At 63.4% G+C, this 229201-nt stretch carries 213 protein-coding genes and 1 riboswitch (1 of these 214 cut by a window edge); of the genes, 96 read left to right on the top strand and 117 right to left on the bottom strand.

Annotated elements, in window-relative coordinates:
- Together IGS61_RS01060 and IGS61_RS01055 are read left to right on the top strand one after the other, a co-directional pair.
- Positions 1 to 284, top strand: partial view of an efflux transporter outer membrane subunit gene (locus IGS61_RS01060; RefSeq protein ID WP_230537628.1) — the 3' portion only. Its footprint begins 1162 nt before the window's first position; the window shows 284 of its 1446 coding nt (coding positions 1163–1446); the start codon falls outside the window, past its left edge; it ends in the stop codon at positions 282 to 284.
- Positions 285 to 305: 21 nt separating this feature from the next.
- Positions 306 to 1466, top strand: coding sequence for an HlyD family secretion protein (locus IGS61_RS01055; protein WP_230537627.1), 1161 nt, complete (start codon positions 306 to 308; stop codon positions 1464 to 1466).
- A gap of 73 nt (positions 1467 to 1539) precedes the next feature.
- Here IGS61_RS01055 and fusA read toward each other — a convergent pair whose 3' ends face one another.
- Positions 1540 to 3648 carry an elongation factor G gene (gene fusA, locus IGS61_RS01050; RefSeq protein ID WP_230537626.1) on the bottom strand — a complete coding sequence of 703 codons (2109 nt, stop codon included), beginning with the start codon at positions 3646 to 3648 and terminating at the stop codon, positions 1540 to 1542.
- Between the two features lie 345 nt (positions 3649 to 3993).
- Here fusA and IGS61_RS01045 point away from each other — a divergent pair, with 345 nt between their 5' ends.
- Positions 3994 to 5052 carry a phospholipase A gene (locus tag IGS61_RS01045; protein WP_230537625.1) on the top strand — a complete coding sequence of 353 codons (1059 nt, stop codon included), beginning with the start codon at positions 3994 to 3996 and terminating at the stop codon, positions 5050 to 5052.
- Between the two features lie 64 nt (positions 5053 to 5116).
- Here the strand turns inward: IGS61_RS01045 and IGS61_RS01040 are convergent, their stop codons facing one another.
- The 7 genes from IGS61_RS01040 to IGS61_RS01010 all read right to left on the bottom strand — a co-directional run bounded on the left by IGS61_RS01040 (position 5117) and on the right by IGS61_RS01010 (position 9305).
- Entirely contained in the window at positions 5117 to 5314 is a 198-nt protein-coding gene (locus IGS61_RS01040) for a hypothetical protein (protein ID WP_070218341.1), read from the bottom strand.
- A gap of 152 nt (positions 5315 to 5466) precedes the next feature.
- A complete protein-coding gene (locus IGS61_RS01035) occupies positions 5467 to 5715 on the bottom strand; it encodes a hypothetical protein (protein ID WP_230537624.1) in 249 nt (82 codons plus the stop codon).
- A 100-nt stretch (positions 5716 to 5815) separates the two neighbouring features.
- Positions 5816 to 6739 (bottom strand): methyltransferase domain-containing protein, encoded by a 924-nt coding sequence (locus tag IGS61_RS01030; RefSeq protein WP_230537623.1) that lies wholly within the window; start codon positions 6737 to 6739, stop codon positions 5816 to 5818.
- A gap of 254 nt (positions 6740 to 6993) precedes the next feature.
- Entirely contained in the window at positions 6994 to 7644 is a 651-nt protein-coding gene (locus IGS61_RS01025; protein WP_230537622.1) for an ankyrin repeat domain-containing protein, read from the bottom strand.
- A 16-nt stretch (positions 7645 to 7660) separates the two neighbouring features.
- Positions 7661 to 8440, bottom strand: a complete 780-nt coding sequence (locus IGS61_RS01020; RefSeq protein WP_046682742.1) for a TatD family hydrolase — start codon at positions 8438 to 8440, stop codon at positions 7661 to 7663.
- Positions 8441 to 8523: 83 nt separating this feature from the next.
- Entirely contained in the window at positions 8524 to 8871 is a 348-nt protein-coding gene (locus tag IGS61_RS01015) for a hypothetical protein (RefSeq protein ID WP_230537621.1), read from the bottom strand.
- A gap of 47 nt (positions 8872 to 8918) precedes the next feature.
- On the bottom strand, positions 8919 to 9305 hold the full coding sequence (locus IGS61_RS01010) for a VOC family protein (protein WP_230537620.1): 387 nt from the start codon (positions 9303 to 9305) through the stop codon (positions 8919 to 8921).
- 152 nt (positions 9306 to 9457) lie between these two features.
- On the opposite strand from IGS61_RS01010, the gene IGS61_RS01005 reads away from it, so the two are divergent.
- Positions 9458 to 9817 carry a hypothetical protein gene (locus IGS61_RS01005; RefSeq protein ID WP_230537619.1) on the top strand — a complete coding sequence of 120 codons (360 nt, stop codon included), beginning with the start codon at positions 9458 to 9460 and terminating at the stop codon, positions 9815 to 9817.
- Positions 9818 to 9877: 60 nt separating this feature from the next.
- Here the strand turns inward: IGS61_RS01005 and IGS61_RS01000 are convergent, their stop codons facing one another.
- The 3 genes from IGS61_RS01000 to mltG are packed head-to-tail and all read right to left on the bottom strand — an operon-like array spanning position 9878 to position 12574.
- Positions 9878 to 10906: a DNA polymerase III subunit delta' gene (locus IGS61_RS01000; RefSeq protein WP_230537618.1), complete on the bottom strand. Its 1029-nt coding sequence runs from the start codon at positions 10904 to 10906 to the stop codon at positions 9878 to 9880.
- Between the two features lie 15 nt (positions 10907 to 10921).
- A complete protein-coding gene (gene tmk / locus IGS61_RS00995) occupies positions 10922 to 11563 on the bottom strand; it encodes a dTMP kinase (RefSeq protein WP_230537617.1) in 642 nt (213 codons plus the stop codon).
- 24 nt (positions 11564 to 11587) lie between these two features.
- The gene (gene mltG / locus IGS61_RS00990; protein WP_230537616.1) at positions 11588 to 12574 is read right to left on the bottom strand and encodes an endolytic transglycosylase MltG; all 987 of its coding nucleotides are present in this window, start codon (positions 12572 to 12574) and stop codon (positions 11588 to 11590) included.
- 176 nt (positions 12575 to 12750) lie between these two features.
- Between mltG and ygfZ the strand changes: the two genes are divergently transcribed.
- The 9 genes from ygfZ to IGS61_RS00945 all read left to right on the top strand — a co-directional run bounded on the left by ygfZ (position 12751) and on the right by IGS61_RS00945 (position 22329).
- Entirely contained in the window at positions 12751 to 13866 is a 1116-nt protein-coding gene (gene ygfZ / locus IGS61_RS00985; RefSeq protein WP_230537615.1) for a CAF17-like 4Fe-4S cluster assembly/insertion protein YgfZ, read from the top strand.
- Between the two features lie 7 nt (positions 13867 to 13873).
- Positions 13874 to 14164 (top strand): DUF4936 family protein, encoded by a 291-nt coding sequence (locus tag IGS61_RS00980; RefSeq protein WP_230537614.1) that lies wholly within the window; start codon positions 13874 to 13876, stop codon positions 14162 to 14164.
- Positions 14155 to 14892: an NRDE family protein gene (locus IGS61_RS00975; protein ID WP_230537613.1), complete on the top strand. Its 738-nt coding sequence runs from the start codon at positions 14155 to 14157 to the stop codon at positions 14890 to 14892. Before IGS61_RS00980 ends, IGS61_RS00975 begins: the two co-directional genes overlap by 10 nt.
- Positions 14893 to 15104: 212 nt before the next feature.
- A complete protein-coding gene (locus IGS61_RS00970; RefSeq protein WP_230537612.1) occupies positions 15105 to 16112 on the top strand; it encodes a LacI family DNA-binding transcriptional regulator in 1008 nt (335 codons plus the stop codon).
- A gap of 31 nt (positions 16113 to 16143) precedes the next feature.
- Positions 16144 to 17628 carry a xylulokinase gene (gene xylB, locus IGS61_RS00965; protein WP_329958035.1) on the top strand — a complete coding sequence of 495 codons (1485 nt, stop codon included), beginning with the start codon at positions 16144 to 16146 and terminating at the stop codon, positions 17626 to 17628.
- A 2-nt stretch (positions 17629 to 17630) separates the two neighbouring features.
- Positions 17631 to 18581: a transaldolase gene (tal, locus tag IGS61_RS00960; protein ID WP_230537610.1), complete on the top strand. Its 951-nt coding sequence runs from the start codon at positions 17631 to 17633 to the stop codon at positions 18579 to 18581.
- Between the two features lie 64 nt (positions 18582 to 18645).
- The gene (locus IGS61_RS00955) at positions 18646 to 19581 is read left to right on the top strand and encodes an ABC transporter substrate-binding protein (RefSeq protein ID WP_121669532.1); all 936 of its coding nucleotides are present in this window, start codon (positions 18646 to 18648) and stop codon (positions 19579 to 19581) included.
- A gap of 77 nt (positions 19582 to 19658) precedes the next feature.
- Positions 19659 to 21158, top strand: coding sequence for a sugar ABC transporter ATP-binding protein (locus IGS61_RS00950; protein ID WP_230537609.1), 1500 nt, complete (start codon positions 19659 to 19661; stop codon positions 21156 to 21158).
- A gap of 160 nt (positions 21159 to 21318) precedes the next feature.
- The gene (locus tag IGS61_RS00945) at positions 21319 to 22329 is read left to right on the top strand and encodes an ABC transporter permease subunit (protein ID WP_099408562.1); all 1011 of its coding nucleotides are present in this window, start codon (positions 21319 to 21321) and stop codon (positions 22327 to 22329) included.
- Positions 22330 to 22401: 72 nt separating this feature from the next.
- Here the strand turns inward: IGS61_RS00945 and IGS61_RS00940 are convergent, their stop codons facing one another.
- The 4 genes from IGS61_RS00940 to IGS61_RS00925 all read right to left on the bottom strand — a co-directional run bounded on the left by IGS61_RS00940 (position 22402) and on the right by IGS61_RS00925 (position 25590).
- Positions 22402 to 22827, bottom strand: a complete 426-nt coding sequence (locus IGS61_RS00940; protein WP_230537608.1) for a GNAT family N-acetyltransferase — start codon at positions 22825 to 22827, stop codon at positions 22402 to 22404.
- A 58-nt stretch (positions 22828 to 22885) separates the two neighbouring features.
- Complete coding sequence (locus IGS61_RS00935; protein WP_230537607.1) at positions 22886 to 23881, bottom strand: NADP-dependent oxidoreductase; 996 nt, start codon at positions 23879 to 23881, stop codon at positions 22886 to 22888.
- A gap of 100 nt (positions 23882 to 23981) precedes the next feature.
- The gene (locus IGS61_RS00930) at positions 23982 to 24284 is read right to left on the bottom strand and encodes a Dabb family protein (protein WP_219889649.1); all 303 of its coding nucleotides are present in this window, start codon (positions 24282 to 24284) and stop codon (positions 23982 to 23984) included.
- A gap of 127 nt (positions 24285 to 24411) precedes the next feature.
- The gene (locus tag IGS61_RS00925) at positions 24412 to 25590 is read right to left on the bottom strand and encodes an acetyl-CoA C-acyltransferase (RefSeq protein ID WP_230537606.1); all 1179 of its coding nucleotides are present in this window, start codon (positions 25588 to 25590) and stop codon (positions 24412 to 24414) included.
- A gap of 228 nt (positions 25591 to 25818) precedes the next feature.
- Between IGS61_RS00925 and IGS61_RS00920 the strand changes: the two genes are divergently transcribed.
- Entirely contained in the window at positions 25819 to 27519 is a 1701-nt protein-coding gene (locus IGS61_RS00920) for an MFS transporter (RefSeq protein WP_230537605.1), read from the top strand.
- 109 nt (positions 27520 to 27628) lie between these two features.
- Here IGS61_RS00920 and IGS61_RS00915 read toward each other — a convergent pair whose 3' ends face one another.
- Together IGS61_RS00915 and IGS61_RS00910 are read right to left on the bottom strand one after the other, a co-directional pair.
- Entirely contained in the window at positions 27629 to 27832 is a 204-nt protein-coding gene (locus IGS61_RS00915; protein ID WP_230537604.1) for a hypothetical protein, read from the bottom strand.
- A 146-nt stretch (positions 27833 to 27978) separates the two neighbouring features.
- The gene (locus IGS61_RS00910; protein ID WP_230537603.1) at positions 27979 to 28887 is read right to left on the bottom strand and encodes a LysR family transcriptional regulator; all 909 of its coding nucleotides are present in this window, start codon (positions 28885 to 28887) and stop codon (positions 27979 to 27981) included.
- Between the two features lie 98 nt (positions 28888 to 28985).
- Here IGS61_RS00910 and IGS61_RS00905 point away from each other — a divergent pair, with 98 nt between their 5' ends.
- The 3 genes from IGS61_RS00905 (at position 28986) to IGS61_RS00895 (ending at position 30675) form a co-directional block, all read left to right on the top strand.
- Positions 28986 to 29225 (top strand): DUF2798 domain-containing protein, encoded by a 240-nt coding sequence (locus tag IGS61_RS00905; protein ID WP_230537602.1) that lies wholly within the window; start codon positions 28986 to 28988, stop codon positions 29223 to 29225.
- Positions 29226 to 29326: 101 nt separating this feature from the next.
- The gene (locus tag IGS61_RS00900) at positions 29327 to 29725 is read left to right on the top strand and encodes a VOC family protein (protein WP_230537601.1); all 399 of its coding nucleotides are present in this window, start codon (positions 29327 to 29329) and stop codon (positions 29723 to 29725) included.
- Between the two features lie 101 nt (positions 29726 to 29826).
- Positions 29827 to 30675 carry an alpha/beta fold hydrolase gene (locus IGS61_RS00895; protein WP_230537600.1) on the top strand — a complete coding sequence of 283 codons (849 nt, stop codon included), beginning with the start codon at positions 29827 to 29829 and terminating at the stop codon, positions 30673 to 30675.
- 45 nt (positions 30676 to 30720) lie between these two features.
- Here the strand turns inward: IGS61_RS00895 and IGS61_RS00890 are convergent, their stop codons facing one another.
- Complete coding sequence (locus IGS61_RS00890) at positions 30721 to 32808, bottom strand: 3-hydroxyacyl-CoA dehydrogenase NAD-binding domain-containing protein (RefSeq protein WP_230537599.1); 2088 nt, start codon at positions 32806 to 32808, stop codon at positions 30721 to 30723.
- 555 nt (positions 32809 to 33363) lie between these two features.
- Between IGS61_RS00890 and IGS61_RS00885 the strand changes: the two genes are divergently transcribed.
- From IGS61_RS00885 to IGS61_RS00870, 4 genes are read left to right on the top strand one after another with little or no spacing between them, the layout of a single operon-like run.
- The gene (locus tag IGS61_RS00885; RefSeq protein ID WP_230537598.1) at positions 33364 to 35061 is read left to right on the top strand and encodes a methyl-accepting chemotaxis protein; all 1698 of its coding nucleotides are present in this window, start codon (positions 33364 to 33366) and stop codon (positions 35059 to 35061) included.
- Positions 35062 to 35064: 3 nt separating this feature from the next.
- Positions 35065 to 35889 carry a CheR family methyltransferase gene (locus IGS61_RS00880; RefSeq protein ID WP_230537597.1) on the top strand — a complete coding sequence of 275 codons (825 nt, stop codon included), beginning with the start codon at positions 35065 to 35067 and terminating at the stop codon, positions 35887 to 35889.
- A complete protein-coding gene (locus IGS61_RS00875; RefSeq protein WP_230537596.1) occupies positions 35886 to 36416 on the top strand; it encodes a chemotaxis protein CheD in 531 nt (176 codons plus the stop codon). Before IGS61_RS00880 ends, IGS61_RS00875 begins: the two co-directional genes overlap by 4 nt.
- A complete protein-coding gene (locus IGS61_RS00870) occupies positions 36403 to 37929 on the top strand; it encodes a chemotaxis protein CheW (protein WP_230537595.1) in 1527 nt (508 codons plus the stop codon). The genes IGS61_RS00875 and IGS61_RS00870 overlap by 14 nt, the downstream gene beginning before the upstream one ends.
- 6 nt (positions 37930 to 37935) lie before the next feature.
- Here the strand turns inward: IGS61_RS00870 and IGS61_RS00865 are convergent, their stop codons facing one another.
- Entirely contained in the window at positions 37936 to 39588 is a 1653-nt protein-coding gene (locus IGS61_RS00865; protein ID WP_268993672.1) for a 3-(methylthio)propionyl-CoA ligase, read from the bottom strand.
- A 136-nt stretch (positions 39589 to 39724) separates the two neighbouring features.
- Between IGS61_RS00865 and IGS61_RS00860 the strand changes: the two genes are divergently transcribed.
- From IGS61_RS00860 to IGS61_RS00830, 7 genes are all read left to right on the top strand, one after another.
- The gene (locus tag IGS61_RS00860) at positions 39725 to 41281 is read left to right on the top strand and encodes a protein adenylyltransferase SelO (RefSeq protein WP_442908020.1); all 1557 of its coding nucleotides are present in this window, start codon (positions 39725 to 39727) and stop codon (positions 41279 to 41281) included.
- Between the two features lie 9 nt (positions 41282 to 41290).
- Positions 41291 to 41692, top strand: coding sequence for a peptide-methionine (R)-S-oxide reductase MsrB (msrB, locus tag IGS61_RS00855; protein WP_230537594.1), 402 nt, complete (start codon positions 41291 to 41293; stop codon positions 41690 to 41692).
- 83 nt (positions 41693 to 41775) lie between these two features.
- Positions 41776 to 42405, top strand: a complete 630-nt coding sequence (locus tag IGS61_RS00850; protein WP_046682773.1) for a septation protein A — start codon at positions 41776 to 41778, stop codon at positions 42403 to 42405.
- Complete coding sequence (locus IGS61_RS00845; protein ID WP_230537593.1) at positions 42402 to 42689, top strand: BolA family protein; 288 nt, start codon at positions 42402 to 42404, stop codon at positions 42687 to 42689. The genes IGS61_RS00850 and IGS61_RS00845 overlap by 4 nt, the downstream gene beginning before the upstream one ends.
- 84 nt (positions 42690 to 42773) lie before the next feature.
- Entirely contained in the window at positions 42774 to 43553 is a 780-nt protein-coding gene (locus IGS61_RS00840) for a peptidylprolyl isomerase (protein ID WP_077404793.1), read from the top strand.
- A gap of 110 nt (positions 43554 to 43663) precedes the next feature.
- Entirely contained in the window at positions 43664 to 44440 is a 777-nt protein-coding gene (locus tag IGS61_RS00835) for a peptidylprolyl isomerase (RefSeq protein ID WP_034756072.1), read from the top strand.
- Positions 44441 to 44498: 58 nt separating this feature from the next.
- On the top strand, positions 44499 to 45179 hold the full coding sequence (locus IGS61_RS00830; RefSeq protein WP_230537592.1) for a DNA alkylation repair protein: 681 nt from the start codon (positions 44499 to 44501) through the stop codon (positions 45177 to 45179).
- On the opposite strand, the gene IGS61_RS00825 is transcribed toward IGS61_RS00830, so the two are convergent.
- Positions 45142 to 45816, bottom strand: a complete 675-nt coding sequence (locus tag IGS61_RS00825; RefSeq protein ID WP_230537591.1) for a TetR/AcrR family transcriptional regulator — start codon at positions 45814 to 45816, stop codon at positions 45142 to 45144. The two genes, IGS61_RS00830 and IGS61_RS00825, sit on opposite strands and share 38 nt — an antisense overlap.
- A 107-nt stretch (positions 45817 to 45923) precedes the next feature.
- Here IGS61_RS00825 and IGS61_RS00820 point away from each other — a divergent pair, with 107 nt between their 5' ends.
- Complete coding sequence (locus IGS61_RS00820) at positions 45924 to 46628, top strand: DAPG hydrolase family protein (protein WP_230537590.1); 705 nt, start codon at positions 45924 to 45926, stop codon at positions 46626 to 46628.
- A gap of 6 nt (positions 46629 to 46634) precedes the next feature.
- Here IGS61_RS00820 and IGS61_RS00815 read toward each other — a convergent pair whose 3' ends face one another.
- Both IGS61_RS00815 and IGS61_RS00810 read right to left on the bottom strand, forming a co-directional pair.
- Positions 46635 to 47510, bottom strand: a complete 876-nt coding sequence (locus IGS61_RS00815) for a GNAT family N-acetyltransferase (protein ID WP_230537589.1) — start codon at positions 47508 to 47510, stop codon at positions 46635 to 46637.
- A gap of 50 nt (positions 47511 to 47560) precedes the next feature.
- Entirely contained in the window at positions 47561 to 49645 is a 2085-nt protein-coding gene (locus IGS61_RS00810) for a P-loop ATPase, Sll1717 family (RefSeq protein ID WP_230537588.1), read from the bottom strand.
- Between the two features lie 440 nt (positions 49646 to 50085).
- Here IGS61_RS00810 and ypfJ point away from each other — a divergent pair, with 440 nt between their 5' ends.
- Complete coding sequence (gene ypfJ / locus IGS61_RS00805) at positions 50086 to 50976, top strand: KPN_02809 family neutral zinc metallopeptidase (RefSeq protein WP_230537587.1); 891 nt, start codon at positions 50086 to 50088, stop codon at positions 50974 to 50976.
- A gap of 41 nt (positions 50977 to 51017) precedes the next feature.
- On the opposite strand, the gene IGS61_RS00800 is transcribed toward ypfJ, so the two are convergent.
- The 5 genes from IGS61_RS00800 to IGS61_RS00780 all read right to left on the bottom strand — a co-directional run bounded on the left by IGS61_RS00800 (position 51018) and on the right by IGS61_RS00780 (position 56801).
- Complete coding sequence (locus IGS61_RS00800) at positions 51018 to 52097, bottom strand: TIGR03118 family protein (protein WP_230537586.1); 1080 nt, start codon at positions 52095 to 52097, stop codon at positions 51018 to 51020.
- Between the two features lie 108 nt (positions 52098 to 52205).
- Positions 52206 to 52970 carry a substrate-binding periplasmic protein gene (locus tag IGS61_RS00795; RefSeq protein WP_230537585.1) on the bottom strand — a complete coding sequence of 255 codons (765 nt, stop codon included), beginning with the start codon at positions 52968 to 52970 and terminating at the stop codon, positions 52206 to 52208.
- Entirely contained in the window at positions 52970 to 53836 is an 867-nt protein-coding gene (nadC, locus tag IGS61_RS00790; protein WP_230537584.1) for a carboxylating nicotinate-nucleotide diphosphorylase, read from the bottom strand. Before nadC ends, IGS61_RS00795 begins: the two co-directional genes overlap by 1 nt.
- Positions 53833 to 54966: a quinolinate synthase NadA gene (nadA, locus tag IGS61_RS00785; protein WP_230537583.1), complete on the bottom strand. Its 1134-nt coding sequence runs from the start codon at positions 54964 to 54966 to the stop codon at positions 53833 to 53835. Before nadA ends, nadC begins: the two co-directional genes overlap by 4 nt.
- Positions 54967 to 55202: 236 nt before the next feature.
- On the bottom strand, positions 55203 to 56801 hold the full coding sequence (locus tag IGS61_RS00780) for an ABC-F family ATPase (RefSeq protein WP_034756044.1): 1599 nt from the start codon (positions 56799 to 56801) through the stop codon (positions 55203 to 55205).
- A 298-nt stretch (positions 56802 to 57099) separates the two neighbouring features.
- On the opposite strand from IGS61_RS00780, the gene IGS61_RS00775 reads away from it, so the two are divergent.
- On the top strand, positions 57100 to 57348 hold the full coding sequence (locus tag IGS61_RS00775; protein WP_230537582.1) for a hypothetical protein: 249 nt from the start codon (positions 57100 to 57102) through the stop codon (positions 57346 to 57348).
- A 196-nt stretch (positions 57349 to 57544) separates the two neighbouring features.
- A complete protein-coding gene (locus tag IGS61_RS00770) occupies positions 57545 to 58087 on the top strand; it encodes a DUF2939 domain-containing protein (RefSeq protein ID WP_230537581.1) in 543 nt (180 codons plus the stop codon).
- A gap of 155 nt (positions 58088 to 58242) precedes the next feature.
- Here IGS61_RS00770 and IGS61_RS00765 read toward each other — a convergent pair whose 3' ends face one another.
- Entirely contained in the window at positions 58243 to 59064 is an 822-nt protein-coding gene (locus IGS61_RS00765; RefSeq protein WP_230537580.1) for a restriction endonuclease, read from the bottom strand.
- Positions 59065 to 59633: 569 nt separating this feature from the next.
- On the opposite strand from IGS61_RS00765, the gene IGS61_RS00760 reads away from it, so the two are divergent.
- Positions 59634 to 60281: a hypothetical protein gene (locus IGS61_RS00760; protein ID WP_230537579.1), complete on the top strand. Its 648-nt coding sequence runs from the start codon at positions 59634 to 59636 to the stop codon at positions 60279 to 60281.
- A gap of 47 nt (positions 60282 to 60328) precedes the next feature.
- Positions 60329 to 60775: a GNAT family N-acetyltransferase gene (locus IGS61_RS00755; RefSeq protein ID WP_230537578.1), complete on the top strand. Its 447-nt coding sequence runs from the start codon at positions 60329 to 60331 to the stop codon at positions 60773 to 60775.
- Between the two features lie 59 nt (positions 60776 to 60834).
- Here IGS61_RS00755 and IGS61_RS00750 read toward each other — a convergent pair whose 3' ends face one another.
- The gene (locus IGS61_RS00750; RefSeq protein ID WP_086144492.1) at positions 60835 to 61527 is read right to left on the bottom strand and encodes a DUF3334 family protein; all 693 of its coding nucleotides are present in this window, start codon (positions 61525 to 61527) and stop codon (positions 60835 to 60837) included.
- A 434-nt stretch (positions 61528 to 61961) separates the two neighbouring features.
- Here IGS61_RS00750 and IGS61_RS00745 point away from each other — a divergent pair, with 434 nt between their 5' ends.
- The 5 genes from IGS61_RS00745 (at position 61962) to IGS61_RS00725 (ending at position 66451) form a co-directional block, all read left to right on the top strand.
- A complete protein-coding gene (locus IGS61_RS00745; protein WP_230537577.1) occupies positions 61962 to 63632 on the top strand; it encodes a DUF6138 family protein in 1671 nt (556 codons plus the stop codon).
- Between the two features lie 97 nt (positions 63633 to 63729).
- Positions 63730 to 64416 (top strand): hypothetical protein, encoded by a 687-nt coding sequence (locus tag IGS61_RS00740; protein ID WP_230537576.1) that lies wholly within the window; start codon positions 63730 to 63732, stop codon positions 64414 to 64416.
- Between the two features lie 25 nt (positions 64417 to 64441).
- Positions 64442 to 64774, top strand: coding sequence for a hypothetical protein (locus IGS61_RS00735; protein WP_230537575.1), 333 nt, complete (start codon positions 64442 to 64444; stop codon positions 64772 to 64774).
- 84 nt (positions 64775 to 64858) lie between these two features.
- Positions 64859 to 65500, top strand: a complete 642-nt coding sequence (locus IGS61_RS00730) for a hypothetical protein (protein WP_230537574.1) — start codon at positions 64859 to 64861, stop codon at positions 65498 to 65500.
- Between the two features lie 87 nt (positions 65501 to 65587).
- Positions 65588 to 66451, top strand: a complete 864-nt coding sequence (locus IGS61_RS00725; protein ID WP_230537573.1) for an alpha/beta hydrolase — start codon at positions 65588 to 65590, stop codon at positions 66449 to 66451.
- 9 nt (positions 66452 to 66460) lie between these two features.
- Here IGS61_RS00725 and IGS61_RS00720 read toward each other — a convergent pair whose 3' ends face one another.
- Positions 66461 to 67348, bottom strand: a complete 888-nt coding sequence (locus tag IGS61_RS00720; RefSeq protein WP_230537572.1) for a LysR substrate-binding domain-containing protein — start codon at positions 67346 to 67348, stop codon at positions 66461 to 66463.
- A 168-nt stretch (positions 67349 to 67516) separates the two neighbouring features.
- Between IGS61_RS00720 and IGS61_RS00715 the strand changes: the two genes are divergently transcribed.
- The 6 genes from IGS61_RS00715 (at position 67517) to IGS61_RS00690 (ending at position 70876) form a co-directional block, all read left to right on the top strand.
- The gene (locus tag IGS61_RS00715; protein ID WP_230537571.1) at positions 67517 to 68137 is read left to right on the top strand and encodes a LysE family translocator; all 621 of its coding nucleotides are present in this window, start codon (positions 67517 to 67519) and stop codon (positions 68135 to 68137) included.
- A gap of 75 nt (positions 68138 to 68212) precedes the next feature.
- Complete coding sequence (locus IGS61_RS00710) at positions 68213 to 69067, top strand: undecaprenyl-diphosphate phosphatase (RefSeq protein WP_230537570.1); 855 nt, start codon at positions 68213 to 68215, stop codon at positions 69065 to 69067.
- Between the two features lie 58 nt (positions 69068 to 69125).
- Positions 69126 to 69695 (top strand): manganese efflux pump MntP, encoded by a 570-nt coding sequence (gene mntP, locus IGS61_RS00705; protein ID WP_230537569.1) that lies wholly within the window; start codon positions 69126 to 69128, stop codon positions 69693 to 69695.
- Between the two features lie 106 nt (positions 69696 to 69801).
- Entirely contained in the window at positions 69802 to 70008 is a 207-nt protein-coding gene (locus IGS61_RS00700; RefSeq protein ID WP_070259409.1) for a hypothetical protein, read from the top strand.
- A gap of 233 nt (positions 70009 to 70241) precedes the next feature.
- The gene (locus IGS61_RS00695; RefSeq protein ID WP_230537568.1) at positions 70242 to 70559 is read left to right on the top strand and encodes a hypothetical protein; all 318 of its coding nucleotides are present in this window, start codon (positions 70242 to 70244) and stop codon (positions 70557 to 70559) included.
- 71 nt (positions 70560 to 70630) lie between these two features.
- Complete coding sequence (locus tag IGS61_RS00690; RefSeq protein WP_230537567.1) at positions 70631 to 70876, top strand: hypothetical protein; 246 nt, start codon at positions 70631 to 70633, stop codon at positions 70874 to 70876.
- 13 nt (positions 70877 to 70889) lie between these two features.
- On the opposite strand, the gene IGS61_RS00685 is transcribed toward IGS61_RS00690, so the two are convergent.
- Complete coding sequence (locus tag IGS61_RS00685; RefSeq protein WP_230537566.1) at positions 70890 to 71111, bottom strand: hypothetical protein; 222 nt, start codon at positions 71109 to 71111, stop codon at positions 70890 to 70892.
- Positions 71112 to 71257: 146 nt separating this feature from the next.
- On the opposite strand from IGS61_RS00685, the gene IGS61_RS00680 reads away from it, so the two are divergent.
- Positions 71258 to 71974 (top strand): SOS response-associated peptidase, encoded by a 717-nt coding sequence (locus IGS61_RS00680; protein ID WP_230537565.1) that lies wholly within the window; start codon positions 71258 to 71260, stop codon positions 71972 to 71974.
- Here IGS61_RS00680 and IGS61_RS00675 read toward each other — a convergent pair.
- From IGS61_RS00675 to queE, 8 genes are all read right to left on the bottom strand, one after another.
- Entirely contained in the window at positions 71971 to 73149 is a 1179-nt protein-coding gene (locus tag IGS61_RS00675; protein ID WP_230538345.1) for a DUF418 domain-containing protein, read from the bottom strand. The two genes, IGS61_RS00680 and IGS61_RS00675, sit on opposite strands and share 4 nt — an antisense overlap.
- Before the next feature lie 17 nt (positions 73150 to 73166).
- Complete coding sequence (ldcA, locus tag IGS61_RS00670) at positions 73167 to 74084, bottom strand: muramoyltetrapeptide carboxypeptidase (protein WP_230537564.1); 918 nt, start codon at positions 74082 to 74084, stop codon at positions 73167 to 73169.
- Between the two features lie 32 nt (positions 74085 to 74116).
- A complete protein-coding gene (locus IGS61_RS00665; protein ID WP_230537563.1) occupies positions 74117 to 75034 on the bottom strand; it encodes an alpha/beta fold hydrolase in 918 nt (305 codons plus the stop codon).
- Positions 75035 to 75302: 268 nt separating this feature from the next.
- Positions 75303 to 76457: a hemin-degrading factor gene (locus IGS61_RS00660; protein ID WP_230537562.1), complete on the bottom strand. Its 1155-nt coding sequence runs from the start codon at positions 76455 to 76457 to the stop codon at positions 75303 to 75305.
- Between the two features lie 62 nt (positions 76458 to 76519).
- Positions 76520 to 78877, bottom strand: a complete 2358-nt coding sequence (locus tag IGS61_RS00655; RefSeq protein WP_230537561.1) for a TonB-dependent hemoglobin/transferrin/lactoferrin family receptor — start codon at positions 78875 to 78877, stop codon at positions 76520 to 76522.
- Between the two features lie 240 nt (positions 78878 to 79117).
- Positions 79118 to 79627 carry a tRNA adenosine(34) deaminase TadA gene (gene tadA / locus IGS61_RS00650; protein ID WP_230537560.1) on the bottom strand — a complete coding sequence of 170 codons (510 nt, stop codon included), beginning with the start codon at positions 79625 to 79627 and terminating at the stop codon, positions 79118 to 79120.
- On the bottom strand, positions 79620 to 80066 hold the full coding sequence (gene queD, locus IGS61_RS00645) for a 6-carboxytetrahydropterin synthase QueD (protein WP_035819191.1): 447 nt from the start codon (positions 80064 to 80066) through the stop codon (positions 79620 to 79622). Before queD ends, tadA begins: the two co-directional genes overlap by 8 nt.
- A 9-nt stretch (positions 80067 to 80075) precedes the next feature.
- Entirely contained in the window at positions 80076 to 80711 is a 636-nt protein-coding gene (gene queE, locus IGS61_RS00640) for a 7-carboxy-7-deazaguanine synthase (RefSeq protein ID WP_076568494.1), read from the bottom strand.
- 284 nt (positions 80712 to 80995) lie between these two features.
- Here queE and IGS61_RS00635 point away from each other — a divergent pair, with 284 nt between their 5' ends.
- From IGS61_RS00635 to IGS61_RS00610, 6 genes are all read left to right on the top strand, one after another.
- Positions 80996 to 81901, top strand: a complete 906-nt coding sequence (locus IGS61_RS00635; protein WP_230537559.1) for a sensor histidine kinase — start codon at positions 80996 to 80998, stop codon at positions 81899 to 81901.
- An 89-nt stretch (positions 81902 to 81990) separates the two neighbouring features.
- On the top strand, positions 81991 to 82977 hold the full coding sequence (locus IGS61_RS00630; protein WP_230537558.1) for a sensor domain-containing diguanylate cyclase: 987 nt from the start codon (positions 81991 to 81993) through the stop codon (positions 82975 to 82977).
- 90 nt (positions 82978 to 83067) lie between these two features.
- Positions 83068 to 83355, top strand: a complete 288-nt coding sequence (locus IGS61_RS00625; protein WP_230537557.1) for a type II toxin-antitoxin system Phd/YefM family antitoxin — start codon at positions 83068 to 83070, stop codon at positions 83353 to 83355.
- A gap of 1 nt (position 83356) precedes the next feature.
- On the top strand, positions 83357 to 83689 hold the full coding sequence (locus tag IGS61_RS00620) for a type II toxin-antitoxin system RelE/ParE family toxin (RefSeq protein ID WP_230537556.1): 333 nt from the start codon (positions 83357 to 83359) through the stop codon (positions 83687 to 83689).
- Between the two features lie 100 nt (positions 83690 to 83789).
- A complete protein-coding gene (locus tag IGS61_RS00615; RefSeq protein WP_230537555.1) occupies positions 83790 to 86666 on the top strand; it encodes a M16 family metallopeptidase in 2877 nt (958 codons plus the stop codon).
- A gap of 185 nt (positions 86667 to 86851) precedes the next feature.
- Entirely contained in the window at positions 86852 to 89200 is a 2349-nt protein-coding gene (locus IGS61_RS00610; protein ID WP_230537554.1) for a M28 family metallopeptidase, read from the top strand.
- Positions 89201 to 89215: 15 nt separating this feature from the next.
- Here the strand turns inward: IGS61_RS00610 and IGS61_RS00605 are convergent, their stop codons facing one another.
- Positions 89216 to 89470 carry a hypothetical protein gene (locus IGS61_RS00605; RefSeq protein ID WP_219134314.1) on the bottom strand — a complete coding sequence of 85 codons (255 nt, stop codon included), beginning with the start codon at positions 89468 to 89470 and terminating at the stop codon, positions 89216 to 89218.
- 24 nt (positions 89471 to 89494) lie between these two features.
- Positions 89495 to 90280, bottom strand: a complete 786-nt coding sequence (locus IGS61_RS00600; protein WP_230537553.1) for a DNA/RNA non-specific endonuclease — start codon at positions 90278 to 90280, stop codon at positions 89495 to 89497.
- Between the two features lie 195 nt (positions 90281 to 90475).
- On the opposite strand from IGS61_RS00600, the gene IGS61_RS00595 reads away from it, so the two are divergent.
- Together IGS61_RS00595 and IGS61_RS00590 are read left to right on the top strand one after the other, a co-directional pair.
- On the top strand, positions 90476 to 91003 hold the full coding sequence (locus IGS61_RS00595; protein WP_230537552.1) for an SRPBCC family protein: 528 nt from the start codon (positions 90476 to 90478) through the stop codon (positions 91001 to 91003).
- Positions 91004 to 91075: 72 nt separating this feature from the next.
- Positions 91076 to 91483, top strand: a complete 408-nt coding sequence (locus IGS61_RS00590) for an energy transducer TonB (protein ID WP_230537551.1) — start codon at positions 91076 to 91078, stop codon at positions 91481 to 91483.
- An 11-nt stretch (positions 91484 to 91494) separates the two neighbouring features.
- Here IGS61_RS00590 and IGS61_RS00585 read toward each other — a convergent pair whose 3' ends face one another.
- The 6 genes from IGS61_RS00585 to IGS61_RS00560 all read right to left on the bottom strand — a co-directional run bounded on the left by IGS61_RS00585 (position 91495) and on the right by IGS61_RS00560 (position 98524).
- A complete protein-coding gene (locus tag IGS61_RS00585; protein WP_230537550.1) occupies positions 91495 to 92508 on the bottom strand; it encodes a response regulator in 1014 nt (337 codons plus the stop codon).
- The gene (locus IGS61_RS00580) at positions 92501 to 93598 is read right to left on the bottom strand and encodes a hybrid sensor histidine kinase/response regulator (RefSeq protein ID WP_230537549.1); all 1098 of its coding nucleotides are present in this window, start codon (positions 93596 to 93598) and stop codon (positions 92501 to 92503) included. Before IGS61_RS00580 ends, IGS61_RS00585 begins: the two co-directional genes overlap by 8 nt.
- Positions 93598 to 94941 carry a sensor histidine kinase gene (locus IGS61_RS00575; protein WP_230538344.1) on the bottom strand — a complete coding sequence of 448 codons (1344 nt, stop codon included), beginning with the start codon at positions 94939 to 94941 and terminating at the stop codon, positions 93598 to 93600. The genes IGS61_RS00580 and IGS61_RS00575 overlap by 1 nt, the downstream gene beginning before the upstream one ends.
- A 2-nt stretch (positions 94942 to 94943) precedes the next feature.
- On the bottom strand, positions 94944 to 96338 hold the full coding sequence (locus IGS61_RS00570) for a class I SAM-dependent methyltransferase (protein WP_070292275.1): 1395 nt from the start codon (positions 96336 to 96338) through the stop codon (positions 94944 to 94946).
- A 264-nt stretch (positions 96339 to 96602) separates the two neighbouring features.
- Complete coding sequence (locus tag IGS61_RS00565; RefSeq protein WP_230537548.1) at positions 96603 to 97628, bottom strand: AraC family transcriptional regulator; 1026 nt, start codon at positions 97626 to 97628, stop codon at positions 96603 to 96605.
- Positions 97628 to 98524: a GGDEF domain-containing protein gene (locus IGS61_RS00560; RefSeq protein WP_230537547.1), complete on the bottom strand. Its 897-nt coding sequence runs from the start codon at positions 98522 to 98524 to the stop codon at positions 97628 to 97630. The genes IGS61_RS00565 and IGS61_RS00560 overlap by 1 nt, the downstream gene beginning before the upstream one ends.
- A gap of 314 nt (positions 98525 to 98838) precedes the next feature.
- Here IGS61_RS00560 and IGS61_RS00555 point away from each other — a divergent pair, with 314 nt between their 5' ends.
- Together IGS61_RS00555 and IGS61_RS00550 are read left to right on the top strand one after the other, a co-directional pair.
- Positions 98839 to 101367 carry a TonB-dependent receptor gene (locus IGS61_RS00555; RefSeq protein WP_230537546.1) on the top strand — a complete coding sequence of 843 codons (2529 nt, stop codon included), beginning with the start codon at positions 98839 to 98841 and terminating at the stop codon, positions 101365 to 101367.
- A 17-nt stretch (positions 101368 to 101384) separates the two neighbouring features.
- Positions 101385 to 103244: a phytase gene (locus IGS61_RS00550; protein WP_230537545.1), complete on the top strand. Its 1860-nt coding sequence runs from the start codon at positions 101385 to 101387 to the stop codon at positions 103242 to 103244.
- 82 nt (positions 103245 to 103326) lie between these two features.
- Here the strand turns inward: IGS61_RS00550 and IGS61_RS00545 are convergent, their stop codons facing one another.
- The 3 genes from IGS61_RS00545 to IGS61_RS00535 all read right to left on the bottom strand — a co-directional run bounded on the left by IGS61_RS00545 (position 103327) and on the right by IGS61_RS00535 (position 106179).
- Positions 103327 to 103740: a hypothetical protein gene (locus tag IGS61_RS00545; protein WP_230537544.1), complete on the bottom strand. Its 414-nt coding sequence runs from the start codon at positions 103738 to 103740 to the stop codon at positions 103327 to 103329.
- A gap of 401 nt (positions 103741 to 104141) precedes the next feature.
- Positions 104142 to 105836: an AIPR family protein gene (locus IGS61_RS00540; protein ID WP_230537543.1), complete on the bottom strand. Its 1695-nt coding sequence runs from the start codon at positions 105834 to 105836 to the stop codon at positions 104142 to 104144.
- A gap of 148 nt (positions 105837 to 105984) precedes the next feature.
- On the bottom strand, positions 105985 to 106179 hold the full coding sequence (locus IGS61_RS00535; RefSeq protein ID WP_268993710.1) for a KTSC domain-containing protein: 195 nt from the start codon (positions 106177 to 106179) through the stop codon (positions 105985 to 105987).
- A 232-nt stretch (positions 106180 to 106411) separates the two neighbouring features.
- Between IGS61_RS00535 and IGS61_RS00530 the strand changes: the two genes are divergently transcribed.
- On the top strand, positions 106412 to 107290 hold the full coding sequence (locus tag IGS61_RS00530) for an EamA family transporter (protein WP_230537542.1): 879 nt from the start codon (positions 106412 to 106414) through the stop codon (positions 107288 to 107290).
- Positions 107291 to 107518: 228 nt separating this feature from the next.
- Positions 107519 to 107854: a c-type cytochrome gene (locus IGS61_RS00525; protein ID WP_076568476.1), complete on the top strand. Its 336-nt coding sequence runs from the start codon at positions 107519 to 107521 to the stop codon at positions 107852 to 107854.
- 72 nt (positions 107855 to 107926) lie between these two features.
- Here the strand turns inward: IGS61_RS00525 and IGS61_RS00520 are convergent, their stop codons facing one another.
- On the bottom strand, positions 107927 to 108277 hold the full coding sequence (locus IGS61_RS00520) for a hypothetical protein (RefSeq protein WP_230537541.1): 351 nt from the start codon (positions 108275 to 108277) through the stop codon (positions 107927 to 107929).
- Positions 108278 to 108286: 9 nt separating this feature from the next.
- Positions 108287 to 108550 (bottom strand): DUF378 domain-containing protein, encoded by a 264-nt coding sequence (locus IGS61_RS00515; RefSeq protein WP_230537540.1) that lies wholly within the window; start codon positions 108548 to 108550, stop codon positions 108287 to 108289.
- A gap of 319 nt (positions 108551 to 108869) precedes the next feature.
- Between IGS61_RS00515 and IGS61_RS00510 the strand changes: the two genes are divergently transcribed.
- A complete protein-coding gene (locus IGS61_RS00510) occupies positions 108870 to 110258 on the top strand; it encodes a methyl-accepting chemotaxis protein (RefSeq protein WP_329958028.1) in 1389 nt (462 codons plus the stop codon).
- A 21-nt stretch (positions 110259 to 110279) separates the two neighbouring features.
- Here the strand turns inward: IGS61_RS00510 and IGS61_RS00505 are convergent, their stop codons facing one another.
- From IGS61_RS00505 to IGS61_RS00495, 3 genes are read right to left on the bottom strand one after another with little or no spacing between them, the layout of a single operon-like run.
- Complete coding sequence (locus tag IGS61_RS00505; RefSeq protein WP_230537539.1) at positions 110280 to 110804, bottom strand: GNAT family N-acetyltransferase; 525 nt, start codon at positions 110802 to 110804, stop codon at positions 110280 to 110282.
- A 7-nt stretch (positions 110805 to 110811) separates the two neighbouring features.
- The gene (locus tag IGS61_RS00500) at positions 110812 to 111384 is read right to left on the bottom strand and encodes a helix-turn-helix domain-containing protein (protein ID WP_230537538.1); all 573 of its coding nucleotides are present in this window, start codon (positions 111382 to 111384) and stop codon (positions 110812 to 110814) included.
- A 32-nt stretch (positions 111385 to 111416) separates the two neighbouring features.
- Positions 111417 to 112316, bottom strand: a complete 900-nt coding sequence (locus tag IGS61_RS00495; RefSeq protein ID WP_230537537.1) for a LysR family transcriptional regulator — start codon at positions 112314 to 112316, stop codon at positions 111417 to 111419.
- Positions 112317 to 112423: 107 nt separating this feature from the next.
- Here IGS61_RS00495 and IGS61_RS00490 point away from each other — a divergent pair, with 107 nt between their 5' ends.
- Together IGS61_RS00490 and IGS61_RS00485 are read left to right on the top strand one after the other, a co-directional pair.
- Complete coding sequence (locus tag IGS61_RS00490) at positions 112424 to 113506, top strand: YeiH family protein (RefSeq protein ID WP_230537536.1); 1083 nt, start codon at positions 112424 to 112426, stop codon at positions 113504 to 113506.
- A 107-nt stretch (positions 113507 to 113613) separates the two neighbouring features.
- Entirely contained in the window at positions 113614 to 114255 is a 642-nt protein-coding gene (locus IGS61_RS00485; RefSeq protein ID WP_230537535.1) for a LysE family translocator, read from the top strand.
- Here the strand turns inward: IGS61_RS00485 and IGS61_RS00480 are convergent, their stop codons facing one another.
- On the bottom strand, positions 114256 to 115023 hold the full coding sequence (locus tag IGS61_RS00480) for an alpha/beta fold hydrolase (RefSeq protein ID WP_230537534.1): 768 nt from the start codon (positions 115021 to 115023) through the stop codon (positions 114256 to 114258). It abuts the gene before it with no gap.
- Between the two features lie 85 nt (positions 115024 to 115108).
- Here IGS61_RS00480 and IGS61_RS00475 point away from each other — a divergent pair, with 85 nt between their 5' ends.
- Both IGS61_RS00475 and IGS61_RS00470 read left to right on the top strand, forming a co-directional pair.
- The gene (locus IGS61_RS00475) at positions 115109 to 115876 is read left to right on the top strand and encodes an AraC family transcriptional regulator (protein ID WP_230537533.1); all 768 of its coding nucleotides are present in this window, start codon (positions 115109 to 115111) and stop codon (positions 115874 to 115876) included.
- 198 nt (positions 115877 to 116074) lie between these two features.
- Positions 116075 to 118549 carry a UvrD-helicase domain-containing protein gene (locus tag IGS61_RS00470; RefSeq protein ID WP_230537532.1) on the top strand — a complete coding sequence of 825 codons (2475 nt, stop codon included), beginning with the start codon at positions 116075 to 116077 and terminating at the stop codon, positions 118547 to 118549.
- Between the two features lie 25 nt (positions 118550 to 118574).
- Here IGS61_RS00470 and IGS61_RS00465 read toward each other — a convergent pair whose 3' ends face one another.
- The 10 genes from IGS61_RS00465 to IGS61_RS00420 form a co-directional block, all read right to left on the bottom strand.
- Positions 118575 to 119219, bottom strand: coding sequence for a CatA-like O-acetyltransferase (locus IGS61_RS00465; RefSeq protein WP_230537531.1), 645 nt, complete (start codon positions 119217 to 119219; stop codon positions 118575 to 118577).
- A 37-nt stretch (positions 119220 to 119256) separates the two neighbouring features.
- Entirely contained in the window at positions 119257 to 119457 is a 201-nt protein-coding gene (locus tag IGS61_RS00460; protein ID WP_230537530.1) for a DUF6714 family protein, read from the bottom strand.
- Between the two features lie 17 nt (positions 119458 to 119474).
- A complete protein-coding gene (locus IGS61_RS00455; protein ID WP_230537529.1) occupies positions 119475 to 119801 on the bottom strand; it encodes a hypothetical protein in 327 nt (108 codons plus the stop codon).
- Positions 119802 to 119882: 81 nt separating this feature from the next.
- The gene (locus IGS61_RS00450) at positions 119883 to 120755 is read right to left on the bottom strand and encodes a hypothetical protein (RefSeq protein ID WP_230537528.1); all 873 of its coding nucleotides are present in this window, start codon (positions 120753 to 120755) and stop codon (positions 119883 to 119885) included.
- Between the two features lie 139 nt (positions 120756 to 120894).
- Positions 120895 to 121290: a DUF5071 domain-containing protein gene (locus IGS61_RS00445; protein ID WP_230537527.1), complete on the bottom strand. Its 396-nt coding sequence runs from the start codon at positions 121288 to 121290 to the stop codon at positions 120895 to 120897.
- A gap of 13 nt (positions 121291 to 121303) precedes the next feature.
- Entirely contained in the window at positions 121304 to 122524 is a 1221-nt protein-coding gene (locus IGS61_RS00440) for an MFS transporter (protein WP_230537526.1), read from the bottom strand.
- A gap of 134 nt (positions 122525 to 122658) precedes the next feature.
- Positions 122659 to 122946 carry a pentapeptide MXKDX repeat protein gene (locus tag IGS61_RS00435; RefSeq protein WP_230537525.1) on the bottom strand — a complete coding sequence of 96 codons (288 nt, stop codon included), beginning with the start codon at positions 122944 to 122946 and terminating at the stop codon, positions 122659 to 122661.
- A gap of 191 nt (positions 122947 to 123137) precedes the next feature.
- Positions 123138 to 123914: a molybdopterin-dependent oxidoreductase gene (locus IGS61_RS00430; RefSeq protein WP_442908011.1), complete on the bottom strand. Its 777-nt coding sequence runs from the start codon at positions 123912 to 123914 to the stop codon at positions 123138 to 123140.
- A gap of 4 nt (positions 123915 to 123918) precedes the next feature.
- Complete coding sequence (locus IGS61_RS00425; RefSeq protein WP_230537523.1) at positions 123919 to 124515, bottom strand: cytochrome b/b6 domain-containing protein; 597 nt, start codon at positions 124513 to 124515, stop codon at positions 123919 to 123921.
- The gene (locus IGS61_RS00420; protein WP_230537522.1) at positions 124515 to 125321 is read right to left on the bottom strand and encodes a DUF1223 domain-containing protein; all 807 of its coding nucleotides are present in this window, start codon (positions 125319 to 125321) and stop codon (positions 124515 to 124517) included. Before IGS61_RS00420 ends, IGS61_RS00425 begins: the two co-directional genes overlap by 1 nt.
- 144 nt (positions 125322 to 125465) lie before the next feature.
- Between IGS61_RS00420 and IGS61_RS00415 the strand changes: the two genes are divergently transcribed.
- The 12 genes from IGS61_RS00415 (at position 125466) to IGS61_RS00360 (ending at position 138487) form a co-directional block, all read left to right on the top strand.
- A complete protein-coding gene (locus IGS61_RS00415; protein ID WP_230537521.1) occupies positions 125466 to 126050 on the top strand; it encodes a sigma-70 family RNA polymerase sigma factor in 585 nt (194 codons plus the stop codon).
- Positions 126047 to 126694 carry an NrsF family protein gene (locus IGS61_RS00410; protein ID WP_230537520.1) on the top strand — a complete coding sequence of 216 codons (648 nt, stop codon included), beginning with the start codon at positions 126047 to 126049 and terminating at the stop codon, positions 126692 to 126694. Before IGS61_RS00415 ends, IGS61_RS00410 begins: the two co-directional genes overlap by 4 nt.
- A gap of 119 nt (positions 126695 to 126813) precedes the next feature.
- The gene (locus tag IGS61_RS00405) at positions 126814 to 128322 is read left to right on the top strand and encodes a DUF4331 domain-containing protein (protein ID WP_230537519.1); all 1509 of its coding nucleotides are present in this window, start codon (positions 126814 to 126816) and stop codon (positions 128320 to 128322) included.
- A gap of 18 nt (positions 128323 to 128340) precedes the next feature.
- On the top strand, positions 128341 to 128601 hold the full coding sequence (locus tag IGS61_RS00400) for a hypothetical protein (RefSeq protein ID WP_230537518.1): 261 nt from the start codon (positions 128341 to 128343) through the stop codon (positions 128599 to 128601).
- Between the two features lie 65 nt (positions 128602 to 128666).
- Positions 128667 to 129878, top strand: a complete 1212-nt coding sequence (locus IGS61_RS00395; RefSeq protein ID WP_230537517.1) for a hypothetical protein — start codon at positions 128667 to 128669, stop codon at positions 129876 to 129878.
- Positions 129875 to 130996 carry a HupE/UreJ family protein gene (locus IGS61_RS00390; RefSeq protein ID WP_230537516.1) on the top strand — a complete coding sequence of 374 codons (1122 nt, stop codon included), beginning with the start codon at positions 129875 to 129877 and terminating at the stop codon, positions 130994 to 130996. The genes IGS61_RS00395 and IGS61_RS00390 overlap by 4 nt, the downstream gene beginning before the upstream one ends.
- Positions 130997 to 131125: 129 nt before the next feature.
- The gene (locus IGS61_RS00385) at positions 131126 to 131635 is read left to right on the top strand and encodes a sigma-70 family RNA polymerase sigma factor (RefSeq protein WP_230537515.1); all 510 of its coding nucleotides are present in this window, start codon (positions 131126 to 131128) and stop codon (positions 131633 to 131635) included.
- Positions 131632 to 132630 carry a FecR domain-containing protein gene (locus IGS61_RS00380; protein WP_230537514.1) on the top strand — a complete coding sequence of 333 codons (999 nt, stop codon included), beginning with the start codon at positions 131632 to 131634 and terminating at the stop codon, positions 132628 to 132630. Before IGS61_RS00385 ends, IGS61_RS00380 begins: the two co-directional genes overlap by 4 nt.
- A 93-nt stretch (positions 132631 to 132723) precedes the next feature.
- Positions 132724 to 135186 carry a TonB-dependent siderophore receptor gene (locus tag IGS61_RS00375; protein WP_230537513.1) on the top strand — a complete coding sequence of 821 codons (2463 nt, stop codon included), beginning with the start codon at positions 132724 to 132726 and terminating at the stop codon, positions 135184 to 135186.
- Complete coding sequence (locus IGS61_RS00370; RefSeq protein ID WP_230537512.1) at positions 135186 to 136388, top strand: PepSY-associated TM helix domain-containing protein; 1203 nt, start codon at positions 135186 to 135188, stop codon at positions 136386 to 136388. Before IGS61_RS00375 ends, IGS61_RS00370 begins: the two co-directional genes overlap by 1 nt.
- A gap of 92 nt (positions 136389 to 136480) precedes the next feature.
- A complete protein-coding gene (locus IGS61_RS00365; protein WP_230537511.1) occupies positions 136481 to 137332 on the top strand; it encodes an aldo/keto reductase in 852 nt (283 codons plus the stop codon).
- Between the two features lie 12 nt (positions 137333 to 137344).
- Positions 137345 to 138487 carry an aldo/keto reductase gene (locus tag IGS61_RS00360; RefSeq protein WP_230537510.1) on the top strand — a complete coding sequence of 381 codons (1143 nt, stop codon included), beginning with the start codon at positions 137345 to 137347 and terminating at the stop codon, positions 138485 to 138487.
- On the opposite strand, the gene IGS61_RS00355 is transcribed toward IGS61_RS00360, so the two are convergent.
- Positions 138471 to 139016, bottom strand: a complete 546-nt coding sequence (locus IGS61_RS00355) for an RNA 2'-phosphotransferase (RefSeq protein ID WP_230537509.1) — start codon at positions 139014 to 139016, stop codon at positions 138471 to 138473. The genes IGS61_RS00360 and IGS61_RS00355 overlap by 17 nt on opposite strands.
- 550 nt (positions 139017 to 139566) lie before the next feature.
- Here IGS61_RS00355 and IGS61_RS00350 point away from each other — a divergent pair.
- Both IGS61_RS00350 and IGS61_RS00345 read left to right on the top strand, forming a co-directional pair.
- Entirely contained in the window at positions 139567 to 140523 is a 957-nt protein-coding gene (locus IGS61_RS00350; RefSeq protein ID WP_230537508.1) for a retron St85 family effector protein, read from the top strand.
- Positions 140520 to 141473, top strand: coding sequence for a retron St85 family RNA-directed DNA polymerase (locus tag IGS61_RS00345; RefSeq protein ID WP_230537507.1), 954 nt, complete (start codon positions 140520 to 140522; stop codon positions 141471 to 141473). Before IGS61_RS00350 ends, IGS61_RS00345 begins: the two co-directional genes overlap by 4 nt.
- Before the next feature lie 91 nt (positions 141474 to 141564).
- Here the strand turns inward: IGS61_RS00345 and IGS61_RS00340 are convergent, their stop codons facing one another.
- Positions 141565 to 143640 (bottom strand): TonB-dependent receptor, encoded by a 2076-nt coding sequence (locus IGS61_RS00340; protein WP_230537506.1) that lies wholly within the window; start codon positions 143638 to 143640, stop codon positions 141565 to 141567.
- Positions 143641 to 143735: 95 nt separating this feature from the next.
- On the opposite strand from IGS61_RS00340, the gene IGS61_RS00335 reads away from it, so the two are divergent.
- On the top strand, positions 143736 to 144962 hold the full coding sequence (locus tag IGS61_RS00335; protein WP_230537505.1) for a response regulator: 1227 nt from the start codon (positions 143736 to 143738) through the stop codon (positions 144960 to 144962).
- Here the strand turns inward: IGS61_RS00335 and IGS61_RS00330 are convergent.
- Both IGS61_RS00330 and IGS61_RS00325 read right to left on the bottom strand, forming a co-directional pair.
- Complete coding sequence (locus IGS61_RS00330) at positions 144944 to 145315, bottom strand: immunity 22 family protein (RefSeq protein ID WP_230537504.1); 372 nt, start codon at positions 145313 to 145315, stop codon at positions 144944 to 144946. The genes IGS61_RS00335 and IGS61_RS00330 overlap by 19 nt on opposite strands.
- 2 nt (positions 145316 to 145317) lie before the next feature.
- A complete protein-coding gene (locus IGS61_RS00325) occupies positions 145318 to 148011 on the bottom strand; it encodes a polysaccharide deacetylase family protein (protein WP_230537503.1) in 2694 nt (897 codons plus the stop codon).
- Positions 148012 to 148172: 161 nt separating this feature from the next.
- On the opposite strand from IGS61_RS00325, the gene IGS61_RS27785 reads away from it, so the two are divergent.
- Complete coding sequence (locus IGS61_RS27785; RefSeq protein WP_268993670.1) at positions 148173 to 148298, top strand: hypothetical protein; 126 nt, start codon at positions 148173 to 148175, stop codon at positions 148296 to 148298.
- A gap of 19 nt (positions 148299 to 148317) precedes the next feature.
- Here the strand turns inward: IGS61_RS27785 and IGS61_RS00320 are convergent, their stop codons facing one another.
- From IGS61_RS00320 to IGS61_RS00285, 8 genes are read right to left on the bottom strand one after another with little or no spacing between them, the layout of a single operon-like run.
- Positions 148318 to 149373 carry an ABC transporter substrate-binding protein gene (locus IGS61_RS00320; RefSeq protein ID WP_230537502.1) on the bottom strand — a complete coding sequence of 352 codons (1056 nt, stop codon included), beginning with the start codon at positions 149371 to 149373 and terminating at the stop codon, positions 148318 to 148320.
- Between the two features lie 48 nt (positions 149374 to 149421).
- Positions 149422 to 150495 carry an ABC transporter substrate-binding protein gene (locus tag IGS61_RS00315; protein WP_230537501.1) on the bottom strand — a complete coding sequence of 358 codons (1074 nt, stop codon included), beginning with the start codon at positions 150493 to 150495 and terminating at the stop codon, positions 149422 to 149424.
- A gap of 34 nt (positions 150496 to 150529) precedes the next feature.
- The gene (locus tag IGS61_RS00310) at positions 150530 to 151411 is read right to left on the bottom strand and encodes an ABC transporter ATP-binding protein (RefSeq protein WP_230537500.1); all 882 of its coding nucleotides are present in this window, start codon (positions 151409 to 151411) and stop codon (positions 150530 to 150532) included.
- The gene (locus IGS61_RS00305) at positions 151408 to 152673 is read right to left on the bottom strand and encodes an MFS transporter (RefSeq protein WP_230537499.1); all 1266 of its coding nucleotides are present in this window, start codon (positions 152671 to 152673) and stop codon (positions 151408 to 151410) included. The genes IGS61_RS00310 and IGS61_RS00305 overlap by 4 nt, the downstream gene beginning before the upstream one ends.
- On the bottom strand, positions 152666 to 153430 hold the full coding sequence (locus IGS61_RS00300; RefSeq protein WP_230537498.1) for an ABC transporter permease: 765 nt from the start codon (positions 153428 to 153430) through the stop codon (positions 152666 to 152668). The genes IGS61_RS00305 and IGS61_RS00300 overlap by 8 nt, the downstream gene beginning before the upstream one ends.
- On the bottom strand, positions 153427 to 154275 hold the full coding sequence (locus IGS61_RS00295; protein ID WP_230537497.1) for an ABC transporter permease: 849 nt from the start codon (positions 154273 to 154275) through the stop codon (positions 153427 to 153429). The genes IGS61_RS00300 and IGS61_RS00295 overlap by 4 nt, the downstream gene beginning before the upstream one ends.
- The gene (locus IGS61_RS00290; protein ID WP_230537496.1) at positions 154272 to 155342 is read right to left on the bottom strand and encodes a PhnD/SsuA/transferrin family substrate-binding protein; all 1071 of its coding nucleotides are present in this window, start codon (positions 155340 to 155342) and stop codon (positions 154272 to 154274) included. Before IGS61_RS00290 ends, IGS61_RS00295 begins: the two co-directional genes overlap by 4 nt.
- A gap of 22 nt (positions 155343 to 155364) precedes the next feature.
- A complete protein-coding gene (locus IGS61_RS00285) occupies positions 155365 to 156117 on the bottom strand; it encodes a class II aldolase/adducin family protein (protein ID WP_230537495.1) in 753 nt (250 codons plus the stop codon).
- Positions 156118 to 156345: 228 nt separating this feature from the next.
- Here IGS61_RS00285 and IGS61_RS00280 point away from each other — a divergent pair, with 228 nt between their 5' ends.
- Entirely contained in the window at positions 156346 to 157398 is a 1053-nt protein-coding gene (locus IGS61_RS00280; protein WP_230537494.1) for an ABC transporter substrate-binding protein, read from the top strand.
- Between the two features lie 70 nt (positions 157399 to 157468).
- On the opposite strand, the gene IGS61_RS00275 is transcribed toward IGS61_RS00280, so the two are convergent.
- The 5 genes from IGS61_RS00275 to IGS61_RS00255 form a co-directional block, all read right to left on the bottom strand.
- Positions 157469 to 157972, bottom strand: a complete 504-nt coding sequence (locus IGS61_RS00275) for a 6,7-dimethyl-8-ribityllumazine synthase (protein WP_230537493.1) — start codon at positions 157970 to 157972, stop codon at positions 157469 to 157471.
- Positions 157973 to 158147: 175 nt separating this feature from the next.
- Positions 158148 to 158309, bottom strand: a riboswitch (FMN riboswitch).
- A gap of 74 nt (positions 158310 to 158383) precedes the next feature.
- Positions 158384 to 160756: a TonB-dependent receptor gene (locus tag IGS61_RS00270; RefSeq protein ID WP_230537492.1), complete on the bottom strand. Its 2373-nt coding sequence runs from the start codon at positions 160754 to 160756 to the stop codon at positions 158384 to 158386.
- A 222-nt stretch (positions 160757 to 160978) separates the two neighbouring features.
- Positions 160979 to 162133, bottom strand: coding sequence for an LLM class flavin-dependent oxidoreductase (locus tag IGS61_RS00265; RefSeq protein ID WP_230537491.1), 1155 nt, complete (start codon positions 162131 to 162133; stop codon positions 160979 to 160981).
- Between the two features lie 28 nt (positions 162134 to 162161).
- A complete protein-coding gene (locus IGS61_RS00260; RefSeq protein WP_230537490.1) occupies positions 162162 to 163244 on the bottom strand; it encodes an LLM class flavin-dependent oxidoreductase in 1083 nt (360 codons plus the stop codon).
- A 232-nt stretch (positions 163245 to 163476) separates the two neighbouring features.
- A complete protein-coding gene (locus IGS61_RS00255) occupies positions 163477 to 164667 on the bottom strand; it encodes a sigma-54 interaction domain-containing protein (RefSeq protein ID WP_329958027.1) in 1191 nt (396 codons plus the stop codon).
- A 157-nt stretch (positions 164668 to 164824) separates the two neighbouring features.
- On the opposite strand from IGS61_RS00255, the gene IGS61_RS00250 reads away from it, so the two are divergent.
- On the top strand, positions 164825 to 166192 hold the full coding sequence (locus IGS61_RS00250) for an LLM class flavin-dependent oxidoreductase (RefSeq protein ID WP_230537489.1): 1368 nt from the start codon (positions 164825 to 164827) through the stop codon (positions 166190 to 166192).
- A gap of 11 nt (positions 166193 to 166203) precedes the next feature.
- On the opposite strand, the gene hmgA is transcribed toward IGS61_RS00250, so the two are convergent.
- The 11 genes from hmgA to IGS61_RS00195 all read right to left on the bottom strand — a co-directional run bounded on the left by hmgA (position 166204) and on the right by IGS61_RS00195 (position 177962).
- Positions 166204 to 167508, bottom strand: coding sequence for a homogentisate 1,2-dioxygenase (gene hmgA, locus IGS61_RS00245; RefSeq protein WP_230537488.1), 1305 nt, complete (start codon positions 167506 to 167508; stop codon positions 166204 to 166206).
- Positions 167505 to 167690, bottom strand: coding sequence for a hypothetical protein (locus tag IGS61_RS00240; RefSeq protein WP_230537487.1), 186 nt, complete (start codon positions 167688 to 167690; stop codon positions 167505 to 167507). The genes hmgA and IGS61_RS00240 overlap by 4 nt, the downstream gene beginning before the upstream one ends.
- A 12-nt stretch (positions 167691 to 167702) precedes the next feature.
- Positions 167703 to 169382 (bottom strand): FAD-dependent oxidoreductase, encoded by a 1680-nt coding sequence (locus tag IGS61_RS00235; RefSeq protein ID WP_230537486.1) that lies wholly within the window; start codon positions 169380 to 169382, stop codon positions 167703 to 167705.
- Between the two features lie 21 nt (positions 169383 to 169403).
- Entirely contained in the window at positions 169404 to 170729 is a 1326-nt protein-coding gene (locus tag IGS61_RS00230; RefSeq protein ID WP_230537485.1) for an MFS transporter, read from the bottom strand.
- 175 nt (positions 170730 to 170904) lie between these two features.
- Positions 170905 to 171723, bottom strand: a complete 819-nt coding sequence (locus tag IGS61_RS00225) for a helix-turn-helix domain-containing protein (RefSeq protein ID WP_230537484.1) — start codon at positions 171721 to 171723, stop codon at positions 170905 to 170907.
- Positions 171724 to 171741: 18 nt separating this feature from the next.
- Entirely contained in the window at positions 171742 to 172251 is a 510-nt protein-coding gene (gene msrA, locus IGS61_RS00220) for a peptide-methionine (S)-S-oxide reductase MsrA (RefSeq protein ID WP_230537483.1), read from the bottom strand.
- Positions 172252 to 172317: 66 nt separating this feature from the next.
- Positions 172318 to 173661, bottom strand: coding sequence for an MBL fold metallo-hydrolase (locus IGS61_RS00215; protein WP_230537482.1), 1344 nt, complete (start codon positions 173659 to 173661; stop codon positions 172318 to 172320).
- Between the two features lie 114 nt (positions 173662 to 173775).
- Entirely contained in the window at positions 173776 to 174750 is a 975-nt protein-coding gene (gene hemB, locus IGS61_RS00210; protein WP_230537481.1) for a porphobilinogen synthase, read from the bottom strand.
- Positions 174751 to 174862: 112 nt separating this feature from the next.
- Positions 174863 to 175765: a VirK/YbjX family protein gene (locus tag IGS61_RS00205; protein WP_230537480.1), complete on the bottom strand. Its 903-nt coding sequence runs from the start codon at positions 175763 to 175765 to the stop codon at positions 174863 to 174865.
- Positions 175766 to 175930: 165 nt separating this feature from the next.
- Complete coding sequence (locus tag IGS61_RS00200) at positions 175931 to 177283, bottom strand: sensor histidine kinase (protein WP_230537479.1); 1353 nt, start codon at positions 177281 to 177283, stop codon at positions 175931 to 175933.
- A complete protein-coding gene (locus IGS61_RS00195) occupies positions 177276 to 177962 on the bottom strand; it encodes a winged helix-turn-helix domain-containing protein (protein ID WP_070291437.1) in 687 nt (228 codons plus the stop codon). Before IGS61_RS00195 ends, IGS61_RS00200 begins: the two co-directional genes overlap by 8 nt.
- 290 nt (positions 177963 to 178252) lie before the next feature.
- Between IGS61_RS00195 and IGS61_RS00190 the strand changes: the two genes are divergently transcribed.
- From IGS61_RS00190 to IGS61_RS00175, 4 genes are all read left to right on the top strand, one after another.
- Complete coding sequence (locus IGS61_RS00190) at positions 178253 to 179029, top strand: DUF481 domain-containing protein (RefSeq protein ID WP_230537478.1); 777 nt, start codon at positions 178253 to 178255, stop codon at positions 179027 to 179029.
- 13 nt (positions 179030 to 179042) lie between these two features.
- A complete protein-coding gene (locus IGS61_RS00185) occupies positions 179043 to 180917 on the top strand; it encodes an esterase/lipase family protein (protein WP_230537477.1) in 1875 nt (624 codons plus the stop codon).
- Between the two features lie 117 nt (positions 180918 to 181034).
- Entirely contained in the window at positions 181035 to 181679 is a 645-nt protein-coding gene (locus IGS61_RS00180) for a hypothetical protein (protein WP_230537476.1), read from the top strand.
- Between the two features lie 6 nt (positions 181680 to 181685).
- Positions 181686 to 182366 (top strand): RES domain-containing protein, encoded by a 681-nt coding sequence (locus tag IGS61_RS00175; protein ID WP_230537475.1) that lies wholly within the window; start codon positions 181686 to 181688, stop codon positions 182364 to 182366.
- Between the two features lie 11 nt (positions 182367 to 182377).
- On the opposite strand, the gene IGS61_RS00170 is transcribed toward IGS61_RS00175, so the two are convergent.
- From IGS61_RS00170 to ppc, 12 genes are all read right to left on the bottom strand, one after another.
- Positions 182378 to 183373, bottom strand: coding sequence for a response regulator (locus IGS61_RS00170; RefSeq protein ID WP_230537474.1), 996 nt, complete (start codon positions 183371 to 183373; stop codon positions 182378 to 182380).
- Positions 183374 to 183386: 13 nt separating this feature from the next.
- Positions 183387 to 187094: a PAS domain S-box protein gene (locus IGS61_RS00165; RefSeq protein WP_230537473.1), complete on the bottom strand. Its 3708-nt coding sequence runs from the start codon at positions 187092 to 187094 to the stop codon at positions 183387 to 183389.
- Between the two features lie 362 nt (positions 187095 to 187456).
- Positions 187457 to 188113 carry a hypothetical protein gene (locus IGS61_RS00160; protein WP_230537472.1) on the bottom strand — a complete coding sequence of 219 codons (657 nt, stop codon included), beginning with the start codon at positions 188111 to 188113 and terminating at the stop codon, positions 187457 to 187459.
- Positions 188110 to 188478: a hypothetical protein gene (locus IGS61_RS00155; RefSeq protein ID WP_230537471.1), complete on the bottom strand. Its 369-nt coding sequence runs from the start codon at positions 188476 to 188478 to the stop codon at positions 188110 to 188112. Before IGS61_RS00155 ends, IGS61_RS00160 begins: the two co-directional genes overlap by 4 nt.
- Before the next feature lie 74 nt (positions 188479 to 188552).
- Complete coding sequence (locus tag IGS61_RS00150) at positions 188553 to 191051, bottom strand: TonB-dependent siderophore receptor (protein ID WP_230537470.1); 2499 nt, start codon at positions 191049 to 191051, stop codon at positions 188553 to 188555.
- A gap of 101 nt (positions 191052 to 191152) precedes the next feature.
- Complete coding sequence (locus IGS61_RS00145; RefSeq protein WP_230537469.1) at positions 191153 to 192130, bottom strand: FecR domain-containing protein; 978 nt, start codon at positions 192128 to 192130, stop codon at positions 191153 to 191155.
- Positions 192127 to 192633, bottom strand: coding sequence for a sigma-70 family RNA polymerase sigma factor (locus IGS61_RS00140; protein WP_230537468.1), 507 nt, complete (start codon positions 192631 to 192633; stop codon positions 192127 to 192129). Before IGS61_RS00140 ends, IGS61_RS00145 begins: the two co-directional genes overlap by 4 nt.
- Before the next feature lie 138 nt (positions 192634 to 192771).
- The gene (locus IGS61_RS00135) at positions 192772 to 193539 is read right to left on the bottom strand and encodes an NYN domain-containing protein (protein ID WP_230537467.1); all 768 of its coding nucleotides are present in this window, start codon (positions 193537 to 193539) and stop codon (positions 192772 to 192774) included.
- A gap of 53 nt (positions 193540 to 193592) precedes the next feature.
- Entirely contained in the window at positions 193593 to 194003 is a 411-nt protein-coding gene (locus IGS61_RS00130; RefSeq protein WP_230537466.1) for a hypothetical protein, read from the bottom strand.
- A 251-nt stretch (positions 194004 to 194254) separates the two neighbouring features.
- A complete protein-coding gene (gene pyk, locus IGS61_RS00125) occupies positions 194255 to 195715 on the bottom strand; it encodes a pyruvate kinase (protein WP_215404338.1) in 1461 nt (486 codons plus the stop codon).
- A gap of 90 nt (positions 195716 to 195805) precedes the next feature.
- The gene (gene gap, locus IGS61_RS00120; RefSeq protein ID WP_230537465.1) at positions 195806 to 196816 is read right to left on the bottom strand and encodes a type I glyceraldehyde-3-phosphate dehydrogenase; all 1011 of its coding nucleotides are present in this window, start codon (positions 196814 to 196816) and stop codon (positions 195806 to 195808) included.
- A gap of 32 nt (positions 196817 to 196848) precedes the next feature.
- On the bottom strand, positions 196849 to 199602 hold the full coding sequence (gene ppc, locus IGS61_RS00115) for a phosphoenolpyruvate carboxylase (RefSeq protein WP_230537464.1): 2754 nt from the start codon (positions 199600 to 199602) through the stop codon (positions 196849 to 196851).
- Between the two features lie 369 nt (positions 199603 to 199971).
- Here ppc and IGS61_RS00110 point away from each other — a divergent pair, with 369 nt between their 5' ends.
- Positions 199972 to 200427: an RrF2 family transcriptional regulator gene (locus IGS61_RS00110; protein WP_230537463.1), complete on the top strand. Its 456-nt coding sequence runs from the start codon at positions 199972 to 199974 to the stop codon at positions 200425 to 200427.
- 66 nt (positions 200428 to 200493) lie between these two features.
- Here IGS61_RS00110 and IGS61_RS00105 read toward each other — a convergent pair whose 3' ends face one another.
- The 4 genes from IGS61_RS00105 to IGS61_RS00090 form a co-directional block, all read right to left on the bottom strand.
- Positions 200494 to 202179: a cation acetate symporter gene (locus tag IGS61_RS00105; RefSeq protein WP_230537462.1), complete on the bottom strand. Its 1686-nt coding sequence runs from the start codon at positions 202177 to 202179 to the stop codon at positions 200494 to 200496.
- Positions 202176 to 202484: a DUF485 domain-containing protein gene (locus tag IGS61_RS00100; protein ID WP_230537461.1), complete on the bottom strand. Its 309-nt coding sequence runs from the start codon at positions 202482 to 202484 to the stop codon at positions 202176 to 202178. Before IGS61_RS00100 ends, IGS61_RS00105 begins: the two co-directional genes overlap by 4 nt.
- 140 nt (positions 202485 to 202624) lie before the next feature.
- Entirely contained in the window at positions 202625 to 203806 is a 1182-nt protein-coding gene (gene hmpA, locus IGS61_RS00095; protein ID WP_230537460.1) for an NO-inducible flavohemoprotein, read from the bottom strand.
- Positions 203807 to 203837: 31 nt separating this feature from the next.
- Positions 203838 to 204251: a hemerythrin domain-containing protein gene (locus IGS61_RS00090; RefSeq protein ID WP_230537459.1), complete on the bottom strand. Its 414-nt coding sequence runs from the start codon at positions 204249 to 204251 to the stop codon at positions 203838 to 203840.
- A gap of 224 nt (positions 204252 to 204475) precedes the next feature.
- On the opposite strand from IGS61_RS00090, the gene IGS61_RS00085 reads away from it, so the two are divergent.
- The 7 genes from IGS61_RS00085 to IGS61_RS00055 all read left to right on the top strand — a co-directional run bounded on the left by IGS61_RS00085 (position 204476) and on the right by IGS61_RS00055 (position 211778).
- Complete coding sequence (locus tag IGS61_RS00085) at positions 204476 to 205360, top strand: STAS domain-containing protein (protein ID WP_442908010.1); 885 nt, start codon at positions 204476 to 204478, stop codon at positions 205358 to 205360.
- Between the two features lie 7 nt (positions 205361 to 205367).
- Entirely contained in the window at positions 205368 to 205730 is a 363-nt protein-coding gene (locus IGS61_RS00080) for an STAS domain-containing protein (protein WP_077405156.1), read from the top strand.
- Between the two features lie 10 nt (positions 205731 to 205740).
- A complete protein-coding gene (locus tag IGS61_RS00075; protein ID WP_230537457.1) occupies positions 205741 to 206178 on the top strand; it encodes an ATP-binding protein in 438 nt (145 codons plus the stop codon).
- Positions 206175 to 207260: an ATP-binding SpoIIE family protein phosphatase gene (locus IGS61_RS00070; protein ID WP_230537456.1), complete on the top strand. Its 1086-nt coding sequence runs from the start codon at positions 206175 to 206177 to the stop codon at positions 207258 to 207260. Before IGS61_RS00075 ends, IGS61_RS00070 begins: the two co-directional genes overlap by 4 nt.
- On the top strand, positions 207257 to 209080 hold the full coding sequence (locus tag IGS61_RS00065) for an ATP-binding protein (RefSeq protein ID WP_230537455.1): 1824 nt from the start codon (positions 207257 to 207259) through the stop codon (positions 209078 to 209080). Before IGS61_RS00070 ends, IGS61_RS00065 begins: the two co-directional genes overlap by 4 nt.
- Complete coding sequence (locus tag IGS61_RS00060) at positions 209067 to 210584, top strand: ATP-binding response regulator (RefSeq protein WP_230537454.1); 1518 nt, start codon at positions 209067 to 209069, stop codon at positions 210582 to 210584. Before IGS61_RS00065 ends, IGS61_RS00060 begins: the two co-directional genes overlap by 14 nt.
- 72 nt (positions 210585 to 210656) lie before the next feature.
- A complete protein-coding gene (locus IGS61_RS00055; RefSeq protein ID WP_230537453.1) occupies positions 210657 to 211778 on the top strand; it encodes a metallophosphoesterase in 1122 nt (373 codons plus the stop codon).
- A gap of 3 nt (positions 211779 to 211781) precedes the next feature.
- Here IGS61_RS00055 and IGS61_RS00050 read toward each other — a convergent pair whose 3' ends face one another.
- Entirely contained in the window at positions 211782 to 212534 is a 753-nt protein-coding gene (locus IGS61_RS00050; protein ID WP_230537452.1) for a DUF4303 domain-containing protein, read from the bottom strand.
- Between the two features lie 16 nt (positions 212535 to 212550).
- Complete coding sequence (locus IGS61_RS00045; RefSeq protein WP_230537451.1) at positions 212551 to 213474, bottom strand: LysR family transcriptional regulator; 924 nt, start codon at positions 213472 to 213474, stop codon at positions 212551 to 212553.
- Between the two features lie 124 nt (positions 213475 to 213598).
- On the opposite strand from IGS61_RS00045, the gene IGS61_RS00040 reads away from it, so the two are divergent.
- Positions 213599 to 214363: an SDR family oxidoreductase gene (locus IGS61_RS00040; RefSeq protein ID WP_230537450.1), complete on the top strand. Its 765-nt coding sequence runs from the start codon at positions 213599 to 213601 to the stop codon at positions 214361 to 214363.
- Between the two features lie 50 nt (positions 214364 to 214413).
- On the opposite strand, the gene IGS61_RS00035 is transcribed toward IGS61_RS00040, so the two are convergent.
- The 5 genes from IGS61_RS00035 to hpaR all read right to left on the bottom strand — a co-directional run bounded on the left by IGS61_RS00035 (position 214414) and on the right by hpaR (position 219917).
- The gene (locus tag IGS61_RS00035) at positions 214414 to 215814 is read right to left on the bottom strand and encodes a cytochrome c (RefSeq protein ID WP_230537449.1); all 1401 of its coding nucleotides are present in this window, start codon (positions 215812 to 215814) and stop codon (positions 214414 to 214416) included.
- Positions 215811 to 217421, bottom strand: coding sequence for a GMC family oxidoreductase (locus tag IGS61_RS00030; RefSeq protein WP_230537448.1), 1611 nt, complete (start codon positions 217419 to 217421; stop codon positions 215811 to 215813). Before IGS61_RS00030 ends, IGS61_RS00035 begins: the two co-directional genes overlap by 4 nt.
- 9 nt (positions 217422 to 217430) lie before the next feature.
- Positions 217431 to 217964, bottom strand: coding sequence for a sorbitol dehydrogenase family protein (locus IGS61_RS00025; RefSeq protein ID WP_230537447.1), 534 nt, complete (start codon positions 217962 to 217964; stop codon positions 217431 to 217433).
- Positions 217965 to 217992: 28 nt separating this feature from the next.
- A complete protein-coding gene (locus tag IGS61_RS00020; RefSeq protein WP_230537446.1) occupies positions 217993 to 219159 on the bottom strand; it encodes a porin in 1167 nt (388 codons plus the stop codon).
- Between the two features lie 302 nt (positions 219160 to 219461).
- On the bottom strand, positions 219462 to 219917 hold the full coding sequence (gene hpaR / locus IGS61_RS00015; protein ID WP_230537445.1) for a homoprotocatechuate degradation operon regulator HpaR: 456 nt from the start codon (positions 219915 to 219917) through the stop codon (positions 219462 to 219464).
- 487 nt (positions 219918 to 220404) lie between these two features.
- Between hpaR and IGS61_RS00010 the strand changes: the two genes are divergently transcribed.
- The gene (locus IGS61_RS00010) at positions 220405 to 221949 is read left to right on the top strand and encodes a ShlB/FhaC/HecB family hemolysin secretion/activation protein (protein ID WP_230537444.1); all 1545 of its coding nucleotides are present in this window, start codon (positions 220405 to 220407) and stop codon (positions 221947 to 221949) included.
- A 42-nt stretch (positions 221950 to 221991) separates the two neighbouring features.
- Positions 221992 to 229201, top strand: a 7210-nt coding sequence (locus IGS61_RS00005; RefSeq protein WP_230537443.1) for a two-partner secretion domain-containing protein, incomplete at its 3' end; no start/stop codon positions are given.

Raw genomic sequence — 229201 nt, 5'->3', positions numbered from 1 at the left:
CGCAGGCGGGCGCCAGGGTGCAAGGCGTGGAAAACCAGCTGCGGCTGCAGCAGGAAAACCTGCGCGCCAGCGAAGCCCAGCTGCGCAACGCGAATGCGCGGCTCAAGCAAGGTCTGGCCGACCGCGCCACCCAACTGAATGCGGAAATGACCGTGCGCGGCCAGGTGGACCTGGGCATGCAGCTGCAAAACCAGCGCCAGGACGCGGAAATCGGCCTGACCGTGGCCCTGGGCGGCGGCTACCGGGGCAGCAGCGATTTCGCCGCCACGACGACTAAACAATAACCATCGATTACGGAACACATCATGAGCAACGACACCACAGCCAGCAATGACAACCCCGGCAAGCGCAAGGCCGTCCTGATCGCCATCACGGCCGCCTTTGTCGTGGCGGGCGCGGCCTGGGCAGCTTATTATCAATTAGTGCTGGCCAGGGAAGAAGTCACGGACAACGCCTATGTGGGCGGCAACCTCGTCACCCTGTCCGCGCAAGTGACGGGCAATGTCGACGCCATCCGCGCCGACGAGACGCAGATGGTGAAGGCGGGCACCCCGCTGATCACGCTGAACGCCATCGATGCGGACCTGGCCCTGAGCCAGGCGCAGGCACGGCTGGGCAACGTCGTGCGCCAGGAGCGCGAACGCTATGCCAGCGTGGCGCAGTACGACGCCGTCATCGAGCAGCGCCGCCTGGCGCTGGCCACGGCGCAGGGCAACCTTTCTCGCCGCGCGCCGCTGGCGGCGGACCACACGATCTCGGGCGAAGACCTTGCCCATGCAAAACAGGCCGTCGATGACGCGAAAGCGGCCTTGATGGTGGCGCAGCGCCAGGCCGAATCCGCCAAATCGGGCGTGGCGGGCGTCAGCCTGGCCAGCCATCCGGCCGTGCTGTCGGCCCGGGGCGACGTGCTGCAGGCGTGGCTGGCCGTGCGCCGCAACGCAGTCGTCGCGCCCGTCTCGGGCTATGTCGCCAAGCGCAGCGTGCAGCTGGGCACGCACGTGACGCCGGGCACGCCGCTAATGTCCATCGTGCCGCTCGATCAATTATGGGTCGATGCGAACTTCAAGGAGTCCGAATTGCGCAATATCCGTGTCGGCCAGGCGGCCGCCATCGAAACGGATTTGTATGGCAGCAAGGTGGTCTACCACGGCAAGGTGCTGGGCATGTCGGCCGGCACGGGCAGCGCGTTTTCGCTGTTGCCGGCGCAAAACGCCACGGGCAACTGGATCAAGGTGGTGCAGCGCGTGCCCGTGCGCATCACCCTGGACCCGAAGGAACTGGCCGCCCACCCGCTGCGCATCGGCCTGTCGACGACGGTGACGGTCGACACCAGCCATGGCGAAGGGGCAACGCTGGACCAGCCGATGGCGGCATCGACCGTCTACACGACCGAGGCGCTGAGCCAGCCCGTGGACGAGGCGGAGAAGATGGCCGATGCGATTATTGCGCAAAACCTCGCACACTAGACCCAACTGCGACGACTGGGGTCGTACCCTGCAGGGTACGACCCCGGCATTTGCCATTCGGGTTTGATTATATTTACTTCGCCTTCCCCGCCGCGGCCACCTGGTCCAGTATATGCTTGGGCACGGCCGCATAATGCTTGAATTCCATCGTGTAGGTGGCGCGGCCCTGGGTCAGCGAACGCAAGGTTGTCGAGTAGCCGAACATTTCCGCCAGCGGCACCAGGGCCTTGACGATGCGCCCCGCGCCGCCCGGGATGTCGTCCACGCCCTGCACCATGCCGCGGCGGGCCGTCAAGTCGCCCATGACGTTGCCCATGAATTCTTCCGGCGTTTCCGCCTCCACCTGCATCATCGGTTCCAGCAGCACGGGATGGGCTTTGCGCATGCCGTCCTTGAAGGCGATGGAGCCGGCCATGCGAAACGCGTTTTCGTTCGAATCGACGTCGTGGTAGGAGCCGAACGTCAATGTCGCCTTGACGTCGACGACCGGGTAGCCGGCCAGCACGCCCGCCTTCAGGGTTTCGATGATGCCCTTGTCGACGGCCGGGATGAATTCGCGCGGCACGACGCCGCCCTTGATGGCGTCGACGAACTGGTAGCCCGTGCCCGGCTCCAGCGGTTCGAGTTTCAGCACCACGTGGCCGTACTGGCCCCGTCCGCCCGATTGCTTGACGAACTTGCCCTCGATATCGTCCACCGTGCGCGTGATGGTTTCACGGTACGCCACCTGCGGCTTGCCGACATTGGCTTCCACGCCGAATTCGCGCCGCATGCGGTCGACCAGAATTTCCAGGTGCAATTCTCCCATGCCCGACATGATGGTCTGGCCCGACTCCTCGTCCGTATGCACCCTGAACGACGGGTCTTCCTGCGCCAGGCGGTTCAGGGCGATGCCCATCTTTTCCTGGTCCGGCTTGGTCTTCGGTTCGACGGCCTGGGAAATCACGGGTTCCGGGAAGATCATCTTTTCCAGCACGATGATGTGGTCGATGGCGCACAGGGTGTCGCCCGTGGTGACGGCTTTCAGGCCCACGGCGGCGGCGATGTCGCCCGCATACACTTCCTTGATTTCCTTGCGCTCGTTCGCATGCATCTGCAGGATGCGCCCCAGCCGCTCGCGCGCGCTCTTGGTGGGGTTGTAGACCATGTCGCCCGAATTGACCACGCCCGAATACACGCGGAAGAAGGTCAATTGCCCCACGAACGGGTCCGTCATGATCTTGAAGGCCAGCGCGGAAAAATGCTCGTCGTCGGCCGGATGGCGCTCCACTTCCTTGTCGTGCTCGTCGTGGCCCATGATGGGCGGCACTTCCAGCGGCGACGGCAGGTATTCGATGACGGCGTCCAGCATCGCCTGCACGCCCTTGTTTTTAAAAGCGCTGCCGCACAGCATGGGCACGATCTCATTGCGGATGGTGCGCGCGCGCAAGGCCTGCTTGAGCTCCGCTTCCGTGAACGTGTCGCCATTCAGGTAGCGTTCCGTCATCTCCGTGCTGGCCTCGGCCGCGTGCTCGACCATATGCTCATGCCATTCCTGCGCCTGCGCCTGCAAGCTGGCGGGAATCTCGCCATAACTGAACTGCACGCCCTGGCTGGCGTCGTCCCAGGTGATGGCGCGCATTTTCAGCAGGTCGATCACGCCCGTGAAATGCTCTTCGGCGCCGATGGGCAGCTGGATGGGCACGGCCACGCCCTTCAGGCGCTCGGCAATCTGCTTGCGCACGCGCAGGAAATCCGCCCCCACCCGGTCCATCTTGTTGATGAAGGCGATGCGCGGCACATGGTATTTGTTGGCTTGCCGCCAGACGGTCTCGGACTGGGGCTGCACGCCGCCGACGGCGTCATAGACCATCACGGCGCCGTCGAGCACGCGCATCGAACGCTCCACCTCAATCGTGAAATCCACGTGGCCGGGCGTGTCGATGATGTTGATGCGGTGTTCGGGGAAGTTGCCCGCCATGCCCTTCCAGAAGGCCGTGGTGGCGGCCGAGGTGATGGTGATGCCCCGTTCCTGCTCCTGCTCCATCCAGTCCATGGTGGCGGCGCCATTGTGCACTTCGCCGATCTTGTGATTGACCCCCGTATAAAACAGGATGCGCTCGGTGGTGGTGGTCTTGCCGGCGTCGATATGGGCGCTGATGCCAATGTTGCGGTAGCGCTCGATAGGTGTTTTGCGGGTCATCACAATCTCCATGGCTAGCCCGGCACGCCAGTGTTTGCACCGGTTTTTCAGTGTAGCAGACATCGATTTTGGCGGTGGCGGGTAACCGGTTTTTACCATGCGCGCAACACTGACATTAACGCGCACGCGCGTTGCACAGGACAAATAAGAGTTTCGGCTATACTTTCAACTTTATTAATCCAACAAAGATTAATCAGGATCAAGACGCACGGTGATTTATCGTGCAAGGCGACGCCGCCGGCATGCTGCCCAGGTGCGCACCGAATGACATGCCCCACTCAGCCTATGACCATCCAACTAAGAAAAATAATCCTATCCTCCCTGCTGGCGTCGCCAGCGCTGGCCATGGCCGGCGAACTGGAACAGCAAATGCAGCGTTGCGCCGTGCTCGGTGACGCCAGCGCCCGCCTGGGCTGCTTCGACACCCTGGCCAAGGCGGCGGAAAAAGCCACCATCGCCGCTGGCGGCGACCCTGCCACGGCTGCCGTCACCCTGGCAGCGGCCGCCGAGGTCGCCCCCCTCACGTTTGTCAGCCCGCCGGGCGTGGCTACGCCGGACGCCGTCAACGCCGCCATTCCCGCCATCGCGCAGGCGGGCGCGGCGCCGCCGGAAGCACCGATTTCGCGCACCCAGCAATCGTGGGAACTGAACGATGCCTCGAAGCGCGGCCTGTTCAACTTCCGCCCTCACCGCGACACTTATTTGCTGCTGGCCAACTACAGCGACGCCTCGAACGATGAACCGTTCCAGGATTTCACGCCGGGCGGCATCAAGAGCCAGCATGTGGAACTGACCTTCCAGCTCAGCTTCAAGATGAAGCTGCTGGAAGACATCGCCGGCACGCCCATCGACATGTGGTTCGGCTATACGCAGCAAAGTTTCTGGCAGGCGTATAACCGCAAGGCATCAAGCCCCTTCCGCGAGACCAATTACCAGCCGGAACTGATGCTGATCTTGCCGATCAACAAGAATTTCGCGGGCCTGGAATTCAATTACCTGAACCTGGGCCTGGTGCACCAGTCGAATGGCCAGACCTCGACCCTGTCGCGCAGCTGGAACCGCGTGTATGCGGAACTGGGCGTGGAAAAAGACAACCTGGCGATCACGGGCCGCGTCTGGCACCGCCTCGACAATAGCGCGGTCGACAATGACAATATCGACATCACCGATTACATGGGCCATGGCGACTTGCGCGTAAGCTACCGCAACAAGGGCCATGAATACGCGGTGACGGCGCGCCGCAATTTCAGCAAGAAGCATGGTTCCATGCAGGCCAGCTGGGCTTTCCCATTGAAAGCCAACCTGAAAGGCTATCTGCAGCTGTTTTCCGGCTATGGCCAGAGCTTGATCGACTACAACTATTCGCAGAAATCGATCGGCGCCGGTTTCATGGTCGACCTGTAAGCGGCACGGCAAACAAAAATGGCGCCGAGGGCGCCATTTTTTATGGGAAATCCAGAAATCCAGTTCAGTGCCGTCCGCCGCCCAGCACGCGGGCCGGCAGCATGACGATGGCGCGCAGCAATTCGAACACGCCTTCCACGCCGATGCCGATCAAACGGAATGGCAGCAACAGCAGCCAGGCCAGCGGATACAGCACGAGCGCCAGCAAGGCCAGGGGCCAGCACACCAGCAAGAGCAGCAGCCACAGCACGAATCCCAGCATCGCGTTTCCCCTTAAATGAAATGTGCGGAGCAAGCCGTGCTTGCCCCGCTACCGTGACACCACTATAGTAACGCGCCGCCGGGGCGGCAACGGCCATGCGATGAACGGCACAATGCGGGGATGAACGGTGCAAAAACGGGAATGAACGGGGCTTACTGGCCGACGCAAATCACTTTCGTGACGTATTCATGCGCATTCGGCTTCTTGTTGGCGGCCCATTTGATGGCCTGGTTGGCCTCTTCGATGGTCAGGATGGAGGCCTTGTCCTTCGACTTGATGAAGGATACGCCTTCAAACACGCCTTCCTTGCTGCGCATTACCTTGGCAAACACGGGCGGTTTGGTCTCGCCGTCGCTGATTTTATTCTGTTGCACGAGGTAACGCTGATCGATCTGTTCCATGATAGTAAAACTGTCCAGTGGGTAAAAGACGGAATATACCCTGAATGGACAAACGCCGCAGGACGAAATCGCTGCGGCGTTGCCTTTACATTAATGATACTCAGGCGTAGACAGGGTTCTGCGTCACTGGTTGCAAGTTGACATCGTAGATCACCTGCGCGCGGATCGACGCTTCCAGCGAAGGGATCGAGCCGCCCGCGCGGTACTGGAAGCTCACCTGCAGCACGTCGCCCGCCTTCACGTCCACCGGCGTGGCCAGCGGCAAGCACATGTAATGGTTCAGCCAGTCGATGGTGGACGAGCGCTCGGGCACCACGGCCAGGATGTTTTTCGTGACGAAACGCAGGGCATTCAAGGTGCCGCTGCGCTCGACGACGAACTTGCCGTCGAAACCGAACACGCTGTCCGTCGGCTGGCTGAAGTCGATGATGCTGTAGACGGACGGCGGCGCCAGTTCCAGCACGCCCGGATGAATGGCCGTGGTTTCCTGGAATTGCACGATGGGCGCATAAAAGCCCTCGAAATCGTATTCCTGCTGCATCGGCTGCACGGCCATGATGACGGCTTCGGGCAGGAAGATGGGCAACGGGCCGCCGAAGCGTGCCAGGTAGCGGCGCTTGAACGATTCGATCACTTCCACCTGCTTTTCGCGCAGCATGCCCACATGGATCATTTCGCAGATGACCACATCGACGGGCTCGGGCGGCAGGTATTCGAAGGCGTCCGCATGGACGACTTCGACTTTTTCACCGTTGGGATTGAGCGCCAGCATCTTGCGCGCTTCCTTGACCATGTCCGGATTGAACTCCACGCACCAGACCTTGTCGGCGCGCGCGGCCGCAAACCACGACAGCACGCCCGTGCCGCCGCCCAGCTCCAGTACCTTCATGCCGGGTTTCACCGCATAATCGATCGCCGACTTGAACCCGTGCATGCGGTTCTGGTCCATCAACATATTGTGGTGGTAATGGACGGGGATAAATTGCCCCAGGTAACAACTCTCGATTTCTCGTTCATTCAGCATGTCTGTCCTCTTGGAGTCTGGCTCCGATGGCCGATCGGTTTTGTCATTCCAGAAAGCAGTGATATCGCACGGGCTGCGCGCGGGGCGGCGACAATACAGCCGGCGCCTGACGGTGGTGGAATGGCCCATGCGAAAAATCTCCTGATTAATGCGACACGATCATTATCGTTAATCGCCAGGGAGAACAAAGGGCTGAGGTGAGAGGCAATTCCATGCCAGTTTTGCCGCTGGCATGGAAAATATTAGTACAAAGATTACTTTCTGGCAGCGCGCGCCTTTTGCGCCGCTTCGATGATGGCAACCACGCCCGGCTTGTCGCCGGCCTGGGCAAACTGCACGGCCGTCCAGCCGTGGTCGCTCTTCAGGCTGGCGTCCGCGCCCCAGGACAGCAGCAGCTTGACGGCGCCCTCCTGCCCTTCGCGGGCGGCAAACATCAGCGGCGTGATATTGGCAGGCGCGCGCGCGTCGACCACGGCGTCGCGGTCGAGCAATATCTTCATGATGGGCAAGTCACCGGCCGAGGCCGCGTAGTGGAGCGCCGTCCAGCCGCTCTGGTTGACCTTGGCGCCCTTGGCCAGCAAGGCGTTCACCGCGTCCAGCTTGTGTTTATATGCGGCCATCATCAGCGCCGTATTGCCGTTGGCCGAACGCGCCTCGATGTCGATGCCGGGGGCGTCGAGCAGCAGCTTGAATACCTTGTCCGCATCGTCGCGCAAGGCCAGCACGAGCGGTATGTCGCCCCGCTGCGCGTCCGGCTGGTTCGGATTCATGCCGTCAGCCAGCATGCTGCGCACGCCGCTGTCGTTGTTGACGGAGACGGCGCGGAAGAAGGTGTCCGGTTCCGGCGCCGCCTGGCTGGCGGCCGCCCAGCACAGCAGCATCGCCGCAGCGAGTTTTTTCATCATGGTCAACCTTAAAAAGTTATGGCAACTGATTGAATAACTTGAAGAAATTATCCGTCGTCTGCTGCGCCACCTGGGCCAAAGGAATGCCTTTCAGGGTCGACAGGTACTCGGCCACGTGGGCCACATAGCCGGGTTCGTTCATGCGGCCGCGGAACGGCACGGGCGCCAGGTACGGCGAATCCGTCTCGATGAGGATGCGCTCGAGCGGCACTTCCAGGGCTACGGCCTGCAAATCCTTGGCGCTCTTGAACGTGACGATGCCGGAAAACGAAATATAGAAACCCATGTCGATGGCGGCGCGCGCCACTTCCAGCGATTCCGTAAAGCAATGCATGACGCCGGCCACGCCGCCGTCGGCCACGCCCGCGCCCTCTTCGCGCATGATGCGTATCGTGTCTTCGCTGGCCGCCCGTGTGTGGATAATCAAGGGTTTACGGGTGATTCTTGAAGCTTTGATATGCGTGCGGAAACGCTCGCGCTGCCATTCCAGGTCGCCCGTCAGGCGGAAATAGTCGAGGCCAGTCTCGCCGATGGCGATGATCTTCGGGTGGTCGGCCAGCCGGACCAGGTCTTCCACGGACGGTTCAGGCGTGTCTTCGTAATCGGGGTGCACGCCGACGGAAGCAAAGATGTGCGGATACTGTTCGGCCAGGGCCAGCACCTGCGGGAAGTCCGGCAGGTCGACGGACACGCACAAGGCATGGGTCACCTTGTTCTCGGCCATCTTGGCGAGAATCTCGGGCATGCGAGCAGCCAGCTCGGGGAAATTGATATGGCAATGGGAATCGATATACATAAGGCGGGATTGTACCGGAGGGAGCGGAATCTGGCAGGGAGAAGGCGCAAATCCGCCCTGCCGCCGACTGCGCCCCCCATCCCTCAGGCAAATTCCTCGAAGGGCAGCGGAACCGGGGAAACGAGGAATGACACGCCGTCCCGCTCCTGCTTGACGTGCCAGATGACGATGCCTTGCGTGGAGGCGCGCATGGACAGGGGAAACACGAACGGCGGCAGCCACAGCAGCTCGACCTCGCCATCGCCCTGCCAGCCCAGCGCGTAAAAATGACGGCTGGCCTCTTCGATGTAAGGCAAGGCTTGCTCGCGCGTTCCCAGCACGGCTTCCGGCGCCAGCGCAAACTGGCGGCAATCGATGTGCTCGTAGCCATACGCATGGAAGGCGCGCATCTTTTCCGGTGCATAATCAATGGCTTTGCTCGGGTAGTTCATGTATTTTCTTTCATGCTCGTGTGCGCTCCTGCCAGCGCGTGCGCCGCCTACTGCCCCTGCGGCGGCTGCCACAGCTCCACCTTGTTGCCCTCGGGATCGATGACCCAGCCGAACTGGCCATACTCGGAGTCGGGCGCCTTGTCCAGCACGTTGCAACCCTCGTCGCGCAGGGCTTGCAGCAGCGCGTCAAGGTCGTCGACGCGGTAGTTGATCATGAAGGACGCCTTGCCGGGCGCGAATTGTTCGTTGTCATTGGCCGCGACGGACCAGATGGTGGTGCCGCCAGTGGGTTTGCCGTCGGCATCCGTCCAGCTGAAGGCGGCGCCGCCCCAAGGCTGCACGTCCAGACCCAGGTGGCGCTGATACCAGGCGCGCAGGGCCGCCGGGTCTTGCGCGTGGAAAAAGATGCCGCCGATGCCAGTGACTCGTTTCATGCACGCCTCCGTTGCTGTCCAATTCCTTGACTGTAACACCGGGCTCGGGAGGTGGCAATCAGACATGGACGGTAGGCAAAACCGTTATCAAGATGTATAGTTGCTTGCCGACGCGCAGCCATGGGGCGGCGTGCGGATACCTGGAGTGTTGCATGTTGAAAGTTGCCCGTCCCCTGATACTGACACTGCTGGCCTGTCTGGCGCAGACGGCGCATGCCCAGGACAAGCGCGACCTGCCCAAGCCTGCCGCCGATGCGGGCCTGTGCCAGCCCGTCTGCGCCTCGGCGCGCCAGGATTGCCGCGCGCAGGCGCAAGGCGCGACGGAAAACGATAGCAGCCCCATCTTGTCGATGAAGCCCAGCAGCAATCCCTACGTCGCGGCCGGCAGGAATGTCGACGCGCAAGCGGAGCAGCTGCGCCCCACCGAAGCCCAGGCCTTCCGCGCCCGGCGCGCCGAACGCCAGCAGGCGTGCGAAGTGCAGTACCGCAGCTGCACGCGCGCCTGCGGCTAAGTTCCCAGCGCGCCAAGAACCAGACAATCCGGATTAACTTGGCGATGCAAGTGCTTGATTTTATTGGCAGCTTGATGCGTAGTCGAGCAGCATGTCTTCCAGGAACAGCTTGGGCGACAAGGGGTGCTCGGCAATCGCGCGGCGCTCGTTCGCGGCCTTGATGGCGGCCATCAGGCGGCTGACGTTGATGCGGCCGGCCAGCGCTTCCAGTTCGCGCCGGTGGCGCGGGTAGTAGCGGATGGTGCCGGACAGCTTGACGGAAAACACGTCGTACAGCCAGCGCTGCAGGGACGCCACCAGCGGCGCCAGCGGCGCCTTCTGCAATTTGTCGGCCGCCTTCAGGGCCGCTTCCACGCCCGGATTGGCCAACACTTGCAGCAACTGTTCCGTTTCCTCGCGGCCACCCGATTCGGACTGGGCCAGCGCGGCCAGCGGCGCGCCGCCCTGCTCGCGCAGCCAGCTGTCCGCATCGTTCAAGCCTTGAGCCTTGAGCCAGGTCAAGGCTTGCTCGTGGCTGGGCATGGGCAAGGCAAATTTCCTGCAGCGCGACAGGATCGTCGGCAGCAAACGGTCCAGGCTGTTCGATGCCAGCAGGAACAAGGTGCCCGGCGGCGGCTCTTCCAGGGTTTTCAGCAAGGCATTCGACGCGGGCGTGTTGAGCGCCTCGGCCGGGTACAGCACCACCACGCGCAAGCCTTGCCGGTGCGTGGAAATGTTCATGAAGTCGGCCAGGTTTCGGATCTGCTCGATCTTGATGTCTTTCGACGGCGTCTTGCTCTTGGCGCTTTTCTTCGCGCCCTCGCCCTCTTCGCCGTCGTCGGCCACCTCGTCTTCCAGCGCTTCCGGCCGCACGCGGCGGTAGTCGGGATGGTTGCCCTGGCTAAACCAGCCGCACGAGGCGCAGGCGCCGCAGGCATGGCCGTCGGCGCGCACGTCTTCGCACAGCAAGGCTTGCGCGAAATGCTCGATGAAGTCGGCCTTGCCGATGCCTTGCGCGCCATGGAACAAAATGGCGTGCGGCATGCGCGGGCGCAAGGCTTGCAATTGCTGCCACGCGTCCTGTTGCCACGGATAGAGAGAACTGGTCATATTATTCTTTGTCAATCAACGTGTTGCAACACTTTGTTCAAGCAGTACATCAAGCAGTTGGGCGAGCTGTACCTGGATGTCGGCAATGCTTTGCGTGGAATCTATGATGCGGAAACGTTCGGGGAACTGCGCTGCGCGGCGCAGGTATTCGTTGCGCGTGGCGGCAAAGAAGTCCGATCGCTCCTGCTCGAACTTGTCGAGTTCGCGCGTGGAGTCCAGGCGGGCACGGGCAACCTCCAGGGGCACGTCGAACAGGAACGTCAGGTCCGGCTGCAGGTGCGGATGCACCCACGCCTCCAGCGCTTCCATCTTGCGCAAGTCCATGCCGCGGCCGCCGCCCTGGTAGGCGAAGCTGGCATCCGTAAAGCGGTCGGAAATGACCCACTCGCCCCGCTCCAGGGCGGGGGCGATGACTTGCGCGATGTGTTCGCGGCGGCTGGCGAACATCAGCAGGGCTTCCGTTTCCAGGTGCATCTTTTCATGCAGCAGCAGTTCGCGCAGCTTTTCACCCAGGCTGGTGCCGCCCGGTTCGCGCGACGATACGAGGCTTACGCCCCGCTGTTGCAGGTAGTCGGTCACAAAGCCGATATGCGTCGACTTGCCCGCGCCATCGATGCCTTCGAAGGTGATGAAGCGCGGTTGATAGTGTTGTGTCATGAAACTCTTGATCTGATAATGATATTAGCGCTGGTACTGGTTCACGGCGCGGTTATGGTCGGGCAGGTTGGCCGAAAACTGGCTGGTGCCGTCGCCGCGCGCGACGAAATACAGCGCCTGCGTGCGCGCCGGGGCCAGCGCCGCCGTCAGCGATTGCGCGCCAGCCAGGGCGATCGGCGTGGGCGGCAAGCCGCCGCGCGTGTAGGTATTGTACGGGGTGTCCGCTTCCAGGTCGCGTTTGCGGATCTTGCCCTGGTAGTTGTCGCCCATGCCATAGATCACGGTGGGGTCCGTCTGCAGCAGCATGCCCGTCTTGAGGCGGTTGACGAACACGCCGGCGATCATGGCCCGCTCGGACTTTTGCCCCGTCTCCTTTTCCACGATGGACGCCATGATCAGCGCCTCGTACGGGTTTTTATATGGCAAGGCCGGATCGCGCTTGTCCCACGCTTCGGACAGGCGGCCGATCATGGCCGCGTGCGCCTGCCTGAAAATCTGCATTTCGCTGGCGCCCTTGGCGAACAGATAGGTGTCCGGGAAGAACAAGCCTTCCGGCAGCACGTATTCCGGGCTGATCTTCGCCATCAGTTCCTTGTCGGACAAGCCCACGGTGTCGTGCTTGAGGCCGGGATGGCTGGCCATGGCCATGCGCATCTGCCTGAAGGTCCAGCCTTCGATGATGGTCAAGGACTCTTGCGCGAACTCGCCGCGGGCCAGCTGCGTGATCAGCCGTTGCGGCGTCGTGCCCGGCTTCAGCTCGTAGGAACCGGCCTTGATCTTCGAGGTCTTGCCTTCGATGCGCGCCAGCATGTTGAACAGGATGGGCACGATGGGCACGCCCGCGTCCGCGATCTGCTGGCCGGCCGCATGGGCGCCGCTGCCGGGCGCGATCGTAAACGGGATCGCTTCGCCTTCCGTGGTGATGGGCTGCTGCGCCCAGTACACAAAAGTACCACCGACGCCGATGGCGGCGATGACCGAGCTGACTACAAGTTTTTTAAAGAAAGCCATTGTTCCGATTCTTGTGATGCGGACGCTGATGGCCAACGTCCGCTTGTTATGATCGTTCATTTGTGAAGCAAGTGCGCGGAAAGCGGCGCCAACACTGGCAATCTTGCCGCTGCCGACGCAATCTGCGCGACATCACTATAATGAACCCGTAATGATAATGCTTAATCGCTGATCTAATGGAAATTATGAATAACTGGAATCAATTTTTAACCGCCCAAGGCGCCCGCCCCGCTGCCATCGATGGCGCGTCTGACGGCACCGCCCCCATCGCCGCCGCCCCTATCGCCGACTTCGGCCAGTCCCTGACAGTGTCCCAGCTACAAGACGGTTTTGTCGCGGCCATCACGGACCAGGGCTTGATCGGCCTGAACGGCGACGAGGCAGCCAGTTTCCTGCACGGCCAGCTGACCAACGACGTGGAACACCTGAACCAGGAGCAAGTGCGCCTGGCCGGCTACTGCACGCCGAAAGGCCGGATGCTGGCCAGTTTCCTGATGTGGCGCAACGCCACCACCATTTATCTGCAATTGCCGCGCGCCATACAGCCGGCCATCCAGAAGCGGCTGCAAATGTTCGTGCTGCGCGCCAAGGCCAAGCTGCACGATGCATCGTTTGATGCAGCGAACCAGGTTGTCCTGGGCCTCGGTGGCACGCAAGCCGGCGCGGCACTGTCCGCCTGGTTCCCCGCCCTGCCCGCCACGCCGTTCAGCAAGGTCGAGCACGCGCTGGGCACCCTGCTGCGCGTGGCCGATGCCTTCGGCAGCGCCCGCTATGAATGGCTGACGTCGGCCGCCACGGCGCGCGACGTGTGGCCGCAATTGGCGGAAAAACTGGCCAAGGGCGGCAATGACTGCTGGCAACTGTCCGAGATCCACGCGGGCATCCCGCAGATCACGGCCGCCACGCAAGAGCAATTCGTGCCGCAGATGGTCAATTTCGAGCTGCTGGGCGGCGTCAATTTCAAGAAAGGCTGCTACCCGGGCCAGGAAATCGTCGCGCGCAGCCAGTACCTGGGCAAGCTCAAGCGCCGCACCACCCTCGTCAGCATCGCCGATGCCTCCGTCGTGGCCGGCGGCGAACTGTTTGCCGTCAGCGACCCCGAGCAGCCTTGCGGCATGGTCGTCAACGCGGCGCCGAACGGCGTGGGCGGCATCGACGCCCTCGTCGAAATGAAGCTGGGGGCAATCGAAGAAGGTTCAAGCGCCGCCGGCGCCGTGCGCTACGGCTCGGCCCAGGGTGCGGCCGTGCAGTTCCTGCCCATGCCTTACGTGCTCGACGCACTCGACTTGTGAGAATGCCATGAAAGATTTGTACATTTATTATCAGGTCAAGGAAGAGCACGCCCAGGCGCTGGAAGCCCGGGTGCGCGCCTTGCAGGCGAAACTGGCGGCCGCGTCCGGCGTGGCGCCACAGCTGAAGCGCCGTCCCGAGGCCAAGGATGGCTTGCAGACGTGGATGGAAATCTACCCCGTCGTCGGCGAAGGCTTTGCGGAATTGCTGGCCAGCGCGGCCGATGAGGCGGGCTTGCTGTCGCTGACGGCCGGCGCGCGCCATACGGAAGTGTTCATGGATTTGCCCCCATGTGCCTGATCGTTTTTGCCTGGAAAGTCAATCCGCACATCCCGCTGATTGCCGCCGCCAACCGCGACGAATTCTACGAACGCGCCAGCGCCCCCGCCGGGGCCTGGCCCGAACACCCGCAAGTGTATGCGGGCCGCGACCTGCAGGCGGGCGGCAGCTGGATGGGCATCACCCAGGCCGGCAGCGGCAGCTCGCGCTTTGCCGCCATCACGAATATCCGCAGCCCGCAAGACCGCAATCCTGACGCCCCCTCGCGCGGCGCCCTCGTGGCCGACTACCTGGCCGGCAATATGTCGCCGCAAGACTACATCGCGCAAATCCGCCCCGGCTGCAAAGCCTACAACGGTTTTAACCTGGTGCTGGGCGACGCGGATACGCTGATCTGGTTTTCCAACCGGGGCGACGGCGATGCGCGCAATGGCCAGCCATTGGAACCGGGCATCTACGGCCTGTCGAACGCCCTGCTCGACGCGCCGTGGCCGAAGGTCCTGAAAACCAAGGCCCAGTTCGCCAGCCTGCTGTGCCAGGGCGCGCCCGACGAAGCCTATTTCGACATGCTGGCCGACACCACGCGCGCGCCGGACTTCCGCCTGCCCGACACGGGCGTGCCGCTCGACCTCGAGCGCGTGCTGTCCGCCGTCTGCATCGACACGCCGGGCTACGGCACGCGCACGTCCACCGTCGTCAAACTGTTCCCGGACTCGCCCGGCGAACTGCATGAGCTGCTGATACAGTAAGCCACTCTGGGGTCTGACCCGCCGGGTCAGACCCCATGCACCACCGTCTCCCCTCTCCGCTTCACCCTCGCTTGTCTCCCTAAAAAATTGGCGCGCACAAAAAAGAAAGCGCTTGCGCAAGCGCTTTCTTTTGTTTACGATAGATTCCAACGCGGCGACACAGCCGCACACTATCGCAGCACACAATAAGAATAAAACCATCAGGAGACACCATGGCCACCATGGAAGATGTAGCGCGGGCGGCGGACGTATCGCTGTCGACCGTTTCGCACGTACTCAACGGCACCCGCAAGGTCAGCCCGAAAACCGTCGCCGCCGTCAACGCGGCCATGCAGCAGATCGGCTATGTGCCGAACATGCTGGCGCGCGCCCTGGCCGGCTCCTCGTCGGGCACCATCGGCGTGGCCATTTCCGCCTTCACCAATCATTACTTCAGCGAAACGGTGCGCGCCATCGAGGCGGCCTGCACGCGCCATGGCCTGATGATGCTGTTTTCCGATACGCATGACGATCCCGAACAGGAACTCAAGGTGGTGCAGAACTTGCACCAGCGCCGGGTCGACGGCATCGTGCTGGCGCCTTCGGGCGATCCGCACAACCGCGCCCTCGATTACTTGACCAGCAACAAGATCGCCTCCGTGCTGGTCGACCGCATGTCGCCCCAGCCTTTCGACCAGGTGGGCGTGGAAAACATCGAGGCGACGGCGCAGCTGGTCAGCCACTTGATCGCGGCCCACGGCCACCGCCGCATCGGCTTCATCGCGGGCGCGCCCGGCCTGTCCACGACGGACGAGCGTATCGACGGCTACCGCCTGGCCTTGCAGCGCGCCAATATCGCGCTTGACCCGGCACTGCTGCGCTCGGGCGACTCCAACCTGGAGCGCAGCGGCGCGGCCACGCGCGAACTGCTGGCCCTGCCTGCCGGACAGCGCCCGACGGCCATCGTGGCCGGCAATAACCTGATGACCATCGGCACCATGCACGCCTTGCGCGATGCACACATTGCGGTACCGCAAGACGTGGCGCTGGCAGGCTTCGATGATTTCGACTGGGCCGACTACTTCAGCCCCCGCCTGACCGTGATGGCGCAGCCGCTCGAAGAGCTGGGCGCCATGGCCGTCGACCTGTTGATCGACCGTATCGCCAACCCGGGCCGCGCCCAGCACGTGCAGCGCTTGTCGCCGACCTTGCGCGTGCGCAATTCCTGCGGCTGCCCCTGACCTTTCACTGTAAATCAACATGCATCCAGCGATTTCCCTCGGTATCGACCTCGGTACCTCCGAACTGAAAACCGTGCTGATGGACGGCACCGGCGCCGTGCGCGGCCAGGCCTCCGTGCGCATCGACAGCAGCCGCCCGCAGCCGGGCTGGTCCGAACAGTCGCCGCAAGACTGGTGGGCCGCCTGCGTCAACGCGCTGGCCCAGCTGCGCGCCGGCTGGCCGCAGGACTACGCGCACATTGCCTGCATCGGCCTGTCGGGCCAGATGCACGGCGCCGTACTGCTCGACAGCAACGATGGCGTGATCCGCCCCGCGATCCTGTGGAACGATGCACGCGCCGAAGCCGAAGCGGCGAACCTGGCGCGCGACTATCCCGCCTACGCGGACGTGACGGGCAGCTTGCCCATGGCGGGCCTGACGGCGCCAAAACTGCTGTGGCTGCAAAAGCATGAGCCGGCCGCCTTTGCCGCCATCGCCTGCCTGCTGTCGCCAAAGGATTATCTGCGCCTGCAATTGACCGGGATCAAACTGACGGACATGTCCGACGCGGCCGGCACCCTGTGGCTGGACGAGGCCGCTCGCGCCTGGTACGCCCCCATGCTGGCCTCCTGCGGCTTGACGCCGGAGCAGATGCCGGCCCTGGCCGAAGGCGACGCCGCCACCGGTACCGTGCAGGATGCCATCGCCGACCAGCTGGGCTTGCCCGCGAACGTGGTGGTGGCGGGCGGCGGCGGAGATAACCCCGTCTCGGCCGTGGGTATCGGCGCCGTCAACGGCGGCGACAGTTTTATTTCGCTCGGTACCAGCGCCGCCATCGTGTCCGTCACCGAGAAGCCGCTGGGCAACCCGGCCGGCGGCGTGCACAGCTTTTGCCACGCCCTGCCCGGCCGCTGGTATGCGATGGGCGCGATCCTGTCGGGCGCCAGCTGTCTGCGCTGGGCCACTGGCGTGCTGGGCCAGCCCGACGAGGCCGCCCTTCTGGCGCTCGTGGAAGCGGGTTTGCCGCTCGACACTGTCATCGCACCGTCCGCACCGCTGTTCCTGCCCTACCTGTCGGGCGAGCGCACGCCGCATAACGACCCGCAGGTGCGCGGCGCCTTTTTGCAACTGGGCCACGACAGCACGCCGGCGCAGCTCGGTTACGCCGTGCTCGAAGGCGTGGCCTTTGCCTTGCGCGACGCCATGGCGGCCGTCACCTCGACGGGTGCCGTCGTTCCCCACTGCATGCTGGTGGGCGGCGGCGCGCGCAGCCAGTACTGGGCGCAATTGCTGGCCAACGTGCTGGGACGCGAAATGCGCACCCTGCACAACAGCGAACTGTCGGCCAGCCTCGGCGCGGCCAAGCTGGGCTTTGCCGCCATCGGCGACGCCAGCCTGCTGACGCAGGGATTGCCCATCAAAAACACTTTCCTGCCCGATGCCGCGCACAGCGCAGCCTTGAGCATCCGCTACGGCCGCTACCGTAGCCTGTTTCCAGCCGTGCAAGCTCTGCACCAACTCAGTGATAAGGAATAGCAATGAATCAGCTGCAACAATTGAAGCAACACAGCACCGTCGTCGCCGACACGGGCGACTTTTTGCAACTGGCGCGTTTCGCGCCGCAAGACGCCACCACCAATCCGTCGCTGATTTTAAAAGCCGTGCTGCAGCCCGATTACGCGCCCTTGCTGGAAAGCACGGTTGCCGCGCACAAGAACGCGCCGCTGGACGACATCGTCGACCAAGTGCTGGTGCGTTTCGGCCTGGAAATTTTAAAGGTCGTGCCGGGCCGCGTGTCGACGGAAGTCGATGCCCGTTTGAGCTTTGACCGCGACGCCACCGTCGCCCGTGGGCGCCGCCTGATCGCCCTGTATGAGCAGGCGGGCATCGCCCGCGAGCGCGTGCTGATCAAGGTCGCCGCCACCTGGGAAGGCATTCAGGCCGCGCGCGAACTGGAAAAAGATGGCATCTTTTGCAACCTGACCCTGCTGTTCGCGTTTTGCCAGGCCGTCGCCTGCGCCGATGCGAAAGTACGGCTGATTTCGCCATTCGTCGGCCGCATCTACGACTGGCATAAAAAATCGCTGGGCGCGGCATGGGACGAAGCGGCGCGCAGCCTGTCCAACGATCCAGGCGTGCAATCGGTCACGCGCATCTTCAATTACTACAAGCAACATGGCATCGCCACGCAAGTGATGGGTGCCAGCTTCCGCAACGTGGGGCAGATCACGGCCCTGTCCGGCTGCGACTTGCTGACCATCAGCCCCGATTTGCTGGCCAAGCTCGAAGCGGCCGACGCGCCATTCGAGCGCGCGCTGGGCGGCGACCTGGGCGCGGCGCAGCCGGCCGTCACCTACGACGAAGCGGCTTTCCGCTACGCCCTGAACGACGATGCGATGGCGACCGAAAAGCTGGCCGAAGGCATCCGCGGCTTTGCCGTCGATGCGGGCAAGCTCGATGCCATGATCGAGAAATTGCGCACTCGCTAAGTTTTCACCCAGTTTTTACCGTAGCACCGTTTGTTTTTTACAATAAAAACCCTTGGAGATCCTCATGAAAAAAGTCATTACCGCCACCCTGCTGCTGTCCGCCGCCTGCGGCGCCTTTGCCGCCGACAAACCGCTGAAATCGATCGGCGTGAGCGTGGGCGACCTGGCCAACCCGTTTTTTGTCGCGATTGGCCGCGGCGCGGAAGAAAGCGCCAAAAAGCTCGGCGGCCCCGGCGTGAAAGTCACGACTGTTTCCAGCAAGTATGACCTGAACACCCAGGTGGACCAGATCGAGAACTTTATCGCCAACAAGACCGACATCATCATCCTGAACGCCGTCGATTCCAAGGGCATCGCGCCAGCCATCAAGAAGGCGCGCAATGCGGGCGTGGTCGTGATCGCCGTCGACGTGGGCGCCGTGGGCGCTTCGGCCACCGTGATGTCCGACAACACCATGGCGGGCGACGTGTCGTGCGCCTACCTGGCCAAGCAGATCGGCGGCAAGGGCAACGTGGTGATCCTCAATGGCCCACCGGTCACCTCCGTGATCGACCGCGTCAACGGCTGCAAGAAGACCCTGGCCGCCTTTAAGGACATAAAAATCCTGTCCGACAACCAGAACGCGGGTGGCAGCCGCGACGGCGGCATGACCGTGATGTCGAACTTGCTGACGGCCCATCCGAAGATCGACGGCGTGTTCGCCATCAACGATCCGACCGGCATCGGCGCCGAACTGGCGATCAAGCAATCGAAACGCACGGACGTCAAACTGATCACGGCCGTCGATGGCGCGCCCGATGGCCAGAACGCCCTGAAAAACAAGGCTGGCCTGTTTGCCGCCACCTCGGCGCAAAACCCGTACCGCATGGCCACCGATGCCGTGCAGATGGGCTACGACATCATGAACGGCCGTACGCCGAAACAGACCATGGTGCTGTTGCCGACCCCTGCCATCACCAAGGAAAACGTCGCCACCTACACGGGCTGGGTAAAGAACTGATCTGCCTGACCTGAACCACGCGGCGCCGCCGGCCAGCTGGCAGGCGGCGCCAGTTTCACCAGCAAGGAAGGACAGTCATGAGCGACGATATTATTTTTGAAATGCGCGGCATCGAGAAGCGCTTTGGCGCCACGCGCGCGCTGCGCGGCGTGCACCTGACGGTGCGCAGCGGCGAAATCCATGCCGTAATGGGCGAAAATGGCGCCGGCAAGAGCACCCTGATGAAGATTTTATCCGGCGTATACACGCCCGACGCCGGTGAAATCATTCTCGACGGCAAGCCAATTCGCATCCGCAACCCGGGCGAGGCCCGCGCGCTCGGTATCAACCTGATCTACCAGGAACTGAGCGTGGCGAAGAACATGACGGTGGCGCAAAACGTCTTCATGGGCAGCGAGCCGCAAGGCCCGTTCTGGACCGTCAAGGGCGGCGAGATGCGCGCGCGCACGAACGCCATCCTGGCCGACCTCGGCTCCCGCTTCGACGCGGACACCATGGTATCGAGCCTGTCGATCGCCGAGCAGCAGCAGGTGGAAATCGCCCGCGCCCTCGTGCACGAAAGCCGCATCCTGATCATGGACGAGCCGACGGCCGCCCTGTCCGACCGGGAAACCGAACAATTGTTCCGCATCATCGAAGAACAGCGCGACAAGGGCCTGGCCGTGCTCTACATCAGCCACCGCATGGCCGAGGTGGAACGCCTGGCGCGCCGCATCACGGTGCTGCGCGACGGCGCCTATGTGGGCGAACTGGGCAAGGATGAGCTGGATCAAAAGAAAGTCGTGCAAATGATGGTGGGCCGCCCCGCCGACGACTTTTATTCGCACCAGCGCCGCACGACGCGGGGCGCCGAGCGCCTGCGCGTGGAAAACGTGGGCGGCGGCAAGGTCAAGCCCGCCTCGTTCAGCCTGCATGCGGGCGAAGTGACGGGTCTTGCCGGCCTCGTCGGCGCGGGCCGCACGGAACTGGCGCGCCTGATTTTTGGCGCCGACAAGAAACAATCGGGGCAAGTGTGGCTCGACGGCCAGGAAGTGCACATCCAGCGGCCGCTGGCGGCGATTCGCCACGGCATCGGCTACCTGCCGGAAGACCGCAAGAGCCTGGGCCTGTTCATGCAATTGTCGGCCATGGAAAACATGTCGATGAATATCCTGTCCAAGCATGCAACGGCGGGCGTGGTCAACCGTGGCGCCCTGACCCAGCTCACGCGCGAGGCGATTGCCAACCTGAACGTCAAGGTCTCCGGCCCGGACGGCATCGTGGGGGGACTCTCTGGCGGCAACCAGCAGAAAGTCTTGCTGGCGCGCTGGCTGGCCATCGCGCCCAAGGTGCTGATCCTCGACGAACCGACGCGGGGCGTGGACGTGGGCGCGAAGAGCGAAATCTACAAGATCATCCACCAGCTGGCGGACGCGGGCACGGCCGTGCTGTGCATTTCCAGCGAACTGGCCGAGCTGGTCGGCATCTGCGACCGCGTGATGGTGATGTGCGAAGGACGCCTGACGGGCGAAGTGACGGGCGACGACATTACGCAGGAAAACATCCTTGCCTATGCCACCCAACTGGAAGCGGCATAAAAACACCTATCAAAACCTACTGCGCGTCGCGGGTCGCGGTTTCCGATGCTCACTGTGCATTCGCACAGTTCCGCGTCTCAACCACAACCCACTTCCGCTCGCTACGGTTTTGTTAGGCGTTTTAAGAATACGCCTTAAATAATCATTCAGGAGACTCATGATGACAACTAGTACCACCCGCGGCGCCGCGCGCGCCGGCGAACCCTTCAATGCCTCGAACCTGATGCGCCGCCTGGGCATGCTGCCCGTGCTGGTCGTGCTGTACCTGGCCATGTACGGCCTGACCGTGTATTTTTCGGCCGATGGCACGTCGACGTTCATGACCAGCAACAACACCATGAACATCTTCCGCCAGGTGTCGATCAACATCGTGCTGGCGTCCGGCATGACGTTCGTCATCCTGACCAGCGGCATCGACCTGTCTGTCGGCTCCGTACTGGCCGTCTCGGCCGTGGCAGGCATGCTGATGTCGCTGTCGGCCCAGTTCGCCGGCTTTTCGATTCCCGCCTTCCTCATCGTCGGCCTGCTGCTGGGCGCTCTCAATGGCGTGCTGGTGGCCCTCGTCGGCCTGAACCCCTTCGTCGTGACCCTGGGCACCATGACGGCCCTGCGCGGCGCCGCCTACCTGCTGGCGGACGGCACCAGCGTGCTGAACACGGAAATCCCCAGCTTCGAATGGATGGGCAACGGCAGCTTCCTGGCCGTGCCCTGGCTGATCTGGCTGGCGGCCGCCGTCGTCGTACTGACGTGGTTCATTCTGCGCAAGACCACCCTGGGCCTGCATATCTATGCCGTCGGCGGCAATATCCAGGCAGCGCGTTTGACGGGCATCAAAGTCGGTCTCGTATTGATGTTTGTCTACACCATCAGCGGCCTGTTCGCGGGCCTGGGCGGCGCCATGTCGGCCAGCCGCCTGTATGCTGCCAACGGCAACTGGGGTACCGGTTATGAACTCGATGCGATTGCGGCCGTCGTGCTGGGCGGCACCAGCCTGATGGGCGGCGTCGGTTCCGTGTGGGGCACCGTCATCGGCGCGCTGATCATCGGCGTGATGAACAATGGCTTGACGATTTTGGGACTGTCGTCGTTCTGGCAGTATGTGGCCAAGGGCGTCGTGATCGTTTTAGCAGTCATTCTGGATAAATGGCGCCAGTCGCACGCGCAGAACTGAACCCTTAAGCCATGAACTGCCGGGGTCGGACCCTGTAGGGTCCGACCCCAGTCCTTGCTCCTGGGTTAACGCTTAAAACTGCAGCCGCATCTCCACATGCGCAATCCCCGCCTCTTCGAATTGTTCCCCCTGCTGCACAAAACCGTGGCGCGCATAGAATGGCGCGGCCACGGTTTGCGCGTTCAGCACCACCGCCGCATCACCGCGTTCGCGCGCCTTGTCCATCAGCAAGGTCAGGATGGCGCCGCCCACGCCCGTGCCGCGGCCCGGCTGGCGCACGGCCATGCGGCCGATATGGCCATCAGGCAATAACCGGCCCGTGCCGATGGCATTGCCGGCGTCATCGTAGGCGACGGCGTGCAGGCAGACGGCGTCCATGTCGTCGAGCTCGATCTCGGCCGGCACTTTCTGCTCATCAACAAAAACTTCAAAACGGATGGCGGTGGCGTCCTGGCCCAGGGTGGCCCAGTCGCCGAGGCGGATGGTGTGCTTGGTCATGGTAGCGAGTAATAAGAGACGGGCCGTGATTGTCGCACGGCCCGCCTCTCCTGGGGGACTAGCCCAGCTTGACCAGCTGCTTGCCGAAGTTACGGCCTTTCAACAGGCCGATGAAGGCCTCGGGTGCGCTGGCCAGGCCCTCGGCCACGGATTCGCGGAATTTCAGCTTGCCCGTCGCCACCAGGGTTCCCAGTTCCGCCAGTCCCTGCGGCCAGAATTCCGGCTGCTCCGAGACGATGAAACCGCGCACGGTGAGGCGGTTGGTGAGGATCAGGCGCGCATTGTCGAGCGGCGTCGGTTCGCCGTTGTAGCCGGCGATCCAGCCGCACACGGCCACGCGGCCGAACGCGTTGGTGCGGGCCAGGGCCGCGTCGAACACGGCGCCGCCCACGTTTTCAAAGATGGCGTCGATACCGTCCGGCGTGGCCGCCGCCAGGTCCGCTGCCAGGTTGCCCGCCTTGTAATCGACGCAGGCATCGAAACCCAGTTCATTCACCACATACGCGCACTTTTCCGCCCCGCCCGCGATGCCGACGACCCTGCAACCCTTGAGTTTGGCCAGCTGGCCCACGACGCTGCCCACGGCGCCGCTGGCGGCCGACACGACCACCGTTTCGCCCGCTTTGGGCGCCATGATCTGGTTCAAGCCATACCAGGCCGTCATGCCGGGCATGCCGACGGCGCCCAGGTAGGCGGACGCGGGGATATGCGCCGTATCGACCTTGCGCAGCATCGTGCCGTCCGACACGGCCACTTCCGTCCAGCCCAGGGTCCCCACCACCGTGTCGCCCGCGGCGAATTTCGGATGCTTCGATTCCAGCACCACGCCCACCGTTCCGCCGATCATGGTTTCATCGAGCGCCTGCGGCGCCGCATAGCTTTTATTGGCGCTCATGCGCCCGCGCATATAAGGATCGAGCGACAGGTACTGGTTACGCACCAGCAACTGGCCATCCGTGATGGCGGGAATCTCGACAGTTTCCAGGCGGAAGTTATCCGGCTGCACTTCTCCCGTGGGGCGCGAGGCGAGGACGATGCGTTGGTAGGTGGTCATGAAGGCTCCTTGTTGGACGAACAATCTAAACCCCAGAGCAAATACCGGGGTCAGACCCTGAGGGTCTGACCCCAGCCCTTCGTTTGGGGTTAACGGGTTTTCACACTTCGTAGTCCATGCACTGCCGCGCTTCGCGCACAGCCCCAAAAAACGGCTTAATCTTCACGTGCTCGGGATGGTTCTGGTAGGCGTCGAGCGCTGCGCGGCTGGCGAACTCGCTGTACAGGACAATGTCGTAGGTCGCTTCCAGGCCGGGCTGGGCCACGGCTGCCTCGAATTTCAAGATGCCGGGCACCAGGTCCGAACAGGAATCGAGCAGGGCTTTCAGTTTCAGGGCGTTCGTGGCGCGGTCGGCGCCTTCGGCGTGGTCTTTGAGTTTCCAGAAAACGATGTGCTTGATCATGGTGGCAGGCTGCTTGTTTATTAATGAAGCATTACTGTACCCGCTATCGGCGTGCCTTGCAGAAAGTGAGCAGCAAAAGAAAACGGGCGGCCCTGGAAGCCGCCCGCAGACTGGGTTCACGCAAACATTACAGCACTTCGAACAGGCCGGCCGCGCCCTGGCCGCCACCGATGCACATGGTGACCACCACGTATTTGACGCCGCGGCGCTTGCCTTCGATCAAGGCGTGGCCCGTCAGGCGCGCGCCCGACACGCCGTACGGGTGGCCGACGGCAATCGCGCCGCCGTTGACATTCAGGCGGTCCATGGGGATGCCCAGGGTGTCGGCGCAATACAGCACTTGCACGGCAAACGCTTCGTTGAGTTCCCACAGGCCGATGTCGGCCACCGTCAAGCCCGCCTTTTTCAGCAGTTTCGGGATGGCGTAGACGGGGCCGATACCCATTTCATCGGGTTCGCAGCCTGCCACGGCAAAGCCGCGGAAGATGCCCAGCGGCTGCAAGCCTTTCGCCTCGGCCACTTTCGCGTTCATGACGATGGCCATCGAAGCGCCGTCGGAAAACTGGCTGGCATTGCCGGCGCTGATGACGCCGCCCGGGATGGCCGGACGGATCTTCGCCACGCCGTCATACGTCGTATCGGCACGGATGCCTTCGTCGGCGGCAATCGTCACTTCGCGCGACACCAGCATGCCGCTGGCCTTGTCGGCCACGCCCATGATGGTGGTCATCGGCACGATTTCCGCGTCGAACAGGCCGGCCGCCTGGGCCGCGGCCGCGCGCTGCTGGCTTTGCGCGCCATAGGCATCCTGGCGCTCGCGCGAAATCTGGTAGCGCTTGGCCACGGTTTCCGCCGTCTGCAGCATGGGCCAGTACACTTCCGGCTTGTGCTGCTGCAGCCAGACGTCGCGGTACATATGCGTATTCATTTCATTTTGCACGCAGGAAATCGATTCCACGCCGCCCGCCGCATAGATATCGCCTTCGCCGGCGATGATGCGCTGCGCCGCCAGGGCGATGGCCTGCAAGCCAGAAGAACAGAAGCGGTTGACGGTCATGCCGGCCGTGGTCACGGGGCAGCCGCCGCGCAAGGCCACCTGGCGCGCGATATTGCCGCCCGTGGCCCCTTCGGGAAAGGCGCAGCCGACCAGCACGTCTTCCACTTCTTCCGCCTCGATGCGCGCGCGCTCGACGGCCGCCGCCAGCACATGGCCGCCCAGGGTGGCGCCATGCGTCATGTTGAACGCGCCCTTCCAGGACTTGGCCAGGCCCGTGCGGGCGGTCGATACGATGACGGCTTCATTCATGCTGTGTCTCCTTGTAGGAATGTTATGAGGGTGAGTATCTGCGGAATCAGAATAGCACATTTAAGTACGGTCGTTCGCAAAGTTGCAATGGCCGGTAATTTGTAAGCTTGGCGTAAGTTTCAAGCAAGCATGACGTAAGGTTCGGAGAACACACTCGCCCCAAGCTGTTGCAAGAATGGTCAAAAAGACCTCGGCACCAGTTCACTATAAAACATAGGGAGACAAACCATGGCATCACCATCCGGCTCGGCCGACGTACGGAAAATTTCCACCAAAGGAACGCCGATTACGCCCGAGGAACGCAAGGTCATCTTTGCGTCCTCCTTGGGCACCGTTTTTGAATGGTACGATTTTTACCTGTACGGTTCGCTCGCATCCATCATCGCCAAGCAATTCTTCATCGGCGACCCCACCACCACCTTCATTTTCGCGCTGCTGGCCTTTGCCGCCGGCTTCATCGTGCGTCCGTTCGGCGCGCTGGTCTTCGGCCGCCTGGGCGACATGATCGGCCGCAAGTACACTTTCCTGATCACCATCCTGATCATGGGCGGCTCCACCTTCATCGTCGGCTTGCTGCCGGGCCATGCGTCCATCGGCATCGCCGCGCCGATCATCCTCGTCATCCTGCGCATCCTGCAAGGCCTGGCGCTGGGCGGCGAATACGGCGGCGCAGCCACCTACGTGGCCGAGCACGCGCCTGAAGGCAAGCGCGGCGCGTTCACGGCGTGGATACAGACGACGGCCACCCTGGGCTTCTTCCTGTCGCTGATGGTCATCCTGGGCACCCGCCTGGCGACGGGCGAGAAGGATTTCGAGGCATGGGGCTGGCGCATTCCCTTCCTGGTCTCCGTCATCCTGCTGGGTATTTCCGTGTGGATCCGCCTGGCCATGAATGAATCGCCGGCGTTTTCCAAGATGAAGGCCGAGGGCAAGACCTCGAAAGCCCCGCTGACGGAAGCGTTCGGCAAGTGGAAAAATCTGAAGATCGTCATCCTGGCCCTGATCGGCCTGACCGCCGGCCAGGCCGTCGTCTGGTATACGGGCCAGTTCTACGCGCTGTTCTTCATGATCCAGACCCTGAAAGTGGACCTGGCCACGGCCAACGTGCTCGTCGCCATCGCCCTGCTGCTGGCCACGCCGTTCTTCCTGTTCTTCGGCAGCCTGTCGGACCGCATCGGCCGCAAGTACATCATCCTCGGCGGCTGCCTGATCGCCGCGGCCACCTACTTCCCCATCTTCAACGGCCTGACCCACTTTGCCAATCCGCAACTGGAAGCAGCACTGAAGAACTCGCCAGTGGTGGTGGTGGCCGATCCCGCGTCCTGCCACTTCCAGTTCAACATGACGGGCACGAAGAAATTCCCATCGTCGTGCGACATCGCCACCGGCTTCCTGTCGAACAGCTCGGTCAACTACACGAAAGAAGCGGCACCGGCCGGCTCAATCGCCAAGGTACGCATCGGCACGAAGGAATTTACGTCGTTTAACGCCGTCATGACGCCGGACGGCCTGAACTTCGATGCGGAAAGCAAGGCCCATGAAGCAGCGTTCAAGAAAGAAATCGGCGCCGGCATCAAGGAAGCGGGCTACCCGGCCAAGGCTGATCCGGACCAGATCAACAAGCCGATGGTCGTGCTGCTGCTGTTCATCCTGGTGCTGTACGTGACCATGGTGTACGGCCCGATTGCCGCCATGCTGGTGGAAATGTTCCCGACGCGTATCCGCTACACCTCGATGTCCCTGCCCTACCATATCGGCAACGGCTGGTTCGGCGGCCTGCTGCCGACCACGGCCTTCGCGCTGGTGGCCTTCAAGGGCGACATCTATTATGGCCTCTGGTATCCGATCGTCGTCGCCCTGGCGACGGTGGTGATCGGCACCCTGTTCGTCAAGGAAACCAAGGACAACAATATCTACGCCGACGATTGATCCGGCGCAAGCCCCGGCCGCATGGCCGGGGCCCGCAATGCAAAACGCCGCTGACTGGTCAGCGGCGTTTGTTTTTTAAGCAGCGTATGCGGCGCAGGCGGCGGCAGGCTTACTTGTCGCTCTTGCCCTTTTTCACCTGGTCGCGCTGCTGCACGTATTCCTGGTAGCTGGTCTGGTTGCGCTTGCGGCAGGCATTGCGGTCGTCGAAATTATTGAGGCTGTTGCAATACTCGCCGATCTTGTCCCGGTTTGCGTCATACAGTACTTCACAGCCGCTCATGGCCAGCAAGAAGGGAAGGATCAGATATTTCATTGCTACTCTCATGGATAGGGACGAATTGCGCGAAAAAAACACCAGATTGCCCGCTGGATAAGCGTGCAGCTTTATCTTAACGCGATCCTGGCGAAAAGTACAAGCGCTCGGTATTACTTAATAGAAAGGATTTCCGGCGAAGCGCACTAGCCGGCCCCGTCATCCCCGTTCAACAGCGGATTGGCCGCCGCAAACGCCGCCAGGTGCTCGAGCAGCACGCGCACGCGGGCCGGCAGGTAGCGCCGCTGCGTCCACACGGCATACACGTGGCGCGGCTGCGGCATCCAGTCGGGCAGCACGCGCACCAGCGAACCGCGCGCCACTTCGTCGCGGCACTGCAAAAGCGGACACAGCAGGATGCCGATGCCCGCATCGGCCATCTCCACGGCCAGGCGCATTTCATTGACGCGCAGGCGCGCCTGCGGTTCGATCACCATTTCGGCGCCGTCGCCGGGCCGTCGCAACCGCCAGCTGCGCAGCGGTTCGGCCACGATCAGCTCGTGCTTTTCCAGTTCCTGCAAGTCGCGCGGCAAGCCCGCGCGCGCCAGGTAGGCGGGCGCGGCCACCATCACCAGCGCGGCGCTGCCCAGGCGGCGCTGCATCAGCGAGGAATCGTCGAGCGCGCCCACGCGGATGGCCAGGTCGGCGCCGCTGCCCACCAGGTCTTGCAGCAGGTTCGACAGTTCCAGCTCCAGGCGGATGTCCGGATACTGCTGCATGAAGCTGACCCAGGCGGGCGTCAGCAAGCCGCTGGCGAAGTTCACGGGCGCCAGCACGCGGATGCTGCCCGAGACGGCCGACAGGCTGGCGTCGAGCTGCTGCGTCGCCTGCCGCAGCGCGTGCACGAGGGGACGGCACTGCTCGTAGTATTGCCAGCCTTCCGCCGTCGGCTGCAGGCGGCGCGCGCTGCGGTTGAGCAAGCGGTAGCCGAGCTGGCTTTCCAGCTTTTGCAGCCGGCGCGTAACCGTGGCGGCGGGCAAGTCTTCCTTGACGGCCGCCGCATGCAGGCTGCCCGCCTCGACAATGGCGACGAACAGGGCGAGATCATCTAGCATGATTTCATTTTCGGAATTTGAAATTAAAAATATGGCTCTAGTATAGATTGCTGCAAGTCGTTACGCTGGCATCTTTCCAACTATTTTGAAAGCATGCCATGTCCGATGCCCTGCGCCTGCGCTGCACGTTCGCCTTCCTGATGTCGCTGCTCATGACCCTGCTGATGAGCGCCTGGGTCACCTGGCTCAATATCGGCCTGCAGGCGGACTTCCTGCCCCGCTGGCGCCATGCCTTCTTTGCCGCCTGGCCCGTGGCCTTCTGCGCCGTGATGCTGTTCGCGCCCCGCGTGCAGCTGATGAGCCGCAGTATCGTGGCGCGGCTGGCTGGCCGCCCTTAACCGGCAGTCGGCCAGCAACAGTATCACTCGGTCACTCCCGCCCACGGCCGCCCTGATCCGGGCTATGCTATGGCCGTCCTTGTTTTTACAGCGGAGTGCCGATGCTCGATCACGTTTCCCTCACCGTCAGCGACCTGGAACGCGCTGAGCGCTTCTATGACGCCGTCTTCGCCGCGCTGGAGGTGCCCAAGGTGGGCAGCGACCATGCCAACGCCTGGATAGGCTACGGCGAGCGCAGCGACGCGCAGCACCCCGAACGCAGCTATTTTTCCGTGCGCCTGGGCCCGCAGCCCGACGACGCGCCGCGCCGCCACTGCTGCTTCAAGGCCCCCTCGCGCGCGGCCGTGGACGCGTTCTGGCAGGCGGGCCTGGCGCATGGCGGCATCGACCTGGGCGCGCCCGGCCTGCGCCACTATCACGCCAGCTATTACGCGGCCTTTCTGTTCGATCCGGACGGCAACCGCATCGAAGCCGTCTGCCATCGCGCCGACGTCGGCTGACAGGTGGGGAAATCCCCTTCTGTTCGGCATTTCCACTTCCATATGGTTTTGCCTATAATGGCTGGCACGCCATACCGGGCAGTGAACCAAGAAGGAGCTTCATGCATCATCTATTCGTCGGCCGCCCCGCGCGCACCATGCTCCTCTCCAGCGCTGGCTTGCTGCTGGCAGGCTGTTTTTCCGGCTGCTCGCTGTTGCCATCGACCCCGGCCACGCCAGGCATTCCCGCCACGGCCGCCCTGCCCGACGCCAGCATCGCCTACGCCCTGAGCGGCCAGGGCGGCTTGCCCGTCGTCTTCCAGTCGGCCATGGGCGACGGCAAGGATGTGTGGGCCAAGGTGGTGCCGGAAGTGGCAAAGCAGCACCGCGTGCTCGTGTACGACCGTCCCGGCTACGGCGACAGCAAGAAGACCACCACGCCGCGCGACCCGTGCACCATCGCCGCCCAGCAGCGCGCCCTGCTGGCGCAGGCGGGCCTGAAACCGCCGTATGTGCTGGTCGGCCATGGCCTGGGCGGCCTGTACCAATATGTATATGCCAGACTGTACCCGCAGGACGTGGCCGGCCTGGTCCTGCTCGATCCCACGCACCCGCAGCAATGGAACCGCCTGCAGACGGACGCCTCCACCTACGCCATGCTCGTCAAGACGCGGCGCAAGCTCATGTTCAACAGTACGGAATCGGCCGAATTCGATGCCCAGACGCAATGCCTGCAACATGTGGACATGAGCAGCCCGCTGCGCGTGCCCGCCATGCTGCTGGTGCGCGACAAGTTCGGCATCGAGGAAATGGGCTCGTTTGAAAACGTCGTGCGGGCGCAGGAAAAGGATTGGCAGCGCCTGTCCGGCGCGCCAGCCATCGAGCGCATCACGGGCGCAGGCTACTATATCCAGAAAGACAACCCCGTCATCGTCAACGAGGCGGTCAAGATGGTGGCAAAGAAGAAATAAAAAAAAGGGCAGAGAAATCTGCCCTTTTTGCATTCAGCACCTGATTCAGCTATTGAACCCCTTGCCCTCGCCCGCCAGCTTCACCAGCAGGGGCGCCGGCGTCCACGCTTCGCCGTGGCGGCCCTTGGCATAGCCGGCTATCGTATCGAGCACGTTCGGCAAGCCGACCGTATCCGCATAGAACATCGGGCCGCCGCGGAACAGGGGGAAGCCGTAGCCCGTCAGGTACACCATGTCGATGTCCGAGGCGCGCAGGGCGATGCCCTCTTCCAGGATGCGCGCGCCTTCATTGACAAGCGCATACACGAGCCGTTCGACGATTTCCTGGTCGCCGATCTTGCGCCGCGCCACGCCGATATCGGCCGAGTGCTGGACTATCATGGCATTGACCTGTTCCGACGGATACGCCTTGCGGTCGCCCGGCTTGTAGTCGTACCAGCCGGCGCCCGTCTTCTGGCCGTAGCGCCCCAGTTCGCACAGCAGGTCGGCCGTCTTCGAATACGTGACGTCCGGTTTTTCCACGTAGCGGCGCTTGCGGATGGCCCAGCCGATGTCGTTGCCGGCCAGGTCGCCCATGCGGAACGGCCCCATGGCGAAGCCGAATTTCTCGACGGCCTTGTCGACCTGTTCCGGCAGACAGCCTTCTTCCAGCAGGAAACCGGCTTGCCGGCTGTATTGCTCGATCATGCGGTTGCCGATGAAACCGTCGCACACGCCCGAGACGACGCCCGTCTTCTTCAGCTTTTTCGACAGCGCCAGCGCCGTGGCCAGCACGTCCTTGCCCGTTTCCTTGCCACGCACGATTTCCAGCAGTTTCATCACATTTGCCGGGCTGAAGAAATGCGTGCCGATCACATCTTGCGGGCGCTTGGTGAACGCGGCGATCTTGTCCAGGTCTAAAGTGGACGTGTTCGAGGCGAGGATGGCGCCCGGCTTCATGACGGCGTCGAGCTGTTTGAACACGGTTTCCTTCACGCCCAGCTCTTCGAAGACGGCTTCGATGACGATGTCGGCTTGCGCGATGTCGGCATACGCCAAGGTGCCGCTGACCAGAGCGATGCGCTGCTCGGCCTTGTCTTGCGTCAACTTGCCCTTCTTGACCGTGTTTTCATAATTCTTGCGGATGGTGGCCAGGCCCTTGTCCAGCGCTTCCTGTTTGGTTTCCAGCAGCATCACGGGGATGCCCGCGTTGGCGAAGTTCATGGCGATGCCGCCGCCCATGGTGCCGGCGCCCACGATGGCCGCGCTGGCGATCGTGCGCACGGGCGTGTCGGACGGCACGTCGGGCACCTTGCTGGCGACGCGCTCGGCAAAGAAGGCGTGGCGCAAGGCTTTCGATTCCGGCGACTGCACCAGCTGCATGAACAGTTCGCGCTCGTACTTCAAGCCTTCGTCGAATTTCATCGTCACGGCAGCCGCCACGGCATCGACGCATTTGAGCGGCGCGGGGAACGGGCCGGACATGGCTTTGACCGTATTGCGCGAAAACTGCAAAAAGGCTTCGTGGTTCGGGTAATCGACCTTGCGCTCGCGCACTTTCGGCAGCGGGCGCACGTCGGCCACTTTCGTGGCGAAGGCCACGGCGGCTTGCAACAGGTCGGCGCCAGGGGCGATGACTTCGTCGAACAGGGCCGTGCCGGCCAGTTTTTCGGACGCCACGGGCGTGCCCGAGACGATCATGTTGAGGGCCATTTCCAGGCCCAGCACGCGCGGCAGGCGCTGCGTGCCGCCCGCGCCGGGCAAGATGCCGAGCTTGACTTCAGGCAGGGCCATCTGCGCGCCGGGCGCGGCCACGCGGTAGTTGCAGCCCAGCGCCAGCTCCAGGCCGCCGCCCATGCAGACGCTGTGGATGGCCGCCACCACCGGCTTGGTGGATTGCTCGACGACGTTGATCAGGGTGTGCAGGGTCGGTTCCGTGAGCGCCTTGGGCGAATTGAATTCCTTGATATCGGCGCCGCCCGAGAATGCCTTGCCGGCGCCCGTGATGACGATGGCTTTGACGGCTTCGTCGGCCAGCGCCTGGCGGATGCCGGCCACGGCGGCCGTGCGCGTCGCCAGGCCCAGGCCATTGACGGGCGGATTGGCGAGGGTAATGACGGCAACGGCGCCGTTCACTTGATATTCAGCACTCATGTCTCTTCCTTATTGGTTTTGCTCAACGTATGAGGTGGTTGCAAGGGATGAAGCTTTACTATACCGCATAAAAGAACGCTCGTATTATTTTTATCGTTTTCCGCTACGGCATGCATTGTTCGCCATGGTACCTCAACGTTTGAGGAAAGATTCTGCTGCAAGCAGCAAGTTCCAGTAGAAGCTATCACTTGAATATTCATTTTAATAATAAAACCATAACAATAATAACATCGTTTTATTATGCGGAAGAATGCGTTTGTTATATGCCGGCAGGGGACAATTGCGACAGTTTTTACATTATTTATTCCCGCCTCTTGTTTTTCGCCAAACGCTGGGGAATAATAAAATTATTGATTCAAATCAATACTCTACAATTTATCTACAATAAGGCAAACCGCAGGACAAACACGGGCGGCCGTTCATCACGCACATTCTCACCGATTATCACCCTGCATCGCCCCATGCGATAACATCGCTGCCTTATATGAATAGCAGAAAAAATAATAACAGCCGCCTTATCGCTCCCATTCCTCTTCTCACACCGAAGGAAACATTATGGACGCAGCCAGCCATGTCAGCCACTCCCAGGATCTGGACTTACAAGCGATAAATACTGCACTGAACCGTGTCCAGGCCGTGATCGAATTCGAACTCGACGGCACCATCCTGCATGCGAATGACAATTTCCTGCGCGTGCTCGGCTATACCCTGGCCGAAGTGCAAGGCAAGCACCATGCCATCTTCTGCGACCCCGAGTATGTGAAAACGGATGAATACAGCAACTTCTGGGCCAAGCTGGGACGTGGCGAATTCGACCAGGGTGAATACAAGCGCCGCGCCAGGGATGGGCGCGAAGTGTGGATCAACGCGTCGTACAACCCCATCCTCGACGCGAATGGCAAGCCGTATAAAGTCATCAAGTTCGCTACCGACGTCACGGCCATGAAGACGCGCAACGCCGAATACGAAGGCAAGGTCAGCGCCATCGGCAAGGCGCAGGCCGTGATCGAATTCGACATGCAGGGCAATGTGCTGGACGCGAACGACAATTTCCTCGCCGTCATGGACTACGACTTGAGCGATATCCAGGGCGAGCACCACCGCATGTTTTGCGAACCCGAGTATGCCAGCAGTGCCGAGTACAAGAAATTCTGGCAAAAACTCAACCGCGGCGAATTCGACGCGGGCCGCTACAAGCGCCTGGGCAACCATGGCAAGGCGGTGTGGATACAGGCCACCTACAATCCCATCCTCGACCTGAACGGCAAGCCGTACAAAGTGGTCAAGTTCGCCATCGACATCACGGAACAGGTGAACCTGGAAAACAGCATCCAGGCCAGGGCCGCCAGCGACAGCCGCAAGGTCGATGCCCTGCTCAAGTCGGTGGCGCGCGCGGCGCAGGGCGACCTGACCGGCAATATCGTGCCCGAAGGCGACGAGCCGATCGACCTGCTGGCCGGCGGCATCAGCAAGATGATCGTCGACTTGCGCGGCGTGATCGGCACCGTGGTGTCTGCCGCGAACGGCTTTGCCGACGCCTCGCACACGATCGCCGAGCGGGCCACGGGCGTGGCCGTGGGCACGCAGGCGCTGGGCGCCACGGTGGAAGAAATGAACGCCTCCATCGACGGCCTGACGTTTTCCATCAATTCCATCGCGGAAAACACCTCGAATGCCGACTCCCTGGCAAAAGCCACGCAGCAGGAGGCGGAAGCGGGCGCGCGCGCCGTCGCCAAGTCGATCGAGGCGATGGACTTGATCAACCGCTCGTCGGAAGACATCGGCGAAATCGTCAAGGTCATCAGCGAGATCGCCAACCAGACGAATATGCTGGCCTTCAATGCGGCCATCGAGGCGGCGCGCGCGGGCGAGCACGGCCTGGGCTTTTCCGTCGTCGCCGACGAGGTGCGCAAGCTGGCCGAGCGTTCCTCGCAGGCAACAAAAGAGATTTCCAAGCTGATCAACGAATCCGTCAAGCGCGTCTCGACGGGCAGCGAAATCTCTCGCCAGGCCAGCGACGCCTTCGACAAGATCGTCTCGGGCGTCGCCAAGACCACCCTGGCCATCTCCGATATCTCGAAGGCGGCCAACGAGCAGCTGCTGACGGCGCGCGAAGTGTCGACGGCGATCCAGTACATCGCCGAGGAAACGGAAAAGTCGGCCGCCAACTGCGACAGCATCGCCCGCTCCACAGATGGGCTGAACGAGCGCGCGGGCAGCCTGAACCAGACTGTCTCCGGCTTCGTGGTGTAGGCCATGAGCCACGCGGCCACCTTGACGCCCGAGGTGCTGATGACCCTGATCGCGCTGGTGCGCCAGCATACGGGCATCGCCATGACGGCGCGCAAGAGCGTCTTGCTGGAACGGCGCTTGCAGCCACGGCTGCAGGCGCTGTCCCTGCACAGCTACCAGGCTTACCTGGACCGCGTGGCCAGCGACCACGACGAGGTGGCCCATTTCATCGACCTGGTGACCACCAACGACACCCTGTTCTTCCGCACGCCGCAGGTCTGGGATTACTTCCGCGACCGCTACCTGCCCGCCTGGGCGCGCGCCCATCCCGATGGCTGCCTCGCCATCTGGTCAGCGGCCGCCGCCAGCGGCGAGGAACTGTATTCGATCGCCATGCTGTGCGAGCAATTCAGGCTGCAGGCGCCCGCCTTCCGCTACCAGATCCTGGCCAGCGACATTTCGCAGCAGATCCTCGGTGCGGCGAAGGCCGGCCAGTACAGCGGCCGCTCCGTCGAGCGCATCCGATTGTCGCACCCGGACTTGCTGCGCAAATATTTCTCGCCCGCGCCGTATGGCGTCCAGGTCAACGACGAGCTGCGGCAGCACGTGAGCTTTGCGCAGCACAATCTGCTCGAAGCGCTGCGCCCGGCGCGGCAATTCGACCTGGTGTTCCTGCGCAACGTGCTGATTTATTTCGACGCCGAGCACCAGGAAACCGTGCTGCGCCAGGCGCGCCTGAGCCTCAAGGATGAAGGACGGCTGATCCTGGGCGAGTCGGAAACCATCGCCCGGCTCGGTACCGGCTATCAATTCGAATTTCCCATGATTTACAAGGCGGGCAGCGCATGAGCATCATCATCGAACATGGCCTGCCGCTGCACCATGTTGGCATGGGGCAACTTAGCGTGGGCACGCCGGGGCAACAACTGCAAGCGCTGCTGGGCTCCTGCATCGGCATCGGCTTCATCTGGAAGAATGGCCCCTGTTGCGGCCTGGCCCACTGCCTGCTGCCGGAAGCGCCGGGCGCCGACAGCAGCCTGGGGGCGCGCTATGTGAGCCAGGCCGTGCCTTCGCTGCTGCGCCTGATGGGCGTGCGCCAGGCCGATTACGCCGATATCGAGGTGGTGCTGGCGGGCGGCGCCAGCATGTTCGGCCCCGCCCACGTGCATGGCCGCCTGCAGGTGGGCCGGCAAAACGCGGAAGCGGCGCAAAAATACCTGGCCCAGTGCGGCTTGCACGTCGGTTTTTGCGCGCTGGGCGGCCGCCACGGGCGCCAGTTGCTGATCGATTGCGCCCGGCACAGCTATGCCGTCACCGAGGTGGTGGCGCCACCCGAATTGATACCACGCAAGGAAGGCGCATATGGATATGCATGAAGCGACGGGCTTGCAAGCGCAGGGCGCAAGCGACACGGCCACCGAACTGTTCGGCTCCTTCCACCTGGGCGAGGATGAATTCGCCCTGCCCGCCAGCTGCATCCGCGAAGTCGTCAATTACCCGGCGAAAGTCACGGCCCTGCCCCTGTCGCCCGCGTATCTGGAAGGCATGTTCACCTTGCGCGGCAGCGTCATACCGGTCGTCAACCTGGGCCGGCTGTTCCGCGCCGACGCGCCGCGCGCCGTGGCCACGGACAAGATCGCCATCCTCGACTTCCAGCAAGTGCTGGTCGGCATCGTCTTCCAGGATACGGGCGAGATCCTGCGCGTGCCCGCCAGCGCCCGCAGCGCCCTGCAGTACGCGGCCGGCGACAGCCACGCCGTCATCGCCGGCACGATTTTGCTCGATGGCGGCGCGCGCCTGCTGCAAGTGCTCGACCCGCACGCCCTGCTGCGCATCGAAAACGTACCCCATGTGCTGGCCCTGCAGGCGACGGGCGCCAAACTGAGCACGGCCCGCTACCATGCGCAAAGCGAACGCCGGCAGTGCGTCAGCTTCCATGCGGCCGGCGCCACGTTCGCCTTTGAAATGCTGGCCATCCAGGAAATCATCAAGGTGCCGGAACTGCACAGTTCCCTGCTGAATAGCGCACTATGCCTGGGCCGCATGCATTTTCGCGGCAGCCAGGTGGCCGTCGTCGATTTCGGCGCCCTGCTGCAAGCGCACACGGAGGCCAGGGAGGCCACCGTGGATCAGCGCATCATCGTCGTGCGCCTGGGCGACACGACCGTGGGCTTCCTCGTCGATTCCGTCGACAGCATCGTGCATTTCTTTGGCGACGAGGTGCTGCCGATTCCCCTGCTGAGCAAGGCGCGCGCCGCCATGTTTGCCGGCTGCATCACCAAAGAAGGCCTGGGCGACATCATTTTCCTGGACCACAAGGAAATCCTGTCGCAGGCGGAAATCGTCGAAATGCGCGACGGCCACGCGCGCCTGTACCCGGCCGACACGGAAACGGCCAGCGCCGCCACGCGCAAGGCGCAGCGCCGCGTGTACATCACATTCACGGTAGAAACCCCGTTCGCCGTGGAAATCGGGAAAGTGCGCGAAATCATCGACTTCAGCGGCGCCATCACGACGCCGCCGGGCATGCCGGCCTGCATGCTCGGCATGCTGAACCTGCGCCAGCAAATGATCAGCATCATCGACCTGCGCCAGCTGTATGCGATGCCGGCGCTGCCGGACGCCAGCAGCGGCAAGATCCTGATCGTGGAACGGGGCGCCGAACGCTACGGCTTCCTCGTCGACCATGTCGATAACATCATGACCATTTCCGACAGCCAGCGCTTTGCGGCGCCGCAAATCATCCGCACGGGAGAACATGACGATCTGCGCAGCGAAATGGATGAAATGATCGACATCGGCACGGAGGCGCAGCGCCAGACCCTGTCCGTCTTCCAGTGCGATCATCTGCTGGAAAAGCTGGGGTCGGCGCTGCCGCAAGCTGCCTAGGCCGCTTTACATGCCTGGCAGCTGGTGCCCCTTGAACTGCTCGCGCAGCTTGTTCTTCTGGATCTTGCCCGTGGCGCCCATGGGCAAGGCGTCGATGAACAGCACGTCATCGGGCGTCCACCACTTGGCGATCTTGCCTTCGAAAAACTGCAGCAAGGCGTCGCGCGTGACCGTCATGCCGGGGCGCAGCACCACCACGAGCACGGGACGCTCGTCCCATTTCGGGTGGAACACGCCGATGCAGGCCGCCTGCAGCACGGCCGGGTGCGCCATGGCCAGGTTTTCCAGGTCGATGGTGCCGATCCATTCGCCGCCCGACTTGATCACGTCCTTGCTGCGGTCCGTGATCTGCATGTAGCCGTCCGCGTCGATGGTGGCCACGTCGCCCGTGGGGAACCAGCCGTCCTGCAGCGCCTCGCCGCCCTCGTTCTTGTAGTACGACGAGATGATCCACGGCCCTTTCACCAGCAAATGGCCATACGCCACGCCATCCCACGGCAATTCCTTGCCATCGTCATCGACGATCTTCATGTCCACGCCGTAGATCGCATGGCCCTGCTTTTGCAGGATCTTGCGCTGTTCTTCCTTCGGCAAGTCCAGGTGCTTGGTCTGCAAGCCGCCCGCCGTGCCCAGCGGCGACATTTCCGTCATGCCCCAGGCGTGGATGACCTCGATGTCGAACTTGTCGATCAGGGTATCCATCATGGCCGGCGGACACGCGGCGCCGCCGATCACCGTGCGGCGGAAGGAGGAGAATTTCAAGTCATTCTGCAAGGCATGGTTCAGCAAGCCCAGCCAGACGGTGGGCACGCCGGCCGAGAACGTCACTTTTTCCGCCTCGAACAATTCATACAGCGACTTGCCGTCCAGCGCCGCGCCGGGGAACACCATGCGCGCGCCGGACAGGGGCACGGAATACGGCAAGCCCCAGGCATTCACGTGGAACATGGGCACGACGGGCAGCACGGTATCGGAGGCACGCACGTTCAGGGCGCTGGGCATGGCCGACGCGTACGCGTGCAGCACGGTCGAGCGGTGCGAATACAGGGCGCCCTTGGGGTTGCCCGTCGTGCCCGACGTATAGCACAGGGTAGCGGCCGAGTTCTCGTCGAACAGGGGCCATGCGTAGTCGTCGGAATGCGTGGCGATCAAGTCTTCATAGCACAGCAGGTCGGGAATGGTGCTGCTGGCGGGCATGCGGTCGCGGTCGCACATCAGGACGAAATGGCGCACAAACGTGCAGTCGGCGGCGATTTTTTCCACCACGGGCAAAAAGGTCAGATCGAACAGCAAGACCTGGTCTTCGGCGTGATTGGAAATATAGGCGATCTGGTCGGGAAACAGGCGCGGGTTAATCGTGTGCAAGACCGCGCCCGAGCCGGACACGGCATAATAGGCTTCCAGGTGGCGGTAGCCATTCCAGGCCAGGGTGGCGACCCGGTCGCCCATGCCGACGCCGAGGCCATGCAAGGCATTGGCCAGCCGGCGCGCGCGCTGGTGGCAATCGCGGTAGGTGTAGCGGTGCATATCGCCTTCCACCCGCCGCGAAATGATTTCGCTGCCGCCATAATGACGCGCTGCAAACTCGATAATGCTGGAAATCAGCAGGGGCTGATTCATCATCTGGCCCATCACTGGACTCAAGGGAAATGCCGACATCGTGTCTCCTGGGGTGGATACTCGGTTATTGTTGGAATCTAAAGATTTTTCCTAGTTTCGTACGGTCGTGCGGAAATCGTCAACGCATTTCGATATTGCGGTGCAGCATGGAATTTTTGATTCCGTTTCCAGCCGCATGGGCGCCCGCCGCACGCCTTGGCGCCGTGCGGTAAAATCGCATTCCAGGCTGGCGCCATCTGCCAGCGCACCTACCTTGAATGGAATTGCCATCAGCGCTACTACCTTACCACTGGATAATGCCTTTGCGGCCTTGCCGCCCGCGTTCTATACGCGCTTGATGCCCACGCCCCTGTCCGCGCCCTACTTTGTCGCGGCCAGCGCGCCGGCGGCAAGCCTGATCGGCCTCGATGCGGCGCGCCTGGCCGAGCCCGGCTTTGTGGCGCTGCTGGCCGGCAATGCCGTGGCCGAGCGCTCGATTCCCCTGTCGGCCGTGTATTCGGGCCACCAGTTCGGCGTCTGGGCCGGCCAGCTGGGCGATGGCCGCGCCATCTTGCTGGGCGATATCGCCACGGCAAACGGTCCGATGGAGCTGCAGCTGAAAGGCGCCGGCGCCACGCCGTATTCGCGCATGGGCGACGGGCGCGCCGTGCTGCGCTCGTCCATCCGCGAATTCCTGTGCTCGGAAGCCATGGCCGCGCTGGGCATTCCCACCTCGCGCGCGCTGGCCATCATGGGTTCGCAGCAAGGCATCATGCGCGAAACGGTGGAAACGGCGGCCGTCGTGACGCGCATGGCGCCCACGTTCGTGCGCTTCGGCTCGTTCGAGCACTGGTTTTACCGCAAGAAGCCGGACGAGCTGAAAATCCTCGCCGATTACGTGATCGACGGCTTCTATCCCGCTTTGCGCGCTGCAGCAAATCCATACCAGGCCTTGCTGGCCGAAGTGTGCGTGCGCACGGCGCACATGATTGCGCAGTGGCAAGCCGTCGGCTTCATGCATGGCGTCATGAACACGGACAATATGTCCATCCTGGGCCTGACGCTCGATTACGGCCCCTTCGGCTTCATGGAAGCGTTCGACGCCGAACACATCTGCAACCATACGGACCAGCAGGGACGCTACTCGTATGCGAACCAGCCGCAGGTGGGCCACTGGAACTGCTACGCGCTGGGCCAGGCCCTGCTGCCGCTGATCGGCGAAGTGGAACTGGCGCAGGCGGCGCTGGACAGCTACCAACCCGCCTTTGCGGAGAAGATGAATAGCTTGCTGCGCGCCAAGCTGGGCTTGCAGACGAGCCAGGACGACGATACGGCCCTGTTCGACAGCATGTTTGCGCTGATGCAAGCCAATCACGTGGATTTCACGAATTTCTTCCGCGCCTTGTCTACACTGCAGGTAGCGGCGCCCGAACACGACACGGCGCTGCGCGACATGTTCATCGACCGCCCCGCCTTTGATACGTGGGCCGCGCAATACCGCGCGCGCCTGATGGCGGAAAACAGCGCCGATGCCGTGCGCCAGACGGCCATGAACCAGGTCAACCCGAAATACGTGCTGCGCAACTATCTGGCGCAGGTGGCCATCGAGAAAGCCCAGCAGCAGGACTACACGGAAGTGGCGACATTGCTGGAAATACTGCAAAAGCCATTTGACGAACAGCCCGAACACCAGCACTATGCGGCCCTGCCGCCCGACTGGGCCAGCCACCTTGAAGTCAGCTGCTCATCCTAAGGAGTCATTATGACCACGAATAAAGTCAAGAAAACCGACGCCGAATGGCGCGCCATGCTCGACTCGATGCAATACGAAGTCACGCGCCACGCGGCCACGGAACGCGCGTTCACGGGCAAGTTCTGGGACCACCACGAACACGGCGTCTACACCTGCGTCTGCTGCAACACGCCCCTGTTCGCCTCGGACACGAAGTTCGATTCCGGCTGCGGCTGGCCCAGCTATTTCCAGGCGCTGGACCCGGCGAATGTCACGGAAATCGTCGACCGCAGCTACGGCATGGTGCGCACGGAAATCGTCTGCGCCGTCTGCGACGCCCATCTGGGCCACGTCTTCCCGGACGGCCCGCCACCCACCGGATTGCGCTATTGCATCAATTCGGCATCCTTGCGCTTCGACCCGCAGCCGTGAGACACAGGATCGCCTGGGAGCAACTCGGTTGCTCCTAAGCCATTCCTAAGATGATTTTAATAAGACCAGTGTAAAGTCTCGCCATGAAATTTCTATTCGACCTCTTCCCCCTGATCGCCTTCTTCGCCGCCTTCAAGCTGGGCGGCATGTATGAAGCGGCCACGCACGATTTCGTGCAGCAATATTTGTCCGGCTTCGTGTCAGGCGGCCTGATCAAGGCTGACCAGGCGCCGTGGATACTCGCCACCCTCGTCGGCATCGTCGCCACGGCTTGCCAGGTCAGCTATCTGCTGTTGCGCGGGCGCAAGGTGGACGGCATGCTGTGGCTGTCGCTGTTCATCTTTGTCGTGTTCGGCGGCGCCAGCATCTACCTGCATGACGATTTCTTCCTGAAATGGAAGCCGACCCTGATCTACTGGCTGTCCGGCCTGGCCCTCTTGATCGCCCACGTGGGCTTCAAGAAAAACCTGATCCGCAAGACCATGGAAGCGCAAGTGCAATTGCCCGATGCCGTCTGGAACCAGTTGCTGGCCGCATGGATCATCTTCTTTGGCGCCATCGGCGCGCTGAATCTGTTCGTCGCCTTCGTGCTGTACAAGGGCGACATGGCCGCCTGGGTCAGTTTTAAAGCATTCGGCGCGACGGGCATTTTCTTTGCCTTTATCGTGGCGCAAACCCTGTTCCTGGCAAAACATATCAAGGAAGACGCATGATGACGAACGACACGACAACGCGCATGCAGCGCATTCGTACCCGCCTGGAAACGGCACTTTCCCCTCTGGAATGCGTGCTGGAAGACGACTCGGCGCGCCACCGGGGCCATGCGGGCGCCGCCTCGGGCGGAGGCCATTACAATCTACGCATTATTTCTAGCCGATTTGAGGGGCTCAGGCTCGTCATGCGCCATCGACTGGTGTATGATTCCGTGCACGATATGATGCATAATGAGATACATGCATTGGCGATTGTGGCCCTGGCGCCGTCCGAAGTAGTGTAAGGATGGCGTTTTGGCGTACCCGAGCCATGTGATGGATTTCTTCCCATGCGTTTTTTACGAAACTTTCCCTAACAGGATTTAATAATGACTTTTAAGCCAGCCCGCTTGCTGATCGCACTACTCGCCGTTGTCGCGGTACCTGTTTTTGCGCAAAATGTTGCCGTTGTTAATGGCAAGCCTATCCCATCGTCGCGCGTTGATGCAGTCGTCAAGCAAGTCGTCGCCCAAGGCCAGCAACCGGATTCGCCGCAACTGCGCGAAATGATCAAGAAGGACTTGATCGGCCGTGAAGTGCTGATGCAAGAAGCGGAAAACAAAGGTTTCGGTAAAGATGCAGCCGTCAAGCAGCAAATCGAGAACGCGCGCCAGGCCATCGTCATCAACGCCCTGGTCGGCGACTACCTGAAAAAGAACCCCGTCAACGACGCTGAAATCAAGGCCGAGTACGACCGCTTCGTGGCACAGACGGGCGACAAGGAATACCACGTGCGCCACATCCTGGTGGCCACCGAAGCGGAAGCGAAAGACATCATCGCCAAGCTGAAAGGCGGCGCCAAGTTCGAAGACCTGGCCAAGCAATCGAAAGATGCGGGCTCGGCCGACAATGGCGGCGACCTGGACTGGGCAGCCCCATCGTCGTTCCCGAAAGTGTTCTCCGACGCCTTCGTGAAACTGCAAAAAGGCCAGGTCACGGACACCCCGGTGCAAACGCCTAACGGTTTCCACGTGATCAAGCTGGACGACACCCGCGCGGCAAAACTGCCGACCCTGGAAGAAGTCAAGCCACAGATCGCCGAAGCGCTGCAGCAAAAGAAACTGCAAGCGTATCAGGAAGAAATGATCAAAAAAGCGAAAGTTCAGTAAGAACTGACCTCCCCGGCGCCCTTTTCGGCGCCGGTCGTGTATTCTGCGCCTGAACACGCACTGCGCGACAGTCGCGCGTATCGATTTTTAGTATATTTTTAGGAATGAACATGATTTTGAAGCCAGCCCGCCTGATCTTAGCCCTGGTCGCCGTCGTCGCGATCCCTGCATTTGCGCAAAACGTCGCTACCGTGAATGGCAAGGCCATCCCATCGTCGCGCGTTGACCAGGTCGTCAAGCAAGTCGTCGCCCAAGGCAAGCAAGCCGATTCGCCGCAATTGCGCGAAGCCATCAAGAAAGACCTGATCGGCCGCGAAGTGCTGATCCAGGAAGCCGACAAGCAAGGCTACGGCACGCGTCCGGAAGTCAAGTCGCAGATCGACAATGCCCGTCAAAGCATCATCATCAACGCCCTGCTGGCTGACTACGTCAAGAAGAACCCTGTCAAGGACGCTGAAATCAAGGCCGAGTACGACAAGTTCAAGGCCCAGGCCGGCGACAAGGAATACCATGCACGCCACATCCTGGTGGCTACCGAAGCGGAAGCGAAAGACATCATCGCCAAGCTGAAAGGCGGCGCCAAGTTCGAAGAACTGGCAAAGGTATCGAAAGACGGTTCCGCAGCCAATGGCGGCGACCTGGACTGGGCTAGCCCAGCTTCGTACGTGAAGCCATTCTCCGACGCCATGGTGGCCCTGAAACCAGGCCAGGTCACGCAAACGCCCGTGCAATCGCAGTTCGGCTTCCACGTGATCAAGCTGGAAGAAACCCGTCCGACGAAACTGCCGGCACTGGAAGAAGTCAAGGGCCAGGTAGCCGAGTCGCTGCAACAGAAGAAACTCGCCGCCTACCGCGATGAGTTGATGAAGAAGGCAAAGATCCAGTAATATCGGATGAAGATGAAAAGGCGCTCCACGGGGCGCCTTTTTTACGCCTGGAGATGCCATGAATCTACATCAAGAACTAAAAATCGCGCTGGAAGCGGTTGCCGAACCGGGCCGCGCGGCACCGATGCAGGCGTATATGCGCGACCAGTTCATATTCCTGGGCGTGGCCGCGCCGCAGCGGCGGATGGCCGCCAGGGACTTGCTGGCGGGCTTGCAAGGCGTGGGGGCCGAGGTGCTGCTGGAACATGCACAGCTGCTGTGGCAGCAGCCCGAGCGCGAGTACCAGCACGTGGCGCTCGACATGCTGGCCCTGCACCGGCGGCAATTGGACGTCGAACATATTCCCGCCCTGCTGGCACTGGCGCGCCAGCGCGCCTGGTGGGACAGCGTCGACGGCATGGCGGGCATCGTGGGCGAGGTGCTGCAGGCGGAACACCGGCGCGGCGGCGATGGCCATGCGCACATGGATGGCGCCTTGCGGCACGCGGATTTCTGGCTGCGCCGCATCGCCATGCTGCACCAGCTGGGCTGGCGCGCCGATACGGATGCCGCCTGGCTGTTCGATGCGGCGCTGGCGCTGGCCCATGAAGACGAGTTTTTCATCCGCAAGGCCATCGGCTGGGCCCTGCGCGATTACGCGCGCCACGCCGCCGAAGCCGTGACGGCGTTTGCCGGCGCGCACCGCCGGCAACTATCGCCGCTCAGCTACCGCGAAGCGCTGAAGCACCAGCCACGCTGAAGGCCTGTCCGCCCAGCAGGCGCAGTGCTGCATCGATGCGGGGCGCCGCATCCCAGGCCGGCACGGGCTCCAGCAAGCCCAGCGCCATCTGCCGCAGCGGCTCGGCGATCACCATGGCCAGCAGCAAGCCGGCCATTTCCGCTCCATCCTGCAGCACCAGATGGCCGCGCGCGGCCTGGCGCTGCAACCATTCGGCCAGCATCGCCGTGCCCCGCTCGATGCCGTTGCGCTGATACACGGCCAGCAAATCGGCGCGCGCGGGAAACTCCGTGCATAGCAGGCGGAACAGGCCGACGGCATCCGCCGTCAGCACCCGCGCCGCCATCACCTGCAATATCTCCTTCAATAGCGGCAAGACGTCGCCAGGCGCGGCCGCATCGTGCGCCATGGCCGGCAAAAAGGCGTCCGTCCAGCCGCGCACCACCAGCGCCACGAGTTCTTCGCGGTTGGCCGCATATTGATACAGCGACTTTTTTGCCATGCCCGCGTGGCGCGCCACCGCTTCCATGGTCGTGGCCGCATAGCCTTCGTTCAGCAGCAGCCAGGTGGCCGCCTGCACGGCTGCCTCCAGCGCCTCCCCGTGCGGGCGCGCCGGGCGGCCACGTCCGCGCAAGGCCTTGCTCTCTTCTTCCCGCATGCCATCTCCAAGCTTGATTGATGGGCAATTTTACACTGAAACATATTTAGGAAACGTTAAGCGTTTCTTTAATATATAATTGGCTCATCCCAACAAAGGAGAACGACATGACGAGCGACACGCACAATGAATTCCCATGGAGCATCACCGGCACGGGCAACTTGCTCGATCCGTTTCCCCTGCCCCTGGAAACGGGCATCACGCGCCTGGAAAATGGCTGCCTGCTGGTGGCGGCGCGCACGGAACTGCAAGGCTGCAGCGGACGCATGCTGGATTGGTGGTTCACCTTTTTCGAGACGACGCAGCACATCAAGTGGTGGCATCCGCACGATCACGTGGCCCATCACGGCTGGAACAAGGCGTGGAAAAAGGGAGAGAGTTACTACGGCGCCTCGATCGAGGCGGTGGAGTCGCTGGGCGATATTCCGCCCGTGAAAGCCAAGCTGAAGTTCCATGATCCGAAGGAAGTCTTCGATCCGGCGCAATTGCAGCAGGCCAGGGACAGCGGCGCCCTGTCGGCCGCCATCTGCGCGCGCATCGGCTTTGGCGATTACGTCGTGCTCGACCCGAACGGCGATCCGCTCGATGGCGAAATGCTGCACCTGACGCGCGACACGCCCACGGGCTGCGTGCTGCGCAGCCGATTCTTACTCGGTCGCAACAGCCTCAATCCCGTGCGCGACGTGCCCGACGTGCTGGGACTGAATTTGCTGCGCCATTGCTACAGCGAATTTACCTATCTGTCGCGCTTTTTGCCATCGCTGTATTACGGCGAGCACGCCAACGGGGAAAAGGCGCCGCTGCCCTGGTAGGCTGCCTTACAGCCGCTTGTGCATGCGCGCCAGCGGCAGTTGTATATCGCCCGGCAAGTCCAGGTGAAAATCTTCCGTGACGGCAAAGCCGCTGGCCAGGTACAGGGGCACGCCGGGCAAGGTGGCGGCCAGTTCCAGTGCCGTAAAACCGGCGGCCCGCGCCTGGCGTTCGCAATGGCGCATCAGCATGCTGCCCAGACCCTGGCGCGCCGCGGCCGGCTCCACGAAGAAGGCGCGGATACGGCCCGGCTGGCTGGCCGGGTCGAGCAGCGGATCCGGCCCGCTCTTGGCGCGGTCGGCGCCGTACAGGGTGGCGCGCCGGCTCCAGCCGCCGCAGGCCAGCATGGCGCCGTCGCGTTCGATGACGAAATACGTCTGGTCGGCAACGAGCTGCGTATCGACGCCGAACACGTGGCGCGTCACGGCCTCGGCCTGCTCTTCACTATAAAATCCCGCGCTCAGCACCATGCCGGAACGGGCGATCAGCGCATTCATGGCAGGCACATCACCAGACAGCGCCACGCGCAGGCTGGTCAGGGCGCCAAAGCTGAACCAGGCGCGGCTGATACGCCCCTGCTCCACTTCATACGTCGCCACCAGTTCCTGCGCGGAAACACCGTCCGGCGCGTCGCCATGGACGATTTCATGGTCGATCACCAGCTTGCCGCAGGCGATACGGTTGAGCAATTGCGCCCGGGGCCGGCTGGCGGCGAAACGGGCCGTGAAGCGGGGGCCGATCTGCGCGCCGCCTTGGGCCAGCAAGGTATCGGGATGCTGGAATTGCTGTGCGTCATCGGCGTAGATGGCCAGCAAGGCCGGCACGTCGTGGGCATTGTAGGCATCCAGTTGGGCCTGGACGATAGCCGAGGGTGTAGTATTCAAAATATTTAAATAGTAATTTAAAATAGTTAAATTAATCGATAATTACCTTATTACCGCCCCTTCTTCTTCACCACACCACCCTGACCATTGGCATAAAGTCGAATGTGATTATCAATATGCTTTGTAAGCGCATCATCTAATGTGTCAAACTTCTGAGGACTTCTAAGTTTAGAAAGAAGAGAAACTAAAAATGATGCAGTTAATTTTACAACCACTTCGTTTTTATTGTAAAATTCACGAAATGCCTCCATCTCACCTCCTTTAGAAAGCTCTTTTTGAGTATCCCGACATATTAAAAATGCGAATCTACCATACTCGTTACCCAAATAAGAAGCACATTGCCTATATTCATTAACAGACATTTTTTCGAAATTTTTTACCTCAAAAATAATTTGTCTAGATGAATAATCTTCCCTAATACGCCGCCAAAACCCTTCCGTGGCCATATTTGTCCCAACAATATCTCTCCTCGCAGATCCATTCCCATTGGGTTTTAATTGAATATTTGTAAGCTTCCCGGCAGAAATAAGCTCAATCGCTCTTTTTGCCCAATCTTCAAACTGAGACGCATCTTCATTTCCCAACTCTATTTTTCCGAGTTCGGCTATCATTCCGCCAATGGACAAATCCCTCTGCTCCTTAACCTCTGATGATATTGTAATATCATACTCATCATATATTTGCTCAGAAATATTCTGATCCGGGAAACCCTTTTTAATTCCAAGCGCACTCCAGTAACAAGGATGAATTAAAAGCATAGAGTTTTGGTCAAATAGTCTCTCTGGCTTTTTCCCATCATGACTAAACACTATATTTCCAGAGGTTTTATCTGCCATACCAATAAAACCCACTCCATAAAGTGCCTTTAGTACCTCCTGTGCAGTTCCAAGTATCTTCAAATGTTGATATACAAGTGGATTTTCATCATTTTGCATAATTTTTTCAATAGCACTACTGGCCTGAAAAACATTTAAGCTAGGACCAAATGGAGCGAGTGACTTAGCTACATCATCAATCCCAGGAAAAACAGAAGAATATTCCTTTCGAAGATCATCGAATCTTATCTCTGAAATATGATTTGCCGAAGCATCTAAATCATCTACAATCAAGACTTTACGACCTTGTTTCTTTGCATTATAAAAAGCGGTATTCAAGAGAGATATTAAATCCCGAGGTCGATAAAGTGTCAATTTAAGACAGCTTTTAAAACCTTCGCGGCCGTGGAGTTCATTAGCAGTAACCGAATTCCAAACTTTCACATCACTTTCCACATCAATAGAAAATGCTTGTCGAATCCTTTTACATACCAAATAAAATAACTCTTGGACATCCCAATGTAATCTCAATACACTTCCTTCAACATTTCGGCTAAAATCCTGATCTGAAATCTGAATAGCCCTAAATATATTATCCCTAAGAAATAATATTGTTCTTATATTTGATGTTTTTGTTCTTAAATCATCAGATCCATAGATAATGCCATCGACTATTCCAATCCCAACCTCATCTGACTCATACCCCTCATCAAGTCGATCAATTAATATCATTACTCTCTTACCAGCCACGCGCAGCAATTCATCCAAATCACAAGTTAGTGAATTTAGATTCAACCTTGTTGCAAGCTCAGATATGCTCTCTTCCGCACTTTCACCTGGAATAATAGCATCATTTAATGTTTTTTTAAGGCGAGAAACAATATTATCACCAAGACCTTTCCATTTTTTAAGTGGAGCATTTAATGCTGACGCGCTTATCATGTTTTGCGTCTTATAATACTGCTCCAACGCGCAACCCAGTTCCATAATCAATGCGTAACGCCATCCTGTTTTTATTGCCGAACGAATTCTCGTTAACGTCTGTCCATATTTTGCTGCTGCGGCACGCAATCCAAAAACATCTTCCTCATTCGGAGCAACAACTATCACGAAATTTTTTTGCGCTTTCCAGTCCTTCATTAATCTATAAGTAAGTGCACTTTTCCCGGTACCTCGGCGGCCCACGACTAAAAATCTACCGTCAGCTTCCGCTAGAATTTTATAGTCTTGCCAATCATAAAATGCCGTATCTAACATATTATGATCATGCTCAGCGCGAACATCACCAAGCAGATTTCCTTTATTTTCTAAGCTACTCATAGAGATCCATAAAGATAAGAAAAATACATAAATTTGTTCTAGTATTACATGGGAGTGCTTGCTTAGGGACATTGACCCCTAAATATGTGCCTGACAACATACCCCTAACCTCTTGGATGTCTCCGTCGAAGTAACTATACCTTGCAGCCATTGCCCAAATGAATGAAAGAACAGTGCAGTGTCATGCTTTGCAGTCGCATTAGGGCTTTCCTAGTTAAGCCCAACCACACAATGACTCACAGCGTAGGCTTTACCGTAGCTCCCATAGCGAGCATCATAACTGTCCGACGTCGATGCCACTATGCTGGATGTTCTCTAAAAAAGCATTGCAATAGCACCGTGTTCACTAGCAGAAACTGAGATAATTGCAACATGTAGCAACAACATCCGCAGCTTGTCACGCGGCATAAGCAAAATCAATCGCAGCAGGAGTAAAGATCATGAAATGGGAAGGCAATCGCGAAAGCGACAATGTGGAAGACCGCCGCGGCGAAGACGGCGGGGGCGGCGGTGGGGGCGGCTTCGGTTTTGGCGGGCGCTCGATCGGCATCGGCACCATCGTCATCGCCCTCGTCGGCTCGTATGTGCTGGGCGTCAATCCCTTGACCTTGCTCAACCTGCTCAGCGGCGGTGGCGGCCAGATCAGCACCCAGCAAAGCCAGGCGCCTGCGCGCCAGGCACCCGCAAACGACGAGATGACCCGCTTCGTGCGGACCGTGCTGGCCGATACGGAAGACACCTGGGGCGCCCTGTTCAAGGCCGAAGGCGGCAGCTATGTCAAACCCAAGCTGGTGCTGTTCTCGGGCAGCATCCCGACGGCCTGCGGCACGGGCCAGAGCGCCAGCGGCCCCTTCTATTGCCCCGGCGACCAGAAAGTCTACCTGGACCTCGATTTCTTCAATCTGATGCAGCAGCGCTTCAAGGTCTCGGGCGAATTCGCGGAAGCGTACGTGATCGCGCATGAAGTGGGACACCACGTGCAAAACCTGATGGGCCTGTCCGAAAAGGTCGACAATGCGCGCCGCACGCAATCGGAGCGCCAGGCCAACGCCATGTCCGTGCGCCTGGAGTTGCAGGCCGACTGCTTTGCCGGCGTGTGGGCATTCCACGCGAACCAGGACCGCAAGATCCTGGAACAAGGCGACGTGGAAGCGGCCCTGAAAGCGGCCACGGCCATCGGCGACGATGCGCTGCAGCGCCAGGCGCAAGGCCATGTCGTGCCGGACTCGTTTACGCACGGCACCTCGGATCAGCGCGTGCGCTGGTTCAGCAAGGGCATCGAGAGCGGCCAGATCAGCCAGTGCAACACCTTCGAGGCGCGCCAGCTGTAAGCATGGCCAGCCCCGTGCCGCCCCGCGGGCGCACGGGGACGTTACTTCACATCGATGCGCCCGTATTGCCCGTGCGCCTCGTCATCCGGCCCGGCCGCATAAAACAGGGTATTCAGAGGCTGATTGTTGAGGCCATTGCCGAAGGCAATCCCCCACAAGCCATCGATCACCAGCGGCGTGCCGTCAGCCTTGCGCAGCGGACCGCCGGCGGCGCCCGTGGACGGGTCATAGGCATTGATCTTGCCGTCGCCAAAATTCCCTATCAATAACATATTGCTGGCCGTGCCGAAATCGGCCGGCGCCAGCGCCATGCCCCAGGGCGCATTCAAGGCCCCGCCGCTCACCAGCCGCTTGAGCAGTGTGCCGCCCGTGTCATACACATTGACGATGCCGAGGCCCGCGCCCGCCTCCTCGTCGTCGCCGCTGGCCTCGCGCATGGCATAGGCGACATAGATGCGCTCGCCGATGGCCTGGATACCGAACGGCGCATAGCCGGCCGGCAAGCTGGGGTCGCTGAAGGCGCCAGGCAAGCTGACTCTGGCGAAATTGGCATCGAAGACGTCGACGCGCCGGTTATGGAAATCGGCCGCATACAGGTAATTGGCGTTCGCATAGCGCGAGATGGCCAGGCCCTTGTAGACGCTGCCGTCCGCGCTGCCGTCGAACACGACCAGGGCCGTCGTCGGGCTGACCGTGGGCGACCAGGCCGAGATGCTGCCGCTTTCGCTGGCGAAGATGAACGGGCTGGGCGCCGTCACGCCGTTCTGGCTCAGCTTGAAGTCCTGCGTGCCGTTGAATACGATGCCCGTCGGGCCGGCCGGCGTGCTGACCACCAGCGACTGCGGTACGCCGTTGCCGTCGTACAAGGTCGACTTCGCTGTGCCATTCGCGGCTACCCAGACGAAACCGCGTGGATTGAAGGCCACGCCCCAGGCGTTGGCGAGGTTGGGGTCCGTGTGCGCGGCCGGCAAGGCCGCCGTGTCGGACACGAGGCTGGTCGCCACATACGTGTTCAGCACTGGCGGCTTGTGGTGGTGATGGCCGCCGCAGGCAAACAGCGCGGCGGCCAGGATGACGGCGAGACAGGCGTAAAGAATCTGCTTGCTGGTATGCGTTCTCATGGCGTTCCCCTTCTGCGCGATGGACAGAATTGCGCTGCCTGTCATCAGGGTATAACCAGGCCGGGCAGGACGCTTGAGGCGTGTCAAACACAGGGAAGATAGGCCGTGTCAGGGCATGCCGACGTCGTAGCGCTTGCCCAGCCGTTTCAGTTCGCCCGTCTCGATCAGGCTATTCAATTCCTGGTCGAACTGCAGGCGCAGCTTGTCGAAAGCAGGCGAGCGGGGATAGGCGAAATAGCCATTTTGGATTTCTATGACTTTGGGCAAGGGTTTCACCTGGCGGCCATAGCCGAGCCGGGCAATCACGGGGTCGGTATTGCGGCGGTTGCTGACGAAGACGTCGACGTGGTTGTGCACCAGCATCTTCAAGCCATTTTCCACGTTATTGGCCACGCTGACCTGCAAGCCGGGCCGGACTCTTTCCCAGTCCGCGCCATAGGCCCAGCCATTGAGCAGCACCACCCGGCGCTGCTTCAGCGCCGCGTAGTCGCCATCCCAGCCGAAACTGGCGTCCTGGCGCGTATAAAAGACCATCTGGTCCTGGTAAAACGGCTTGTCGGAAAACGCCATGCTGGCGATGCGCTCGGGCGTCTTGTAGGGGCCGATCAGGATATCGGCCTGCCCCTGCACCAGCATGGCTTGCGCGCGCGCCCACGGCACCATGCGAAAACGCACGGTATTGCCCGTGCGCGCCGCCAGCAGGCGCAGCAGTTCCGCGCCCAGGCCGCCATACTCGCCGCTGTCCTGGTATTCGAAGACGCGCTCGAACTGCGCGCCCACGGCCAGCAGCTCGCGCGCCTGCGCGTGCAAGGGCACGGCCAGGGCCGGCCACAGCAGCGCCAGGGCCAGCAGGCGCCGCCCCGCTCCTCTCATCAGCCGACGATGCGCAAGGAGTAATCGGTGGCCTGCACATCCTTGGTCAGGCTGCCGATCGAGATGCGGTCCACGCCCGTTTCGGCAATGGCGCGCACGGTGTCGAAGTTAATGCCGCCCGACGCTTCGAGCAAGGCGCGGCCGTTGGTAAGGGCCACGGCCTCGCGCATCATGTCGTTGCTGAAGTTATCGAGCAGCACGGAGACGGCGCCCGCGTCCAGCGCTTCCTGCAATTGCGCCAGGGTTTCCACCTCGATTTGCACGGGCACGCCCGCATCGAGGTTGCGCGCGTTTTCCAGGGCCTGGCTGACGCCGCCCGCGGCCGCGATATGGTTTTCCTTGATCAAAATGCCGTCGTACAGGGCCAGGCGCTGGTTCTTGCCGCCGCCCACGCGCACCGCATACTTTTGCGCCAGGCGCAGGCCAGGCAGGGTCTTGCGCGTGTCCAGAATGGAGGCTTTCGTGCCGGCAACCACGTCGACATAGCGGCGCGTGGCCGTGGCCACGGCCGACAGCAGCTGCAGGAAATTGAGGGCGCTGCGCTCGGCCGTCAGCAAGGCGCGCGCCGGCGCCTCAATCGTGCACACGACGCTGTCGGCCGTCATCATGTCGCCTTCGGCATAATGCCAAACGATGTCGATGCTGCGGTCCAGGCTTTTCATGATGCCTTCGAACCACGGCGCGCCGCACAGCACGGCCGCTTCGCGCACGATGACACGCGCCGTGACGATGTGGTCGGGCGGCACCAGCTCGCCCGTCAGGTCGCACTGGCCCACGTCTTCCAGCAAGGCGGCCAGCAGATTGCCCTCGAACGCGCGCGCCAGGGCGGGGTCAAAGGGAGCGAAAGAATTAACGAGGGTACTCATGCTGGACCGATTCCTTGGAACAATTTAGTTTCTTTTGCCAGGTCCGCGCCCGGCTGCAAGCCTGCCTTCTTGGCGGCGGCGAAGTCGAGCATGCGATTGATCGAACGCACGGCCAGCTGGCCGACGGCAGGATCGACGTGGATTTCGTTGTGCATGTTTTCCAGCGTTTGCGCCAGGTTCAGCAAGCCGTTCATGGCCATCCACGGGCAGTGCGCGCAGCTTTTGCACGTGGCGCTGTTGCCGGCCGTGGGCGCCTCGATGAAGCGCTTGCCGGGCGCGGCCGCGCGCATCTTGTGCAGGATGCCGTTGTCGGTGGCGACGATGAAAGTGTCCGTGTCCATGGTTTGCGCTGCCGCAATCATTTGCGACGTGGAACCGACCATATCGGCCAGCGCCACCACGTTCGCGGGCGACTCCGGATGCACGAGCACCTTGGCTTGCGGATACTCTTCCTTGAGCAAATCGAGTTCGATGCCCTTGAATTCGTCGTGCACCAGGCAGCTGCCTTGCCACAGCAGCATGTCGGCGCCCGTTTCCTTCTGGATGTACGAACCCAGGTGCTTGTCGGGTGCCCAGAGGATTTTCTTGCCCTGCGCATGCAGGTGGGCCACGATGTCGAGGCCGATGGACGACGTCACCATCCAGTCCGCGCGCGCTTTGACGGCCGCGCTGGTGTTGGCGTAGACAACGACGGTACGGTCCGGATGGGCGTCGCAGAAGGCCGTGAATTCATCCACCGGGCAGCCGAGGTCGAGCGAACAGGTCGCGTCGAGGTCAGGCATCAGGACGGTTTTTTCGGGGCTGAGGATCTTGGCCGTTTCGCCCATGAAGCGCACGCCGGCCACGACCAGGGTCTTGGCCGGATGGTCGCGCCCGAAGCGGGCCATTTCCAGCGAGTCGGAGACGCAGCCGCCCGTGGCTTCCGCCAGGTCTTGCAGGTCAGCATCAACGTAATAGTGGGCAACGAGCACGGCTTCGCGCTCGGTCAGCAAGCGCTTGATGCGCGTGATCAGTTCGGCTTTTTCAGCCGGGGATGGCGTCGCTGGCGTGCGTGCCCAGGCGTGGGCAGTGCAGCTGGCTCCGTCTTGCGGGTGTTCGTACTCGACGGATTTGATGGCTAAAGTTTGCATGGCTGTGTCAAACAAAAACGGGATAGACCGGCACGATTGCAATAAAGCAGGTGCGCCGGAACGAAATAACCGCGGCGCGTCGGTGTGGTGCTGCCAGAGTACACCACCAGCTTTCCAAACGCCTGATAAAACCGTAGCGAGCGGCAGCGATTTGTGGCCGAGAAGCGCAACCGTGCTAAAGCACGGTGAGCATCACAGGCCGCAAAGCGCGACGCGCAGTAGGTTTGATCAGGCGTTTAATCGATACCCTGGCTCTTGAGATAGTCTTCGTAGTTGCCGCGGTAATCGACCACTTCATCTTCCTTGATTTCGATGATGCGGTTGGCCAGCGAAGAGACGAATTCGCGGTCATGCGACACGAAGATCAGGGTGCCCGCGTATTTTTCCAGCGCGATGTTCAAGGATTCGATCGATTCCATGTCCATGTGGTTGGTCGGTTCATCGAGCATCAGCACGTTGTGGCGGCCCAGCATCAGCTTGCCGTACATCATGCGGCCCTTTTCACCACCGGACAGTACCTTGACGGCCTTCTTGACGTCGTCGCCGCCGAACAGCAAGCGGCCCAGGATGGAGCGCACGGCCTGGTCGTCGTCGCCCTCTTTCGTCCACTGGCCGATCCAGTCGGTCAGGTTCGTATCCTTGGCGAAATCTTCCGTCGGATCTTGCGGCATGTAGCCCACGTTGGCGTTTTCCGCCCACTTCACGCGGCCCTGGTCCGGCTGCAGGCCGGCGATGTCGCCCGCGATGCAGCGCAGCATGGTGGTCTTGCCGGCGCCGTTGGCGCCGATGATGGCGATGCGTTCGCCCGCTTCGACCATGATGCTGAAATTCTTGAACAGCTGGCGATCGAAGCCTTTCGAGATATTCTCGACTTCCACGGCCAGGCGGTGCAATTTCTTTTCGCCGTCGAAACGCACGAACGGATAGGCGCGCGACGATGGCTTGATGTCGTCGACCTTGATCTTTTCGATCTGCTTGGCGCGCGACGTCGCCTGGCGGGCCTTCGATTTGTTCGCGGCGAAGCGGCGCACGAATTCTTGCAATTCCGCAACCTTGTCTTTCGCTTTCGCGTTGTTGGCCAGCTGCTGGTTGCGCGCCTGGGTCGAGGCGAACATGTATTCGTCGTAGTTGCCCGGATAAATCTTCAAGGTGCCGTAATCCATGTCGGCCACGTGGGTGCACACCTGGTTCAGGAAGTGGCGATCATGGGAAATGATGATCATGGTGGAATTGCGCTCGTTGAGCACGTCTTCCAGCCAGCGAATCGTGTTGATGTCCAGGTTATTCGTCGGCTCGTCGAGCAGCAGGATGTCCGGATTCGAGAACAGCGCCTGCGCCAGCAGCACGCGCAGCTTCCAGCCAGGCGAGACATTGCTCATCGGACCTTGGTGCAGGTCGATGGCGACGCCGGCGCCCAGCAGCAGTTCGCCGGCGCGCGATTCGGCCGTGTAGCCGTCGTATTCGGAAACCTTGCCTTCCAGTTCGGCGGCCTGCATGTAGTCGTCGTCCGTCGCTTCCGGGTTCGCGTAGATCGCGTCGCGTTGCTGGATGGCGGCCCACATTTCCGTGTGGCCCATCATGACGACGTCGAGCACGCGCATGTCTTCAAACGCGAACTGGTCCTGGCGCAACTTGCCCAGGCGCTCGTTGGTATCGAGCATGACGTTGCCGCCCGACGGGTCCAGGTCGCCGCCCAGGATCTTCATGAACGTCGACTTGCCGCAGCCGTTCGCGCCGATCAAACCATAGCGGTTGCCGTCGCCGAACTTGACGGAGATATTCTCAAACAATGGCTTGGCGCCAAACTGCATCGTAATGTTAGCTGTAGAAAGCATTAGTGAGGTCTTTATCCAGTGAAAACAGGTAGTTAGGTACTTTTCTCCCATTATACAGTACGCACCCCCTTCCCTCTATAGCGCCCCGAGGAAACCGCCAGCGGCGGCTAGCAGCAAGGGCAACGCCGCCATGCCGATCAAGGAAGGCGTCACACCGATGGCCGATATTTCACTCAAACAACCCTACCATCCGCTCTCGCAATATTGCCAAAAAAAATATCATAGCAAATGAGCCATGTTTTGCTACAATCAACTCACCCTCTTCAACGAATGTGTATCATCACGAAAGGTAATAAGCATGAAATTGTTTTCTGATTTTTGTTATTTATTAATCAGTATTTCTGCATTGTCGCTGGCTGGCTGTGCCACCCCCGAACCTGCAGCTGAAAATGGCGCGCCCAAGCTCGCTGCCCGCAAATGCAATGCCAGCGTATCGCTCGGCACCATGATTGCCAAGAATTGCGGCGACACCACGGAAGCAAGGAACATTGACCCCAAGGAATTCCTCGACGCGATGCAGTCCCCTGGGACAATTCAAAGCAAATAATAGTCCGCCCTGCATCAGACCGCTGCGCTGGCACCCCGCCTTCTCCAGGCCGGACGTGACAAGCGCATCGCTTGCCTCCCCGATAACGCCCTGCGACACAACCGTGTCCGCAGCACAGGCCATCATGGCCCCGCGCCGCCATGCACGCAGTAAAATGGCACGGCGCCCCCATCACTTACCACCGCACAGGCATCAGTTGAAAAAAATCACCCTCGCCGCCGTCGCGGCCGCCATTGCCCTGGCCGCCACCGCCTACGCGTCGCCGTACTACGCCTTGCACCAAATCAAGAGCGCGCTGGCCGAGCGCAACGCCGAGGCGCTGGCCGCACACGTGGACTTCCCCGCCCTGCGCGCCAGCGTCAAGACGCAGCTGGAAGCCGGCATGGCCCGCAGCATCGAAGCGACCGCCGGCAGCGACAATCCGCTGGCCGCCCTGGGGCAAAGGGTCGCCAGCGCCATGCTGGGCAAGATGGTCGACGCCATGGTCTCGCCCGCCGGCGTCGTCGCCCTCGTCAACAAGAGCGCCGTCAGCCCGCAAACGGATGCGAATGCCGATGCCCCGGCCGAGGGCGCGCGGAAAAAGGCCGATTATTCGGCAGGCTATGCCGGCGTGAACACCTTCGTCGTGCGCGCCAAGGATGGCGATGCGCAGCAAGGCGCGCTGGTCCTGCTGCGCCATGGCGTGTGGGGCTGGAAGCTGAGTTCGATCGAGATTGCGTCGGCGATGGCCGGGAGGTAGGTGGCTGAGGGCGTGAGACAAGGCCAGGAGCGATCACAACAACAAAAAGCTGGCCTGACTCCTATCTTTCAACTTCAATAGATGAATGCCGCACGTAATCAATGCACATCCCTGTCGGAATCGAAGAATTCAGGCAATAATAAAGAAAGAAAAGCTTAGCGGCGATTGCGGCGCAACATCGCAAGCCATCGATGAAGTCCCTTGGACGCTGCTGGCCGTATGATAGGCTCCATTAAAAAGTCACGGTTGATGCTTTCTGCATCGGTTGCATGTAGCAACAGCTTGCCATCAGCCTCCGGAGGATCTATGACAAGTCCAATTGGCATGTTGCGCAATAAGGCGGAGGCAAGGAAACCCCGCAACTTATATTGCGGCATACCGTAGACTTTTAGTTCATTCTTATTAGGAAGAAACTCCAAATAATCTTCGGCATGTTTCTTTGAAATAAACAATGGCAGCTTTACGGGGAAACTTTCAGGAAAGGCATAGAAGTCACCATCTGGAGCTTGCTCGCGTTTATCAAGTACGGCAATGTACCAGAATGGCTCCCCCATGCAGTTTTCCTCAGGAATAAACGCGGCCAAGATCCTTTGCCCAAGCAACTGTCCAAGCGTAGGAAGATCTTGCTCTTTGAGCATGAGAATTCCATGCCGATCACCAACTTCAATTGCCCCGGATTGATACCCTTTCCGTGATATAAAAACACCCACCAACTCGTCACCAATATTTTTTATTTTCTGATGAAAAAGCAAGACCTGTCCCTGATCAACAGGCTTATTCCAATCCTTACATTCAATCGCGACGCGATGCCGCACTCCCGCATGAAGGAATTCATAGTAAATATCGATCTCATAGGACTCACGCTCACTTATTCTAAATTTCGTATTTTTTGAAACCTGGATGCGTTCGCCTCTAAGATTCAAGATGGATTGATACACAAAGTGAACATAGCTTTCAAAACTTGCTCCATCCTTCATTAAATTTACTCCTCTTTAACCAAAATGCATTATTCTTGAGGCAAGAATCCCTCTCGACGCTTAGAGCGCCATTCTAATGGTATTTTTAGAAGTTCAATACCACGATCGCAAATATCCCGCCCCACATAAAAAATGCTTATTTCCGAAATTTAAGTGCAACACGCTCAAATTGATACATCTGGCAAGCCCAAGCACGATCGCTATCAACCACAATCTTGATATTGGCACCGCCGTGGATTGGCACGGAGATGGGAAATAATATGCCACTCATCTACCGATCCATCACGTGCAGCCTGGCTCAGATTGGCCGACACATGAGATGAGCAATGGCAATTGGCAATAAATTTTTTGTCGACGACAGCGTTCATCCGGAGAACAAACAAAAACAGTACTGGTCTTTTGTTGAAAAAATATAAATGCAAACTACTAACTCCATATCGTACGCGCCACTTACTTCATCAATGCCAGAATGCATATAATCTCAATCCTTGCTGCGGTACAGAACTAATTGACGCGCCAGCTCAACCCCACGAGGCTGTATGCTCCCAAAAAATGCTTTTATACTTGCCATGGCACTCGGCCTTGCCGGCGCCGCGCCCTGCGCCCACGCCCTCGATGGCACAGCCGGGAGCAGCCACTCGGTTGCCTCGCGCATGCAGGCGGAAACGTCCAGCGCCGCCGATCCCGGCGCGCCCGCGCCGCTGCCCGTGCCCAGCGACATTTCGCTGGCAGAACTGGAGCGCCGCCTGGCGCTGGGCCAGGCGCAAAGCGCCGAAAAGCACTGGAGCAGCGCGCTCGACCCGGCGGTATTGACGGCCCTGGCGCAACAGATGGGGTGCCGCGATATCGTCGGCGTGCATCCGTTCGGTTTCCCGCTGGACCGGACGCAGCCTGCCGTCCTGAGCGGCGCGCACCTGCTGGCCCGCTGCCCGGAGCGGGCTTACGTGACGATCACGGCGATGTCGATGGCGGGCAAGGCGGGCAAGCGCGTCACCCTGAGCCCGCAGGCGTTCAGCCACACGGTCGATGGCAGGCCGGCGCGGCGCCTGTATTACAAGGCGCCCAACGGACGCCAGAAGGAATCACTGACCATCATCGACGGCAGCTATGCGTATGCGCTCGAATACTGGTCGCTCGATGATAGCCAGCAGAGCGGCATGGTGGGCATGCGCCGCATGGAAACATTGACGTTGCCGCAACAAGCCGGGCAAAATTAGTCAAAATACTGTATATTCATACAGTTATCGACCATTTCCTGTCCGCCATGCCCGCCAACCCGCACCACGCCTTGCCCTACACCATTTCCGTCAGCGCCACGATCGACGCGGAAGTCGAGCAAACCATCCTCGACGGCTTGAACGCCTATAACGATGCCATCACCGGCTATAGCGACAGGCAGGTATTGAGCGTGGTCGTGCGCGACCGCAACAGCCAGCGCGTGCTGGGCGGCGCCATGGGCCGGACCTCGCTGGGTTTGCTGTTTCTCGATTTGTTTTATTTGCCCGCCACCTTGCGGGGGCTGGGCCTGGGCAGCCAGGTACTGGCGCAATTCGAAGAGGAAGGACGCCGGCGCGGCTGCGGCTCGGCGGTGCTGTACACCATCAGTTTCCAGGCGCCCGAATTTTACGAGCGCCGCGGCTGGCGCCGCTTCGGCGAGATTGCCTGCAGCCCCGAAGGGACGAGCCGGGTCTTCATGAGCAAGACCCTGTAGGCTGCATATGGCAGCGGCCGGCGGCAAACCTGCCGCCGGCCGCTCCCGGAGACATCCGCTTACATGCCCAGCGACTTGAGCAGGTCGGCGTTGTCGTCGTCTTCCGGCTCCGCCGCAGGCGCGGGGACCGTTTCCCGTTCGCGGTTCGCGTATTCGCTATCCATCAGCGAATCGGCGTCGACTTCGCGCGAATCGAAATCGTGCAGCTTGATGAACTCGGTACGGTCGATCGCCAGTTCCAGATAGAAAATATTGTTCTTTTCCGTGTAGAAAGTGACGCGGCGCATTTCCGGCCGGTCCAGCGGCGTGTCGACGCTGAGCATCACCTGCTTGTTCAGCACCAGCATCTTCGGCTGGCTCTGGGTGATGTTCGTTTGCAATTCACGGCGTACCTTGCCAGTGAAATCGCCCACGATCTGGTTCATCAGCTCGCCCATGATGTTCGACACTTCGTCCGAAGTGTAGAAGCTGGCCAGCTCCGACTTCGGCATACCCATGTGCAACATGTAGCGCTCGTAGATTTCCATCGCCGTATCGGCGGCAAAATTGAGCACCACCAGGCCCGTGAAACCGCCATCGAACATGACGAAACAGCCGATGTCCGGCTTCAGGCCCGTCTTGGTGATGCGCTGCACCATGCCTGAATAATTGACCTTGCTTTGCGTTGCAACGTTGAGCACCCGAACCACCGAGTTGCACAAACTCATCAACAAATCTTCTGTACCGTACACAACATCCTTTTCTGCATCCATGAGCAACCTCTCCTACTATTTTAAAGATGACAGCACTGTTCCCTGCCCGCCGCGAGCCGAAACACGACCGTTTCGCTCAGCAAGCGGACGACTTCACCTTTGCATGCCTGACCTTGCGTGGCAGTGCGCGCCGCATTGCCGCGGACGTGGACCGCCCTCTTACCTTTTTCTGTATAGAAATAAGTATCAGATGCGCAGAATACCCAGATGTAACATTTCCGTCCAGCCATACCTGCATTTACTTGATGATCTGTGCAGAAATACAAAAGCGGCGTTGCCATACGCCGCAAAGCGGCCAGGCATGCAACATTATGCGAAAGATCACGCTCTTCGCCCGCCCCGGACACCGTTGCGCGCGGCGCGCCGCGGCGGCATGTTTTATACTGCCGCGCATCAATAGCGCAAACGCAACATGAATGGAGAGGCAACAGACGATGAGCACACTGCAAGAACAGGCAACGGCGGAAATGACGGCGGCAATCGAAGCGTGGTTTGCCGAGCGCCTCAAGCGCACCGACCTGGAAGCCGCCGTGAAGCGGACAACCTTGCAAATGGGAATCTTTAACGATTTCCTGCTCGACTACAAACCGGGACGCACCACGGCCGACGATTTCCATCTGGCCGATACCGAGGATGTCGCACCGAGGACGCCATCGCGCCTCGATGAAGCCGTCGTGCGCGACAGCATCGCGCCCCGGCTGGCCGCCCTCGTGCGGGCGAAGCTGGAAACACTGGCCGACACGCCCTTCGTCGATTACCGCTTCAGCTTTCGCGGCAAGTTCCAGACGGCGCAGGGCATGCTGCACCTGAACCTGCTCGAGTATGTCAACGCAGGCAAGCGCCAGACATTGCTGGAGAACATACGCGCGTATGTCGCGCAAAAACTCGAGCACGGCAACCGTCCGACGAAAAAGCTGGAAACCTTCTTCCTGGCGCGCCACCTGCTCGATCCCCACCTGTTCCCTCAACCCGATATCGCCTGGACGATCACCCAATTCGAGCGCATCGAGCAACTGAACAAGTCACGGCCACAGGCGCTGGCAGAACACCGCAGCGATATCATCCAGGCCGTGTCGGCGTGGGCGGAAAAGCAGTTCCTGCCGCAGTTCTATGATATGCAGCAATCAAGCTACCGTGCCACCGAATACACCCTGAAAACGGGCGCGGCGCTTGACAGGCAGGCGCTGGCGCCCATCGACCTGCTGCTGTACGGCGCCGTCATGATCTTGCGCCATGAACCGAGCTATGCCAAATCGACAGGCCTGAAATTCCTGGAAATCGCGCGCGAACTGGGCAGCGAGCGGGCCGTGCGCATGCTCAAGGAAGGCAGCGGCACTTTCGCGCCCGACGCCATCCACCTGAAAAATGCCCAGCTGGAATGCCGCGCCAACGACGTGTTTGCCACCATCACCATCAGCATCGCCCGCGAAGAGGAAGGCGCGTATGCGCAGGCGCTGGCCTTCATCACGCATTTGCTGAGCAACGGTTTCCCGAAAAGCTACCAGATCAAGCTCAAGTCCAAGGTCAAGGAATATCTTCCCTTGAAAGGCCTGGCCAGGTCCGACACGCACCGCTTCTTTGCCAACGCCCTCGCCCATCCCGCCCTGCAGCCGCAGCTGGCAGCGTATGCGCGCGCCGCCATCGAGCAATTCGAATTCTATGCCGACACGGAAGGCGAAAAGAATTGCATGCCCGGCAGTTACGCCACGTTCGGCCTGGGCTTGCTCGACGCCCGTTATTTCCCGCTGGTGCAGCACTACATGGCCAACGTCGACGAGGAACACCAGTCCGTGCAGGACCAGTTCACGGCGGCCTTTGCCGAAAAGCATGGCGTCACGCCAGACTCCGCTCCCGTGCTGGCGGCGTGCCTGCGCGCGTGCACGGATAACGCAAAAGTAAAAATCCAGGCGGAACTGGAAGATGTGGAGAAACTGGAGTTATTCTGCCAGCAACTGCAGGGGCTGGACGGCTATCTGGTCGAGCACATGCTGTATCCCATCTGGGGCAAGCTGGAAAAACTGGCCACTTTGGCGCGCAAGGCCCAGGGCCGGCGCAAGGAGCTGCTGCTGGCCCTGGTGCAAGCGGCGAGCAAGACGCACGCCTAAAGTGTGCAACGTTATGACTTTCACCATCTATAATGCGCGCGCCAGAGTTGCTATAAAGCATCTTTTGGCGCCTGACATCGAATCGTGGAGAACATACATGCACCAAACAGTAGCAACATCGCGTACCGCCCTGCTGGCGGCAGCCTTTACCGCCGTGGCGCTGGCGCAGCCCGCCATTGCCGCCGACACCGCCGTGGTACTGGCGCCCGTCGACGTGGCGAACCTGTACATCAAGACCATCATCAACCACGATGAAGCGAGCGTCGCCCAGCTCAACGCCTACCTGCGCCCCACGCGCCTGGCGGGCCACCAGAGCGCCGAATACGCGTCGTACAGCGGATTGAAGGAGACGGATGAGAAATTCCCGAAAGAAACCGGCAAGCTGATCGCCGACCTGTTCCCCGCCGCCATGCACGCGGCCGTCACGCCTGCCGCCGAACAGCTGGCCGCGAACGTCATCGCCGCCATGAATGGCGCCGCGTGCCAGGCCACCAAGGCCGACCCCGTGACGGTGGGAAACGGCATGCAGACGGCCGTCGTCAGCTTCGAATGCCAGCTCGTCAAGGTGCCAGTGGCATGGGCGGCTGCCGCCAAACAACTGGCGAAGAGCGGCTGCAAGGTCGAGCAATGCAAGGCCGGCCTGCAAAAGATCGCCGCCACCTACACGAGCTCGCCGAAGCAGACCTGGCGCGCCGCGTTTGCCGTCAGCCGCGAAAAGGACTCGGAAGCGTGGCGCAACGATTTCGCGCGCGAAACTTTCGATGAAATCTGGGAGTACCTGTAATCCTTCACTCATCTATGGACTGCCGGTGGATAAACCCAAACTGACACCCGTCGCCCAGCCGGCAGGCCTGGCCTTGCTGCGCCTGCTCGATCCCGACCATGTGGAAGGCGCCGTGGTCGCGCAAGCGCTGGCGCTAGACTTGCCTGCCCTGCACGCCAGGCAATTGCTGGCGCTGCTGCGCCGGCTGCGTGCCGCCCAGTCCAATCAGCAGGATTATGCGGGCGCCAGCCCCGCGCAAGCCGAACAGCAGTTCGGCGCCGCCATCGCCGCCGTCAAGGCTGAGCTGGCCACGCGCCCGCACATTCCCAACAAGCAGGAAGCCAAGGCCCTGCGCCAGGCGGCGGCAAAGAAGCGCTGAACGGGCCTGCGGTGCGCGGGCGGGCACGGCCCGCCTTCTATAATCGGTGACGATACCTTGTTTCCCGCACTGAAAGGACTCCCCATGCCCACATCAATCTCCCGCCATGTAGCCAGCTGCGCCGTATTGGCCTTTTCCGGTTTGGTCGCCATGCAGGCCGTCCATGCCGAAGAGACGGGGCCCATCGATGCGCGTGCCGTCTGGCAGGAACGCTCGCTGTCAACCTGCCGCAGCGGGCAATCGCACTCCGCGCCCGACGTCTGCATGTTGCGCACCATGCAGCGTACCGGTGCGCACCCGCAAGCCATCGCCGCCGCCAGGATGCTGGTCAGGGCAAACATGGCAGGTTACATCTCTGCCTGGCGCCCGCTGGGCAAGGTGGCGCTGGCCACCGTCACCTATCCGTTTCGCGCCAACACGAATGAAAGCACCTTGCTGATCGGCAGCGATGGCGCCGCCATCGACGTCGACGAGCACTCCGTGCGCGAGGAAGACCGCGCCACGCCTGCATGGCAAGCGTTTACCGCCGCCCACCCGGATGCCATGCCGTTTGCGCCCGCCGAGTTCGTCGGCAGTACGGCGACGGCCGATGGCGGCCAGAGCGTGCTGTTTTCCACGCCCCTGATCACCTGCCACGCCTGCGCCGACGATGGCGCGCTGCTGGTCGCCTACACGATCGACAAGGCCGGTATCGTGCTCGAGCGAAAACTCTTGACGATCAAGTAAGGCTGCATCAAAGATAAGATAGAATTGCTTGGTGGCATGTCTATACGAGTACATGCCATCGATCCAACTTACTTATCACAGGAAAACATGCGCCGCTCTTGCCTTGCACTGCACCTCACCGCCGCCCTGCTGCTGTCCAGCTCCTTCCACCTCGCCAATGCCGCGCCCGCCGCTGCCGCTTCCTCCAGCGCAGCCGCGCCGCTCGTCATCGGCGAAAGTTTCAGCATCGATTCGCAGGCGCTGAAAGAAAAACGCCACATCAATGTGTACATGGCGCGCGCCTGGGATACGCCGCCCGACGCACCGCTGCCCGTGCTGTACATGCCGGACGGCGGCGTGGCCGAAGACTTTTTACACGTGGCCGGCTTGCTGCAAGTGTCGGTAGCGAATGGCACGATGCGTCCGTTCATGCTGGTCGGCATGCAAAACACGCAGCGCCGGCGCGACCTGACGGGGCCGACGGACAGCGCGACAGACCGCAAGATCGCTCCCGTCGTGGGCGGTTCGCAAGCCTACCGGGCCTTCATCCGTGATGAACTGATGCCGGAAGTCAAGCGCCGCTACCGCACGACGGGCGAGACGGCCATCGTCGGCGAATCGCTGGGGGGCCTGTTCGTGGTGGAAACCTATCTGCTGGAACCGCAGCTGTTCGACCATTACCTGGCCTTCGACCCCAGCCTGTGGTGGAACCAGGGCGCCCTGCCGCGCCAGGCGGCGGAGTTGCTGGCCAAGGGCAAGCCAGGCAAGCACAGCCTGTACCTGGCGTCCAGCAGCGAAGCGGGCATTGCCGTGGAAGTGCAGCGCCTGGCCGACGTGCTGGCAAAACAGGCACCTTCCGGCTTGCAGTGGCACCAGGAAAAGATGCCGGCCGAAACCCATGGCACCATCTACCATCCGGCAGCGTTAAAAGCGTTCCGCGCCGTGTTCAAGCCGGCCGCCGCGCCCCAGTAAGCAGGACGGCTACGCCACCGGCAGCGCCTGCCCCATCTGCTCGCGCAGCCAGCGCAGCAAGGTGGTGCGGCGCGCATCGCCGTCGAATGGCAGCGGCGACAGCAGGAAATAGCCGCTGCCGTCGCGCCGGAAACCCAGGGGCGCGACCAGACGCCCGCTGTCGATCTCTTCGCGCACCATGAAGATGGAGCCGATCGCCACGCCCAGGCCGGCGCAAGCCGCTTGCAGGCTCAGGTAGAAATGCTCGTAGGTCTGGCTGTCGCCGTGGCCGTGGCTGCCGTCGTCCGCGCCGGCGGCGCGCCAGTGCGTCCAGGCGGCCGGGCGCGACGCCGTGTGCAGCAGGCGCTGCGCGGACAGGTCCAGCCGGCCTTGCCGCAGCAGGGCCGGCGCGCACACGGGCGCGATCCATTCCTCGCACACCTTTTCCGCATGCAGTGCCCCATCCCACGCAAAATCGTTGCGGCGCAGCGCCACGTCCACCGCATCGCGCTGGAACGCCACCGGCCCGCCCGAGGCGAACAGGTGCAGCGGCACCTCGGGATGCCGCCGGTAAAAGTCGCCGAGGCGCGGTATCAGCCATTTCATCGCGATCGTCGGCTCGCACGACACCACCAGCGGCCCCTGACGCACCGGCTGGCGCACGGCTTCGAGGGCGGCGTCGAGCCGCTCGAACGCTTGCTGGACGGCATCGCGCAACTGCGCGCCCGGCGCGGTGAGGAAGACGCCGCGGTTGCGCCGTTCGAACAGGGGCGTGCCCAGCGACGTTTCCAGCAGGCGGATTTGCCGGCTGACCGCCCCGTGCGTCACGTGCAGCTCGTCCGCCGCCTGGACGAAGCTGCCCAGCCTGGCGGCCGCCTCGAAGAAACGCAAGCTACCGAGTGCTGTCTGTCTGCTCATGATCTGTCATTTTTTCTCACGTATATCGGCAAGATATCATCGTTTTTCATCGTCCGCCATTATACGGATAATGCGTCTTCAGGCCACCGGCAAGGGCGAAGTGCCTTGCCATACAGGCGATGAATACTCACCGATTGCCATGCGGCCGCCATTCTCCAAGGAAGATACATGATTGCATTGCTTGCCGTTGCATTGATTACCCTGCTGGCCGCCATCGTCCCCGGCCCCGATTTCGCCATGGTCACGCGCAACAGCTATCTGCATGGCCGCCGCGCGGGCTTGCAGGCCGCGCTCGGCATCGCGCTGGGCGTGCAAGTGCACGTGTTCTATACGATGTTTGGCGTGGGGCTGCTCATCGCCAGCTCACCGGCCTGGTTTACGGTGATCAAGTTTGCTGGCGCCGTGTACCTGATCGCCATCGGCTGGCAAACCTGGAGCAACCGCGCGGGCCTCGTCATCGACCTGCAGGGCGGCGCCAGCGTGCCCCGGCGCACGATCCTGCTCAACGGCTTCCTGACGAATGCCCTGAACCCGAAAACCACCTTGTTCGTCATCAGCACCTATACGCAGGTGGTGCAGCCCGGCACGCCATTGCGTGTGCAGTTCGCCTACGGCCTGTGCATGTCCGCCATCCACCTCGCGTGGTTTGCCCTGGTGGCCATCTTTTTCTCGCAAGCAAGCTTTCGTTTGCGCATGGTCAAGCACCAGCGCACCATCGACCGGCTGATCGGCACGCTGCTGATGGCGCTCGGCGTGCTGCTCGCTTGCGCCAACATGGACAAACTGTAATGGCGCGCACGGCTCAGGCGCGCGATGGGGCGGGTAAAATCGGCGGCCCTGCGTTTCCATCCAAGTCCCTTCCCCATGAGCTTTTTGCAATTATTTATCCTTTCCATCGTCCAGGGTTTCGCCGAGCTGCTGCCCGTGTCCAGCTCCGCCCACGTCATCATGGCGGAAAAATGGATGGGACTGGACCCGACCTCGCCCGAGCTGACCATGCTGCTGGTGATGCTGCATACGGGCACCATGTTCGCCGTCATCGTGTATTTCTGGGCATCCTGGCGCGCCACGTATTTCAGTTCGGCCACCGCCTTCCGCCGCAATGTGCTGCTGCTGGCGGCCGCCACGGCCCTGACGGGCATCGTCGGCTTCGGCTTGCTCAAGGGAATCACCCACGTCATGAGCAAGGATGCGCCCGGCTTTGAAATCGAGCACCTGTTCGGCAATGCGAAACTGATGGCTGCCGCCCTGGCTGCCGCTGGCGTGCTGATCATTGTGTCGTCGCGCCTGCAGGCACGCCAGCATGGCACCTTGTCCATCGGCAAGGCGATGCTGATCGGCGCCGTGCAAGGCCTGTGCCTGCCCTTCCGCGGCTTTTCCCGCTCGGGCGCCACCATTTCGGCCGGCATCGCCATGGGCGTGCCGCAGCGCCGCGCGGAGGAATTCAGCTTCGCCCTGGCCGTCGTGCTGACGCCGGCCGTGCTCGTCAAGGAAGGCTGGCGCTTTTACCAGGCCGTGGCAAATGGCAGCCTGGACCATCTGGAACACGGCAACAGCCTGCTGCACCTGCTGGGACCCAGCCTGCTGGGCATGCTGCTGTCGTTCCTGGCCGGCTTGCTGGCCCTGCGCTGGCTGTCGCGCTGGCTGGAACAGGGCCGCTGGCATTTCTTTGGCGCCTATTGCCTGCTGGCCTCGCTGGTGGTGCTGTACGTAGGGTAAAATCGCCGGGTTTCTAGTTCATACATACATCCCAGCCAGGTTTTACAGAAAGCCAACGATGAATTTCGCCGCCACCGCCGCCCTCTCGCTTGCCATGTCCACCGATGCCTTCGCGGCCGCCGTGGGCAAGGGCGCCGCCCTGCACAAGCCGCAATGGCGCGAGGCGCTGCGCACGGGCCTGATCTTTGGCGTCATCGAAGCCATCACGCCCCTCATCGGCTGGGCCCTGGGCAGCGTGGCCGCGCCCTACGTGGAAGCGTGGGACCACTGGATCGCCTTCAGCCTGCTGGGCATCATCGGCCTGTTGATGATACGCAATGCCCTCTCCGACGCCGACGAGGAAGAAGCCCCCGCGCAATCGCACTCGTTCTGGGTGCTGGCCGTCACGGGCCTGGCCACCAGCATCGACGCCATGGTCGTGGGCGCCGGCCTGGCCTTGCTGGGCGCCAACATCGTCGTCACGGCCGCCGCCATCGGCTTTTCCACCTTCGTCATGGTGACCCTGGGCGTGATGCTGGGCCGCGTACTGGGCACCATCGCCGGGCGGCGCGCCGAACTGGTGGGCGGCCTGGTGCTGATCGTCATCGGCTGCGTGATCCTGTACGAGCATATCGGCCATCCGGCCTGAGGAAGGGACGACCGACAGGCGCGCACGGCATCAGCGCCGGCGTGGGCGGCAGCGCGCTTTGTGCTACATTGAATACTCTGCATTCCTGTCCCGCAAGGTGACCATCATGGAAACTCTGGAGCTGCTTTTTGCCTCGCTGGTGCGCGAGACGGCCGAGTCGATACGCGACCACCACGTCCCTTTTGCCATCAAACACGACGAGCGCGCGTATTTCGAGTGGATGGATGGGCATCCGATCAATGGCTATATCCAGGAAGCGTATCGCGAGATCGAAGAAACCGCCCAGCAGATCCGCGCCATTCGCGCTGGGTGATGACGGCTGGCCAAATCGGCTGCGCGGGGCGCTTTGCGGCCTGCGATGCTCACCGTACTTATGTACGGTTGCGCTTCTCGGCCACAAATCGCCGCCGCTCGCTACGCTTGCAGCAAGCGTCGATACGCTAGTTGAATGCGTTCAAGGGACGTATTGATACAAATCAAACACTCTGCTGTTCGATACGCTCAAAAAGGTCTGAGCCACCACAATCAGGTCTGGAGGCGGGAGACATGGATCAGGAACAAAGACACCAGATCAGGGGCTATGAATTTCATGTGGCGGGGGCGCTGGAGAAGGATGGGCGCTACCGGGGCATGATCTTGATCAGCAAGCGCGGCGATACGCTGCAGGTGTACGCCAAGCCCGTGCTGATTGAAACGCCCAGCAGTTTCAAGTCCGTGCATGCGGCCTTGATCGAGGCGTCGGCGTATGCCCAGGAACTCATCTATAACGGCGCCATCAAGGCGCTGCTGCCGGCCGATGCGCCACTGGCGGATACGCAGGCTGGTACGCAGGCGCCGCAGCCGCCGGATTTCGTCGGCAACTGACGCTGGCAAGCTCATCCGGCCGCCCTGGGCGCGCGTATAATGACGCGCTTTCCCGGATGAAAACGCAGAATATGGAATATGTGAATTTGCCGCTGGTCTTCCTCGTCGGCTGCGCCCTGATCGCCTTGCTGGCCAAGAAGAATGGCTATTCGTGGTACCTGTTTTTCTTTGCCATCGCCGTCCCCCCGCCCCTGCTGCTGCTGGCCTTGCCGCATGCGGTGGGCGCGGAGGCCGCCACGCTGACCTCCGTACGGCTGGGTACCGCCCTGCTCTTCCCCGTGGCCGGCTTGCTGCTGGCCCTGCGGCGCAAGCGCTGACCGGCAAGCTGCGTCAGCGCGCCTGCATGCCATCGGCCAGGCGCCAGCCGACGGACAGCGCCAGTTGCTGCGCCTCTTTTTCGTTGCTGCAATCGTCGTAATCGCAGGTATCCGCATACGCCCCGCACGCCTGGTTCTGGCTGATGTACGAGCCGACCCAGCGGCCATCGCGGCGCTGGCTGGCCGTGGCGCTGATGGTAAAACCTTTGTGGATGGTGGGATTTTCAAAAGGCATAATTCCTCCGATGCAAGAATAGCGTCAGGAACCTGACTGGCTTCCACTGTGCGCCTTGCGGCCGCCCAGGTCTGTACGTTTGACCACACTCACGAAAAGGGTGTGCGCCGCGCTCATGCCAGCAAACGATCGGGTATGATTTCCCCATGTGTGGACGATTCGATCAAAATGACACGGCGCGCGTGCTGGCGTCGTCCTTCGGCTGGACCGACGCGGTGTTCGACAGCGAGGCCGAGCCGCACCTGAACGTGTCGCCCGGCACCTACCGGCCCGTGCTGCACATCCAGGATGGCCAGCACCGGGTTGACGACGTCTTCTGGGGCTACCGGCCCGCCTGGGCCGCGCAAGCCGTGCCGGCGCCCGGCAAGAAAAAAATCCCCATCGCCATCAATGCCCGGCTGGAAAAACTGGCCGGCGCCTACTGGAAACCGCTGCTGCGCGCGGGGCGCGGCATCGTCTGCGTCGATGGCTGGTATGAATGGACGGGGGAAAAAGGCAGCAAGCAGCCGTGGCACATCCACCGCCGCGACCGCGCGCGCCTGTTCCTGCTGGCGCTGGCCCAGTTCGGGCCGTACAAGCACAACCGGGAAGAAGCGGGTTTCGTGCTGGTGACGGCCGACAGCCTGGGCGGCATGGTCGATATCCACGACCGCCGCCCCGTGGCCGTCAGCCGGGAAGACGCGCACCGCTGGCTGGACCCCGCCCTGACACCCGAGCAGGCGCTGCACCTGGCGCGCACCTGCATGCTCGACGCGGACCTGTTCGAATGGCATGCCGTCGATAATCCGCTGGTGCCGTCCGCCAGGGCCAAGGCGCCGCCGCCGGCCGCGGCGCAAAGTACATTCGACTGGGGTACGGATTAAGGCAGGCGCGCCAGCCGGCGCCACAGCGCTTCCATCGGCCCCTGGCGGAAGTATCTGAGCCAGTAGCGGCTCAGCAGCACCTGCCCCGCCATGATCGCCAGGGCCAGGCCCAGCATCTCGATGGGGCGCAACGTGGCGCCCCAGCCCAGCCCAGGCCCCTGCAGCAGCCAGGTACCGATCAACGATTGCAGCAGGTAATTGCTCAGCGCCATGCGTCCCACGGGTGCCAGCCACGACCCCAGCCAGCGCAGCATGAAGGGACCGGCCAGCATCAGCGCGGCCACGTAACCGGCCGCCAGCACGGGGCCGCCGGCGAACAGGCCCACTTCGAACAGGGCCGTGTCAAACACGGTTTGATATGGATCAGCCACCTGCCAGGCAATGGCGCCCGCCGCCAGCAGGTTGAACGGCAAGCCCGCGCCCAGCCCCACGGCGCGCACGCGGCGCCACAGGCGCTGGTGGCGCTGCGGCTGCGTCAGCCAGCCGCAACGCACGGACAAGATGCCCAGCAGGAACAGCACGACGATATGCGGCAGCATGACGACCGAGGACAGCACGGAGACGAGGAAATCGTTCGCGCGCAGCCTGGCCACGGCCCACACGCCGCCTTGCGTGTAGGTCGCGTAGCGGGCGGCGAAGTTTTGCAAATCCTGCGCCGTATCCGGCGCGCCGCCCTGCTGGCTCACGGGAATGAGCAAACACATGAACAGCAGAAAACCGCCCGCCACCAGCCAGGCGCGGTTGCGCACGCGGCTGAGCCTGGCGGATGCCAGGGACAGGATCAGCATGCCGGCCACCGCATATGAGGTGAGCACATCGCCGCTCCAGATGAGGAAACCGTGCAGCAGGCCGAACACGAGCAGCCAGCGCAAACGGCGCCGGTAGGCCGCTTGCGCCGCGCCCCAGCTGCCCAGCTGGCGCCGCAGCGAACGTGTCTGCAGGGCAAATCCGGCGCCAAACAGAAACGCGAAGATGGGGTAAAACTTCAATTGCGCCAGCGCCGCCACGCCGAAAATGACGAGCTGGTCCAGCACGGGCGGCTGCGCGGGCAAGGTGCCGTAGCGCAAGGACAGGCTGCCCCAGGCGAACGACCAGATATTCACCAGCAAGATGCCAAACACGGCGATGCCACGCAGCACGTCGAGCTGCAGCAGCCTGCCGGGCCTGGCGTGCATCGAGTCCAAGGCGGCGTTCAGGGGCGGGCCAGGGTCGGGTAGTCGCTCACCTGCAGACTGAAGCCGGACGCATCCGATTGCAGCCGCGCCTGGCCGCCGAAGGGCAAGGTGACCCGCCGGCGGATGTGGCCGAATTCCAGTCCCGTCAGCACGGGCACGGGCAGGCGAGCGCGCACGTAGGCCAGCATGGCGTCGAAATCGTAGCCCTTGTCCATCGGGCTCAATTTATAGGCGGAAAAGTCGCCCAGCACGATGGCCTGCTGGCGCTGCAGTACGCCCGCATGCAGCAATTGCAGCAGCATGCGCTCGACCCGGTACGGGTGTTCGTTGACGTCTTCCAGGAACAGGATGCCGCCATCGACCTGCGGGAAATATGGCGTGCCGAGCAAGTGCACGAGCATGGCCAGGTTGCCGCCCCACAAGGTGCCCACCGCCTCGACCTGCGGATTGCCGGCAGACACGCCCGTGACCGTGTGCATGGGACCGGCCAGGCATGACCACAGCTGGTCGAGCGTAAATTGCTCTGGCTCGTCGCGCGTAAAATCATCACAGACCATGGGCCCGGCAAAGCTGGCGCGGCCCGTCTTGGCCAGCAAGCCCATGTGGAAGGCCGTGAAGTCGCTGTAGCCGACGAACAGCTTGCGGCTGGCGGCCATGGCGGTAAAGTCGATGTCGGGCAGGATGCGGCTGATGCCATAGCTGCCGCGCAAGGCCAGCACCACTTGCACGTCCGGGTCGGCGGCTGCCGCGTTCAGCTGCGCCAGGCGGCCCGCATCCGTGCCGCCGAAGCGCTGGAAGCTGTGTTCGGGGTCGTAGTAATTGTGGACGGTGGCGCCTTGCGCCTGCAGGCGGGCGATGCCGCGCGCCACGGCCGCGTCATCGGGCGCGCAACCGCCCGGCGCCACGATGGCGATGCCAATTTCAGGTGTCTTCAAAATGCCCGTGCCTTCAAAAATGGTGGGCGCGCCTAGGCTGGCTGGGAGCGCATCTGGGGCGCCATCTTACCTTGCAGATGCACATCGATCAAGGCGAGCAGGCGCTCGATCAGCTGGGGCGGCATGTCGTGCCCCATGCCTTCGATCACTTCCAGCCGCGCGCCCGGAATCAGCGCCGCCGTATCGATGCCGCAGGCGACGGGGATCAAGGGGTCGGCCGCGCCATGGATCACCAGCGCCGGGCAACTGATGCTCGGCAGCAAGGCCGTGCGTTCGCCCGAGGCGGCGATCGCCACCATTTGCCGCGCCACGCCTTCGGGGCAGCTGCCCCGCTGCAACGCCGCTTCGATGCGCTGGTACAGCAGTTTTTCCGAGACGGGATAGGCGGGACTGCCGATGACGCGCACGGTGGCGGCCATGTGCGCCATCAGTTCGGCGCGGCTGGCATTGCGCTTCGGCCGTTGTAACAAGGCATTGCGCGCCGCCCGCGTGGGGCCGGGCAAGCCGCGCCGGCCGCTGCTCGACATGATGGAGGTCAAACTGAGCACTTGCAGCGGCGCGCGCGCCGCCATCACTTGCGCGATCATGCCACCCATCGACACGCCGATCACATGCGCCTGGGCAATGCGCAGGGCCGCCAGCAAGCCCAGCGCGTCGTCCGCCATGTCATTCAAGGTGTAGGAAGTTTTCAGGGGCCAGCCCAGCAGGTTTTTCACGTAGGCCAAGGGCAGATACGGTTTGCCCGCCAGCGCCATCTTGCTCGACAGGCCGCTGTCGCGGTTGTCGAAACGCAGGACGCGAAAGCCCTGTTCCACGATGCCTTCGACGAAGTCCGCCGGCCAGGCGATCAGCTGCATGCCCAGCCCCATGACCAGCAGCACGCACGGGTCATCGGGGTTGCCGTGGCTTTCATAAGCTATGTTGAGGCCGTTCGCCATGATGGTTGCCATGATTGCCTCTCTTCAGGAACCAGCACGCAGACACGATCGCTGCGGCCTTGCAATCAGCATACCACTATTGTGCTTCAGACATGAGACCGGCACGCGGCACCCAGCTGAAGTGTTGCTCTGCTCGCACATGACATAACCTACTGCGCGTCGCGACTTGCGGCCTGCGATGCTCACCGTACCTAAAGTACGGTTGCGCTTCTCGACCACAATTCGCTTCCGCTCGCTACGGCTCTGTCACGTGCTGATACTCATCAACTTGCAAAAAACCTTATTTTGCCTTTGGCAGACTATCGGCCAGGTCCACCCAGCTTTGCGGCTGCGGTTTGCCCCGCTCGCGCACGCCGAAGAAGGAGACCACTTGCGTGCCGTCGTTGTCGAAGAATTCGACGGAAGTGACGCCGCCGCGCTTGACGATCCAGCCGCTGCGCAGGGCCGTGTCGCGGATGTGCAAATTAAAATCCGGGTCGAGCACGTTGAAGAAGCCGCCGGCGGCCATGGTTTTCTCGATCTTGCCGCTGTAGATCTGCGTCAAGCCTTCATTGCCCAGGAATACCATGATGGCGACCTTGTCCCTGGCCGCGTTTTCCAGCAGGGTGCGCAGCGCTTGCGGCGTCACGCGCTCGACCACGCCGGCCGGCGCCAGGCGCAGCGCCTGTTCGCGCGACAGGTGGAATTCGCGCATGATTTGCGCAAACTGGTGCACGTCCGTCATGTCTTTCCAGGCCAACTGGAATTCCTTGACGTCTATTTCGCTGTCCGGCTTTTCCGCCGCTTTCGGCGCCACGGCCAGCACGTTCAATTCAGCGCTTTGCTGGGGCATGCGGAAAGTCGCCACCAATTTATCGTAGACGGCCACGCCCGGCTCGTTGCGCAGGTAAATCTTGTGCACGGCCGTGCCGTTGGCGTCGAAAAACTGCAGGCTGCGCGTCGGCTTGCCATCGCGGCCTGCTTGTTCTACCGCAAATGCGTATTTCCAGTTTTCAAAGTGGAAACGCAGGTCGATCTGGCCGCCCAGGTAGCCGCCGGCGATATTGCGCTGGCGCGCTGCCGTTTCCGGGTCCTTGGCGTCGGCCTGCTCGGACTTGTCGCCCGCCTGCTTGAATTTGCTGGCGACGCCCGTCGTTTCGATGACGCCGTTTTCATTGCGCGTGATCGCTTGCACGAGGCCCAGGTCCAGCGCGGCGCGCATGATTTCGCGCGGCTGGTTGCCGTCCGCCTGCAGGCGCGTGACGCCCTTGCCGATGTTGGTTGCCAGCAATTGCGCTTCGGATACACCCAGCGCGCGCGCCGCGTCGCGGATCTGCAGCTTCGGCTGCTCCGTGCGCAAGGTGGACCAGCGTTCCGCCAGGGTGGCTGGGGCCGCATATGCGTTTGCAATCAGCAGGCTGCCTAGCAGGGATAGAACGAGTTTGGATAACTTCATAGAGAGACCATTCAATCAAACATGGAAAAAAAGAGGGGCAGGCGCCCCTCCCCGGTAAAAATTCAGAAGTTCACGCTGAGGCTGGCGGCGACGTTGCGGCCCGGCCTGGCGTAGCGCTCGATCTCGGCGCGGCTGGCAGCCGTGGTGCCGGCGGCCAGGCTGCGCGCGGCGGCGTAATCCCAGTACTTGCGATCCGTCAAGTTGTACACGCCGACGATGATCTTGGCGTTCTTGTGCACGTTCCAGTAGGTCGACAGGTCGAAGATGGTGTACGACGGCACCTTGAAGAGCGGCGCGATCCCGCCCATCAGCAAATCGTTCGGCGCCTGTTTCTCGCCGGCATGCAGCGCCGTCAGTTCCAGGCCGAACAACTTGTTCGCATGGTCATAGCCGAAGGTCAGGGCCGTCTTGGCCGGCGCCACCGAGGCCAGGCCGCCGCTGTCGCCCGTCAGGGTATTGAAAGAGCGGCCCTTGGCCACGCCCGTGGCCAGGTCGACGCGGTAGCCCTGCATGGCGGGCAACCAGGCGCCCAGCTCCGCGCGCAGGCTCAGCTCGGCGCCCCAGGTGCGCGCATTGCCAATGTTTTCCGGACGGAACAGGCCCAGGGTGAGGGTCGGGTAATTCACCGGATCCAGCTCTTGCGCCACGTACTCGATCATATTCTTGTACTCCGTCTGGTAGACGGACGCCTGCATGCTCAAGCCCCTGGTCACGTCGCCTTTCAGCCCCAGTTCATATGCCTTGCTGGTTTCCTTGCCCAGATTCGGATTGCCCAGCACGGCATAGCCATTACCCGTGCCCGTATAGCTGATGGAATCATAGGTACCCGTGCGTTCGATCGCCGTCGGCAGGCGCGTGCCGCGCGTGAACGTGGCGTAGGCTTGCATTTGCGGCAGCACTTCCACGGACAGGCTCAGGCTCGGCGTGAAGTAGGAATCGCTCTCCTTGCGCACTTCCTTGGCCGCATTCGGCACGCCGATCAGGTAGTTCTGCAGGTTTTTCGGCTCCAGCTTGCGGTAGTCGGCACGCAGGCCCGGCGTCAGCACGGCTTTCTTGCCGCCCAGGTCGAAACTGAGGTCGTCGCGCACGTACAGGGCCAGCTTGGTGACATCCATGTCGGCCATGCGGTTCTTGCGCGTGATCTGGTGCTCGCCCGTGGCGATGAGGGTGCGGTCTTCCATCCAGGGCCGGCGCGATTTGGCCTGTTCCAGCTGCACGCCGTACAGCAGCGCGTTGTCCGCGTTGAGCTGCTTGAACGCTTCCGAACTCAAGCCGATGCTGTCATTCTTGAAGCTGGTGTCGATGGCGCGCTGGGCATTGCCGCGGTAGACATAGCGCCCCTTGCTCTTGTCCTCGATCTTCGCATTCTGCAGGTAGACTTTCGAGGTCAGGCGGTCGAACAGGGCGAAATCCTTCAGCACCACCTCGTGGCCCAGGCTGACGCGGGTGCGCTTGGTGGTGGAATCCTGCTGCACGCCGTCCGGGTACATGGCGCTGACTTTATTGTTGAGGTCGCGCTTGTTCTTGCGTTCGAACATGTCGACCGTCAAGTCCAGCTTTTGTTCGCCCGGCAAGGCCCACACCAGCTTCGACAGCAAGGCGTTCGAATGCCAGTCATCCGGGTTGACGGTGGCGCTGCCGCGGCTGTCAAGCTGCTCGCCGTCGCGGTGCACGTACACGGCCAGGCCCTGCAGATTGGCGCCGATTTTGGCGGCGCCCGTCAGGGTGTGCGCATTGCTGCGGTCGGCCGTGGCGCGGCCATACTTATACGCCACGTAATGGTCCACCCCTTCGCCCAGGAAATCCTCGGGCGACTTGGTGATGAAGGCCACGCCGCCGCCCAGGCCGGGATTGGCGCCGCTGACGGCCGTCGTGCCCGAATCGATGCGCACTTCGCGGAAAGTTTCTGGATCGAAATAATCGCGGCCCATGCCAAACGCGTTGAGGGTAGTGCTGTCCGGCTTCGGTGCGGCATCGGGCAGGGAAATACCGTCGAGTTCCAGGCTGACCCGGTTGCCTTCCAGGCCGCGGATGTTGTAACCGGTGTTGCCCGCGCCATCCCAGATGCCGCCGCCGCCCGAGGCCGCCATTGGCGTGCTGATCAGCGGCTGATAGCGCACGATGCCGGCCATGTCCGTCACGTTGCGGCGCTCCAGGTCGTCACTGCGGATCACCGTCTTGGTGCCCGCGCGGCGTTCGTAATCCTGCTTGGCGTTGACGACGATTTCCGGGAAGACAGGCAGCCTGGCCGGTTCCTGGGCTGCCGTGCCCGCGTTGATGGCGGCCGTTTGCGCCACGGCAGGCAGCAGCGGCGCGGCGAACAAGCCCAGCAAGGCGGCACGCAACACGAGGTTGTGGCGGCGGGCAGGAACGGGAGATACGACGGGCGCAGCGGAGCGCTGCAGAAGCACTGTAGTCATGATGATCCGGTTTAAGAGTGGAGGCTGGCTCTTGAACCCGGATCGATAACGAAAGTGTTAACGATGCATAAGGAAAGTTTGCTGGCGAAAACAATACTGTAACACGAATCATTCTCGTTTGAGAATGGCAAAGTGGTCTATACAGATGTTATTTCGCAACAATTATAAAAAATGCCAGCCGGGGTGGCTGGCACGGCTGGCACGCGGGACAAGGCTATGACGGCCCTGCCTGGGCCGAAATCAGGCCGGAGGATGGGCCAGCTTGCGCGCGTCCGCCTGCGCGCGGCGGCGCTCGGCAAAGAAACGCTTGAGGAAAGCGCCGCACTCGTCGGCCAGCACGCCCCCTGCGATGGCCGTCTGGTGGTTCAGCGCCGGCTGCTCGAACAGGTTCAGCACGGAACCGCAGGCGCCCGTCTTCGGGTCGCCCGCGCCGTACACGACGCGCGCCAGCCGTGCATGCAGCATGGCGCCCGAGCACATCACGCACGGTTCCAGGGTCACGTACAGCTCGCAGCCGGGCAAGCGGTAGTTGCCCAGCTTTTCGGCGGCCGCGCGCAAGGCCATGACTTCCGCGTGCGCCGTGGGGTCGTGGCGGCCGATGGGCTGGTTGTAGCCCACGGCGATGACTTCGCCATCCTTGACGACGACGGCGCCCACGGGCACTTCACCCAGATCCCACGCGTGCTGGGCCTGCTCCAGGGCCAGCTGCATGTAGCGCGCGTCCTGCGCGCCAGCGTGCGTTTCAGTCATCGGTCACTTCTGCCCAGCAATTCGGCGTTTCATGCAGCACCAGCTTATGCAGGTGCAAGCCCGTGCCGAAATGGTCGGTAAAGGCCGCTTTCAGGATCTCGAAGGCGATGCGCGCCAGGTTTTCCACGGTCGGGATGCGGTCGATGACGACGGTTTTATGGTCGGGCAGGCTGGCCAGGAAATCGCGCACGGCCGTGTCCTTCTCGTAGACGAGGAAGGCGTGGTCCCAGACGTCGACCAGGTGCTGCTTGGCCAGCGTCTTGACGTCGGAAAAGTCCATGATCATGCCGTTGTCGGAATTGCCTTCCGCTTCGATGACCTTGCCGACCAGGGTGATTTCCACCGTGTAGCGGTGGCCGTGCAGGTTGCGGCACTGGCTTTTGTGGTCGGGAATGCGGTGGCCCGCGTCGAATTCGAGCTTGCGTGTGATAGTCAGCATATTGTTTTGTTAAGGTATTTGCAGGAGTTTATGGGTTTGCAGGCTCAGCTTCCACTTCGGGTTGCTTTTGCACGTCTCGATGGCCAGCTGCATGTTGTGCGCGGCCAATGGACCATCCATGGCCTGCACGAAGAAGTTCTCGAAATCGAGCCCTTCGTAGGCGGCCAGGTCTTGCTGGAACTGGGGGATGACGACCTTGATTTCGTTACCCTTGTGGACGACCAGTGTCGAGCCCATCTTCGGGCTGACGCAGATCCAGTCCACGCCGGCGGGCACGGGCAAGGTGCCGTTGGTTTCGATGGCGATGGTAAAGCCCACCGCGTGCATGGCGTCGATCAGGGCAGTGTCCAGCTGCAGCAGCGGTTCGCCGCCCGTAAACACCACATATTTGCTGGCGGTATAGCTGGCCGGCCACAGGCTGTCGATCAGCGCGGCCAATTCCTGCGGCGTCTTGAACTTGCCGCCCAGTTCGCCATCGGTGCCGACGAAATCCGTGTCGCAGAACTGGCACACGGCCGTGGCGCGGTCGCTTTCGCGGCCCGTCCACAGGTTGCAGCCGGAAAAGCGGCAAAACACGGCGGGACGGCCCGCATGCGCGCCTTCGCCCTGCAGGGTGTAAAAAATCTCTTTGATGCTATAAGTCACTGTATTTCCTAAGAGCTGGCTGGCGTCATCGCGCAGGGCGAACGCATCGAGGCCGGCGCAGCGCACCGTCACCGCAAAAGCCGATTGACAACCCTCTATTATATGCCGCCACGACACTTTCCGTGCAAATGCCGTGCCTGCCACCCGGCGGCGCGGCATCCAGCGGCAAGAAAGCCACAATGACGGGCAAAACTGCACGGCTTTTGCGTTTAGACAATATAAATAGCCCAAAGTTAATATATTTTCTGTAAGAACATTGCCTGACGGAAAACATTTTGGGGAGCATGGACATGGTGCAACGCTGGATACGCCCGCCGTACCGCCGGAGCATTCTGGCCTGCCTGGCGGCCGCCGCTCTCGCATCCCTGCACGCGGGCCATGCCGCCGGGCCGATGCTGCAGACGGGCACGCCCTCACCTTCGATGCTGGCCTGCGCCATCCTGTGCGGCGGGCTGGCGCTGCTGCTGTGGCGCCAGCACCGGCTGGCGCTGCGCCTGCGGGCGCTGGAACAGCTGCGCGCGCAGGCCGAGCAAGAGCGCCTGGCCAGCGGGCAGCACAAGGCACGGGAACAGGAGCGCCTGCGCATCGGGCGCGACATCCATGACGACCTGGGCCAGCACCTGCTGACCCTGAAAATCGACCTGGCCATGCTGCAAACCAGCACGCCTGACGCGGATCCCTTGCTGACACGGCAATTGGCCATGATGGCGCGCAATGTCGACCTGAGCATTGCGGCGCTGCGCTGCGTCATCCACGACCTGCGCCCGCCCGCCCTCGACGCGGGCCTGCAGGCGGCGTGCGACGGCTTGCTGGCGGATTTCAAGCGCACCACGGGCATCGATTGCAGCTGCGACTACCAGCTCGACGCCGCCGCCGGCAGCGCGCACGGCCCCTTGCTGTATCACGCGCTGCAGGAAGCGCTGGCGAACATCGCCCGCCATGCGCGCGCCACGCATGTCCAGCTCTGCCTGCAGCAAGCGGGCGACACGCTGGCATGCCGCATCAGCGACGACGGTGTCGGGCTGACGGGCTCGCCGCCACGCCTCGGCTGCGGCCTGTCCGGCATGCATGAGCGCGTGGCCGCCGCCGGCGGCAGCCTGCACATCGAAAGCCACAGCGGCGCAGGCACCACCCTGAGCCTGTCGCTGCCCCTGCCAGCCAGCCACGACGAGGCGATGCTCCATCGCTGAAAATATTGCTCAAGATCAACACCATCGGCCTCGCTGCGCTGCATCATGGCCAACGAGCCTGCCCCATTCACCCCAAGAAGGATGCTTACATGCCGGATAGCCACGCACCTGCCAGCGCCTCGCCCTACGATGAAGCCCAGGGTTTTGCCGTCAAGATGATGGAATTGCTGGTGGTGCCCACCTTTGTCCTCGACGTGCATGGCCAGGTGATGATCTGGAACCGCGCCTGCGAACAGCTGACGGGCGTGCCGGCCGCCGAAGTGCTGGGCATGCGCGAGCCGGGCCGCTGCTTCTACAACGACGAGCGCCCCACCCTGGCCGACCTGCTGCTGGCCGGACGCGGCGGCGACCTGCGCGCCCTGTACGCGCAGCAGCAATACCGCAGCAGCACGGGCAACAATCTGTGCGCGGAAAACTGGTGCGACATGCCGCGCACGGGGCGGCGGCGCTACCTGGCCGTCGATGCCAGCCCCATCTACGGCAACCACGGCGAACTGATCGCCGTCGTCGAAACCCTGCGCGACATGACCGATGAAAAGCGCGCGCAGGCGGAACTGCAACGCCTGGCCACGCGCGATGGCCTGACGGGCCTGGCAAACCGGCGCTGCTTCGACGACACCCTCCTGGCCGAGTGGCAGCGCGCCCAGCGCCAGAGCCAGCCCCTGTCGCTGCTGATGGTCGACGTCGACAATTTCAAGGAATACAACGACAGCCACGGCCACCAGGGCGGCGACCTGTGCCTGCGCAAGGTGGCCGGCGCCGTGGCCAGCGAAATGCGCACGAACGACCTGGTGGCGCGCTACGGCGGCGAGGAATTTGCCGTCATCTTGCCGAACCAGTCGCTCAAGGGCGCGGCCATCGTGGCCGAACGCATCCGCCAGCGCGTGGAGCGGCTGCAACTGCCGCGCAAGCGTCCAGACGGGGCCTGCGTCACCGTCAGCATCGGCGCCGCCACATCCCTGCCCGGCCCCGGCACGGAACTGGGGCAGCTGATCCACACGGCCGACTGCGCCCTGTACCGCGCCAAGCACCTGGGCCGCAACCGCATCAGCCTGCCGGAAACGACGCTGACGTAAGCGGCAAGTGCCGGCATCAGGAAACACGACCAAATTTGGTGTATATTTAGTCCTATCCCATTCAGATGCACATTCAATCGCGGAGCCGCCATGAACCTCAAGGAACGCATCAAGCCGATTTCCTATTTGAAGGCCAACACGACGGAAATCGTCAGCAGCTTTGACGCGGGCCAGGATGAGCCCCTCATCATCACGCAAAATGGCGAAGCGAAGATGGTCGTGCTGTCCATGCACGCCTACCAGGAAGGCAAGCGGCAGGCCCAGCAGATGCAGGAACAGCACGCGTTCATGAAGCTGATCGCCATGGGCAACCAGGAAATCGTGCGTGGCGACGTGCTGTCCGAAGAAGCTTTCCTGGCCAGCCTCGACCAGGCTTGAGATGACGCGCATCGTCGTGCTGAACAGCGCAGCAGCCGATTTCAGGGAATTGCGCAGCGACTTCCAGGCGCGCCATGCGGCGGCGGCCTGCGAGCAGTTCAGCTCGGACTTTCGGCAACTCCTGGCCGATCTGAAGACCTATCCCGACAGCGACGCGCCCATCGAAGAAGCCCGCGACCTCGGCCTCGACGTGCGGCAGCGCCTGTGCCAGGACATCCGCGTCGTGTACCAGCATGAGCGCGCGCACGGCATCGTGTATATCCGCATGTTCCTGCCGACCCGGCGAGATTTTCTGACGCATCTGACGGCGCGCATCCTGCGGCCCGACTTCTAGACATCTTTCCTCGTTGCAACTCGTGCCCCTATGCACGGCGGCACGAATATTCTATGCTGCGGCGTTGCACTTTCATAACATCCAAAAAGAAGGAGCCCCCGTGTCAAGAATCATGCCTGTTTTATTACCCGCTTTCGCCCTGGCCCTGTCGGCCATGGCCGCGTCGAACCTGGGCGCCGCGCCCGTCAAGCCTGCCGCCACCCACGGCGCTGCCGCCGCCAAGGCCGACCTGCTGCCGTTCAAGGCAACGGAAAAGACCCTGGCCAACGGCTTGAAAATCATCATCGTGCCGACCGGCTTCCCGAACCTGGTCTCGCTGCAGATTCCCGTGCAGACAGGTTCACGCAATGAAGTCGAGCCGGGCAAGTCCGGTTTCGCGCATTTTTTTGAACACATGATGTTCCGCGGCACCAAGGCGTATCCGCCCGAGAAATACCAGGAAGTCATCACCCGCGCCGGCGCGCGCCAGAACGCGTACACCAGCGACGACCTGACCAATTACCACACGACGTTTGCCAAGCAGGACCTGGAAACCGTGCTGAAGGTGGAAGCGGACCGCTTCCAGCACCTCGATTACGCGGAAGACGCGTTCAAGACGGAATCGCGGGCCGTGCTGGGCGAATACAACAAGAACAGCGCCAATCCCGTGTCGAAACTGTTCGAAGTGATGCGCGACAGCGCCTACACGACGCATACCTACAAGCATACGACGATGGGCTTCATCCAGGACATCGAAGACATGCCGAACCAGTACGCGTATTCGAAGCTCTTCTTCGACCGCTGGTACCGTCCCGAGCGCACCACCATCATCATCGCTGGCGACGTGGAGCCGCAGCAAGCCATCGCGCTGGTGGAAAAGTACTGGAGCAGCTGGCAGCGCGGCAAGCAGCAGGCGGCCGTGCCCGTGGAACCGGCCCCGCGCGGCCCCGTCTACAAGCACGTGGCCTGGCCCACGCCGACCCTGCCATGGGTGGCCGTGGGTTTCCATGCGCCCGCGTTTTCCGTCAAGGACAAGGACCAGGCGGCCCTGGCGACGTTGCTGTCGCTGTCGTTCGGCCGCACCTCGCCGCTATATAAACGCCTGGTGCAGAATGAACAGAAGGTCGATCAATTGTTCGACATGACGCCGGACCGCGTCGACCCGACCCTGGCCGTGCTGGGCGCGCGCGTGAAAAACCTCGCCGACGCCGTCTATGTGCGTGACGCGATATTGAGCACCGTGGCGCAGCTGCGCGACACGCCAGTGAGCGAAAAAGACCTGGCGGACGCCAAGTCGGCGGAAAAGTACGGCTTGATCCGCTCGCTCGACAATACGGAGCAGATCGCCGGCACCCTGGCCTCGTTCGTGCATTTCGACCGCTCGTACGCCACCATCAACCAGTACTACCGCCTGATCGACACGCTCACGCCGGCCGACCTGCAGGCGGCCGCGCGCAAATACCTGACGGACGACGGCCTGGTGGTGACCACCCTGTCGCACGAAGCCATGCCGGCGGCCATCGCCGCCACGCCGAAGCTGGCCAGCCTGCTGCCGGCCGCGTCAAATGCCAAATTCGACGTGCTGGTGCAAAAGTCCGCGCTGCCGCAGATCCGCTACAAGCTGCTGTTTACGGCCGGTTCCGCGCAAGACCCGCAAGGCAAGGAAGGCCTGGCCGCGCTGACGGCCGCCATGGTGGCGTCGGGCGGCTCGTCCGAGCGCAAGATCGACGAAATCAACCAGGCCCTGTTCCCGCTGGCCGGCAGTTTCAGCCAGCAGACGGACAAGGAAATGACGACGTTTACGGGTTCCATCCACAGGGATAACTGGACGCAATTCAACGCCATCGCCCTGCCCCTGCTGCTCTCGCCGGGTTTTCGCGAAGACGACTTCCGCCGCCTGAAGGATGCGCAGCGCAACGCGCTGCTGCTGGACCTGAAGGACAACAACGAAGAGGAATTCGCCAAGGAACGCCTGCAAACCAATGTGTATGCGGGCACGCCGTACGGCCACCCCGTGCTGGGCACGGTGGCCGGCATCGACGCCATCACCCTGGACGACGTGAAACAGTTCTGGAAGACGGCGTATGCGCAAGGCGCCGTCAAGGTGGGCATTTCCGGCGACGTGTCCGACGCCATGACGGCCTCGCTGACGCAGGCGCTGGCGAGCCTGCCGGCCGGCCCAGGCTTGCCGGCCACCGTCAAACCCGCGGGCCGCAAGGCGCAGGGCCTGGAAGTGGAAATCATCGAGAAAAACACGCGCGCCACGGCGATTTCCTTCGGCCTGCCGCTGGAGGTGACGCGCACGCACCCGGACTTCCCCGCCCTGTGGCTGGCGAAGACCTGGCTGGGCGAGCACCGCGCCTCGAATTCCTACCTGTACCAGCGCATCCGTGAAATCCGCGGCATGAACTATGGCGATTACGCGTATATCGAAGCGTTCCCGCGCGGCATGTACCAGTTCTTCCCGAACCCGAACCTGGGCCGCAAGGCGCAACTGTTCGAAATCTGGATCCGCCCCGTGGCGCCGGACAACGCCCACTTCGCCCTGCGCGTGGCCCTGACGGAACTGGGCAAGCTCGTCGACAACGGTCTGACGCAGGACGATTTCGCCACCACGCGCGACTACCTGATGAAAAACGTCTTCGTCATGACCTCGACGCAAGACCAGCAGCTCGGTTATGCGCTCGATTCGCAATGGTATGGCACGCCGGAATTTACCAAGCTGATGCGTGATGGCCTGTCGAAACTGACGGTGCAAGACGTCAACCGCGCCATCAAACAGCATCTGTCGGCAAAGAACCTGTCCGTGGTGATCGTCGCCAAGGATGCGGCCGGCTTGAAGGAAAAGCTCGTCAGCGACGCGTTTTCTCCCATCAAGTACGATGGCAACAAGCCGCAAGCCTTGCTCGATGAAGACAAGGTCATCGGCGCGATGAAGCTGAACATCAAGCCGGCGGCCGTCACCGTGACGCCGGCGGCGCAGGCCTTCGCCAGGTAAGTTTGTGCCAGATCAACCTCGTCCGATGCAGCTTGCCGGATGGGGTTGACCTGGCATTCGGCGCGGCCAAACCCGCCTTCATTCCGCAAATCCCGGCCTTGGTCGGAAAGTAGCATCTTGGCAATCTGGTTATCCGCATACTGTTTTTCGACTCTTCCCGAGTGAAAACCCTGACAAGGATAACCATGCACCTGTTCCATCCCCACCTTTACGCCACCTGCATCCTCGCCGCTGCCGCGCTGCCGGGCGCCCTGTACGCGCAAACACCGGCCCTCGCCGGACAGTGGCAATTCCAGACGGCGACGGGCACGACCACGACGAATGGCGTCGAGGCCGACCTGATCGACACGGGCATACTCGACATTACCGAAGAACAAGGCGGCATGCGCGCGACGATCGCCTGGCTCGACGAACGGGGCCAGCTCACCGCGCCGCGCACGGTGCACAGGACAAACGGTCCCGCCGGCACCGTCTTCCGGCATGCCGGCAAGCGCGTCAGCACGGGGCGCAACGGCAAGGAGGTCAGCACCGAAGTGACGATACGCTGGACCTTGCAAGCCAGGGGCGACGTGCTGAGCGGCGAACGCCTGGTCGAAACCGATGAGAACGAGCCCAAGCCCGTCACGGGCACGCGGCTCAAGGAACGCTATGTGGCGCCCACGCTGCCGGCGCCAGCGCTGGCAGCGGCAGCAGCGGCCGACAACGCCGCGCGCGGCCCGTCCACGCCGGCCGAGCGCATGCGCGTGGTGCGGATGGCGAACGAGGCGCAGGGCGACCCGCTGGCCGTGCAGCAGCGCGACGGCGCCTGGCTGGGCGCATGGATCGAGGCCATTCCAGACCTCACGTTCGACGACAGCATGCCCGATGACTGGCTCAGCACCGCCCCCGCGCCGGCCACGCGGGCGGCATTGCGCTTCCAGTACCTGGCCAGCGTGATGGCCTTCCAGATCGAGCACCCGGAACAGGCGCGGCAGCAAGGGGAGCGCGACCTGGCGGGCATGCAGGGCGTGCTGCGCGCCTACGAAACGCTGCTGCGCCAAAATAAGCTGCACCGTTCCGCGAAGCTGGATGCGGCGCTGGCGGCGCGCCGGCAAGGCACATTGCCCGCCTTCCTGTCCATGCTGTCCGGCAGGGATGCCCGCATCGAAGCGGCGCAATCACGCTCCGGCGACGCCACGGCGCGCAAGATCGTGGCGCTGGGCACGAGCGAGCCGCGCGCGATGGACTGGCTCGACATCCTGAGCAACCGCTTCGGCGGCCGCATGGCCGGCAGCGATGCCTACACGCATGCGGCGCAATGGACGCGCATGCAATTGCAGCAATGGGGCGTGCAGGCCGAACTGGAAGAGGCGGGCCAGGTGCCCGCCGGCTTCAACCGCGGCCCCTGGTCGGGCAGGATGGTGGCGCCCCAGGATCAGCCCCTGCGCGTGGCGACGCCCGCCTACTCGGCCGGCACGCGCGGCGTGCAGCAAGGCCTGGCAATCATGGGGCCGGCTACCCTGGAAGAGGCGCAGCAGCGCGCCGCGCAATTCAAGGGCAAATGGGTGCTGATCGGCGGCGAAAACAGCGGCGGCGGGCGCGATGGCAGCGCCATCCACAAGCCCAGGGCCATCACCCGGGTGCTGATGCAGGCTGGCGCCCTGGGCACGCTCCAGTCCGGCGAAGAACCGCTGTATGCCGCCAGCGCGGCGCCCGCCACCTGGGCCTCGCTGCCGACCTTGCCGGACATCAAGCTGGCCGCGCCACAGTACGCGGACATCCGCCAGCGCCTGGCACGCGGCGAAGCCGTCACGCTGGAATTTGATATCCGCAACTGGTTCTACCCGGGCCCCGTCACGTATCACAACGTCGTCGCCCGCATTCCCGGCACGGAAAAACCCGGGGAAATCGTGCTGATCGGCGCCCACCTCGACAGCTACGATGGCGGCACGGGCGCGGCCGACAATGGCGGCGGCGTGGCGGCCATGCTGGAAGCGATGCGCCTGCTGGCGCTGTCCGAAGCAAAGCCGCGCCGCACCATCATGTTTGTCGCCTTCGGCGCGGAGGAAATCGGCCGCAAGGGTTCATTCGCGTTCGCCGAGCGGCATGCGGGTGAAATGAAGAACATCGTCATCATGCTCAACCGCGACGGCCGCCCCGGCGCCATCGACGGCATCGCCGTTCCCACGGCCTGGCAACCCGTGTTTGGCCGGGTGGAACAGACCTTGCAAGACGTCCACCCCGTGTTCGGCTTCGCCGCGACCGTCAATGACGTGCCGCGCGACGCCAGCAAGGCGATGAGTGCGCGGGCAGGCAGCGATGACGCCGTCTTCAGCCTGCATGGCGTGCCGACGCCGAAATTTAGCGTGCTCGGCAATTTCGACTACGGCCGCGTGCATCACACGGTGCTGGACACGTACGAGAACGTGCTGCCTTTCAGCGCGGCGCAGCAATATTCGGCCATCGCCATCGCCTTGACCGCGTATGAAGTGGCAAATGCGCCGGAAGAACTCAGCCGGAACGGCTACTATCGCGCCGCCAAAGCGGCACAGTAGCCGTCCCCGCCAGAGTCACTCGAAGGGATTGGCCACCGACGTCACCTCGGGCGGCGGCAGCTGGTCGGGCAATTCCTGCTTTTCCAGCTGGGCCACCACGTCGGCCAGCAGTTTTTGCAGCTGCTTGGCCAGGGCCAGGCCCGGCTTGTCCAGGGTCAGGTCGATGTCGCCGCTGAGGCTGATGCGGTCGACCCGGTTTTCGATGCTCAGATTGCCGATTTCCAGCACATCGCTTTCATTGGCATACGGGACGAATTTCTTTGCGCACATGGGATTTCCTTTTCGACGGTCTTGTTATTTCTTGGACTTGCTATTGATCTTGGGCAAACTCAGCATGCGCAGTTTCTGCTGCCGCGTCAGCGACGGTAACAGATCGATGCCTATCCTGTCTTCCAGTTGCGCAATGCTCAGCACTTCATACGCCTTGGTATCGACGTTTTCGATGAAGTAGGCGGCGCCGGCGCGCTGGCGCGGGCTGTACACGGCCTTGTACAGGTGGCTGGGCACGATGACTCTTCCCACCTTGCGCAGGTTGCCGCCAATGAACGCCGGTCCCGTGATCACGTACAGGTCGCCCTCCTTCTTCGCCATCTTGCGCACGGCGCCCTCGATGCCGGCCCACACATAGCGGTTGTTGCGTGAGTCTTGCGGCACCATATTGGCCAGGGTAAAGCTGTCGCGCTGGCTCTGGCGGTCCGGCATGTCACCGTTCGGCGCCATGTGGCCACGGTCGAAGCCGCTGCGCGCATAATCGGCCAGCTCCGCGCGCTGGGCGGCGGGCAGCTTGCGTTCGGCATGGAAGGAGTTTTCGCGCGACAAGTCCTGCGCCGCTTCCAGGTTGTTCGCCGTCAAGTGCTCGGCCGACCACAGCGGCGTGCGCGTAATCCCCGAATGCATCACGCCAAACACGTTGTAGCACAGCTCTTTGGTTGCCACGTCCAGCTTGGGGTTGGTGATTTCCGGCTTGCGGCCATCGACGTAATGGGCAGGACAGGCATCGGCATGCGCCAGGTTCGCGGCAAAGGCGGACGCCAGCACGCCGCACGCCAGGGTCAGCCTGGCGATCGATCGATGAATCATATTTCCCTCTGAAAACTTTGCAGGCCAGCATTCTAGCGGACGCCGGCTCCCGCCACAAACCGGCACAACCCTGTCGTGCGGGCGGCCCGGCGGCGCGCTGGCGCAAATAAAGGCCAACTAGCAGCGCACGGCCATTCATATCTGCTAAGATTGCCTTGATTCGTTCGCATCGACCATTCAAGATTTGGAGAGCATATGATCAAAAAAACCCTGCTGCTGATCGTTGTCGTCGTCGCCGCCATCCTCGGCTATGCCACCACCAAGCCCGACACTTTCAGTGTCCAGCGCGAAATCACCATCAAGGCCCCGCCCGATAAAATCGCCGCCCTGATCACGGACTTCCATTACTGGGCCGCCTGGTCCCCGTGGGAAAAGCTCGATCCCGCCATGCGCCGCACGTTTACGGGACCGGCCAATGGCCTGGGCGCGCAATATGCGTGGCAAGGCAACGACAAGGTGGGCGCCGGCCGCATGGAAATCACGGAAGCGGCCCAGCCCGAGCGCACCGTCATCAAGCTGGACTTCCTGAAACCGTTCGAAAGCCACAACACCACCACGTTTACCATGACACCCGAGGGCGACGGCACCAAGGTGAACTGGACCATGACGGGCCCCAGCCCTTACGTCAGCAAGGTCATGACGGTGTTCGTCAGCATGGACAGGATGATCGGCAAGGATTTTGAAAAGGGCTTGAACAACCTGAAGGCGGCGTCGGAGCGCTAAGCCTGCCCGCAGCAAATGGAAACAGGGCCCGCGCGGCCCTGTTTTTTTTGCAATTTCATTGTAGGAGTCCCCTTGAAACCTCTCACCCTAAGCGGCCGCCTACTGGCACCTCTCGTGCTCGCGGCCTGCGCCGGCACCACCCATACCCATGCTGCGCCCGCCACGGCCCCGCCCGTTACCGCTGACGCCTTGGGTCTTGTCAAAGCGGCCGTGGTAGATATGCGCAACTGCAGCAAGGCGAAATACCCACCGGCTACGCTGCCAGAGGTGGCGCAAGGCACGACTTTTCTGGCCTTGCTGATCGACACCGATGGTGCGGTGCTGGAATCGCAGCTGGAACGTAGTAGCGGCCACCCCCAACTGGACGAAGCGGCGCGCGCGGCCCTCAGCATTTGCCGTTTCACGCCAGCGCAACAGAACGGCCAGCCAGTGCAGCAATGGGCCACCGTCGCTTACGTATGGGAACCAGAAACCAAATAGGCGACGCCAGCTTAGAACTGCTCGATCCAGGCCGCCAGGTGGTCGGGCGTGAGCGCCGGTTCGGCCTGCACCACCTTGCCCTGCAGGCCCAGTTCCGTCTTGCTCAGCTGCAAGGACCAGCCGCGCCGCGCCAGCCACAGCAGGCTGGCCAGCCAGAAAGCGTGGATGGACGAGACGGGCGTGGTGGTCGGTGTTTCCAGGAATTCCGTCAGCAGGCGTCCATCGAGGAACAGCGCCGTGCCGCCCTGGTTTTGCAGCGCCGCGCCAAACACGGGCAGCAGCATGTCGATCGCCTGCTCCACGCCGCGCCCCGGATGCTCGCGCTCGAGCGTGTCGAGCTGCTGGCGCACGGCGGCGGCAAAGGCCGTGCCGCGGAAGGCTTCCGAACTGACCAGGTCGGCATAATCCATCAGCAGCCAGTCCGGCTCGGGCGGCGTGACGCCGGCCGTCAGGGCCGCCGACAGATACGCTTCCACGGGCAGCTGCTGTTCCGGACCGGCCAGGCTGGCGCACAGCGCGTACAGGGTGCCGATGCGGTTGGCGACGGCTTGCCGCTGGCGCACCATCAGCTTTTCGCGCAGCAATTGCGCGTGTTCATTGCGCAAGCGCGCCAGTTCCAGCGCCTGCTTGAGTTCCATGCGCAGGGCCGCGATATCCCACGGCTTCTGGATGTAGCGGTGGATCTGCCCCTGGTTGACGGCTTCCACCGTGTGCTCGAGTTCGGAATACGCGGTGGTCAGTATGCGCACGATGTGCGGATGGCGGTCCCAGCAATACGACAGCAGCTCGTTGCCGTAGGCGCCAGGCATGCGCTGGTCCGACACCAGCACGGCGATGCGGTCAGCCTGCTCGTCAAGGATGCGCTTGCCTTCCTCGACGGAGGTGGCCGTCAGCACGTTGGCCAGCGGCGCGATAGCGCGCTGAAAATATTTGAGGGCGTTGGCCTCGTCATCGACATAGAGTATCGTCGGCAAGCCTTGTGCCGGCTCAAGCTGAGCCGGCAAACGCAGATTGGCGTCAATCATGCTCGTTCCTTATATGTACTGGAAAATTCAGGGTGACCGTGGTGGCACTGCCAAACTCGGTGGCGATATCGAGGTTGCCGCCGAACGACTGCATCATGCGGTGGCAAAACACCATGCCCCAGCCCTTGCCTTCGCTGCCGCTGGCACTCACGGGGTCGATCAACAGCTGTTGGACAATCTCGGGGGCGATGCCGGCGCCGTTGTCGCGCACCGTGATGCGGCCCGCATCGATGCGGATGCCGATAGCCGGATGGGCTTGCTCGCCGGCCGAGCGCAAGGCATTGCCCAGCACGGACGACAGTATCAGCGCCACGCAATTGGGCGATTCGGCAATGGCAAAATCCTCGCCCTGCTCGACCGTGATGGCGGCGCGCTGGGCCGTGCTCAGGGGATAGCTGTCGAGCAAGGCGGCCAGCAGCTGGCGCGCGCTGCCGGCGCGGCGTCCGCCCTGCATGCCGGGCCCGGCGCTGGCCAGGCGCACCGTGTCGACAAAGCTGGCCAGCACCGACAAACAATAGCGCGCATTGTCGTGCATCAAGGCGGCCGCTTCGCCGATCTCGGCCTGCGGGGCGGCATCCGCCTGCGCGCGCCGTTCGATGCCGCGCGCGAAATTGGCGATGGCCGCCAGCGGCGTATTCAATTCATGCGCGAGGAAGGCCAGCGATTCCTCCATCGCCACCAGGCCCTGGCGGCGGGCGGCGCGCTCGCGCCCCGTCTGCACGGCCAGTTGCAGCGCCGTTTGCATGGCGGCCAGGTCGAGCGGCTTTTCCAGCAGGCGGAACAAGGTGCCGCCGTTGATCAGTTCCAGCAGCACGTCCTTGTCCGCATACGCGGTGACCAGCATGCAGACGATGTGCGGATAGCGCTGCGCCACTTCCTGCAGCAACTCGCTGCCCAGGCGGTCCGGCATGCGGTAATCGGTGACGAGCACGTCGATGTTGGCGGCCTCATCTTTCAGCAAGGCCAGCGCCGCATCGACGCTTTGCGCCGTCAGCACGCGGTAGCGCTGGCCGACGGCGCGCTCGAAATACTTGCAGGCGAGCGCTTCATCGTCCACGTACAGCACGCTGGCGCGGCTATCGCTGTCCATTAACGGCCCTCCCAGTCGGAGCGCTGCAAGTCGAAATTCATGCTGGCCCATGCACCCAGCTCGCTTTCGGCGGAGAGGGTGCCGCCGTGGCGCTCGATCACGCCATAGCTGATGCTCAGGCCCAGGCCCAGGCCCTGCCCCACTTCGCGCGTGGTGAAGAACGGTTCGAACACGCGCGCCAGGTTTTCCGGGGCGATGCCGGGGCCGTTGTCGCGCACGCTGATGCGCAGGCGGTTGTCGTCCCAGTGGGCCGTGATGCGGATCTCGTACGGCGGCGCATTGCCCTTGCGCATGGACAGCACGGCATTGCCCAGCAAATTGATCAGTACGCCCACGATGGCCGCCTCGTCGCCGCGCACCAGGGTGTCGACCGGCAAGTCGTGGCTGATGCTGACGTTCTTCGTTTCGTGGCCGACGAGGCGGATGGCCGCATCGAGCGCACTGCGGAACTGGAAGTGGCCCGTTTCCAGCTGGTTGCCGCTCTTGCGGTAGGCAAAGGTTTTTAAATCGGACACGATGTGCTGCACGCGCAGCATGCCCTGCTTGGCGTCGGCCAGGCATTCACTGACCAGCGCGCTTTGCTTGGCGGCCGGGTCTTCGATGGCTACCTCGATGGCCATCATGCAGAAATTCACGGGGTTGTTCACCTCGTGCAGCATGCCGGCGGCCAGGGTGCCGATGGCAGCCATTTTCTCCTGTTGCAGCATCTGCCCCTTGATATCGGCCAGGCTTTTATTCGTTTCTTCCAGTTGCGTGTTCTTTTGCGCCACTTCCGCCTTCAGCTGGAACAGCATGAAGCGGGCGCGCTCATTGAAATAGGTAAACACGGCGCTGATGCTGGCGGACATGATGAGGAACAGGCAATTGACGACAAACGTGCCCGGCAAGTCGAAGCCGCCCGCATGCCAGGCGCAGGCAGCCACGTACAGCAGGCAGGAAATGGCGCCAAAGACCATATTTTGCCACAGGCCGAAGGCCAGCACGATGCCCGACGAATAGATGGCCAGGGTCATGCCCACGTAATAGATCGAGGTGGCGCCTTCCGTCACGGCGATCATCCAGGCGATCATGATTTGCGGCAGGATCAGCCACACAAACGTCAGCCCCTGGATGCGGTCTTGCGCCCAGCGCGTGCGCATGGCCAGCACGACGCAAAAGATCAGCACGGACACGAGGATGCGGGCGCTGGTAAATGCCGACTGTTTATCGGGATACAGGGCCGAATCGAGCCCCATGCCCAGCAGGATCAGCACGATGCCCGTGTAGGCCCCGCCGCGGCTGAATTCCAGGCGGAAGTCGCGCAAAACGGCCGTGTAGCCGGCGTGCAGGCCTGGGGTATCCATCATCAAGGAATGCTCACTTCCGCAAACACATTCACGCCCGTGGCGTCGACATAGATTTTCGGGTCCGTCGCATGTTCGGGCAGCAAGGCCGACAAGCCCGCTTCATTGCGATAGATCAAATGCCATTCCAGCAAATGCTCCATGCCGAACTTGCCCGGATTATCGGCGTGCACATTCGTCACCAGCAGCCGCCCGCCCGGGCCCACGCGCGAAGCGAAGTGCATCAGCAGGCGCGCGCACACCTTGTCGGACAGATAATCGAACAGGCCGGCGCAATACACGGCGTCGAAACTGCCGGGCAAACCCGTGGCGCCCGAACCGTGGCGGCGCTTGAGCAGGTTGTGCACGGAGTCGTGCACATAATCGATCTCGACCACTCTTCCCGTGCGCTGCATGATGGTGGTCAGGCGCGCGCGCGTCCAGTCCAGCGTCTCGCTGCTGAAGTCGACCAGCTCGAAGGCCAGCCATTGCGCATCGGGGCACGTTTCCAGGAAACGCTGCACCTCGATGGCGGGGCCGCAGCCCACGTTGAGCACTTTGTACACGCGCCCGGCAGCGCGCGCCGCGGCCGCCTTCTGCGACAGGAATTCCGTCAGGATATCGATGCGGTTGCGGTGCGCCGTCGCCACGGCCGCCTGCAGGAAGGCCGCATTGACGATCTGAAAATACGTGCTCGGCCCCTGGCGCGGATCGTCCAGCAGCTGGTTGACCATCTGATAGTCGCCCGCATAGCCGAGCGGCTTGGTAAACGTGCGGAAAACGAACGGTGCGCGCAGGATCAGCGGGTGCAAGGCCGCCTGGGCGAAGGCGCGGTGCGCGGGCGCCCGCTCTTCCTCGACCAGCGACGCTTCCACCTCGAGCTGGCGCAAGTACAGCTGGGTTTGCTCCATCAGCGGCAAGGCCAGCTCGTCGAAGATGTCGGGGCGCAGCCGGCCGTTTTCCTTGGGCAAGGAGTCGGACAAGTCGACCTGCTCGACCCAGCGCGCCACTTCCGACAGGAAGGCGCGCATTTCGTTGACGACGATCTGGTAATCGCGGCGGATGCGGAAGCGCTCGCCCCAGCCGGCGACAAAGGCGCTCGATTCTTTCAATACGGCGCCCTTGACGACGACCACGTCGCTCAGCTCGCGCCACTCGTCGATCAGGGTGACGGACACGATGGCGGTCAGGCCCGTGTTGACGCTGCTGATGACGACGGCCTTGCCCACGTAGGCGTTCTTTGCCCCCATGCGCACGGTCACGTCATTGAGCACCTCGCTGACCTGCACAATCGAGTATGGATTGTAGATTTCCATGACCAGCGAATTGCGCTGCAAGTTGAAAATCGTGCCGCGCACCGCCTCACCCTGGGTGTTGCGGAAACTGACGACTGGATCGATCTGCGATTGTGAATACACGATTGAGCATTATCAAGTTGCCCGGTTCCCGGCGCACCACACTGGTGACGCCAGTTTCCAGGCTGGGTTAAGGCACGGCACACCGGTCGTCTGCCGCCGGCTCCGCCATCAAGATGGCGGCGTTGCGGCGTCGTGGGACGCCTGGCCGGATCGCCTCAAAGCGCGTCTGTCCGCTCTCTGAACGAGTGTACTATGGATGTGGCAGAACGGGCAATTGTTCCCTCAGGAACGACCCACCATGGCGCTGGCGCGCAACGCCGGCGCTCATCCCGCCACGAACAATGCCAGCGCGTGGCGCAGCAGCTGCGGCGTTTGCCCCGTCCAGCGCTTGAACGAGCGGCGGAAGTTGGTGGCATCATGAAAGCCGAGGTAGGCGGCCACGGCGTCGTTGTCGTAGCCATGCGCCTGGAACAGGTAGATCGCCTTGTGCGCGCGCACCTGGTCCAGCTCGGCCTGGAAATGCGTGCCATGGCGCGCCAGATGGCGTTTCAGGGTGGCGGGACTGACGCCGAATTCCTGCGCCGTGCGCTCCAGCGTGGGCGCGCAGCGGATGTTCGCCAGCAGGTAGTCGTACAGCGCACCGAGCAGGCTGGCGGCAGGCACGGGCGCCTGCGCCGCCGTGCGCAAGGCCAGCGCGGCGGCCGTCGCATTGCCGCGCGGCCAGGGCTTGTCGAGCCAGCTGGAATCGATGAGCATGGCGTCCACCTGGCAATCGAAACGCAGCGCCTGGCCCAGGTGCACTTCATGCTGCTCCACGTGACGGGGCCGCGCGCGGTTGAAGCAGAAGCGCCACGGCAGCGCCTCTCCGGCCAGCCAGCGGCACATGGCCGCCAGCGCCGTCATGTGCATTTCCACCAGAAACGGCAGCTGGCTCGGCGCGCCGAACGCATCGACCCAGTACAGCACGTGCAGCTCGCCCGCTGCGCGCAAGCGCGGTTGCAGCAGCGGGCACAGCAAGGTATGAAAATCGCACAGGATGCTCAAGGCCTGGCGCAGATTCTGCGCCTGCAGCAAGGCATGGCTGGCCGCGCCGTAATGGCCGGGCAGCATTTGCTGGCCCAGCATGAAGCTGGTGTCGGCACTGTCGAGGCCGCGCGCCACGTTGGCCAGCAATTGCAGGTATTGCGCGGCGCTGACCTGGCTTTCCGCGGATGGCAGCGCGCCGCCGTCCAGGCCCGTGCCCTTGAGCAAGGGCGCCGTGGCCAGGTCGCGGCTGCGCGCATAGTCGAGCACCAGCGCCGGCTGGTGATGGGCCGCGATGCTGGGGTCGCCCTGCTGGTTCAGCGGCATCAGGCAGGCGCGGCGCTGGCCGAACGGGGCTGCGGCGTTTCCACAGCCCGGCTCAGCTCGGCCAGCACCACTTCCGGCACGCCTTCGGTGAGCGAGCAGGCATGCCGCAGGCTCAAGCGGATTTCGCGGTTGTCGTTGGCATGATGGCGCATCTGCCCCACCATGGCGCACAGGTGGCGCGCCCGCACGGCCGCATCCTCGCGCGACACGCCCGGCATCAGCACGGCAAAGCGGTCGCCCGCATAGCGGCACAGCAAATCGTCATTGCGCAAGTTCAACAGCAGCATGTGGCCCACGGCTTGCAGCACGCGGTCGCCTTCGCGGTGGCCGTATTCGCGGTTAATCAGGTGAAAGCTGTCGATGTCGAGCAAGACCAGCGCGCAATCGAGGCCGGGGCGGCGTTCCTGCTCCAGGCGCATCTGCGTGCGCAGGTAGCTGGCGTCGGCCAGCTGCGTGATGCGGTCGAAGGCACGGTGGTCGCGGAACAGGCGTTCGCGCTTTTGCAGGTGTTCGTTCAGGCGGAACTGTTCCTGGCGCCAGTAATACATGCCGATCGTCAGCACCAGCATGCCGAATGGAATCAGGGCTTCCAGCCAGTTATCCCACACGGCGCTCTTATCGACGGCAAAGAATTCATCGAGGCAATCGGCCCAGGAGCCCAGCATGATGGCGCACAGGCCGCCGGCGATCAGGCTCGTCACCAGCCCGCGGGGACGGCTGCTGAGGGTAAACAAAAACCAGATGCCCGCCATGACGGCCGTGCCGCCTTCGCAGACGATATCCATCCACTTCCAGACGGCAAACGGTTTAAGGTGCCCAAGTGTGGCATACAGGAAAAAGAACAGGGGCAATGCCAGCGCGGCGGCAATCAGACTGTTACGGTGCAACGGCAGCATGTGGGGAACCTTTAAAAGTGGTGCTGTCGCCACGATAGCGCCCGCCCATGACGGCACGATGACATGCCCCGCGCCCGTGCGGCAGGTGCAAACGGCTCAACATGCGCAACGCGGCGCAGGCAAATCCGGCAAGCCATTGCCCATGCGCCCTGCGCCGGCGGGTCATTTCAGCTCATGGCGGCCGCATTCCGGCCGCAAAGCGTTCACCAGCCGTTGTTTTCAGAGTGGCAAGCCGGCCCCTGTCACGCAACCGTCATATTTGCTGCCTAGAATCCGCCCGGTTCCTTCCCCCAACCGAGCCCTTCATGAAAACCATGCACACATCGTTCCCCTCCCCGCTGCGCCTGACGGCCCTGTCCCTGGCCCTCATGGCCGTCTTCAGCGGTCAAAGCCATGCGCAAGCGCAAGATGCGGATGGCCAGCCGGCCGCCACCGTGGTCGTCAGCGGCCAGCGCGCCAGCCTGCGCAACGCCATCGCCGCACAAGAGAAAGCCGACAACATCATCAGCGTCATCAGCAGCGACGATATCGGCGGCTTGCCCGATAAAAACGCGGCAGAGGCGCTGGCCCGCTTGCCGGGCGTGTCCGTGCAGCGCGACCAGGGCGAAGGCCGCTACATCACGGTGCGCGGCCTGGGGCCTGACCTGAACGCCGTCACCATCAACGGCGCCCTCGTGCCGTCGCCGGAAGCGGGCCGCCGCGCCGTGGCGCTGGACATCCTGCCTGCCGGCCTGATCCGCACGCTGGAAGTCTCGAAAACCTTGCTGCCGGAAATGGACGCCAATTCGCTGGGCGCCACGGTCGAAGTCAAATCGCTGTCCGCCTTCGACTTGCCGGGCAAGCTGCTGTCGGCCAACGTGGCCGCCAGCCACGATGAAAAGACGGGCAAGACCAGCCCCAGCGGCGGCGCCCTGTGGGCCCAGCGCTTTCTCGATGGCAAACTGGGCGTGGCCGCCGGCCTGAGCGCGGAAAAGCGCTCGTTCGGCTCCGATGACGTGGAAACGGGCGGCGCCTGGAGCAAGGGCAAATTGTCGGGCCTGGAACTGCGCGACTACCTGCCCGTGCGCAAGCGCGGCGCCCTGGCCGTCAACCTCGATTACCGTCCCGAAGCGGGCAACAGCTGGTTCTTGCGCTCTTTTGTAAGCGAATTTTCCGACGATGAAGTGCGCGACCGTTTGACCATCAGCAATATCACGGGCGGCAGCCTGGCCGAAGGCCAGACGGCCAGCGCGCGCGCCGAGCGCCGCATCCGCCAGCGCAAGTACACGCAGCAAGTGCGCTCGCTGGTGCTGGGCACGCAGCAGAAATCGGGCGACTGGACCCTGGACGTGAAAGGCGGCCTGAGCCGCGCCACGGAAGACACGCCCGAGTCCTTGAACGACGGCCGTTTCCGCGGCGTCAGCAACTTTAACGGCATCAGCTTCAATGGCACCGAGCAACCATTGCTGAGCGGCCCCGCCTCGCTGTACGATCCGGCCAGCTATGCACTGAACGCCATCACCCTGCAAAAGCGCTATTCGAAAGACAATGAACGCCATGCACGCATCGACCTGGCACGCAAGTTCGACATCGCCACCCTGAAATTCGGCGCGAAAGTCAGCCGCCGCGAAAAAACCAATGACACGGATCAATGGGCGTACAACAGCAGCAAGGCTTCCAGCGGCAATTACTGGGGCGCCGGCGCCACCTCGATGAGCGCCTTCGTGCAGGGCCACAATCTCGACTACGACCTGGGCAACATCGGCGTGGCGCTGGACCCTGCCCTGATACGCGCCAGGGTCGCCGGACTGGACCGAGACAAGGCGCGCCTGGCCACCGAGTCCATCATCAACGATTACCGCATGCATGAAGACATCAACGCCATGTATGTGCAAAACAGCTATGACTTCGACGCCTGGCACATCCTCGGCGGCGTGCGCGCCGAACGCACCAGTTTCGAAGCAAACGGTTCGCAAGTGGACAGCGCCGGCTTGGCCACGGCCTTGACGCGCGAACGTTCATACACCAACTGGCTGCCGAACCTGCAAGCCCGTTATGACGTGGATCAAAAAACCAGCGTGCGGGCCGCGTGGACGCAAGCCGTCGTGCGCGCCAATTTCAGCCAGCTGGCACCGGGCATCAGCCTGGCCAGCAACACGGAAGCCGTGATCGGCAATCCGGACTTGAAACCTTTGAAAGCCAACAACCTGGACCTGGGCATCGAGCGCGTGCTGGGCAACGACGGCGTGATGTCGGCGTATGGCTTCTACAAGGACATCAAGAATTTTACGTACACGACGAACCTGGCCGGCACGGGACAATGGACGGGCTACACGACGGCGACATCCTATGCGAACGGCGACGCGGCCAAAGTGAAAGGCATCGAACTGGCCTACATGCAGCCGCTGCGCATGCTGCCGGCGCCATTCAACAAGCTGCTCGTCGGCGTCAACGGCACCCTGAGCACGTCGAGCGCGCAGATCGGCCGCTACGACAAGGCCAGCAAGCAGCAGATGAACCGCGACATCCGCCTGCCGGGCCAGTCGAACCAGGTGATGAACTTGATGCTGGGCTATGAAACGGGGCCCGTCAGCGCCCGCCTGGCCCTCAACTACAAGTCGCCCTACCTGCTGGAAATGGGCAACGATATCCTCGACCCAAGCCAGGACCGTATCGTGGACAGCCAGAAACAGCTCGATTTCTCGCTGTCGTACCAGATCAACAAGCAGTTCCAGGTGACGTTCGAGGCAGCCAACCTGAACAACGAGAAATACTATGTCTACCAGGGCACGAAGCAATATAACGTGCAAAATGAACAATACGGCCGCACTTTCAAAGTGAGCCTGAAAGCCAGCGCCTTCTGATGATGATTCTCAATAACATGAAAAAAACCGTACTCTGCAGCGCTTTGCTGGCTGCCTTCTGCCTGGGCGCCAGCGCGCAGGCCGCCCCCGCCAACGCCTTGCCTGCCTTCACGCAGGAGGCGGAAGAACTGGCCCGCCTGCCCGGCGGCGGCTGGCTGGCTTTGGACAAGCACGGCTTGCGTCTGTTCAATGCGGCCGGCCAGGAGCAGGACCGTATCGCCGTGCGCGCCAAGCAGCTCGACACGCGCCTTGACGGAAATCAAGTGCTGGCCGTTTTCCTCGAAGCGGACACGCAGCGCCCGCTGCCCGTCTCCGTCGACGTGCAAGCCGGCAAGCTGGTCAAACTGGCGCCGTTTCCCGTGCCCACGTTTTCCGTGGAAGCATCGTGTTTGTACCGCGATGCGCAGCAGCTAGCTCATCTGTTCTTGATCGGCAAGGATGGCCAGGCGGAACAGTGGGTGATGCAGGGCGAGCAGCGCAGCCTGGTACGCAAACTGGCCCTGCCGCCGCACGCGAAACATTGCCGCGCCGACGATGGCGCCCGGCGCCTGCTGGTGAGCGAGTCCAACATGGGCGTGTGGGCGTATGACGCCGAGTCGGAAGGCATGGGCAAGCGCGAAGTGGTGGCGCTGCGCAAGCCGTACGGCCAGCTGGACGGCGGCGCCGGCGCCCTGGCCGTGCTGCCGGGCGGCGTGGCCGTGCTCGACGGCAAGGCGGACAAGCTGCACCTGTTTGCGCATGAAACCGGCAAATGGACGGCGCAGCCAGCCCAGGCCGTCGCCCTGAACGTGCGCAAGGGCGACAGCCAGCTGGCGCTGGACAAGGAGTCGCTGCTGCTGCGCGGCAAGAACGGTTGGCAGGCGCGGCCCTTGAAATGGGCAGGCAAAGCGGAAACGCAGCCTGCGGTGGCCATCATCGCCCCGCAGGCGCAGACGGAACCGATGGCGCGCCAGGGCGACGCGGCCGACGACCCGGCCATCTGGCTGTCCAGCAACCGGGCCGACTCTCGCATCCTCGGCACCAACAAGAAGCAGGGCTTACTGGTCTACGACCTGCACGGTAAACAGACGCAGCTGCTGGAAGTGGGCCGGCTGAACAACGTCGACGTGCGCCAGAACATCCAGTTGGGCGGCCGCAAGGTCGACCTGGCCGTGGCCACGCAGCGCGACGACAACAGCATGATGTTGTTCACGATCAATGCCAGCGGCGAGGTGGCGGAAGCAGGCCGTTTCCCTACCGGCCTGAAAAGCATCTACGGCATGTGCTTGTACCAGCCAGCGGCCGGCGGCGTGCAGGCGTTCATCAACGACAAGGACGGCACTTTCCAGCAGTACAGCATCGGTCTGGAAGACAACAAGTTCAGCGCCTCTCTGTTGCGCAGCTTCAAGGTCGCGACGCAACCGGAAGGCTGCGTGGCCGACGACGCCAACGCCCGCCTGTTCCTGGGCGAGGAAACGCGCGGCATCTGGACCACCTCGGCCGACGCCGCCAAGCCAGACGCGCTGTCCATGATCTTGCCCGTGGGCGCAAACCTGGCGGCCGACGTGGAAGGCATGGCCATCTACCGCAAGCCCGGCGGCGCGCCCAATACGGGCTACCTGATCGTCTCCAGCCAGGGCGACAGCAGCTACGTCGTGCTCGACGCGCAAGCGCCATACAAGGTGCGCGGCCGCTTCAAGGTGGGCTTCAACTTGCCCGCCGGCATAGACGGCACCTCGGAAACGGATGGCCTCGACGTCACCTCCGCCAACCTGGGCGGCGCCTATGCACAAGGCATGCTGGTGATCCAGGACGGCTACAAGCGCCTGCCGGACGGCCCGCAGAACTTCAAGTATGTGGCGTGGGGGGATGTGGCGAAGGCGTTGAAGCTGGAATAATCAGACTGGAGCGGGGCCGGCCCCGCCGGGGGAATGCGCACCAATGGGGCGCATTCCCATCCCGAGGAGCCCGGCCCCGATACTATCTGCGCGGCATATCGATATGAAATGGCAGGCGCTTGCCGCACAAGTCCACCATGCCCGACATGGCTAGTCGATCCGCCGACAATTCAATGATGTTGACAGCCGACACGTCACTATATTCCATCATATAGATACCCGATTCCTCCGCCTCGGGATGCATATCCAGCATCCCGATCGCCAGCGCTCCTCCCTGCCCTTCCGGTATGCGCAAGCCGTGCAGGAAAAACGCCGGCGGATACAGCGCCCACGACCACTCCGCATCATCGGGCTCGGTCAAGCGCATGAACACATCGTCATCCCCATGGATATCGATATTGAGCTCCAGCATGCCGCTGCCATGCGCTTCCAGACTAATACTTGATTTCGCTACATCCACTTCAAAATTGGTGTTGCCGATACTGAAAACAGTCATTCAATACTTCTCCTGAGTTACAAGCAAATATACGGCGCGATAAACAGCAAGAAATGCAGGATTGCCCTGTCTTCACCATATTCATTCAACTATTGTCAATGCGCACAGAAATGATATTAAACTTTACCATCTTTAATAATATCAATGAATGCAAGAAAGGGCCGTTTACTCCGCAAAACAGGTAAAACTTGTAACGTCCGCTTCCGCCTGCGGATTCAATCGGTAGCTCGCATCAGGCATCTACAGGAACGAGTTCAAAGTCGAATCGATGTCGATTCGACCTTACCGGTCATAGGTTTAAACGGAGCTGCTCCGGCAAGATAGGCTCCATTTACCGTCCATTACTGCTAAGTACTTCACCAAAACGCCTGAAATGGCCAAATCCATGCAATCGGCATGGACTACAGGACGGCCTGAATTTCTGATATTGGTGCCGCCAACAGTGTCTCAGCGAAGGCCGAAGCTTTGGCTACTTGATCGGTTCCGCCGGCTTCCTCAAACATCGCCTTCACCTTCAACGTGACCTCCGTGAGCTCGTCGGTGTTGATAACAAGTTGCGCCATACCATTCAGTTTGGCCGCGATGTCAGACTTGGTTCCGGTGATGGCAATCGCATACACCATTGCGACATAATATTTGATGTTAGCGCTGGTCTTCCGATCAATTTCCAGATCTTTCATGTTGCGTTCAACGGTCCGCATGACTTGGATAACCTTGAGATAAACATCAATTGGCATGTCAAGGCTGAAAATCCGCTTATATTCGATATCGGAGTTCAGAAGGGTCGACGGCCGTGCGCGCGCTTGATCAGGTTTTTGCAGAATGATTGCCATCATCGCTTGCGCCATATATGGAATGCTGATGATCTGCGAGATCGACATACCCTTGTTCTTATAATAGTTCTTCTTGCGATCATAGTAAAAGCCGTTCGACTTTAGAAAATCCTCGATGTTGCGGTGAATTTCATCCGAGCTGCGGAGCGAAGCCGGTGGAATCGCCGTTTGGCTGTTTGTGGCGCGGATAATCCGGTCCCGCGCGGGCTCGTCTTTCTCGCAAATGATACGGACCAAGACGGTACGCTTGTCTGCCAAATCCTCGCTCGACTCCGAGAAATGTTGGTAGATTTCGTGGGATGTTTGCAGGCCATTGACGATCTGCGGATCTTCAATTGTGAGCTGTTTGCCAGCCAGCACCGCCTTTGGGGTAATAATAGTGACGCCGTTGTTGAGATACCAAAAATCCTCAGAGTGGGCGTTTTGCAATGTTTGGCGAATACCTGTGTTGACGATGACGCTTCCTTGATAGTCTCGCACGTTCGACTCGAACAGGCTGCGGGCGAGAGCTCCGGCGTCGGAGATGAATTTGAAGTAACTTTTCAAGTCGACTAGGCAAATATAGCTGCCACCAGCAGTCCCGATCGGCGATTCGGCCACTTCAAGAGCGCGCGACGTTGTTGGGATATCACGGGTCAACTCCAAGAGACGAGAGGCACCTACAAACTCGAATGAAAACTCTGAGTTGCTGAACATCGACGAAATCACGTCGCGCAGCTTATCCACTTTACCCTCAACATTGGGATGCGTCGAAACCCCTTGCGTGACATAAAAGTATCGGATGACCAGTTTTGGAAAAGTCTTAGCGAGCATGCCGTAGCCCTTTCGAAACAACTCAACCTTTTCGCGGATGTCTTTATTGTAGCGCGCCGCGAAGTCGTCAGTCGCGTTGGCCAAGTTGAAAAGGTCCTCGGCGGACTCGCGAAATTTGACTACCGCGTCCTCCTTGAAGGTCGGCGAGGTCTTCGACTGAATGATCACGAGTTCAATCGTGTTTTTCTTTTGCGTCGCATTGATGGGCGTGTCCTCTTTAAGAAGCTCGCCGTTTATGAAGGTGTATATTGAGTCAATTCCGCCGTCGCCGCCATTACCCACGATTCCATACTCGATATCGTCGTAAGAAAGATCTTGATTTTTAAGTAATTCTGTGGCTGCGTAAATCTCAAAATATTCTGAAATTGACGACCCATCTTGGCTTTCTTCCCAGCGCTCCTTGATGATTTGTTCAAGAATAATCTGGTCATTAGTTTTCTTTTCCATCATGGTCCGCGAAATAGGTTAAGCGTATGGGCGCCCCCGTAACACATTAATGTGCGCCAGATAGCAGGCGCGACTCTTTAGTTACACGATTACAATCGAGCGCGAAAGTCCGCTTGTGGCCGATTTCCGACTCTTTTAGGTTAAGTGCCGATTAGCATTGGTATCGGTCTTTGATGTGCTCATTATAGTAAATACCCTTGGAGTAGGCACGCATGAACGCAGCATGCACATTCGGAGGTACTCGGCAAAAATCATAACTATGCCCTTGCTGGAATTGGATACGCATGCGAGCTGTTTGCTCGTCGTAAGCAATCGCAACAATGGCGTTGGAATTTACTCGAACCATTTGCATGGCAACTCCCGAAAGTGTTAAGACTCAAAATGGTAAAGGCTGTTCGATTAGGAGCGGCTACTTCTGACCATTAGTAAACGATTCCACAACTGTAGCGCATTTTGCAACATGATATCGAAAAAGAAGCCGCGATGCGCCAGTCATGTCAGCAACTACCTCGTTAAATCTCCTCGGCTTACCAATCTGCCAGCGACTGGCGGCCTGTTGCGTATTAAAATGGCGCCCCATGACCTCCCCCGCCTCGACCTCCCCCCTCTCCGACAGCATCCTGCTCCCTTCCCTGGCCGTCCTGGGAGGGCAGATATCCGTCAATCTGGGGGCGGCGATAGCGAAAAACCTGTTTCCCGTCATCGGGGTCGAGGGGATTACGGCGTACCGGGTGGGGTTTTCGGCGCTGATACTGCTGGCGATATTCCGGCCCTGGCGCTACCGGCTGACGCGCAAGGATGTACTGAACTTGCTGGTCTACGGTTCCGTGCTGGGGCTGATGAACTTGCTAATTTACCGGGCGTTTGCGTTGATACCGATCGGTATCGCGGTCGCCATCGAGGTGACGGGGCCGCTGGCCGTGGCCATGCTGTCGTCGCGGCGGCCGCGCGATTTGCTGGCCGTCGCGTGCGCCGTGTTTGGCTTGTATTTACTGTTGCCGCTGCAAGGCAGTCCGGGCAGCCTGGACCCTGTCGGCGTGGCCTACGCGCTGGGCGCGGCGCTGTGCTGGGCCCTGTACATCATCTTCGGCAAGCGCGCCTCGACCTTGCAGGGCGGGCAAGCCGTGGCCTGGGGCATGACGGTGGCGGCCATGGTGACGGTGCCCATCGGCATCACTTACTCGGGCACGGCCTTGCTGGCGCCGTCGATTGCCTTGATGGGCCTGGCCATTGCCATGCTGTCCAGCGCCCTGCCGTACTCTCTGGAAATCTTTGCCTTGCGCCGCTTGCCACAAGGGGTGTTCGGCATGTTCAGCAGCGCGGCGCCCGCCGTCAGCGCGCTGGCCGCCATGGCCGTGCTGGGAGAACTGCTGAGCCTGACCCAGTGGCTGGCCATCGCCTGCATCGTGTTTGCGTCGGCCATGGCAGCGCTCGGCGCACAGGGCGGCAAGCGCTAGCGGTATCGAGCCTGTCCCACTGTGCTGACTGCGCCGCGCCCGCGCTTGGCCGCCTGGCATGGTTGCATCACATGGTTGCATTACTGACGGGCAGGTTTGGATGCCCGCCTGTAAAATGCGTCATTGCTTGCCATATTGCACACTTCCGCCTCACCGATGACATCCACATTTCTTTTTCGCTGGTTCTCCCCTCTTGCCGCTGCAGCCCTGCTGCTGGCGCCCGCCGCCATGGTAAATGCAGCAGCTCCCGCCGCCTTGAAAGGCAATGCCGAAGCGGGCAAGGCCGCGTTTCGCAAGTGCGCCTCCTGTCACCAGGTGGGGCCTTCGGCGCGCGGCGGCTTCGGCCCCAAGCTGACGGGGGTGATCGGCCGCAAGGCTGGCGCCACCACCGACTATAAATACTCGGCAGCCATGAAGAACGCGAATATCGTCTGGACCGAGCAAAACCTGGCCAGCTTCCTGCAAGCACCGAGCGACTTCATTCCTGGAAACAACATGCGCTTCTGGGGCATCGGCAATGCGCAGCAAGTGGCCGATCTGCTGGCCTACCTGCGCACGCAGTAATCGCGTGAAATAAGCGCATGTAACCAGCGCGCATGCATGCACGCGCACACGGCATCAAGTCCTGACGCCAGATCAAGCTCCCAGCGCCTGCAGCACGCCCTTGCGCTTCTTGTGCGCCGCCTCATAGTCGCGCAGGCGACGCAACTGGGAGGCGGAAAGACCGCCCAGCTTGTCGCGGATCTGCGCCACCGTCAAATGCTGGTAGCCGGCAATGGGCAGGTCTGACGCCGGTGCATCCAAGGCTGGACTGCTGGTATTTTCCCGCTCGTGCGCCGTCCGGGTTTCCCCCGCCTGTGCCCTCTGCTTGTTCACGATGCGGGCCGCAACCTCGTCCTCGCGGCCGGGATAGCGACCCTCCTGCCTGAACTCCTTTTCCAGCTTCCTGAATTCGCGCTCGCGCTTGGGACTGGCACCGACAGGCATTTGCTTCCCCTAGGGCTTGGCCGGCAGCTTGCGCACGCACAGATAGATGGAATACAGCGCCGCCAGCCCCACCAGCACGTACACGCCGCGCGACGCCGTCGACATGGCGCCCAGGATGCGGGCCACGATATCGACATCGAACAAGCCCACCAGCGCCCAGTTCAAGCCGCCCACGATCAGCAGGATCATCGAGATCCAGTCGACCACGTTCAGGCGCTTGGCCGTCATTTCCTGTTTTGCCGCACCGTCCGATCCTGCCTGGATATTCGCCATCTCAACCTCCCTTGGATAAGAAGAATGACCCGCCGCCGGGTCTGTACAAGGAACAGTGTAGGCGCGGCACCGGCACGCGCCAGTCGGACGATGCCGGGTATGGGAGTAGGAGGAGTCTGTAATAAGACCGGTGATTTTATCTGGCAACAAACCATGCTGCTGTTGCTAAACAGGCAGGGACTCATTCCAATATGGAAATATTTATAGATTACTTAGTACCGCACTGCTACACTCATTTCACCCCAGCAACTTCAGGGGCAAGCGCCGCGCCCTGCCGCCGCAGGGGACACGGCCACCACGGGACAACAGCTGAGGGCACATGAATATTTCAAACATACGCATCGGTGTACGCCTGACCACAGGCTTTTTGCTCACTTCGCTTTTACTGGCCGTGGTCGTCGGCATCAGCACCTGGCAGTTGTCGACCGTGAGCGGGGAAATCGACAGCAGCGTGAACCAGCGCTATGCCCGCATCGCCCAATTGCAAGCCACGCGCAACAGCACGCAAGCGCCATCCGCCCTGCGCGACCTCGATCAGCAGATCGCCACGCAGTCGGCCCTGATGCGCTCGACGGCCGAGGCGGCCATGGCGCGCGCCCACGATACGAGCATGCTGATCATCGCGCTGGGCCTGGTCGGAGGCGTGCTGAGCCTGGCGACGGCCTGGTTCATCAGCAGCGGCATCGTGCGCCCCTTGCGGCACGCCGTCAAGGTGGCGCGCAAGGTGGCGGGCGGCGACTTGAGCGAGCATATCCGCGTCGATTCCAGCGATGAAGTGGGGCAATTGCTGCAAGCGCTGAAAGACATGAATGCGAGTTTGATCAATATCGTGGGCGAGGTGCGCGGCGGCACGCACGAGATCGCGGGCGCCTCGGGCGAGATTGCGGCCGGCAACCTGGACCTGTCGCAGCGCTCGCAGGCGCAAGCCAGCTCACTGGAACGCACGGCCGCCTCGATGGAAACGCTGACGGGCACCGTCAAGCAAAATGCCGATAACGCACGGCAAGCCAATCAGCTGGCGCAATCGGCCGCCGACGTGGCCGGCAAAGGGGGCACGGTGGTAGCGCAAGTCATCGATACCATGAGCTCGATCAATGCGTCGTCGAAAAAGATCGTTGACATCATTGGCGTCATCGACGCCATCGCCTTCCAGACAAATATCCTGGCCCTGAACGCTGCCGTGGAAGCGGCACGGGCCGGGGAACAGGGGCGAGGTTTTGCCGTCGTGGCCGCGGAAGTGCGCACCCTGGCGCAACGCTCGGCCGGCGCGGCGCGGGAAATCAAGCAATTGATCGGCGACTCCGTCGAACGGGTCGACGCGGGCGCGCGCCTGGTCGATACGGCAGGCGCCACCATGCGCGACATCGTGGCCAGCGTACACCGCGTCACGGACATCATGGGCGAAATCAGCATGGCCAGCGGCGAGCAATTGTCCGGCATCGAACAAGTCAATGCCGCCATCGTGCAGATGGAACAAGTGACGCAGCAAAACGCGGCCCTGGTGGAACAGGCATCGACGGCGGCAGCGAGCATGCAGCAGCGCGCCACCCTGCTGTCGGGCACGGTTGGCATCTTCAAGCTGAGCCGTGACCAGCTTCCCGCCCAGGCGGCGCACGGCATCAGCCTGGTGGCCGTTCAGGCTACCCAGGCGGTCACCGCGCCTGCAAACCGGCCTGCCGCAAGCGTTAGAGCGCGGCTGAAAGCCTGAGTTCCCCGCCTGAGTTCCCCGCTACAGCTGCTTGTACATGATGGTGGTGGCGTCCAGCCGGCCGCCAGCCGGCGCCAGCGCATAGCCGGGGATGCTGCCAGCCACCACATAGCCGAGCGACAGGTACAGCGGTTCCGCATGGTCGCTGCTGCGCGTATCCAGGGTCAGCAGGCTGCGCGGCAGCTGCCGCGCCTGTTCTTCCAGCGCCCCCATCAGTTGGCGGGCGATGCCATGGCGCCGGTAAGCGGGCGCGACCAGCAGCTTGCGCACTTCGGCCCGGTGCGCCTGGTTGGGATTGGTATCCCAGTCCAGCTGCACGGCGCCCGCCACCTTCCCTTCCACCTCGGCCACCAGCAACAGGCGCACGCCGCGCGTGACGGCCGGCAAGACGTTTTCCGTCCAGAACGCCTGGCTGGCTGCCACGTCAAACGGCAAGATGAAACCGATGCTGGCGCCGTCGTGCACGCACGCCTGCAGCAAGGCGCCCAGTTCCGGCAGGCGTTCGAGAATATCGGCGGATGAAAAATGGCGTAGCGATGCGGGCATGGCGACCTCAGACGAGAAAGAGAAAATAGCGGGCGCCGCTGTCGGCGGGCGTCGTAAATGCGCTGGCGCCATGCAACTGGTAGCGCAGGCAATCGCCGGGCATCAAATCGCGGGAGCGGCCATCGACCGTCACGTTGAGCTTGCCCTCTTGCAGCAGCAGATGATGTTCCATGCCGGGCCGGGGCGATGCCGCATAGCTGATCGTCACGCCAGCGCCGAGCTCGCATTCGAGCGCTTCGCCAGCCAGCGCGCGCGACGGCGGCGAGACGGAACGGCGGATGAAGCCGGTGTCCGGGTCCGTCCACACGTTTTGCTCAGCCCGCCGCAGCAGGGGCGGAAAATCGTCCTCGACCATGCGCAGCAAGCGCGACATGGCCAAGCCATACGCGGCGCACAGCTTGCCCAGCACGGCTGTCGTGGGGCTGACTTCGCCATTTTCCAGGCGCGACAGGGTGGCGCGGCTGACCTGGCTGGCACTGGCCAGCTGGTCCAGCGACCAGCCCCGCTCCACGCGCAACTGTTTTAATCGCGCCGCCAGACGCTGTTCCGTATCGTTCTCTGCGAGTGTCGAATTTTCCATATAAGGGAATTTATTCCATATATGAAAAAACGTCAAGCCATGCGCGAGGCGTGGCGGCACAGCTCCAAAAATCCCGTCAAGCGGGGCGAGAGGATTTTCTTCGATTGGCGGATCAGGTAAAAATTGCGCTCCAGGGGCGGCAGCATGGTGTCCAGCTCTACCAGTTGCCCGCTGGCCAGCAGATCGGCCACCACCACCCGCGACAGGCAGGCGATGCCGAGGCCGGCCGCCGCGCCATACTTGATCGCTTCCGAGTTGCTGAACTCGCCCGCGGCGCGCAGATAGTGCAGATACGGCACCAAGGCTTGCTCCACGGCTTCGCGCGTGCCCGAACCCGCCTCGCGCAGCAGCCAGCCCGCCTGGTTCAGCTCCGGAAAGCTGAGCAGATGCCGCACTTGCGCCAGCGGGTGCGTGGGCGCGGCCACGATCAGCATCTGGTCCGTCAGCCACGGCTCGACCAGCAAGCCCGGCTCATGGCACGGCCCTTCGATCAGGCCGATATCGACACGGAACTCCGCCACGGCGGCAGCGATGTCGGCCGTGTTGGCAATCGTCACCTGCGGAATGCTGCGCCCGTACTGCTGCGCCGCCTGGGCCAGGATCTGCGGCAATAAATAAATGCCGATCGTCGTGCTGGCGCCGATTTGCAGGCTGACGGGCACGGACGGGTCGGCGCCCGCAAACTGGCGCTCGATGCTGGCGGCCCCGTCGCGCATCTGCCGCGCCTGCGGCAGCAGCAGGCGGCCATTGTCGTTGAGCAACAATCGCTTGCCGACCCGGTCGAACAGTTGCGCGCCCAACAAGGTTTCCAGCTCGTTCAGGGCGGCGCTGGTGGCCGATTGCGACAACGCAATCTGCTCGCCAGCCGCGCTGGTACTGCCCGTGTCCGCCACGGCCAGGAAAATCTGCAGTTGCCGTAACGTTAGCGCCATCTCATATACTCACTTAATAGGTTAAACATACAAAAACAATCCGTTTTACCATTTAATCGACGAACTGTACAGTCATGCCATACGAACCAAGAACCATGGAGTACGGCATGTCTTCCCTCTCTACAAGCAACACAACAAGTTTCAGCGACCGCTATGGCCGCCTCCTGCCGGGCCTGCTGCTGAGCGGCGTGATCGCCTGGGGCGCCATTGCGCTGGGCAAGCTGGAATGGATGCAAAGCCACGGCATGAGCGCCCTGACCCTGGCCATCATGCTGGGCATCGTGCTGGGCAACAGCGTGTATGGCAGCCTGGCGCCCACCTGCGGCGCGGGCGTGGCCTTTTCCAAGCAGACATTATTGCGCCTGGGCATCATCCTCTACGGCTTCCGTTTGACCTTCCAGGATATCGGGCAAGTGGGCCTGGCCGGCATCGCCATCGATGCGCTGGTGCTGGCGTCCACGTTCGGCCTGGCCATGTTTCTCGGCACCAAGGTGTTCAAGCTGGAACGCAACAGCGCTATTCTGATCGGCGCGGGCAGTTCGATTTGCGGCGCGGCGGCCGTGATGGCGACGGAACCCGTCGTCAAGGGGCGCAGCGAAGATGTCACCGTGGCCGTCTCCACCGTCGTGGTGTTCGGCACCATTGCCATCTTTTTGTACCCCGCGCTGTACCAGCTGAACCTGGGCTGGCAGGTGCTGGGCGCCACGCCCACGGCGTTTGGCGTGTACATCGGCTCGACCGTGCATGAGGTGGCGCAAGTGGTGGCGGCCGGCAAGTCGATCGGACAAGAGGCGGCGAATGCGGCCGTGATCGCCAAGATGGTGCGCGTGATGATGCTGGCCCCGTTCCTCGTCATCCTGTCGGCCGTGCTGGCGCGCGGCAAGGCCCAAGGTGGTAACGGCGGCCACGACAAGGCGGCCAAACTGGCGATTCCCTGGTTCGCCTTCATTTTTATTGCCGTGGTGGCCTTCAATTCGCTGGGTTGGCTGTCGGCCCCGGTAGTGGCCGCCATCACCGACATCGACACGGCCCTCCTGGCCATGGCCATGGCGGCCCTGGGCTTGACGACGCATATGTCGGCCATCCGCCGCGCCGGCATCAAGCCCCTGCTGCTGGCCGGCCTGCTGTTCTGCTGGCTGATCGCCGGCGGCGCCGCCATCAACCATGTGGTCGCCAGCCTGCTTGCCTGACGCCGGGCCTGATACAGGCCGGGGCCGCTGACGCGGGAGCCGAAAACTTCGTACAATACAGGTGTTTTGACTCCCCAATCCGGCTTCGGCCCCACCCAGGAACACCCATGCACCTCTCGAACTGGCTGCTTTTCTGCAGCGTCGCCCTGCTCGTCACGTTTTCTCCCGGCCCGGCCGTCTTGCTGGCCATCTCGAATGCCATCGCCGTCGGCCCGCGCCGCGCGATGATCAGCAGCATGGGCAATGGCTTTGGCTTGTTCATCATTTCCGGCGTGGCCATGGCCGGCATGGGTGTCGTGCTGGCAACCTCGGCCACGGCCTTCATGCTGCTGAAACTGGCTGGCGCCCTGTATCTGGTGTTCCTGGGCATCAAGCAATGGCGCAGCAAGGCCAGCATCGTGGCGGAAGCCCCCGTGGTGCAAGGGGCTGCGAATCCAAATTCTTTCTGGAAACTCTTCCGCCAGGGCTTGACGGTGGCGCTGACCAATCCCAAGGCCATCCTGTTCTTTTCGGCCCTGTTCCCGCAATTCATCACGCCGGGCGAACCGGTGGCCATCCAGTTCACCGTGCTGACGACCTCGTTTGTCGCCTGCGCCATGCTGGCCCACTTGTTCTACGCCAACCTGGCGCGCCTGCTGAAAACCCAGCTGGCCACGCCGGGCCGCGCCAGGCTGTTCAACCGTATCTGCGGCGGCGCCTTCGTGCTGCTGGGCCTGAGCCTGCTGCGCCTGCGCGCCAAGACGGCGTAACTAGTCGTTTTCCGCCAGGAACGCCTCGATGCTGGCCGCCAGGGCCAGCGGCGTTTCATTCATCGGATAGTGTCCCGCATTGCCCAGCACTTCCAGCCGGGCTTGCGGGTACCACGCCAGATACGTGCGGCGCATCAAGTCCGCATCAAAACGGGGATCGTGTTCGCCCACCAGCGCCAGCAAGGGCAGGTTCGGCGCCGCGCCGATCACTTCGCCGCTGAAATCCGTCCCGCTCCACGCGAGAAAATAGGCGGCGAACGCGGCCGGATCCGAACTTTCCCACGAATATTGCGCCTTCCAGTCCAGCCAGGCGGCCGGCAAGCGCCCGCCCGTGCTGCGGTCGATGATGGCGCGCCGCGCCTGCTGGTTGCCGCTGGCGTCGAGAAACAGCGCGCGCGCCGGCGCATCCATGGCCACGCCGCAACTAGGCACGGGCGCCACGGCCACCAGTTTGCGCAAGCGCAAGGGCGCCAGCAAGGCCAGCCGTTCCAGCGCCATGCCGCCCATGGAGTGACCGACCACGCTGAAGGTGGCAAAGCCGAGCGCATCGGCCAAGGCCAGCGCGTCGCAGGCGACTTCATCCATTGAATACTCGCCCGCCGCGCCGCGCATGCCGCCATAGCCGCGATTGTCCATGAAAACGTAGCTGAAGGCGCCGCCGTCGAGGGCCGCTTCCATCGGAGCGAACGCGTGCGCGTCGCCAAACCAGCCGTGCAGGACGATGACGGCGTGGGGACCATGGCCCACGCGATGATAGCTATTGTGCATGTTCACTCCTGAAAAAGAGTGGATCGTAAGGGGAAACAGGACGGCCCGCCTTCGATAGCAGGTCAAATACTGTAGAGTATGGGCCATGGATGATTTTTATACGGAAGTGCCGCGAACACTGATCGCCACCGCGCGCGACTATGCCCCAGGCGAACAGTTCCCCAGCCACAGCCATGCGCGCGGGCAATTCGCCTATGCGGCGCGCGGCGTCATCAGTGTGCATACGCCGCAAGGCAACTGGCTGGTGCCGCCGCAACGGGCTTGCTGGGTGCCGGCCGGACTCGTCCACGGCATGCGCATGCATGGCGCCGTGACCATGCACAACGTGTTTATCGCCCCGGACGCCATCGCCAGGATGGGCTTGCCACCGGATTGCCAGGTGCTCGATGTCACGCCGCTGCTGCGCCAGTTGCTGGCCGAAGCGGTGACGGTGGAGGCCTTGTATGTGGAACAATCGCGCGCCGGACGATTGATGGCCTTGCTGCTCGACGAGATCGCCGCCATGGCCCCCCTGCCCCTGAGCGCGCCCCTGCCCCAGAACGCCAGGCTGGCGCGGCTGTGCATGGAATTGTTGCGGCAACCTAGCCTGGACAGCGGCCTGGACGCGATGGCCGCGCAGGCAGGCATGAGCCGGCGCACCTTTACGCGGCAGTTCCGCGCCCAGACGGGGCTGGCCTTTGCCCAATGGCGCCAGCAAGCATGCCTGCTGGCCGCCATCACGCGGCTGGCCGACGGGCAAGCCGTCACCCGGGTCGCGCTCGATCTCGGCTATGCCAGCCCCAGCGCCTTCACGGCCGCCTTCCGCCGCGTGCTGGGCCGGGCGCCCAGCGACTACCTGGGCTGGACGGCATGAAGGCCACGACCGCACGCAGAAAATTTCTGCATAGCTGAGCTGAACTCGCTGTCCCGGAGAGGGACTAAGCAACATGGTAAGCAAGAAAGCTTCCATTGCTGCATCAACAAATCATGAAAATAGACACATATATTTCCGAAAAGTAATATTCGTGGGCTTTTATCCTATGCTCCCGGCATATTTCCACCAGCGCCCAGCATGAACATACTCAATGAAATACTGGAATTCCTGGGCCTGATGACTATCGGGCATCACAGCACCTTATTAACACAGGAGCAGAGAAGCATTGAACGCGCGCATGGCACAGCTTTGGCCGAAGGCAAGGCCGTGGCTTATCAGGATGGCTTTGAAGCAGGACGAGCGCATGAAGCTGACGTGCAAGCGGCAACGCTGGCGGCAGAGAAAGAACGCCAGGCGGAATGCCAACGCCAGGCCGAGGAGGCGCGCAAGAACTGGCTGGTGAGTGGCATGCCCCTCGGATTTACACCGTGTATCAGCGGTGAATTCAAGACGGCGGTGACTGCGCGCTTCCCCCATCCACCCACAGCAGACCAGTGGAAGATGATCCTGGCTGATGACCCCGCCACCTACGTCATTGCCGGTGCTGGCTCGGGCAAATCCACATCGCTGGTCTTGCGCGTGATCGCGCTCAACCTTTACCTGGGCATAGACCGCAACCAGCTCTCCGTGTTCACCTTCACCAAGGCGTCTCGCTTCGATTTCATCGAAAAGCTACAGGCGAGCTTGTCAAAATGGCACGTCCAATTATCGGAACAGGAGGCAAAGCGCATGGTGCGCACCTTTCATTCCATGGTGCTGACGATGGCACGCGAAAGCATGCCTGTACGCCCCAAAGTGCTTGAGTTGCTGGATCGGGAGAAAAAGGGCGAAGTCGACGCACTCGACGTTGAAAACATGCTGGAGCTGACAGAATCGGACGACCTGCAAGACGAGAGCGACAATGAGGATGCCTTCCCGGCTATGCTGAGCGAGGAGCCGGACGACACGCCAACGCTGGACGACTTGCTCGACATCGCCTACGAGCGGGCCTTCAATCAAGATCAAGTTTTTTACGCTATGGCGATCCAGCTTTACAAACTCAGCCTGACCCAGGCTCGCCAAGCGACCGATGCCAAGACGCACAGCAACATCAAGTGGATCAACGATATCGATCAGAGGATGACAGCCGCCCTTGAACACGCCTGGCGCCACGACATCGCCCCCGGCATCTGGCCGCTGGACGGTATCGATGCCGGTCTCGCCGCCATCGACGTGTCGCCGCAGGCGAACAAACCCTTCTGGGTGAATGGCTACGTGCCGCAAATCGGCGCCCACATTATTCTGGGCGGGGCCGAATTTTATGCCAAGGCAAGCTCCAACAGCATTCCGTCGGCCACCGCGATCTACACCAAACGCAAGGTGCTGGCGGGTATCAGCGACAAGCCCTTGCTTTGGATTGATACGCTTGAGCAATTACAGGAGCTGAGAATCCAGCTGGGCTGGCTGGCCGCCCATGCGGAAAAGCGCGCCGACAAACTCACGTTCAAGATGATCGCACCAGGTGATTTCAAGAAAAAGCCGATCACCAAATGTTTTCATGGCATGGCGCAGTTTGTGGAAAATCTGGGCTTGCCGGTAGCTGCTACGCTCTCCAGCGCCATCGCCAGCCCGCAAAACAAGCTTGGCGGCGATGCCGTGTTCATGCAGGCCACGGCGCGTTTCTGGCCCTATTTCGAAGCCGTGCTGAAGGAGCGCGGCATCTGCACATTCAATCAGCTCTTTGCGCACTACTCCGAAGATCATCCAGAAAATTTTGCTGCGGTGCCACTGCACGTGCTCGGCACCATGCGGCATCTGATGGTGGATGAGTTCCAAGATGTATCACCACAGATCGTCAAATGGATTAGAGGTTGCCAACGAGAACTAGTCAGGCGTGACATGGCGGGCTCCCTCACCTGCGTCGGTGACGACTGGCAATCCATATATGGCTGGCGTGGCAGTTCGCCGGACTTCTTCGTCCAGTTCAAACAGCACTTCCCTGCGGCCAAGCATGGCAAAGTCATCTTGAAGGAGAATTTCCGCAGCAGCGACTATCTGATCCGCTGCGCCGAGTCGGTGCTGGTCGGCGTGCCTGGCATGGAACCGAAAACCTGCGTGGCCGAGGGAAAATGGGCCGATGCCAACCTTCCGGTACAGATTCATGGCGTGAAAGGCGAGCTGCCACTTGAGGCAATCCGGCTATATATCGGTATGGAAGTTGCGCGCACCGAAGCCTGCGAGGAACGCCCCATGCTCGTATTATCACGCGAGAAAAGACATCTCGAAAAGCTCAAAAGGGTATCACGCCGCGATTGGGGCAAGGCAGTCAAGTTCATGACCTTCCATGGCGCCAAGGGATTGGAAGCACAATCCATCGTACTGCTCGGCGATTGCCATTACACGGGTTCCACGCCATCGAAAAATTTCTTGTACCAAAAAGCAGGCCTGGGCAGCTATGACGATGCGCAGCGAGCGGAAGCGCGCCGACTCGCCTATGTCGGCATCACGCGGGCCATGGAAAAGTGCCGTTGGTTCGCCGTCAGGAAAGACAATGGCGCGATCGCCAGCCTGCCGGCTTCCGGTCCCTATGTCACGTTCGCCACTATCGATGCCAAGCCGCCGAACACAGCCTGAACGCATCGAAGGACAGGCCGCAACGCTAGGCTGTAATGATGGCGTCGATGCGCCGCGCCAGCGCCTGCGCCAGCTTCTGCACGTGGTAGCCGTCGACGAAGCCGTGGTGGGCCTGCGCGGAAAACGGCACCAGCATGCGGCCGTCGTCCTGCGCGGGACCGAACTTGCCCCAGGTAAATGTCGGAATGTCGGCATCGCGGTGGCGGCAGATCGGGTGTTCGATGGCCCGCATGTCCAGCCACGGCAGGCAGGTGATGTAGATGTTGTCGCGCCGTTCGCGCTCGCTCAATTCCTCGCCCGTGTTGATCAGCGCGGGGCTGGCTTCGGCAAGGCGCTTGGCCTCCAGGCTGCGCGCGATGAATACATCGAGCTGGTCTGTCATGCTAAAACGCGTGTAATTGAGATTGTCGTCGCCGTTGATGACGGTGTAGGATGCGGGAAAGTTGTCTATCCGGATCACCTCATCCCGGTAGATGCGGTACATGAAATTGTCGATGTCCTTGACCGTGTTCAGGAGGCAAAACAGGAAGAAGTGGAACACGGGCATCTGCTGCGCCTTGCACCAGGGCCGGAAATCCGGCACGTCGAGCATGAAGTTGATGTTGACGAGGGGATTCTCGAACGCCCGGAACAAATCGTAGCGGTCGCGCCGCTTTGCAAAATTTTTCATGCGGCGAGTGTAGACGATGAGAGTGCTGGCGGGCAAGTCATGCCGTATCCGCTTGCCAGTAAGTTGCCAGGCTTTCATGGGCGGCATAGGCATGCATACCGTCGTCCAGCTGCGCCACGAACGCCAGAAAGCGCACGATGGCGGCCCTTTGATCCCCATCAAGCGCGGCGTATTGCGCAAGGGCATAGGCGCGCCGCGCCAGGTTCTTTTCAGGCGGACAGAGCGACGACACGGTCATGCCCGCATCGTCCCCTGTTATTCGTCACTGCTACTTGACGGCTTGGCGCGCAGATCCAGAAATACATGCCCCAGGATTTTTCTGCCGTGGATATCGACGATAACCGTCAGATAAGTATCATCGCGGGGAACGGGAATGCCGATATGTTGAAACTTTCCATCTGACGATTCATAAATATGGGCGACCTGCCAATCCCAATCCGCGGCGTCGCCAAAATCATTCCCGATGAGCAGATCGGCATATGCCCAAAGATCGACGACTTCCCTGACATTTTCAGTCACCTTCAGCATAGGCGCATGAAACGTTTTTTGGTATTCGTCATTCGACAGTAAATGTGTTTTCATTTTTTATCTGCATTTGGCCGCCGGCCGGGATAGCGCGGTCGCCAGCCTCCCCGTATCGGGAGGCATATTTGCGCCGGAATGTTACCAGGCCTGATTCATCTCGTCGTCCAGCATATTGGCAAACAGGTCGAAACTCAGGATACCCGTGCCGATGCACGAAAACACCGTGGTGCCCGCCGCATCCTTGATCGTCAGTTTCTCGGTCCAGTCATTCTGATTCATGCACTTCAGGCTGGCGCCAGGCCAGGTGACGCCGTCCACATGCAAGCCCTGCGCCGACAAGGCCAGTTCCTGTGTCTTGACATTCAGGAAATTGCCGAACAAGCGCTTCTTGTACACGTCGCCACTGCTGATATAGCGGAAAGTCACGCGTTCGCCGTCCGCCAGCTTTTGCTTCAAGACGGGCATGCGGTATTGCAGATAACGGGAACGAAACGCGTCCATGAATTCGTCAAAGCGCTTGAGTTCCCCGGTAGCCCATATCCATGGCTGGTCGGCGCCCGTGCGGTAGGCAAGGTTATTGATCATGCCCGTCATAGCGGTGGAGCCGCCGGCAAACAGATACAGATCCTCGATATCGGCAAAGGCAGCGTAGCTGCGAATACCGTCCAATTCATGCACCACACCGTCTTCATGCAATTCAAAACGGCTTTTTCGCCGCTTGAGCATCACCGCGCGCATGACCAGCACCAGCACGGCGAGCAGCAATAGAAAAGCCGCCGTGCCATAAAGAATAGTCAAATTACTGTGCGTACCCAGCTTGGCGCCACTGCGCAAGGTCATGGCCTGCGTATCAGTCAGTGTCTTCTGGGGCAAGGTCGTGCTCAGGTACAAGACAAAACCTGCCACTGCCGCCAGGATCGCTGCAAACACCGCAAACAGCATAGGCACCGTCTTGCCATGAAAATACACGGCGAGTGCTTTATTGGTTTGCGGGATACTAAAATTGCCCATGTAATCTTCCTGTTAAATGATAAGAGGGTTTCAAAACCCGGATGCCGACATATATTCGGGCCGGATTGTCGCCTATCTATTGCAGGAATGGCCACACGCACGCACATTCAATACTGATGTACTCCAATAATGACCCTGATTATTGGCCGGCCACCGTGATTATCTGGCATTGCAGAATGTCCCGGGCCGCCTCGGCCACGCCTTCTTCCAGCTCGGCAGCCGTTGGCGCCAGGGCGAAGCGCTGCAATTCCCCGTCCACGGCGGCAGCCAGTCCGGAGGAATGGCGCACGATGCCCAGCAGAACAATGTACTTCCACTGTTCATCGTCGCTGGCCAGCACCGTTCTGATATGGGGAGCCAGGCGCGGACCGATGCCGGCCAGAAAAGGCAGGAGGATGGCCGCCACGGGCCAGTTTGCGTCCTGCACCCACTCGAGGATCTGCGGCATGGCGGGACGCAGTTCTTCCCAGCGCAAGGCCGTCAGGGCTTGCGCGTTCCGCGTATCGTGTTTATCGCGCGGCAATGGCAGACTCATGCGAAGCGTCCCGTCATACGGCGCCACCGTGCGCCAGGCCCCGCTGCACTTTCCACGCCAGCGGCAAGGTCAGCAGCAGTACCGCCGCCAGCACCGTCAGGGCCGTGGGCACGCTGGTATGGTCGCCCAGCGCGCCGAACAGCACGGGCGCCAGCGCCCCGCCGCCGATGGTGCCCGTGTAGAACAGGGCGAACGCATGCTCGCGCTTGCCCGGTTCGGCCAGTTCCGGCACCACGCCGTACAGCACGGACGAGGTGCCGTTCAGCGCCAGCCCCAGCAGGGGCAGCATGGCCATGACGCCGGCCAGCGGTAGCCACAGGGCCGCGACGATGAGCAGCGAAGTCATCGATTCCGTCAGCCACACGGTTTTCATCATGCCGATGCGCGCGCCGAGGTAGCCGCACAGCAACTTGCCGAAGGCGCCGCCCACGAACAGCAGCGATAAGGCCACGCCGATGCCGGCCGTGCCCGCGCCCTTGCTTTTCAGCAAGAATGGCAAGAAGGTGAGAAATCCCATGCGCACGGCGCTGTCCAGGGTGCCCGTGGCCAGCAGCGCGCGAAAACTCCCTTTCGAACCGCTGCCGGCGATGGTCTTGCCCGCCTTTTTCGTCCCCGCCTGCAGTTCGCCGGGTTTCGGCAGCAGCCACCACAGCAAGCCGGCGGCCGCCAGGCCAAGCAATCCCAGCAGGGAAACGCCGGTCTGCCAGCTGCACACGAGCAGCAGCAAGCCCATCAGGGCGGGAATCAGGGTCTTGCCGATATCGCCGGCGAAATTGTATTGCGACAAGGCCTCCTTCACGCCGCCGCCCGCCTCGTGCGTGTCGGTGACGATGGACGAGGCCAGCGGATGCTGCGTGCTGGCGCCCAGGCCGCCCAGCAGCAAGGCGATCAGCAGCACGGCCAGGCCGCCCGCCTGCCCCGCGACCAGGTAGGCGGCGCCGGCCAGCGCCGTGCCGCCCACCAGCATGCGTTCGCGCCCCCAGCGCTTCGCCAGCCGGCTGGCCAGCAGCTGGAAACCGGCCATCATGCCCGAATACGAGCCGCGCAAGAGGCCCACCATGGCATAGCTGATGGCAAACTGCGCCTGCCAGATGGGCAGCAGCACATAGATCACATCCGTCAAGCCGTCATGCACGGCATGCGCGCTGCAGGCGGCAAACAGCGAGCGGCGGCGGATCGATTTATCGGAGGAAGGTGCTTCGGGGGACAACGTGGCAACGGACGGTTCGGTCATGACTGTGCATGCGGGAAATCAGGAGGCATCCAGCTTACACCAATTAGCAACTTCGCATCCTGAGCCAGCATGGGTGAACGCTGGAAAACGCGCGCGGCCTGGCGCCATCGCATTGACGGCGCCAGGCCCCTGCACTACTTGCCCATCGCATCCTTGGCCATGCCATCCTTTTTCATCTCATCCTTCTTCATGCCGTCCTTCGCCATCGCATCTTTCGCCATGCCATCCTTGGCCATGTGATCCTTTTTCATGTGTTTCTTGGCCATCGGCTTGTGCATGCCGTCCTTGCCCATCGCATCCTTGTGCATGGCGTCGGCCGAGGCGTCCTTGGCCATGGCGTCTTTCTTCATGGCATCCTGGGCAAACGCGGCGCCCGACAGGAGGATGGCGGAAGCGATGATGGCGGTAATGGTGTTTTTCATGATATGTCCTTGTCTCAGTGTTGGATGGGCGAGATTGCCCGGTGGTAAAACTATTGCTGTGCTACAGGGTGCTGCTTGCTGCCGAATAGAAGGGAGGCCGGGAGGTGGTCAGGGCCAGGCGCATTGCCGCAGGCAGTACGACTAGTACGACAAGGCAATGCAACGCCGCCCTGGCCGGCTCCCCGGCCTTCCTAGGAGCCGCCGAACCAGTTGTAGCCCTGATTCTCCCAATACCCTCCCGGGTAGGTATTCGTGACGAAAATGGCCTGGATGTGCTTGGGGTTCTTGTAGCCCAGCTTGGTCGGCATGCGCAATTTCATCGGGTAGCCGTATTTCGGCGGCAATTCCTGGCCGTCGTAGGTCAAAGCCATGATGGTTTGCGGATGCAGGGCCGTGGCCATGTCGATGCTCGTGAAATAATCGTCGGCACATTTGAAGCCGACGTATCTGGCCGTCGTGTCGGCGCCGACCCGCTTCAGGAAATGGGAAAACGGCACGCCGCCCCACTTGCCGATGGCGCTCCAGCCTTCCACGCAGATGTGGCGCGTCACCTGCGTTTCTTGCGGCAGGGCGCGCAGCTGCGGCAGGGTCCACGGCTTCTTGTCGGCGATCAAGCCGCTCAGTTCCAGGCGCCAGGCGTCGCCATCGACCTGTTCCACCTCATCCTCGCCGTAATACGCGTTGAAGGGAAACGGCCGCGTAATCATGGAGTCCGGATACGTGGGCGCCAGTTTATTCGGATCGAACAGCCAGCCCTGCACCCGGTCGTTGAAGCGCGACACGGCCGTCAAGGCCGTCTCGATGCTGGATGGGTCGCTGGCGTTGCAACCCGTCAGCAAGGACAGGCCGCCCAGGGTCAGGCTGCGCTGCAAAAACAGGCGGCGCGACGGCTGTTTGATCTGGCGCAAGGCGTCGGCCAGCATGGCCTGGCCCTGCGCTTGCACGAGGATGGTTTTTTTCATGCTCATCTCCTTAGCGGCCGCGCAGCATGGCGACCAGGGTACGCGGCACCAGCGCCACCATCAGCAGGTGCACGCCGACAAAGCCCGTCAGCAGCGCCATGGCGATGAAGTGGACCCTGCGCGCGCTCTCGTAGCCGCCCAGCAGCTCGCGCAAGATGGGAAACTGCACGGATTTCCACAGCACCAGGCCGGACAGCACCAGCACGATGCAATCAAACATGACGAACAGGTAGGCGGCCCGCTGCACCATGTTGTAGCGGCGCGGATCCGCATGGGCCAGCTTGCCCTGCAGCGCGGCGATGAAATCGGCCAGCAGCGCTCGCGGCGACAGGGGAAAGAACTGGCGCCGCAGCCGTCCCGAGACGATGTTAATCACCAGATACAGCAAGCCATTGCCCACCAGCAGCCACATGGCGGCGAAATGCCATTGCAGGGCGCCGCCCAGCCAGCCGCCCAGGGTCAGCGCGCGCGGCAGTTCGAACGGGAAGAATGGCGCCGCGTTGTAGATGCGCCAGCCGCTGGTGGCCAGCACCACCACGGCCACGGCGTTGAGCCAGTGCGTCAGGCGCAGCCAGGCAGGGTGGATCACGTTCATTTGCCCGTTCATCACAGTGCTCCCTTCGCGCACGATGCCGTGCTGACGGCTTGCAGGATGGCGTTGCTGTCGGCCCGCTGCACGAAAGCGACGACTTGCAGGTTTTCCGGGCGCCAGCTGGCGGGCAAGTGCACTTCGCGGCGCAGCCGGGCGTGGCCTTGCGCCAACGCAACCGGCCCCAGCCACAAACGCACGGCCGCATCGTGCCGCAGGGTGGCGCCCCGGTTTTCGCCGCGCAGCACGGTCGAGACGATGGCGCTTTCGCTGATGGCCACATACAGCTGGCCGCCCGTGCGCGCGTCCGGCGCGCTGGCATTGGCTTCCAGCAATAATTTCCCACCCGGCCCCGGCGTGGCGGACAGGCCGATGGCGACGGGCGCAGCGGTCGCGTTGATGCGGCCGATGGCGGCCGCCAGCTGCGTATCCCAGCCGCGCAATTCCGTGCCGCCCACGAAAAACTGCGGCGTGTAGGCCACATGGCGCGGCTGGTGGCGCAGCAGTTCGGCCTGGCGCGCGTCGAATTGCGGCTGCGCCAGCGGGTCCGTCCAGCCGATCTGGTCCCAGTACGTGACGTGCAGGGCCAGCGGCACGATCAGGCTGGCCGCCCCCGCCTCCTTGCGCAAGGCGTTCAGGCGCCGGTCGGCGGGCGGACAGCTGGAGCAGCCTTCGCTGCTGTACAGTTCCACCAGCGCCGCCGTCCGCGCACCGCTGTTGACTTCGCAGCGCTGGCCGGCCGCCAGTTGCGCGTACGCAGGTGCCGTCGCGGCCCACAGGCAGAGCGGAACGAGGCTGGCGGCAAGGCGGTGCTTGATGTACATGATGACTACCCGTTATAGTGAATGAAGAAACGTGAATGAAGAAACGTGCTTGCCTGTCAATTCGCCGCGCTGGACGGATTGGTTACAGCCGCCAGCAAATAATTCGATATTTATTTTTTTCAACGCCTGTCACCAAAGGCCCGCATGCAACGAATACCTGTCAGTAAGCAGTTGCATGGCGCGGAATTGCGGCTGCATGGCTTGATGCTGCGCGGGCTCGATGGCGATGCGGCGGCGTATCGCAGTTTCTTGCAGGCAACCAGCGCCCATTTGCGCGCCTTCTTGCGGCGCCGCCTGCAGCGCTGGCCGGACGAGGTGGAAGACCTGGTGCAGGAATGTTTATTAGCCATCCACAACCAGCGCTTGACGTATGACACGGGCGTGCCGCTGACGTCGTGGATCCATGCGATCGCGCGCTACAAATTGATCGACTGGCTGCGGCGGCACGGGCGGCGCGAGGCGCAGCACCAGCCGTATGACGAGGAAGACGATGCGCAGCAACTGTTTTCCAGCGCCGATGCCGAGGCGGCCGAGGCCAGCCGCGACCTGGGCAAGCTGCTGGCCACCTTGCCGGCGCAGCAGCGCGACGCCATCGTGCATACCAAGCTCGACGGCTGGTCCGTGCGCGACACGGCGGCCGCCATGGACATTTCGGAAGCCAGCGTCAAGGTGGCCGTGCATCGCGGCTTGAAGGCACTGGCTGCAAACTTGAGGATAAGCGCACCATGAAAACCGATGACTTGATCGCCATGCTGGCCAGCGGCCCCGACGTGGCCGCCGCAGCGCCGCCCGGCACCCGCTGGCGCGCAGCAAGCACCCTGGGCGCCGGCCTGCTGGCCAGCGTGGCCCTGATGGCCATGCTGCTGGGCGTGCGACCCAACCTGGAACAGCTGGCCCAGCTGCCCGACTTCTGGATCAAGGTGGGCTTCGTCGTGTGCCTGTGCCTGGCGGCCTGGCACGTCAGCCGCCGCCTGTGCCTGCCGGGAGCACAGACGCGCGCCCTGCCCCTGCTGGTCGCCATGCCCCTGCTGCTGATGTGGGCGCTGGGCGTGCTCATCCTGCAGGAAGCCCCGCCCGAACAGCGCGCCGAACTGTTCTGGGGAGCCACCTGGCGCAGCTGCCCCCTGCTGATCGCCATGCTGTCGCTGCCCATCCTGGCTGCCGTGCTGCGCCTGATGCGCCAGCTGGCGCCCACGCGGCTGCGCCTGGCGGGTGCCGCCGCCGGTTTTGCCGCGGGCGGCCTGGCCGCCCTCGTCTACTGCCTGCACTGTCCGGAACTGGCCGCCAGCTTCGTCGGCTTCTGGTACGTGCTGGGCATGCTGGTGCCCACGGCCATCGGCGCGGCCATCGGCCCGAAAGTGCTGGCCTGGTAAGCCAATGACATCCTTTTCGAAGCAGTGAATCCGTTTTCTTCTCCCGTGCGTATAAACCAGGCAGCCTGCAGTTTCTTGGACTTGCCTGTCAACGCAAACACAAAATCGGGAGAATCGAAATGTCTTTGTCACACTCGAAAACCGCACTGGGCGCCGCACTCCTGGGCAACCTGCTCGCCGTTTCCTTCACTTTGGCCCTCGCGCCAGCCGCCCATGCTTCCAGCCACCGCGAAGCGCCGTTCATCACGCAAAATCCGAAAGTCGACGGCACCGACTTTTACATGTTCCGCAGCTATGAAACGGGCCGCGGCGCCTACACCACCTTGGTGGCCGACTACCTTCCCCTGCAAGACGCCTATGGCGGCCCGAATTACTTCACCATGGACCCCAACGCCTTGTACGAAATCCACATCGACAACAATGGTGACGGCAAGGAAGACCTCACCTTCCAGTTCCGCTTCACCAACACCATCAAGGATGACAAGTTCACCGTAGGCGGCAAGAAAGTCTCGATTCCGCTCGTCATCAACGGCGGCGCCATCGATTCCGTCAACCCGCCGGGCCTGAACGTGCGCGAAACCTACACCGTGACGGTGGTGCGGGGCGACCGCCGCACGGGCACGCGCAGCGCCGTCACCAATGCCAGCGGCGGCGGCAGCGTGTTCGACAAGCCCGTCGACAATATCGGCAACAAGTCCATCCCCAACTATGCCGCGTATGCCGCGCAGCACGTCTACACGGTCAACATCCCCGGCTGCGCCGCGCCGGCACGCCTGTTCGTCGGCCAGCGCAAGGACCCGTTCGTGGTGAACCTGGGCGAAACGTTTGACTTGATTAACATCAAGGCGCCCGCCACGGAATTTGCCGCGAATGCGGAGTCCGCTGCCAGGGACGACCTGGCGCGCAAGAACGTCACGGCCCTCGAAATGGAAGTGCCGACCGCCTGCCTGACGGCTGGTAGCGACCCCGTTATCGGCGGCTGGACCACGGCCAGCCTGCGCCAGGGACGCTTGCTGAACCCGGCACCGGGCGCCATTCCGGCATCGAAGGAAGGCGGCGCGTGGGTGCAAGTGTCGCGGCTGGGCATGCCGCTGGTAAATGAAGTGGTGATCGGCCTGAAGGACAAGGACCGCTTCAACGCCAGCAAGCCGTCGGGCGATGCGCAATTTGCCGACTACGTGAAAAATCCCACCGTGCCGGCCCTGGTGGAGGTGCTGTTCGGCTCGGCAGGCGCGAAGGCGCCCACCAACTTCCCCCGCAACGACCTCGTGGCCGCCTTCTTGACGGGCATCAAGGGCGTGAACCAGCCCGCGACGGTCGTCGCCTCTGAAATGCTGCGCCTGAACACCTCGATCGCGCCCACCACCGCGGGATCGCAAAAACGCCTGGGCGTGATCGATGGCGACAGCGCGGGCTTCCCGAACGGCCGCCGTCCCGGCGACGACGTGGTCGACGTGGTGCTGCGCGTGGCCATGGGCAAGCTGTGCACCCTGAACATCGGCTGCGCTCCGGCCGACGCGCCCGCTGGCGGCCTGCACTTCACGGACGGCGCCTTCCTCGATGAAACCTACTTCACGGCAGGCTTCCCCTACCTGAAAAACCCCATCGCCGGTTCGCCGCAGATGTAAGCCAACGAGGAGAATGCGATGAAAAAGCTCCATGCACTCGGCGCCCTGGCGCTCACGGCCCTGCTGGCAGGCTGCGGTGGCGGCGGCAGCAGCCACGGCGGCGATAACGGCGGTGATAACGGCAGCGGCGGCACCACGCCGCCGCCCGTGACCATGCTCGACGCCTTCTATACAGCCGTCAGCAACGTCATCGCGAACACCGGCGATGACAAGGAAGGCGTCGCCACCGACGCCATCATGGCGACGTCACCGGAAGACACAGAAGCGGTGCCGCTGTAGCCCCTGCGGGCGCCGGGGAGTCCGCTCTCCGGTGCCCGCATCAATGACTGTTGATGGCCTCCACCATGAAAACACCGATTTCCCTGCTGTGCGCCTGCCTGCCCCTGCTGGCCTGGGCCGCGCCCTACACGCCGAAAGACGGCGGCGCCGTCATCGAACAATTGCCGCGCCGCGCCGACGCCACGCAGAGCGAGCTGCGCGGCCTGCGCCAGCAATTGAATGCCGCCCCGCAAGACCTGGTGCTGGCAACCGGCCTGGCGCAGCGCTACATTGCCCTGGCGCGCAGCGAAACGGACCCGCGCTACCTGGGCTACGCGCAAGCGGCGCTGGCGCCCTGGTGGCGGCAGGCGGCGCCTCCCGTTCCCGTGCGCCTGCTGCGCGCCACCATCTTGCAAAGCACCCACCATTTCGGTCTCGCCCTGCAAGATCTCGACGCCGTCATCGGGCAGCAGCCGCACAACGCCCAGGCCTGGCTGACGCGCGCCACCGTGCTCACGGTGCAGGGCGACTACCCACAGGCGACAGCGGCCTGCGCCCGCCTGTCGGCGCTTTCCACACAGCTGGTCACCGTCACCTGTATTGCCAATATCGCCAGCGTCACGGGCCGGGCCGCCGGCAGCGAGCGCTTGCTGGACCTGACCCTGCAGCGCAGCGCCGGCGCGGCGCCCGAGCTGGAAAGCTGGGCCGCCACCCTGCTGGCGGAAATGGCCACGCGGCGCGGCGAGTCAGCGCTGGCCGAAGCCCGCTACAAGGCGGCGCTGGCGCGCCAGCCGCGCGACAGCTACCTGCTGGGCGCCTACGCCGACTTCCTGCTGGACCGGCAGCGTCCGCAGGACGTCGTCAAATTATTGCAAGACCAGCAACGCATCGATGCCCTGCTGCTGCGCTACGCGCTGGCCCTGCAATCGCTGCCCGGCCGCCAAGCGCCATTCGAGGCGGCGAAGGCGGAGCTGTCGGCCCGCTTCACCGCCGCCATGCAGCGGGGCGATACCGTGCACCAGCGCGAGCAAGCCCGTTTTGCCCTGTTTCTGCAACAGGATGTGCCGTCCGCCCTGCGGCTGGCGCAGCAGAACTGGGCCATCCAGAAGGAGGTGCCCGACATGCGCATCCTGCTCGAAGCGGCCCTGGCCGCGCGCGACTACGCGACGGCACAGCCTGTGCTGGCCTGGATCGCCGCCAACGGCGTGGAAGACGTGGCCCTGCAGCGGCTTGCCAGGCAGCTGGGGCCGCAGGGCGGGCAAAAAGTCAGTTTTATCAAGAAAGCGGGTGTGCTGTGAAGCGCTGCCTGTTCATCCTGCTCCTGTGCGCCTGGCTGGCCCCCGCGCAGGCGCACAAGCCCAGCGACAGCTACCTGAGCCTGGCCGTGCACGGCCAGCGGGTCGAGGGGCAATGGGATATCGCCCTGCGCGACCTCGATTTCGCCATCGGCCTCGATGGCAATGGCGACGGCGCGCTGACCTGGGATGAAATCCGCGCCCGCCACGCGGCCATTGCCGCCTACGCGCTGCAGCGCCTGCAGCTGGCCAGCGGCCAGGGCGCCTGCCCCTTGCAAGCCGCCGAACAGCTGATCGACCATCATACGGACGGCGCCTACAACGTGCTGCGCTTCCGGGCCACTTGCCCGGGCGGCGCCGCGCCGGCCAGTGTGACCATCGGCTACACCCTGTTCGCCGACCTCGACCCGCAGCACAAGGGGCTGCTCAAGATCGATAGCGGCGGCACGACGCAAACGGCCATCTTCGACCCGGATCGCCCGCGCCAGACGATTTCCCTGGCCGCGCCCGATCGGCTGGCGCAGTTCGGTGCGTATGTGAAACACGGCATCTGGCATATCTGGATCGGCTACGACCATATCCTGTTTTTGCTGTCGCTGCTGCTGCCGGCCGTGCTGCTGCCGGGCTTGCGCGAACAGCGGCACGGCCTGAATGCGGCGTTTATCGACGTGCTGAAAGTCGTCACGGCGTTCACGCTCGCCCATTCCATCACCCTGAGCCTGGCCAGCCTGTCCGTGGTGTCGCTGCCGTCGCGCTGGGTGGAGTCGGCGATTGCCGCTTCCGTCATTCTGGCGGCGCTGAACAACCTGCTGCCCCTGTTCCGCGGCAAGCGCCCCGTGGCCGCCTTCGCCTTCGGCCTGATCCACGGTTTCGGCTTTGCCAGCGTGCTGCGCGACCTGGGCTTGCCGCAAGGGTCGCTGCTGGCCAGCCTGCTGGGCTTCAACGTGGGCGTGGAAATCGGCCAGCTGGCCATCGTCGCCGCGTTTCTGCCCCTCGCCTGGCTGCTGCGCAAGACCTGGCTGTACCGGCAAGTACTGACCGTCGGCTCGCTGGCGATTGCGCTGGTGGCGTGCGTGTGGCTGGTGGAGCGGGTGGCCGATATCAAGCTGATTTCGGTCTGATGCCGGCTCGCTGGCGTTGCTGGCCCGCCACTGCCGGGCCACAAGTCGCGGCAATCGGGCTACAATACGAACAATTCTCAATCGCATCAAGGCCTGTCTGTCCTGTGGACCGTGGCATGGAAAGGTTGCATGCTACGCCCCGAACTGGAACTGCACCGGCAAATCGAAATCCTCTACAGCGACCACCATGGCTGGCTGCAGGGCTGGCTGCGCCGCAAGCTGGGCAACGTCTTCGATGCGGCCGACCTGGCGCACGACACGTATCTGCGCATCCTCGCGCGGGGCCGCGCGCCCGAATCCGGCGAATCGCGCCAGCATCTGGCGCAGATCGCCAACGGCCTGGTGGTGGACCTGTTCCGCCGCCGGCATATCGAAGCCGCCTACGCCGACGCCATCGCCGCGCAGCTGGAAGCGATCGTCCCGACGCCGGAAATGCGCGCGCTGATCGTCGAAGCGCTGCTGGAAATCGACGCCATCCTGGCCAGCCTGCCCACGAAAGTGCGCGACGCCTTCCTGCTGTGCAAGCTCGAAGGCATGGCCTACGCCGACATCGCCGCGCGCCTGGGCGTGTCCGTGTCGTCCGTAGAAAAATACATCGCCCGCGGCCTGCTGGCCTGCTGCGCGGCGCAATGCGCATGAGCCAGCAATTGGACGGCGCGCCCATCGCCCCCGCCGCGCTGCAACGCGCCGCCGAGTGGATGGCGCGGCTGTGGGCGGAAGACGCCAGCGCGGCCGACGCGGATGCCTGCGCCGCCTGGCGCGCCGCCCACCCCGAGCACGAGCGGGCCTGGGCCCGGCTGCAGCGCTTCTCCCGGCAATTCGACGCCCTGCCCCGCGAGGTGGCGCGCGGCGCGCTGGCGCCGGTTCAGCCCCGTACCACCGGCCGCCGGCGCGCCTTGCAGTTACTTGGTTTGATCGCGGCGGGCGGCGGCACGGCGCTGCTGGCACACGAAGCGGGCCTGTGGCAAAGCACGGGCATGAGCATGGGCAGCGATTACCGCACTGCCGTGGGCGAGACGCGCGCCATCGTGCTGGCCGACGGCACGCAGGTGGTGCTCGACACGGCCAGCGCCATCGACGTGCGCTACGGCGCCGGCGAACGGCGCATCGTGCTGCGCGCCGGCGCCATCCTCGTCACCAGCGCCCACGAACACGCGGCAGTCTACCGCCCGCTGCTGGTGGCAACGCCGCAGGGCACGGCCACGGCGCTCGGCACGCGCTTCTCCGTGCGCCTCGGCGATGGCGTCAGCCAGGTCGCCGTGTTCCAGGGCGCCGTGGCCCTGCAGCCTGCCCGCGCCGGGGCAAAATCCCTGCATCTGCAGGCGGGCCAGCGCGCCGGCTACACGCGCCTGGCCGTGCAAGAGGTAGCGAGCGTGGAAGACAGCGCCGCCGCCTGGGCACACGGCAGCCTGGTGGCCGAGCGCATGCGCCTCGATGACTTGCTGGCAGAGCTGGGGCGCTACCGCCACGGCGTGCTGCGCTGCGACGAGTCCATCGCCGGCCTGCGCGTGACGGGCGTATATTCGCTGCGCGACACGGACCGCTCGCTGGCCAACCTGGCTCTGAGCCTGCCCGTGCAATTGCGCTACCGCACGCGTTACTGGGTCAGCGTGGGCCCGCGCCCCGCTTCCTGAAAAAATAAAGTAAAAAAAGTTGAGGGTTTTGGCTTTTCGTTCGGAATACGGGAAGAACGAATTTTTTCCCGCCACTTTCCAAGGATTTGCACCATGCCCCCTCGCCTGACCGCTCCCGCCCCCAAGCTGCGCCCGTTTCCCCTCGCCGCCGCCATCCAGGCCCTGTTACTGGCAGGTACCGCCTTTGGCACCGTGGCCGTCACGGCCCCTGCCGCCCGCGCCCAGGCGCTTGAGAATGCGCAAGCCAAGCGCCAGTACGCGGTTCCCGCCGGCCCGCTGGAGCGGACCCTGACCGCGTTCGCCAGCGCGGCCGGCGTGGAACTGTCGGCCGATGCGGCGCTCTTGCAGGGCAAGCGCAGCGCCGGCCTGGCGGGCAGCTACACGGTGCGCCAGGGCTTCGAGGAACTGCTGCGCGGCCACGGCGTGCGCCTGGTGGCGGGCGCCAACGGCGCGTATGCGCTGCGGGCAGAGACAGCACCTGCAGCAGCCGGCGCCCAGGCCAGCGCCACCCTGCCCGCCATCACCATCCATGCCAGCAGCGAACGCGAAACGGCGACAGGCCCCGTGCGCGGCTATGTGGCGCGGCGCGCCGCCTCGGCCACCAAGACCGATACGGCGCTGAACGAGAACCCGCAATCCGTCTCGGTGGTCACGGCCGATGAAATCAGCGACCGCAATGCCGAATCGCTCGACGAAACCCTGCGCTACACGGCTGGCGTGACGCCGAACCAGCGCCCGCTGGGCAGCGACGATTCCTCGCTGCTGCGCGGCTTCACCATCGAGACGAACGGCATCCTGCAGGACGGCTTGCGCAATTCGGGCCGCACCTTTGGCGCCTCGATCGAGCCGTATGGCCTGGAACGCCTGGAAGTGCTGCGCGGCCCCGCGTCCGTGCTGTACGGGCAGATTCCGCCCGGCGGCATGGTCAACGCCGTCAGCAAGCGCCCCAGCGCGGATGCCGTGCGCGAGGTGGGGATTGAGTACGGCAGCTACCAGCGCCGCCAGCTGAAAGCCGACGTGGGCGGCGCCCTCGACGCGCCAGGCGCCTGGACGTACCGGGTCGTCATGCTGGGCCGCGAAGCCCATACGCGGCTGGAGCGCGACCGCGACAACCGGCTGTACTTCGCGCCTTCGCTCACCTGGCAGGCAGGCCCCGCCACGCGTCTGACCTTGCTGGCCCGCTACGAGCAGGACAACCAGCAGTACGCGTTTCCCAACCAGCTGCTGCAGCCTGGCCCACGCGGACAGGTCGCCCCCAGCGTCAACCTGATGGGCGACGATAACCGCTTCAAGCGCCGCAATACCATGCTGGGCTACGAATTCGAGCACAGCTTCAACGACACCTGGTCGCTGCGCCAGAACCTGCGCTATACGCGCCTGAACAACGACCGCACGGACATGTTTCCCCTGGGTCTGAATGACGATGGCACCGTGGAGCGCTATTTCATGCCCGTCGATACGGCGTCGAAAAGTCTGTTCGCCGACACCCAGCTGCAGGCGCGGTTTGCCGCCGGCGGCCTGGCGCACCAGGTGCTGCTGGGCGCCGATTACGCGAACATCCGCAACACGGACGAATACCGCCACCAGAAAGGCTTTATCGCGCCGCTCGACCTGTACCAGCCCGTGTACGGCAAGCAGCCGCTGGTGCCATCGAAGGCGCCGACGCGCGCCGATGCGCCGTCGCGCCAGCTGGGCCTGTATGCGCAGGATCAAATGAAATGGGACCGCTGGGTCGTGACGGCCGGCCTGCGCCGCGACAAGGCCACGCAGTCGCGCGACGTCACCGACCTCCACAGCGGCGCCGTCAAACCCGACTTCCACCAGTCGCCATCGGCCACCACAGGCCGCGTGGGCGCCGTCTACCTGTTCGATGGCGGCTGGGCGCCGTATGTCAGCTACGCCACTTCGTTTTCGCCCGAACTGGGCATCACGGCCACCGGCGACGCCCTGAAACCGTCGCGCGGCAAGCAGTTCGAAGCGGGCGTGCGCTATGAACCCGCGGGCCAGCGCGCCAGCTACACGGCGGCCGTCTTCGACCTGGTGCGCGACAACGTCACCACCTCCGACATCGGCAACCCGGGCCGGCTGCAGCAAACGGGCCAGGTGGGCTCGCGCGGCGTGGAACTGGAAGCGCGCACGGAGTTCGCCAGCCGCCTGAGCCTGATCGCGCAGTACACCTACCTCGACACGGAGGTCAGGAAGAGCAATAACGGCGACCTGGGCTTGCAGCAAGCGGGCGCGCCGCGCCACAGCGCCTCGGCCTGGGCCCGCCAAGCGTTCAACCTGGGCACGGCGCTGCCCGCGTATGCGGCGCTGGGCATGCGTTTTCTCGGCGCCATGCGCTCGAACTCCGACGGCGAGAACCTGAACATCCGCAATGGCGGCATCACGCAGTGGGATGCGGCGCTGGGCGTGTCGCGCGGACCGTGGCAGTTTGCCCTCAACGTCAACAATGTGCTCAACAAACAGACCCTGTATGACTGCGGCTACCTGCCCAACCTGTGCTACCGCAATGCCGAACGCACGGCCAACGTCAGCGCCATGTACCGGTTCTGATGCCATCGCTGCAAATACGGCCGGCATTGGCGGCGCTGCACCGCTATGCCGGCCTGCTGATGGCCGGCTTCCTCATCGTGGCTGGCGTCACGGGCAGCGCGCTCGCGTGGAAGGATGAACTGGAGGCGGCCCTGCTGCCCGCCGTCTTCCGCGGGGCGCCGCCAACGCCGGGCGCCGCACCGCTCGACGCCCTGCTGCTGCGCGAACGGGTCGCCGCGCGCTTCCCGCAGGCGCAGGTCAGCTACGCGCCGCTGTCGGCGCCAACAGGCCGCAGCATGGTGTTTTACCTGCGCCCGGGCGACGAATCACCGCTGGCCAGCGATGAAGTGTTCATCGATCCGTACACGGGCGCGCTACTGGGCCAGCGGAAATGGGGCGAGATCGGCCAGGGCGCCATCAACCTGCTGCCCTTCATCGAGCGCCTGCACTATGCACTGGCGCTGGGCGACACGGGCTTGCTGATTTTCGGCCTGATCGCCATCGTCTGGACCATCGACTGCTTCATCGGCGCCGCCCTCACCTTCCCCGCGCGCCTGAAAAAACGCTCGCCGGGCAGCAAACCGTGGCTGCTGCGCTGGCGCCCGTCTTGGCTGCTGCGCCGCCATGGCGGCAGCTATAAACTGGTGTTCGACCTGCACCGCGCGGGCGGCCTGTGGCTGTGGGCCATGCTGCTGGTCTTCGCCTGGAGCGGTGTCGCCTTCAATCTGTACGGCGCGTATGCGGCCGTGATGCATCCGCTATTTCCCCATCAGCCAGCCGAGGAAGTGGTGGCGCGGCACACGCCGTCGCCGGGGCCGCAGCTGGACTGGCCAGCGGCCCGCGCGCAGGGCCGCAGCCTGATGGCGCAGCTGGCGCGCAGCGGGCACTTTTCCATCCTCGAGGAAAACGCGCTGGCCTACGAGCGCGGACTGGGCGTCTACAGCTACAGCGTGCGCAGCAGCCGCGACGTGCGCGAACACAAGGGCCTGACCACCGTCTTCTTTGACGCGGCCAGCGGCCGGCAGCTGGCCGTCTGGCTGCCCACGGGCGAGGCCAGCGGCGACACGATCCGCAGCTGGATCAGCGCCCTGCACATGGCCTCCATGTGGGGCTGGCCCTTCAAACTGTTCATCTGCGCCATGGGGATGCTGGTGGCGGGTTTGAGCGTGACGGGGGTGCTGATCTGGCGGCGCAAGCGCCAGGGCAAGGCCAAGATTCATTAGCATGACTTATAAGACCATGCCGATTACAACGGCTTATCAACGGGTGGATGTCGCCGTAAAGTAGCTCCTGTCAATTACCGAAGGAGCCAGCCATGCATCGCGTCACCCTGAACAACGGCATCAGCATGCCCGTCGCCGGCTACGGCGTCTTCCAGATACCCGACCCGGCCGAGTGCGAACGCGCCGTGATCGACGCCATCGCCGCCGGCTACCGCCTGATCGATACGGCCGCCTCGTACATGAACGAAGCGGCCGTCGGCCAAGGCATCCGCCACAGCGGCGTGGCGCGCGAACAGCTGTTCGTCACCAGCAAGCTGTGGGTGCAGGACACGGGCTACGAGCGCACGCGCGACGCCATCGAGCAGTCGCTGCGGCGCCTGCGGCTCGATTACCTGGACTTGTTCCTCATCCACCAGCCATTCGGCGACGTGCACGGATCGTGGCGCGCCATGCAGGATGCGTATCGCGGCGGCAAGCTGCGCGCCATCGGCGTGAGCAATTTCCAGCCCGACCGCCTGATGGACATCATCGCCTTCAACGACATCGCGCCCGCCGTCAACCAGGTCGAAGTGAACCCTTTCCACCAGCAGGCCGACGGCGTGGCCTTCATGCTCGAGCATGGCGTGCAGCCGCAGGCGTGGGCGCCGTTCGCCGAAGGCCGCAACAAGCTGTTCACGAACGAGTTGCTGCTAGGCATCGCCGGCAAGCACGGCAAGTCCGTGGGCCAGGTCGTCCTGCGCTGGCTCACGCACCGGGGCATCGCCGTGCTGGCCAAGACCGTGCGCCGCGAGCGCATGGCGGAAAACCTGGCGATTGACGATTTCGACCTCGACGAAGCCGACATGGCTGCCATCGCCACCCTGGAAACGGGCGCCAGCAGCTTCTTTTCGCACCGCGATCCCGCCATCGTCAAGTGGATGGCCGAACGCAAGCTTGATATTTAAGGGAAAACACACATGCCAACAAAAGATACAAGCACGGGCCGCCGCGGTTTCCTGCTGGCGGCGGGCAGCCTGGCCGCCACGCCATTGATCAGCCAGGCGCAGGGCCAGGCGGTGCGCGCTACGGTGGAGGGCCGCCGCAAGCTGGGCACGCTGGAAGTGTCCAGCCTGGGCCTGGGCGTGCAAAACATGAGCCGCACCTACCAGACGACGGTGCCCAGCCGTCCCGAAATGCATAAAATTATCCGCACGGCCTACGAACGGGGCGTCACCCTGTTCGACGCGGCCGAGGCCTACGGCCCGCACGAGGTGGAGAGGATACTGGGCGAAGGCGTGGCGCCATTCCGCAATGACATCATCATCGCCACCAAATTCGGCTGGAATATCGACCAGCAGACGGGCGAGCGCCGTCCCGGCACCAACAGCCGCCCCGATCACGTCAAGCTGGTCGTCGACGGCATGCTCAAGCGCCTGCGCACGGATCGCATCGACTTGCTGTACCAGCACCGCGTGGACCCGCACGTGCCGATCGAGGACGTGGCCGGCGCCGTGCAGGACCTGATGCGCGAAGGCAAAGTGCTGCACTGGGGCCTGTCCGAGATGGGCGTCAATACTTTGCGGCGCGCCCATGCAGCCCTGCCCGTTTCCGCCGTGCAAAGCGAATACTCGATGCTGTGGCGCGGGCCGGAAGACGGCGTGCTGGCCCTGTGCGAAGAACTCGGTATCGGTTTCGTGCCGTGGAGCCCGCTGGGAGTGGGCTTCCTGGCGGGCGCGATCGACATCAAGACCCGCTTTGCCGAGGGCGACATCCGCCAGGTGGAATCGCGTTTTTCACCGGAAAACCTGCCGCACAACCTGGCGCTGGTGGCATTGGTAAAAAACTGGGCGGCGCGCAAGCAGGCGACACCGGCGCAGATCGCCCTCGCCTGGCTGCTGGCGCAGCGGCCGTGGATCGTGCCCATCCCCGGCACGACGCAGATGGCGCACCTGGAAGACAACCTGGGCGCGGCGGGCGTGCGTTTTACGGCGCCGGAGCTGGCCGAACTGAACCAGGCCGTCGCCGCCATCGCCATCCGGGGCGCGCGCCTGCCCGATGCCGTGCTGGCCTACTCGGGCGTGGAAGCCGCAGTGCGGCCTATCCTCAGGGGAAGCCGATAAACCCTGCCGGCACCACATCCGCCAGCCACACGCCGTTGTCCGACACATAAAACACGTGGTCCTGCGCCTGCATGGCGGCCGCATCCACCGTCAGCACGACGGGCTTGCCATGGCGCGCACCCACGGCCACGGCCGTTTCGAGGTTGCTGGACAGGTGCACGTGATTGCGCGCTCCGGGCAGCAGGCCTGCCGCGAGGATCGCCTCGACAAAGCGGCTGGCCGTGCCGTGGTACAGCATGGCGGGCGGCGTGGCGGGCGGCAGATCGATGTCGACGGCGGCCAGCGAGTGCCCCTGGTTGGCGCGGATGCGCAAGCCGTCGCCGCTGATGGCGTAGCGCGACTTGCTGTCGCGCGCCACCACGTCATCCAATTGTTCACGCGAAAGGCGGCGGCCATGCTGGGCCGCTTGCGCCAGCAACTGGCCGATGTCGGCCCAGCCCTGGGCATCGAGCGCGAGGCCGATTTTTTCAGGCGCATGGCGCAGTATGAGGGAAAGGAATTTACTGGTTTGTACTAGGTGATCTGTCATGCAATCTTATTCTTGTGAGCGCCCACGGCGAATAGCGCGGCCAACATGGGGGATTTTTAGTAAATTTTTCTTCTCGTTTCATTATTTTGAAAAATCGAAGCTGCCGACCCTAAAATATCATAAATCTCCCCTGCTCTTCAACAACCGACAAAGACTCACTATGCTTGGATATAGTTAACTATATCGCTAAGACAGCCAGAAAATAGTATGCAGTCTTTTACAGAGCATTTTAAGAATTTTTTTCTTCATTAATCTACAAGGCGACAACTCAACATCGCCACACACTGAATTTAACAAAGAGCAACGCGACAGGAAAATTAAAAATAAAACTTGACTTGCAGATCGGTTTAGCATGAAAATAAAGATGTTCTTTACGCGAATAAAATTGCCGACATTCATCATCGTTTGCAATTTAGTCGGGCGATTAGCCAGACTCTATTTTATTGCTTGGACTTGAGCCGCAGCGACAATTTGCGGCCCTACGTTCGGCGAGCTCTCTCCAGTCCGCAAATTGTCGCTGCGGCTGTTCTAGGTAAAGAACCCTTATTTCATGTCAGAGCAAAATTCAGATCCTCGTCAAATATTTTTAAGTAAGATAAATGTCGACTCACTTCGAGTCGACTTTAACGAAACACATGTTGTTCTTCTTTGTGGCGGAATTGTAAAATATAAAGAACGAGAAGGTGATGACGAACCACCCATTCTCTCGCTCAGGCACGCCATCACCCACGCAAATCCAGACTATGAAACGTATCGGCCAGAGGATATTACTGACTGGCACTCATACGGAATATTTCAAAATCTTATGAGCTTTGAAGAAGACTTAGCCGGAATATGCTCTTTAGTAGCCATCATATTAGAAAGTCCAGGCTCCATTGCCGAGTTAGGTGCTTTCTCGCAACTCCCAGAATTAAGCAAAAAAATAATTGCAATAAAGTCACGTGATTTTGAAACCACGAAAGATATCAAGTCTTTTATAAATCTAGGAATACTGAAATTTCTAAAAGACAATAGCGAAAATTGCGTTAGAAATTATCCTTGGGCACTATCAAACCCGGCAACTATTACCGAACAAGTTGTGAACGATGTGATTGACGACATTCAGGCAGACTTGGATAACATCCCCAAACATCCAGTCTTCAAAAAAAGCCTTAACTCGCATATAGCCGTATTAATATGCGAATTGATAAATTTATTTACAGCCATAAAAGAAACTGAAATATCTGAATATTTGGAATTTTTCGGAATTAATTTGGGCAGGGATGCCATTCGTCGAAAATTATTTTTGCTTGAGAAATTCAGATTAATAAAAAAGGAGACATATAGTGATTCAACCTTTTTTTTGATTGGCAAGTTCAAATATCACGGCCTCAGAATTTCCCTAAAAGATTCAGTTCATGACGCATTGAGGACTCAAGTGGAATGTTTGGAATTTTATAAATCCGATAAGAAACAACGCAATCGTGCTAGAGCGATACAGCAGGCAGCCTCCGGGTTACAAAAATGATAGACAATCTTTCTGGCTTAATCCACCTATCACTTGGAATTTCTACAACTCAGTTAGATAGAATAATCCAACGATCCCCTTTTACTTATAAAATCTATACGATAAAAAAGAGAAGTGGTGGATATAGAACAATTGCACAGCCCGCAAAAGAAACAAAATTCATCCAAAACTGGCTTATTGAGAATATATTTTCCACCTTTCCAGTGCACGAGTGTGCATCTGCGTATAAAAATGGAGCCAGCATACTTAAAAATGCAGAATTGCATAAAAAAGGGGAATTTTTGTCAAAGTATGACTTTAAGGATTTTTTTTCCTCCATCAAAGTAAAAGATCTTGTTTTATTTTTCACCCATCAACTCGCTCATCGCTTTAGCAAACTTGATATTTTAAGAATGGCACAAATATCCTGCGTAAGGCATACCGAATTATCTGGACTATGCCTAAGTATTGGAGCCCCAAGCTCCCCAATATTATCAAATGCAATAATGTACGATTTTGATGCAAAAATATATGAATGGTGCAATAAGAATAATATTTCATATAGTAGATATGCTGACGATCTAACTTTCTCAACCAATGAACTTGGAAGATCTGATGAAATTACATCATTGGTTAATGCGGCCATTTTGGAAAATAAAATTGTAAAATTACAAATAAATAAAAAGAAAACTGTACACCTATCAAAGAAATATCAACGAAGAATAACTGGGCTAATAATAACAAATTCAAATATCGTTTCAATAGGAAGATCAAGGAAAAGAGAAATAAGCACCTTAATACATAAATTTTCCTTAAATATGCTCAGTGATGATGAAAAATATAGATTACAAGGACTCCTTGGCTTTTCGAAAAATATTGAACCACTCTTCATTGAACGGATGAATGTAAAATATGGAAAGGATTTAATTAATCAAATATTTAAAATAAGAAAATCAACCGATACTGCATGAAAGTTTTAATATATTAAATTTCAATAATTAATATATCGAGTTAATATTATTTATTTATCCATCTAATATCTATATAAAATATAAATCCTGTCTAGAATAGATACACCAAGGTCAAACGCGCGGAACGCGGTTCCACCGGATGAAAATGCCGGTCGTTCACCCCGTCCGCCCCCTCCCCGGGCAGGCGCGACGCATAGTAGTAATCGATGTCGCTGGCGCGCTTGTTGAACAGGTTGAACACGTCGAGCGACAGCCGCGTCTTGCGGTTGAGCTGGTAAGCGAGGCGCGCATACGCCAGCGTCGTCGAGGCGGAGCGCACGCTATTGTCCTCGATCAAGGGACGCGGGCCAAAATAGCGCAGCTGCAAGGCGCCCGACCACGGCCCCCGGTCCGTCACCGTCACGCCGAACGACGCCACCTTGCCGATCGCGCCGGGAATGAAGTTGCCGGCCGTATCGTTTTGCGTGTAGCGCGAGCGCGAGCGCGAGGCTGCCAGGTCCAGGTCGAATTGCAGCCACGGCGCGGCAACATAATGGTTGTTCCACTCGATGCCATGGCGGCGGCTGGCGCGGCTCGGCTGCGTCTCGCCCGCGTCGCCCACGAACAGCAGTTCCGACGCGAGATCGAGGCGCCACAGGGCCAGCGAGCTTTGCAGGCCCGGCAGCCATTCCGTGCGCGCGCCCAGTTCCATGCCCCTGGTCGGCACCAGGGGCGTGACGGGCGCGGAAGGCGTGCCATCGGGCAAGCGCGTCTGCGTCGTGCCCCGCGCATCGTTGCTATGGAAACCCTTGCCGTAGTTCACGAAAAATTCCGTCTGGCTCCAGGGACCGAGTATCAGGGACAGCTTGGGCGACACCACGTGGTCCTGCGCCGTACCGCTGTTGCCGGCTATGCTGCTGGCCACCTTGAAACGGTAGGCGTCATAGCGCAGGCCCGCCACGGAACGCAGCCAAGGCAGCCATTGTGTCGTGTTTTCGCCGTACAGGCCGATGCTGGCCTCGCGCACCTTGTCTTCGCGCACCGTGCTTTGCCGCACTCTGTCCACCGTGTTGTACAGGCCCACGGGCGACAGGCGGTCATGGCGCGCCTGCACGCCGAGCTTGTTGCGCATGGAAAACCCCGCCAGCTCGGTGGTCCAGCTTTCGCTGGCGTTCACGCCCGCCACCGTGCGGCGCTCGCTTTGCTGGAACTGGTCGCCCGTGGCCGGGTTGGCCAGGAAATACGTGAAATCGCTGTTGAGTTCCAGCTGCGAGCGGATCAGGTAGGCGTCCAGCTCGAACAAACGGTTTTCCGTGCGCCGGCGCATGGCGTACGACAGGCTGGCGCGCGACGTATCTCCCCCGTCGCTGGGCGCCAGACTGCCGAAGCGGCCGATCTGGCCGGACGCCACGGCGCGCAGCGGCACCTGGTCCGTGGCGTTCCAGCTGTTGCGATACGCCATGCCCGTCACGCTGACCCCGTCGTCCGGCGTGCCCTGGCTGTAGCGCAGCACGCCGCTGACCTTGCGCACGCGCTCCGGCACGTCCCACGGGCCGTTGTTGCGGTTCACTTCCAGGCCGTACAGCAGGGTGCCGGGGCCGGCAGCGACGGAATCGGCCACGACACCCCGCACATAGCCATGCTGGCCCACGGACACACTGGCCTGGCCTTGCGGCAATCTGTCGGCCAGGCGGATGCGCGCCGCGCCCGCCGAGGCGAAATCGCCTTCGCCGGCGAAATACGGCCCCTTCTTGTAGTCGATGCGCTGTACCAGCTCGGGAATGAGGAAATTGAGGTCGGAATAGCCTTGCCCATGCGCATGCGTGCGCATGTTGACGGGCATGCCGTCGACCCAGGTGGCGAAATCCGTGCCGTGGTCGAGGTTAAAGCCGCGCAGGAAATACTGGTTGGCCTTGCCGTCGCCGCTGTGCTGGGTGACGATGAGTCCTGGCACGAATTCCAGCAATTCGCCCGTGCGCAAGGCGGGCCGGTTGACGATCAGGTCCCGGGTGATGACACCCTGGCTGGCCGCGTCCGAGGTGCCGACGGCGTTGTCGTAATGGCCCGTCACGCGCACGGTGCGCGACGCATCCGTGGACGATGCGGCCTCCGGCGCAGCCGCCTTGCCGGCGCCGGCCAGCAGCAACAAGGCACAAGCTGCCATCTGTTTGCGTTTTATCAATTGCATCGCGCCTCCCCTTTTTATGATGTCAGTACAGGCTCCTACGGGATATATACGCGGCAGGCCGGCTGCCTGGATTCAGTCTTTTTCAAGGAGCGACCGTGGACCTGAACGACAGCGCCGACAAGGCGGGCAAAATGGCCACGGCGGCCGTGCGCAAGCGCGACGTGCTGCCGTATATCCTGCTGTTCATCCTGCTGGCGGGCTTGCTGGCCGTGCTGGCGGGCGCCCTGCTGCCGCCGTATTACCATGCCGTGCCAGCCCTGTTGTGGAGCCTGGGCTTTTGCGTCAGCGGCATGCTGCTGGGCTTTTTGTTCGGCATACCGCGCAGCCTGCCGTCGGGCACCGTCAATGCCGCGCCGCCCGACGAGCGGGCCAATGGCAAGGGCCGCTCCGCGGACGAACCGCCCGCCGCCGGAGCCGAGGCGGCGGCCGGCAACCCCAGCAATACCTTGTTCCTGGGCACGCCTACGCCCATGGAAATCAATTCGAACCTGGTGGAAGTGTCGGACTGGCTGACGAAAATCATCGTCGGCGTGGGTTTGATCGAGCTCAAAAGCCTGCCCGGCAGCGCGCGCAGCATGGCCGCCTTCATCGCGCCCAGCCTGGCCACGGACACGCCCACGGCCATGGCCATCGTCGGCGGCATCATGCTGTTCTTTTCCGTGCACGGTTTTTTGATCGGCTACCTGCTCACGCGCATTTACCTGTCCATCATGATCAAGCGCGCCGACAGCCTCGTCAAAAACGAATCCGTACGCCTGGAAAGCGGCAAGGAAATCGAAGTGACGGAACTGAGCCGTTTGCAGCAAAAGTCGCTCGACGACATGCAGGAAGCCGTCACGCAGCTGCTGCTGGCCCATCCGCCGGACGGCGGCGCCACCGTCACGGCCCTGGCCGGCATGCCGACGGCGGAAAAGCCGTCCAGTCTCGTGCTGTGGCTGGACGACCACCCGCGCAACAATACCTTGCTGGTGGAACAGCTGGAACGGGAAAACATCAAGGTGGACCAGGCCGTCTCGACGCGGCAGGCACTGACCATGCTGCAACAGAAGCCCTATGCGCTGCTCATCACGGACATGGCGCGGGTGGAAAACCGCCGGCGCATCAAGGATGCGGGCGTGCGCACGGTGCGCGAAGTGCGGCAGGCACAGCCCGCATTACCGATCATCGTGTATTGCAGCAAGGATACGTTGGCCAGCTACGGCACGGAAGCGGAAGCGGCCGGCGCCCGCTTCATCACCACCTCGGGCACCAGCCTGCTGGCCAGCGTCAACAAGCTATTGCACGAAGAACGCGGGAATGGCGGTCAACCGTCTAGCTCGTAATGGTAGCTGCCCACATAATGCAGCGAGCTGCGCTGCGGGTGCGCCAGTTGATTGGGCGCAAACACGCACACGGCCGTGTCGGCCAGCACTTTCTGCCCATCCGCGTCCGCGCTGGCCTGCGCCAGCCAGCTATCGCCATACGACGCGCCGTCGAGCAATTCTGCCAGCGGCGCGGGCGCGGCCAGCAGCGCGCTCTCGATGCAGGCCGGCTCGTACTGCGTGAGGCCCGTTTCCAAGAAGAATGGCGACGGCACGGCGTCGCCATCTTCCGTGTAGGCGGGCGCCAGATAGGCCTGCAGCACTTCCCAGCTGGCAAAGCGGCCGCTGCAGGCAAACACGTGGACGGTGGACACGCTTACAGCTTTTCCATCTTTTGCCGCACGGCCGGCGCCGTCGAGGCCGTCGGCGCCAGTTCCAGATAGGTTTTATAGGCCGCTTTCGCCTTGGCCGCATCGCCGGCCTTGGCATAGGCGTCGCCCAGGTTCAAATAGGCAATGGCGCGCGACGGGTCCATCTTGACCGTGTTTTCAAACCAGCGGGCCGCTTCGCGGTATTTTTCCTGCTTGTAGAAAACAAAGCCCAGGTTGTTGGCGGCCAGCGCGAAGTCGGGGCGCAATTTCAGCGCTTCCGTAAATTGCGCTTCCGCCTGCGCGTACTGTTTCTCCTTGTACAACTGCAAGCCCCGGTCGTTGGCCCGCTGCGCCAGCTGGCGCGTCGAGGTCGGTACGGCGCCCGGCGTGACGATCTTCTGTTCGCCGCCCTGCAAATCCTTCACCGTCACGCTGGCCGCTTGCGGCTTGGCGTCGAGCTTGCTGTTCAGCGCGATGGCTTCCGTCGACAGCTGCGTCGTGTTCGGGCTGAGGAATTCCGTCTCGCCCGGCAATTCGAAGACGAAATCGCCCCCTTCCGAACCGGGCAAGCTGCCGAACGCGGGCGTCTGGTTCGATACGCTGGACACGGCCGGCGCCACGTAGGCCGCCAGTTCCGTGGCCGTGATGAGGCCGTCGCCATTGAGATCCCCCTTGCCCGCCAGGCCTTGCAGCAGGGTCCACGTGAACACGGAGTGGCCGTTCGGCCCGCCGTCGGCGACCAGCTGGTCGCCGCCGCCAGCCGTCAGCATTTGCCGGCCGATGCGCTTGGCGTTGTCGCGCAGGAAAGAGCTGGAACCGGCGCCGCGCGTGAGGCCCAGGCCGCTGTAGCAGGCGTCCATGACGAAGAACGCATGCTTGGCCGTCAGACTTTCCGCGATATTCTGGATTTCCGTCATCGGAATCGCATCCGTGGCGAACTGCGCCGGGTCGGAATCGACGGGAACGATGTAGCCGAGGTCGCGCCCGGAACTGAGTTTGCGCGTGGCGCCGTGGCCGGCGAAGAAGACGAAGATGCGGTCATTCTTTTGCACGCCGCCATGGGCCAGCTTGTCGTGGAAAGCGGCCAGGATATTGTTGCGCGTCGCTTCGCCATTCTTCAGGGTCACGACGCGCTCGGGCGCGAACGCGAATTTCTCGATCAGCGTTTCGCGGATGCCTTGCGCATCGCGCACCGCATATTGCAATTTCGGCCACTTGGCGTAATCGTCGATGCCGATCACGACGGCCCAGGAATTGGCGTAACCGGTGGTCACAGGCACTTTCTCGGGCGCGGGCGCCGTGCTTTTTGCCACCTGGAAACTCGTGCCATCCCAGCCCGCGAATTGATAGCCTTCGGCGATCAGCTTGTCGAGCACGGCCGGCAAGGCTTTCACCGTGCGCTCGTGGATGTCGTGGAACAGGACGATGCCGCGTCCCGCCTTGTCGACGGACGCCAGCACCCGGTTCGTGATCGAGCTGGGCACGGGGTCGGCCCAGTCCAGCGAATCGATATTCCACATCACGGATTTCAGATGCGCGTCGGCCAGCGCGGCCATGCCTTCGCTGTTGCGCGCGCCATACGGAAAGCGGAACAGCGCGGCCCGCTCGGGGCTGATGGCTTTCAATAAAGTGTCGGTGCCGAGGATTTCGCCTTTCAGCTTGTCGCCTGTCTGCTTCGACAACTGTGCGTGGCTGAAACTGTGGTTGCCCACGGCATAGCCCTCTTTCATCAGCTTGCGGCTCACTTCCGCGCCCGCGCCCAGCTTGGCATGGCCTTCCGCGTCCAGGCTGCCCAGGTTGCGTCCCACATTGAAGAACACGGCCGGCACGCCATACTGTTTCAAAATGGCGCTGATTTCTTCCGTGTAACGGCGGTGCGGGCCGTCGTCGAAGGTCAGCACGATGGTTTTCTTCGGCAAGCCCAGGCCGAAGATTTCCGCCTCATCTTTTTTTGGCGCCGGCTTGGCTTCGGGCATGGAGCCGGCGGGAGGAACGGCATACGGCACGACGATGCCGTTTTCCTTCAGAATCTGTTCGCGGCTGTACAGTTTTTTCAGCTGCGCCACATAATCATCCCACCGTTCACGCTTGAGTTCGATGGACCGCTGGCCCAGGTTGCCGAAGATTTGCCGGATTTCCTTCTCGTAATTGCGCTCGATCTCGCCCAGCGCGTCGAGGTCTTCGGAAATGCGCTTGTGAAGCTTGATCGCCGGCAAGGACGAGTCCTTGGCCACGTCGGCCAGCATGCTTTGCAGCAGTTCGCGGAAAGCCAGGCGGTCCGCGTCATACAGGCCGGGATCGGATTCGATATAGGTGAGCAGGCTGTCGAGCGCTTCGAAGCGGCCCGGATTGGTGGGCGCCGTCAGTTGATCGAGCGCTGCATCGAGCTTGGCGATGCGTTCCTGGTTTTCATGGAACAGCGCCTGCCCCACTTTACGGGCTTCGTCGCGCGCGCCTTCGGGCAAGCTTTGCTCGTCGGCCAGCAGCACGATGATCTTGCGGAAATTGCCCAGCAAGTCGCGGAATTGGCTGGCCACGGCGGCCGTGTCGACGGCGGAGTGCGGCGCGGCGGCAGGGCTGCCCGAAGCCGGGGCACCGGGCGTGGCGGTGGCGGCCGGACGGGTGTAGCTATAAATGCCGGCCCCAGCGGCGAGAGCCACGACAACGGTGGCGGCGATCTTGATCGGCTTGGAAGTCACAGGCTTGTCATTCCCTTCACATACTATGCATACAATTCAGATGGCGCGGATGCGCAAGATGCATAATTGTAAAGCACGCTTGGCACTTGCTCAGCCCGCACGATGAATTTCGGCAATAATATCGCTGCACACCTTCATAGATAGTGAAAACGGGAACGACGATGCACAAGAAACTCTGCGCTGCGGCGCTGATGCTGGGCGTGGCGCTGATGCTGCTGCAACTGCGCGCGCATGCGGGCGACGACACGGACAAGGTCGTGGCCGGGCGCGTGTGCCTGCCGCACTGAGCCACGTCCCACGCGAGCACTACACCTTGGCCGGTTCCCAGTAATTGGCCAGGCCCAGCTTTTTCAAGCCTGCCGCGACAAAACGCGGTTCCAGCAATTCCTCCGCCGTCAGGGGCTGGCGGATCAGCTTTTGCTCCTGCGCAAACGCCAGCACGCGGCGGTAATGGCGGTAGACAGCGTCGTCGTACAGCGGCGACCAGCGCTCCTTCCACTGCAAGCCCGGATCGTCGTAGCTGCGCCGCACGACGCTGTCGGGCGTGCCGTTGCGCGTGCCATCCTTGATGATCGCCTCGCGGTTGCCATCGAGCGCCGCCCAATGCTGGGCCCGCAACCAGGCCGTGGCCACCAGTTCGGCGATGTCGGGATGGGCTTGCGTAAAGTCGCGCCGCGCCCACAGTTCCGCGCGCATTTTTCTCTCCGGCAAGCCCTTGCTGGACCAGATGATGCGGCCGATGCCCTTGTCTTCCAGCGGATAGCCATTGATCATGAACAAGGCGTCGACGGCGCCCGTGGCCAGCGCGGCCGTGCCCGGTTTAAGGTCCATGTTAATCAGGCGAAAATCCGTGGGCGACATGCGCTGGTCGGCGATCAGCTGGCGCAAGCCCAGTTCCCACGGCCGGCCCCGGTGCACGCTGATGCGCTTGCCCTTCAGCTCGGCCAGGGACGTGGCGCGCGAGCCGGTGGGCACCAGCAGGAACTGGTCCGTGCCGCGCCCCGCCGGCACGATCACCTGCGTGCGCACGCCGCCCGCGTTGAGTATGACGGACGGCAAGTCGCCATAGGCGGCCATGTCGATGCGCCCGCTGGCGAACGCCTCGTTCATGGTCGCGCCCGTGTCGCCCGTGACGGGCAGCCATTCCAGCCGCACGCCGCGCAGCTTGAGTTCGCGGGCCAGCCAGCCTTCCTGCTGCACGCGGTAAGCGATGCCGCCCAGTTCCGCCTTGCCGTTTTCCGCAAAGCCCGTCGAGGCGATGCGCAGGGCCGCCGGCGGCGCCCCCGCCGCTTTCGCCGCCGAGGCCGCCTTTCCCGCCAGGGGCAGCAAGGCCAGCCCGCCCATCACCGTGCGTCGCCGCATCGCATTCTCCTCATCATCGAACATGGCCACCGTTGACGTGCTTCCCGCTCAGGCCGCGCGGCGCGCTTGCGCCAGCGCCGCGTCGAAAGGACGGGGATCGATCCACGCGCGCACATCGACCTTGCTGGGCAGAAAATTCCAGCGGAACAAGAAGTCGCTGAAATCCTGCAAGCCGGCAACCGACGTTTCCGCCAGGTCCGTGTCCAGGCGCAGATGGGCATCTTTGCCGTACGCCACTTGCACCCAGTGCTCGCTGGCATTCGATTCGCGCGCGAGGAAGCGGCGCGTCTCGTCCGCATGGCCGCGCGCCCACGCTTCGGCCCGCAGCACTTGCTCGACCAGGGTCACGGCAGAACTGAAATGATTGTCCAGCAAGTGCGCATCGACGCTCAAGGTGCGCGGCGTGCCATTGTTGGCGCGGATCAAGGGTTCCGGATGGCTGCCCGTGTCGATCACCGTGTGCAAACCGAACTGCTGCGCCAGCTGGGCGGCCGACGCGCCTTTCAGGAAGATGGCGTCGACCTCGCCCCGCAGCAAGCCCAGCAGCTCGGGACTTTGCCCGCCGCGCCGCGCGCCGCTGAACAGATTCGTTGCCGCGCCCCGCTCCGGCGGCGTTTCGCTTTGGCCCGCCTGGATCACATAATCGACCAGTTCCACGTCGGCAACCGTCAAACCTTCCAGGCTCAGCGCGTTTTCCAGCCCCCGCAAGGCTTGCGCCCGCGCAAAGTCGATCTGCGCCCTGGCCCACAGGGGCAAGCCGAAACGCCGGCCCTTCAAGTCGCGCACCGTCTGAATGCCGCTGCCGGGCAGTGTCAGGATCAGCTGCGTCTCATCCGACCACGACAGGCCGATCACGCGCGTGTCGCGCCCCGCCGCCCTGGCCCACAAGGCGGGAATATTGCCGCCGTGGCGCACGGAATTTTGCAGGGTATGGTCGAAATGCGATTCGCGCACGGCTTCCTGCTCCGACTCGCGCAAGGAGCGCAAGCTGGTGCCGTCGGCGCGCAATGCCTCTTCCAGCCAGCCTTGCTGCAAAGCTATCCCCAGGCCCGTCGGGACGGGGCAGCGCGTGTACCACAGGGTGTCGAGTGCTTGGTTTGCTGCCTGACTTTCATTGCTCATGCTGTCTCTCCAGGTTGATCGATATCAAAAAAAACTACAGCGCCATCCTGCGCGCCCATTCATTGCCATCCCACAAGCTGCTGGGATCCACGTCCTGCGCCACGGGCGCATGCGTGTCGTCCAGGTCGCTGAAATCCGCATGCAAGCCGTCGCGGATGGCGACAAAGCCAGCGGAACCTCGCTGGCGCGGGTGGGCCAGCGGCACGTCCTGCACGCGGCGCACCTTGCCGGGACGGGCATCGAGCACGACGATGCGGTCGGCCAGGTAGACGGCTTCGTCGATGTCATGCGTGACCATCACCATGGTGATGCCCTCGTCCTGCCACAGGCGGCGCAGCTCTTGCTGCAGGCGCAAGCGGGTCAGCGCGTCGAGCGCGCCCAGCGGTTCGTCCAGCAGCAGCACGTCGGGCCGCCCGACGAGGGCACGGGCAATCGCGGCCCGCTGCGACATGCCGCCAGACAACTGATGCGGATAGGCATCCGCATAGCCGTCGAGGCCCACGCGCGTGATTTCCGCCGCCACGCGGGCGGCCCGCTCGGCCAGCGGCACACGGGTATTGCTGAAGGCCACGGCCACGTTTTGCTGCACCGTCAGCCAGGGAAACAATCGGTGATCCTGGAATACGAGGCCCCGGCGCAAATCCGTGCCGCGGATCGGCACGCCGTCGTGCAGCAGCAAGCCCGTGTAATCCGTATCGAGGCCAGCCAGCAGGCGCAGCAGGGTTGATTTACCGCAACCGGAGGCGCCGACGATGGCGACGAATTCACCGGGCGCGATGGTCAGCGAAATATCGTCGAGCACGGGCAGCGGCGCGCCTTTCAGGGAAAACGACTTGCTCACGTGCTGCACTTGCAAGCCGCCGCTCAGGTGCTGCTGTTGCGGCGACAAGGCCGAAGGGGAAACAAAATCATTCATGGCGCACTCTCTGCGGTGGGGGCTAGGGAAGGAATGGCGGCGGGCGGCGCCCGGCGCAGCCAGCGGCTGCCGTGGAAAACCAGCCAGGCGGCCAGCCAGGGAGCCAGCCAGATCAGGAACACATTGCGCAAGCCCGTCAGGTCGGCCAGGCGGCCCGCCGCCAGCGCGCCGGCCGTGCCGCCCACCATGCCGAACAGGGTCAAGTGGGCGGAAACGCGAGCCTTGTCGACGGGGGCGCGGGCGATATTGTCCGTATTGACGAGGTTATTCACGCCCAGGCCCAATCCCAGCAGCACTGAGGCAGCAAGGTAAGCGATGCTGGAGGGCCACAGACCCAGGATCAGCAAGGCCCCCATGATGGCCAGGTGCGCGCCGCCATACAGCTGCTCGCGGTAGCGGCTGGCCAGCACGAAACGCCCCAGGAACAGCAGTACAAGCACGCAGCTGAGTCCCTGCACGGCCATCAGCCAGACGGAGTGGTGCGCAGGCCAGTGCAGCACGCGGATGGCCAGCAGGATGGAAAACACGCCCACGCTGGATGCCGTGAAGCTGGCAAGGATTTCAAACAGGTAAGTCACGCGCACGATGGGCAGGCGCAGCAGTTCGCGCAGGCTGGCCGCACCGGGCAGCGCACCCTGTCCCGCCGGCTTGCGGGGTGCCGTGTTGTCAGGCAACACTTGCCAGCCCAGCAGCGCCAGGATGGCGAACATCAGGGCGGAAATCAGGAAGCCCGCCTTCAAGCCCAGCTGGGCGATCAGGTAATTGCCGCAGAGGGGCCCGAGGAACTGCATGCCGAGGATTAATGTACCCTTGTACCAGCCCGCCTTGCCCTGCCCCAGTTCCGGCAGGCGCACGAGAAACACCGTGCTCATGGCCACGATGCGCAGCGAGATGCACAGTCCCACGAGAAACATCAGCAGGGCCACCCATTGCCAGCCGGGCAGCCACGGCAGCACGCAAAAGGCCAGCGCCAGGCTCAGGCTGACGCCCGCGTACAGGTGCTTCGGATTGCCGCGCGACAAGATATAGCCGGCAGGAATGGTGCCCAGCGCCATGGCCAGGGTTTCCGCGCTGCTGATCGCGGCCAGCTGGAAATTGCTCACGTGCAAATGCAAGCCCAGCAAGGTGGCCAGCACCTTGTTCATGCCGATGGTCACGCCCGACAGCAGGGTCAGGCCGATAAAGCGCAGCAGGAAGGCGCGCAACTCCCCTTCGCGGGCACTGACGGCCGCGTCTGGCTGGAATGGCAGGGATTTACTCACTGCTGCGCCCCTTCACCAGCAAACGCGCGAGACGCGCAAACGCCACGTTCATCGCCTGCGCCAGCAAGGCGATCACGAGCACGGCCAGCAGCACGACATCCATGCGCCCCGACACTTCGCCGTTGAGCAGCAAGGAACCCATGCCGGGGCCGGCCGCAAACAGCAGTTCGCCGCCCAGGCAAGCCAGCCAGGCGAACGCCAGCGCATGCGTGACACCGGTGACGATGGCAGGCATGGCACCTGGCAACAGAATCTGACGCAAGGTCTGCCAGCGCGTCAGGGTCAGCACCTGTCCCACCTCGCGCAAGCGCCCCTCGACCTGGCGCATGCCCGCATACGTGTTGAGCACGGTAGGATAAAAGGCGGCGATGGCGATCACCAGCAACTTGGCGCCGTCGCCATTGCCCACCCACAAGCCCAGCAGTGGAATCAGGCCCAGCAGGGGGACCTGGCGGATGCTGTGGAACAGCGGGCCGATGAGGCGGTCCGCCAGCGGCGACTGCGCCATCAGCGCGCCCGTAACGATGCCGGCGCTGCCGCCCAGCAACAGTCCGGCCAGCGTGCGTCCCAGGCTGGCGCGCAGATGCACCCACAGCTCGCCCGTCAAGACCAGGTCGCGCAGGCTGTGCGCCAGATCGCCCAGCGAGACGAAGATGTAGGCGGCGGCAGCACCCTGCCCGGAGGCCCATTGCCAGGCGCCCAGCAAGGCCAGCGGCAGCAGCGCGCCCTTGATCACCAACACTAAACGTTGCCTCATGCGGCGCCTCCCTTACCATCCCCATTACGCTTCCAGCGCATCAATCTTGCCTCCAGCGCATGGCAAAGCCGGTCCAGGCCGAAGCCGATCACGCCCGTCAGCACCACGCCCACCATCACCACGTCGAGGCGGAACATTTGCCGGCCCATTTCCATCATCTGGCCCAGGCCGCTGTCGGCAGCCAGCAATTCCGCGCCCACCAGCACCATCCACGAGCGCGACAGGGCGATGCGCATGCCCGTCAGCGCGGCCGGCACGATGGCGGGCAGGACGATGAAACGGATGCGCTGCCAGCGCGAAAAGCAATACACTTGCGCCACCTCAAAGTAGCGCTGCGACAGGTTGCGGATGGCGTCATGCACGGCCAGCGCCACGATGAAAAAACTGGCCTTGGCCACGATAAACACCTTGAAACTCTCGCCTATGCCGAACAGCAAGATAAACAAAGGGATCAGGGCCACGGTCGGCAGCTGGCGCAGGATATTGAACGTGGGGTCGACATAGCTGCGCAAGCCTGGAGACAGGCCCAGCACGACGCCGAAGGCCAGGCCGGCGCTGGCGCCCAGGCCGAAACCGGCCAGCAGGCGGAACAGGCTGATGCCCAGGTGCTGGCCCAGTTCGCCGCTCTCGGCCAGGTCTGCCGCCGTCAGCAATACTTGCCAGGGCGACATCAGGATGTGCGCGGGCATCCATTCGAAGGTGGTGGCGGCCGTCCACAGCAGCAGCAAGGCGAGCGGCGAGGCCCACACGGACCAGCGCGAGCGGATAAAGCGCTGCAGCCACGGACTAGGCGCTGCGGGCGCGGGCGCAGGGGCGCGCGGCAAGGCGATGGAAAGGGACGTCATGGCGACCAGTACGCTTGCAATTTCAGCTGCGCCAGCGCCTGGTTGACGAACTGGGGCGCGAACAGGCTGTCGACTTGCAGGGGACGCCCGATCAGCCCCGCGCTCTTCGCATACGCCGCCTCGCCCACGTAATGCTGGCGCAGGCTGGCCGTAAACAGGGGCGACCAGCGCGCCTGCCATGGCGTATGGTCGCCCGCCAGTTCGCGCCGCACCACGCTTTCCACCTGGCCGGCGGATGCCTCCGTGCGCACGTACTCGTCTTCGCCACCGGCGCCGGCGGCCCGGTGGTGCTCGCGCACATACGCCGTCACCACCAGCTGGGCCAGCTGCGGCCAGCGTTGCAGGAAGCCGCTGTCGGCCCACAGTTCGGCGCGCATCTTCCAGTCCTGCGGCGGCGCCTTGCTGGACCAGATGATCTTGCCCACCTTTTTATCTTCCAGCAGGAAAGCATCGCTGAGGGTGAAGAAGGCATCGGCGCCGCCCGTCGCCACGGCCGCCGCGCCCGCCTGCGGGTTCAGATTGAGGATCTTGACGTCGCGCAAGGTCATGCCATTCGCTTCGAGCAGGCGCGCGAATGGGTATTCCCACGGCCGGCCCCGGTGCAGGGCGATCTTCTTGCCCTTCAAATCCTTGATCGAGCGGGCCGTCGAGCCGTTCGGCACCACCAGGTAGGTGTTGCTGAAGCTGCCGCCAGGCAAAATCAGCCGCGTCTGCAAGCCCGAGGCATTGGCGATGATCGATGGCAGGTCGCCATACTGGGCCAGGTCGATCGAGTGGTTGGCAAACGCCTCGTTGACTTGCGTCGCCACGGAATTGGTGGTGACGGGCACCCATTCCAGCTTCACGCCCAGCTTGCCCAGTTCGGCCGCCAGCCAGCCTTGCGCGGCCACCTGGGCGGCAGAACCGGCAAACACGGTCTTGCCGGACGGCGCCGTGCGCGCCACGACGGCGATGCGCACGGCGGCCGGCAGCGGATCGGCCGCCGCGATGGCTGGCGCCAGCACGCTGGCCGCCAGGGCGGCGGCGACGACTTTGCGCCAGCTCAAACGTAAGAATTTCAATGACATTGCGAGCCTGTTCTTGTAAGGGTTACACCAGGTCGGTGGCAGGCAACAAGGACAGCGCGCGCGCCGTGTCGATCAGCTTGCTCATCTTCCATTGCTGCAGCAGCACGCCCGGGCCGAAGTCGCGCGAACCGCCGATGGCTTCGGCCGCGATCTGGATTTTTGCGCCCTCTTCCAGCAGCAGGATGAATTCGGCCAGCTTCAGCAAGCCCTGCTTGCCCCACACGGTGGCCCCGCCATTCGCTTCCAGAATGGCCGTGGTATGCGTATTGCGGGCGATTTCGCCGAGGATGAAATCGACTTCCGGCTGGCGGCGGTCGATATAGATGGGGATTTCGCGCACCAGCTGGTAGCGCTGCACGGGCACGTAGCGGATCGGCAAGGTGCGGTGCGTCTGCGCCCACGCGCCCAGCGATGGCGAGTGCACGTGCGAGATCGACGTGATCTCGGGCCGCTCGCGGAACAGCTTTAAATAGCGTGCGCCGCCGTTGTTGGCGTCGCCGAACAGCACCGTGCCGTCCAGCGCCAGCACGGCCGCCTTCAGGGGCTGGCCGCGGCGGAACGGGCCGGGATCGTTGACCACCACCACCTTGTCGCCAGCGGGCGTGCGCTCGACAAAGCCCACCGTGCCGTTGGCCGTCAGACTGCCCGTCTCGCGCAAGCCGTCGAAGGCGGTCTGCGCATCGCGCCGCACCTGCTCCACGAAGGCCCGTTCGGCCGCCGTCAACTCCTGGGTTTGTACTTGCTCTGGTGCTTGTGCTTGTGCCACGTCCGTCATGTCATGCTCCATTCGGTAAAGAGGTTGAGACCGGGTTTCGTCTACCGTCTACTTTCGCAAGACGCGTGCCAGCGCCGGGGCCGCAAAAATGGCGGAGCGCTGCTGCCTGCGCAACAGCGGCTGCTGGCGCCGCAGCAGCGTTGTGCGCAGCGGCTGTCGGCAAGCCAGCAAGCGGCGCGGGCACGTTTCCTGCACGGTTACAGGCTCCACCCACCACGAAAGAATCCCATGACTACCGCAACCGCCCCCGCCGTCGATACCGTCTGGTTCACCCGCTGCCCCGTGCCCACGGCCACGGGCCTGGCCTATAAACTGGGCTGGCTGGACGAGGAATTCGCCCGCGACGGCATCGCGTTAAAGACGCTGCAGGAAGTGGGCGGCGAGCTGGCGCGCCACCACTACGACCACGGTCTGTCCACGCTCGTGCGCGAAGGCGGCAACCTGCTGGCCCTGCCCGCGCGCGCACAAGGGGCGCCCACGCGCCTGATCGGCCTGACCTGGATCGACGAATGGCAAGCCATCCTCGTGCGCCCCGGTTCCGGCATCGCCACGCCCGCGCAGCTGCAGGGCAAGCGCCTGGCGCTGCCCGCCTTCCGCGCCGAGGACTTGCGCGAGAACCGGCGCGGGCGCAGCATCGCGCGCGGCATGAGCCTGGCCGGCTACAAGGGCGTGCTGGCGTCGGCCGGCCTCACGCTCGACGACGTGCAACTGGTGGAGGTGGGCGGCGAGGCGCCGGCGCAAGCCAATCTCGGCGCGGGACTGTGGCAAGGCATCGCGCCGCTGCTGCGCGGCGAAGTCGATGCCGTCTACGTAAAAGGCGCGGCGGCGGCCGAGGCGGCCCGCGCGGCGGGGCTGGAAGTGGGAATCGACATCGACGCCCTGCCCGACCGGCGCTTCCGCGTCAACAACGGCACGCCGCGCCCGATCACCGTGCATGCATCCATGCTGGAACAGCATTTCGAGCTGGTCGTGCGCTTTTTGACGCAGACCTTGCGCGCCGCGCACTGGGCGCGCAGCCACAAAGAAGATGTGCTGGCCATCCTGCAGGGCGAGACGCGGGCCGGCGCCGACGCCGTGGCCGAAGCCTACCGCGACGGTTTTCACCTGACCCTGGCGCCCGACCTGTCCGACGACAAGGTGGCGCTGTTCCGCCAGCAGAAGGATTTTCAATTGCAGCACGGTTTTCTCGACCGAGACGTCGACATCGACAGCTGGATCGACCGCCGGCCATTGGAAGAGGCGCAGCGCAGGCTCGACGCGCTGCTGCGGCAGGCGGCATAAGGAAATGGGGCCAGCCCATGGCAACATGTGCTGGCCCCACAGGCACTATCGATTCACGGCAGGCCGGCTGCTAGGCTGCCAGCGCCGCCTGCGGCGCGCTGGCCGGTTGCGCCAGCCGCTGCAGCGAATGGATGGTGGCGGCGCAGGCCGTCGCCAGTTCCACGCCCTTGACCTTGAAGTGCTGGAAGTAGAATGCCTGGTGCTCCTGGCCCGCATGGAAGTGGTGCGGGGTCAGCACGGCCGACAGCACGGGCACGCCCGTCGCCAGCTGCACCTGCATCATGCCGGAAATGACGGCATCGGCGACGAAATCATGGCGGTAGATGCCGCCGTCCACCACCAGGGCGGAAGCGGCAATCGCCGCGTACCGGCCGCTTTTGGCCAGCACTTGCGCATGCAGGGGGATTTCAAAGGCGCCGGCGACGTCGATGACGTCGATATCGCTCTCGGCGAAGCCCAGCGCGGCCATTTCCGCGATAAACGACAGCCTGCATTGCGCGACGATGTCGCGGTGCCAGCCCGCCTGGATGAAGGCGATGCGTTTGGCTGGTGTTGCGTGTGATGCTTGTGACATATAAAAGACTCCTGTTTTCAAGAATGATAAAAACAGGGCATCGGATCGAAGGGGATATGACGGGCGCATGAAAGCCACGCCCAACTGCGCATGCAGGCACGCGCGCAGACGCACCGACGGCAAACGCAGGCCGTCCATGCGCCGGGCGGATGCCGGCGTCGACACAATGATGCCATCCCGCTCTCTCTTTATCCGGACTATACCGTCGGCCCCGGAATCACACCAGGTCTGCTGACCTTGCCGTCATGGCCCGAAGACCGTGCCGGCAAGCGCTCGCGGGCTAGGCACGCATGCCATTACCGCCGGTGGGGAATCGCACCCCGCCCTGAGAACGTTGCATGGCCAGCGCAGCGGGTGCGGCAGCCATGCCCGGCGACTATAGCATATCGCCCCTGCCTCTGCCCTGCGCGGTCAGAACTGCAGCGTGTACGACGCGCCCACCGTGCGGCCCTGGCCGATGATCACCGTGTCGCCATTGACGGCGCCGGGCACGAAGCTGGTAAGCGTGTGGTTGCGGTAGACCTTGTCGGCCAGGTTGTTCGCATACGCCGTGATGCGCTGCTTGCCGCCCGGGAGCACGTACGACAGGCGGGCGTTGGCCAGCGCGAAGCCGCCCTGGTTCAGCAGGTCGCGCGCAGCATTTTGCGGGTCGACATAGTAGTACTGCTTCGACGTGTAGCGCACGTCGCCGCTGAAGACCAGTTGCGCGCCATTGCCCAGCGGGTAGCGGTAGTCGGCCGCCAGCAGGGCCGTCACGTGGGGCGAGCGCACGAATTCGTTGCCGGAGCGGTCGCCGCCATTGTTCTGGATGGCGAAATCGTCGAATTCCGTGCGCAGCAGGCCCAGGTTGGCATTGACGTGCAGGTTGTCCGTCGGCTGCGCCTCGATCTCGAATTCCGCGCCGTTGACGTGGGCCTTGCGCACGTTCTGCAGGTAATTGACGCTTTGCGTGGGGTCGCCGTTGTACACGCCCGTGATATTCACCTGCACGTTCTTGTAATCATAGTGAAAAACGTTGGCGTTGAAGTTCAGGCGCCCGTCCAGCCATTCGGACTTGATGCCCGCCTCGAACGAGTTCAGGGTTTCCGGCTTCACCGCGTTCAGCGCCCGCACGTCCGTGGCGCTGGTGTTGTAGCCGCCGGACTTGATGCCGTGCGCGTACTTCAGGTAGCCGCGCAGGGTGCGGCTGAAGCGGTATTCGGGCGTCACGTCATACGTCAGCGCGTTCCACGTGGTCGATGGATTCGACGTGAAATTGTTGTTGGCCACGGAGGCGGCCGTGTAATTGCCGCCCCGGACCGTGTTCCACCAGTTGGCCGCATCGCCGAACGTCACCGTGTTCGAGACGGCCTGCACGCGCTGCAAGTCCAGGTCCTTGGTTTCCGTCGTCCAGCGCAAGCCGAACGTGGACAGCAGCTGCTCGCTGAAGTTGACGGTGGTGCTGCCGAAGATGGCCGCGCTGCGCGCCTTGTGCCGATAGATGGTGCGGTTGTAGCCGACGGGCTGCGTGCTGCCCGCCAGCGCCGGCACGGTGCCGTTGGGCAGGCGCGCACCAGCCGAATCGGCATCGATCTTTTCATTGAAGTAGAACAGACCCGCCACCCAGCTCACGGCGCCGTTCTGCGGAGACGTCAGGCGCAGCTCCTGCGACACTTGCCGGCTGCTGGCCTTGGAACGACTGCGGCCCACTTCCAGCGGCGTATTGTCGCTGTCGCCCGTGGCTTCGTTCCTGAAATTTTCATAGCCCGTGATGGAAGTGAGGGTCAGCTCGCCCAGCGCATATTCGAGGTTCAGCTGGGCGCCGCCCTGTTGCACGTCGCTGTCGGCCGGCGCATTCGTGCTGACGTCGTCGGGATTCGTGCTGGGGACGTAGCCGTTGCGGTAAACGCCATTGGCGCCATAGCTGGCCACGGTCGTGGTGGCGCCCTTGGTCGTGTAGTCGCGGTAATGCAGGTTCAGATTCGCCGTCAGGTCGCGCCCGATCAGGGCCTTGAGCTGGCCGCGGATGGCGCTGTCCTTGAGTTTTCCATCGCGCTCGCCCGTAAACTGGTTGTGGAAGCGGCCCTTGTCCTGCTGCTCCGTGTGGAAGGACAAGCGCCCCGCCAGCACCTCGTCGACCAGCGCGCCGCCGATGGCGCCTTCGGCCAGCTTGGTGTCGTAGCTGCCGTAGTCAAGCTTGGCGTAGCCGCTGGATTTGAACGAGGGTTTGCGCGAGATCACGTTGATGGCGCCGCCCGTCGTGTTCTTGCCCCACAGGGTGCCTTGCGGGCCGCGCAGCACTTCCACCCGGTCCAGGTCGAACAGGGGAAAGCCCGTGGCGCTGGAATTACTGATGTAGACGTCATCGAGGTAGAAGCCGACGGGATTCGGAAAGTCCACCTGCTGCTGGCCCGCGCCCACGCCGCGTATCCACCAGCGCGGGCGGCCGTGCTGCTGCGTGCCGGCCGAAGCATTCGGCACGTAATTGAGGATTTCGCTGGCCGAGCGGCCGATGCCCGTGTCGAGCAGCTCCTTGCCGCCTAACACCGTGATCGCGCTGGGCACCTTCTGTGCCGATTCCTCGCGCTTTTGCGCCGTCACCGTCACCGATTGCAGCGAGGCTCCCTCGCCGGCGCCATTCGCGTCGGCCGCGGCAATGACATCGGCGCCAGGCGTTTCCGCATGGGCCAGACCTGGGGCGAGCATCAGGCCGCCGATGGCGAAGGCCGAGCGCAGCGCGCGGCGCACTGGCGTCAGGTGGAAAGGAAATGGGGAAGAGTCGGCGGGAGCAGTCGAACGGCGCATGGGTGATTATCCTTGAGTAAAGTCAAAACGCGAGATGGTGATGACCAGTATTGCAAGGCGCATGCCCGCTGCCGCAGCGCAGCAAAACAGAACGTAAGTATTTGATTTCAAAGGAAGACTATCGTCATGATAGCGCTGTTGATTTGGCAGCAGCGCCGGTGCCGCGTGCTGCCTGCGCGACAGCAGGCGGTGGCGCTGCTGTCGCGGCAACAGGGGAAAGGATCAGGCGGCGCGCAGCAGTGCCGCCGTGTGGCCGCGCACGAGGGGCAGCACTTCCTCGCCCACGCGGTACGCTTCTTCCAGGTGCGGCGTGCTGGCCAGGATGAAGGCGTCGGCGCCCAGTTGCACCAGTTCATCGAGGCGTTCGGCCACCTGCTGGTAGCTGCCGACGATGCCCTGCGTCTGCCCGCCGCGCAGCAGATTAAAACCGGACCAGATGTTCGGCGCCGTGATCAAGTCCTTGTAGCTGTTCAAGGTAGTCGGGCGGTTGCCGCGCTGGCGCGCCGCGCCCACGGAGTCGCCGCCATCGGCACCGAGGAACTGGCGCAGGGTGGCGGCATCGACGGCGTCAAAACCCTTGCGCACCTCGTCCCACGCCTCTTCCTCCGTGGCGCGGGCAACGATGTCGACGCGCACGGCGCACTTGATCTTGCGCCCCAGCAGCGCCGTCCTTTCATGCACACGGGCGAATTTTTCGCGCAGCTGCTCGAACGGTTCCAGCCACGTCAGGTAGTAATCGGCGTGCTTCGAGGCCGAACCGAGGGCCGCGTCGGAGGAACCGGAAAAATAGATCTCGGGGAAGTCCTGCTCCGACAACGGCGTGGCCAGGCCCGCGTCTTCCACCTGATAGAACTTGCCCTGGTAGGAAAACGGCCCGCCGCGCCACACGCCGCGCACCACGTCGAGGAATTCCGTCGTGCGCGTGTAGCGGTCGTCGTGGCCGGCCGCATCGCCCCACCACAGCTGCGCCGGGCCGCCGCCGCCCGTGATGACGTTGTACAGGGCGCGCCCGCCCGTGGCCCGCTGCAGGCTGGCCGTCATGCGCGCGGCCACCACGGGGTTCAGAAAGCCGGGCTGGAACGGGATCATGAAGCGGAAGGTGCGCGTCTCGCGCGCCAGCAGTGCGGAAATGGCCCATGGTTCATCCGTCATGGGAAAGGACGGGATCAGGCCGCCCTGGAAGCCCGATAGTTCGGCCGCCCGGGCGATCTCCGCCAGGTAGTCGATATACGTAAAACCGTCGGCGCCGCCGCCACCGAGACCGGCCTGGCGCAGGTTGTCATTGCCGGGGAACCAGTCGCCGCGAAACGGCGTGCGGGCGCGGTGCGAACCCGGTTCGCCATGCGTGGGGATGCGCCAGAAAAAATCGATTGCCATCAGGGGTACTCCTTCAAATAATGTGGATTCAAGCCGCTTGCAGCGCGGATGCCGTCAACGATGCGCGCAAGGCTGGCAATACGTGTTCGCCGATGCGGTAGGCTTCCTCGAAATGGGGGATGGCCGCCAGCACGAAGCTGGAAACTCCGGCCTGCGCGTACGCTTGCAGCGCGGCGGCCACCTGCGCATAGCTGCCGACGAGGGCGCCGTGGGCGCCCGTCTGCGCTTGCGCAAAGCCGGGCCAGAAGGCGGCGGCACGGTCATCGAAGGGCGCATCGTCAGGTAGCCCGGCGCCGCTGCGGTAGCGCCGGGCGTCGCGCAAGGCTTCGTCGAACGTTTCACGGGCCAGCACGTCGATGCGCAAACCCGCCGCCACGGCGCGGCCCAGCTGGCGCGCCTGCGCTTGCAGGCTGCCGATGGAAGGCTGCAAGTCCGCCACGGGCGCCGCATCGAAGACGTGCACGTCGGCCTGGCGCGCCGACAAGGCCAGCGCCTCGGGGCTGTCGCCCGTCAGGTAGATGCCGTTGACGGGGTGGTCCGCCAGCGGACCCTTGAAGCCGCCATCCTGCACTTCGAAGAACCTGCCCTTGAAGCTGAACGGCGACGTACTTTGCACGCCGCGCGCCACCGTGATGAATTCATCGATGCGGGGCAGAATGTCGGCGTCGGGCGCCGCATCGCCCTGGCGGCGGCGCGCTGCCGCATCGCCGCCGTGCCCGATCTGCCAGGCGAAGCGCCCGCCCGTGAAGCGCTGGAAGCTGACGGCGTTCTTCGCCGCGTACACGGCCGAACCCCAGGCCGCGTCGAATTCGGCGATCAGCTTCAGGTGGCGCGTGCTGCGGGCCAAATACCCCGCGACGATCCAGCTTTCATCGCCCTGCGTATCGTGGCGTATCTGGATGCCGTCGAAGCCGGAAAGGTCGGCCGCGCGGGCGATCTGGTGCAGGTAGTCGAAGTAAGTGAAGGGCGGACGCGCGCCGCGCGGGTCGCTCACGCCCGCCTGCAGGGGGCTGGGCGCGCCAGCGGCCAGTTCGCCCCGGCGCGTGATGCCGGGCGCCGCATAACGGCCGTCGCCGCTGGTGGGCAATTGCCAGATGAATTCGATGGTCATGCATGGACTCCTGTCGTGGGTCGAAGAAAACACCGCTGCACATTGGCGCAGCGGCCTGCCCTTCCCTCCTCGCAGAAAACATGCCATGCCCCGTGGGTCCGCCAGCGCCATTCTCTGTTGATTTGGCAGCAATCAGCTGCACCCATGGCAGCAGCGTGCTGCGCGCGCAGCAGCCATGAAAAAAGCCGGAGCCGCAGCGCTGCGGGTCCGGCTTCAGGATTGAAGTGCAGGATTAGTCGATGGCGCCCGCCTTTTTCAGGAAAGTGCGCAGGATGTTGCGGCTCAGGTTCAGGTGTTTCGCCGTGCGCACCTGGTTGCGCTCATTGCGCTCCCACGCGGCGCGCACCAGTTCCTGCTGTATCGCTTCGAATTCCACGGCCTCGCCCGAGTCGAGCAAGGCTTGCCAGGCGCGGGCAAAGCGCTCGGTGGCCAATAAATCGTCCTGGCCCGCTGCGCCGTGGGCCGCGTAGGCGATGTCGGCGCCGCCGGCCCAGGCGTCCGGCACGGGTACAGGGGCGGACGCGGGCGCCGGAGCGCGGTGCCAGCCCGACAAGCTCAGGTCCTCGGCGCGCACGACGCCGCTGCGGCAGACGAGCAGCGCGCGGTGGATGACGTTTTCCAGTTCGCGGATATTTCCCGGCCATGGATAGGCCAGCAAGGCTTGTTGCGCATCAAGGTCCAGCTCGACCTCGCCCAGGTGCAGGCGCTGCGCATAGATGGCCATGAAGTGGCGCGTCAGCGGCATGATGTCGCCCGGGCGTTCGCGCAGGGGCCGCAGCGGCAGGCCGATCACCTGCAGCCGGTAATACAGGTCTTCGCGGAAGCGCCCGGCCCGCACGGCTTCGGCCAGGTCCACGTTCGTGGCGGCGATCAGGCGCACGTCGATGGGGATGGCGCGCCGCGCGCCCAGGCGCACCACTTCGCGCTCCTGCAGCACGCGCAGCAGCTTGACCTGCATCGCCAGCGGCAAATCGCCGATCTCGTCGAGGAACAGGGTGCCGCCGCTGGCGGTCTCGAACCAGCCCGGTTTGCCCTGCTGCGCGCCCGTAAATGCGCCCTTTTCATAGCCAAACAGTTCGCTCTCGACGAGGGTTTCGGAAAACGCGCCGCAGTTGATCGCCACGAAAGTCTGCTCGGCGCGCCCGCTCAAGCCGTGCACGTGGCGCGCAATCAGCTCTTTTCCCGTCCCCGTCTCGCCCGTGATCAGCACCGTCGCCTCGCTGGGCGCGATGCGTTCGATCAGTTCATGCAACTGGCGCGAACGGGGGTCGGCAAAGACAAAGGCTGTGGCGCGCACCAGCAAGCTCATTTGCTGCGGGTCGCGGAAGGCGACGAGCGCACCATCATCGTCGGCGCTGGCGCCACGGGCAAGGTGGGCGCTGCGCGCGAAATCGCTGCTGAAATTGTGGGCTAAGAGTTCCATGGGCCGACTATACCGCGCGCCATCTGCAGGCGTGAACGAATGGTGCCGCGCTAGCTTATCCGGATTTTGCATATGCGGGCGCTGGCCCCTTGCTGGCCCGAAGCTTGCATCGGCATTGACGCAGATCATGTTGCCACCCCACCACGGAGCTTCCCCCATGCCAGCACGCCAGCTCGTCCTGAACGTCTTTTTGCAGCGCCACGGCCACCATCCGGCCGCCTGGCGCCATCCATCCGCCAGCGCCAGCGGACGGCCCGACCTGGCCTGGTGGCTGCGCGCCGCCAGGCTGGCCGAGGCGGCCAGGTTCGACAGCTTTTTCATCGCCGACTTCATCGGCCGCTCGGGCGACGTCACGCCGGACACGGGCCGCGCCGCCATCGGCCTGCCGTTCGAACCCTTCACGCTGCTGTCGGCGATTGCCGCCGTCACCAGCCACATCGGCCTGATCGCCACCGTCAACACGAATTACGAGCACCCGTATCACGTGGCGCGCAAATTCAGTTCGCTCGACCACCTGAGCGGCGGGCGCGCGGGCTGGAACGTCGTTTCCTCGTTCGCCGAGCATACGGCGCGCAATTTCGGCATCGATGCGCCGCGCAGCCACGCGCAGCGCTATGCTCGCGCCGATGAATTCGTCGCCCTGTCCAAGGCCCTGTGGGACAGCTGGGACGACGCTGCCTTCGACCGGCCAGACCGCGCCGGCGGCCAGTTCTACCAGCCGGCGGCGGGCCATGCGCTCGATTTCCGGGGCGAGTATTTCGCCTCGCAAGGCTTGCTGGACTTGCCCCGCCCCGTGCAGGGCCACCCCGTGCTGGTCCAGGCGGGCAATTCCGAGACGGGCCGCGAATTTGCCGCACGGCTGGCCGAAATGGTGTACTGCTCCGCCACCTCGCTGCCCGTGGCGCAGGCGTATTACGCGGACGTGAAAGGTCGCATGGCGAAATATGGCCGCGCCAAAGATCAATTGAAAGTCACTCCAGGCCTGTCCGTCGTGGTGGCGGAGTCGGACCAGGAGGCGCAGGACCAGTTTGGCGAGCTGCAGGCGCTGGTCGACTTCAGCAAGCTGGAATTTGGCGGCTTCGACTTGTCCGGCTATCCGCTCGACGGCCCCCTGCCCGACCTGCCCTACCAGGCGGGCGACAACGGCAAGGGACGTTTTCAACAGCAGCTGGAGCTGGCCCGCCGCGAGCACCTGACCTTGCGCCAGCTGGTGCTGCGCTTTCGCGTGGCGCGCGGCCACCTGCAAGCGATCGGCTCCGTCAGGACGGTGGCCGACGTGATGGAGCAGTGGTTCGTGGAACGGGGCGCGGACGGCTTCAACGTCGTGCCGCCCCTGCTGCCGCAAGGCTTCGAGGACTTTACGCGGCTGGTGGTGCCGGAACTGCAGCGGCGCGGCCTGTTCCGCACCGAGTATGCGGCCAGCACCCTGCGCGGCCACCTGGGACTGGCGCGGCCCGCCAACCCGCATACGCTGGGGCGGGGGCGGGCGCGGGCGCGGGCGCGGGCGCGGGCGCGGGCAGCCTGAGCAAGGCTAGACTAGGCTTGATCCGGATCAAAATGCTTGCGCAAGCCTTGCCAGCATTCGAAATAGTCGCTTTGCAGCAAGCCGCCGTCCAGCGCGAACGGCGTGGGCTTGAGGATGGTGCGCGTCTCGAACATGAAAGCCATGGTGTCGCCCACTTTCACGGGCGCGAACGTGTCGCTGTGCGAGGCCTTCTCAAACGTCTGCGCATCGGGGCCGTGGCCGGACATGCAGTTGTGCAGGCTGGCGCCGCCCGGCACGAAACCGGCCGCCTTGGCGTCGTACACGCCATGGATCAGCCCCATGAATTCGCTGGCCACGTTGCGGTGGAACCAGGGCGGGCGGAAGGTATGTTCGGCCGCCAGCCAGCGCGGCGGGAAGATGGCGAAGTCGATGGCGCCGAACAGCGGGTTTTCGCTCGGCGCCTGCAGCACGAGGAAGATCGACGGGTCGGGATGGTCGTAGCTGATCGAGCCGATGGTATTGAAGCGGCGCAAATCGTATTTGTAGGGCGCGTAATTGCCGTGCCAGGCCACCACGTCCAGCGGCGAATGGTCGAGCGTGGTGCGCCACAGGTGGCCGCCGAACTTGGCCAGCAGTTCGCATTCGCCGTCGATATCCTCATACGCCGCGTGCGGCGTGAGGAAGTCGCGGCTGTTGGCCAGGCCGTTCGAGCCGATCGGCCCCATGTCCGGCAAGCGGAAAGCCGTGCCGAAGTTTTCGCACACATAGCCGCGCGCCTGGCCGTCCGGCAGGGTCACGCGGAAGCGCACGCCGCGCGGGATCACGGCGATTTCCTGCGGTTCCAGCTCGATCAAGCCCAGTTCCGTGGCAATCGCCAGCCTTCCCTCCTGCGGCACGACCAGCAATTCGCCGTCGGCCGAGTAAAAGAAGCGCTGCATCGAGCGGTTGGCCGCGTAGACGTGAATGGCGCAGCCGCTCATCGCTTCGGCGCTGCCATTGCCGGCCATCGTTTGCCAGCCGTCGATGAAATCCACGGCCGTGGCGTTGTCGGGCAGCGGCAGCGGGTCCCAGCGCAGCTGGTTCGGCGGCGTCGGCGGCATGGCGTGGAAATCGCTGACGATGCGCGTATTTTGCAGCAAGGTAAACGGCGGATGCTGGCTGGCGGGACGGATGCGGTACAGCCACGAGCGCCGGTTCTGCGCGCGCGGCGCCGTGAAGGCCGTGCCAGACAATTGTTCCGCATACAGGCCCAGCGGCGCCCGCTGCGGCGAATTCTGCCCCTGCGGCAAGGCGCCGGCGATGGCTTCCGTGGCAAATTCGTTGCCGAAGCCGCTTTGGTAGCCGGCGCCTATCATGCGCTCTCCGCCAGGCCGTCGGCCGCGTCGCGCAGCAAGCCCTGCACCACGTCGGCCCGGCCGATGGCGCCCATGGCCAGCAAGGCGAAACGGGCCAGGAACAGGGGCGAACGCTGTTCGCCCAGGCCGCCCATGGTGTGGCACAGCTCCGTGTATAGATTATCGAGTTCGATATCGGTCATGTTGTCTCCTTGTTACTTCGATTGGGCGATGCCGACCGCCGCCAGCGCTGCCGCCACCTGCCCCGCCCGCACCTCGCGCCAGCGTCCCAGCACGTGCCCATCCGGGCGCACGAGATAAAACGTGCCGGGCTGCGCGTCGAACAGCGAGCATACCTGCGCCGCGTGGTCCCAGGCGCCCCCTTGCTCCCCGCTGCGGGCGATCGCCACGGTCGTCAGCGGCAAGCTGTCGCCCAGCGCCAGCAGTTCCGCGGGCACGCCGCCATCCTCGCTGAAGTACAGTCCCGAGAAATGGCCATCCGCGCGCTTCACCAGATCGGTAATATACCGCGCTTTTTGCCCGCCGTTGTGCGGCAGCGCCAGCGGGCACTCGGGCAAGACCGTGCCCGGCGCGGGGCCGGCGGCAAACGCCTCGCTATCCGGCGTATTCAGGGCCGACTGCGCATACGCGATGGCGCTGGTCTGGCGCGGGTTGATCAGCGAGCGCACATGCGCATGCCTGCCCGCCAGGCCCAGCACGGCCGTGCGCATCAGTTCGAAAGCGAACGTGGGCGGCGCCATGAATTCCGTGCTTTTGGTGCCGTGGCGCAGGTTTTCATGGGCGGCGTACACGCGCTCGTCCGAATAACTGTCCAGCAAACCCTGCGGCGCCTGGCCCTTGACGACATACGCCAGCTTCCAGGCCAGGTTGTCCGCGTCGTCGATGCCGGAATTGGCTCCGCGCACGCCGAAGATGGGCACCAGGTGGGCCGCGTCGCCCGCGAACAGCACGGCGCCGTGCCGGTATTTCTCCAGGGTCAAGGCGTTGGCTTTATAAATGGTGATCCACACGGGATGCCACGGGGCGGTTTCTCCCATCATGGCCAGCAGGCTGTCCACGCGGGGCGCCACGTTTTCCAGCAGCACGGCCGCCTGCGCATCCTCGTCGTCGCGCAGCTGGTAATCGATGCGCCAGATATCGTCGGGCTGCTTGTGCACCAGCACGGTCGAGCCGGGATTCGACGGCGGGTCGAAATATGCGAGGCGCTCCGCCGGACGCCCGCTTTTCAGGTGGATATCGACGATCACATAGCGCCCTTCATAGCTGGTGCCCTGCAATTTGAGCCCCAGCGCCTCGCGCACGGCGCTGCGCCCGCCATCGGCCGCCACCAGCCAGTCCGCGTCGATGGTGTAGGTTTCATCGGGCGTGGCCACCGTGACCGTGGCGCCGTCGGCGCGCTGCTGCACGCCCGTGACGCGCGTCTGCCAGCGGATATCAATCAGCTCCGGCTGGCGTTCGGCCGCGTCGAGCAGGAATTGCTCGATATGGTATTGCGCCAGGTTGACCATCGGCGGCAATTTCTGGTTCGCGTCTTGCGGCATCGTAAAGTGCAGCACTTCCTCGTCGCGGTAAAAGCTGCGCCCGCCCGCCCACGGCAAGCCTTTACTCAAAAAACCGTCGAGCGCGCCCAGGCGGTCGATGATTTCCAGGCTGCGCCGCGAAATGCAGATGGCGCGGCTGCCCGTGCAGACGCCGTCGTCCGCCTCGATCAGCACCGAGCGCACGCCGTGGCGCGCCAGGCCCAGGGCCGTGGCCAGACCCACGGGACCGCCGCCGACGATCAGCACGGGCACGTGCTGCGTGCCGGTGCCGACAAGCTTGCCGGGCGGATACACTTTCGGCACATGGGGATAAGGGTGGAATGTATCGCTCATGATGTTTCCTCTTCAACAATATTATTTGCCGGCGCGCGCAATCGGCAGGGTCAGCACGATGGCCGCGCCCGCCACCAGCAGCACGCTGGCGTACAGCAAGCCCGTGGCAAAGCTGTGCGTGAAATCCTTCAGCCAGCCCACGACGACGGGGTTCAGGGCCGAGCCGATATTGCCCGTGGCATTGATGACGGCGATGCCGATGGCGCGCGCGCCCAGGCTCAGCGCACGATCCGGCGTCGTCCAGAAGACGGACATGGCCGTGTAGGCGCCCGTCGAGGCCATGCACACGCCCAGCAGTTGCACGATGGGGTTGGCGGCATACGCGGTGAACAGCCAGCCGGCCGCCGACAGCAGCATGGGCCAGACGATGTGCCAGCGGCGTTCCTGCAGGCGGTCCGAGCGGCGGCCCCAGGCGATCATGCCGATCACGGTGCACACTTGCGGGATGGCGGCCAGCAAGCCGATTTGCGTGTTGCTGGCGTTGCTATTGAAACTTTTCACGATCAGCGGTGTCCACACGGCCACCATCGCCAGGGTGTTGACCAGGCAAAAATAGGCGACGCCGAATTTCAGCACGGTGGGCGAGCACATTTCCGTCAGCACCGACGTTTTTTGCTGCGGCGCAACAGGTTTCTGCTCGGCTGCCAGCATGCGCGCCAGCACCTGCTGCTCCAGCCTGGTGAGCCAGCTCGCCTTGCCCGGTGCGTCGTCGAGGTAGCCATACACGGCCAGGCCCAGCAGCACGGAAGGCATGCCTTCGAGAAAGAACAGCCATTGCCAGCCCTTCAAGCCCCAGTGGCCGTCCAGCCCCAGGATCAGGCCGGACAAGGCCGAACCGATGGCGGCCGTGACAGGCATGGCGATCATGAACAGGGCGTTGGCGCGCGCCCGGTAGGCGCTGGGAAACCAGTAGGTCAGATACAGCAGCATGCCGGGCAGAAAGCCCGCTTCCGTCACGCCCACCAAAAAACGCAGCGCATACAGGCTGGCCGGGCCGCTGGCGAACAGGGTCGCCGTCGAGGCCAGGCCCCAGGCGATCATCATGCTGCCTATCCATTTACGGGCGCCGATGCGGGCCAGCACGATGTTGCTGGGGATGCTGCAAGCGATGTAGGCGATGTAAAACAGGGTGGTGGCAAAGCCGAACTGGGTGCCGGACAGGCCCAGGTCTTGCATCATGGTCAGGCCCGCGAAGCCGATATTGATGCGGTCAAGAAAGGAAAACACGAACAGCAGGAACAGAAAACCCAGCAGATGGCGCGATACCTTGCACATCACCTGCTGTTCCATTTGGTCGGTGGCCGCGTCGAGGACGGGCGCAGTGGTGGCTTGTGTGGCGGGGGGCATGCTTGTCTCCATAAGGTGTCGCCCTCCCCTTGTTGATTTTATTGGGTGAGAGCGGCCGGGTGATCCCGGCTTGCAACACAGTATGCAGACGACGATGCCGGCGGCTGTCCCCATTTTGGGGACGTTTCGCGGCTAAAACTGTCAAAAAGGCGGAGCCATCCCTACGTCCAAGGGATTAGACAGGCGCTGGCGCCATGCACAGCGCAAACAGTTGCCGCTGGCTGGAAATGCCCAGGCGCTTATAGGCGCGCTTCTGGTAAGTGATCACGCTCGATGGCTGCACGCCCATGGTCTCGGCGATTTCCACGGCCGTCAGCCCCTCGAGCACGCCGCGCAGCACGTCGAGTTCGCGCTTGCTCAGTTGCGGGCCATGCAGGCGCAGCCGGGCCAGCAGCATGGGCGCGACGCCCTGCGTGGCTTGCCCCTTCAAGCTGTAATGATGCTTGACGGCATGGGCGAATAGCGGCGACAGGGTTTCGATGCCGGCGATCTCGGCGGGCTGGAACTGGCCCTGGCTGCTGTCGCGGTAGAAATTGACGGACAGCCAGATATCGCCGGCCGGCTGCACCAGCAGCGACAGCCGGTCCGAGACATTCGGCTTTTGATAACAGACGGCGCGGTAGCCGGGATGGCGGATCTCGTCGCTCGCTTGCTGGTGCAGCACGATGGCGGGGTCCAGCTTCGGCTGGCGGGCCGGCGCGATGACGCTCTGGTTGCCGTCGAGGGCATAGTAATGGCGCGCGTAGCTGTCGGCGATATCCTGCAAGAAACGCCCGCCCCGCCGGTCGGCCACGGCCACCGTGCGGGGCCGGTTGCCGAATTCATAAGCAAAGATCGTGCACTGGGCGATGGAGGCGGCCGTGCCGGCCGTTTTCAGGATGGCGCCCGCCATGGCATTCACGTCGGCATGGCCGATGGCCGCCACCAGATCGAGGGCGCGCCCCAGGTCCAGCTGCCCTTCCGCCTGCCGCCGTTCCACCTGCCAATAGCGCATGGCCGTCTCCCCCGGCGCTTATTGTTGACGCTGCGGCAAGACCCAGTCCGGCCGGATGTAATGGCAGGTGTAGCCGTGCGGCAAGCGCTGCAGATAATCCTGGTGCTCTGGTTCCGCTTCCCAGAACGGGCCGGCCGGCGCCACTTGCGTCACCACCTTGCCGGGCCACAGGCCGGACGCGTCGACGTCGCGGATGGTCTCTTCTGCCACCAGCCGCTGTTCTTCACTCGTGTAGAAGATGGCCGAACGGTAGCTGGTGCCGCGGTCGTTGCCCTGGCGGTCTTCCGTGCTGGGGTCGTGGATCTGGAAGAAGAATTCCAGGATCTTGCGGTAGCTGATGGCGGTCGGGTCGAAAATGATCTCGATCGCTTCCGCATGCGTGCCGTGGTTGCGGTAGGTGGCGTTGGCGACGTCGCCGCCGCTGTAGCCCACGCGCGTGGCGATCACGCCAGGATAGCGGCGCAGCAAGTCTTGCACGCCCCAGAAGCAGCCGCCGGCCAGGATCGCGGTTTCGTTGTTTTGTGTCATGTTGATCATTCCTTGAGCTGAGATACTGGTATGTATCGTCCATCTTACCCTGTCGCGGCGTTTTCTTCAGCGGGCCAGCAAGCGCTTCAGTTGCGCCGCCTGGTAGGCGCCGATGGCGTCGTTGAACAGGCAGCGGATCAAGGGGTCGTCGACGATATCGGCCTCTTCCAGTGCGGCCCGCGCGGCCGCATCGAAAGGACCATCATTGATACGCATGTACATCGACGTCAGCGATTCGCCCAACACCAGCGCCGCGTGGCATTTCACCAGCGGCACTTCGGTGGTCCAGCCGGGCGCTTCGCCGGTGGCGGGCACCAGGTCGATCAGGTCGCCATGCGTGCGGTAATGCAGGATGGTGGCCGCACCGTCATGGCCGTACAGCGACAATCGCCACAGGCGCGGTTGCTGGAAGTAGCTGTCGTCGGGCAGTTCCATGTCGCGGTAGCGCTCAAGCAAACCATTGCGGCAGAAATCGAGCACCAGCGCCGTGTCGGCGGCGCTCAAGGGCGCGAAACGGCGGGCGATGTCCGCCGTGGCGGGCGCAAGCGCGTCGGGGCGGTAGTCGAAATCCACGTCCTGCGGCCCCACGGGGAGCACCCAGGGCAAGGGTTCGGCGCCGCTCACCCCGTGCGCATCGAGCAGCACGGACGTCGACGGGTCGAGGCGGAAGATGTGCGCATCGGGCAGCGCGGCGCCCATTTCATCGGCAAAGCGGCGGTAAGTGATCGGGAACATCGCGTGGTTGTACCAGGACCAGTCTTCCTGCACGAACTGGCAGGAACTGGGCACCAGGTAACGGGGCGCCAGCGCGCGCAGCTGCGGCACCCAGTCGTCGGGCAGCTCGACCGGGCCAGGCTGCGCCTGCGACGGCGCGATGACGGCGATCTCGCGCATGGTCTGGAACGGCCACAAGACCATGTCCCAGGGCGCGAACGCGGCCAGCTGTTCCAATGTTTCGGGGCCGATCCAGGAGTCGACGACGTTGAGCACATTCAGGCCGGCGGCGCGCACCTGGAACAGCGAATCGACATCGTCATCGAGCGCCCGGCGCGGGATCACCTCGATGCTGGCCACCCGCACGGGCACGTCCACCTGCAGGCGCTGCACGTGGACAAACCCCAGCGCGCGGAGCATCGCGAACAGTTCGTCGAAGACGCAATACAGATAAATGGGCGTGGCGCGGTCCAGCGCATCGAGGCTGTCGAGCGAGCAGTGGTCGTCGTGGAAGTGCGAAATGAAGACAGCATCCCAGCGCAGCCGGCGCACGGCGTCGAGGTCGAAGCGCACGGACGGAAACGCGTGGCAGTTGCGGCTGAACGGATTTTCGACGATGGGGTCGAAGGCGATGGCCGTGCCTTCGCATTCGAAGACATAGCCGGCGTGCAGGATGCGGGAGATTTTCAGGGGCATGGGAAATCGGAAAGAACCCAACGGCGGAAATGCCGGGGTCGGACCCTGAGGGTCCGACCCCAGACTTTGCCTTTGGGGTAAAAAAGGACGCTAGCTGCGCGCCAGAGACAAGGCTCAATACGGATTATTCAGCACATCCATCGCGAAATACGTAAAGATCATGTCCGCGCCCGCGCGCTTGATGGCGCCCAGGGTTTCCTGCACCACGCGGCGCTCGTCGATGGCGCCGGCTTGCGCGGCGAACTTGATCATCGCGTATTCGCCGCTGACCTGGTAGGCGCCGATCGGCAAACGCGTCACTTCGCGCAGGTCGCGGATGATGTCGAGGTAGGCGCCGGCCGGCTTGACCATCAGCGCATCGGCGCCTTCGGCTTCGTCGATCAAGGATTCGCGCACCGCTTCGCGGCGGTTCATCGGGTCCATCTGGTAGGTCTTGCGGTCGCCCTTCAGGGTGCTGCCGGCCGCGTCGCGGAACGGACCGTACAGGCCGGAGGCGAACTTGGTCGAATACGCCATCACGGGCGTGTCGTGGAAGCCGGCCGCATCTAACGCGCTGCGGATGGCCGCCACCTGGCCATCCATGGCGGCCGATGGCGCGATGATGTCGGCGCCCGCCTGGGCCGCGATGACGGCCTGCTTGCCCAGGTTGAGCACCGTGCTGTCATTGTCGACCGTGTCGCCATGCAGGATGCCGCAATGGCCGTGGTCCGTGTATTCGCAGAAGCAGGTGTCGGACATGACCACCATTTCCGGCACGGCGTCCTTGATGATGCGCGACATGCGGGCCACCAGGCCGTCCGGGTTCAGGGTGTCCGTGCCGTGGCTGTCCTTGTGGTGCGAAATGCCGAAGGTCATGACGGAGCGCAAACCGGCGCGCGCGTAGCGCTCGATTTCCTGCGCCAGCTTCGCTTCGGGAATGCGGCGCACGCCGGGCATGGACTTGATGTCGATGAAATCGCTGCTGCCTTCGTCGACGAAGATCGGCAGGACCAGGTCGCGCGGAATGATCTCGGTTTCGCGGAACAGCTCGCGCAGTTGCGGGGTCGCGCGCAGGCGGCGCATGCGCGAAGTTGGGTAGTGTGCTGGCATGGGGTGACTGGCTTCAGGTTAACAACGCCGATAAGTATACGCCGATCGCGCCGCTTGCGCCGGGCTGGCCGGCAAAAAAGCCGCGCAGGTCAAAAAATGCCGCCCTGCGCCTTCATTTCGCGTGCAGCAGGGCCGCCACTTGCCAGCGCATGTCCGCCGCCAGCTGCACCAGCATGGCGCCGCGGCGGCGCGCGTCCGCCCGCTTTTTCGACGGCACCAGCTCCAGGTCGGGCATGCGGCAAGGGCCGCACGGCAGGCGGAAATTGCCGTCGCCGGTGGGCAGCGCATGCAGTTCGCGCCACGCCAGGTCGTAATCGCAGGAGATGTGGCGGCGCCGGCGCCAGTTCAGCGCGATGCGGTTGGCGTTGCTGACCAGGTCCAGGTGGCCGCAGCCGAAAAAGTCGCCCAGGTCGCGCAAGGCGGCCACCATCAGGTTCTTCGGCCGGCAGCCGTGCAGCGCCCGCGTGGCTTCCTTCACCGCCTGCGCGCCGGCGGGCGAGCGCAAGCCCTGCAAGGCGCCCAGCTGGATGGCGGCGCCTCCCGCCTGCGGCCGGAACAGGAAACTGGCCAGGTACAGCGAGACGCCGTCGCGCGTCAGGCGCAGGCACAGCTCCCCTTCGCGGTGGCTGTCGTGGATGGCCGTCAGCTGCAGGCGGTAGGTGGCGCCATCCTTGCCCTCGATGGCGGCCAGCACCAGCGCGCGGCGCGCCGCGTATTCCACCAGCGGCCGGGCGCCCGCCTGCCACAGGAAGCGGTAATGCCCGCGCAGCAGCTCCACGCGCGCCGCGCAACCGAGCTGGCGGCTGGCGTAGGGCCGGTAAATCTTGTACAGCAGGCTGGGATGGGCTTGCGCCAGCGCCGCCAGTCCCGGCGTGCCGGCGATGTAGGCTTGCCAGCGCGCGCGCTGCAGCGGGAAGACCAGCGCGCCTAGCGCGGCCTTGAGGCGGTGGCCATGCTGGCGCGGTGCTGCCTGTTGCGGCGCGGCGTTGTCGCCGGTGGCGGTAAAAGTAGGCATGAAAACGGCTCTGCGACGGATCGGAACAGACAAACCGCGGCAGGCCGCGGGCAGCCCGGAACAGGCGGCCGCGCGCACGCAGCCGCTCTACGCCGGGTAGAGGGGATGATAGGGGGAGGCGAAAACGAAGGGGGTTACAAGTTGGTAATGTGCCGTCTGGCTACACTAGCGCGGCAGCCGCAAACGCAGGCGCAGGCCCGGCGCCGCATCCTCGATCTCCAGGCTGCCGCCGTGCAGGGCCGCGATGGCGGCCACGATGGACAGGCCAAGGCCATTGCCGGGCAAATGGCGGCTCTTGTCGAGGCGGTAGAAGCGCTGCGTCAGCTTCGGCAATTCCCCGGCAGGCACGCCGGGGCCGTTGTCGCGCACGGCCAGCCAGCTGCCCTGCTCATCGCTGCCGGCCGACACTTCCACCGTGGCGCCCTGCCCCGCGTACTTGATGGCGTTGTCGACCAGGCTGGCCAGGGCGCTGCCCAGCAGGTTGCGGTCGCCGCGCGCCGGCACGCTGTCGCCATACATCTGCACCAGCAGCACGCCCTGCTCGTCGGCCGTCGCTTCATACATTTCCACGATGTCGGCGCCGATCTGATGCAGGTCAATGTCGTCGAAATTCTCGGGACGCATGCCCGATTCGGCCGCCGCGATCTGCAGCAGCTTGTCGAACACGCGCGTCAGGTCGTCGATGTCGTCGATGGCCGCCTGCGCCGCGCTCTCGTAGCCGGCCACGCTCTGCTGCTGGCGCAAGGCGCCATCGAGCTTGTTGCGGATGCGCCCCAGCGGTGTGCGCAAGTCGTGCGCGATGGCGTTCGACACGTGGCGCACGCCTTCCATCAGGTGTTCGATGCGGTCGAGCATGCGGTTGATGTCGCGGCTCAGCAAGCCGAATTCATCCTCGCTGGAGACGGGAATGCGCCGGCTCAGGTCGCCCGCCTCGATTTCCCCCGCCGTGCGGCGGATCTGCCCGATGCGCGCCTCGAGCTGGCGGCGGAACAGCCAGGCGCCCGCCACCACCAGCAGGATGGCCACCCCGCCGCCATAGGCCAGCGAGCGCAGCACCAGGGTGCGGATCGACTTGCCCTCTTCCATGTCGCGCCCGACGAACAGGCGCGCGCCGCCCGCCAGGTCGCGGATCAGCATGCGCGCGGGCACCCTGCGGCCTTCGCGCGTGACGTCGCGGTGCAGCAGGTGGCCCACGGGGCTGCCCAGGTCGGGCCAGGACGACAGGTTGCCCGCCACGCGGCGGCCATCGGCATCGACCAGCAAGAAGATCTCCGTGTCGCTGTCGGTGCGGTCCGTCAGCAGATGGGCGATTTCCGCCGTCGTGCGGCTGCTGCCGCCCTGTTCGTACAGCGCGGCGAGGCGCTCCGAGAGCAGGGTAAGCTTGCGGTCCACGCTGCGATCGAGCACGCCGATGGTGCCGAAATAGAACACGGCGCAGACGATGCTGATCGACACGACCACCAGCACGCCATAGCCGAGCGCCAGCCGGGCCGCGATCGAGCGGTGCAGCTTACGCACTGTCGAGCACGCCCAGGGTGTAGCCGACGCCGCGCACCGTGTGGATCAGCGGCGGCGAAAATTCCTTGTCCACCTTGGTGCGCAAGCGGCTCACCTGCACGTCGATGACGTTGGTCTGCGGGTCGAAATGGTAGTCCCACACGGCTTCGAGCAGCATGGCGCGCGTGACGGACTGCCCCTGGTGGCGCATCAGGTATTCCAGCAGGCGAAATTCGCGCGGCTGCAAGGCGATTTGCCGGCTGGCGCGCGTCACGCGCATGGTGCGCATGTCGAGCACCAGGTCGGCCACCTGCAGCTGCGTCGATTCGGGCACGGGCGCGGCGCGGCGCAGCAGCGCCTCGATGCGCGCCAGCAGTTCGGCGATGGCGAACGGTTTCGACAGATAATCGTCGCCGCCGCTGCGCAAGCCGCGCACGCGCTCGTCGACGCTGGACAGGGCCGACAGCACCAGCACGGGCGTGTTGCGGCCCATGCCGCGCAGGCGCGCGACGATGGCCAGGCCGTCGATCTCGCCGGGCAGCAGGCGGTCGAGCACCAGCGCATCCCAGTCCTCGCCGCAGGCCAGGCGCATGCCGTCGATGCCATTGTCGCAAGAGGTGACGTCGTGGCCCGCTTCGCGCAGGCCGGCACAAATGTAACGGGAAGTTTCGGCTTCGTCTTCGATGACCAGGCAGCGCACGGGGGATTCCTTGTAAGATCAGGCAGCAAATACGCGCAGCATACGCCAGGCGCGCGCCACTTGCCAGCCCCGGCGTGCAGGATCGGGCAATCAAGAGAGCAGCATTCGTGCGCGCCGGGGCGTGCGGCGAACGTTGACGGGGTCGGGTACAATACAGCCTCGACAATGTTTGGCCGCGCCCGCGCGCGCATGTTTTATCGGCGCCGCCCGGCTTGCCGCGGCCTGCATCGCCACCCCTGCCATTAACGAACATCAGGCACGCCCGGCGCGCGCCACAGACAAATATAGCCATGAAATCGACCCACTCTCTCGCACTGGCGCTGGCCATGGCCATCACCTGCGGCGCCGCCGCCGCCGCGGACACCAAGCAAAGCATGCTGTTCGATGAAATCCCCATCGGCAGCTGGAGCACTTCCGCCGAACTGGGCGCCATCACCACCTCGGGCAATACGGTCGGCACCTCCGTCACGGGCAAGATCGACGCGCGCCAGGAACTCGACGACTGGAGCAACCAGTACATCTTCAGCGGCTACTTCAAGGAAGACGAAACTACCGACGACGACGGCAAGAAGGTGCGCGAGCGCTCGGCCGAACGCTTTTCCGCCTCCGCCAAGGCCGCCTACAAGCTGATGGCCGACCATGAAAAACTGTTCGTGCTGGCCTCGCACGTGAATGACAAGTTCGGCGCCTACACCAAGTACTCGACCCTGGCCGTCGGTCATGGCTCGCGCTGGTACCAGTCGAGCGACAAGAGCGTCGACGTGGAAGTCGGTCCTGGCTATTTCAGCGGCACCAACGACGCGGGCGAATCGGAACACGGCCTGACGGTGCGCGGCGCGGCCGCCATGAAGTGGAAAATCAGCCAGTCGGCCATGTTCACCCAGACGGTCAGCGTGGAACGGGGCACCTCGAACACCCACTCGATCGCCGAAACGGCCCTCAGCACGAAGATCAACGGCACCATGCAGATGAAGGCCGCCTTCAGCGCCCGCAACGACACGCGCGTACCGGACGACAAGAAGAATACGGATACGCAAACGTCGCTGACCCTGGTCTACTCGTTCTAGGCGCGGACCGGCCATGCTGATGCGGCGTCTGCGCGTATGCGCCCTCCTGTGCGCGGCGGCGCTGCTGAGCGGCTGCGCCGCCGTCACCGTCAGCGCCATTTCTCCGGCCGACTACCTGCAGCAACGGCGCGGCGACATCCTCACCACGGGCAAACTCAGCGCCTCGGCCAGCGAGGTGCTGCGCATCATCGGCAGCGACATCGCCGCCTGCGAAGCCAATACGGGCAGCTGCCGTGCCGACCTGGCCCGCTCCGAGCTGCTCAGCGACGAGCAGCGCCTGGCGACGCTCTCCGAATTATGGCTGGAAAGCGCGCTGGCGGAAGAAAAACAGGGCGGCCACCCCAGCGCCGAGCGCCTGGCCGCCTGGCTCGAATCGGCCCGCTATGCCTACGCCTACCTGTTCTACACGACGCGCACGCCGGGCCAGCGCGCCTTCGAGGAGCGCCAGACGCAAATCCGCGACTACTATAACTATGCCGTGCAAAAGGCCGTCGGCAACCTGTTCCGCCACCGCGGCGAATACCGGCCGGACGGCCATGTGATCCGCGTCGCCGGCTGGCACATCGACAGCGAACTGTCGGCCCTGCGCCTGCCCGAAGACGGCACCCTGCCCGAAGAACTGCTGCCGGCCACCTCGCTGTCGTTTTCCGGCCTGCGCAATGTCTACCGGCGCGACGGCTTCGGCGCCGACCTGGTGGCCGTCATGCCCAAGCCCCAGGCGCCGCAAGGCGAGTACGTGCCCTACCAGGAGACGCGCTTCCCCGTCGTCACGGCGCTGATCCGCTTCGACGGCAACAGCCTGCAAGAAGTACTGGCCACGCAGCAGCTGCTGGTGATGCTGGTCGACCCGACGCGCAGCGAATCGACGCGCATGGCGGGCCAGGAACTGCCCGTGGCGGCCAATTTCACGGCCGGCTATGGCCTGTGGCTGGCCCGTTCCGGCTTCGGCGTGCAGGCGCTGCGCACCCTGTTCGGCCGCGCCGACGGCATTTCGCGCCCGCAGGTGCACCTGATGCAGCCGTACGACCCGAACAAGCGCACCATCGTCATGCTGCACGGCCTGGCCAGCAGCCCGGAAGCGTGGATCAACGTGGCGAATGAACTGATGGGCGACGAACAGCTGCGCCGCCGCTACCAGATCTGGCAGGTGTACTACCCGAGCAATGCGCCGCTGGCCGCCAACAATGCCGCCATCCGCAAGGCGCTGGCCGCCACCCTGGCGCAGTTCGACCCGGCTGGCAAGGCGACGGCAGCGAACGAGATGGTCTTGATCGGCCACAGCATGGGCGGCGTGCTGGCGCGCCTGATGGTGTCCGACGCCAGCAACACCCTGCTCGACGCAATCACGGAAGAATACAATTTGAAGGGCAAGAAGGCGGAAAAAGTGCGCGCCGGACTAGCGCCCTACCTCAATTTCACGGCCATGCCGCAGGTGAACCGCGCCATCTTCATCGCCGCGCCGCACCGCGGCACCTCGTTCGCCAACCACAAGGTGGCGCGCTGGATCGCCAACCTGATCACCTTGCCCATCAACATGCTCGAGCAGCTGTCCGACGCGGCCGGCAGCCTGGCGCAGCTCGACACGGGCAGCAGCGAGCCGCTGCGCATCCCCAACAGCATCGATAACCTCAGCGACAAGGACCCGTTCGTGCGCCTGGTGGCCGACCTGCCCATCAGCCCGAAAGTGCGCTACTACTCCATCATGGGCAACGACACGCCGGAGCTGCCCCTGGCAGAATCGAGCGATGGCGTGGTGCCGTATGCCAGCGCCCACCTCGACGGCGCCCTGTCGGAAAAAGTCATTCCGTCCTGGCACAGCGTGCAGGAAAGCCCGCAGGCGATCCTGGAGATACGGCGGATTTTGCGGCTGCCGGACAGCTTGCCCTGATCGGCCGCGTATATCTCGCTGTCTGATGCAGGAAACATGCACTTCTCGCTTGATAAAGTTGCGAAACATGATAATCTTGTGTGTAATACGCCTGGCGCATATACCCGAGGAGCGAACATGACAGCGCATCTGCATCACGACACCCTGGCGCCCGAGCGCCAGGAATGGACCGACAACGACCTGCGGGTAGTGGAGCAATTCTCGCAATTGGTGAGCGCACAACTCGACATAGTGGCGCAAGGTCCCGAGCGCGAGCGCCTGATCGACCTGGCCACACGCGCGCTCGATGCGGCGCGCGCCTCGCTGCGCGCCGCCCCGCCATCGATACCGCTGCAACTTCCCGTGTCAAAACTCAAGGTTTCCGATGTCATTGGGCAAGGATGGGTGGCACTGTCGCAAGCGTCGCTGTATCGCGCCGTGGAAAGCCAGCGGTTCTATTGCGTGACGCCCAAGGGACGCAGTATCGGCAAGGAGTTTCCGGCTTGGCAATTTGTCCAGCCCGTGCCGGAACTGATCGCGCCCGTGCTGGCCATCTTCGCCGGCCAGCCCGGCAGTGACATCCATGCCTTCTGGGTCAGCAGCGCCGACGAACTCAACGAACTGTCGCCGGCAGAGCTGCTCGCAGGCAAATCGTTCGAAACGCGGGCCGAAGTGCATATCAGTCAGCAAACGCTGCTGGATTTGCCAGCCAGCGAGAGATTGCGCAAGGTGCTTGCGGCAGCGAAGTGGCAGCATAGGGGCATGGCCGATATCGTAGGCTAGCCCCGCATGACGCTGCAACTGAAAGATACGCCTGTCCCGCCAGAAATGACCGCGCGCCTGCCGGCGCTGGCATCGTTGCGCGCTGAATTATTGAGTCATATCATCACCCATCCAGCAGGCCAGGTCCTGGTGCGCGCGGCATGGAACACGGCATCGATCTGGCCGTTGAAAGTCCAGCGCACCTATCGCTTCGGCCCGCCCGCCGAACTGGCAGATGCGGCCGGCTTCCCCTATCACTGGGCGTATCTTGCGGACGATGCCTACACGGCGGCCTGGGAAGCCCAGCTTTGCCAAAACGACGTAACGCGCCCGGGCACGTTTTACATCGCACACCGGGCGGAGCAAGCCCTGATCGCGACCTTGTCATTCAGCGCCCCGCTGCAATTGCTCGATCTGACCGGGCTGGCCGCCAGCCGCCTGGGCACTTACGATCAATTGCACAGCCCAGATCACGGCTGGTGCCAATGGCTGGGCTGGCAGCTGGATCAGATCATTGCACAGGAGGCAGGCGCGATTCACGGCTTCATGTATCCATCGCGCCGACAACCCGGCAAACTTGCCTATGCGATTTCTTCTCGCCAGATGACAACATTGGGGACAAGCATGGCGTGCTCACACGTGCAATTCGGCGACACTGAAGCATATCCGCGCTTGCTGGCCGACCGCCTGCGCGTGGCCCCGCCCTGAGCTGAGGCTCCCTACGCCGGCTCGCGCCACTTGTCCTTGATCTCCAGCATGGCCGGCAACTGTTCGATGAACAGCGCCAGCAGCTGCGGATCGAAATGCGTGCCGCTGTCGCGCTGCATGGTGGCGATCGCGTCCGGCACCGTCCAGGCGGGCTTGTAGGGGCGCTCGCTGGTGAGGGCGTCGAAGACGTCGGCGATGGCGACGATGCGGCCTTCGTGGGGGATTTGCTCGCCTTGCAAGCCTTGCGGATAGCCGCTGCCATCCCATTTCTCGTGGTGCGTCAGAGCGATGGTGCGCGCCATTTTCAGCAGGCCGCCCGCGTGCTCGCCGATGATGGCCGCGCCGATTTCCGCGTGGCGGCGCATGACGTTCCATTCTTCCGCATCGAGCTTGCCCGGCTTTTGCAGGATGGCGTCGGGGATGCCGATCTTGCCCACGTCATGCATCGGTGCCGCGTTCAACAAATCTTCCGCCCTGGCCGCGCTGTAGCCGGCCGCCAGCGCCAGCTGGCGCGCGTAATAGCTCATGCGGATGACGTGCATGCCCGTCTCGTTATCCTTGTACTCGGCCGCCTGGCCCAGGGTCTGGATCACCTGCAGGCGCGAGCGGCGCAATTCCTCTGCGTCCACCAGCGACAAATGCGTGCGCACGCGGGCGCGCACGATGGGCGGGCTGACGGGTTTCGTGATGTAGTCGACGGCGCCGGCGTCGAAGCCGTCCGCCTCATCCTTCACGTCGCACAGGGCGGTGACGAAAATGACGGGGATGGAGGCCGTGGCCGGCATGGCTTTCAGCTGGCGGCACACCTCATAGCCCGTCATGGCGGGCATCATGATGTCGAGCAGGATCAGTTCGACAGGGTTGTTCTGCGCCAGTTCCAGCGCCTTCTCGCCATCCTTGGCATACAGCAGGCGGTAATCGTCCTGCAAAATCTGGCGCAGCACCTGCAGGTTCGTCGCTTCATCGTCGACCAGCAGCAGGATCGGTTTGTCTTCGTGTAAGGTCATCGTCAGTCCAATATCAGGAAAGGTCGGCAGGCGCTGGTGCTTCCAGCCACGCCAGCAGCTGGCGCAGCACGCCCGCGGCACGCGCAAATTCAAAGTCGTCGATGGCGCTGGCCAGCGCCTGCAGGCGCTGCTGCTGGCCGTGCGGCGCCAGCATGGCGGCGATCTGCGCCATCAGGGCATCGTCCAGCTGCCCGCCTTCCAGGCTGGCGATGGCTTGCCGCAGCAAGGCGCCAGCGGCAGGCGCATCGAGCGGCGCGCTGGCGGCCGGCGCCTGCATGGCCACGGCGGGCATCCCAACTTCTTCCAGCTCGCCGGCCAGCGCCACGAAGGCGGCCGCCAGCTGCAGCAGCAATTCGGTGGCCGGCAGCTGGCGCGCAATCGCCTGCTCGATGCGTCCCAGCAGGCTTTCGACCTGCACCAGGCACAAATTGCCCGCCGCGCCCTTGATACGGTGCAGCAGGTGGCCCGCCACGCTGCCGTCGCCGCGCTCCAGTTCCGCCGCCAGCATGGCGGCGCAATCGCCATTGGCCTGCACGAAACGGCCGATAGCCCGCTGCAAGGCTTCGCGGCCGCCCCACAGGGCGATGCCGCGCTGCCAGTCGACCTGGCCGTCGGCCGCACGCGCCGCCGCGCCGGCCGCCGGCGGCGGCTTGGCCACGGCGATATCGAGCAGGCGGGCGATTTCCGCCGTCAGCTTGTGCATTTCCAGCGGCTTCGAGGCAAAACCGTTCATGCCCGCCGTCTGCGCGGCGCGCCGGTCCTGTTCCAGCACGCTGGCCGTCAGGGCGATGATGGGCGTCGCCTTCAAGCCCTGCTCGCGCTCGTGCACGCGGATCAGGCGCGTCGCTTCCAGGCCATCCATGCGCGGCATCTGCACGTCCATCAGGACGATGTCGAAGCTGCCCTTGCCGAATTCGCGCACGGCGCTCTCGCCATCGCTGGCGGCGATCACCTGGTGGCCGGCCGCGCCCAGGCTGATCAGGAGCAGCTCCACGTTCTGCGGCACGTCGTCGGCCGCCAGGATGCGCAGCGGCGGCAAGGCCACCACGGGCTGCTCGCTGCGGCGCGCCACGGCCTTGCCCGGCGCCAGCGGCAGCAGCACGTGGAACACGCTGCCCACGCCCAAGGTGCTTTCCACGGTGATGGTGCCCCCCATCAGCTCGACCAGCTGCAGCGAAATCGTCGTGCCCAGGCCCGTGCCGCCAAAACGCCGGCTCATCGAGGAATCGGCTTGCGTGAATGGTGCAAATATCTTGTCCAGGCGGTCGGCGGGGATGCCGATGCCCGTGTCGTGCACGGCGATGTGGACTTGATCTCCCTGCATGTCGACGGCCACCCGCACATGGCCCACTTCCGTGAACTTGACGGCGTTGCCGATCAGGTTCGTCAGCACCTGCTGCACCCGGCGGGCGTCGCCCAGGAAGAACTGGCCCATGCCGGGATCGACGTCGACGTGCAGCACCAGGTCGCGCGCATGCGCCGTGACGCGCAGGGACGCGGCCACGTGGTCGACCAGGTCCGGCAGCGAAAAGTCCACCAGTTCCAGCTCGGTGGCGCCTTTTTCCAGCTTGGCCGTGTCGAGGATGTCGTTGAGCAGTTCGAGCAACGAACGGGCCGACTGGCGCACCGTGCCCAGGTGGCGGCGCTGCAGGCTGTCCAGGGCCGTCCCCAGCAGCACTTCCGTAAAGCCGATGATGGCGTTCATCGGCGTGCGGATCTCATGGCTCATGTTGGCCAGGAAGCTGGTCTTCGATTCGGCGGCCAGCTCGGCGCGGTCTTTCGCCGCGCGCAGGTTTTCCTGCATGGCGCGCCGTTCGCTCACGTCGGTGGCCAGCTTGACCACCTTGAACGGCTTGCCGTCCGTGTTGAAGATCGGGTTGTACGAGGCCTGTATCCACACTTCCCTGCCATCCTTGCCGATGCGCTTGTACTCGCCCGTATTGAATTCGCCGCCCGCCAGGTGCTGCCAGAACGCGATGTAGTCGGGCGAGGTCACGTGGGCAGGTTCGCAGAAGATGCTGTGGTGCAGGCCCAGCACGTCCTCGAGCCGGTAGCCGACCAGGTCGAGGAAGTTCTGGTTCACTTCCAGGATGCGCCCCTGCAGGTCGAACTCCGCGACGGCCGTCGCGCGCGAAATGGCCGTCACCTTGCCTTCGTATTCGGCGTTGCGCAATTCGCTTTCCGTGATGTCGAGGATGACGCCGTCAATCCAGCGCACCACGCCGTCGTTATCGAGCACGGGGCCGCTGCTTTCGCGCACCCAGCGCTCGCGCCCGTCGCGGTGGAGCATGCGGTAGACGTTCTCGAAGTCGCGCTGTTCGCCGGCCGCCTGCACGCAGGTGTCGTTGACGCGCTGGCGGTCGTCCGGATGCACGAGGTCGAACAGCCTGACCCGCCCTTCGATGAAGTCCTGCGGCATCCAGCCCGTCAGGTTGAAGACGGCGTCGCTGATGAAAATCATCTTCCATTCGGGCGCGAAGCTGCAGTGGAAGGACACGCCGGGGATATTACGGATCAGGGTGCGGTACTGGCGCTCGCTGTCCTTCAGCGCCTGCTCCATGCTGCGCGACGAGCGCATGTCCGTGACGAAGGCCACGAACAGGGGCTGGCCCGGCGTGTCGATCTTGCCGATCGCCACGCGCATGGGCAGCACGGCGCCATCCTTGTGGCAGCCATCGAGTTCGCGTCCGCTGTCGAGGATGCGCGAGGCGCCCGTTTCCAGGTAGTCGCGCAGATAACCCTCGTATTCGGCCGCGTCGGCCGGCTGCAGCAGCACGCTGGCGTCGCGCCCGACGATGTCCGCTTCGCGCCAGCCGAACAGGCTTTCCGCGGCGGGATTGAAGGAGCGCACCTTGCCCTGGCCATCGATGGTGATCAAGCCGTCGGCGGCCGTATCGACAATGGCGCGCAGCCGCGATTCGCTGGCGCTGGCGTGGCGCAGCAGCTGGCGGTAGCGCAGCAAGCCGTTCGCGGCGGCGACAAACACCGTCAGGGTGACGGTGATCAGGGCCACGGCCAGGGCCACGAACGAGGCTTGCACGGTAATCGTATTGTCGCCCGCCGTGGGCGTGCCGGAAAAGCGCGCCGCCAGCATGCCCGTGTAATGCATCCCGGAAATGGCCAGCCCCATGACGGCACTGCTGGCAAACAAGGACGCCAGCGGCCCCAGGCGCAAACGCATGGCGCTCAGGCCGAAGCGTATCCACAGCGCCAGCATGGCCATGACGACGGCCACCAGCAGCGACAGCGCGAACAGCCAGGGCTGGTAATGCAGGGTCAGCGAAGTCTGCATGGCGGCCATGCCGCTGTAATGCATGGAACCGATGCCCACGCCGACGAGCACGCCGCCCACCACCAGCTGGCGCCAGCTGATGCGCGGGCGCGCCAGCAAGTGCAGCGCCACCCACGAGGCCGCCACGCCTGGCAGCATGGACAGCAGGGTCAGGCCCGGTTCGAAGGACACGCGCGTGCAGATGTCGAAAGCCAGCATGCCGATGAAGTGCATCGACCAGATGCCGCCGCCCAGCGCGATGGCGCCCGTGATGATGGCCGTCTGGCGCTGGAATCCCCGCTCGCTGCTGCGCGCCATGCCGGCGATCTGCAAGGCCATGAACGAGGCGAAGATGGCGATAGCGATGGAAAACAGCACCAGCCAGACATTGTGCGTGCCATAGATATACGGCAAGGTATCGTCCGATACGGCAAAGATGGAACTCAGCATACTGTCGTGAACTCAATAGAGTGAAACGTGACGTCGCAAAACATGACGGCGCACCGCGCGCGCCGGCGCCACGCCTTTTACTAAAGCGGCAACACAGCGGAAATGACAACGGTAGCAGTCGACCAGGGCAAGGCTCGGTCATCACGCCCGCGCCTGCCGCGCGGGGGAAAGGTGCTTTTTACAGAGTGAAAAAGCGGAATGCGTACGAACTCTGGCGCGGATGGCTGGCCGCCAGCGTGACGATGATTTTTTAAAGAGCCATGAGTATAGTTGCTTTGCGAACATATTCATAGGACTTCAGCAATATAGTTATCAAAAATGATAGTTATTGCGGCGGCGATGCGACACTGGCCCGTCTGCGCCTACCCCTGCGGCCAGCGCGCGCGGATGGCCGCGGATTCCTGGCTGATCGGCCCAGCCGTCTCGCGGACAGGGATACCGGCCAGTCTACAGCGGCGGCTCAGTTCCTCCTTGATCTGGCACAGCGTCCAGCGCTGCGGCACGGGCAAGTTCAGGCCCACCACGCGGATCAGCGGACAGTCCGCGAGAGTCGTGTAGAGCAGCAGCTCCACGCGCGCCAGCGGTGCCGGGGTCCGATAGACCTGCAATGCGCCCGCATACGTGACCACGTCCAGCCGCTGCAGCTGCGCCAACTCCAGCTGCACGCTTTTATCCCAGCCGGGCAGGCGCCGCGCATGGCGCCGCAGCAACAGGCCCGCATCGCCAAGTTCCACATGAAAGAGCAAAGCGCGTCCGGGAAACAGCACCAGGCCCGCGATCCAGGCGGCCAGAGCCAGCGGACCGAACAACACTGCCTCGCCCGCGTACGGCACGTCGCGCCAGACGGCTTGCCCGACAAAGGCGAGGATCAGCGCGCAGCCGGCCAGCAGCACGCTGCGCGACAGCACGGGACGCATGTCCGCCATCAGCGCCGCCTGGGCCGCCGCATCGTCGGCTGGCGCAAAGCAGATCCATTCGGCGCGCGCCCCTTTCAGCTTGCGCGCCGGCTCTGCGCTCAAGCGTTCTGTGCCAGCATGCCGCGGAACCACGCCAGCTGCTCGCGCGTCAGGTAATTGGCGCCATCGCCATGCAGGATGACGATTTCGATCTCGGCGGGAATGGACGCGATCAGCTGCGCACCCGTGACGGGAATCTTGGGAAAATTGATGCCGGCCAGGAAGGCCGGGTCTTCCGCCACCGTCACGCACTGGCGCTCGGGATTCGGCGACGGCACGAGGAACAGGTCGATCTGCTCGCTTTGCCCGCCGATGACGACGTGCAATTGCGCGGCCAGCAGTTCAGGCAGGATCAGCTCGATGTTATTTTCGGCGCGCGATTGCTGGAAGGCGCTTTTCAGGGGCGTAAGGACAGGGATGGCGGTCATGGCAGAGTGAAAAGATAAAGACGGCGGCAGTGTAGCAGAGGCGCCCGGACGGGCGCGCTCTGCTGGCGCAGCCGCTACAGCTTGTAGTTCAGCGAAACCAGCACGCTGCGCGGCGCGCCGTAGCGTTCCAGCCCGCCCGACCAGGAATAGCCGAGCGCCTGGTAGTAGCGGCGGTCGAGCACATTATCGATATTCACGCGCAACTGCAGCTGTTCGCTGATGCGGTAGCCAGCCGTCAGCCCGACGATGGCGTAGCCGCCCTGCTGCGTCAGGTAAGCCTTGTCGCGGCGCTCGATCTTGTCCTGCGCAGTCACGGAGGCGCCCAGGTTCCATTTTTCCAGGCTGCCGCGCAGCTGCACAGTCGTGTACAGCTTGAACAATTGCTTCGGCTCGTCCGTGGCGATGCGCTGGCCGACGTTGGCGGCCACGCTGTCTTTCGTGTACTTGGCCAGCACATAGGTGTAGCCGCCCGCGATCTGCCAGCCCGGCAATGGCGAGCCCGAGAGTTGCAAGTCGACGCCTTCGCTTTGCACCTGCCCGGCAGCGCGGGCGCAATAGATGGCGCCGCCCGTGGGGCAATTGACTTCATCGGTCATGGCGCGGTTGTTTTGTTTGATGCGGAACAAAGCGCCGCTGGCGTTGAGCCTGCCGCCGAAATACTCTCCCTTGACGCCCGCTTCCAGGTTGGTGCCGCTCAACGGCGGCAAGGTATTGCCTTTTACATCGAGCACGCTTTGCGGCTCGAAGATCTGCGTGCCGCTCGCATACACGGAATGGTGCCGGTCCAGGTCGTAGACGAGGCCCGCGTACGGCGTAAACTTCGCGTTTTCCGTCAGGCTGCGGCGCCACGCCGGATTGGTGGCATACCAGCCCGTGACATCCTGCGCATACCAGCCGAAGCGCCCGCCCAGCACCAGACGCAGCGGATCGGCCAGGCTGAAGTTGCCTGCCGCATAAATCCCCTTCTCGTCCGTCTTGCGGCCCCAGTTAAAGGGCTCGAATGGCGCGCCGCGCATCGGGTAGGCATGGGGGTTCCAGTGGCGCAGATCGAACACGCGCGTTTGCGCGCCTTCCCAGCTCTGGGCCGCGTCCGAATCGTCATGACGGTAGCTGGCGCCGACGATGACGTCATGCCGGCGGCCGAACCAGGTGACGGGACCGCTCAGGCGCCAGTCGGCCACCACCTGTTGCGTGTTGTATTTCCAGCCCGTTTCCGACTGTTCCAGCAAAAACGTTTCACCGCCGACGCGGCTGTTGGTGGTATTGCGCGTGCTCGACGAGGCATCGATATGCGTGATGGCGAAGCGGCTGCGCCAGCCCTTCTCCAGCTGTGTTTCCAGGTCGGCGAAGACGACGTTGTTGTCGCGCTTCTGGAAGGAATCGGCATTGTTCAGGAAAGTCGAGCGGGGCAAGTCCATGTGGCGGCCGTCGGGCAAGGTCGGCAAACCGACGAACACGCCGTCTGTGCGGCTGTGCTGGCGCGAAAAGCCGATGCCGGCCGTGGTCGACGGCGTCAGGTCCGCCTCCAGAATCGCATACACGGTGCCGTTCCTGTTGCCCACCACGTCGACAAAGCTGTCGCTGTCGCGCAGACTGGCCGCCACGCGCCCGCGCACGCTGCCCGACGCGTTCAGGGCATTGCTGGCGTCCACCGTCAACTGCCGGTCCTGCCAGCTTCCCGCGTGCACGGACGCATTCAGCAGGGGCGTGGCCGTGGGACGCTTGCGTATCATGTTGATGCTGCCCGACGGCGCGCCCGCCCCTTCCATCAGGCCGGTGGCGCCGCGCACCACTTCCACCCTGTCGTACATCAGCATGTCGGCCGAGACGTTGCGTTCATTGAAATCCGTGACATCGAGCGGCAAGCCATCGACATTCACGTGGCTCAAGGCAAAGCCGCGCGCAAAATACCGGGTTTCCTGGTCGGACACGCCCTGCGTCTTGCCATAGATACCGGGCGTGGCGCGCGCCACGTCCTGCAGGGTGGTCAGATCGAAATCTTCCATCTGCTGGCGCGAAATGACGCTGACCGTTTGCGGCGTGTGGCGTTGCGACAGGTTCAGGCCCGTGGCCGTCGACATCGCGCGCGCCGTGTACAAGCCCGTGCCTTCCGTGGCGCGGTCCGCCTCGGCGCTGACGACGACGGCGGGCATGCTGGCCAGGCCGCCATCGGCCGTGCTGGTCTTGATTTTTCGCAACAGGTAGTTGCCCTTGCCGCCGTCCGCCACTTCGAGGCCGCTGCCTTGCAGCAACGTTTGCAAACCGGCCGTGACGCCATGGCGGCCCTGCAAGCCCGGCGTCGCCAGGCCGTCCAGCGCCACGCCCTGCGTGGACAGGTTCACGCCGGCGGCGATGGCAAACGAGGCCAGCGCTTCGCGCAGGTTGCCGGCGGGAATGCTGTACTCGCGCACGGTGGCCGCCTGGCTGGCCTCGGCCGCCAGCGCCATTTGCGGCAAAGTGGCGCCGGCGGCGCCCATGGCGAGGAGCACGGCCAGCGCGGCGCGCACGGCGCCGGTGGCGGGATGGAGCGCGGGTGGCGTCCACGGTGAAAATAAGCGGTGCTGCACAGCCATGTAAACCCTTTCGATGGTTCGGATTGTTCGTTCTCTACCTTGTATGACGAAGCAATCCGAAAAAAGGGACAGGGAAAATGCGCATGGCGGCGCTGATCGGCTTACGCCGCCTCGACACTGATCCAGTAGCGCGTGCGCCGAGCCAGCCGGATCGGCAGGGAACGTTGCAGCAGGAGCAGGATATTGTCCGGGTCGTGCAACTGGAAGATGCCGTCCACGGGCATGGCCGCCAGCGCCGGATCGCAGCGCAGCACGCCGTAGCGGTAGCGCGCCACCTGTTCCAGCACCTCGGCCAGCGGCATGCGCTCGGCGATCAGCACGCCCCGCAGCCAGGCATCCGCATGGGGCGACAGCGGCGTCAAGGCGGAAACGGCCACGTCGTCGAAACTGCCCTGCCGGCCCGCATCGACCCTGCGCAAGCCGCCGGGCGCCTGCGATGGCGCGATCTCGACGGCGCCCTCGCTGACGCTCACCTCGGTGCGCGGCGCCAGTACGCTGCCGCCCTGGCGCACGCTGAAGTGCGTGCCCAGCGCGCGCACGGCGCCATTGCTGCTGCGCACGAGGAACGGGCGCGCCGGCACGGCCCCGTCATGCGCCGTGGCAACATGAAGTTCGCCCGCATGCAAGACCACCAGCCGCGCCGCGCCGTCAAAGCGCACGTCGATGGCCGTGTCCGTATTGAGCGCCAGTTGCGTGCCATCGGGCAAGGTCATGCGGCGGATTTCACCCCTGGCCGTGCGGATGCCGGCGCGCCACGCTTGCCAGGGCGCCGACTGGCTGGCCAGCCACAGGGCCGGGCCGGCCGCGATCAGCCCGGCCAGGCCGTAGAGCACGGCGCGCCGCTGCGGCGACTGCGGCGCCGCCTCCGCCGTCTGGCGCAGCGCGGCCGGCACGCTGGCCAGGGTGCCGCAAACGAGCTCGGCCCGCTGCCAGGCCGCTGCATGCGCGGGATCGCTGGCGCGCCAGTCCTGGAACGCTTGCTGTTCGTCAACGTTCAACGGTCCCCCGTGCAGGCGCACCAGCCATTGCGCCGCCGCGCGGGCGGCGCGCGCGTCGATGGCAGCCGTGCTGGCGCTCACAGGATCAAGAGGATGCAGCGTTCGAAGGCCTGCACCATGTAGCGCTTGATGCTGCGCTCGCTCACGGCCAGGCGCCGGGCGATTTCCCCGTACGCCATGCCGTCGACATGGGCCAGCAAAAAAGCGCTGCGCACGAGCGGCGGCAAGCCGTCGAGCATGGCATCGATGCGCTGCAAGGCTTCCAGTACCAGCAAGCGCTCTTCCGGCGACTGCATCAGCAGATCGGGCTGCTGCGCCAGCGTTTCCAGCCACGCCTGCTCCAGCGACAGGCGCCGGTAATGGTCGATCAGCAGGCGCTGCGCCACGGTGGTCAGATAGGCGCGCGGTTCGCGCAAGCTCTGCCGCCCCTCGGGCGGCGCCGTCAGCAGGCGCACGAAGGTATCCTGCGCCAGGTCGGCCGCATGGTCGGCGCACTGCAGCTTGGCGCGCAGCCAGCGCATCAGCCAGCCATGATGATTGCTGTAGATGACTGCGACCGATTCGCCGGATTGCGCAATGTTCACTAGGACTCCGATGCGCGCAAGGCAAGGCGCGACTAATTGATAATAATTCTCATTATCACAAATCCTGGCCCCCGGCGTCAATGCCGGTGCCTGCCTATCGCAGGAAACCGTTGTTTCAGCGCGGCGTCCGGCGCCTGCTTAACGTTTTTGCGCGGGTTTCGCCGGCGCCGGCGCCGGGCGCACAATGCTGGGCTTGACATACATCGCGGTATTATCGCTGCGCATCTCGATATCGAACATGCCGCTCGCGCGCAGGACTTCGCTGAGTTTCTTGTAGCCGTAATTGATGGGTGAAAAGGAACTGGTATTGGAAACGTATTTGCCTACCTTGCTCAGGTGCGACCAGCCGTCGATCTCGGATGTCTGGCTGACGGCGTTGAGCAACAGCTGCGTCAGGACGGGATCCTCGATCAGGGCGCTGTCACGAACGGCTTCGACCGTGGCCTGCCCCGTCGCCGCTTGCGCCGCCGGCACCAGGTTTTCGATGTAGATGAACTGCGAGCACGCCTGCACGAAGGCCGGCGGCGTTTTGCGTTCGCCGAAGCCGAAGACGGGCAAACCGCTCTCGAGGATGCGCATGGCCAGCGGCGTGAAATCGCTGTCGCTCGTCATCAGGGCGAAGCCGTCGACATTCTTGCTGTACAGCAAGTCCATCGCATCGATGATCATCGCGGCGTCCGTCGCGTTCTTGCCGCTCGTGTAGGCGAACTGCTGCAAGGGGCGGATGGCGTTGGGGTGGAGTTTTTCCACCCAGCCGCTCAGATAGCTGCTCTTCCAGTCGCCGTGCGCATGCCGCACATTGACCGTGCCATGTTTGGCCAGTTCGGCAAGGACGCCTTCCACGGCGGTGCTGCTCACGTTATCGCAATCGATCAGCAAGGCGATGCGCATGTCATTGGGTTTCACGGTCACTCCCGACAAATTCATTGGACGGCATGCGCCGCCAGCCTGGCGCGCGCTCAGCGCACGCCAGCGGGCAGAACGGCTGGCGCCCGTTCCGGATTCGCCCCCTTGAGCTGAATCCAGTTATTCGCAATCAAATGGTATTCCAGCGTCTTCCGATCATGCCCCACGCCGCCGTATTCGACCGTCAGCCGGATGCAACGCTGCCCTGCGGCGCCGCCAATCAGCCTGCGCATCGGCACGCTCTGATCGAGGATGACGTCGCTCGGATTGAATTTTCCGCCAACATCGGCGATACCGGCAACACCCGGCCTGGCGCGCCCCAGCAAGTCCTGCACCTGGGCGGGAAGTGCATCGAGCGAGGTCACCGCCGTGCGGTCGTCCGCATCGCATGAAGCGTCCTGCGCCCACGCCTGGGCCGGGCAAGCCAGCATGAGCATCAATACGGCAGCATATCCGGGTTTCATCTTGACGGTTCTTTCAATTGCCAAATGGGAAAGTATCCATATTCTCACGCGGGAGCCGATAACGCCAGCCGGCCGGCCACGGGGCGTGGCAACACCGCCGCGCTGACGGCCATGATGTATGTCAAACAATGCGCAGGAATGCGCCAGGGCGCCCAGGACGGGCAAGATCAGGGCCGGGCCGGCCGCGTCCGGAAATTCGGAGCGGCCAGCGCGGCGGACGTCCGGCAGGCCGGGCGTCCGCCGGTCATCGGTCAGTGCTGGCCGATCTTCATGATTTTCAGCGCGTTCGTGCCGCCCACCTTGCCCATCGGCTCGCCCCAGGTCAGCACGACGGTGTCGCCCTTGGCCACGACTTTATGCTCCAGCAGCAAGTCTTCCGCCTGCTGCAAGACCTTGTCGCGGTCCGTGCCCGACGTCAGTTCCAGGGTGCTGACGTTGCGGTACAGGGCCAGCTTGCGGCGCGTGCCCACGCTGGGGGTCAGCGCGACGATGGGGATGTCGATGTTGCAGCGGCTCATCCACAGGGCCGTAGAACCCGATTCCGTCAGGGTGGCAATCGCCTTCACGCGCAAGTGATGGGCCGTAAACAGGGCGCCATAGGCGATCGACTGGTCGATGCGCGAGAACGTGGCGTTGAGGAAATCGGCATCGAGCTTGCAGGTATCCCACTTTTCCGCGTCCAGGCAGATGGCGGCCATCGCTTCCACCGTTTCGATCGGGTAGCGGCCCGAGGCCGTTTCCGCCGACGTCATGACGGCGTCCGTGCCATCGAGCACGGCATTGGCCACGTCGGACACTTCCGCGCGGGTCGGGACGGCGTTGACGATCATCGATTCCATCATCTGCGTGGCCGTGATCGCCAGCTTGTTCGACGCGCGCGCCATCTTGATCATGCGCTTTTGCAAGGCCGGCACGGCCGCGTTGCCCACCTCGACGGCCAGGTCGCCGCGCGCCACCATGATGCCGTCGGACGCGTCGAGGATTTCTTGCAGCGCGGGAATGGCTTCCGCGCGCTCGATCTTGGCGATCATCATCGGCTTGTGATCCCATGCTTCGCCCGCGATATTCGCAAGCTGGCGCGCCATGACCATGTCGGTGGCGTTTTTCGGGAACGAGACGGCCACGTAATCGGCCTGGAAGCTCATCGCCGTTTTCACGTCTTCCATGTCCTTCGCCGTCAGGGCCGGGGCCGACAAGCCGCCGCCCTGGCGGTTGATGCCCTTGTTGTTCGACAATTCGCCACCAATCTTGACGGTCGTGTGGATTTCGCTGCCGACGACCTTGTCGACCGTCAAGACGATGAGGCCGTCGTTGAGCAACAATACGTCAGCGGCGCGCAAATCGCGCGGCAATTCCTTGTAGTCGAGGCCGCAGCGTTCGATGTTGCCCAGTTCGCCGTTTTCGCCCCATTTCGCGTCGAGGATGAACTTGGCGCCGTTTTCCAGGAAAATCTTGCCTTCTTCAAACTTGCCGACACGAATCTTCGGGCCTTGCAAGTCGGCCATGATGGCCACTTCGCGGCCGCACAGGGCTGCCGCTTCGCGCACCATGCGGGCGCGGTCGATATGGTCTTGCGCCTTGCCATGCGAGAAGTTCAGGCGCACGACGTCGACGCCGGCCTTGAACATGCGGACCAGGGTATCGATATCGTTCGAAGCGGGGCCGATGGTGGAAACGATCTTGGTGGCGCGTTGCTGTACTTGCATGGTCATGGTGTGCTGCTTTCTATAAGGTTCGTGCTGCTGCAAGGGCCGGCCTTGTGGGCCGGCCGTCCTGGTGCGCTGGATCAGCGCTGGTTCTTCTTACTTGGCCGCCATCAGGGCGACCGTGGTGTCGAGCATGCGGTTCGAGAAACCCCACTCGTTGTCGTACCACGAAGACACTTTCACGAGGCGGCCCGAGACCTTGGTCAGTGTGGAATCGAAGTTCGACGAGGCCGGGTTATGGTTGAAATCGATGGAAACGAGCGGTTCCGTCTGGTAAGTGAGAATGCCTTTCAGCGCGCCTTCCGACGCCGCTTTCAGCAAGGCGTTGACTTCCTCGACCGTGGTGTCGCGCTTGGAAATAAAGGACAGGTCGACCAGCGAGACGTTAATCGTCGGCACGCGCACGGCGAAACCATCGAGCTTGCCATTCAGTTCCGGCAAGACGAGGCCGACGGCGGCCGCCGCGCCCGTCTTGGTGGGGATCATCGAATGCGTGGCCGAGCGGGCGCGGCGCAAGTCTTCATGCATCACGTCGGACAAGACCTGGTCGTTCGTGTAGGCGTGCACGGTGGTCATCAGGCCCGATTCGATGCCGATGGCGTCGTTGAGCGGTTTGACTAATGGCGCGAGGCAATTCGTCGTGCACGAGGCATTCGAGATGACCGTGTCCGTGGCTTTCAGCACGTGCTGGTTGACGCCAAACACGATGGTGGCATCGACATCCTTGCCGCCCGGCGCGGAAATGATGACTTTCTTTGCCCCGCCCTTCAGGTGGGCCGAGGCTTTTTCCTTGGTCGTGAAGAAACCCGTGCATTCGAGCACGACGTCGACACCGAGCTCGCCCCACGGAATCAGGGCCGGGTCGCGCTGCGCGAAGACGCGGATGCGGTCGCCGTTGACGAGCATGTTCTCGCCATCGATGGTGACGACGCCGGGAAACTTGCCGTGCACCGTGTCGTAGCGCGTCAGATGCGCATTCGACTTGGCGTCGCCCAGGTCATTGATGGCGACGATCTCGATATCCTGCTGCTTGCCGCCTTCATAAAACGCGCGCAAGACGTTGCGGCCGATGCGGCCATAGCCATTGATGGCAACTTTGATGGTCATGCTGTCTCCTTGATATTGTTTGAATGAATCAATTAACCGCTATTGCGAAGTCCTGCGGCGATGCCATTGATCGACAAATGAATGCCCGTGCGGGCCGCCGCATCCTGCTTGCCTTCGCGGAAGCGTTTCAGCAGCTCCACCTGCACGTGGTTGAGCGGATCGATGTACGGGAAACGGTTGCGTATCGAGCGCTGCATCAGCGGGTTGGCTTGCTGTAACTCTTCCTGGCCCGTGATCAGCTTCAAGGCATCCAGCGTGGCCGCGTATTCGGCGCGGATGCGCGTAAAGATGGCGTCGCGCAAGGCCTTGTCCTTGACCAGTTCCGCATACTTGCCGGCGATGGCGATGTCGCTCTTGGCCAGCACCATATCCATGTTCGACAGCAATGACGTGAAGAAAGGCCAATCCGTGTACATGCCGCGCAGCACGTCCGCGCCGTCGGCGGGATGGGCGGCCAGGTAGGCTTGCACAGCGGAACCGAAACCGAACCAGCCCGGCAGCATCAAGCGGCATTGGGCCCAGCTCAAGACCCAGGGAATGGCGCGCAAATCCTCGATCGAGGTCGATTTCTTGCGCGAGGCGGGACGGCTGCCGATGTTCAGCGCGGCAATCTCGGCGATCACCGTCGATTCCCAGAAATACTGTTCGAAGCCGTCCGTGCCGTAGACGAGATCGCGGTAAGCGTTCAAAGCCGTGCCGGACAGCTCTTCCATGGCGGCCAAATGGCCCGCGCCGGCCGAGGCCTTCGGCTGCAGCTGCGCCTGCGGCAGCAGGGTCGACTGGATGGTGGCGGCCACCAGCACTTCCAGGTTGCGGCGCCCGACTTCCGGGTTCGCATACTTGGCCGTGATGACTTCGCCCTGCTCCGTCAGGCGGATCTGCCCCTGCACGGCGCCCGCCGGCTGGGCCAGGATGGCTTCGTAGCTGGGTCCGCCGCCGCGTCCCACGGAACCGCCGCGGCCGTGGAACAGTCGCAGCTTGATCTGGTATTCCTTGAACACGGTCACCAGCTCGATCTCGGCCTTGTAAAGTTCCCAGCCTGACGTCAAGAAACCGCCATCCTTGTTGCTGTCGGAATAGCCGAGCATGACTTCCTGCTGGTCCGCGCGCGACGCCAGCAAGCCCCGGTAGAACGGCAAGCCGAACGCGCGCGCCATGATGGCGGGGCCGGCGCGCAAGTCGTCGATGGTTTCGAACAGGGGAATGATATTGACGTCCACTTCGCGGCTATCCTGGCGCAGCAAGCCCACTTCTTTCAGCAGCAAGGCCACTTCCAGCAAGTCCGAGACGCTGGCCGCCTTGGAAATGATGCAATTCGGCACCGATTCCTTGCCGTATTTGACGTGGGCTGCGCGCACGGCGCGGAAGATGTCGAGTTCGGACGTCGTTTCTTCCGAATACTGCGCATACGGCGACGCCAGCAGGCGCGGCGACTCCAGCTCGGCCAGCAGCACGGCGATGCGCTGCTCTTCGTCGAGGTCCAGGTAGACGAGGCCAGGCTGGGCGCCCGCGAACAGTTCGCCCACGACGCGCTCGTGCACGTCGGAATTCTGGCGCAAATCCAGCGGCGCCAGCGAAAAGCCGAAGACCTTGACGGCGCGGCGCAGCTGGCGCAGCCGGCCACGCGCCAGCGCGCGCAAGCCGTTGCTGACGAGCGAATGCTGGACCACGTCCAGGTCGGCCAGCAGTTCGGCGGCAGTCGCATAGGGCTGCACGCCGTCTGCCTGCTTGCCCTTGCCAGAGAGCACGACGCGCGTGCTTTCCAGGCGCGCATGGATGCCATGCAGGGCGCGGCGGTACGGTTCGTCGACGCGGTGCGGCGACGCATCGGCCGAACGCTCGGCCAGCGCGCGCAGCGGCTCGCTGCAGGCGTTCAGGATTTGCGCCAGCGACAGTTGCGAAGCGAGCTTGCGCAATTCACCGAGGTAAAAGTCGAGCACCTTGTCCGCTTGCGTCTGCAGGGTGCTGCGCAGGATGTCGGCCGTGACGAAGGGGTTGCCGTCGCGGTCGCCGCCGATCCAGCTGCCGACCTTCATGAAATTGGGCAATTCCGCATCTTCCCAGCGGGCATCGCGCTGGGCCAGCATGGTTTCCAGTGAGGAATACAATTTCGGCAATTCGCGCAAGATCGTGTGGTCGTAGAACGACAGGCCGTTGGCCACTTCATCCATGACGGACAGCTTGCTCGTGCGCAACAGACGCGTCTGCCACAGGGTGACGATGCCGCGGCCCAGCGCTTCTTCGTTCTGCTCCGCCTCTTCCGGCGTCATTTGCACGCGGTCGCGCTCGCTCAACAGGCGGGCGATGGCCATCTGGCAATTCTGGATGCTCTTGCGCTGCACTTCCGTCGGATGCGCCGTAAAGACGGGGCTGACGAAAGCATCTTCAAAGAAAGTTTCCAGCGCATCGGCCTTGCCCGCGTCAAACACATTGCCGACGGCATGGCTGAGACTGCCCTGGCGCGGCGGCGAACCGGCGATCAAATGGGCGCGCGTGCGGCGGATGTGGTGTTGATCTTCCGCAATGTTAGCCAGCAGCGAGAAGTAGCTGAAGGCGCGCGTCAATTGCGTGGTTTCTTCCTGCGACAGCGCTTGCAGCGCATCGGACAGCTGCGCGCGCGCCGCTTCATCATTGTCGCGGCGGAAACGGATGGCCAGCTGGCGCACGTGTTCGATGCGCTCGAAGGCGGGGTCGCCCAGGTGGTTGCGGATGGCGTCGCCCAGCAGACGGCCCAGCTGGCGGATATCGCTGCTCAGCAGCTCGTCTTTCACTTCATTCATTTGCATGGTATTCATTTCCTGGGGCGGCCACGGCGGCACCGCACAGATTGCGTAGTACGCGCTCCCCGGCCCCGGGAAACGCCCATCATCCGATTTTTGTAGTAAATTTACCTTATTGCTTCACCATCCTCTTGATTTTCATCAATAAAATCCATGCCTAAAGGGTTCAGCAGGGGCTTGCGAGCTGTTTGCCAGGGCAACAATATGAAAATTTACTACGCATTTAAGCGAAAGGCAATCAACTTTTGTCTTTCGAGGCTGAAAAGTGACGGCGCCATACACAGGCAACACACAGAGGCAACACACAGGGCCGGCCCTCTCCTGTATGCTGGCGGCTGAAACAAGGATGTAATCCACATCTTATGAACGAACCCCATGCGACTGACTGCCTACACCGACTACACCCTGCGCACCCTGATGTATCTGGGCGTGCACCGCGACCGCCTCGTCACCATCCAGGATATCGCCGACCTGCACGCGATTTCGAAGAATCATCTGATGAAGGTGGTGCACCAGCTGGGCCTGTCGGGCATCGTGGAAACCGTGCGTGGACGCAACGGCGGCCTGCGCCTGGCGCGCGACCCGGCCGAGATCAATATCGGCACCGTCGTGCGCGAAACGGAAAACGATTTTTTCATGGCGGAATGTTTTAACAAGGAAAACAATACCTGCCCGCTGACGCCCGATTGCCTGCTGAAAGCCAAGCTGGGCCAGGCCACGGCCGCCTTCCTGGCCGTGCTCGACACGGTGACCCTGGCCTCGATACTCGAAGCGGCGCCGGGCGCACCGGCGCTGGCGGCGGGCGTGATTCCCCTGCGCGTGGCCAAATAAGCGCGCGCCAAAAACAACAATGCCCGGCGAACCGGGCATTGTTTCCTGCAGTAATTACCTACAACATCAATGCGCGCTGGCGCCTGCCGCGCCGATGCCCGTTTCCGAACGCATTTGCTGCGCTTCATAGCCGGCCCGGTCGATGCGCGCGCGCGGGCTCTTGTCGAGCACCGAGAACAGCCAGATGCCGACGAAGCCCGCCGTCATCGAGAACAGCGCCGGCGAAGCGTACGGGAACAGCGCTTCGCCATGGCCGAGCACGTCGACCCACACGGACTTCGACACCACCGTCAGCGCGACGGCCGTGGTCAAGCCCAGGAAGCCGCCGATGGTGGCGCCCCGCGTGGTGCAGTCTTTCCACAGCACCGACATGAACAGCACGGGGAAGTTGGCCGAGGCGGCAATGGCGAAGGCCAGCGACACCATGAAGGCGATGTTCTGCTTTTCAAAGGCAATGCCCAGTACCACGGCGATGATGCCCAGCACGATGGTCGTCACGCGCGACACCTTCAACTCGTTGGCGCCCGTGGCCTTGCCCTTCTTGATGACGGTGGCATACAGATCGTGCGACACGGCCGACGCGCCCGACAGGGTCAGGCCCGCCACGACAGCCAGAATGGTGGCAAACGCGACCGCCGACATGAAGCCGAGGAAGACGTTGCCGCCCACGGCCTTGGCCAGGTGCACGGCCGCCATGTTGTTCCCGCCCAGCAATTTACCGGCCGCATCCTTGAACTCGGGATTGGTGCTTACCAGCACGATGGCGCCAAAGCCGATGATGAAGGTCAAAATGTAGAAATAGGCGATCCAGGTGGTGGCCCAGAACACGGACTTGCGCGCTTCCTTGGCGCTCGGTACCGTGAAGAAACGCATCAGGATGTGCGGCAGGCCGGCCGTGCCGAACATCAGCGCCATGCCGAACGAGATGGCCGAGATCGGGTCCTTGATGAAGGAACCGGGGCCCATGATGGCTTCCTTGGTGGCATGCACGTCCACGGACTTGGCGAACAGCGCTTCCGGGCTGAAGTTGAACTGCGCCAGCACGGCCACGGCCATGAAGGTAGCGCCGCCGAGCAGCATCACGGCCTTGATGATCTGCACCCAGGTGGTGGCCGTCATGCCGCCAAACAGCACGTAGATCATCATCAAGGTACCGACCAGGACGACGGCGATCCAGTATTCGAGGCCGAACAGCAGCTTGATCAGCTGGCCCGCGCCCACCATCTGCGCGATCAGGTAAAAGGCCACGACGACGAGGGTGCCGGAGGCCGAGAAAATGCGGATCGGCGCCTGCTTGAAGCGGTAGGCGGCCACGTCGGCAAAGGTGTAGCGGCCCAGGTTGCGCAGGCGCTCGGCCATCAGAAAGGTGATGACGGGCCAGCCGACGAGAAAGCCGATGGCGTAGATCAGGCCATCATAGCCGTTCAAAAAGACGGCGGCGGAAATGCCGAGGAACGAGGCGGCCGACATATAGTCGCCCGCGATGGCCAGGCCGTTCTGGAAGCCCGTGATGCCGCCGCCCGCCGTGTAGAAATCGGAGGCCGACTTGGTCTTCTTGGCCGCCCACTTGGTGACGAACAGGGTGAAGATGACGAAGACGGCGAACATGATGATGGCCGTCCAGTTGGTGGGCTGCTTGACGGCCTGGCCCAGGTCGGCGCCGGCCGCCAGCACGCTGCCGCTGGCGCCCGCCAGCAAGGCCAGCGCTGCCAGGCAGGGAAGTTTGCGTTGCGTCAATACGGCGCCGTTCATGCTTGCACCCGTGCCTGGATGGCGCTGGTCAGGTCGTCGAATTGCTTGTTGGCGCGGCGCACGTAGATGCCGGTGATCACCACGGTAAACACGATGACGAACAGGCCGATCGGCATGCCCCAGGTCATCACCCCCGCGCCGGTTTTGGCGGCAAGAAATTCCTTGTCGAACGCGATCAGCAGGATGTAGCCGTAATACACCAGCATCATCAGGCCCGTCAGGGCCCAGCCGAAGCGCGAGCGCACCTTGAGCAGCTGATGATAATTGGGGTCGCGCTTGATTTGTTGCACAAGATCGTCATGCATGGTGTTGCCTCCGTTATGTAAAAAACTGCTCTTTTCTTGTCGAGCTTGGCTTCACAATACGGGGCGAGCCTTACCCGCCCCTTACGGCGGCGTTTTTTTCTCGCAGGGGCAATACAAGGAGCAACACCAGGCAGACAAGGTCAGTTCAGCGCGGCTGCCGGGCCGAAGAATTCATGGTGCGTCTGCCGTTCCGGTACGCCCAGTTCACGCAGGTATTGCTTGACGGCCCGCATGAACGGCTGCGGCCCCAGGAAATACGCATCGACGTCGCGCGAGGCTGGCAGCCAGCTATTCAACTGCTCTTTATTCAGCAAGCCGACGGCATCGGGGGCATCTTGCGCGCCGGCGTGTTCCGCGTAGCAGTAATAGCGTTTCAATTGCGGGTGCTGCGCGGCCAGTTCGTCGATCTGCGCGCGGAACGCATGCACGCCGTGGTGGCGCGCCGCGTGAATGAAATGCACGGGACGCTTGCCGCGCAGGGCCGCCGTCAGCATGGCCAGGGTCGGCGTGATGCCCACGCCGCCGCTGATCAGCACCAGCGGCTTGTCGCCATCCGTCAGCACGAAGTCGCCCGATGGCGGCGTCAGCTGCACGGTATCGCCCGCCTGCACGTGGTCGTGGAAGAAATTCGACACCTTGCCGCCCTCTTCCCGCTTGATGCTGATGCGGTAGGTCTGGCCATTGCTGGCGGCGGACAACGAGTACTGGCGGCGCATGGGCACGCCATCGACGTCAGCCAGCACGCCGATGTATTGACCTGGCGCAAAGTCGAGCACGGGCTGGCCATCGGCGGGCGCCAGCAGGAAGGACGTGATCTCGCCGCTTTCCACCGTCTTGCTGCGCACGGTAAAGTCGCGCGCGCCGCTCCAGCCGCCCGGCGCGGCAGCCTGCGCCTTGTAGATGCGCCCTTCTTCGCCCGCCAGGATGTCGGCCAGCTGGCCGTAGGCTTCGCCCCAGGCATCGATGACGGCATCGCTGGCCACCTCTTCGCCCAGCACTTCGCGGATCGCCTGCAGCAGGCTGGCGCCCACCAGCGGATAGTGCTCGGCGCGGATCTGCAGGGCCACGTGCTTGTTGACGATGGTGGCCACCAGGTCGCCCAGCGCTGCCAGCTGATCGATATGTTTGGCGTACATCAACACGCCATTGGCCAGCGCCCGCTGCTGGTCGCCGCTGTGCTGGTGCGCCTGGTTAAAGTACGGCAGCACTTCCGGATGGTCGCGGAACAGGTTCTTGTAGAAATGACGGGTCAGCGCCTCGCCGCCTTGCTCGAGGATGGGGACGGTGGCCGTGATGATGGCGCGTTGTTCTTGGGTCAGCATGTAAAACTCCTGTGTATATGGGTAAGCGGTCTCAGGCCAGCGTTTCTACAGCTGGATATAACTCGTGGTCCTCGCGCCGCATGCGCTGGAACAGCGCGTGCAGCACGGTATTGGCTTCGCTGCGGAAGGCTTCCGGCTCGGCCGCCAGGCGCACGGGCGTATTCCAGCGGCCGGCGAAATCGAGGTAGGCGCCGGCGATGCCGTGCATCTCGTTTTCGTACTGGCGGCCCAGCTGGGCCACCCTGGCCACGCCGGACGCTTGCGCGGCCGGATACAGGTAGCGCTGCTCGACGGCCAGGTGCAGCTTGATCAAGCCGCTCATGGCGATGATCTGTTCGGCGATGGCCTGCGCCTGCGCGGCGACACCGCAGCGCGCCAGCCGGCGCAAGTCATCGATGGCGGCCAGGATGGCCAGGTGCTGCTGTTTGAATTTGTCGATATTCATGGCGTGTTTCTCTTGTTGAGTGTTGCCAGTGTAACGGAATCCGCTTAAACATGCAAATTACATACATCTTTAAGTCAGGCATGAATGTTTCCTGCGGGAATCTTGATCGACATGCGCCACTATGTGCGGCACAGAACACAAGCTACGGCCATGCCTGCCTATAATTTATCCATCACAGCGCGTGCCCGTTTGCGGCCGTGCCGCACCCTCCACTCCAGCCAAGGATGAGCATGAAAAACAAAACGGGCACGGGCCAGGCGCAGCAACTGGCCGCCATCATCAACGAGCACCACACGGAACTGCTGGACGGCTGGATGGCCGGCCTGATCGCCCGGCTGGTGCGGCGCGACAAGATCGCCGAAAACGAGCTGCGCCAGCAGGCATCGCAATTTCTGCCGCTGCTGGCGGGCGCGCTGGAAAGCGGCGATTCGTTCGACCTCGAAGGCGGCGCCTGGGACGACACGCGCCAGCTGCTCGCCGAAATATCGCAGTCGCGCGTGCGCCAGGGCTACTCGCCGATCGACACGGCCAGCTTCATGTTCGCCCTCAAGGAACCGCTGTTTGCCTACCTGCGCAAGCAAATCACGGCGCAGCCGGAGCAGTTGGGCGACGCCATCGTCAGCACCAGCAAACTGTTCGACGAGCTGGGCCTGCTGACCATCGCCATCTACCAGAAGGCGCGCGAACAGGTGATATTGCGCCAGCAGCAGGAATTGCTGGAACTGTCCACGCCCGTGGTGCAGCTGTGGCAAAACGTGCTGGCCCTGCCCCTGATCGGCACCCTCGACAGCGCCCGCACGCAGGTGGTAATGGAAAGCCTGCTGCAAAAGATCGTCGACACGGGCGCGCTGATCGCCATCATCGACATCACGGGCGTGCCCACCGTCGACACCCTGGTGGCGCAGCACCTGCTGAAAACCATCGCCGCCGCGCGCCTGATGGGCGCCGACTGCATCATCAGCGGCATCCGCCCGCAGATCGCGCAAACCATCGTGCACCTGGGCGTCAACCTGGAAGACGTGATGACCAAGGCCACCCTGGCCGACGCCTTCGTCGTGGCCCTGAAACGCACGGGTTCCAGCATCACCTACCAGCAGCAACAACACTGAGGCGCCTATGGAAAGAATCCCCATTTTACGCATGGGCCGGCTGCTGCTGGTGACGATCCAGGTGGACATGCACGACCGCCTGGCGATGACCCTGCAGGACGACCTGACCTCCCGCATCGTGACGGACCGCGCCACGGGCGTGCTGATCGACATTTCCGCGCTCGACATCGTCGATTCCTTCATCGGCCGCATGATCAGCAACACGGCGGCGATGGCGAAAATCCTCGACGCGCGCACGGTGGTCGTCGGCATGCAGCCGGCCGTCGCCATCACCCTGGTGGAGCTGGGCCTGACCCTGGAAGGCGTGAGCACGGCGCTCAACGTGGAACGGGGGATCAAGCTGCTGGAACGGGGCGGCGCATGCGCATGACGGGGGCGCCGTGCTAGGCGCGCAGGCCCAGGAGCGGGTGCAGGCGGCGGTGCAGCAGATCCTGCCCCTGCATAGCGATGAAGACGTCGTGCGGCTGCGCAAGCAGGTGCGCGACAGCATGGTCGCCATGGGGTTTGGCCTGATCGAACAGACCAAGATCATCACGGCGGCCAGCGAACTGGCGCGCAACACCCTGCGCTACGGCGGCGGCGGCGAAGCGCGCATCGCGCGCGTCAGCGATGGCGCGCGCCAGGGCCTGGAACTGCGCTTTGTCGACGCGGGACCGGGCATCGACGATATTCCCCTGGCGCTGACCGATGGCTATACCAGCGGCGGCGGGCTGGGACTGGGGCTGGGCGGCGCCAAGCGCCTGGCCGACGCTTTTCACATCGACACGGCGCCCGGCGCGGGCACCACCGTCACCATCGCGAAATGGAAGCTGTTTTGAACCACCATGCACCACAGCCTGACATTCTCAGGCAACGCAGTTTTCCCATCGGCGAACCGAGCGAGATCGCCGCGGCCCGCCGCGCCGGCAACGAGCTGGCGCGCCGCATCGGCTTCGACGACGTGCGCACGGGCCAGCTGGCCATCCTCATCAGCGAAGCGGCCACCAACATCGTCAAGCACGCGCAGCGGGGCGAAATCCTGCTGCGCAAGGTGCTGCGCGGCGGCACCAGCGGCATCGAAGTGCTGGCCATCGACAGCGGCCCCGGCATGGCCAACGTGCGCCAGCACATGCAGGATGGCCATTCCACCACGGGCACCTACGGCGTGGGGCTGGGCGCGATACGCCGCCTGAGCCAGGAATTCGACCTGTACACGGCGCCGGACAAGGGCACGGTGCTGATGATGGTGGTCTGGGGCCAGCACGCCAGCAGCGCCATCCCGGCCCGCCCGAACTGGCAGATCGGCGCCGTGTGCCTGCCGCTGGCGTCGGAGCAGGTCTGCGGCGACGCCTGGAACGTGGTCTGCGAAGGCCATGAACTGAGCCTGATGGTGGCCGACGGCCTGGGCCACGGCCCGCTGGCGGCCCGGGCGTCGGAAACGGCCAGCGCGCTGCTGGAACACGATACGCCCGGCCTGCCGCCCCTGCCCGCCCCCTTCATCGAACTGGCCCACGGCGCCCTGCGCGCCACGCGCGGCGCGGCCCTGGCCGTGGCGCACATCGACAGCGCGCGCCACGAACTGCGCTATGCGGGCGTGGGCAACATCGCCGCCTGCGCCTTCGATGCGCAGCAGCGCCGGCATTTGCTGTCGCATAACGGCATCGTCGGCAGCAATCTGCGCAAGGTGCAGGAATTCTGCTATCCGTGGCAGCCGGGAACGACACTGATCATGCACAGCGACGGCCTGCACACGCGCTGGGACCTGGAACGGTATCCAGGGCTGGCGCATTGCCATCCCAGCCTGGTCGCCGCCGTGCTGTACCGCGATTTTGCGCGCGGGCGCGACGACGTCACGGTGGTGGTGCTGCGCGAGCATGAGGAGCACCGGCATGCCGGTGCGGAAAGGAACGACACGCCATGACGCAACGCATATTGACGGCGCATATCGGCAGCGAACTCGATGTGGTGGGAGCGCGCCAGCGCGCGCGCCAGATCGCCGCCCTGTGCGGCTTCGGCGTGCAGGACCAGGTGCGCATCGCCACGGCCGTGTCGGAACTGGCGCGCAACGTCTACAACTACGCGGGCAGCGGCAAGGTGCATTTCGCCATCGATGGCCAGACGGCGCCGCAGGTGCTCAGCATCCGCATCGAAGACCGGGGCCCCGGCATCGCGCAGCTCGACCGCATCCTGGCCGGCACCTACCGCTCGCCCACGGGCATGGGCCTGGGCATCCTGGGCGCGCAGCGCCTGATGGACCGCTGCCATATCGACAGTGCACCGGGCGACGGCACGCGCATTACGCTGCACAAGCTGTTCCCGCGCGACGCGCCGCTGCTCGACGGGCAAAGCATCGGCACCCTGTCCGGCAGCCTGCAGGCGCTGCCGTCGGACATCACGCTGTCCGAAGTGCAGCAGCAGAACCGCGAACTGCTCGCCACCCTGGCCGAACTGAAGACGCGCCAGGACGATTTATTGCAGCTGACGCGCGAGCTGGAAGACACCAACCGGGGCGTGGTGGCGCTGTTCGCGGAACTCGATGAAAAAGCCGACCACCTGCGCCGCGCCGACCAGATGAAATCGCGCTTCCTGTCGAACATGAGCCATGAATTCCGCACGCCGCTCAGCTCCATCCGCGCCCTGTCCAAGCTGCTGCTCGACCGCATCGATGGCGAACTGTCGGAGGAGCAGGAAAAGCAGGTGCTGTTCATCCTGCAAAGCGCCGTCAGCCTGAGCGACCTGGTGAACGACTTGCTGGACCTGGCCAAGATCGAGGCGGGCAAGGTCGACGTGCACGCCAACAGTTTTCAAATAGCCGACCTGTTCAGCGCCCTGCGCGGCATGCTGCGCCCGCTGCTGGTGTCCGAATCGCTCACGCTCACCTTCATCGACCCCGACCCGGCCCTGCAGATACACACGGATGAAGGCAAGCTGTCGCAAATCCTGCGCAACTTCATCGCCAACGCCCTCAAATTCACGGAAGCGGGAGAAATCGTCGTCAGCGCCACGCCCTTGCCGGAGCAGGACGCCATCCGCTTTTCCGTCTCCGACACGGGCCTGGGCATCGCCGCCGAGGACGTGCAACTGATCTTCGAGGAATTCAGCCAGGTGGAAAACCACATGCAGCGCAAGGTCAAGGGCACGGGCCTGGGACTGCCCCTGTGCCGCAACCTGGCCACCCTGCTCAATGGCACGGTGGCCGTGGAAAGCACGCCGGGCCAGGGCTCGCTGTTTTCCGTCGTCCTGCCCGCCAGCTACCATGCGCCGGAAGGCAGCCTGCCGCCAAGCGCGCCGGCCAACGACAATGGCAACGACCAGCGCATCGGCGTGCTGGTGGTGGAAGACAATCCGCCCATCCGCCTGCTGTATGAAAAATTTTTGGCCGGCAGCGAATTTCGCGTGGTTCCCGCTCGCAGCGTGCGCGAGGCGCAGGAGCGCTGGGAACAGCAGCGCCCCGCCGCCGTCATCCTCGACATCCTGCTGCACGGCGAAACGGCCTGGCACTGGCTGGCCGAGCTGAAAAACGACCCGCTGCGGCGCCAGGTGCCCGTCATCGTCGCCACCGAGATCGACGACGTGCGCAAGGGCCTGGCCCTGGGCGCCGACGCCTACTACGTCAAGCCGCTGTCGCGCCAGCAATTGCTGGCGACCCTGCGCGCGCTGATCGGCAACCAACACCACCGGCAAGAGCCGGCTCCGCCGCAAGGCACAACCAACTGGGACAATGCGCATGCTACCGGATAACAACAGCGATGCTCTGATCCTGAACGTCGATGACAGCGACGGCGCCCGCTACGCCAAGTCGCGCATCCTCCAACGCGCCGGCTTCAAGGTCATCGAAGCGTCGAACGGGGGCGACGCGCTGCTGCGCGCCCGCCAGGACCGGCCCAACCTGATCCTGCTCGACGTCAAGCTGCCCGACATCAACGGCCTGGAAGTGTGCCGCCAGCTGAAGGGCGGCGCCGAAACGAACACCATCCTGGTGCTGCAGACGTCGGCCTCGTGCATCGGCACGGCCGACAAGATCCGCGCCCTCGATGGCGGCGCCGACAATTACCTGGTCGAGCCGATCGAGGCCGATGAACTGATCGCCAACGTCAAGGCGCTGCTGCGCCTGGGCCGGGTCGAGCGCGCGCTGCGCGACGTGGACCGCCGCAAGGATGAATTCCTGGCCACCCTGGCGCACGAACTGCGCAATCCGCTGGGCCCCATCCGCACGGCGCTGGCCCTGCTGTGCAAGCTCGACCCCGTCGTGCCGGCCGTGCAGGACAATGCGCGCCGCACCATCGGCCGCCACACGGACCACCTGGTGCGCCTGGTGGACGACTTGCTCGACGTGTCGCGCATTTCGCAGGGCAAGATCTCGCTGCAATGGGAAAGCGTGGGGCTGGCCAGCGTCATCCGCAGCGCGCTGGAAACGAGTTCGCACAGCATCGAGGCGCGCGGCCATGCGCTCGACGTGCATCTGCCCAAGGAAGAACTGCGGGTCTGCGGCGACGCCGTGCGCCTGTCGCAGATCGTCGCCAACCTGCTGCTCAACGCGGCCAAGTTCACGGCGCCGGGCGGGCGCATCGCCATTTCCGCCGCGCGCGAGGGCGACAATGTGCGCATCCGCCTGAGCGACAACGGCATCGGCATCGCCGCCGCCAGCATCGACAGCATCTTCGGCCTGTTCGAGCAAAGCGGGCATTCGCCCGACCGGGTGCAGGACGGCCTGGGCATCGGCCTGTCGCTGGTGCGCAACCTGGTGAGCCTGCACGGCGGCCAGGTCAGCGTGCACAGCCCCGGCGTGGGGCTGGGCAGCACCTTCGAAGTCATCCTGCCCCTCGACGCCAACGTGCCCGTGCCGGCCGCCGGGCCGGCGCCGCAGCCGGCCGCCAGCGGCAGCCGGCGCATCCTCGTCGTCGACGACAACTGCGATGCGGCCGACACCCTGGCCGAACTGCTGGAAATGTACGGCCACACGGTGCGCACGGCCTACACGGGCGCGCAAGCGACCGAACGCGCGCTGGAATTCAAGCCCGACATCGTCTTTCTCGACATCGGCCTGCCCGACATGAGCGGCTACGAAGTGGCCGGCAAACTGCGCCAGTTGCCGATACCGCAGCAATTCCAGCTCGTGGCGCTGACCGGCTATGGCCAGGAACACGACCGCCAGGCGGCGCTGCAGGCCGGATTCAACGAGCACTTCGCCAAGCCTGTCGATTTTGGCAAGCTGGCCATGCTGGGGCTGCAGATCGCCCAATGAACGGGGTGGCGCCTGCCGGTTGACCCGGCCTCGGCTATAATCGGCGGCCGCCCCCCCCACTGGAAGCATCACATGACAAGCCGCACGCCGCTGCTGCGCATCACCATGATACTGGGCGCCCTGCACGCCCTGCTGGGCTGGCTGCTGCTGCCCGCGCTGCCCGTCGGCCTGGCCGGCTGGCTGCTGGGCGGCGCCGTCTTGCTGGCCTCGACCATGCTCATGCCGATGACCATCTTCGCCCGCGCCGTCACCCATGACGCGCGCCTGGCCGACCGATTGAGCTGGGCCGGCTCGCTGTGCATGGGCTTTTTTTCTTCATTATTCGTGCTCACCGCGCTGCGCGCGCTGCTGATGCTGATTCCCGCCACCCACCCGCACGCCCAGGCATCCGCCGTGGCGGCGCTGGCCCTGGCGCTGCTGGCCACCGTCATTGGCTTCATCAACGCCCGCCGGGTGGCGCGCGTGCGCGAAGTGACGGTGCCGATCGCCGGCCTGCCGGCCGCCCTGCACGGTTACAGCATCGTGCAGCTGAGCGACATCCACGTGGGCGCCACCATCAAGCGCGCCTACGTGGAAGCCATCGTGGCGCGCGCCAATGGACTGCAGGCGGACCTTATCGCCATCACGGGCGACGTCGTCGACGGCACGGTGACCCAATTGGGCGCGCATACGGCGCCGCTGGGCGAGCTGCGAGCGCGCCACGGCGTGTTTCTCGTGACGGGCAACCACGAATACTATTCGGGCGCCGCGCCGTGGGTGGCGGAGTTCCGCCGCCTGGGCTTACGCGTGCTGATGAACGAACATGCGGTGCTCGAACACGGCGGCGCGCGCCTGGCGATCGCCGGCGTCACCGATTTCAATGCCGGCGCCTTTGATCCGGATCAACGCAGCGACCCGCACGGCGCCATCGCCGGCGCACCGGCCGACATCCCCCGCATCCTGCTGGCGCACCAGCCGCGCAGCGCGCCCGAGGCCGAAGCGGCCGGCTACGACCTGCAATTGTCGGGCCACACGCACGGCGGCCAGTTCTGGCCCTGGAATCTGTTCGTGCCGCTGCAGCAGCCCTACGTGGCGGGCCTGCACCGGCGCGGCCGCCTGTGGATTTACGTCAGCCGCGGCACGGGGTACTGGGGGCCGCCCAAGCGCATCGGGGCGCCGGCGGAGATTACGAGGCTCAGGCTGGTGGCGGCATAGCCATTAATCGGCCCAGCTGGCCATCCATGCCTCGAAACGCGCCACCACGGCCGGCGGATTCAAACGCGCCATGGCGCCTTCCAGCGGCTCGCTGTCGCTGACCTCGAACAGCAGCATATTTTCATCGCGCTCGGCGCCCGTGCCGAATACCCGTTCGGCGTCAAGCTGCGCCAGCGCCGCGATGCAGGCGTCGAACACGCCAGCGCGGAAGGTGGCGAAATCGACGTCGAACGGCAGCTCGCGGTGCGCCTGCAGCAGCAAGCGATAGGCGCTGTCGAAGTAGGCGCCACCATCGTCAAACGCCCATTCGGCCGGATTCCACAGCATCTCTTCGCCGTATTCCGACGCGGCCAGCGCTTCGCGGCTGTTCGCCATGGGACCGATGGTCATTGCGCTGTCGTCGCTCACCAGCGCGAAAGCGTCGATGTGCTGCTCCGGATGCGCACGGCGCACGCAATCGAAAGCCTGGCGCGCGGCGTGCGCCACCAGCGCTTGCAGCAGCGCGAAATCGAAGACGGCCGGGTCGATGACGCTCGCGCGCGCCAGCGCGTAGCCGTCGGCCAGCGCCGCCTGGCAATGGGTGGAGTACGCGGCCTGCGCTTCGGCTTCGCTGGCGTAGTCCTTGCGCGTCTCTTCTCCCCAGGTCATGGCCGCGCCGGCGGCCGTCCACACGGTGCTGCCGAACACGCGCGCTTCCCGGAAACGGGCCGCTTGATCGCCGTCAAAGGTGTAAAACAGACTGTAGTTATCAGGCATGAGAATTTTTCTTTGTTTAATCGGGCCGCATCTGCGCGGCGAAATCGCGCTGGCGGAACTGCTCCAGCAAAAAATCGACGAAGACGCGCGTCTTCGCGGGCAACAGCTTCTTGCTGGGATAGTACACGGACAGGGGGCCGGAATCGGCATGCCAGCCGGGCAGCAGGCGGATCAACGCGCCGCTGCGCAAATGGGCCAGCGCGTGCGGCATGGGCAGCAGCGCCACGCCGACACCCATGACGGCCGCCTGCGCCATCGCGTCCGGGTCGTCGAAGATGGCGCGCGGCCGGCATTCGGCCACGCCTTCGCCGCCCTGCCCGTCGCGCAGTATCCAGCTGCGCAATCTGCCGCTGCCGGCCGAGCGGCGCGCCACGCCGTCGAATTGCGCCAGATCAAGCGGATGCGCGGGCATGGTCTTGCCCTGCATGAAGGCGGGCGATGCCGTGGCCACGACGTGGGCGTGGCCCAGTTCCCGGGCCACCACGCCCGGTGTCAATTCGATGCCGCCGCCGATGGCGACATCGAAACCTTCGCCGATCAAGTCCACTTGCCGGTTGTCGAAATGGCAGTCGGGGATGACGCCCGGGTAGCGCGCGATGAACTCGCCCAGCAGCGGCACCACGTAACTGCGCCCGAACGACGGCGCCATGCTGATTTTCAGGATGCCGGCCGGCTGGCCGCCCTCCTCGGCCACGCCGGCGATCGCCTCGCGCAGGGTCGTCAGGGCGCCGACTATCTGCTGCAGGAAGCGTTCGCCCCCTTCCGTCAGGGTCAGACGGCGCGTGCTGCGCTGGAACAGGCGCAGTCCCAGGCTCGTTTCCAGCCGCGCCACGTTCTTGCTGACGGCGGCCGGCGTCAGCCCCAGGCGGCGCGCGGCCGCCGAAAAACTGCCCAGTTCGGCGGACAGCACAAACGATTGCAAGTGATTGAGGGCGTCCATGCGCCTATTCTACCCGCACATTTGATAGTTTTAGTTGAAATTGATTGTAGCGATTCATGGCTACCGCGCAGGCAATACATGGCTGATACTGGCTGCATCTTCTCCACCACACAGAAAGCCCATCATGCAAACCCAAGCCACCACCTCCTCCCAGCCACTGCTGAACAAGATCGCGTTTGTGACGGGCGGCTCGCGCGGCATCGGCGCCGCCATCGTCCGCCGCCTGGCCAGCCAGGGCGCCACCGTCGTCTTCACCTATCAAAGCTCGGCCGCCGAGGCGCAGGCGCTGGCCGCCAAGGTGGAAGCGGCCGGCGGCAAGGCGCTGGGCGTGCAGGCCGATGCGGCCGACGCCAGCGCCCTGACGGCCGCCATCGACAAGGTGGCGGCGCAGTTTGGCCGCATCGACATCCTCGTCAACAACGCGGGCGTGTTCCTGCCCGGCGCCATCGACGACTTTTCGCTGGCGGACTTCGACAAGACGATAGCCGTCAACGTGCGCGCCGTGTTCGTGGCCATCAAGGCGGCCGTGGCGCACATGCAGACGGGCGGGCGCATCATCAACATCGGCAGCACGAATGCGCACCGCATGCCGTTCGGCGGCGCGGCCGCCTACGCGATGAGCAAATCGGCGCTGAGCGGCCTGACGCAAGGCCTGTCGCGCGACCTGGGCCCGCGCGGCATCACCATCAACAACGTGGAACCGGGCCCCGTCGCCACGGACATGAACCCGCCCACGGGCGACTTCGCGGACCTGATGCACGGCCTGATGGCGCTGCCCCGCCACGGCACGGCCGATGAAATCGCCGGCATGGTGGCTTACCTGGCCAGCGCGGAAGCGGCCTTCGTCACGGGCGCGGGACTGAAGATCGACGGCGGCTTCGCGGCGTAAAAAAAAGGGGTCAGACCCTTTGGGTCTGACCCCAGCCTCTGCTTCAGGGGTTACATCGACTTGCGCCGGCGTCCGCGCCACCACAGCAGCAATGCCAGCAGCACCAGCACGCCGACGATGATGCCCGCGCGGGCCAGGCCGATCAGGTTCGATGGCGCGCCGCCGTTGCGCAGGGTCGTCACCTGTTCCGCCGTCACCTTGATGGCGGGATTGCCGTACATCTTCTGTACGTAATTGCCGAGGGTGACGATCTGCTCGTCCGACAGGGTCTGGCGGAAGGCTGGCATCAGGTGTCCCGCAGTATGATTACCCTTGCCGTCCTGCCGTTCCACGCCATCGAGTATCGCCATCACCAGGTTGTTGCTGTTGCTGCGGCCCGTCACCGAGTTGTGGAACAAAGGCGGCAAGCTGCCGTCGAAACTGCCCTCGCCCCTGGCCTGGTGGCAGCTGGCGCACTGCGCATCGTACAGCTGCGCCCCCGACATCTTGTTCAGGTTTTGCGGCAGCGGCACGCCGCGGATGCTGCTCAGTTCCTCGCCCGCCTTGCCCCATTGCGTCACCGGCTGCGTGTCGGCCTTGTCGCGGATGGCGGGCACGCTCTTGACGTAGTGCGCGATGGCGTTCAGGTCCGCGTCGCTCAGGTGCCGCAAGCTATGGTCGATGGCTTCGGCCATCGGTCCCGCCGCCTGCGCCTTGTTCGCGGTACGGCCCGTGCGCAGGTAGCCGGCCAGCTCCTGCTGGCTCCAGCCGCCCACGCCGCTGTTCACGTCCGAGCTGATGTTCGGCGCAAACCAGGTACCCAGATCAAAGCCCCCCAGCTCCTTCGACAGCTGCTCGGCCATCAGCGCATTGCGCGGCGTGTGGCAGGTCGTGCAGTGGGCCAGCCCTTGCGCCAGGTAGGCACCCCGGTTCCATTCCATGCTCTTGGCTGGATCGGCCACGAACGGCTTTGTGTCGAGGAAGAGCCAATTCCAGCCCGCCATCGACAGGCGGATGTTGAACGGGAACGGCAAGTCCGTCTTTTGCGCCGGCGCCGTATCGACCGCCGCCACGCCATGCATGAAGTAGGCGTACAGGGCCGCCGTGTCGTCATCCGTCACCCTGGCGTAGGCCGTGTACGGCATGGCTGGGTACAGGTGCGCGCCGTCGGCCCGCACGCCGTGGCGCACGGCGTCGGAAAACTGCTTGAGCGTGTACTTGCCGATGCCGTGCGTTGTCGATGGCGTGATATTGGTGGCAACGATGGCGCCCAATGGCGTGGCCAGGGCCAGGCCGCCCGCCATCGGCTTGCCGCCCGGCACGCTGTGGCAGGCGATGCAGTCGCCCGCCGTCGCCAGGTAGCGGCCACGTTCGATGGCCTGCACGTCGGCGCCAGGGGTGTCGGCCGCCAGCACGGGCAAGGCCAGTGCCAGCAAGGCGGCGCCGGCCGCCATTCTGAAGGTCGCCATCATGCTGTTCCTCCCTGTTGTTCGTCAAGGATATGTTTGACGGTGCGCAAGGCCACGGCCAGGCCGTTTTCCGTCGAATTGCAGGTGCCGGACGTGGGCAGCACGCCCGTGCTGCACAAGAACAGGTTGGCATGGTCAAACGTGCGGCCCCACTGGTCGCACACGGCCTTGGCCGGGTCGGAACCCATCGACAGGGTGCCGCAGATGTGCTGGTTGTTGGCGAATACGCCTTCCTTGCTGTGGCGCAGATTGGTGCCACCCATCAGTTTGGCGATCTGCTCGAAATCCTGCTTCGAACGCTCGTGGCCCCGTTTCGTGTACTCGTCGATCGCATAATGCGCCTGCGGCTTGGGGATGCCCATGGCATCCTTCTCGCCGCTCAGGGCAATGCGGTTTTCCGGGTTCGGCAGCACTTCGAGCACGTTTTTCAGGCTCATTTCGCGCGCGGAGCGGAAACGCAGCTGCTGTTCGAATTCGGCGCCAAACACGCCCTTGCCGATCAATTCCCTGGTCGCGCCATCGACGCGCGAGATGTTCGTGAAATCGAGGCGGTACGGCGAGTGTTCGCTGCGGAAATCGCCGTCGCGCATGGTGTTGATGGAATTGGGGCTTTGCGGGCCCCGGCCCAGCCACAGGTCTTCATCGGCGTCGAAGGTGATCGAGGTGCTCGGGTGGTCCATCAGGTTGCGGCCCACCATGTCGCTGCTGTTGGCCAGGCCGTTCGGGTATTTGTCCGAGGCGGAAACGAGCAGCAAACGGGGGCTTTCGATGCCGTTGGCGGCCAGGATGAACGTCCTGGCCGTGACCCGGTGGCTTTTTTTGTCCACGTCGTAGTACAGGGCGGCCGTGATGCGGCCCTGCGCGTCGTGTTCCAGCTTGTAGACGTTGGCATTGCACACGATCCTGACGCCCGCGTCTTCCGCCTGCTGCGCGGCGATGCCGCCGTGGTATTGCGCGTCGATGGGGCAGATCGGCTGGCAGCTGTTGTTGCCGCAGCAGGCCGGGCGGCCATCGTAGCTGACGCTGTTGCGCGCCACCGTGTTGCCGACCACCTTGAATGACGGGTCGAGGCGCTCGCGGATGCGGCGCATGGCGTACGGCTCCGTCACGGCATCCATCGGGAATGGCTGCTTGCGCGGCGAACCCGTGTTGTCCGCGCCCGAGACGCCCATGATCTCTTCCGCTTCCTGGTAAAACGGCTCCAGGTCTTCATAGCTGATGGGCCAGTCGACACCCACGCCATACAGGGTATGGATGCGGAAATCGTTCGGCACGTTGCGCCACGCCTGCGCGGCCCAGTGCCACGAAGTGCCGCCGAACTGGCGGATGTATTCGGCCGGGTACGGATACGGGCCGGCCTGCACCAGGTAGCCGTTATCGGTCGGCTGGTAGATCGGGTGCGGCGCCGTGGCGACGGACGGATACGGCGACATCCAGTCGCTGCGGCGCGTCGTGTTGCGGAAACGGGCGACGATTTCGCCGCGCGACACGCGCGGGCCCGCTTCCAGGATCAGCACCGAGGCGCCGGCCAGCGCCAGTTTGCGCGCAGCCAGGGAACCGATGATGCCGGAGCCGATGACGAGGTAATCGGCGGAGAGTGCTTCAGCCATGATGGCTCCTTAAATGGGTTTTCTGGCCCAGCTGCCGTAGGCGCCGTAGGAATACGTGGGAGGCTTCAGGACGTCGGCCACGACGGCCGCGTTCAGCGCCTGCTCGTAGGCGACGCAGACGGCCGCCTCGCCCGTGCCGACGATGCCCAGATACCAGGCGCTGGCGATCTGGCGCGGCAGGGCCGCCAGCGGCGACTGGGCGGAGTCAAGCGCATCGAGCGCATCGAGCGCTTCCTGCAGGCCAGCCGCCTGCAAGCCCTGCGCATTGATCAGGGCCAGCAGCGCACGCACATTCGCGGGGAAGGCGGCGTCCTGCGCCACCAGCGCCTCATACAGGCGCCGGGCCAGCACGGGGTCGAGCACCTGGCGCCCCACCAGCATGGCGGACACGCCCAGGAAGGCGCCCTGCTCCGCACTGGCGACCGGTTCGGCCAGCGCCCAGGGAATCAGCGCCGCGGCCGAAGCCGACAGCAAGCCGGCCAGCACCATGCGGCGGCCGGGATTCAGGGGGCCGCGGCCCTCCTTGTGATGTGTAGCGTCCAATTGAAGCTCCCGTGAGTTCAGCAACCGTTCAGAAAGAATGCTTGAGGCCGACCATCACCACCGTCTGGCCGCCGTTCGAAGACGGCGTGCCGTTTTGCGAATCGCCGACCGAGGCGACGGCGTCGACGATGGCGCCGTTCTGGCCCAGGGTCTGGCCGCGCGCCACTTGGCGCGCTTCGATCAGGTAGATCGCCGTGCGCTTCGACAGCGCATAATTCTGTTCGAACGACAGCTGGCGGTAGCGTGCGCGGTCCGACACGCCGTTGGCGCGGCTGGCGAAGGTGTCGCTGTAGCCGGCGGACAGGAACCACTGCGGCGTCCACTGGTAGCTGGCGATCAGGCCGGCCGTATTGAAGATGGCCGTGTCGCGGAACGTGGAATGGCTGCCCGCCTGGTATTGCACGTTGCTGGCATTGGCGCCCACCATCCACTTGCCCATGGTGTAGCGCGCGCTGGCGGCGATGAATTCGATGCTGTCGGCCGAGGCGTAGCCCTGGTTGAGGGCCGAAATGCCGAAGCTGGCCGAGGCCTTGTCGCTCCAGCCCATGGCATTTTCGCCATTTTTCAGTTTCAGGTAGCCGAGCGCGAATTCCGCCGGCGAGGTACTGTACTTGACGGCGGCGCTGAAGCTGCTGCCCACGGCATTGCCGTCGGCCGCTTCACCGAAGCCGTATTGCGCGCTGGCCTGCAGGCCGCGCCAGGCGGGCATGCTGTAGGTGACGGAATTGCTGATGCGCACGGTCGTATCGAGGCCATCGATATCGCCCGGGTGCGCGCCCGTGGCGCCCGTCAAGACGTTGCTCGACGCCAGCGAGCCCACCAGCAGGTAGTACGGCGTGTACTGGCGGCCGGCCGTCACGCTGCCGTAAGCTGTCGATTGGAGGCCCACGTAAGCCTGGCGGTTGAACAGGGCGCTGGCCGAACTTTGCGCGCCCGTATCGCTTTCAAAGCCGTTTTCCAGCAGGAACAGCGCCTTCAGGTCGCCGCCCAGGTCTTCCACGCCCTGGAAACCGATCTTGCTGGCGGACAAGCTGCCGCTGCGCATGTAGGTGTTCGACTTGCCGCCCTGGTTGCTCGCGTAGGCGGTGGCCGCGTCGACCACGCCATAGATGGTGACATTGTTTTGGGCGCAAACGTTTGCGCCGACGAGCGTGGAGACGGCCAGCGCCGCGGCGCGCATGCATAGTGTGTTCATTTTTTTCCTGACTTTCCTGTTTTATCTGGCGAAATACGGGCGTGGCGCCGCGCTGCAGCCCTCCATTGAGAGCGGCATCCGCTGTTCTTCTTGATTTGGATCAAGTGAGGCAAATTATACGCTTATTTACTCACATGTAAGTGATCGACTGTAAGGCGTAGTCTTATAGCAAAACCGGCAGGCGCGCGGACGCATGCCCGGCAGGATGCGGCAATGCGTGGAACAGGCATGGCAAAAGCAGCGGCGGCGCGCGTAGAAAAACACGCGCCCGATGGGTGCTCAGGCAAGGAGAAGTTTGGGGTTCAGCGCAGGATGGCGGGCGCCACCGGCAAGGTTTCCAGGGCGATGAAGGCTTCCAGGGTGCGGCGCATGTCTTCGAACACCTGCTTGCCGTACGCTTCTTCCAGGTGGGCATACTGCAGGTCGATCAGCTTACCCATCTGCATCAGCAAACTGGCGCCCGCTTCCGACAGGTGCACCTTGCGGCGGCGCTGGTCGCCTTCGAACTTGCTGCGTCCGATCAGGCCGATCTCTTCCATGCGCGCCAGGATGCCGCTCATGCTGGGACTGGAAATCTGGCAGATCTCGCACAGTTCGCGCGGTTCCAGCGTCGGGCTTTCGTTCAGGGCGCGCATGATGCGCCACTGCTGCTCCGTCACGCCGAAGTGATTGAGGATGGGACGGAAATGCTGGAGCAGGCTGTCGCGCGCCTTCAGCAACAGTTGCGGCATGTTCGGATAACGGATCGGTAACTGCAAGCGGAACTCCCTGAAATGAGATGAAAGCCTGGCAATTATACGGGGCCGCGCAGGCAGATGGAGACGCCTGCTTTATTTTTCTCCATTTATATCGCGTGATAATGTGTGACTACGCGCTTGATATTTAATCCATCCATTAATTTGCGCCCGCCCATGCATATGGCGAAGACCATTTCCCCTATAAATCATTGCGCAACAATTAATACTATGTTGCGCGCTCTTTTATTATTTAAAGAAATAAAGAAAATACGGCAAAAACAGTCTTAAAATCGCCATTACCCACGCAGACAAGCGCCGACAAGGCGTGGCTGCCGATATTTTTCTGACAGCGAAAATCATGAAAAATTGCGATCGCCTCATTATCAGCCTATTGCTCAGTTCGATTAATGCAGCTTATGCCCAGGTGCCTCCCGATGCGGGCGCCTTATTGCAGCAGATAGAAAAAGGCCGGGCGCCCGCATTACCGAAAAAATCACCCCAGGAATTAATGCCGGCGCCGCCCCCCATGCAGGACGTGCCCGGCATGGCGGTGACGGTCAAGCATTTCCGCTTCCAGGGCAACACCCTGCTGGGCGATGCCGTGCTGCAGCAGGCCGTGGCGCCCTTCCTGGACCGGCCCCTCGCCTTCCAGGACTTGCAGAACGCGGCGCTGGCCGTGGCGGCTGCCTACCGCCAGGCGGGCTGGATCGTGCGCGCCTACCTGCCGCGCCAGGAAATCGATGGCGGCATCGTCACCATCCAGGTCGTCGAAGCCGTGTTCGGCGGCGTGCATACGCAGCCGGGCACCGCCCCCACGGTGCGCATGCCGCTCGAACGCATCGTGCCCTACGTCACGCGCGCCCAGCCCATCGGCGCGCCGCTGAATGCCGACGCCCTCGACCGCGCCCTGCTCGTCATCGACGACTTGCCGGGCGTGACGGCGGCCGGCAACCTGGCCGCCGGCCAGCGCGAGACGGAAACCGACCTGGTCATGAAACTGGGCGACGAGCCGCTGCTGACGGGCGACGCCGGCATCGACAATACGGGCAACCGTTCCACGGGCGCGGCGCGGGCGGCACTCAACCTGGCAGTCAACAGCCCCTTGCACCTGGGCGACCAGGCAGTCGCCAACCTGATCCACTCCGAAGGCAGCGATTATGTCCGCCTCGCCTACAGCCTGCCGCTGGGCAGCGGCGGCTGGCGCGCGGGCGTCAGCGGCTCCCACCTGTCCTACCGGCTGACCGCCGATGAATTTGCCGCCCTGCACGCCAAGGGCAGTTCCAACACCGCCGGCATTGACGCCAGCTATCCGCTGCTGCGTTCGCGCCTGCGCAACCTGTATCTGCAACTCAATTACGACGACAAGCGCTTCGACAACGCCGCCAACGGCGCCACCAGCAGCAATTACAAGATCCGCGCTTTCTCGGCCGGCCTGACCGGCAACCTGTTCGACAGCCTGGGCGGGGGCGGCGCAAACGCGGCCAGCCTCAGCATCATGCATGGCAAGCTGGACCTGGACGGCTCGCCGAACCAGCTGGCCGATGCGGCCACCACGCGCGCGGCCGGCAATTTCACCAAAGTGCGCTACTACGCCAGCCGCCAGCAGGCACTGACGCAGACGCTGTCGCTATATGGCGCCCTGAGCGGCCAGCAGGCGAGCAAGAACCTCGATTCCTCGGAAAAATTCTATTTGGGCGGCAATTACGGCGTGCGCGCCTATCCGGCCAGCGAAGCGGGCGGCAGCGATGGCCAGCTGGTGAATCTGGAACTGCGCTGGCGCCTGCCGGCCGACGTCAACCTGACGGGCTTTTTTGACTGGGGCCACGTCAAGGTCAACCACGACAACGACATCAACGGCGCCGCCCGCGTCAACGGCTACAGCCTGAAGGGCGCGGGCCTGGCCGTCAGCTGGACCAGCAGCTTCCGCCTGAACCTCAAGGCGGCCTGGGCGCGGCGCATCGGCAGCAATCCCAACCCGAACCTGAACGGCAGCGACCAGGACGGTTCGCTGCGCAAGAACCGCTTCTGGCTGCAAGCATCGCTGCCCTTCTGAACCCACCACCCCTCTGCCTGAACCGAACCGGAGAATGTCATCATGAGCGGACATGCCACCATCAATCGCTTCTATCGCCTGATCTGGAGCGAGGCGCAAGGCGCCTGGATCGCCGTCGCGGAACATACGCGAGGACGTGGCAAGCGCAGCGGGCGCGGCGCCTTCATGGCCGCCCTGTTCGCCGGTCTGGGCCTGGCGCCGGCCGCCTGGGCCGCGCCGCCCGCGCCAGGCCAGCTGCCGACGGGCGGCCAGGTGACGGGAGGCACGCTGAGCATCGGCCAGACGGGCGCGCAGATGACCATCAACCAGGCCAGCCAGCGCGGCGCCATCGACTGGCAGACCTTCAACGTGGGCGCCCAGGCCCAGGTCAGCTTCCAGCAGCCCAACAGCGCAGCCGTGACCCTGAACCGCGTGCAGGACAGCCAGGCCAGCCAGATCTTCGGCCGCATCACGGCCAATGGCCAGGTCTTCCTCAGCAACCCGAATGGCGTGTATTTCAGCCCCACCGCATCGGTCAGCGTGGGCGGCCTGGTGGCCACCACCCACACGATGAATACGGCGGACTTCATGGCCGGCAGCAGCACCTTCACGCGCAATGGCGCCACGGGCGCGGTCGTCAACGACGGCAGCCTGCAGGCGGGACTGGGCGGCTACATCGCCATGCTGGCGCCGCAGGTGCGCAACAACGGCATCGTCATCGCCCAGGCCGGCACGGTGGCCATGGCGGCCGGCGAGCAGATCGCGCTGCAGTTTGCCGACAGCCGCACCCTGGCCGGCGTGCTGGTGTCGCCCTCGGCCATCGCCGCGCTGGTGGAAAACGGCGCGGCCGTGCATGCGCCGGGCGGCCTCATCATCATGTCGGCCCAGGCCGCCAACCAGCTGCAGGGCGGCGTGGTGCGCAACAGCGGCGCGCTGGAAGCGACGGGCCTGGCCGCGCGCGGCGGCAAGATCGTGCTCGACAGTTCCGGCCTGGTCGACAATGGCGGCAGCCTCGACGTTTCGGGCAGCCAGGGCGGCGCCATCGCCATCGCGGGCGACCGCATGCTCAATGCAGGCAGCCTGCGCGCCGATGGCGGCGGCGCCATCGCGAGCACGCTGGCCAACGGCCTGGTGGAAACGGCCAGCGCCACCGTCTCGGCGCAAGAGGGCGGCAGCATCGCCATCGACGGCGGCGCCGGCAAGGTCTACACGTCGGGCCGCTACCAGGCCGACGGCGAGCATGGCGGCAAGGTCGTCATCACGGCCCGCGACGTGGCCCTGATGGGCGCCAGGGTCAGCGCCACGGGCGCATCCGGCGGCGGCACCATCCTCGTCGGCGGCGATTACCAGGGCAGGAATGCGGCCATCCGGAATGCCGTCAATACCACCGTCGGCAAGGGCGTGACCCTGAACGCGGACGCCACCGGCGCCGGCAACGGCGGCAAGGTGGTCGTCTGGTCGGAAGAAAAGACCGTCTTCGGCGGCGACATCGGCGCGCGCGGCGGCGCCTGGGGTGGCGACGGCGGCATCATGGAAGTGTCCGGCAAACAAACCCTGCATTTCGGCGGCACGGCCAACGGCTACGCGCGCTACGGCAAGTCGGGCACCCTGCTGCTGGACCCGAAAGACATCTACATCGACAGCCAGCTGTCGGGCCAGCTGGAATTCGTCGACCCGCACCCCACGGCCGGCGGCAGCTTCGGCAAGACCACCACGGCGCTGACCACGACGGCGGGCGCCACCATCACGCGCACCGGCTATGTCGTCATCACGAATCCGGACGACAACCTGGGCGCCACCGGCGCCGGCGCCGCCTACCTGTTCCGCCAGAGCGACCAGGCGCTGATCTCTACCCTGTACGGCACGCATGCGGGCGACAAGGTGGGCAGCTATGCCGTCACGGCGCTGGCCAACGGCAATTTCGTCGTCAGCAGCAATCTGTGGAACGCGGGTCGCGGCGCCGTCACCTGGGGCAACGGGACAACGGGCTGGGGTGCGGGCGCCGTGGCATTATCGTCAAGCAACAGCCTGGTGGGCAGCACGGGCACGCACTTGAGCAGCCAGGGCTATGCCACCTCGGACAATGTGGGCGGCAGCGCCATCAAGACCTTGTCGAACGGCAACTATTTGGTCGGCACGGGAAGCTGGTCCGATTCGCGCGGCGCGCTCACCTTCGGCGACGGCAGCACGGGCGTGTCCGGCGTCGTCAGTGCCGGCAACAGCCTGGTGGGCAGCACGCCGATGACCATCGTGCTCGCCGATGGCTACAAACAGTACAAATTCGGCGATCAGGTGGGCGGCAGCATCAACCTTTTGCCCAACGACAACTATGTACTGGTGAACTCGGGCTGGAACAAGGGCGTGGGCGCCGTCACCTTCGGTTCCGGCAGCAGCGCGCTGACGGGCGTGGTGGGCGCGGCCAACAGCCTGGTGGGCGACAGCACGCGCTTCGACGCCTCGGGTCAAGGGAACGGCACGGACAAGGTCGGCAAATACTTCCAGGCGCTCAGCGGTTCCCGCTTCCTCATCTACGGTTCGGACTGGAACAACAATGCCGGCATGCTGGCCACGTTTGATGGCGTCAACGCCGTCACGGGCCTCGTCTCGTCCGCCAACAGCCTCGTTGGCGGCGCCTTCGATTCGCTGTCGTCCGGCGGCGTCACCTTACTGGGCAGCAATAACGCCTATGTGATCAGCAGCCCGGGCTGGAACAGCTCGCGCGGCGCCGCCACCTGGGTGGCTTACGCCACGAACGTCAAGGATGTCATCGTGGCCAACGGCCTGGTCGGCGCCACCACGGGCGACAGCATCGGCAGCAAGGCCATCACCGCGCTGGCCAACAACGATTACGTGGTGTCGAGCCCGAACTGGAACGGCACGCGGGGCGCGTCCACCCTCGTCGACGGCACCACGGGCTTGAGCAAGGCCAGCCAGGATGGCACGGTCGGCGCCGGCAACAGCCTGGTCGGCAGCCAGGTCAATGACCGGGTGGGCGCGGGGGGCATCCTGGCCCTGGTCGGCAATGGCAATTACCTGGCCCTGAGTCCGTACTGGGCCAATGGCGGCAACGCCAGCGCCGGCGCCGTGACGTGGAACAGTGGCAGCAGCCCCACGCTGGGCGCCGTCTCGGCCGTCAACAGCCTGGTCGGCAGCTTCAGCGGCGACCGTATCGGCTCCTACCAGTACAACAGTTACCAGACCAACAATCCCGTACCCGTGCTGCAGGAAGGCACGTCGATTACCGTGCTATCGAACGGCAACTACGCCGTGGCCAGCCCCATGTGGAACGGCACGCGCGGCGCCGTCACCTGGAGCAACGGCGCCACCGGCGCCACGGCCGATGGCGGCCACACGATCAGCGCCGCCAATAGCCTGATCGGCAGCAATGTCAGCGACTTCATCGGCGGCTTCGTCGTGCCGTCCGACATCATCACCAATCCCGCGACCAGCGCCACCAGCCACCAGGATGCCATCGGCAACGGCATTACCGGGCTATCGAACGGCAATTTCGTCACGGCCAGCAGCTACTGGCGCAATGGCGCCGCGCTGCGCGCCGGTGCCGTCACCTGGAGCGATGGGGGCGGCGCGCCGGCCGTCGGTGCCGTGTCGTCCGCCAACAGCCTGGTCGGCAGCGTCACGGACGACCGGGTCGGCACGGGCAAGAACAATGTGAGCGGCGTGACGGCCCTGCTGGCCGGCTACGACGGCGACGGCAAGCAGTTGTACAGCGGCAACTATGTCGTCTCCAGCATCCTTTGGAATAATGGCGCGCTGGCCGATGCGGGCGCCGTCACCTGGGGCAGCGGCACGGGGCCCCTGACGGGCACGATTTCCGACAGCAACAGCGTGCTGGGCTTGAAGGCGAACGACAGCAAGGACTGGACCGTCGCGCCGCTGGCCGTGGCCGGCAGTTACCTGATCCAGAACCAGTACTGGGACAATGGCGCCGCCACGGGCGCCGGCGCGTTGACGTGGATCAATGGCAGCACGGGCCGCCTGTCCGACTATGCGGCGCAGGGCAACCGCAACATCATCTCCTCCGCCAACAGCCTCGTGGGCACCCAGGCCGGCGACAATATCGGCTCTTATGTCGACTATCTGTACAATTACGATGCCGTCAACAATGTCAACCGCTATACGGGTAATTATGTTGCCCTGAGCACCAGCTGGGCCAATGGCGCCAACGCGGCGGCCGGGGCCGTCACCTGGGGCAGCGGCGTGGCCGGCGTCAGCGGCGTGGTCGGCCGGGACAACAGCATCGTGGGCGAAAAGGCCGGCGATTACCTGGGTTCCTACTACGCAGCACTGATCAACGGCCACTATGTGGTGTCCAACCCCACCCGCGACATCAACGGCATCGTCAACGCCGGCGCCGTCAGCTGGGTCGATGGCAACACGGGCAGGCTGAACGACTATGCAGCGCAGGGCAACCAGAACATCATGTCGGCCGCCAACGCCATGGTCGGCAGCCACGTCAACGATTACCTGGGCACCAGCATCCAGCTTGCCACGTACTACGGCACCACGGCCGATTATGCGAATGCCGGCTATTTCATCATTTCGCCGGACTGGAACTGCGGCGCCGGCGCCGTCAATTTCATCAGCAATGCGGGCGCCCCCCTGAGCGGCACGACGGGCCCCGCCAATGCCGGGGTCGGTAATCCGAACGGTCGCTTCTGGGGCGGGCTCGGCTATTCCCCGAACATGTCGCTGGCCGGCACTGGCACCGCTTTCGTCACCTTCGCGGGCGACAACGGCCATGTGATCCTCGTCTCGTCCAGCATGCCGGCCGCCAATTCCATGTGGTTGCCAGGCGCCACCGGCTTCGGCGACGCCGAAGGCGCGACGCAGGCCATGACGCCCGACTACATCGCCGGCGTCTTGCGCACCGGTACCAGCGTGACCCTGCAGGCAAATAATGATATTTTCGTCAAGAGCGGCATCGACGCGAGCGGCGGCGTGGCCGGCGGCGCACTGACCATGCAGGCCGGGCGCAGCATTGCCGTGCTGGGCGACATCATCACGGGCAACCGCGACCTGAACCTGATCGCCAACGACAGCCTGGCCAACGGCGTCAAGGATGCCTACCGCGACGCGGGCATCGCCACCATCAGCATGGGCAGCAACGGCCTAGGCACGCCTGCCGTGATCGACGCGGGCACGGGCCATGTCTCGATGCTGATGGCCGACGGCAGCGACAAGAGCAACGCCATGGCCGGCTCGATCAGCGTCAACAGCATCACGGCGGCCAGCATCAAGCTGGTCAACCAGGGCAATGGCGCCGGCACCGTGGCCGACCTGCCCGACATGAGCGCCAATTGCTGCGGTTTCGACGTCGGCTACCGCGGCATCGGCGCTGACGTGACATTGAACGCCGGTGCCGTCCTGAACGCCAGCGGCGCCGGCACGGCCGTGACCCTGGCGGCGAAAGGCAATTTCAACAATAATTCAGGCAATGGCGCGGCGAGCATCGCCCTGTCCGACCCGGGCGCGCGCTGGCTCGTGTACGCGAGCGCCCCTGGCGCCAGCACGTTCGGCAACCTCGACAGCAACAATACGGCCGTCTGGAACAGCAGCTACACGGGCAGCGATGCCACGCAGACGGGCAACCGCTACCTGTTCGCCTACCAGCCCACCATCACCGTCAACACGCAAAACGTCAGCAAAACTTATGGCGACGACCTCGCCACGGGCACGGCCCTGGTGGACCAGGTCATCAGCCTGTCCGGCGCACAGGGCGCCGTGGCGGGCGCGTATCTCGGCGATACGGTTTCTACCGCCCTGTCCGGCGCCATCACGGCCACGTCCGCCGGCGCGGCCGCCAACGCCGGCGCGGCGGGCAGCCCCTACGCCATCACCGTCGACCTGTCCGGCGCCAGCGGCAACAACGGCTATGCCGTGATGCTGGGGAGCAATACGCCGCGTACCCTGACGGTGCAAAAGAAAACGCTGACGGCTTCGCTCAATCCCGTCAGCAAGACCTACGACGGCGGCAGCCTGATGGCCCTGTCGACCGGCGACTATGTATTGAGCGGCCTGGTTGGCAGCGAATCGTTCGGCATCATTTCCTCCTTTGGCCTGTACGGCGGCGTCAACGTGGGCAGCTATGCCGTCACCGCAACCTTGTCAGCAGGCAATTTCACGGCCGGCGCGGGCACCCTGGCCAGCAACTACAACCTGCCCACCTCGGCCAGCGGCACGGGCACCATCACGCCAAAGGCGCTGACGGCCGTGGTGATCGGCACGCCGACCAAGACTTACGACGGCAACGCCAACGCTATCCTTTCCGCCGGCAACTACCAGTTGCTAGGCTTTGCAGGCGGACAGTCGGCCAGCGTCAGCCAGGTGGCGGGCCTGTACAATTCCAGCGACGTGGCCGGCGCCAGCAGCGTCAGCGCCCTGCTCTCGGCCGGCGACTTCACGGCCGGCAGCGGCACCCTGTTCAGCAATTACATCCTGCCGACGAGCGCCAGCGGCGCGGCCGCCATCACGGCCAAGGCCCTGACGGCCAGCCTGACCGGCAGCATCGTCAAGACCTACGACGGCACGACCGCAGCGCTGCTGGGCAGCGCCAACTATAACCTGGCCGGTTTCATCGGCAGCCAGTCCGCCAGCATCGCGCAAACGGCAGGCAGCTACAATGCCGCCAATGTGGCCAGCGCGAACAGCGTGACGGCCAGCCTGTCGGCAGGCGACTTCACGGCCGGTTCCGGCACCACCCTGTCGAACTACGCTCTGCCCGCCTCGGCGAGCGGCGCCGCCAGCATCACGGCCAAGGCCTTGACGGCCAGCCTCGCGGGCAGCATAGGCCGCGCCTACGACGGCACGACCACGGCCAGCCTGGCAAGCACCAACTACACGCTTGATGGTCTGGTTTCGGGCGAATCGTTCAGCGTCACCAGGACCACCGGCACCTTCGACAGCCGCAACGCGGGCAGCCGCACGGTCAGCACGACGCTGTCGTCCGAGGATTTCACGGCCGGCATGGGCACCTCGTATGCCAATTACCTCCTGCCCACCAGCGCCACGGGCACGGGGACCATCACGCCGAAGGCCGTCGTGCTCACCGCGCCGTCCATCAGCAAAGTGTATGACGGCACTCTGGCCTATACCACCGGCAGCGGCGACCTGTCCGCCCTGTCGGCCGCCCTGGTGGCCGGCGACACGGTGACGAATGCCGCGTTCAGCTATGCCGGCAAGAACGCCGGCAACGGCAACAAGGCGGTCAATTTCAACAGCGCCACGCTCAGCGACGGCAATGGCGGCGGCAATT

The sequence above is a fragment of the Janthinobacterium sp. FW305-129 genome, assembly GCF_020858115.1.
Lineage (GTDB): Bacteria > Pseudomonadota > Gammaproteobacteria > Burkholderiales > Burkholderiaceae_D > Janthinobacterium.
This window is presented reverse-complemented; position numbering and strand designations above follow the sequence as displayed.

Bases quoted from the DNA above. Each gene is read 5' to 3' on its own strand.
- IGS61_RS01055 (WP_230537627.1), top strand. From the start codon at position 306: ATGAGCAACGACACCACAGCCAGCAATGACAACCCCGGCAAGCGCAAG.
- fusA (WP_230537626.1), bottom strand. From the start codon at position 3,648: ATGACCCGCAAAACACCTATCGAGCGCTACCGCAACATTGGCATCAGC.
- IGS61_RS01045 (WP_230537625.1), top strand. From the start codon at position 3,994: ATGGCCGGCGAACTGGAACAGCAAATGCAGCGTTGCGCCGTGCTCGGT.
- IGS61_RS01040 (WP_070218341.1), bottom strand. From the start codon at position 5,314: ATGCTGGGATTCGTGCTGTGGCTGCTGCTCTTGCTGGTGTGCTGGCCC.
- IGS61_RS01035 (WP_230537624.1), bottom strand. From the start codon at position 5,715: ATGGAACAGATCGATCAGCGTTACCTCGTGCAACAGAATAAAATCAGC.
- IGS61_RS01030 (WP_230537623.1), bottom strand. From the start codon at position 6,739: ATGCTGAATGAACGAGAAATCGAGAGTTGTTACCTGGGGCAATTTATC.
- IGS61_RS01025 (WP_230537622.1), bottom strand. From the start codon at position 7,644: ATGATGAAAAAACTCGCTGCGGCGATGCTGCTGTGCTGGGCGGCCGCC.
- IGS61_RS01020 (WP_046682742.1), bottom strand. From the start codon at position 8,440: ATGTATATCGATTCCCATTGCCATATCAATTTCCCCGAGCTGGCTGCT.
- IGS61_RS01015 (WP_230537621.1), bottom strand. From the start codon at position 8,871: ATGAACTACCCGAGCAAAGCCATTGATTATGCACCGGAAAAGATGCGC.
- IGS61_RS01010 (WP_230537620.1), bottom strand. From the start codon at position 9,305: ATGAAACGAGTCACTGGCATCGGCGGCATCTTTTTCCACGCGCAAGAC.
- IGS61_RS01005 (WP_230537619.1), top strand. From the start codon at position 9,458: ATGTTGAAAGTTGCCCGTCCCCTGATACTGACACTGCTGGCCTGTCTG.
- IGS61_RS01000 (WP_230537618.1), bottom strand. From the start codon at position 10,906: ATGACCAGTTCTCTCTATCCGTGGCAACAGGACGCGTGGCAGCAATTG.
- tmk (WP_230537617.1), bottom strand. From the start codon at position 11,563: ATGACACAACACTATCAACCGCGCTTCATCACCTTCGAAGGCATCGAT.
- mltG (WP_230537616.1), bottom strand. From the start codon at position 12,574: ATGGCTTTCTTTAAAAAACTTGTAGTCAGCTCGGTCATCGCCGCCATC.
- ygfZ (WP_230537615.1), top strand. From the start codon at position 12,751: ATGGAAATTATGAATAACTGGAATCAATTTTTAACCGCCCAAGGCGCC.
- IGS61_RS00980 (WP_230537614.1), top strand. From the start codon at position 13,874: ATGAAAGATTTGTACATTTATTATCAGGTCAAGGAAGAGCACGCCCAG.
- IGS61_RS00975 (WP_230537613.1), top strand. From the start codon at position 14,155: ATGTGCCTGATCGTTTTTGCCTGGAAAGTCAATCCGCACATCCCGCTG.
- IGS61_RS00970 (WP_230537612.1), top strand. From the start codon at position 15,105: ATGGCCACCATGGAAGATGTAGCGCGGGCGGCGGACGTATCGCTGTCG.
- tal (WP_230537610.1), top strand. From the start codon at position 17,631: ATGAATCAGCTGCAACAATTGAAGCAACACAGCACCGTCGTCGCCGAC.
- IGS61_RS00955 (WP_121669532.1), top strand. From the start codon at position 18,646: ATGAAAAAAGTCATTACCGCCACCCTGCTGCTGTCCGCCGCCTGCGGC.
- IGS61_RS00950 (WP_230537609.1), top strand. From the start codon at position 19,659: ATGAGCGACGATATTATTTTTGAAATGCGCGGCATCGAGAAGCGCTTT.
- IGS61_RS00945 (WP_099408562.1), top strand. From the start codon at position 21,319: ATGACAACTAGTACCACCCGCGGCGCCGCGCGCGCCGGCGAACCCTTC.
- IGS61_RS00940 (WP_230537608.1), bottom strand. From the start codon at position 22,827: ATGACCAAGCACACCATCCGCCTCGGCGACTGGGCCACCCTGGGCCAG.
- IGS61_RS00935 (WP_230537607.1), bottom strand. From the start codon at position 23,881: ATGACCACCTACCAACGCATCGTCCTCGCCTCGCGCCCCACGGGAGAA.
- IGS61_RS00930 (WP_219889649.1), bottom strand. From the start codon at position 24,284: ATGATCAAGCACATCGTTTTCTGGAAACTCAAAGACCACGCCGAAGGC.
- IGS61_RS00925 (WP_230537606.1), bottom strand. From the start codon at position 25,590: ATGAATGAAGCCGTCATCGTATCGACCGCCCGCACGGGCCTGGCCAAG.
- IGS61_RS00920 (WP_230537605.1), top strand. From the start codon at position 25,819: ATGGCATCACCATCCGGCTCGGCCGACGTACGGAAAATTTCCACCAAA.
- IGS61_RS00915 (WP_230537604.1), bottom strand. From the start codon at position 27,832: ATGAAATATCTGATCCTTCCCTTCTTGCTGGCCATGAGCGGCTGTGAA.
- IGS61_RS00910 (WP_230537603.1), bottom strand. From the start codon at position 28,887: ATGCTAGATGATCTCGCCCTGTTCGTCGCCATTGTCGAGGCGGGCAGC.
- IGS61_RS00905 (WP_230537602.1), top strand. From the start codon at position 28,986: ATGTCCGATGCCCTGCGCCTGCGCTGCACGTTCGCCTTCCTGATGTCG.
- IGS61_RS00900 (WP_230537601.1), top strand. From the start codon at position 29,327: ATGCTCGATCACGTTTCCCTCACCGTCAGCGACCTGGAACGCGCTGAG.
- IGS61_RS00895 (WP_230537600.1), top strand. From the start codon at position 29,827: ATGCATCATCTATTCGTCGGCCGCCCCGCGCGCACCATGCTCCTCTCC.
- IGS61_RS00890 (WP_230537599.1), bottom strand. From the start codon at position 32,808: ATGAGTGCTGAATATCAAGTGAACGGCGCCGTTGCCGTCATTACCCTC.
- IGS61_RS00885 (WP_230537598.1), top strand. From the start codon at position 33,364: ATGGACGCAGCCAGCCATGTCAGCCACTCCCAGGATCTGGACTTACAA.
- IGS61_RS00880 (WP_230537597.1), top strand. From the start codon at position 35,065: ATGAGCCACGCGGCCACCTTGACGCCCGAGGTGCTGATGACCCTGATC.
- IGS61_RS00875 (WP_230537596.1), top strand. From the start codon at position 35,886: ATGAGCATCATCATCGAACATGGCCTGCCGCTGCACCATGTTGGCATG.
- IGS61_RS00870 (WP_230537595.1), top strand. From the start codon at position 36,403: ATGGATATGCATGAAGCGACGGGCTTGCAAGCGCAGGGCGCAAGCGAC.
- IGS61_RS00865 (WP_268993672.1), bottom strand. From the start codon at position 39,588: ATGTCGGCATTTCCCTTGAGTCCAGTGATGGGCCAGATGATGAATCAG.
- IGS61_RS00860 (WP_442908020.1), top strand. From the start codon at position 39,725: ATGGGCGCCCGCCGCACGCCTTGGCGCCGTGCGGTAAAATCGCATTCC.
- msrB (WP_230537594.1), top strand. From the start codon at position 41,291: ATGACCACGAATAAAGTCAAGAAAACCGACGCCGAATGGCGCGCCATG.
- IGS61_RS00850 (WP_046682773.1), top strand. From the start codon at position 41,776: ATGAAATTTCTATTCGACCTCTTCCCCCTGATCGCCTTCTTCGCCGCC.
- IGS61_RS00845 (WP_230537593.1), top strand. From the start codon at position 42,402: ATGATGACGAACGACACGACAACGCGCATGCAGCGCATTCGTACCCGC.
- IGS61_RS00840 (WP_077404793.1), top strand. From the start codon at position 42,774: ATGACTTTTAAGCCAGCCCGCTTGCTGATCGCACTACTCGCCGTTGTC.
- IGS61_RS00835 (WP_034756072.1), top strand. From the start codon at position 43,664: ATGATTTTGAAGCCAGCCCGCCTGATCTTAGCCCTGGTCGCCGTCGTC.
- IGS61_RS00830 (WP_230537592.1), top strand. From the start codon at position 44,499: ATGAATCTACATCAAGAACTAAAAATCGCGCTGGAAGCGGTTGCCGAA.
- IGS61_RS00825 (WP_230537591.1), bottom strand. From the start codon at position 45,816: ATGCGGGAAGAAGAGAGCAAGGCCTTGCGCGGACGTGGCCGCCCGGCG.
- IGS61_RS00820 (WP_230537590.1), top strand. From the start codon at position 45,924: ATGACGAGCGACACGCACAATGAATTCCCATGGAGCATCACCGGCACG.
- IGS61_RS00810 (WP_230537588.1), bottom strand. From the start codon at position 49,645: ATGAGTAGCTTAGAAAATAAAGGAAATCTGCTTGGTGATGTTCGCGCT.
- ypfJ (WP_230537587.1), top strand. From the start codon at position 50,086: ATGAAATGGGAAGGCAATCGCGAAAGCGACAATGTGGAAGACCGCCGC.
- IGS61_RS00800 (WP_230537586.1), bottom strand. From the start codon at position 52,097: ATGAGAACGCATACCAGCAAGCAGATTCTTTACGCCTGTCTCGCCGTC.
- IGS61_RS00795 (WP_230537585.1), bottom strand. From the start codon at position 52,970: ATGAGAGGAGCGGGGCGGCGCCTGCTGGCCCTGGCGCTGCTGTGGCCG.
- nadC (WP_230537584.1), bottom strand. From the start codon at position 53,836: ATGAGTACCCTCGTTAATTCTTTCGCTCCCTTTGACCCCGCCCTGGCG.
- nadA (WP_230537583.1), bottom strand. From the start codon at position 54,966: ATGCAAACTTTAGCCATCAAATCCGTCGAGTACGAACACCCGCAAGAC.
- IGS61_RS00780 (WP_034756044.1), bottom strand. From the start codon at position 56,801: ATGCTTTCTACAGCTAACATTACGATGCAGTTTGGCGCCAAGCCATTG.
- IGS61_RS00775 (WP_230537582.1), top strand. From the start codon at position 57,100: ATGAAATTGTTTTCTGATTTTTGTTATTTATTAATCAGTATTTCTGCA.
- IGS61_RS00765 (WP_230537580.1), bottom strand. From the start codon at position 59,064: ATGAAGGATGGAGCAAGTTTTGAAAGCTATGTTCACTTTGTGTATCAA.
- IGS61_RS00760 (WP_230537579.1), top strand. From the start codon at position 59,634: ATGGCACTCGGCCTTGCCGGCGCCGCGCCCTGCGCCCACGCCCTCGAT.
- IGS61_RS00755 (WP_230537578.1), top strand. From the start codon at position 60,329: ATGCCCGCCAACCCGCACCACGCCTTGCCCTACACCATTTCCGTCAGC.
- IGS61_RS00750 (WP_086144492.1), bottom strand. From the start codon at position 61,527: ATGGATGCAGAAAAGGATGTTGTGTACGGTACAGAAGATTTGTTGATG.
- IGS61_RS00745 (WP_230537577.1), top strand. From the start codon at position 61,962: ATGAGCACACTGCAAGAACAGGCAACGGCGGAAATGACGGCGGCAATC.
- IGS61_RS00740 (WP_230537576.1), top strand. From the start codon at position 63,730: ATGCACCAAACAGTAGCAACATCGCGTACCGCCCTGCTGGCGGCAGCC.
- IGS61_RS00730 (WP_230537574.1), top strand. From the start codon at position 64,859: ATGCCCACATCAATCTCCCGCCATGTAGCCAGCTGCGCCGTATTGGCC.
- IGS61_RS00725 (WP_230537573.1), top strand. From the start codon at position 65,588: ATGCGCCGCTCTTGCCTTGCACTGCACCTCACCGCCGCCCTGCTGCTG.
- IGS61_RS00720 (WP_230537572.1), bottom strand. From the start codon at position 67,348: ATGAGCAGACAGACAGCACTCGGTAGCTTGCGTTTCTTCGAGGCGGCC.
- IGS61_RS00715 (WP_230537571.1), top strand. From the start codon at position 67,517: ATGATTGCATTGCTTGCCGTTGCATTGATTACCCTGCTGGCCGCCATC.
- IGS61_RS00710 (WP_230537570.1), top strand. From the start codon at position 68,213: ATGAGCTTTTTGCAATTATTTATCCTTTCCATCGTCCAGGGTTTCGCC.
- mntP (WP_230537569.1), top strand. From the start codon at position 69,126: ATGAATTTCGCCGCCACCGCCGCCCTCTCGCTTGCCATGTCCACCGAT.
- IGS61_RS00700 (WP_070259409.1), top strand. From the start codon at position 69,802: ATGGAAACTCTGGAGCTGCTTTTTGCCTCGCTGGTGCGCGAGACGGCC.
- IGS61_RS00695 (WP_230537568.1), top strand. From the start codon at position 70,242: ATGGATCAGGAACAAAGACACCAGATCAGGGGCTATGAATTTCATGTG.
- IGS61_RS00690 (WP_230537567.1), top strand. From the start codon at position 70,631: ATGGAATATGTGAATTTGCCGCTGGTCTTCCTCGTCGGCTGCGCCCTG.
- IGS61_RS00685 (WP_230537566.1), bottom strand. From the start codon at position 71,111: ATGCCTTTTGAAAATCCCACCATCCACAAAGGTTTTACCATCAGCGCC.
- IGS61_RS00680 (WP_230537565.1), top strand. From the start codon at position 71,258: ATGTGTGGACGATTCGATCAAAATGACACGGCGCGCGTGCTGGCGTCG.
- IGS61_RS00675 (WP_230538345.1), bottom strand. From the start codon at position 73,149: ATGCACGCCAGGCCCGGCAGGCTGCTGCAGCTCGACGTGCTGCGTGGC.
- IGS61_RS00665 (WP_230537563.1), bottom strand. From the start codon at position 75,034: ATGGCAACCATCATGGCGAACGGCCTCAACATAGCTTATGAAAGCCAC.
- IGS61_RS00660 (WP_230537562.1), bottom strand. From the start codon at position 76,457: ATGAAGTTATCCAAACTCGTTCTATCCCTGCTAGGCAGCCTGCTGATT.
- IGS61_RS00655 (WP_230537561.1), bottom strand. From the start codon at position 78,877: ATGACTACAGTGCTTCTGCAGCGCTCCGCTGCGCCCGTCGTATCTCCC.
- tadA (WP_230537560.1), bottom strand. From the start codon at position 79,627: ATGACTGAAACGCACGCTGGCGCGCAGGACGCGCGCTACATGCAGCTG.
- queD (WP_035819191.1), bottom strand. From the start codon at position 80,066: ATGCTGACTATCACACGCAAGCTCGAATTCGACGCGGGCCACCGCATT.
- IGS61_RS00635 (WP_230537559.1), top strand. From the start codon at position 80,996: ATGGACATGGTGCAACGCTGGATACGCCCGCCGTACCGCCGGAGCATT.
- IGS61_RS00630 (WP_230537558.1), top strand. From the start codon at position 81,991: ATGCCGGATAGCCACGCACCTGCCAGCGCCTCGCCCTACGATGAAGCC.
- IGS61_RS00625 (WP_230537557.1), top strand. From the start codon at position 83,068: ATGAACCTCAAGGAACGCATCAAGCCGATTTCCTATTTGAAGGCCAAC.
- IGS61_RS00620 (WP_230537556.1), top strand. From the start codon at position 83,357: ATGACGCGCATCGTCGTGCTGAACAGCGCAGCAGCCGATTTCAGGGAA.
- IGS61_RS00610 (WP_230537554.1), top strand. From the start codon at position 86,852: ATGCACCTGTTCCATCCCCACCTTTACGCCACCTGCATCCTCGCCGCT.
- IGS61_RS00605 (WP_219134314.1), bottom strand. From the start codon at position 89,470: ATGTGCGCAAAGAAATTCGTCCCGTATGCCAATGAAAGCGATGTGCTG.
- IGS61_RS00600 (WP_230537553.1), bottom strand. From the start codon at position 90,280: ATGATTCATCGATCGATCGCCAGGCTGACCCTGGCGTGCGGCGTGCTG.
- IGS61_RS00595 (WP_230537552.1), top strand. From the start codon at position 90,476: ATGATCAAAAAAACCCTGCTGCTGATCGTTGTCGTCGTCGCCGCCATC.
- IGS61_RS00585 (WP_230537550.1), bottom strand. From the start codon at position 92,508: ATGATTGACGCCAATCTGCGTTTGCCGGCTCAGCTTGAGCCGGCACAA.
- IGS61_RS00580 (WP_230537549.1), bottom strand. From the start codon at position 93,598: ATGGACAGCGATAGCCGCGCCAGCGTGCTGTACGTGGACGATGAAGCG.
- IGS61_RS00575 (WP_230538344.1), bottom strand. From the start codon at position 94,941: ATGGATACCCCAGGCCTGCACGCCGGCTACACGGCCGTTTTGCGCGAC.
- IGS61_RS00565 (WP_230537548.1), bottom strand. From the start codon at position 97,628: ATGCCGCTGAACCAGCAGGGCGACCCCAGCATCGCGGCCCATCACCAG.
- IGS61_RS00560 (WP_230537547.1), bottom strand. From the start codon at position 98,524: ATGCTGCCGTTGCACCGTAACAGTCTGATTGCCGCCGCGCTGGCATTG.
- IGS61_RS00555 (WP_230537546.1), top strand. From the start codon at position 98,839: ATGCACACATCGTTCCCCTCCCCGCTGCGCCTGACGGCCCTGTCCCTG.
- IGS61_RS00550 (WP_230537545.1), top strand. From the start codon at position 101,385: ATGAAAAAAACCGTACTCTGCAGCGCTTTGCTGGCTGCCTTCTGCCTG.
- IGS61_RS00545 (WP_230537544.1), bottom strand. From the start codon at position 103,740: ATGACTGTTTTCAGTATCGGCAACACCAATTTTGAAGTGGATGTAGCG.
- IGS61_RS00540 (WP_230537543.1), bottom strand. From the start codon at position 105,836: ATGATGGAAAAGAAAACTAATGACCAGATTATTCTTGAACAAATCATC.
- IGS61_RS00535 (WP_268993710.1), bottom strand. From the start codon at position 106,179: ATGGTTCGAGTAAATTCCAACGCCATTGTTGCGATTGCTTACGACGAG.
- IGS61_RS00530 (WP_230537542.1), top strand. From the start codon at position 106,412: ATGACCTCCCCCGCCTCGACCTCCCCCCTCTCCGACAGCATCCTGCTC.
- IGS61_RS00525 (WP_076568476.1), top strand. From the start codon at position 107,519: ATGGTAAATGCAGCAGCTCCCGCCGCCTTGAAAGGCAATGCCGAAGCG.
- IGS61_RS00520 (WP_230537541.1), bottom strand. From the start codon at position 108,277: ATGCCTGTCGGTGCCAGTCCCAAGCGCGAGCGCGAATTCAGGAAGCTG.
- IGS61_RS00515 (WP_230537540.1), bottom strand. From the start codon at position 108,550: ATGGCGAATATCCAGGCAGGATCGGACGGTGCGGCAAAACAGGAAATG.
- IGS61_RS00510 (WP_329958028.1), top strand. From the start codon at position 108,870: ATGAATATTTCAAACATACGCATCGGTGTACGCCTGACCACAGGCTTT.
- IGS61_RS00505 (WP_230537539.1), bottom strand. From the start codon at position 110,804: ATGCCCGCATCGCTACGCCATTTTTCATCCGCCGATATTCTCGAACGC.
- IGS61_RS00500 (WP_230537538.1), bottom strand. From the start codon at position 111,384: ATGGAAAATTCGACACTCGCAGAGAACGATACGGAACAGCGTCTGGCG.
- IGS61_RS00495 (WP_230537537.1), bottom strand. From the start codon at position 112,316: ATGGCGCTAACGTTACGGCAACTGCAGATTTTCCTGGCCGTGGCGGAC.
- IGS61_RS00490 (WP_230537536.1), top strand. From the start codon at position 112,424: ATGTCTTCCCTCTCTACAAGCAACACAACAAGTTTCAGCGACCGCTAT.
- IGS61_RS00485 (WP_230537535.1), top strand. From the start codon at position 113,614: ATGCACCTCTCGAACTGGCTGCTTTTCTGCAGCGTCGCCCTGCTCGTC.
- IGS61_RS00480 (WP_230537534.1), bottom strand. From the start codon at position 115,023: ATGCACAATAGCTATCATCGCGTGGGCCATGGTCCCCACGCCGTCATC.
- IGS61_RS00475 (WP_230537533.1), top strand. From the start codon at position 115,109: ATGGATGATTTTTATACGGAAGTGCCGCGAACACTGATCGCCACCGCG.
- IGS61_RS00470 (WP_230537532.1), top strand. From the start codon at position 116,075: ATGAACATACTCAATGAAATACTGGAATTCCTGGGCCTGATGACTATC.
- IGS61_RS00465 (WP_230537531.1), bottom strand. From the start codon at position 119,219: ATGAAAAATTTTGCAAAGCGGCGCGACCGCTACGATTTGTTCCGGGCG.
- IGS61_RS00460 (WP_230537530.1), bottom strand. From the start codon at position 119,457: ATGACCGTGTCGTCGCTCTGTCCGCCTGAAAAGAACCTGGCGCGGCGC.
- IGS61_RS00455 (WP_230537529.1), bottom strand. From the start codon at position 119,801: ATGAAAACACATTTACTGTCGAATGACGAATACCAAAAAACGTTTCAT.
- IGS61_RS00450 (WP_230537528.1), bottom strand. From the start codon at position 120,755: ATGGGCAATTTTAGTATCCCGCAAACCAATAAAGCACTCGCCGTGTAT.
- IGS61_RS00445 (WP_230537527.1), bottom strand. From the start codon at position 121,290: ATGAGTCTGCCATTGCCGCGCGATAAACACGATACGCGGAACGCGCAA.
- IGS61_RS00440 (WP_230537526.1), bottom strand. From the start codon at position 122,524: ATGACCGAACCGTCCGTTGCCACGTTGTCCCCCGAAGCACCTTCCTCC.
- IGS61_RS00435 (WP_230537525.1), bottom strand. From the start codon at position 122,946: ATGAAAAACACCATTACCGCCATCATCGCTTCCGCCATCCTCCTGTCG.
- IGS61_RS00430 (WP_442908011.1), bottom strand. From the start codon at position 123,914: ATGAGCATGAAAAAAACCATCCTCGTGCAAGCGCAGGGCCAGGCCATG.
- IGS61_RS00425 (WP_230537523.1), bottom strand. From the start codon at position 124,515: ATGAACGGGCAAATGAACGTGATCCACCCTGCCTGGCTGCGCCTGACG.
- IGS61_RS00420 (WP_230537522.1), bottom strand. From the start codon at position 125,321: ATGTACATCAAGCACCGCCTTGCCGCCAGCCTCGTTCCGCTCTGCCTG.
- IGS61_RS00415 (WP_230537521.1), top strand. From the start codon at position 125,466: ATGCAACGAATACCTGTCAGTAAGCAGTTGCATGGCGCGGAATTGCGG.
- IGS61_RS00410 (WP_230537520.1), top strand. From the start codon at position 126,047: ATGAAAACCGATGACTTGATCGCCATGCTGGCCAGCGGCCCCGACGTG.
- IGS61_RS00405 (WP_230537519.1), top strand. From the start codon at position 126,814: ATGTCTTTGTCACACTCGAAAACCGCACTGGGCGCCGCACTCCTGGGC.
- IGS61_RS00400 (WP_230537518.1), top strand. From the start codon at position 128,341: ATGAAAAAGCTCCATGCACTCGGCGCCCTGGCGCTCACGGCCCTGCTG.
- IGS61_RS00395 (WP_230537517.1), top strand. From the start codon at position 128,667: ATGAAAACACCGATTTCCCTGCTGTGCGCCTGCCTGCCCCTGCTGGCC.
- IGS61_RS00385 (WP_230537515.1), top strand. From the start codon at position 131,126: ATGCTACGCCCCGAACTGGAACTGCACCGGCAAATCGAAATCCTCTAC.
- IGS61_RS00380 (WP_230537514.1), top strand. From the start codon at position 131,632: ATGAGCCAGCAATTGGACGGCGCGCCCATCGCCCCCGCCGCGCTGCAA.
- IGS61_RS00375 (WP_230537513.1), top strand. From the start codon at position 132,724: ATGCCCCCTCGCCTGACCGCTCCCGCCCCCAAGCTGCGCCCGTTTCCC.
- IGS61_RS00370 (WP_230537512.1), top strand. From the start codon at position 135,186: ATGCCATCGCTGCAAATACGGCCGGCATTGGCGGCGCTGCACCGCTAT.
- IGS61_RS00365 (WP_230537511.1), top strand. From the start codon at position 136,481: ATGCATCGCGTCACCCTGAACAACGGCATCAGCATGCCCGTCGCCGGC.
- IGS61_RS00360 (WP_230537510.1), top strand. From the start codon at position 137,345: ATGCCAACAAAAGATACAAGCACGGGCCGCCGCGGTTTCCTGCTGGCG.
- IGS61_RS00355 (WP_230537509.1), bottom strand. From the start codon at position 139,016: ATGACAGATCACCTAGTACAAACCAGTAAATTCCTTTCCCTCATACTG.
- IGS61_RS00350 (WP_230537508.1), top strand. From the start codon at position 139,567: ATGTCAGAGCAAAATTCAGATCCTCGTCAAATATTTTTAAGTAAGATA.
- IGS61_RS00345 (WP_230537507.1), top strand. From the start codon at position 140,520: ATGATAGACAATCTTTCTGGCTTAATCCACCTATCACTTGGAATTTCT.
- IGS61_RS00340 (WP_230537506.1), bottom strand. From the start codon at position 143,640: ATGCAATTGATAAAACGCAAACAGATGGCAGCTTGTGCCTTGTTGCTG.
- IGS61_RS27785 (WP_268993670.1), top strand. From the start codon at position 148,173: ATGCACAAGAAACTCTGCGCTGCGGCGCTGATGCTGGGCGTGGCGCTG.
- IGS61_RS00320 (WP_230537502.1), bottom strand. From the start codon at position 149,373: ATGCGGCGACGCACGGTGATGGGCGGGCTGGCCTTGCTGCCCCTGGCG.
- IGS61_RS00315 (WP_230537501.1), bottom strand. From the start codon at position 150,495: ATGAGCAATGAAAGTCAGGCAGCAAACCAAGCACTCGACACCCTGTGG.
- IGS61_RS00310 (WP_230537500.1), bottom strand. From the start codon at position 151,411: ATGAATGATTTTGTTTCCCCTTCGGCCTTGTCGCCGCAACAGCAGCAC.
- IGS61_RS00300 (WP_230537498.1), bottom strand. From the start codon at position 153,430: ATGAGGCAACGTTTAGTGTTGGTGATCAAGGGCGCGCTGCTGCCGCTG.
- IGS61_RS00295 (WP_230537497.1), bottom strand. From the start codon at position 154,275: ATGACGTCCCTTTCCATCGCCTTGCCGCGCGCCCCTGCGCCCGCGCCC.
- IGS61_RS00290 (WP_230537496.1), bottom strand. From the start codon at position 155,342: ATGTCATTGAAATTCTTACGTTTGAGCTGGCGCAAAGTCGTCGCCGCC.
- IGS61_RS00285 (WP_230537495.1), bottom strand. From the start codon at position 156,117: ATGACGGACGTGGCACAAGCACAAGCACCAGAGCAAGTACAAACCCAG.
- IGS61_RS00280 (WP_230537494.1), top strand. From the start codon at position 156,346: ATGACTACCGCAACCGCCCCCGCCGTCGATACCGTCTGGTTCACCCGC.
- IGS61_RS00275 (WP_230537493.1), bottom strand. From the start codon at position 157,972: ATGTCACAAGCATCACACGCAACACCAGCCAAACGCATCGCCTTCATC.
- IGS61_RS00270 (WP_230537492.1), bottom strand. From the start codon at position 160,756: ATGCGCCGTTCGACTGCTCCCGCCGACTCTTCCCCATTTCCTTTCCAC.
- IGS61_RS00265 (WP_230537491.1), bottom strand. From the start codon at position 162,133: ATGGCAATCGATTTTTTCTGGCGCATCCCCACGCATGGCGAACCGGGT.
- IGS61_RS00260 (WP_230537490.1), bottom strand. From the start codon at position 163,244: ATGACCATCGAATTCATCTGGCAATTGCCCACCAGCGGCGACGGCCGT.
- IGS61_RS00255 (WP_329958027.1), bottom strand. From the start codon at position 164,667: ATGGAACTCTTAGCCCACAATTTCAGCAGCGATTTCGCGCGCAGCGCC.
- IGS61_RS00250 (WP_230537489.1), top strand. From the start codon at position 164,825: ATGCCAGCACGCCAGCTCGTCCTGAACGTCTTTTTGCAGCGCCACGGC.
- hmgA (WP_230537488.1), bottom strand. From the start codon at position 167,508: ATGATAGGCGCCGGCTACCAAAGCGGCTTCGGCAACGAATTTGCCACG.
- IGS61_RS00240 (WP_230537487.1), bottom strand. From the start codon at position 167,690: ATGACCGATATCGAACTCGATAATCTATACACGGAGCTGTGCCACACC.
- IGS61_RS00235 (WP_230537486.1), bottom strand. From the start codon at position 169,382: ATGAGCGATACATTCCACCCTTATCCCCATGTGCCGAAAGTGTATCCG.
- IGS61_RS00230 (WP_230537485.1), bottom strand. From the start codon at position 170,729: ATGCCCCCCGCCACACAAGCCACCACTGCGCCCGTCCTCGACGCGGCC.
- IGS61_RS00225 (WP_230537484.1), bottom strand. From the start codon at position 171,723: ATGCGCTATTGGCAGGTGGAACGGCGGCAGGCGGAAGGGCAGCTGGAC.
- msrA (WP_230537483.1), bottom strand. From the start codon at position 172,251: ATGACACAAAACAACGAAACCGCGATCCTGGCCGGCGGCTGCTTCTGG.
- IGS61_RS00215 (WP_230537482.1), bottom strand. From the start codon at position 173,661: ATGCCCCTGAAAATCTCCCGCATCCTGCACGCCGGCTATGTCTTCGAA.
- hemB (WP_230537481.1), bottom strand. From the start codon at position 174,750: ATGCCAGCACACTACCCAACTTCGCGCATGCGCCGCCTGCGCGCGACC.
- IGS61_RS00205 (WP_230537480.1), bottom strand. From the start codon at position 175,765: ATGCCTACTTTTACCGCCACCGGCGACAACGCCGCGCCGCAACAGGCA.
- IGS61_RS00190 (WP_230537478.1), top strand. From the start codon at position 178,253: ATGAAATCGACCCACTCTCTCGCACTGGCGCTGGCCATGGCCATCACC.
- IGS61_RS00185 (WP_230537477.1), top strand. From the start codon at position 179,043: ATGCTGATGCGGCGTCTGCGCGTATGCGCCCTCCTGTGCGCGGCGGCG.
- IGS61_RS00180 (WP_230537476.1), top strand. From the start codon at position 181,035: ATGACAGCGCATCTGCATCACGACACCCTGGCGCCCGAGCGCCAGGAA.
- IGS61_RS00175 (WP_230537475.1), top strand. From the start codon at position 181,686: ATGACGCTGCAACTGAAAGATACGCCTGTCCCGCCAGAAATGACCGCG.
- IGS61_RS00170 (WP_230537474.1), bottom strand. From the start codon at position 183,373: ATGACCTTACACGAAGACAAACCGATCCTGCTGCTGGTCGACGATGAA.
- IGS61_RS00165 (WP_230537473.1), bottom strand. From the start codon at position 187,094: ATGCTGAGTTCCATCTTTGCCGTATCGGACGATACCTTGCCGTATATC.
- IGS61_RS00155 (WP_230537471.1), bottom strand. From the start codon at position 188,478: ATGACCGCCATCCCTGTCCTTACGCCCCTGAAAAGCGCCTTCCAGCAA.
- IGS61_RS00150 (WP_230537470.1), bottom strand. From the start codon at position 191,051: ATGGCTGTGCAGCACCGCTTATTTTCACCGTGGACGCCACCCGCGCTC.
- IGS61_RS00130 (WP_230537466.1), bottom strand. From the start codon at position 194,003: ATGAAACCCGGATATGCTGCCGTATTGATGCTCATGCTGGCTTGCCCG.
- pyk (WP_215404338.1), bottom strand. From the start codon at position 195,715: ATGACCATGCAAGTACAGCAACGCGCCACCAAGATCGTTTCCACCATC.
- gap (WP_230537465.1), bottom strand. From the start codon at position 196,816: ATGACCATCAAAGTTGCCATCAATGGCTATGGCCGCATCGGCCGCAAC.
- ppc (WP_230537464.1), bottom strand. From the start codon at position 199,602: ATGCAAATGAATGAAGTGAAAGACGAGCTGCTGAGCAGCGATATCCGC.
- IGS61_RS00110 (WP_230537463.1), top strand. From the start codon at position 199,972: ATGCGACTGACTGCCTACACCGACTACACCCTGCGCACCCTGATGTAT.
- IGS61_RS00105 (WP_230537462.1), bottom strand. From the start codon at position 202,179: ATGAACGGCGCCGTATTGACGCAACGCAAACTTCCCTGCCTGGCAGCG.
- IGS61_RS00100 (WP_230537461.1), bottom strand. From the start codon at position 202,484: ATGCATGACGATCTTGTGCAACAAATCAAGCGCGACCCCAATTATCAT.
- hmpA (WP_230537460.1), bottom strand. From the start codon at position 203,806: ATGCTGACCCAAGAACAACGCGCCATCATCACGGCCACCGTCCCCATC.
- IGS61_RS00090 (WP_230537459.1), bottom strand. From the start codon at position 204,251: ATGAATATCGACAAATTCAAACAGCAGCACCTGGCCATCCTGGCCGCC.
- IGS61_RS00085 (WP_442908010.1), top strand. From the start codon at position 204,476: ATGAGCATGAAAAACAAAACGGGCACGGGCCAGGCGCAGCAACTGGCC.
- IGS61_RS00080 (WP_077405156.1), top strand. From the start codon at position 205,368: ATGGAAAGAATCCCCATTTTACGCATGGGCCGGCTGCTGCTGGTGACG.
- IGS61_RS00065 (WP_230537455.1), top strand. From the start codon at position 207,257: ATGACGCAACGCATATTGACGGCGCATATCGGCAGCGAACTCGATGTG.
- IGS61_RS00060 (WP_230537454.1), top strand. From the start codon at position 209,067: ATGCTACCGGATAACAACAGCGATGCTCTGATCCTGAACGTCGATGAC.
- IGS61_RS00055 (WP_230537453.1), top strand. From the start codon at position 210,657: ATGACAAGCCGCACGCCGCTGCTGCGCATCACCATGATACTGGGCGCC.
- IGS61_RS00050 (WP_230537452.1), bottom strand. From the start codon at position 212,534: ATGCCTGATAACTACAGTCTGTTTTACACCTTTGACGGCGATCAAGCG.
- IGS61_RS00045 (WP_230537451.1), bottom strand. From the start codon at position 213,474: ATGGACGCCCTCAATCACTTGCAATCGTTTGTGCTGTCCGCCGAACTG.
- IGS61_RS00040 (WP_230537450.1), top strand. From the start codon at position 213,599: ATGCAAACCCAAGCCACCACCTCCTCCCAGCCACTGCTGAACAAGATC.
- IGS61_RS00035 (WP_230537449.1), bottom strand. From the start codon at position 215,814: ATGATGGCGACCTTCAGAATGGCGGCCGGCGCCGCCTTGCTGGCACTG.
- IGS61_RS00030 (WP_230537448.1), bottom strand. From the start codon at position 217,421: ATGGCTGAAGCACTCTCCGCCGATTACCTCGTCATCGGCTCCGGCATC.
- IGS61_RS00020 (WP_230537446.1), bottom strand. From the start codon at position 219,159: ATGAACACACTATGCATGCGCGCCGCGGCGCTGGCCGTCTCCACGCTC.
- IGS61_RS00010 (WP_230537444.1), top strand. From the start codon at position 220,405: ATGCCGGCGCCGCCCCCCATGCAGGACGTGCCCGGCATGGCGGTGACG.